At 57.1% G+C, this 224,524-nt stretch carries 227 protein-coding genes and 6 tRNA genes (2 of these 233 running past the window's edge); 121 read left to right on the top strand and 112 right to left on the bottom strand.

The annotated features are described in order from the left end of the window. Positions 1–1,043: the 5' portion of an NAD(P)H-hydrate dehydratase gene (locus MWU55_RS13190; protein ID WP_246936704.1), read on the bottom strand. It extends 559 nt beyond the left edge of the window; only the first 1,043 of its 1,602 coding nucleotides appear in the window; the start codon lies at positions 1,041–1,043; its stop codon lies beyond the left edge, outside the window. A 167-nt stretch (positions 1,044–1,210) separates the two neighbouring features. On the opposite strand from MWU55_RS13190, the gene MWU55_RS13185 reads away from it, so the two are divergent. Next, positions 1,211–1,549 (top strand): P-II family nitrogen regulator, encoded by a 339-nt coding sequence (locus tag MWU55_RS13185; RefSeq protein ID WP_246936701.1) that lies wholly within the window; start codon positions 1,211–1,213, stop codon positions 1,547–1,549. 35 nt (positions 1,550–1,584) lie between these two features. Beyond that, entirely contained in the window at positions 1,585–2,991 is a 1,407-nt protein-coding gene (glnA, locus tag MWU55_RS13180; protein WP_246936700.1) for a type I glutamate--ammonia ligase, read from the top strand. A 168-nt stretch (positions 2,992–3,159) separates the two neighbouring features. On the opposite strand, the gene MWU55_RS13175 is transcribed toward glnA, so the two are convergent. After that, the gene (locus MWU55_RS13175) at positions 3,160–3,435 is read right to left on the bottom strand and encodes a hypothetical protein (RefSeq protein ID WP_246936697.1); all 276 of its coding nucleotides are present in this window, start codon (positions 3,433–3,435) and stop codon (positions 3,160–3,162) included. Positions 3,436–3,566: 131 nt separating this feature from the next. Then, positions 3,567–4,343 (bottom strand): DUF3445 domain-containing protein, encoded by a 777-nt coding sequence (locus MWU55_RS13170; RefSeq protein ID WP_281501863.1) that lies wholly within the window; start codon positions 4,341–4,343, stop codon positions 3,567–3,569. A 243-nt stretch (positions 4,344–4,586) separates the two neighbouring features. Between MWU55_RS13170 and MWU55_RS13165 the strand changes: the two genes are divergently transcribed. The 12 genes from MWU55_RS13165 (at position 4,587) to MWU55_RS13110 (ending at position 16,255) form a co-directional block, all read left to right on the top strand. Further along, positions 4,587–5,801 carry a bifunctional alpha/beta hydrolase/OsmC family protein gene (locus MWU55_RS13165; RefSeq protein WP_246936693.1) on the top strand — a complete coding sequence of 405 codons (1,215 nt, stop codon included), beginning with the start codon at positions 4,587–4,589 and terminating at the stop codon, positions 5,799–5,801. A gap of 92 nt (positions 5,802–5,893) precedes the next feature. Beyond that, positions 5,894–6,943 (top strand): alanine racemase, encoded by a 1,050-nt coding sequence (gene alr / locus MWU55_RS13160; protein WP_246936691.1) that lies wholly within the window; start codon positions 5,894–5,896, stop codon positions 6,941–6,943. Further along, positions 6,940–7,725, top strand: coding sequence for an ABC transporter permease (locus MWU55_RS13155; RefSeq protein WP_246936689.1), 786 nt, complete (start codon positions 6,940–6,942; stop codon positions 7,723–7,725). Before alr ends, MWU55_RS13155 begins: the two co-directional genes overlap by 4 nt. Continuing rightward, complete coding sequence (locus MWU55_RS13150; protein ID WP_246936687.1) at positions 7,722–8,468, top strand: ABC transporter ATP-binding protein; 747 nt, start codon at positions 7,722–7,724, stop codon at positions 8,466–8,468. The genes MWU55_RS13155 and MWU55_RS13150 overlap by 4 nt, the downstream gene beginning before the upstream one ends. An 81-nt stretch (positions 8,469–8,549) precedes the next feature. Continuing rightward, positions 8,550–8,990 (top strand): paraquat-inducible protein A, encoded by a 441-nt coding sequence (locus tag MWU55_RS13145; protein ID WP_246936686.1) that lies wholly within the window; start codon positions 8,550–8,552, stop codon positions 8,988–8,990. 55 nt (positions 8,991–9,045) lie between these two features. Continuing rightward, on the top strand, positions 9,046–10,413 hold the full coding sequence (radA, locus tag MWU55_RS13140) for a DNA repair protein RadA (RefSeq protein WP_246936684.1): 1,368 nt from the start codon (positions 9,046–9,048) through the stop codon (positions 10,411–10,413). Between the two features lie 51 nt (positions 10,414–10,464). Continuing rightward, the gene (locus tag MWU55_RS13135; RefSeq protein ID WP_246936682.1) at positions 10,465–11,049 is read left to right on the top strand and encodes a CvpA family protein; all 585 of its coding nucleotides are present in this window, start codon (positions 10,465–10,467) and stop codon (positions 11,047–11,049) included. Positions 11,050–11,221: 172 nt separating this feature from the next. Further along, on the top strand, positions 11,222–12,673 hold the full coding sequence (gene purF / locus MWU55_RS13130) for an amidophosphoribosyltransferase (protein ID WP_246937915.1): 1,452 nt from the start codon (positions 11,222–11,224) through the stop codon (positions 12,671–12,673). A gap of 43 nt (positions 12,674–12,716) precedes the next feature. Then, a complete protein-coding gene (locus MWU55_RS13125) occupies positions 12,717–13,370 on the top strand; it encodes an SDR family oxidoreductase (protein WP_246936680.1) in 654 nt (217 codons plus the stop codon). Between the two features lie 122 nt (positions 13,371–13,492). Then, positions 13,493–14,290 carry a 5'/3'-nucleotidase SurE gene (surE, locus tag MWU55_RS13120; protein WP_246936678.1) on the top strand — a complete coding sequence of 266 codons (798 nt, stop codon included), beginning with the start codon at positions 13,493–13,495 and terminating at the stop codon, positions 14,288–14,290. Next, entirely contained in the window at positions 14,287–14,955 is a 669-nt protein-coding gene (locus tag MWU55_RS13115; protein WP_246936676.1) for a protein-L-isoaspartate(D-aspartate) O-methyltransferase, read from the top strand. The genes surE and MWU55_RS13115 overlap by 4 nt, the downstream gene beginning before the upstream one ends. 118 nt (positions 14,956–15,073) lie before the next feature. After that, entirely contained in the window at positions 15,074–16,255 is a 1,182-nt protein-coding gene (locus MWU55_RS13110; protein WP_246936674.1) for a LysM peptidoglycan-binding domain-containing protein, read from the top strand. A 62-nt stretch (positions 16,256–16,317) separates the two neighbouring features. Here MWU55_RS13110 and MWU55_RS13105 read toward each other — a convergent pair whose 3' ends face one another. The 4 genes from MWU55_RS13105 to MWU55_RS13090 form a co-directional block, all read right to left on the bottom strand. After that, positions 16,318–18,276, bottom strand: coding sequence for a bifunctional 2',3'-cyclic-nucleotide 2'-phosphodiesterase/3'-nucleotidase (locus tag MWU55_RS13105; protein ID WP_246936672.1), 1,959 nt, complete (start codon positions 18,274–18,276; stop codon positions 16,318–16,320). Between the two features lie 156 nt (positions 18,277–18,432). After that, positions 18,433–19,893: a ribosome biogenesis GTPase Der gene (der, locus tag MWU55_RS13100; protein WP_246936670.1), complete on the bottom strand. Its 1,461-nt coding sequence runs from the start codon at positions 19,891–19,893 to the stop codon at positions 18,433–18,435. Between the two features lie 47 nt (positions 19,894–19,940). After that, positions 19,941–21,290: a PQQ-like beta-propeller repeat protein gene (locus tag MWU55_RS13095; RefSeq protein ID WP_246936668.1), complete on the bottom strand. Its 1,350-nt coding sequence runs from the start codon at positions 21,288–21,290 to the stop codon at positions 19,941–19,943. A 61-nt stretch (positions 21,291–21,351) separates the two neighbouring features. Further along, on the bottom strand, positions 21,352–21,990 hold the full coding sequence (locus MWU55_RS13090; RefSeq protein WP_246936666.1) for a hypothetical protein: 639 nt from the start codon (positions 21,988–21,990) through the stop codon (positions 21,352–21,354). 217 nt (positions 21,991–22,207) lie between these two features. Here MWU55_RS13090 and MWU55_RS13085 point away from each other — a divergent pair, with 217 nt between their 5' ends. Both MWU55_RS13085 and MWU55_RS13080 read left to right on the top strand, forming a co-directional pair. After that, entirely contained in the window at positions 22,208–23,440 is a 1,233-nt protein-coding gene (locus MWU55_RS13085; protein WP_246936664.1) for an efflux RND transporter periplasmic adaptor subunit, read from the top strand. After that, positions 23,437–27,213, top strand: a complete 3,777-nt coding sequence (locus tag MWU55_RS13080; RefSeq protein ID WP_246936662.1) for an efflux RND transporter permease subunit — start codon at positions 23,437–23,439, stop codon at positions 27,211–27,213. The genes MWU55_RS13085 and MWU55_RS13080 overlap by 4 nt, the downstream gene beginning before the upstream one ends. Before the next feature lie 46 nt (positions 27,214–27,259). On the opposite strand, the gene MWU55_RS13075 is transcribed toward MWU55_RS13080, so the two are convergent. Then, on the bottom strand, positions 27,260–29,086 hold the full coding sequence (locus MWU55_RS13075) for an ABC transporter ATP-binding protein/permease (RefSeq protein WP_246936660.1): 1,827 nt from the start codon (positions 29,084–29,086) through the stop codon (positions 27,260–27,262). Between the two features lie 81 nt (positions 29,087–29,167). Between MWU55_RS13075 and MWU55_RS13070 the strand changes: the two genes are divergently transcribed. Further along, the gene (locus MWU55_RS13070) at positions 29,168–29,515 is read left to right on the top strand and encodes a metalloregulator ArsR/SmtB family transcription factor (protein ID WP_246936658.1); all 348 of its coding nucleotides are present in this window, start codon (positions 29,168–29,170) and stop codon (positions 29,513–29,515) included. Here the strand turns inward: MWU55_RS13070 and MWU55_RS13065 are convergent. Beyond that, a complete protein-coding gene (locus MWU55_RS13065) occupies positions 29,512–30,720 on the bottom strand; it encodes a LysM peptidoglycan-binding domain-containing protein (protein WP_246936656.1) in 1,209 nt (402 codons plus the stop codon). The two genes, MWU55_RS13070 and MWU55_RS13065, sit on opposite strands and share 4 nt — an antisense overlap. Positions 30,721–30,827: 107 nt before the next feature. Between MWU55_RS13065 and MWU55_RS13060 the strand changes: the two genes are divergently transcribed. Next, positions 30,828–31,385, top strand: a complete 558-nt coding sequence (locus MWU55_RS13060; protein ID WP_246936654.1) for a TIGR00730 family Rossman fold protein — start codon at positions 30,828–30,830, stop codon at positions 31,383–31,385. On the opposite strand, the gene rarD is transcribed toward MWU55_RS13060, so the two are convergent. The 12 genes from rarD to MWU55_RS13000 form a co-directional block, all read right to left on the bottom strand. Then, complete coding sequence (gene rarD / locus MWU55_RS13055; RefSeq protein WP_246936652.1) at positions 31,349–32,263, bottom strand: EamA family transporter RarD; 915 nt, start codon at positions 32,261–32,263, stop codon at positions 31,349–31,351. The genes MWU55_RS13060 and rarD overlap by 37 nt on opposite strands. An 89-nt stretch (positions 32,264–32,352) precedes the next feature. Then, positions 32,353–32,760 (bottom strand): GFA family protein, encoded by a 408-nt coding sequence (locus MWU55_RS13050; protein WP_246936650.1) that lies wholly within the window; start codon positions 32,758–32,760, stop codon positions 32,353–32,355. An 84-nt stretch (positions 32,761–32,844) separates the two neighbouring features. Further along, entirely contained in the window at positions 32,845–33,444 is a 600-nt protein-coding gene (locus tag MWU55_RS13045; RefSeq protein WP_246936649.1) for a superoxide dismutase, read from the bottom strand. Positions 33,445–33,538: 94 nt separating this feature from the next. Continuing rightward, a complete protein-coding gene (locus MWU55_RS13040) occupies positions 33,539–33,952 on the bottom strand; it encodes a hypothetical protein (RefSeq protein WP_246936646.1) in 414 nt (137 codons plus the stop codon). Between the two features lie 49 nt (positions 33,953–34,001). After that, positions 34,002–34,463 carry a hypothetical protein gene (locus tag MWU55_RS13035; protein ID WP_246936645.1) on the bottom strand — a complete coding sequence of 154 codons (462 nt, stop codon included), beginning with the start codon at positions 34,461–34,463 and terminating at the stop codon, positions 34,002–34,004. Between the two features lie 98 nt (positions 34,464–34,561). After that, positions 34,562–34,861 (bottom strand): hypothetical protein, encoded by a 300-nt coding sequence (locus tag MWU55_RS13030; protein ID WP_246936643.1) that lies wholly within the window; start codon positions 34,859–34,861, stop codon positions 34,562–34,564. Positions 34,862–35,085: 224 nt separating this feature from the next. Beyond that, a complete protein-coding gene (locus tag MWU55_RS13025; RefSeq protein WP_246936641.1) occupies positions 35,086–35,757 on the bottom strand; it encodes a hypothetical protein in 672 nt (223 codons plus the stop codon). A gap of 63 nt (positions 35,758–35,820) precedes the next feature. Next, positions 35,821–36,378: a sarcosine oxidase subunit gamma family protein gene (locus tag MWU55_RS13020; protein ID WP_246936639.1), complete on the bottom strand. Its 558-nt coding sequence runs from the start codon at positions 36,376–36,378 to the stop codon at positions 35,821–35,823. Further along, positions 36,371–39,388 carry a sarcosine oxidase subunit alpha family protein gene (locus tag MWU55_RS13015; protein WP_246936637.1) on the bottom strand — a complete coding sequence of 1,006 codons (3,018 nt, stop codon included), beginning with the start codon at positions 39,386–39,388 and terminating at the stop codon, positions 36,371–36,373. Before MWU55_RS13015 ends, MWU55_RS13020 begins: the two co-directional genes overlap by 8 nt. Further along, positions 39,385–39,708, bottom strand: a complete 324-nt coding sequence (locus MWU55_RS13010) for a sarcosine oxidase subunit delta (protein WP_246936635.1) — start codon at positions 39,706–39,708, stop codon at positions 39,385–39,387. The genes MWU55_RS13015 and MWU55_RS13010 overlap by 4 nt, the downstream gene beginning before the upstream one ends. Then, positions 39,702–40,235: a hypothetical protein gene (locus MWU55_RS13005; protein WP_246936633.1), complete on the bottom strand. Its 534-nt coding sequence runs from the start codon at positions 40,233–40,235 to the stop codon at positions 39,702–39,704. The genes MWU55_RS13010 and MWU55_RS13005 overlap by 7 nt, the downstream gene beginning before the upstream one ends. Before the next feature lie 65 nt (positions 40,236–40,300). Continuing rightward, positions 40,301–41,548, bottom strand: a complete 1,248-nt coding sequence (locus tag MWU55_RS13000; RefSeq protein ID WP_246936631.1) for a sarcosine oxidase subunit beta family protein — start codon at positions 41,546–41,548, stop codon at positions 40,301–40,303. A 223-nt stretch (positions 41,549–41,771) separates the two neighbouring features. Here MWU55_RS13000 and ccmI point away from each other — a divergent pair, with 223 nt between their 5' ends. The 4 genes from ccmI to MWU55_RS12980 all read left to right on the top strand — a co-directional run bounded on the left by ccmI (position 41,772) and on the right by MWU55_RS12980 (position 44,203). After that, positions 41,772–43,043: a c-type cytochrome biogenesis protein CcmI gene (ccmI, locus tag MWU55_RS12995; protein ID WP_246936629.1), complete on the top strand. Its 1,272-nt coding sequence runs from the start codon at positions 41,772–41,774 to the stop codon at positions 43,041–43,043. After that, complete coding sequence (ruvX, locus tag MWU55_RS12990) at positions 43,040–43,507, top strand: Holliday junction resolvase RuvX (RefSeq protein WP_246936627.1); 468 nt, start codon at positions 43,040–43,042, stop codon at positions 43,505–43,507. The genes ccmI and ruvX overlap by 4 nt, the downstream gene beginning before the upstream one ends. Further along, positions 43,504–43,731 (top strand): DUF1289 domain-containing protein, encoded by a 228-nt coding sequence (locus tag MWU55_RS12985; RefSeq protein WP_246936624.1) that lies wholly within the window; start codon positions 43,504–43,506, stop codon positions 43,729–43,731. The genes ruvX and MWU55_RS12985 overlap by 4 nt, the downstream gene beginning before the upstream one ends. A gap of 118 nt (positions 43,732–43,849) precedes the next feature. Next, the gene (locus MWU55_RS12980) at positions 43,850–44,203 is read left to right on the top strand and encodes a hypothetical protein (RefSeq protein WP_246936622.1); all 354 of its coding nucleotides are present in this window, start codon (positions 43,850–43,852) and stop codon (positions 44,201–44,203) included. A gap of 22 nt (positions 44,204–44,225) precedes the next feature. On the opposite strand, the gene MWU55_RS12975 is transcribed toward MWU55_RS12980, so the two are convergent. The 4 genes from MWU55_RS12975 to hemA all read right to left on the bottom strand — a co-directional run bounded on the left by MWU55_RS12975 (position 44,226) and on the right by hemA (position 49,428). Beyond that, positions 44,226–45,563, bottom strand: a complete 1,338-nt coding sequence (locus MWU55_RS12975) for a S41 family peptidase (protein ID WP_246936620.1) — start codon at positions 45,561–45,563, stop codon at positions 44,226–44,228. A gap of 90 nt (positions 45,564–45,653) precedes the next feature. Beyond that, the gene (gene ispG, locus MWU55_RS12970) at positions 45,654–46,775 is read right to left on the bottom strand and encodes a flavodoxin-dependent (E)-4-hydroxy-3-methylbut-2-enyl-diphosphate synthase (RefSeq protein WP_246936618.1); all 1,122 of its coding nucleotides are present in this window, start codon (positions 46,773–46,775) and stop codon (positions 45,654–45,656) included. A 95-nt stretch (positions 46,776–46,870) separates the two neighbouring features. Continuing rightward, entirely contained in the window at positions 46,871–48,097 is a 1,227-nt protein-coding gene (locus tag MWU55_RS12965; protein WP_246936616.1) for a helix-turn-helix domain-containing protein, read from the bottom strand. A gap of 107 nt (positions 48,098–48,204) precedes the next feature. Then, the gene (hemA, locus tag MWU55_RS12960; RefSeq protein WP_246936614.1) at positions 48,205–49,428 is read right to left on the bottom strand and encodes a 5-aminolevulinate synthase; all 1,224 of its coding nucleotides are present in this window, start codon (positions 49,426–49,428) and stop codon (positions 48,205–48,207) included. A gap of 259 nt (positions 49,429–49,687) precedes the next feature. Between hemA and MWU55_RS12955 the strand changes: the two genes are divergently transcribed. Then, the gene (locus MWU55_RS12955; RefSeq protein WP_246936612.1) at positions 49,688–51,064 is read left to right on the top strand and encodes a M20/M25/M40 family metallo-hydrolase; all 1,377 of its coding nucleotides are present in this window, start codon (positions 49,688–49,690) and stop codon (positions 51,062–51,064) included. A gap of 57 nt (positions 51,065–51,121) precedes the next feature. On the opposite strand, the gene MWU55_RS12950 is transcribed toward MWU55_RS12955, so the two are convergent. The 5 genes from MWU55_RS12950 to MWU55_RS12930 form a co-directional block, all read right to left on the bottom strand. Further along, positions 51,122–51,334, bottom strand: a complete 213-nt coding sequence (locus MWU55_RS12950) for an RND transporter (RefSeq protein ID WP_246936610.1) — start codon at positions 51,332–51,334, stop codon at positions 51,122–51,124. Positions 51,335–51,415: 81 nt separating this feature from the next. Further along, a tRNA-Asp gene (locus tag MWU55_RS12945) sits at positions 51,416–51,492 on the bottom strand. 151 nt (positions 51,493–51,643) lie between these two features. Next, positions 51,644–51,720, bottom strand: a tRNA-Asp gene (locus tag MWU55_RS12940). A 79-nt stretch (positions 51,721–51,799) separates the two neighbouring features. Then, positions 51,800–52,396, bottom strand: a complete 597-nt coding sequence (locus tag MWU55_RS12935; protein WP_246936608.1) for a histidine phosphatase family protein — start codon at positions 52,394–52,396, stop codon at positions 51,800–51,802. Between the two features lie 38 nt (positions 52,397–52,434). Beyond that, positions 52,435–52,510: transfer RNA gene (locus tag MWU55_RS12930), tRNA-Val, on the bottom strand. An 89-nt stretch (positions 52,511–52,599) separates the two neighbouring features. On the opposite strand from MWU55_RS12930, the gene MWU55_RS12925 reads away from it, so the two are divergent. Next, positions 52,600–53,670 (top strand): GlxA family transcriptional regulator, encoded by a 1,071-nt coding sequence (locus MWU55_RS12925; RefSeq protein ID WP_246936606.1) that lies wholly within the window; start codon positions 52,600–52,602, stop codon positions 53,668–53,670. Between the two features lie 87 nt (positions 53,671–53,757). On the opposite strand, the gene lon is transcribed toward MWU55_RS12925, so the two are convergent. From lon to MWU55_RS12905, 4 genes are all read right to left on the bottom strand, one after another. Next, entirely contained in the window at positions 53,758–56,163 is a 2,406-nt protein-coding gene (gene lon / locus MWU55_RS12920) for an endopeptidase La (protein WP_246936604.1), read from the bottom strand. Positions 56,164–56,388: 225 nt separating this feature from the next. Further along, positions 56,389–56,874, bottom strand: coding sequence for an NAD(P)H-dependent oxidoreductase (locus tag MWU55_RS12915; RefSeq protein ID WP_246936602.1), 486 nt, complete (start codon positions 56,872–56,874; stop codon positions 56,389–56,391). 6 nt (positions 56,875–56,880) lie between these two features. Next, the gene (tgt, locus tag MWU55_RS12910) at positions 56,881–58,023 is read right to left on the bottom strand and encodes a tRNA guanosine(34) transglycosylase Tgt (RefSeq protein WP_246936600.1); all 1,143 of its coding nucleotides are present in this window, start codon (positions 58,021–58,023) and stop codon (positions 56,881–56,883) included. 54 nt (positions 58,024–58,077) lie between these two features. Further along, positions 58,078–58,332: a hypothetical protein gene (locus MWU55_RS12905; protein WP_246936598.1), complete on the bottom strand. Its 255-nt coding sequence runs from the start codon at positions 58,330–58,332 to the stop codon at positions 58,078–58,080. Between the two features lie 262 nt (positions 58,333–58,594). Here MWU55_RS12905 and MWU55_RS12900 point away from each other — a divergent pair, with 262 nt between their 5' ends. The 5 genes from MWU55_RS12900 to MWU55_RS12880 all read left to right on the top strand — a co-directional run bounded on the left by MWU55_RS12900 (position 58,595) and on the right by MWU55_RS12880 (position 61,162). Next, positions 58,595–58,960 (top strand): SUF system Fe-S cluster assembly protein, encoded by a 366-nt coding sequence (locus tag MWU55_RS12900; protein WP_246936596.1) that lies wholly within the window; start codon positions 58,595–58,597, stop codon positions 58,958–58,960. A 120-nt stretch (positions 58,961–59,080) separates the two neighbouring features. Beyond that, complete coding sequence (locus MWU55_RS12895) at positions 59,081–59,722, top strand: MarR family transcriptional regulator (RefSeq protein WP_246936594.1); 642 nt, start codon at positions 59,081–59,083, stop codon at positions 59,720–59,722. Positions 59,723–59,724: 2 nt separating this feature from the next. Next, positions 59,725–60,432 carry a DUF3307 domain-containing protein gene (locus tag MWU55_RS12890; protein ID WP_246936592.1) on the top strand — a complete coding sequence of 236 codons (708 nt, stop codon included), beginning with the start codon at positions 59,725–59,727 and terminating at the stop codon, positions 60,430–60,432. Positions 60,433–60,461: 29 nt separating this feature from the next. Next, entirely contained in the window at positions 60,462–60,854 is a 393-nt protein-coding gene (locus tag MWU55_RS12885; protein ID WP_246936590.1) for an iron-sulfur cluster assembly accessory protein, read from the top strand. Continuing rightward, positions 60,854–61,162, top strand: coding sequence for a TfoX/Sxy family protein (locus MWU55_RS12880; protein ID WP_246936588.1), 309 nt, complete (start codon positions 60,854–60,856; stop codon positions 61,160–61,162). The genes MWU55_RS12885 and MWU55_RS12880 overlap by 1 nt, the downstream gene beginning before the upstream one ends. Here the strand turns inward: MWU55_RS12880 and MWU55_RS12875 are convergent. After that, a complete protein-coding gene (locus tag MWU55_RS12875; protein ID WP_246936586.1) occupies positions 61,159–62,076 on the bottom strand; it encodes a 2-oxoglutarate and iron-dependent oxygenase domain-containing protein in 918 nt (305 codons plus the stop codon). The genes MWU55_RS12880 and MWU55_RS12875 overlap by 4 nt on opposite strands. Positions 62,077–62,207: 131 nt before the next feature. Between MWU55_RS12875 and tpiA the strand changes: the two genes are divergently transcribed. From tpiA to MWU55_RS12855, 4 genes are all read left to right on the top strand, one after another. Further along, positions 62,208–62,954, top strand: a complete 747-nt coding sequence (gene tpiA / locus MWU55_RS12870; RefSeq protein WP_246937913.1) for a triose-phosphate isomerase — start codon at positions 62,208–62,210, stop codon at positions 62,952–62,954. Positions 62,955–63,066: 112 nt separating this feature from the next. After that, positions 63,067–64,464, top strand: coding sequence for a pyridoxal-dependent decarboxylase (locus MWU55_RS12865; protein WP_246936584.1), 1,398 nt, complete (start codon positions 63,067–63,069; stop codon positions 64,462–64,464). Between the two features lie 146 nt (positions 64,465–64,610). Continuing rightward, positions 64,611–65,345 (top strand): hemolysin III family protein, encoded by a 735-nt coding sequence (locus MWU55_RS12860; RefSeq protein WP_246936582.1) that lies wholly within the window; start codon positions 64,611–64,613, stop codon positions 65,343–65,345. 240 nt (positions 65,346–65,585) lie between these two features. Continuing rightward, positions 65,586–67,124: a trimethylamine methyltransferase family protein gene (locus tag MWU55_RS12855; protein ID WP_246936580.1), complete on the top strand. Its 1,539-nt coding sequence runs from the start codon at positions 65,586–65,588 to the stop codon at positions 67,122–67,124. A 70-nt stretch (positions 67,125–67,194) separates the two neighbouring features. Here the strand turns inward: MWU55_RS12855 and MWU55_RS12850 are convergent, their stop codons facing one another. The 3 genes from MWU55_RS12850 to bamE all read right to left on the bottom strand — a co-directional run bounded on the left by MWU55_RS12850 (position 67,195) and on the right by bamE (position 70,462). After that, the gene (locus MWU55_RS12850) at positions 67,195–69,012 is read right to left on the bottom strand and encodes an ABC-F family ATP-binding cassette domain-containing protein (RefSeq protein WP_246936579.1); all 1,818 of its coding nucleotides are present in this window, start codon (positions 69,010–69,012) and stop codon (positions 67,195–67,197) included. 55 nt (positions 69,013–69,067) lie between these two features. Beyond that, positions 69,068–69,808, bottom strand: coding sequence for a GNAT family N-acetyltransferase (locus tag MWU55_RS12845; RefSeq protein WP_246936577.1), 741 nt, complete (start codon positions 69,806–69,808; stop codon positions 69,068–69,070). Between the two features lie 180 nt (positions 69,809–69,988). Further along, positions 69,989–70,462, bottom strand: coding sequence for an outer membrane protein assembly factor BamE (gene bamE, locus MWU55_RS12840; protein ID WP_246936575.1), 474 nt, complete (start codon positions 70,460–70,462; stop codon positions 69,989–69,991). A 142-nt stretch (positions 70,463–70,604) separates the two neighbouring features. On the opposite strand from bamE, the gene MWU55_RS12835 reads away from it, so the two are divergent. From MWU55_RS12835 to MWU55_RS12800, 8 genes are all read left to right on the top strand, one after another. Then, entirely contained in the window at positions 70,605–71,195 is a 591-nt protein-coding gene (locus MWU55_RS12835) for a DUF177 domain-containing protein (protein WP_246936573.1), read from the top strand. Between the two features lie 242 nt (positions 71,196–71,437). Continuing rightward, positions 71,438–71,647 carry a 50S ribosomal protein L32 gene (rpmF, locus tag MWU55_RS12830; protein WP_108856658.1) on the top strand — a complete coding sequence of 70 codons (210 nt, stop codon included), beginning with the start codon at positions 71,438–71,440 and terminating at the stop codon, positions 71,645–71,647. A 56-nt stretch (positions 71,648–71,703) separates the two neighbouring features. Further along, on the top strand, positions 71,704–72,792 hold the full coding sequence (gene plsX, locus MWU55_RS12825; RefSeq protein ID WP_246936571.1) for a phosphate acyltransferase PlsX: 1,089 nt from the start codon (positions 71,704–71,706) through the stop codon (positions 72,790–72,792). Further along, entirely contained in the window at positions 72,789–73,763 is a 975-nt protein-coding gene (locus MWU55_RS12820; protein WP_246936569.1) for a beta-ketoacyl-ACP synthase III, read from the top strand. The genes plsX and MWU55_RS12820 overlap by 4 nt, the downstream gene beginning before the upstream one ends. A 226-nt stretch (positions 73,764–73,989) precedes the next feature. Further along, positions 73,990–74,292: an integration host factor subunit alpha gene (gene ihfA, locus MWU55_RS12815; protein WP_246936567.1), complete on the top strand. Its 303-nt coding sequence runs from the start codon at positions 73,990–73,992 to the stop codon at positions 74,290–74,292. Positions 74,293–74,354: 62 nt separating this feature from the next. Beyond that, positions 74,355–75,302, top strand: coding sequence for a MerR family transcriptional regulator (locus MWU55_RS12810; RefSeq protein WP_246936565.1), 948 nt, complete (start codon positions 74,355–74,357; stop codon positions 75,300–75,302). 112 nt (positions 75,303–75,414) lie between these two features. Further along, positions 75,415–75,491 (top strand) — tRNA-Pro (locus MWU55_RS12805). Positions 75,492–75,576: 85 nt separating this feature from the next. Then, positions 75,577–76,650 (top strand): 2'-deoxycytidine 5'-triphosphate deaminase, encoded by a 1,074-nt coding sequence (locus MWU55_RS12800; protein WP_246936563.1) that lies wholly within the window; start codon positions 75,577–75,579, stop codon positions 76,648–76,650. Positions 76,651–76,668: 18 nt separating this feature from the next. On the opposite strand, the gene MWU55_RS12795 is transcribed toward MWU55_RS12800, so the two are convergent. From MWU55_RS12795 to MWU55_RS12765, 7 genes are all read right to left on the bottom strand, one after another. After that, positions 76,669–77,448: a formate/nitrite transporter family protein gene (locus MWU55_RS12795; RefSeq protein WP_246936561.1), complete on the bottom strand. Its 780-nt coding sequence runs from the start codon at positions 77,446–77,448 to the stop codon at positions 76,669–76,671. A 71-nt stretch (positions 77,449–77,519) separates the two neighbouring features. Then, complete coding sequence (gene scpB / locus MWU55_RS12790; protein ID WP_246936559.1) at positions 77,520–78,209, bottom strand: SMC-Scp complex subunit ScpB; 690 nt, start codon at positions 78,207–78,209, stop codon at positions 77,520–77,522. Continuing rightward, a complete protein-coding gene (locus MWU55_RS12785; protein WP_246936557.1) occupies positions 78,199–78,993 on the bottom strand; it encodes a ScpA family protein in 795 nt (264 codons plus the stop codon). Before MWU55_RS12785 ends, scpB begins: the two co-directional genes overlap by 11 nt. Beyond that, complete coding sequence (locus tag MWU55_RS12780; protein WP_246936555.1) at positions 78,980–80,011, bottom strand: glycoside hydrolase family 3 N-terminal domain-containing protein; 1,032 nt, start codon at positions 80,009–80,011, stop codon at positions 78,980–78,982. The genes MWU55_RS12785 and MWU55_RS12780 overlap by 14 nt, the downstream gene beginning before the upstream one ends. Positions 80,012–80,013: 2 nt before the next feature. Then, positions 80,014–81,186: an SPOR domain-containing protein gene (locus MWU55_RS12775; RefSeq protein WP_246936553.1), complete on the bottom strand. Its 1,173-nt coding sequence runs from the start codon at positions 81,184–81,186 to the stop codon at positions 80,014–80,016. A 100-nt stretch (positions 81,187–81,286) separates the two neighbouring features. Then, complete coding sequence (argS, locus tag MWU55_RS12770) at positions 81,287–83,008, bottom strand: arginine--tRNA ligase (RefSeq protein ID WP_246936551.1); 1,722 nt, start codon at positions 83,006–83,008, stop codon at positions 81,287–81,289. 142 nt (positions 83,009–83,150) lie between these two features. Beyond that, a complete protein-coding gene (locus tag MWU55_RS12765) occupies positions 83,151–84,293 on the bottom strand; it encodes a deoxyguanosinetriphosphate triphosphohydrolase (RefSeq protein WP_246937911.1) in 1,143 nt (380 codons plus the stop codon). Positions 84,294–84,433: 140 nt separating this feature from the next. On the opposite strand from MWU55_RS12765, the gene MWU55_RS12760 reads away from it, so the two are divergent. Further along, a complete protein-coding gene (locus tag MWU55_RS12760) occupies positions 84,434–84,757 on the top strand; it encodes an iron-sulfur cluster assembly accessory protein (protein ID WP_246937909.1) in 324 nt (107 codons plus the stop codon). Between the two features lie 3 nt (positions 84,758–84,760). Here MWU55_RS12760 and MWU55_RS12755 read toward each other — a convergent pair whose 3' ends face one another. Next, a complete protein-coding gene (locus MWU55_RS12755) occupies positions 84,761–85,177 on the bottom strand; it encodes a hypothetical protein (RefSeq protein ID WP_246936549.1) in 417 nt (138 codons plus the stop codon). 141 nt (positions 85,178–85,318) lie between these two features. Between MWU55_RS12755 and MWU55_RS12750 the strand changes: the two genes are divergently transcribed. Next, positions 85,319–86,509, top strand: a complete 1,191-nt coding sequence (locus MWU55_RS12750) for an NAD(P)/FAD-dependent oxidoreductase (protein WP_246936547.1) — start codon at positions 85,319–85,321, stop codon at positions 86,507–86,509. Here MWU55_RS12750 and MWU55_RS12745 read toward each other — a convergent pair. Further along, the gene (locus tag MWU55_RS12745) at positions 86,500–87,198 is read right to left on the bottom strand and encodes a head GIN domain-containing protein (RefSeq protein ID WP_246936546.1); all 699 of its coding nucleotides are present in this window, start codon (positions 87,196–87,198) and stop codon (positions 86,500–86,502) included. The genes MWU55_RS12750 and MWU55_RS12745 overlap by 10 nt on opposite strands. Positions 87,199–87,354: 156 nt before the next feature. Between MWU55_RS12745 and xth the strand changes: the two genes are divergently transcribed. The 6 genes from xth (at position 87,355) to MWU55_RS12715 (ending at position 92,422) form a co-directional block, all read left to right on the top strand. Next, positions 87,355–88,134: an exodeoxyribonuclease III gene (xth, locus tag MWU55_RS12740; RefSeq protein ID WP_246936545.1), complete on the top strand. Its 780-nt coding sequence runs from the start codon at positions 87,355–87,357 to the stop codon at positions 88,132–88,134. Between the two features lie 9 nt (positions 88,135–88,143). Continuing rightward, positions 88,144–89,082, top strand: coding sequence for a nucleoside hydrolase (locus MWU55_RS12735; protein ID WP_246936544.1), 939 nt, complete (start codon positions 88,144–88,146; stop codon positions 89,080–89,082). Further along, the gene (locus MWU55_RS12730) at positions 89,079–89,525 is read left to right on the top strand and encodes a GNAT family N-acetyltransferase (RefSeq protein WP_246936543.1); all 447 of its coding nucleotides are present in this window, start codon (positions 89,079–89,081) and stop codon (positions 89,523–89,525) included. The genes MWU55_RS12735 and MWU55_RS12730 overlap by 4 nt, the downstream gene beginning before the upstream one ends. 24 nt (positions 89,526–89,549) lie before the next feature. Further along, positions 89,550–90,233 (top strand): endonuclease/exonuclease/phosphatase family protein, encoded by a 684-nt coding sequence (locus MWU55_RS12725; RefSeq protein WP_246936542.1) that lies wholly within the window; start codon positions 89,550–89,552, stop codon positions 90,231–90,233. Positions 90,234–90,323: 90 nt separating this feature from the next. Continuing rightward, on the top strand, positions 90,324–91,586 hold the full coding sequence (locus MWU55_RS12720; RefSeq protein ID WP_246936541.1) for a sodium:proton antiporter: 1,263 nt from the start codon (positions 90,324–90,326) through the stop codon (positions 91,584–91,586). Continuing rightward, positions 91,586–92,422, top strand: coding sequence for a PhzF family phenazine biosynthesis protein (locus tag MWU55_RS12715; RefSeq protein ID WP_246936540.1), 837 nt, complete (start codon positions 91,586–91,588; stop codon positions 92,420–92,422). Before MWU55_RS12720 ends, MWU55_RS12715 begins: the two co-directional genes overlap by 1 nt. Here MWU55_RS12715 and MWU55_RS12710 read toward each other — a convergent pair. Continuing rightward, positions 92,412–93,074 (bottom strand): TetR/AcrR family transcriptional regulator, encoded by a 663-nt coding sequence (locus MWU55_RS12710; RefSeq protein ID WP_246936539.1) that lies wholly within the window; start codon positions 93,072–93,074, stop codon positions 92,412–92,414. The genes MWU55_RS12715 and MWU55_RS12710 overlap by 11 nt on opposite strands. A gap of 169 nt (positions 93,075–93,243) precedes the next feature. Between MWU55_RS12710 and MWU55_RS12705 the strand changes: the two genes are divergently transcribed. From MWU55_RS12705 to MWU55_RS12685, 5 genes are all read left to right on the top strand, one after another. Beyond that, complete coding sequence (locus tag MWU55_RS12705) at positions 93,244–93,660, top strand: Fur family transcriptional regulator (RefSeq protein ID WP_246936538.1); 417 nt, start codon at positions 93,244–93,246, stop codon at positions 93,658–93,660. Positions 93,661–93,762: 102 nt separating this feature from the next. Further along, positions 93,763–94,635, top strand: coding sequence for a DMT family transporter (locus tag MWU55_RS12700; protein ID WP_246936537.1), 873 nt, complete (start codon positions 93,763–93,765; stop codon positions 94,633–94,635). Positions 94,636–94,718: 83 nt separating this feature from the next. Continuing rightward, positions 94,719–95,993, top strand: coding sequence for a phosphopyruvate hydratase (gene eno / locus MWU55_RS12695; RefSeq protein WP_246936536.1), 1,275 nt, complete (start codon positions 94,719–94,721; stop codon positions 95,991–95,993). Between the two features lie 133 nt (positions 95,994–96,126). After that, complete coding sequence (locus MWU55_RS12690; protein WP_246936535.1) at positions 96,127–96,903, top strand: hypothetical protein; 777 nt, start codon at positions 96,127–96,129, stop codon at positions 96,901–96,903. A gap of 7 nt (positions 96,904–96,910) precedes the next feature. Then, positions 96,911–97,336 carry a cupin domain-containing protein gene (locus tag MWU55_RS12685; RefSeq protein WP_246936534.1) on the top strand — a complete coding sequence of 142 codons (426 nt, stop codon included), beginning with the start codon at positions 96,911–96,913 and terminating at the stop codon, positions 97,334–97,336. Positions 97,337–97,338: 2 nt separating this feature from the next. Here the strand turns inward: MWU55_RS12685 and MWU55_RS12680 are convergent, their stop codons facing one another. After that, a complete protein-coding gene (locus MWU55_RS12680) occupies positions 97,339–98,631 on the bottom strand; it encodes a divergent polysaccharide deacetylase family protein (protein ID WP_246936533.1) in 1,293 nt (430 codons plus the stop codon). Positions 98,632–98,760: 129 nt separating this feature from the next. On the opposite strand from MWU55_RS12680, the gene MWU55_RS12675 reads away from it, so the two are divergent. The 6 genes from MWU55_RS12675 to lexA all read left to right on the top strand — a co-directional run bounded on the left by MWU55_RS12675 (position 98,761) and on the right by lexA (position 103,724). Then, a complete protein-coding gene (locus MWU55_RS12675; RefSeq protein ID WP_246936532.1) occupies positions 98,761–99,342 on the top strand; it encodes an aminodeoxychorismate/anthranilate synthase component II in 582 nt (193 codons plus the stop codon). Next, a complete protein-coding gene (trpD, locus tag MWU55_RS12670; protein ID WP_246936531.1) occupies positions 99,339–100,355 on the top strand; it encodes an anthranilate phosphoribosyltransferase in 1,017 nt (338 codons plus the stop codon). The genes MWU55_RS12675 and trpD overlap by 4 nt, the downstream gene beginning before the upstream one ends. Positions 100,356–100,391: 36 nt before the next feature. Continuing rightward, positions 100,392–101,192 carry an indole-3-glycerol phosphate synthase TrpC gene (trpC, locus tag MWU55_RS12665; protein WP_246936530.1) on the top strand — a complete coding sequence of 267 codons (801 nt, stop codon included), beginning with the start codon at positions 100,392–100,394 and terminating at the stop codon, positions 101,190–101,192. Continuing rightward, positions 101,189–101,686 (top strand): cyclic pyranopterin monophosphate synthase MoaC, encoded by a 498-nt coding sequence (gene moaC / locus MWU55_RS12660; RefSeq protein ID WP_246936529.1) that lies wholly within the window; start codon positions 101,189–101,191, stop codon positions 101,684–101,686. The genes trpC and moaC overlap by 4 nt, the downstream gene beginning before the upstream one ends. Beyond that, positions 101,683–102,855, top strand: a complete 1,173-nt coding sequence (gene glp, locus MWU55_RS12655) for a gephyrin-like molybdotransferase Glp (RefSeq protein WP_246936528.1) — start codon at positions 101,683–101,685, stop codon at positions 102,853–102,855. The genes moaC and glp overlap by 4 nt, the downstream gene beginning before the upstream one ends. Positions 102,856–103,025: 170 nt before the next feature. Then, a complete protein-coding gene (lexA, locus tag MWU55_RS12650) occupies positions 103,026–103,724 on the top strand; it encodes a transcriptional repressor LexA (protein ID WP_246937907.1) in 699 nt (232 codons plus the stop codon). A 75-nt stretch (positions 103,725–103,799) separates the two neighbouring features. Here the strand turns inward: lexA and phaR are convergent, their stop codons facing one another. From phaR to phaC, 3 genes are all read right to left on the bottom strand, one after another. Continuing rightward, positions 103,800–104,369: a polyhydroxyalkanoate synthesis repressor PhaR gene (gene phaR, locus MWU55_RS12645; RefSeq protein WP_246936527.1), complete on the bottom strand. Its 570-nt coding sequence runs from the start codon at positions 104,367–104,369 to the stop codon at positions 103,800–103,802. Between the two features lie 178 nt (positions 104,370–104,547). After that, a complete protein-coding gene (locus MWU55_RS12640; protein WP_246936526.1) occupies positions 104,548–104,991 on the bottom strand; it encodes a Phasin in 444 nt (147 codons plus the stop codon). A gap of 150 nt (positions 104,992–105,141) precedes the next feature. Then, positions 105,142–106,947, bottom strand: coding sequence for a class I poly(R)-hydroxyalkanoic acid synthase (phaC, locus tag MWU55_RS12635; RefSeq protein WP_246936525.1), 1,806 nt, complete (start codon positions 106,945–106,947; stop codon positions 105,142–105,144). A 110-nt stretch (positions 106,948–107,057) separates the two neighbouring features. Here phaC and phaZ point away from each other — a divergent pair, with 110 nt between their 5' ends. Beyond that, positions 107,058–108,365: a polyhydroxyalkanoate depolymerase gene (gene phaZ, locus MWU55_RS12630; RefSeq protein WP_246936524.1), complete on the top strand. Its 1,308-nt coding sequence runs from the start codon at positions 107,058–107,060 to the stop codon at positions 108,363–108,365. A 55-nt stretch (positions 108,366–108,420) separates the two neighbouring features. Here phaZ and MWU55_RS12625 read toward each other — a convergent pair whose 3' ends face one another. The 4 genes from MWU55_RS12625 to MWU55_RS12610 form a co-directional block, all read right to left on the bottom strand. Next, positions 108,421–109,131 (bottom strand): alpha/beta fold hydrolase, encoded by a 711-nt coding sequence (locus tag MWU55_RS12625; protein WP_246936523.1) that lies wholly within the window; start codon positions 109,129–109,131, stop codon positions 108,421–108,423. 66 nt (positions 109,132–109,197) lie between these two features. Next, positions 109,198–110,166 carry an alpha/beta fold hydrolase gene (locus MWU55_RS12620; protein ID WP_246936522.1) on the bottom strand — a complete coding sequence of 323 codons (969 nt, stop codon included), beginning with the start codon at positions 110,164–110,166 and terminating at the stop codon, positions 109,198–109,200. After that, positions 110,163–110,912 carry an alpha/beta hydrolase gene (locus tag MWU55_RS12615; RefSeq protein ID WP_246936521.1) on the bottom strand — a complete coding sequence of 250 codons (750 nt, stop codon included), beginning with the start codon at positions 110,910–110,912 and terminating at the stop codon, positions 110,163–110,165. The genes MWU55_RS12620 and MWU55_RS12615 overlap by 4 nt, the downstream gene beginning before the upstream one ends. A 13-nt stretch (positions 110,913–110,925) precedes the next feature. Next, entirely contained in the window at positions 110,926–111,594 is a 669-nt protein-coding gene (locus MWU55_RS12610) for a DNA-3-methyladenine glycosylase I (protein WP_246936520.1), read from the bottom strand. Positions 111,595–111,754: 160 nt separating this feature from the next. On the opposite strand from MWU55_RS12610, the gene thrS reads away from it, so the two are divergent. The 5 genes from thrS (at position 111,755) to MWU55_RS12585 (ending at position 116,727) form a co-directional block, all read left to right on the top strand. Further along, a complete protein-coding gene (gene thrS, locus MWU55_RS12605) occupies positions 111,755–113,701 on the top strand; it encodes a threonine--tRNA ligase (RefSeq protein ID WP_246936519.1) in 1,947 nt (648 codons plus the stop codon). A gap of 414 nt (positions 113,702–114,115) precedes the next feature. Next, complete coding sequence (locus MWU55_RS12600; RefSeq protein ID WP_246936518.1) at positions 114,116–114,409, top strand: DUF2282 domain-containing protein; 294 nt, start codon at positions 114,116–114,118, stop codon at positions 114,407–114,409. 94 nt (positions 114,410–114,503) lie between these two features. Then, the gene (locus MWU55_RS12595; RefSeq protein WP_246936517.1) at positions 114,504–115,370 is read left to right on the top strand and encodes a DUF692 domain-containing protein; all 867 of its coding nucleotides are present in this window, start codon (positions 114,504–114,506) and stop codon (positions 115,368–115,370) included. Next, a complete protein-coding gene (locus tag MWU55_RS12590) occupies positions 115,367–116,155 on the top strand; it encodes a DNA-binding domain-containing protein (protein WP_246936516.1) in 789 nt (262 codons plus the stop codon). The genes MWU55_RS12595 and MWU55_RS12590 overlap by 4 nt, the downstream gene beginning before the upstream one ends. A 23-nt stretch (positions 116,156–116,178) precedes the next feature. Further along, entirely contained in the window at positions 116,179–116,727 is a 549-nt protein-coding gene (locus MWU55_RS12585) for a DoxX family protein (protein ID WP_246936515.1), read from the top strand. 67 nt (positions 116,728–116,794) lie between these two features. On the opposite strand, the gene MWU55_RS12580 is transcribed toward MWU55_RS12585, so the two are convergent. The 3 genes from MWU55_RS12580 to MWU55_RS12570 form a co-directional block, all read right to left on the bottom strand. Continuing rightward, on the bottom strand, positions 116,795–118,141 hold the full coding sequence (locus MWU55_RS12580; protein WP_246936514.1) for a nucleobase:cation symporter-2 family protein: 1,347 nt from the start codon (positions 118,139–118,141) through the stop codon (positions 116,795–116,797). A 198-nt stretch (positions 118,142–118,339) separates the two neighbouring features. Next, on the bottom strand, positions 118,340–118,696 hold the full coding sequence (locus MWU55_RS12575; RefSeq protein ID WP_246936513.1) for a hypothetical protein: 357 nt from the start codon (positions 118,694–118,696) through the stop codon (positions 118,340–118,342). Between the two features lie 35 nt (positions 118,697–118,731). Then, positions 118,732–119,067 (bottom strand): ArsC/Spx/MgsR family protein, encoded by a 336-nt coding sequence (locus MWU55_RS12570; protein WP_246937905.1) that lies wholly within the window; start codon positions 119,065–119,067, stop codon positions 118,732–118,734. A gap of 265 nt (positions 119,068–119,332) precedes the next feature. On the opposite strand from MWU55_RS12570, the gene MWU55_RS12565 reads away from it, so the two are divergent. Beyond that, positions 119,333–119,551: a cold-shock protein gene (locus MWU55_RS12565; protein ID WP_246936512.1), complete on the top strand. Its 219-nt coding sequence runs from the start codon at positions 119,333–119,335 to the stop codon at positions 119,549–119,551. A gap of 292 nt (positions 119,552–119,843) precedes the next feature. Here the strand turns inward: MWU55_RS12565 and MWU55_RS16625 are convergent, their stop codons facing one another. Together MWU55_RS16625 and thyX are read right to left on the bottom strand one after the other, a co-directional pair. Further along, positions 119,844–120,557 (bottom strand): DUF4145 domain-containing protein, encoded by a 714-nt coding sequence (locus MWU55_RS16625; RefSeq protein WP_246936511.1) that lies wholly within the window; start codon positions 120,555–120,557, stop codon positions 119,844–119,846. Then, positions 120,554–121,462 (bottom strand): FAD-dependent thymidylate synthase, encoded by a 909-nt coding sequence (thyX, locus tag MWU55_RS12555; protein ID WP_246936510.1) that lies wholly within the window; start codon positions 121,460–121,462, stop codon positions 120,554–120,556. The genes MWU55_RS16625 and thyX overlap by 4 nt, the downstream gene beginning before the upstream one ends. 152 nt (positions 121,463–121,614) lie before the next feature. On the opposite strand from thyX, the gene MWU55_RS12550 reads away from it, so the two are divergent. Together MWU55_RS12550 and MWU55_RS12545 are read left to right on the top strand one after the other, a co-directional pair. After that, positions 121,615–122,043, top strand: a complete 429-nt coding sequence (locus MWU55_RS12550) for a VOC family protein (protein WP_246936509.1) — start codon at positions 121,615–121,617, stop codon at positions 122,041–122,043. Beyond that, complete coding sequence (locus MWU55_RS12545; RefSeq protein ID WP_246936508.1) at positions 122,043–122,807, top strand: DUF1194 domain-containing protein; 765 nt, start codon at positions 122,043–122,045, stop codon at positions 122,805–122,807. Before MWU55_RS12550 ends, MWU55_RS12545 begins: the two co-directional genes overlap by 1 nt. Here MWU55_RS12545 and MWU55_RS12540 read toward each other — a convergent pair. The 3 genes from MWU55_RS12540 to MWU55_RS12530 all read right to left on the bottom strand — a co-directional run bounded on the left by MWU55_RS12540 (position 122,801) and on the right by MWU55_RS12530 (position 124,123). Beyond that, positions 122,801–123,298, bottom strand: coding sequence for a winged helix DNA-binding protein (locus MWU55_RS12540; protein WP_246936507.1), 498 nt, complete (start codon positions 123,296–123,298; stop codon positions 122,801–122,803). The genes MWU55_RS12545 and MWU55_RS12540 overlap by 7 nt on opposite strands. A gap of 117 nt (positions 123,299–123,415) precedes the next feature. Continuing rightward, complete coding sequence (locus tag MWU55_RS12535; protein ID WP_246936506.1) at positions 123,416–123,724, bottom strand: succinate dehydrogenase assembly factor 2; 309 nt, start codon at positions 123,722–123,724, stop codon at positions 123,416–123,418. Between the two features lie 3 nt (positions 123,725–123,727). Next, positions 123,728–124,123, bottom strand: a complete 396-nt coding sequence (locus MWU55_RS12530) for a helix-turn-helix transcriptional regulator (RefSeq protein ID WP_246936505.1) — start codon at positions 124,121–124,123, stop codon at positions 123,728–123,730. A 106-nt stretch (positions 124,124–124,229) separates the two neighbouring features. Here MWU55_RS12530 and MWU55_RS12525 point away from each other — a divergent pair, with 106 nt between their 5' ends. Beyond that, the gene (locus tag MWU55_RS12525; protein WP_246936504.1) at positions 124,230–125,432 is read left to right on the top strand and encodes a pyridoxal phosphate-dependent aminotransferase; all 1,203 of its coding nucleotides are present in this window, start codon (positions 124,230–124,232) and stop codon (positions 125,430–125,432) included. Positions 125,433–125,464: 32 nt separating this feature from the next. Continuing rightward, complete coding sequence (locus MWU55_RS12520; protein ID WP_246936503.1) at positions 125,465–125,875, top strand: hypothetical protein; 411 nt, start codon at positions 125,465–125,467, stop codon at positions 125,873–125,875. A gap of 24 nt (positions 125,876–125,899) precedes the next feature. On the opposite strand, the gene MWU55_RS12515 is transcribed toward MWU55_RS12520, so the two are convergent. The 4 genes from MWU55_RS12515 to MWU55_RS12500 all read right to left on the bottom strand — a co-directional run bounded on the left by MWU55_RS12515 (position 125,900) and on the right by MWU55_RS12500 (position 132,085). Continuing rightward, positions 125,900–127,246: an MATE family efflux transporter gene (locus MWU55_RS12515; RefSeq protein WP_246936502.1), complete on the bottom strand. Its 1,347-nt coding sequence runs from the start codon at positions 127,244–127,246 to the stop codon at positions 125,900–125,902. A gap of 139 nt (positions 127,247–127,385) precedes the next feature. Continuing rightward, positions 127,386–128,540 carry a lytic murein transglycosylase gene (locus tag MWU55_RS12510; RefSeq protein WP_246936501.1) on the bottom strand — a complete coding sequence of 385 codons (1,155 nt, stop codon included), beginning with the start codon at positions 128,538–128,540 and terminating at the stop codon, positions 127,386–127,388. Positions 128,541–128,686: 146 nt separating this feature from the next. Beyond that, a complete protein-coding gene (ppk2, locus tag MWU55_RS12505) occupies positions 128,687–129,649 on the bottom strand; it encodes a polyphosphate kinase 2 (RefSeq protein WP_246936500.1) in 963 nt (320 codons plus the stop codon). Between the two features lie 144 nt (positions 129,650–129,793). Continuing rightward, positions 129,794–132,085, bottom strand: coding sequence for a glycosyl hydrolase family 28-related protein (locus tag MWU55_RS12500; RefSeq protein WP_246936499.1), 2,292 nt, complete (start codon positions 132,083–132,085; stop codon positions 129,794–129,796). 227 nt (positions 132,086–132,312) lie between these two features. Here MWU55_RS12500 and MWU55_RS12495 point away from each other — a divergent pair, with 227 nt between their 5' ends. Beyond that, a complete protein-coding gene (locus MWU55_RS12495; protein WP_246936498.1) occupies positions 132,313–133,212 on the top strand; it encodes a DMT family transporter in 900 nt (299 codons plus the stop codon). Between the two features lie 54 nt (positions 133,213–133,266). Here MWU55_RS12495 and MWU55_RS12490 read toward each other — a convergent pair whose 3' ends face one another. Further along, complete coding sequence (locus MWU55_RS12490; protein WP_246936497.1) at positions 133,267–134,916, bottom strand: lysine--tRNA ligase; 1,650 nt, start codon at positions 134,914–134,916, stop codon at positions 133,267–133,269. A gap of 152 nt (positions 134,917–135,068) precedes the next feature. Here MWU55_RS12490 and MWU55_RS12485 point away from each other — a divergent pair, with 152 nt between their 5' ends. Further along, the gene (locus MWU55_RS12485; protein ID WP_246937903.1) at positions 135,069–135,440 is read left to right on the top strand and encodes a tellurite resistance TerB family protein; all 372 of its coding nucleotides are present in this window, start codon (positions 135,069–135,071) and stop codon (positions 135,438–135,440) included. A 53-nt stretch (positions 135,441–135,493) separates the two neighbouring features. Continuing rightward, entirely contained in the window at positions 135,494–136,192 is a 699-nt protein-coding gene (locus tag MWU55_RS12480; protein WP_246936496.1) for a glutathione binding-like protein, read from the top strand. Between the two features lie 176 nt (positions 136,193–136,368). On the opposite strand, the gene MWU55_RS12475 is transcribed toward MWU55_RS12480, so the two are convergent. After that, positions 136,369–137,229 carry a DJ-1/PfpI family protein gene (locus MWU55_RS12475; protein WP_246936495.1) on the bottom strand — a complete coding sequence of 287 codons (861 nt, stop codon included), beginning with the start codon at positions 137,227–137,229 and terminating at the stop codon, positions 136,369–136,371. Position 137,230: 1 nt separating this feature from the next. Next, positions 137,231–137,872 (bottom strand): NAD(P)H-dependent oxidoreductase, encoded by a 642-nt coding sequence (locus MWU55_RS12470; protein ID WP_246936494.1) that lies wholly within the window; start codon positions 137,870–137,872, stop codon positions 137,231–137,233. A 125-nt stretch (positions 137,873–137,997) separates the two neighbouring features. Between MWU55_RS12470 and MWU55_RS12465 the strand changes: the two genes are divergently transcribed. Beyond that, positions 137,998–138,363: a helix-turn-helix domain-containing protein gene (locus tag MWU55_RS12465; RefSeq protein WP_246936493.1), complete on the top strand. Its 366-nt coding sequence runs from the start codon at positions 137,998–138,000 to the stop codon at positions 138,361–138,363. 98 nt (positions 138,364–138,461) lie between these two features. Here MWU55_RS12465 and dacB read toward each other — a convergent pair whose 3' ends face one another. Next, positions 138,462–139,946, bottom strand: a complete 1,485-nt coding sequence (gene dacB, locus MWU55_RS12460) for a D-alanyl-D-alanine carboxypeptidase/D-alanyl-D-alanine-endopeptidase (protein WP_246936492.1) — start codon at positions 139,944–139,946, stop codon at positions 138,462–138,464. A 75-nt stretch (positions 139,947–140,021) separates the two neighbouring features. Beyond that, the gene (locus tag MWU55_RS12455) at positions 140,022–140,618 is read right to left on the bottom strand and encodes a nicotinate-nucleotide adenylyltransferase (protein WP_246937902.1); all 597 of its coding nucleotides are present in this window, start codon (positions 140,616–140,618) and stop codon (positions 140,022–140,024) included. An 87-nt stretch (positions 140,619–140,705) separates the two neighbouring features. Here MWU55_RS12455 and MWU55_RS12450 point away from each other — a divergent pair, with 87 nt between their 5' ends. The 4 genes from MWU55_RS12450 (at position 140,706) to MWU55_RS12435 (ending at position 145,403) form a co-directional block, all read left to right on the top strand. Further along, positions 140,706–141,581 carry a helix-turn-helix domain-containing GNAT family N-acetyltransferase gene (locus tag MWU55_RS12450; protein WP_246936491.1) on the top strand — a complete coding sequence of 292 codons (876 nt, stop codon included), beginning with the start codon at positions 140,706–140,708 and terminating at the stop codon, positions 141,579–141,581. Positions 141,582–141,655: 74 nt separating this feature from the next. Next, the gene (ettA, locus tag MWU55_RS12445) at positions 141,656–143,311 is read left to right on the top strand and encodes an energy-dependent translational throttle protein EttA (RefSeq protein WP_246936490.1); all 1,656 of its coding nucleotides are present in this window, start codon (positions 141,656–141,658) and stop codon (positions 143,309–143,311) included. A 142-nt stretch (positions 143,312–143,453) separates the two neighbouring features. Further along, entirely contained in the window at positions 143,454–144,152 is a 699-nt protein-coding gene (locus tag MWU55_RS12440) for a hypothetical protein (RefSeq protein WP_246936489.1), read from the top strand. 204 nt (positions 144,153–144,356) lie between these two features. Continuing rightward, entirely contained in the window at positions 144,357–145,403 is a 1,047-nt protein-coding gene (locus MWU55_RS12435) for a Hint domain-containing protein (RefSeq protein ID WP_246936488.1), read from the top strand. A 54-nt stretch (positions 145,404–145,457) separates the two neighbouring features. Here the strand turns inward: MWU55_RS12435 and MWU55_RS12430 are convergent, their stop codons facing one another. The 8 genes from MWU55_RS12430 to MWU55_RS12395 form a co-directional block, all read right to left on the bottom strand. Beyond that, on the bottom strand, positions 145,458–145,859 hold the full coding sequence (locus MWU55_RS12430) for an acyl-CoA thioesterase (protein WP_246936487.1): 402 nt from the start codon (positions 145,857–145,859) through the stop codon (positions 145,458–145,460). A 79-nt stretch (positions 145,860–145,938) separates the two neighbouring features. Then, on the bottom strand, positions 145,939–146,364 hold the full coding sequence (locus MWU55_RS12425; RefSeq protein WP_246936486.1) for a MarR family transcriptional regulator: 426 nt from the start codon (positions 146,362–146,364) through the stop codon (positions 145,939–145,941). After that, positions 146,315–146,761: a 5-carboxymethyl-2-hydroxymuconate Delta-isomerase gene (locus MWU55_RS12420; protein ID WP_246936485.1), complete on the bottom strand. Its 447-nt coding sequence runs from the start codon at positions 146,759–146,761 to the stop codon at positions 146,315–146,317. Before MWU55_RS12420 ends, MWU55_RS12425 begins: the two co-directional genes overlap by 50 nt. A gap of 74 nt (positions 146,762–146,835) precedes the next feature. Then, positions 146,836–148,068 carry a Tm-1-like ATP-binding domain-containing protein gene (locus tag MWU55_RS12415; RefSeq protein WP_246936484.1) on the bottom strand — a complete coding sequence of 411 codons (1,233 nt, stop codon included), beginning with the start codon at positions 148,066–148,068 and terminating at the stop codon, positions 146,836–146,838. Next, entirely contained in the window at positions 148,065–149,432 is a 1,368-nt protein-coding gene (locus tag MWU55_RS12410) for an aldehyde dehydrogenase (protein ID WP_246937900.1), read from the bottom strand. Before MWU55_RS12410 ends, MWU55_RS12415 begins: the two co-directional genes overlap by 4 nt. Then, positions 149,414–151,054 carry a tripartite tricarboxylate transporter permease gene (locus MWU55_RS12405; protein ID WP_246936483.1) on the bottom strand — a complete coding sequence of 547 codons (1,641 nt, stop codon included), beginning with the start codon at positions 151,052–151,054 and terminating at the stop codon, positions 149,414–149,416. The genes MWU55_RS12410 and MWU55_RS12405 overlap by 19 nt, the downstream gene beginning before the upstream one ends. Before the next feature lie 7 nt (positions 151,055–151,061). Next, complete coding sequence (locus MWU55_RS12400) at positions 151,062–151,751, bottom strand: tripartite tricarboxylate transporter TctB family protein (protein WP_246936482.1); 690 nt, start codon at positions 151,749–151,751, stop codon at positions 151,062–151,064. 90 nt (positions 151,752–151,841) lie between these two features. Continuing rightward, entirely contained in the window at positions 151,842–152,735 is an 894-nt protein-coding gene (locus tag MWU55_RS12395; RefSeq protein WP_246937898.1) for a tripartite tricarboxylate transporter substrate-binding protein, read from the bottom strand. A gap of 221 nt (positions 152,736–152,956) precedes the next feature. Between MWU55_RS12395 and MWU55_RS12390 the strand changes: the two genes are divergently transcribed. Both MWU55_RS12390 and MWU55_RS12385 read left to right on the top strand, forming a co-directional pair. Beyond that, entirely contained in the window at positions 152,957–153,763 is an 807-nt protein-coding gene (locus MWU55_RS12390) for an IclR family transcriptional regulator (protein ID WP_246936481.1), read from the top strand. After that, positions 153,760–155,112: an aspartate aminotransferase family protein gene (locus tag MWU55_RS12385; RefSeq protein ID WP_246936480.1), complete on the top strand. Its 1,353-nt coding sequence runs from the start codon at positions 153,760–153,762 to the stop codon at positions 155,110–155,112. Before MWU55_RS12390 ends, MWU55_RS12385 begins: the two co-directional genes overlap by 4 nt. Before the next feature lie 47 nt (positions 155,113–155,159). On the opposite strand, the gene MWU55_RS12380 is transcribed toward MWU55_RS12385, so the two are convergent. The 4 genes from MWU55_RS12380 to MWU55_RS12365 are packed head-to-tail and all read right to left on the bottom strand — an operon-like array spanning position 155,160 to position 158,510. Further along, a complete protein-coding gene (locus tag MWU55_RS12380) occupies positions 155,160–155,528 on the bottom strand; it encodes a VOC family protein (RefSeq protein ID WP_246936479.1) in 369 nt (122 codons plus the stop codon). A 52-nt stretch (positions 155,529–155,580) separates the two neighbouring features. Continuing rightward, positions 155,581–155,892 (bottom strand): 2Fe-2S iron-sulfur cluster-binding protein, encoded by a 312-nt coding sequence (locus tag MWU55_RS12375; protein WP_246936478.1) that lies wholly within the window; start codon positions 155,890–155,892, stop codon positions 155,581–155,583. Between the two features lie 26 nt (positions 155,893–155,918). After that, entirely contained in the window at positions 155,919–157,208 is a 1,290-nt protein-coding gene (locus tag MWU55_RS12370) for a glutamine synthetase family protein (protein ID WP_246936477.1), read from the bottom strand. 42 nt (positions 157,209–157,250) lie between these two features. Then, a complete protein-coding gene (locus tag MWU55_RS12365) occupies positions 157,251–158,510 on the bottom strand; it encodes a cytochrome P450 (protein ID WP_246936476.1) in 1,260 nt (419 codons plus the stop codon). A gap of 84 nt (positions 158,511–158,594) precedes the next feature. Between MWU55_RS12365 and MWU55_RS12360 the strand changes: the two genes are divergently transcribed. Continuing rightward, a complete protein-coding gene (locus tag MWU55_RS12360; protein ID WP_246936475.1) occupies positions 158,595–159,311 on the top strand; it encodes a type 1 glutamine amidotransferase in 717 nt (238 codons plus the stop codon). A gap of 15 nt (positions 159,312–159,326) precedes the next feature. On the opposite strand, the gene MWU55_RS12355 is transcribed toward MWU55_RS12360, so the two are convergent. Further along, a complete protein-coding gene (locus MWU55_RS12355) occupies positions 159,327–159,977 on the bottom strand; it encodes a GntR family transcriptional regulator (RefSeq protein WP_246936474.1) in 651 nt (216 codons plus the stop codon). Between the two features lie 239 nt (positions 159,978–160,216). Between MWU55_RS12355 and MWU55_RS12350 the strand changes: the two genes are divergently transcribed. The 6 genes from MWU55_RS12350 to pta all read left to right on the top strand — a co-directional run bounded on the left by MWU55_RS12350 (position 160,217) and on the right by pta (position 167,230). After that, complete coding sequence (locus MWU55_RS12350) at positions 160,217–161,614, top strand: aminotransferase class III-fold pyridoxal phosphate-dependent enzyme (protein WP_246937896.1); 1,398 nt, start codon at positions 160,217–160,219, stop codon at positions 161,612–161,614. A 96-nt stretch (positions 161,615–161,710) separates the two neighbouring features. After that, positions 161,711–162,301 carry a GNAT family protein gene (locus MWU55_RS12345; RefSeq protein ID WP_246936473.1) on the top strand — a complete coding sequence of 197 codons (591 nt, stop codon included), beginning with the start codon at positions 161,711–161,713 and terminating at the stop codon, positions 162,299–162,301. A 92-nt stretch (positions 162,302–162,393) separates the two neighbouring features. Then, positions 162,394–162,696: a hypothetical protein gene (locus MWU55_RS12340; protein WP_246936472.1), complete on the top strand. Its 303-nt coding sequence runs from the start codon at positions 162,394–162,396 to the stop codon at positions 162,694–162,696. A gap of 55 nt (positions 162,697–162,751) precedes the next feature. Further along, entirely contained in the window at positions 162,752–164,230 is a 1,479-nt protein-coding gene (locus tag MWU55_RS12335) for a PLP-dependent aminotransferase family protein (protein ID WP_246936471.1), read from the top strand. Between the two features lie 116 nt (positions 164,231–164,346). After that, positions 164,347–166,125, top strand: a complete 1,779-nt coding sequence (xsc, locus tag MWU55_RS12330) for a sulfoacetaldehyde acetyltransferase (protein ID WP_246936470.1) — start codon at positions 164,347–164,349, stop codon at positions 166,123–166,125. A 100-nt stretch (positions 166,126–166,225) separates the two neighbouring features. Beyond that, a complete protein-coding gene (gene pta / locus MWU55_RS12325; RefSeq protein WP_246936469.1) occupies positions 166,226–167,230 on the top strand; it encodes a phosphate acetyltransferase in 1,005 nt (334 codons plus the stop codon). Here the strand turns inward: pta and MWU55_RS12320 are convergent. The 4 genes from MWU55_RS12320 to MWU55_RS12305 are packed head-to-tail and all read right to left on the bottom strand — an operon-like array spanning position 167,223 to position 170,141. Then, on the bottom strand, positions 167,223–168,101 hold the full coding sequence (locus MWU55_RS12320) for a phosphate acyltransferase (protein ID WP_246936468.1): 879 nt from the start codon (positions 168,099–168,101) through the stop codon (positions 167,223–167,225). The genes pta and MWU55_RS12320 overlap by 8 nt on opposite strands. Positions 168,102–168,113: 12 nt before the next feature. After that, positions 168,114–168,911, bottom strand: coding sequence for a metal ABC transporter permease (locus MWU55_RS12315; RefSeq protein WP_246937894.1), 798 nt, complete (start codon positions 168,909–168,911; stop codon positions 168,114–168,116). Next, a complete protein-coding gene (locus MWU55_RS12310) occupies positions 168,901–169,656 on the bottom strand; it encodes a metal ABC transporter ATP-binding protein (RefSeq protein ID WP_246936467.1) in 756 nt (251 codons plus the stop codon). The genes MWU55_RS12315 and MWU55_RS12310 overlap by 11 nt, the downstream gene beginning before the upstream one ends. Further along, a complete protein-coding gene (locus MWU55_RS12305) occupies positions 169,653–170,141 on the bottom strand; it encodes a Fur family transcriptional regulator (RefSeq protein ID WP_246936466.1) in 489 nt (162 codons plus the stop codon). Before MWU55_RS12305 ends, MWU55_RS12310 begins: the two co-directional genes overlap by 4 nt. Positions 170,142–170,217: 76 nt before the next feature. On the opposite strand from MWU55_RS12305, the gene MWU55_RS12300 reads away from it, so the two are divergent. Beyond that, positions 170,218–171,279: a zinc ABC transporter substrate-binding protein gene (locus MWU55_RS12300; protein WP_246936465.1), complete on the top strand. Its 1,062-nt coding sequence runs from the start codon at positions 170,218–170,220 to the stop codon at positions 171,277–171,279. A gap of 47 nt (positions 171,280–171,326) precedes the next feature. On the opposite strand, the gene MWU55_RS12295 is transcribed toward MWU55_RS12300, so the two are convergent. From MWU55_RS12295 to gabT, 3 genes are all read right to left on the bottom strand, one after another. After that, entirely contained in the window at positions 171,327–174,917 is a 3,591-nt protein-coding gene (locus MWU55_RS12295; protein WP_246936464.1) for a hydantoinase B/oxoprolinase family protein, read from the bottom strand. Between the two features lie 112 nt (positions 174,918–175,029). Then, positions 175,030–176,241, bottom strand: a complete 1,212-nt coding sequence (locus MWU55_RS12290) for an acyl-CoA dehydrogenase (protein ID WP_246936463.1) — start codon at positions 176,239–176,241, stop codon at positions 175,030–175,032. A gap of 3 nt (positions 176,242–176,244) precedes the next feature. After that, the gene (gene gabT / locus MWU55_RS12285; RefSeq protein WP_246936462.1) at positions 176,245–177,540 is read right to left on the bottom strand and encodes a 4-aminobutyrate--2-oxoglutarate transaminase; all 1,296 of its coding nucleotides are present in this window, start codon (positions 177,538–177,540) and stop codon (positions 176,245–176,247) included. Positions 177,541–177,676: 136 nt separating this feature from the next. Here gabT and MWU55_RS12280 point away from each other — a divergent pair, with 136 nt between their 5' ends. Further along, entirely contained in the window at positions 177,677–178,258 is a 582-nt protein-coding gene (locus MWU55_RS12280) for a cupin domain-containing protein (protein ID WP_246936461.1), read from the top strand. 22 nt (positions 178,259–178,280) lie between these two features. Continuing rightward, a complete protein-coding gene (locus MWU55_RS12275; protein WP_246936460.1) occupies positions 178,281–179,390 on the top strand; it encodes a CaiB/BaiF CoA-transferase family protein in 1,110 nt (369 codons plus the stop codon). Between the two features lie 53 nt (positions 179,391–179,443). On the opposite strand, the gene MWU55_RS12270 is transcribed toward MWU55_RS12275, so the two are convergent. From MWU55_RS12270 to MWU55_RS12255, 4 genes are all read right to left on the bottom strand, one after another. Continuing rightward, positions 179,444–180,694 carry an imelysin family protein gene (locus MWU55_RS12270; RefSeq protein WP_246936459.1) on the bottom strand — a complete coding sequence of 417 codons (1,251 nt, stop codon included), beginning with the start codon at positions 180,692–180,694 and terminating at the stop codon, positions 179,444–179,446. 154 nt (positions 180,695–180,848) lie between these two features. Continuing rightward, the gene (locus tag MWU55_RS12265; RefSeq protein WP_246936458.1) at positions 180,849–181,580 is read right to left on the bottom strand and encodes a hypothetical protein; all 732 of its coding nucleotides are present in this window, start codon (positions 181,578–181,580) and stop codon (positions 180,849–180,851) included. Positions 181,581–181,591: 11 nt separating this feature from the next. Continuing rightward, the gene (locus MWU55_RS12260; RefSeq protein ID WP_246936457.1) at positions 181,592–182,839 is read right to left on the bottom strand and encodes a hypothetical protein; all 1,248 of its coding nucleotides are present in this window, start codon (positions 182,837–182,839) and stop codon (positions 181,592–181,594) included. A 713-nt stretch (positions 182,840–183,552) separates the two neighbouring features. Continuing rightward, positions 183,553–183,642: transfer RNA gene (locus MWU55_RS12255), tRNA-Ser, on the bottom strand. Positions 183,643–183,840: 198 nt separating this feature from the next. On the opposite strand from MWU55_RS12255, the gene MWU55_RS12250 reads away from it, so the two are divergent. The 16 genes from MWU55_RS12250 (at position 183,841) to MWU55_RS12175 (ending at position 198,894) form a co-directional block, all read left to right on the top strand. Then, positions 183,841–184,710: an SPOR domain-containing protein gene (locus tag MWU55_RS12250; RefSeq protein WP_246936456.1), complete on the top strand. Its 870-nt coding sequence runs from the start codon at positions 183,841–183,843 to the stop codon at positions 184,708–184,710. Between the two features lie 57 nt (positions 184,711–184,767). After that, a complete protein-coding gene (locus MWU55_RS12245) occupies positions 184,768–185,970 on the top strand; it encodes a D-alanyl-D-alanine carboxypeptidase family protein (protein ID WP_246936455.1) in 1,203 nt (400 codons plus the stop codon). 7 nt (positions 185,971–185,977) lie between these two features. After that, positions 185,978–186,607: a dTMP kinase gene (gene tmk / locus MWU55_RS12240; RefSeq protein ID WP_246936454.1), complete on the top strand. Its 630-nt coding sequence runs from the start codon at positions 185,978–185,980 to the stop codon at positions 186,605–186,607. Next, positions 186,604–187,731: a DNA polymerase III subunit delta' gene (locus tag MWU55_RS12235; protein ID WP_246936453.1), complete on the top strand. Its 1,128-nt coding sequence runs from the start codon at positions 186,604–186,606 to the stop codon at positions 187,729–187,731. Before tmk ends, MWU55_RS12235 begins: the two co-directional genes overlap by 4 nt. A 16-nt stretch (positions 187,732–187,747) precedes the next feature. Beyond that, positions 187,748–188,551 (top strand): TatD family hydrolase, encoded by an 804-nt coding sequence (locus tag MWU55_RS12230; protein WP_246936452.1) that lies wholly within the window; start codon positions 187,748–187,750, stop codon positions 188,549–188,551. Further along, a complete protein-coding gene (locus MWU55_RS12225) occupies positions 188,548–189,363 on the top strand; it encodes an MBL fold metallo-hydrolase (RefSeq protein WP_246936451.1) in 816 nt (271 codons plus the stop codon). The genes MWU55_RS12230 and MWU55_RS12225 overlap by 4 nt, the downstream gene beginning before the upstream one ends. Continuing rightward, the gene (locus MWU55_RS12220) at positions 189,360–190,298 is read left to right on the top strand and encodes an AEC family transporter (protein WP_246936450.1); all 939 of its coding nucleotides are present in this window, start codon (positions 189,360–189,362) and stop codon (positions 190,296–190,298) included. Before MWU55_RS12225 ends, MWU55_RS12220 begins: the two co-directional genes overlap by 4 nt. 161 nt (positions 190,299–190,459) lie before the next feature. Next, positions 190,460–191,662, top strand: coding sequence for a 3-oxoadipyl-CoA thiolase (pcaF, locus tag MWU55_RS12215; protein WP_246936449.1), 1,203 nt, complete (start codon positions 190,460–190,462; stop codon positions 191,660–191,662). A 2-nt stretch (positions 191,663–191,664) separates the two neighbouring features. After that, entirely contained in the window at positions 191,665–192,657 is a 993-nt protein-coding gene (gene paaA / locus MWU55_RS12210) for a 1,2-phenylacetyl-CoA epoxidase subunit PaaA (protein ID WP_246936448.1), read from the top strand. An 11-nt stretch (positions 192,658–192,668) separates the two neighbouring features. Beyond that, positions 192,669–192,953 (top strand): 1,2-phenylacetyl-CoA epoxidase subunit PaaB, encoded by a 285-nt coding sequence (gene paaB / locus MWU55_RS12205; protein ID WP_142852462.1) that lies wholly within the window; start codon positions 192,669–192,671, stop codon positions 192,951–192,953. Continuing rightward, entirely contained in the window at positions 192,953–193,714 is a 762-nt protein-coding gene (gene paaC, locus MWU55_RS12200) for a 1,2-phenylacetyl-CoA epoxidase subunit PaaC (protein ID WP_246936447.1), read from the top strand. Before paaB ends, paaC begins: the two co-directional genes overlap by 1 nt. A 1-nt stretch (position 193,715) precedes the next feature. Continuing rightward, entirely contained in the window at positions 193,716–194,177 is a 462-nt protein-coding gene (paaD, locus tag MWU55_RS12195; protein WP_246936446.1) for a 1,2-phenylacetyl-CoA epoxidase subunit PaaD, read from the top strand. Between the two features lie 20 nt (positions 194,178–194,197). Next, positions 194,198–195,262 (top strand): 2Fe-2S iron-sulfur cluster-binding protein, encoded by a 1,065-nt coding sequence (locus MWU55_RS12190; RefSeq protein ID WP_246936445.1) that lies wholly within the window; start codon positions 194,198–194,200, stop codon positions 195,260–195,262. 10 nt (positions 195,263–195,272) lie between these two features. Next, entirely contained in the window at positions 195,273–196,031 is a 759-nt protein-coding gene (locus tag MWU55_RS12185) for a Phenylacetic acid catabolic protein (protein ID WP_246936444.1), read from the top strand. A 36-nt stretch (positions 196,032–196,067) separates the two neighbouring features. Beyond that, positions 196,068–198,095, top strand: coding sequence for a phenylacetic acid degradation bifunctional protein PaaZ (gene paaZ / locus MWU55_RS12180; protein WP_246936443.1), 2,028 nt, complete (start codon positions 196,068–196,070; stop codon positions 198,093–198,095). Positions 198,096–198,099: 4 nt separating this feature from the next. Further along, positions 198,100–198,894 carry a PaaX family transcriptional regulator gene (locus MWU55_RS12175; RefSeq protein WP_246936442.1) on the top strand — a complete coding sequence of 265 codons (795 nt, stop codon included), beginning with the start codon at positions 198,100–198,102 and terminating at the stop codon, positions 198,892–198,894. 74 nt (positions 198,895–198,968) lie between these two features. Here MWU55_RS12175 and rpoH read toward each other — a convergent pair whose 3' ends face one another. From rpoH to MWU55_RS12160, 3 genes are all read right to left on the bottom strand, one after another. Beyond that, on the bottom strand, positions 198,969–199,865 hold the full coding sequence (gene rpoH, locus MWU55_RS12170; protein WP_246936441.1) for an RNA polymerase sigma factor RpoH: 897 nt from the start codon (positions 199,863–199,865) through the stop codon (positions 198,969–198,971). Between the two features lie 179 nt (positions 199,866–200,044). Continuing rightward, positions 200,045–201,490, bottom strand: a complete 1,446-nt coding sequence (cls, locus tag MWU55_RS12165) for a cardiolipin synthase (RefSeq protein ID WP_246936440.1) — start codon at positions 201,488–201,490, stop codon at positions 200,045–200,047. 33 nt (positions 201,491–201,523) lie between these two features. Next, the gene (locus tag MWU55_RS12160) at positions 201,524–202,558 is read right to left on the bottom strand and encodes an RluA family pseudouridine synthase (protein WP_246936439.1); all 1,035 of its coding nucleotides are present in this window, start codon (positions 202,556–202,558) and stop codon (positions 201,524–201,526) included. Between MWU55_RS12160 and MWU55_RS12155 the strand changes: the two genes are divergently transcribed. Further along, positions 202,557–202,889: a DUF6476 family protein gene (locus MWU55_RS12155; protein WP_246936438.1), complete on the top strand. Its 333-nt coding sequence runs from the start codon at positions 202,557–202,559 to the stop codon at positions 202,887–202,889. The genes MWU55_RS12160 and MWU55_RS12155 overlap by 2 nt on opposite strands. Positions 202,890–202,916: 27 nt before the next feature. Here the strand turns inward: MWU55_RS12155 and MWU55_RS12150 are convergent. Further along, positions 202,917–202,993: transfer RNA gene (locus MWU55_RS12150), tRNA-His, on the bottom strand. Positions 202,994–203,099: 106 nt separating this feature from the next. On the opposite strand from MWU55_RS12150, the gene MWU55_RS12145 reads away from it, so the two are divergent. Next, a complete protein-coding gene (locus tag MWU55_RS12145; RefSeq protein WP_246936437.1) occupies positions 203,100–203,306 on the top strand; it encodes a DUF6324 family protein in 207 nt (68 codons plus the stop codon). A gap of 3 nt (positions 203,307–203,309) precedes the next feature. On the opposite strand, the gene MWU55_RS12140 is transcribed toward MWU55_RS12145, so the two are convergent. From MWU55_RS12140 to MWU55_RS12120, 5 genes are all read right to left on the bottom strand, one after another. Beyond that, the gene (locus tag MWU55_RS12140) at positions 203,310–203,492 is read right to left on the bottom strand and encodes a hypothetical protein (RefSeq protein WP_246936436.1); all 183 of its coding nucleotides are present in this window, start codon (positions 203,490–203,492) and stop codon (positions 203,310–203,312) included. 4 nt (positions 203,493–203,496) lie between these two features. Further along, entirely contained in the window at positions 203,497–203,964 is a 468-nt protein-coding gene (locus MWU55_RS12135) for an MmcB family DNA repair protein (RefSeq protein ID WP_246936435.1), read from the bottom strand. 301 nt (positions 203,965–204,265) lie between these two features. Next, positions 204,266–204,757 (bottom strand): pantetheine-phosphate adenylyltransferase, encoded by a 492-nt coding sequence (gene coaD / locus MWU55_RS12130; RefSeq protein WP_246936434.1) that lies wholly within the window; start codon positions 204,755–204,757, stop codon positions 204,266–204,268. Positions 204,758–204,850: 93 nt separating this feature from the next. Beyond that, positions 204,851–205,285 carry a CBS domain-containing protein gene (locus MWU55_RS12125; protein WP_246936433.1) on the bottom strand — a complete coding sequence of 145 codons (435 nt, stop codon included), beginning with the start codon at positions 205,283–205,285 and terminating at the stop codon, positions 204,851–204,853. Between the two features lie 95 nt (positions 205,286–205,380). Next, the gene (locus tag MWU55_RS12120; protein ID WP_246936432.1) at positions 205,381–206,274 is read right to left on the bottom strand and encodes a LysR family transcriptional regulator; all 894 of its coding nucleotides are present in this window, start codon (positions 206,272–206,274) and stop codon (positions 205,381–205,383) included. Between the two features lie 186 nt (positions 206,275–206,460). Between MWU55_RS12120 and MWU55_RS12115 the strand changes: the two genes are divergently transcribed. The 7 genes from MWU55_RS12115 to MWU55_RS12085 all read left to right on the top strand — a co-directional run bounded on the left by MWU55_RS12115 (position 206,461) and on the right by MWU55_RS12085 (position 213,404). Next, a complete protein-coding gene (locus MWU55_RS12115; protein WP_246936431.1) occupies positions 206,461–207,960 on the top strand; it encodes a CoA-acylating methylmalonate-semialdehyde dehydrogenase in 1,500 nt (499 codons plus the stop codon). 141 nt (positions 207,961–208,101) lie between these two features. Beyond that, positions 208,102–209,235 (top strand): carboxylate-amine ligase, encoded by a 1,134-nt coding sequence (locus MWU55_RS12110; protein WP_246937892.1) that lies wholly within the window; start codon positions 208,102–208,104, stop codon positions 209,233–209,235. 139 nt (positions 209,236–209,374) lie between these two features. After that, on the top strand, positions 209,375–210,526 hold the full coding sequence (locus MWU55_RS12105) for an acyl-CoA dehydrogenase family protein (protein ID WP_246936430.1): 1,152 nt from the start codon (positions 209,375–209,377) through the stop codon (positions 210,524–210,526). After that, positions 210,526–211,554: an enoyl-CoA hydratase/isomerase family protein gene (locus MWU55_RS12100; RefSeq protein WP_246936429.1), complete on the top strand. Its 1,029-nt coding sequence runs from the start codon at positions 210,526–210,528 to the stop codon at positions 211,552–211,554. Before MWU55_RS12105 ends, MWU55_RS12100 begins: the two co-directional genes overlap by 1 nt. A gap of 10 nt (positions 211,555–211,564) precedes the next feature. Beyond that, entirely contained in the window at positions 211,565–212,437 is an 873-nt protein-coding gene (gene mmsB / locus MWU55_RS12095; RefSeq protein ID WP_246936428.1) for a 3-hydroxyisobutyrate dehydrogenase, read from the top strand. A gap of 25 nt (positions 212,438–212,462) precedes the next feature. Beyond that, positions 212,463–213,122, top strand: coding sequence for a Crp/Fnr family transcriptional regulator (locus tag MWU55_RS12090; protein WP_246936427.1), 660 nt, complete (start codon positions 212,463–212,465; stop codon positions 213,120–213,122). A gap of 78 nt (positions 213,123–213,200) precedes the next feature. After that, entirely contained in the window at positions 213,201–213,404 is a 204-nt protein-coding gene (locus MWU55_RS12085; protein WP_246936426.1) for a DUF2892 domain-containing protein, read from the top strand. 115 nt (positions 213,405–213,519) lie between these two features. Here MWU55_RS12085 and MWU55_RS12080 read toward each other — a convergent pair whose 3' ends face one another. The 5 genes from MWU55_RS12080 to MWU55_RS12060 all read right to left on the bottom strand — a co-directional run bounded on the left by MWU55_RS12080 (position 213,520) and on the right by MWU55_RS12060 (position 219,914). Beyond that, a complete protein-coding gene (locus tag MWU55_RS12080; RefSeq protein WP_246936425.1) occupies positions 213,520–214,929 on the bottom strand; it encodes a TRAP transporter large permease in 1,410 nt (469 codons plus the stop codon). After that, entirely contained in the window at positions 214,929–215,594 is a 666-nt protein-coding gene (locus MWU55_RS12075) for a TRAP transporter small permease (RefSeq protein ID WP_246936424.1), read from the bottom strand. Before MWU55_RS12075 ends, MWU55_RS12080 begins: the two co-directional genes overlap by 1 nt. A 107-nt stretch (positions 215,595–215,701) precedes the next feature. Continuing rightward, the gene (locus tag MWU55_RS12070) at positions 215,702–216,703 is read right to left on the bottom strand and encodes a DctP family TRAP transporter solute-binding subunit (protein ID WP_246936423.1); all 1,002 of its coding nucleotides are present in this window, start codon (positions 216,701–216,703) and stop codon (positions 215,702–215,704) included. Positions 216,704–216,939: 236 nt separating this feature from the next. Beyond that, positions 216,940–218,181 carry a sigma-54 dependent transcriptional regulator gene (locus MWU55_RS12065; protein ID WP_246936422.1) on the bottom strand — a complete coding sequence of 414 codons (1,242 nt, stop codon included), beginning with the start codon at positions 218,179–218,181 and terminating at the stop codon, positions 216,940–216,942. After that, entirely contained in the window at positions 218,178–219,914 is a 1,737-nt protein-coding gene (locus MWU55_RS12060; RefSeq protein WP_246936421.1) for an ATP-binding protein, read from the bottom strand. The genes MWU55_RS12065 and MWU55_RS12060 overlap by 4 nt, the downstream gene beginning before the upstream one ends. Positions 219,915–219,972: 58 nt before the next feature. Between MWU55_RS12060 and MWU55_RS12055 the strand changes: the two genes are divergently transcribed. Beyond that, positions 219,973–221,148: a cytochrome P450 gene (locus MWU55_RS12055; protein ID WP_246936420.1), complete on the top strand. Its 1,176-nt coding sequence runs from the start codon at positions 219,973–219,975 to the stop codon at positions 221,146–221,148. Here MWU55_RS12055 and MWU55_RS12050 read toward each other — a convergent pair whose 3' ends face one another. Next, positions 221,149–221,610 carry an Lrp/AsnC family transcriptional regulator gene (locus tag MWU55_RS12050; protein ID WP_246936419.1) on the bottom strand — a complete coding sequence of 154 codons (462 nt, stop codon included), beginning with the start codon at positions 221,608–221,610 and terminating at the stop codon, positions 221,149–221,151. It lies immediately after the preceding gene. A gap of 140 nt (positions 221,611–221,750) precedes the next feature. Between MWU55_RS12050 and MWU55_RS12045 the strand changes: the two genes are divergently transcribed. The 4 genes in view from MWU55_RS12045 to MWU55_RS12030 are tightly spaced (each overlapping or abutting the next) and all read left to right on the top strand, a layout consistent with a single transcriptional unit that may run on beyond the window. Continuing rightward, positions 221,751–222,077: a DUF2849 domain-containing protein gene (locus MWU55_RS12045; RefSeq protein WP_246936418.1), complete on the top strand. Its 327-nt coding sequence runs from the start codon at positions 221,751–221,753 to the stop codon at positions 222,075–222,077. After that, positions 222,070–223,740, top strand: a complete 1,671-nt coding sequence (locus tag MWU55_RS12040; RefSeq protein WP_246936417.1) for a nitrite/sulfite reductase — start codon at positions 222,070–222,072, stop codon at positions 223,738–223,740. The genes MWU55_RS12045 and MWU55_RS12040 overlap by 8 nt, the downstream gene beginning before the upstream one ends. Further along, on the top strand, positions 223,730–224,470 hold the full coding sequence (locus MWU55_RS12035) for a phosphoadenylyl-sulfate reductase (protein WP_246936416.1): 741 nt from the start codon (positions 223,730–223,732) through the stop codon (positions 224,468–224,470). Before MWU55_RS12040 ends, MWU55_RS12035 begins: the two co-directional genes overlap by 11 nt. Beyond that, positions 224,467–224,524 carry the beginning of a DUF934 domain-containing protein gene (locus MWU55_RS12030; RefSeq protein WP_246936415.1) on the top strand. It continues 353 nt past the right edge of the window, so the window shows 58 of its 411 coding nt (coding positions 1–58); it begins with the start codon at positions 224,467–224,469; its stop codon lies beyond the right edge, outside the window. The genes MWU55_RS12035 and MWU55_RS12030 overlap by 4 nt, the downstream gene beginning before the upstream one ends.

Below are 224,524 nucleotides of genomic sequence, written 5' to 3'. Positions count from 1 at the left end.
CCGGGGCCGAGGCACAGCGCGTTGAGCCGCTCATCCGCCAGCACAGCCTGCAACACCTGCGCATCACCCACCGGAGACAACATAATTGCTTCCAACCGCGCGGCGTTCTCTTGAAGCGCGCCGGGTGTCGGAGCGACGGTGACAAGCCCTGCCCCGATGCGCAGCGCTCCACGGGCGGCAAGACGGGCTGCTCCACCTTTGCCGGAGGGGCCAGATAGAATGAGGGCGTGGCCGTGGGAGAATTTGTGGTCGTTGCGATGTCGGTATTTATCTAAACCAAGTAGGCTACCGGTTTGCTTGGCCGATCCTTTTAGCCAAGAGTGTAAACCTATGTCGACCAGTTTCAATTTGTGAGACCGCTTAGCCCCTGTATTCAAGTGGTGTCCAAGTTTAGCCCTATGAAACGCAACCGTTAGATCGGCAAGAGTTGCCATCGCTTCTAGCGTTGTAGACAAATCCGGTTCACCATCCGGCGGAACAAGGACCTTTCCGCTATCACTACACAAACCACTTGGAATATCGACAGACACGATTGGAGGCCAGTTCGCATCCCTGTCCTCGGGGCTTCGATAGCAACCTGCGTCGACGCAGTCGCACATATCTAACAACGTAAAATTGATATCATCGATTGGACGAGTAAGACCTGTGCCAAACAGTGCATCCACTACAATTGCTGGGCGACACAGCGAAGGTTCGTAGTTTTTCGGCAGAGCTTCGACCTCCCCCAACGCGCACCACCGCTCGTAATTCACCCGCGCATCTGGCGGCAGTTTCTCGGCGTCTCCATACAGGAACACCTCGACCTCCCAGCCCCATTCTTTCAACAGCCGCGCCACCACAAACCCGTCGCCGCCATTGTTGCCCGGTCCGCACAGCACCACAGCTTTATGAGAGGTCTTTGCCAGTTCGGGCCATTCCTCGAAAATCGCCTCGACCACGCCCCGGCCTGCGCGCTCCATCAGCTCAAGCCCGGTGACCTCGCCTGAGTCGATGGCCGCTTGCTCAATTGCCCGCATTTGGGCCGCTGTCAGCAGTTCTGTCATGGCTCGCCTTTCGCCAAATGCTCAATTCTTAAACCAACTGCCTATTTTTTGTGCAATTAGCCGGAAATCAGCCAATACAGGCCGCCCTGCGTCAGCCTATCCAATTGTCGTGCCCATAGGAAAGTGGTCTTTGGGTCGCAACGCGAGCAACCACATGGGGCATGCAGATGAAAAAGATCGAAGCCATCATCAAGCCGTTCAAGCTGGATGAAGTGAAAGAAGCGCTGCAGGACATCGGCGTGCAAGGTCTTTCAGTGATCGAGGTAAAAGGGTTTGGCCGTCAGAAAGGCCACACAGAACTTTACCGTGGCGCTGAATATGTCGTCGACTTCCTGCCCAAAGTGAAGATCGAGATCGTTCTGGCCGACGATCAGGTCGAAGACGCCATCGAGGCGATCATCGACGCGGCCAAGACCGACAAGATCGGTGACGGCAAGATCTTTGTCTCGCCCGTAGAACAAGCCATTCGCATCCGAACCGGTGAAACCGGCGACGATGCTCTTTGACCTTAACGAACAGACACGAACCAAAGGAACCTGATATGAGCGCTCAAGACGTACTCAAACAGATCAAGGACGAAGACATTGCCTATGTCGACATCCGTTTCACCGATGTGCGCGGCAAGCTGCAGCACGTGACCGTGGATTGCGACCTCGTTGACGAAGACTTCCTTGAAGAAGGCTTTATGTTCGACGGCTCGTCGATTGCCGGCTGGAAGTCGATCGAAAGCTCGGACATGAAACTGATGCCCGACACGGACAGCGCTTATGTTGACCCGTTTTATGCTGAGAAAACTATGTGTCTGCACTGCTCGATCGTCGAGCCTGACACTGGCGAAGCTTACGGTCGTGACCCGCGCGGCACCGCCCAGAAAGCAGAAGCCTACCTGAAGTCTTCGGGCATCGGCGACGTGGCTTACATGGGTCCGGAAGCTGAGTTCTTCCTGTTTGACGACGTTCGTTTCTCGAACACCATGAATAAAGTATCGTTCGAGGTTGATGCGGTTGACGCCGCTTGGAACACCGACGCTGAGTACGAGATGGGCAACACTGGCCACCGTCCCGGCGTCAAAGGCGGCTACTTCCCCGTGAACCCGATTGACGACGCGCAAGATCTGCGTTCGGAAATGCTGACCACGATGAAGAACATCGGCATGAAAACCGATAAGCACCACCACGAAGTGGCCTCGTGCCAACACGAGCTGGGTCTGATCTTTGACAGCCTGACCAAACAGGCCGACGAGCTGCAGAAGTACAAATACATCATCCACAATGTGGCGCATGCTTACGGCAAAACCGCGACCTTCATGCCCAAGCCGATCGCAGGCGACAACGGCACCGGCATGCACGTAAACATGTCGATCTGGAAAGACGGCAAACCGCTTTTTGCAGGCGACAAATACGCTGACCTGTCGCAGGAAGCTCTGTGGTTCATCGGCGGCATCCTGAAGCACGCCAAGACCCTCAACGCTTTCACCAACCCGTCGACCAACAGCTACAAGCGTCTGATCCCGGGCTTTGAAGCCCCCGTTCTGCGCGCCTACTCGGCTTCGAACCGGTCGGGTTGCGTGCGTATTCCGTGGACTGAAAGCCCGAAAGCCAAACGCGTGGAAGCTCGTTTCCCCGATCCGGCCGCGAACCCCTATCTGTGCTTTGCTGCCCTTCTGATGGCTGGCCTTGACGGCATCAAGAACAAGATCGATCCGGGTCCCGCGCAGGACAAGAACCTCTATGACCTGCCGCCGGAAGAGCTGGAAGGCATCCCGACCGTTTGCGCATCGCTGCGCGAAGCTCTGGAAGCTTTGGAAGCCGACAACGACTTCCTGACCGCTGGCGACGTGTTCACCAAAGACCAAATTCAGGGTTACATCGACCTGAAATGGGAAGAGGTCTATGCCTACGAACACACCCCACACCCGGTTGAATACCAGCTCTACTACAGCTGCTAAGACCGTAGGACATAATACAAAGGGGCACCCAATCGGGTGCCCCTTTTCGTTTCAAGACCTGTCGCGAGCTACATGGCTTTCCCAAACAAAAAAGGCGCCCGACAAGGCGCCTTTTCCGAAATTCAGATCTCTACTCAGGCAAGGTCTGAATCAGGTGTATTTCTCAGCTCAGGAACTCGGAACCGTGCGCACGCTATCATGCGCGCCACGATACTGACGGTGACCTTCCTGAATGCAATATGCATCGCCTTCGGCCTTTGTCATACCTGCCGGTACGGCAATCGACTCGTCCCACTGCACGCGATCACGCGTATACAGCTGACACGTTACGGTACCTTTCGGCGTCTTGATTTGCACAGGATTGCTTTCATACGCAGTTTTACTGACGCAGCCTGCCATTAACCCTGAGGCGGTGATTGCAATCACCAAAGATAGTTTTTTCATAATTTCCCGCTCCACTTTTTTAACTCGCGAAATTTACCCGACTGGGCACATACTGATCATCGCCACTGTTATGCACGAAGATTGCTTTGTTTCAAGGTTGCATATCTCGACCAATACCATCGGAGCATTAATCATTCCCCTATAGGTTGCTTTACCCCTAAGCTGATTAACCTTTGCTTTTGAAGCACATAAGTATGGATCGAGAACACGACCGCTTGCGTTTCCGGCAGGCGTTTCATGCCCTGACGCTCAACCCGCAACCAGCTGGGTTGGCTGGCATCATAGCTTCGTCTTTCCTCTTCACGACGTGGCTGAAACAACTCCGGATCATTGTAGGACAGATAGTTCGCCCGCCACATGGGGCGCCCAACCCGGATGCCATCAAACAGCCGCTGCACCCGACGGGCGATATCGGGCGTATACTCACCCACAGGATCGTGAATTTTTACTAATGTTTTCATAAACTTCTGGTCAATGTGCCAGCTTGCCGGAAAACAAAGTATCGCGCCCGTCATGACGTGCTCGTCGCCTTGTTTTTGCATGATCACAAAGTCTTCTTGAACCAAAGAGCCAAGTGTAAAAAGCGGGGAATTGCGGTCAATTTCAACGTCGCGGCCATCGGGACAGGTCACGACCTCATCGGTCAGGCTAAATCCTTCCAGCCCAGTCAGTTCCTTAAGAACTTCATCCAGCAGTTCCTTGGCGGCAGGCTGCGCCGTTTCGGACAACCTGTGCACGAGATTCCCATGTTCCCGCATTAGAAACAGTCTGTGTGCCATTTGCGCACTATAAGCGTCATCAATTTGCAACCATTGACCGGATTCAATGGGATTCAGTCCCGGAAGGCGCGCCGTTTTCGGATCTGCCCATGGCAGAATCGGAAGATATTGCTGGCAAATCTCAACCATCAAAAGGCCTCTTGAGTGTATTCGGTGACTTTGCGCAGCCCTTGTGAAACGCGCAAGCTCTTTCCGGCACGCATTTCACTTGATCAAACAACTCATCACCCTTGCGTGAACACAACCACACCGCACTTGTTGAGACGCACCCACTTCGCCACGTTTAGAGCAACCAACCAATCTTCAATACCGCTTGGCCGGGCAACCATATTGCCCAGCCATTCAGCAGTTCCGATCGCGACAGGAGCCCCCATGCCGACCGAAAAGTTCACTTTCCCGGGTCATGCCGGACATGACCTGGCCGCCCGCCTTGATCTTCCTGACGGTCCACATTTGGCGACTGCGCTCTTCGCCCATTGCTTCACCTGCGGCAAAGATATCGCAGCAGCCCGACGTATTTCGGCCCGCCTTGCCGCCGTTGGCATCGCGGTGCTGCGCTTTGATTTCACTGGTCTTGGCCACTCGGATGGGGATTTCGAGAACACAAGCTTCACGTCGAATGTACGTGATCTGGAAAACGCCGCCCAAGCCCTGAGCGCGCGCGGGCTTTCCCCCAGCCTATTGATTGGGCATTCCCTAGGTGGCGCAGCTGTGATCAAAGCGGCAACGCATCTGGCCGGCATTCAAGGCGTCGTAACCATCGGCGCACCCGCCGACCCATCACATGTCATTGAAAACTTTGCAGAAGAGCTGAGCAGCATCCAAGCTGAAGGCGCAGCGGAAGTGTGTTTGGGCGGACGTCCGTTCCGCATAAGTGCAGGGTTTGTTGAGGATGTGCAAAGCACTGAATTGGACGAAGCGCTTAAGTCTTTGAATGCCGCGCTTTTGGTTCTTCACGCCCCACGCGATCAAATCGTCTCGATCGACAATGCAGCCACGCTGTTCATGGGGGCCAAACACCCTAAAAGCTTCGTGACGCTGGATGATGCCGACCACTTAATCAGCCGCGCCTCGGACGCGGAGTATGTTGCGGATGTTATTGCGACTTGGGCCACGAAATACATCAATCTGACCCCCCCAGCCCCGCCCCCCGGCGCGCCCGAAGGCATTGTGCGTGTGTCCGAGGCGGACCCGCGGGGCTTCCTGCAAGACGTGCAGTCAGGACCCAATCACCACACGCTGGCGGACGAGCCCCTTGCCTATGGCGGCACCAACAAAGGCATGTCACCTTACGGGTTTTTGTCAGCTGGATTAGGGGCTTGCACCTCGATGACCATCCGCATGTATGCGCGGCGGAAAGGATGGCCTCTGGACCATGTTCGGGTCGAAGTCAGTCATGATAAGGTTCACGCGCAGGATGCCGAAACGGGTGCGAAGAACCGGATCGACACCTTCCGCCGCGAGATCCACCTGACCGGAGATCTGGATGCCGATCAACGCCAACGCCTGCTTGAAATCGCGGACCGTTGCCCCGTCCATCGAACACTTGAGAACTCCAGTCAGATCGAGACTGTTCTGGCAGGCTGACAACTGGATGTTCACGGGGGAAAACCGCACGCTGCTCGACTGGCACCGCTTTTTACCTTGACCTGAGCCACCACCCCGTCAAAAACCCCTTTATGAGTACGGGCAGATTAACAGTAGATCTGGATGCAGTGGTCGCAAACTGGCGCGCACTGGATGCAATGAGCGGCGCAGAGGTCCAAACCGCTGCGGTAGTAAAAGCCGATGGCTATGGTTTAGGCGCTGGCAAAGTGGCACGCGCCCTTGCAGCCGCTGGAACACGTCGGTTCTTTGTGGCCGTGGCCGAAGAAGGCGCCGCCCTGCGCGAAGCGCTTGGCCCCGGGCCTGAAATCAGTGTCTTCTCGGGTCATATGTCCGGCGACACCGATATGATCCACGATCTTGGGCTGGTGCCCATGCTGAACTCGGTCGAACAGGTCACGCGCCACCTTGAAGCCCTGCCCGGCCATCCGTTTGGCATTCAGCTGGACACGGGAATGAACCGATTGGGTATGGAGCCGGGGGAATGGTCGGCATTGCGCGACATTCTTCTGCCGCAGAACCCGCGTCTGATCATGAGCCATTTGGCCTGTGCGGATGATCCAGATCATCCGATGAACCATCAGCAACTGTCCGCATTCCACGACATGACGGACGGTATCGATGTCCCGCGCAGTATTGCGGCCACGGGTGGCATTCTTCTGGGCGCGGACTATCATTTTGATCTGACCCGTCCCGGAATTGGCCTTTATGGCGGCCTGCCGTTCGAGGACGCACAAACAGTCGTTCATCTTGACCTGCCCGTCGTTCAAATTCGCGAGCTTTCGGCCGGGGAAACCGTCGGCTATTCAAATGCTTGGAAAGCGGAACAGCCAGCCCGAGTGGCCACCGTTTCTGGCGGCTATGCAGATGGGTTAAACCGTCACCTTTCCAATCACGCCGTGATGTTTCATGAAGACACTCCCTGCCCGATCTTGGGACGCGTCTCGATGGATTTGATCTGCGTTGACATCACCCACATCCGCGACACTCCAAAAGCCTTGACGATGCTGTCCAAACAGCAGACCGTAGATGATCTGGCCGAAATTGCCGGCACAATCGGATACGAGTTTTTGACCCAGCTGGGCGCGCGCTACAACCGCCACTATTCCAGAGGCCGCACATGAACGCTTTGACCAAACTCTTGGCCACGATCGGTCGTGTGACGCTTGGGTTTCTGGCCCTTGTCGGGCGCGTTGCAATCTTCGCAGGCCAATCCATCGGCCACATTGTCCGCCCCCCCTTCTATCCCCGCGAGCTTCTGACCGCGATCCTGAACATCGGCTATTTCAGCCTGCCCGTGGTGGGCCTGACCGCAATTTTCACAGGTGCGGCGCTGGCGCTGCAGATCTATTCCGGCGGGCAACGTTTCTCGGCCGAGGCTGTGGTGCCCCAGATTGTCGCCATCGGCATGGTGCGCGAGCTTGGCCCGGTGCTGGTGGGTTTAATGATTGCGGCACGCGTGACGTCCTCAATCGCCGCTGAAATCGCCACCATGAAAGTGACCGAGCAGATCGACGCTCTCGTCACCCTATCGACCCACCCGATGAAATACCTGACCGCCCCGCGCGTGCTGGCCGCCACATTGGTCGTGCCGCTTCTGGTCGGCATCGGCGATGTGATCGGGATCATGGGCGGCTTTATCGTCGGCACGCAGCAGCTTGGGTTCGCCACTGGCCCATATCTGAACAACACTTGGAACTTCCTTGAGACCCCGGACATAGTATCGTCGCTGATCAAAGGCGCGGCCTTTGGGTTCATCGCCGCTGTCATGGGCTGCTACCACGGCATGCGATCCGGCCGTGGCGCACAGGGCGTCGGTCGTGCTACAAAAACCTCGGTCGAGGCTGCAGCCGTCCTGATCCTTGCCGCCAACTTCCTGCTCACCAGCTTCTTCTTTGCCACATGATTGAACTTACAAACGTACATAAAGCCTTTGGCCCGAAACGCGTGTTGGACGGGGTAAACCTGACCATCAACCGTGGGGAAAGCATGGTGATTATCGGTGGCTCCGGCACCGGCAAATCCGTCCTTCTGAAATGCGTTCTAGGCCTTATGGTGCAGGACAGCGGAACGATCACGCTGGATGGCGAAGACACGTCCAAAGTCGAGCGAGATGCCTTTCTTGCCCGTTTCGGAATGCTTTTCCAAGGTGGCGCTCTGTTTGACAGCTTGCCCGTCTGGCAAAATGTGGCCTTCCGCCTTCTGCGCGGATCGCTGGCCAAACCCAAAGAAGAAGCCCGCGAGATCGCGATCGAGAAACTGCGCCGCGTGGGTCTGACGCCCGACGTGGCTGACCTCTTCCCGGCGGAACTGTCAGGCGGCATGCAAAAACGCGTCGGTCTTGCCCGCGCCATCGCCGCCGAGCCCGAGATCATCTTCTTTGACGAACCCACCACCGGCCTTGATCCGATCATGTCCGGCGTCATAAACGACCTGATCCGCGAGATCGTCGTCGAAATGGGCGCGACCGCCATGACCATCACACACGACATGTCATCCGTCCGCGTGATCTCCGACAAGGTGGCAATGCTGCACGGGGGTAAAATTCAGTGGACCGGCCCGGTGGGCGACATGGACAACTCGGGCGATCCCTACGTGACGCAGTTTATTTCGGGGAGTGCCGAAGGGCCGATTGAGGCAGTGAGGTAATGGGTTCAAGCGGGAAGGTTTCGAGACTTCTCCCCGGATTCACCACTTGAGATTTCGATCAAGAGAGCTTTCATTGTCCTCATGAAATTGCGTTACCTCAACCTCGCCCTCCTCATCGCCTTCCCCATTGCGTGGTTCGCCCCGCTTATGCGGGCGGGCATCAACTTACCGCTCTTTGGTTTGAAAGAGGTCAGCGTGATCTCGGGCCTGCAAGCCCTGTGGGACACGGATGTTGTCCTCGCTCTGCTCGTCACCTTTTTCGCCGTCTTCGCGCCGATCATGAAGGTGTTGGGCCTCGCGCTCATCCAGTTCGGCATGATGCGCCGCAAGATGCTGCCTATCTTCAACATCCTTGGAAAACTCGCCATGGCCGACATCTTCCTGATCGCGCTTTATATCGTGCTGGTCAAAGGCATCGGGCTTGCCAAGATCGAGACCGGCTGGGGCCTCTACCTGTTCACGGCCTGCGTGCTGACATCAATCGCACTTAGCTTTGCAACCGCGAAACGTCAAAAAGCCTGACGTGGCAATCGCCTAACCCCTTGCGTAAGGCGCACCAACCGGGCAGAAATTCCGAATGGCAAAAGCACAAAAGATCTTCACCTGTTCGGCCTGCGGGGCCAGCTCCTCGAAATGGTCGGGGCGCTGCGAAGCCTGTGGTGAATGGAACACGATTGTTGAAGACGCGCCGCTAAGTGCTGGCCCTGCCTCGAAATCTTTGGGCGGAAAGCGCGGTTCATCCGTTGCCTTGACCGACCTGTCAACCGAAGAAGCCCCACCCCCGCGCACCGAATGCGGTATGGGCGAATTGGACCGTGTATTGGGCGGAGGTCTGGTGCCCGGATCAGCCATCCTTGTGGGTGGCGATCCCGGCATCGGGAAATCGACATTGCTGCTTCAAGCCGCCGCCCGGTTCGCACAGGCTGGTCTGCCCACGATCTATGTGTCAGGCGAAGAAGCATCTGCGCAGGTCCGTATGCGCGCCCAGCGATTGGGCCTAACAGAGGCTCCGGTCCGGCTGGCAGCCGAAACCAACCTGCGCGACATCATGACGACCTTGGATGCAGAACGCCCTGCCCTTGCGATCATCGATTCGATTCAAACCATGTGGGCCGACAATGTGGACAGTGCCCCCGGATCGGTCAGTCAGGTGCGCGCCGCCGCCCATGAGCTGACAACTTTCGCTAAAAAGCGCGGTATTTCCGTCGTTCTGGTCGGGCATGTCACCAAAGAAGGGCAAATCGCGGGTCCGCGCGTGGTCGAGCACATGGTCGACACGGTGCTCTATTTCGAAGGCGAGCGCGGCCATCAGTTCCGCATTCTGCGCGCCGTGAAAAACCGGTTCGGCCCAGCAGACGAGATCGGCGTCTTCGAAATGACGGGCGCAGGCCTGTCCGAGGTTGTGAACCCCTCGGCGCTGTTTTTATCCGACCGCGAAGACCCCGCCCCCGGATCTGTTGTTTTCGCAGGGATCGAGGGCACACGCCCAGTTCTGGTGGAACTTCAAGCGCTTGTGGCCCCTTCACCCCATTCCCAACCCCGCCGGTCGGTGCTCGGATGGGACAGCGGACGTTTGGCCATGATACTGGCCGTACTGGAAGCGCGCTGCGGCATCCCCTTTGCTGGGCTTGATGTGTATCTGAACGTCGCGGGCGGCATGAAAATCTCGGAACCCGCAGCCGATCTGGCTGTGGCGGCGGCGCTACTCTCGGCGCGCGAGGACGCCTCGATCCCCAAAGACACTGTGGTTTTTGGCGAAATCAGTCTATCAGGTGCCCTGAGACCCGTGGGACAGACCGAAAACCGGTTGAAAGAAGCCCAAAAACTTGGTTTCACGTCTGCAATCGCGCCAACGCGCAGCAAGACAGGCTCGGGATCCGGGCTGAACATACAGAAGATGTCGGACCTGACCGGGTTCGTCGGAGATATTTTTGGGGCCGGATAGGCCCGACAACAGGGACGGTATCGGGCCCAGACCCGAACCGAAGTGACGAAGATGGAAGGTTTCACACTGATTGATGGGATCGTGGCAGCGGTCATTCTGATCTCGGCGATCTTGGCGTATTCGCGCGGCTTCGTGCGCGAGGGCATGTCAATCCTTGGCTGGGTCGCCGCAGCGGTTCTGGCCTATATTTTTGCGCCCCGCGCATTGCCACTGATCAAAGAGATCCCGGTTCTGAAGGATTTCATTTCAGACAGCTGTGAATTGTCGATGATCGCAGCGTTTGCAGGTGTGTTTGCGCTTGCTCTGGTTCTGGTGTCGATCTTCACGCCATTGTTCTCATCCGCGGTACAACGTTCGGCCCTTGGTGGGTTGGATCAGGCGCTTGGCTTCATCTTTGGTGTTGCGCGTGGCCTTGTCCTGGTGGCCATTGCCTTGGTGGTTTATGACCGCATCGTCACCACGGACACGATCCCAATGGTGGATGACAGCCGCACCGCCAAGATCTTTGCGCGCACTCAAGACAGCATCAACGAACAGATCCCCGAGGACGCCCCCGGCTGGATCGTCGAGAAGTATGAAGAGCTTGTCGGAACATGCTCAGGCGGCACGCCAAGCACCGAAGACACCGGCAGCTGATCACCTCACAACGCGCCTTCTGGCGCGTTGTTTCGTTCTGGGCCAGACAAAAACGCACATGGATTGTGATAGTTTGATGACATGGCGCAGCCCGTCCAGTAAGAGAAGCCCAACGCCACGGAATCGGAGACCGCTGCTCATGTCCGACACCTCGCCTGCCTGCCCTTCAACCATGCCATTTGCGCATCCGTTTGATGACGACAAGTTGAAGGAGGAATGTGGTGTTTTCGGCGTAATTGGCCTGAAAGACGCAGCCAACTTCGTCGCACTTGGTCTGCACGCGCTACAACACCGCGGACAAGAAGCGGGCGGCATCGTCTGCCACGATCCGGAAGAAGGCTTCAACTCGGCCCGCCGCTTTGGCTATGTGCGCGACAACTTCACCAAGGCCAGCGTGATGGAAACCCTGCCGGGACCGCTTGCCATTGGGCATGTGCGTTATTCCACTGCCGGGTCGAAAGGCGCCGTTATCCGTGACGTACAGCCTTTCTTTGGCGAGTTTTCCATGGGCGGGGCTGCCATCGCCCATAACGGCAACATCACAAATGCCGACGCCTTGCGTCGCGAGCTGATCGAGCGTGGCTCGATCTTCCAAAGCTCGTCTGACAGTGAATGTATCATTCACCTGATGGCGCGTTCCCTGCAACGCAACATCCCCGAACGCATGGAAGACGCGCTGCGCCGTGTCGAAGGTGCGTTCTCGGTTGTGGCCATGACCCGCACCAAACTGATGGGCGTGCGCGATCCGCATGGGGTTCGCCCTCTGGTTCTGGGCAAACTTGGCGAAGGCTGGGTTCTGTCATCGGAAACCTGTGCGCTCGACATCATCGGTGCTGAGTTTATCCGCGAGATCGAACCGGGCGAAATGGTGGTCATCACCGATCAAGGTGTCGACAGCAGCTTCCCCTTCCGTCCGCAGCCGTCGAAGTTCTGCATCTTCGAGCACGTCTATTTCTCGCGCCCTGACAGCATTTATGGCGGTCGTTCCGTCTATGAGACCCGCCGCCAAATCGGCGTGGAATTGGCCCGCGAAACCCCGGTCGAGGCTGATCTGGTCTGCCCGATCCCGGACAGCGGCGTGCCCTCAGCCATCGGATACAGCCAAGAAAGCGGCATTCCCTATGCGCTTGGGATCATCCGCAACCAGTATATGGGCCGGACCTTTATTGAGCCGACCGAGCAGATCCGCAACATGGGTGTGCGCCTGAAGCTCAACGTGAACCGCGCGCTGATCAAGGGCAAGAAGGTTGTGCTGGTCGATGACAGCGTGGTGCGCGGCACCACCACACGTAAGATCAAGGACATGTTGCTAGATGCAGGTGCCAAGGAAGTCCACTTCCGCATCGCGTCGCCCCCCACCGCATGGCCCTGTTTCTATGGCGTTGACACGCCCAACCGCGACAAGCTTCTGGCCGCCCAGATGACCGAAGACGAGATGTGTGCGCACCTCAAAGTCGACAGCCTGAAATTCATCTCGCTCGATGGACTTTACCGTGCGGTTGGCGAGGCGGAAGGCCGCAAGAACGACTGTCCACAGTATTGCGATGCGTGTTTCTCGGGCGAATACCCGGTGACACCTGCCGACCAGATCGAAAAAGGGTTCGAGATCAAGGCGGCGGAGTGAATTCGTCGCTTACTCAGAGCCTCCTACGTGAGACCCAGATCCTATGACCGACACACAGAAAATCGCCCTCGTAACTGGCGCATCCCGTGGCCTTGGGGCCGCCCTTGCGCTGGAGCTTTCCAAAACCCATCACGTCGTGGCCGTAGGCCGCACCACTGGTGCATTGGAAGAGCTGGATGACAAGATCAAGGCAGCCGGTGGGTCTGCCACGCTGGCACCGATGGACATCACCAACAAGGACGCGATGGCGCATCTGTGTCGGTCAATCCATGACCGCTGGGGACCGATTGACGTCTGGGCACACGCTGCCATCTACGGCCCTGCCTTGATGCCAACGCCCGATCTGGACGACAAAGGCTGGACGCAGGCGTGGAACACCAATGTAGAAGCCACGCGCAACCTGATCTTCATGGTCAATGCGCTGATGACGGATGACAGCACGGCACTGTTCTTCGCGGATGACCATGCAGGCGAGAAGTTCTTCGCAGGCTATGGCGCGACCAAGGCGGCTCAAGTCGCGATGGTGCGCAGCTGGGCGGCCGAGAACGCGAATATCGGCCCGCGCGTGGTCGTCGCGGAACCCAAGCCTTTGGCGACCTCGATGCGCGGGCGGTTCTTCCCCGGCGAAGATCGCAGCACGCTTGCCCCCGTGGACGCCGAAGCCAAACGCATTCTGGCTGACGCCGGTTTGGCTTGATCGCAACGCCCTCACTTTCCTGACCGTCGACTTGCCCGCTATGCTTGCCGCGCGCGCCAAGCTGCCCTATTGATTTCCCAAAGGCCCGAAAACACAGGGCCGCACGGCGGAAAGGGCGGATCATGCGTATCCTTATCACGAATGACGACGGGATTAACGCGCCGGGGCTGATCGTCGCCGAAGCAATTGCCAATCAGGTCGCGCAGGAACTGGCAGGCGAAAAGGCCGAGATCTGGACCGTCGCCCCTGCCTTTGAGCAATCAGGCGTTGGGCACTGTATTTCCTACACCAGCCCCTTCATGATTGCCGAACTTGAACCCCGTCGTTTTGCCGCTGAAGGCAGCCCGGCCGATTGCGTGCTAGCCGCGCTCTATGACGTGATGCCTGATCGGCCTGACCTGGTGATCTCGGGTGTAAACCGAGGCAACAACTCGGCCGAAAATGCGCTCTATTCCGGCACACTGGGCGCCGCGATGGAGGCCGCACTTCAAGGACTGCCCGCCATTGCCCTGTCGCAATACATGGGCATGGGCACCAAAGATCTGGACAGTCCATTTCAAGCCGCTGAACGGTTTGGACCCGAGATTGTGCAGAAACTGATCGAAGCCGGTCCCTGGGACAAAGGGGCGAACTACCCGTTGTTTTACAACGTCAATTTCCCGCCTATCGGGTCTGAGCTTGTGAAAGGTGTACGCGCTGCACCGCAAGGATGGCGCCATGACGCCTTCTTTGGAACCGAAGCCCATCACAGCCCGTCGGGCCGCAAATTCCTGTGGATCAAAGGCGGACCGCAAGCGAACCCCTCCGAACCGGGCATGGATCTGACACTGAACCTTGAGGGCTATGTTTCGGTCACGCCGATGCGGGCAGATCTGACCGCCAATGACAGGCTTTCCGCGCTTGAGGATCTGTTTGCATGAGCCAGGCAGACGGACAAACACAGGTGGCATGGGACGCTGAGCAGAAGATGCAGTTTCTGTTTGCCCTACGCTCAAAGGGCGTAACGAACCCACGCGTTTTATCCGCGATGGAAGAAATTGACCGCGGCCCCTTTGTGCGCGGCGTGTTCGCCAAACGCGCTTACGAGGATATGCCGCTACCGATCGCTTGCGGGCAGACGATCTCGCAGCCATCTGTAGTCGGGTTGATGACGCAGGCCGCTGACATTTCACCCCGCGACAAAGTGTTGGAACTTGGAACAGGGTCTGGCTATCAGGCCGCCATCCTGTCGAAGCTCGCACGTCGGGTTTACACGATTGATCGCCATCGACGTCTGGTCGCCGAAGCGCGCGAGCTTTTCGAAGAAATGGATTTGCACAATATCACCGCCATCACCGGGGATGGATCGCGTGGATTGCCCGATCAAGCGCCGTTTGATCGCATCATTGTCACCGCTGCTGCCGAAGACCCGCCCAGTCCGCTCTTGGCGCAGCTGGCCGTTGGCGGTATCATGATTGTACCGGTGGGTCAGTCCGATGCGGTTCAGAGCCTGATTAAGGTTACAAGAACCGAAACAGGTTTTGACTATGACGAGCTTCTGCCGGTGCGGTTCGTTCCCCTATTGGAAGGGCTGGGGCGCGAATAGCAATTTTCCCCGCGACGGCGGGATCAGGTTGGGATAGTCCAGCCAGAATATAACAAGGCCCGAAAAGGGTCACATGCAGAGCCTGAGAAACAGGCCCATGGATTGAGGAAGACGAGCAATGCCACTCCACAGCACAATTGCGTGCCTGAAACCCCGTGCCGAAACACGCACCGGGGCCAAAACGCGTACAACACTCCTACTTGGGTCCCTGCTGGCCCTCAGCGCCTGCGGCGGCGATTTCGATCTGGATTTCAGGGGGCTTGCAGGTGGCGAGCTTTCAACCAGCCAAGCCGCGCAATCAGTGGGCACCGCACAGCGGCCACAGCCCGACGCGCGCGGCGTGATCTCCTACCCCAGCTATCAGGTCGCTTTGGCCAAGCGTGGGGATACCGTTGCGAAAGTGGCGGGACGGATCGGCATGAACCCTGCTGAACTTGGTCGCTATAACGGACTGGCATTGGATGCCCCCCTGCGCGATGGCGAGCTTCTGGCCCTGCCCCGCCGCGTCGCAGAACCGGCAGCCGGGGTCATCAAGCCCGAAGGCGAGATTGATATCACTACATTGGCAGGCGATGCGATCGACCGTTCTGGAAACACGTCCAGTGCGACATCAACCCCCAAAGTGTCCGGTCAGCAACCCGTCCGCCACCGCGTTCAGCGTGGCGAAACGGCCTATTCCATTGCCCGCAGCTACGGCGTCTCTGTACGTTCCCTTGCTGATTGGAACGGTCTGGGCTCCAGCCTGACCGTGCGCGAGGGTCAACACCTGCTGATCCCCGTAAAAGTTTCGGCACCGGTGAAAGAAACCCGGATTTCTCAACCCGGACAGGGATCAGCCACACCGACGCCACCATCGGCAGCCGCGGCGCTTCCAAAGGACGAGGTCAAGCAACCTGCCCCGAAAGCGCCGAACGCTCCTAAGCTGTCGGACACTCGAACAAAGGCAAGCTCTGCCAGAATGGCGCTGCCCGTGGCAGGCAAGGTCACAAGCCTGTTTGATGCCGAGAAAGCCGGCTACATCCTGATCTCTGCCAAACCCGGAGAGGCCGTGAAAGCCGCCGCAAGCGGGACGGTCCGCTTGGTGTCAAAAGATGTCGAAGGCGAAGAGATCGTAGTGATTGACCATGGGAATGGTACACAAACCGCCTACAGCTTTATTGCTGGCATCAAGGTGAAGAAGGGCCAGAAGGTCAAACGTGGTCAGCAAATCGCTGTGGCGACCAAGAACCGCTACAACGCTATCCAGTTCCTTGTCTTCAAAGGCACAGAACCCGTGGACCCGATGCCGTATCTGAACTGATCTGGATTAGGTCTGACTTAAAGATCAAGGGCGGCAAAAGGGCCGCCCTTGATCTTTGGAGGTCACAGCGAAATGCGATACTGCGCAAACCCGCTTTCTGACATTCCAACCTCTTCAATTGTCATGCCTTCGACACCGTCAATGTGTTTCGACGCGGCAGGCCCGGTTTCAAAGAGAACCGTGGTGCCGTCAATCGGAGTGAAGGACCAGTTCGCATCCGCACGCGGGCTGACCGTGCCCTGTTCAACGATGTAGCGGACGATCACATCACGGTTGGTATCCGGACCTTCGAAGATCGTCGTCGTGCCATCGGCGCCCGGGAAATGCCCGCCGCCGCCTGCGCGGTAGTTGTTGGTGGCGATGATGAACTCTTGTGCGTCATCAATAGGTTGCCCGGCAAACCTCAGGTTCTCAATACGATGGGCATCCGGGGCCACAACCTCTCCGTCCCGGTTATACCGCGCCGCTTGGCCAAGATTGATCTGATAGGTCACACCATCAATCACATCAAAGTTGTAAGATGGCATTTCGGGGTTCAACAGGATGGCATCCTCGGCCCCCGGATCAACTTGATTGAAGATACTCGCTGACCGTTCAAGCCATTCGCGCACCGTCGCCCCGTTGATACGAACGGCCCGCACAGTATTGGGATAAAGGTACAGATCCGCGACGTTTTTGATCGCGACATCCCCGACTGCCACGTCGGTGTAGTAGTCCGGACCACCCCGGCCACCGGCTTTGAAGGGAGCCGCAGCCGACAAGATCGGAAGCCCCTCATGCTCTGTCCCCTGCATCATCTGTTTGATGTACCATGTCTGCGCATTGGACACGATCTGGACCGAAGGATCATCCGCCACCAGCGCGAAATAGCTGTGCAAAGGTGCGTCTGTCTTGCCCACTGCACGACGCACATAGGCAAGCGTTTCGTCATGCTCGGCTTGAACCGACGCCAGAACCTTCGGATCGCTCTCAACAAGGGCGGTGATCGAACGATCCTCTTCCCGTTTATAGATCGGGCGGGCTTCTGACGTGTGCGATACAACGCGCCACGCCCCGCCATCATGCTCGATCAGAAGATCGATCAACCCCATATGCGAGCCCCAAAAGCCGCCCATGACGGCAGGCGTGCTCATAATTGTACCGCGCTCCACATCCACGCCGGGGAAATCGGCGTAGGTCGAGGATGGGAAGACCAGATGCGAGTGTCCCGTCAGGATCGCGTCGATGCCTTCGATTGCGGCCAATGGGACCGAGGCATTCTCCATCCCATCCGTATGCTCGGCGGCACCAATGCCCGAGTGGGACAAAGCGATGATCAGGTCTGCGCCTTCCTCTCGCATCTGTGGGATATAGGCGCGGGCAGCTTCGATGATATCACGGGCCTGCACATTGCCCTCCAGATGGCGGCGGTCCCAATTCATGATCTGCGGCGGCACAAACCCGATGAAGCCGACCTTGATCGGTTGGGTTGTTCCTGCGCCATTGGTGATCGAGCGTTCGACAATCACATAAGGTGGCAAAAGCGTTTCATCTTCGCGTGGGGTCGCCCCCAATTTCTTGGCGACGTTTGCACAGACCACCGGGAAGTTGGATCCGGCCAGCGATTTCATTAGGAAATCCAGACCATAGTTGAACTCGTGGTTGCCCAGCGTCGAGCCATCGAACCCGAGCGTATTCATCGCATTGATAACCGGATGCGTATCGCCCTCTTTCATGCCCCGCTCATAGGCGACGTAGTCGCCCATGGGATTTCCCTGAAGGAAATCGCCGTTATCCAAAAGCAGGGAATTCGTTGCCTCGGCCCGGACATCGTTGATCAGTGACGCCGTACGCGCCAAACCGACGCGATCCGTCTCTCGGTCAGAATAGTAGTCGTAAGGGAAGACATGAACATGCAGGTCAGTCGTCTCCATGATGCGCAAATGCGCCTGATTGGAAGACGCTAGAACAGAGTACGGATGAAGCGCGATGAAACCGGCTGAGCCGGCCAGAAAACCGCGACGGGTCATTGAAAGGGGCATGGGAACCTCGGTCGTGTTGGTATGATTTCGGAATGCTATGACCCCAGCATGACAGATGAATGACGCAATCCGAGAGTCTTTTTCCCCAGAAAAGCGAAACTCCGCCCGTTTCGCAAAGGGCGGAGTTTCTGCTTTTCAGTCAGGATAGCGCGTGAATCACTCGTCCGCGCGCCCCTTTCCAAGGTGCTTACGCAACCGCGAAGGTGTTGATTTTTTGCGGTTTTTATAGGGGTTCTTGTCACCCTGCCCACGCATGGTCAGGCGAATGGGTGTCCCCGGCATATCGAAATCTTCCCGCAATCCATTGACCAGATAGCGCGAATAGCTTTCCGGCAGCTTGTCGGGGTGCGAACACATAACAACGAAACCCGGAGGGCGGGTTTTGGTCTGTGTCATGTAACGCAGCTTGATACGGCGCCCGCCTGGTGCGGGAGGTGGGTGTGCTGATACCATCTCGGCCAGCCACCCGTTCAGATGTGCTGTTTTCACGCGGCGGTTCCACACATCATAGGCGCGCATAACTGCTTCGTGCAGGCGATCCATGCCCCGGCCCGTCTTAGCTGAGATCGTAATCAATGGCGCGCCACGCAGCTGTGGCAGAAGGCGATTGAACGATTCAAGCAGCCCTTTCAGCTTCGCCTGTTTCTCGGGCTCCACATCCCACTTGTTCACGGCAATGACCACAGCACGCCCTTCGCGTTCTGCCAGATCCGCGATGCGAAGGTCTTGCTGCTCAAACGGGATGGCGGCGTCCAGAAGGACCACAACAACTTCGGCGAACTTCACCGCACGCAGGCCGTCTGACACAGACAGCTTTTCAAGCTTCTCCTGCACCTTCGCACGTTTGCGCATCCCGGCAGTGTCAAAAATACGAGTAGGTGTGCCGTTCCAGTCAAACTTCAAAGAAATTGAGTCGCGGGTGATCCCGGCTTCGGGTCCAGTCAAAAGGCGTTCTTCGCCGATCAGTTTGTTGATCAGGGTCGACTTACCAGCATTCGGGCGGCCAATCACAGCAACCTGAAGCGGCTTTTCATTGGTGGGCAGCTTCGGTGTGTCTTCGTCATCGTCGTCGCTAACATCGACTTCGATCTCCGGGGCAGTTTCTGCCGCACGTTCTTCGAACTCGTCTGCGATCGGGGTGAGTATCTCTAACAGCTCACCCATACCCTCGCCATGTTCACCCGACATACGGATCGGTTCACCAAGGCCCAAGGAATAGGCCTCGATTACGCCTGCATCTGCGGCCTTTCCTTCGGCCTTGTTCACCCCAAGGATCACATGCGCGTTCTTACGGCGCAGAATGTCGGCGAACACTTCATCCGCAGGAAGGACACCCGCACGACCATCTATGATGAACAAACAGGCGTCGGCCATTTCCACGGCGCGTTCCGTGAGGCGACGCATGCGGCCCTGAAGGCTTTCATCCGTGGCTTCTTCAAGCCCGGCAGTGTCAATGATGGTAAAGCGCAAATCCCCCAACCGCGCCTCGCCTTCGCGCAGGTCGCGGGTAACACCGGGCTGGTCATCAACCAGCGCAAGGCGCTTGCCAACCAAGCGGTTGAACAGGGTGGATTTGCCCACATTCGGGCGCCCCACGATGGCTAGGGTGAAGCTCATTTTGCACTCCGGGTTGCGTCAAGCGCCCCGCATACACGGTTTTACGGTCAGCGCAAAGCCAGAAGTTTGCCGTCACGCGCCACCACATAGGCGACGCCGTTCACAACTACTGGTCGCGTTGCTGCGCCGCCGGGAACGGCTGTTTGAGCAATCAGGGTACCATCCACGGGATTGTAGCCACGCATGACCCCGTCAGACGACGCCACCCACAGCTTTCCACCAGCCAAAACCGGGCCAAGATTGGCGTGGATGCGTTTGATCTTACGTGCTTTTCGCTTGGTGAAGTAAGGAAGGCGCGTGCCCCAGACCCGTTCGCCGGTTTCTGCGTCAAGACGCACAATCTCGTTCTCATCCGACACAAGGAAGACCGAGCCCCCTGTGACCCAAACTGGGCTGGTCGCGCCTTCGGTGGCGGTCCAAAGACGTTCGCCGGACAGGTTCAAGGCCACGGTGCGCCCTGCTGGGCTACCGGAATAGATCACGCCGTTTTTGACCACAGGCTCGCCGGTGATATCGGTGACCTGTGTGTAGGCACGACCCAAGCGTTCCCCAGCAATCAGGCTGGACCACGTACGCGTTCCACCTTTTTTCAAAGCGGCGACAACCTCTCCCGACGCGAAAGGCAGAAGCACAACTCGATCGGTCACGGCGGGTGATGAAACGCCAACCACGCCTTCTTGGCTAGGTGTGCCGGTCAGGCGCCATTTCACCTTGCCGTTGGCGGCATCCATCGCCCAAGCCGTGTTGTCGCGGCTGACCACATAGACCAAACCACCCACGGCGGCCGGAGCCCCCGAGCCCGGCGCATCCATACGCTGCTGCCATTTCACTTTGCCGGTTGCGGCGTCCAGCGCCGACACAAGGCCAAAACCAGAAGACACGTAAACGACGCCGTTAGCATAGGCCAAGCCACCGCCCGACGCATCATCAGACCGATCCGAGGCTGGCGTCAGGTCGCGTGACCAGACAGTTGCACCCGAAGTTGCCGTGGCCACCACTTGGGCACGGCTGTCCAATGTGTAGATGCGGCCATTCGCGACCACGGGTTCTGCTGTGATGCGGTGCTTGCGATCATTGCCCTGCCCGATCGGAGCGCTCCAGATCAGCTGAGGCGTTGAAGACAAGGCCGCATGTTGAACCTGATGGGTCGGTGATCCGCCCAAATGGGTCCAGCTGGCGTGATTGACCTGCCGCGGCAGGCTGATTGGCCGGGCCCCGTCTTGTTGTTCCGTCTCGGCGCGTTGCGCAATTGCGTCGGCAGCGGCATCTTCACCAAGAGTTTGGGGGTTCGGACTGCGCAGACCTTCGCGGTCACCCGGCAAAATGTATTCCGGGGTAGAACATCCAGCCAGAATGCTCATCGAAGTCAAAAGCGCGGCGCTCAATTTGAATTTCACAACAAATCCCCCAAGGATCTCATATAAATATCGTCAAAGGCTTACAGCAAATTCCTATCGATCAGGATGCCTCTGGCGTGCCCCCTAGCGCAACAATCAACTGAGAAGCTCGGCGACGCAAGGCCCCCGATGCTTCATCATCTATCAAAAGCGCCTGAAGGCGGGTGAGTGCGGCGTCCTTTTCCCCGGCTTGCAGCTCGGCGATGGCAAGGGCTTCTTCGCCAAGCACGCGATAAGGCGCACCGGCAACAACAACAGACGCAAGCATGCCACGAAGCTCGTCCAAGGTCACAGCCTCGTTTTGCATCTGGGCAAGACGCAGCATGGCCAAATGACGGAAATGATCCGGCAGGCTGGCGTCAGAGGCGATTTTGCCAAGGGCTTCGGCCGATTGATCCGACGTGTCGGTAGCCAAGAGAAGGTTCAAAACGGCGCTTTGTTCGCCAGATGCCGCGATGCCCTGAAGAGCTGCGATTCTCTGCTCGGGCTCAGAAATACCTTCGGCGGCAAGAATGGCATCGCCAAAGGCTTCGGCTTTAGCCCGTTCACTGGCTTTGCGCCATTCATTATAGGCAGCGGCCCCGACAACAGCGACAACGGCCAGCACGGCAATCCAGCCATAGCGCCGCATCATTGCATAAAGCTTGTCTCGACGGACCTCTTCGGTCACTTCCTCGATGAAACTATCTGTATCGCTCACGGCGCGTGCCTCCGAATTCAGTCGCTTTCTTTTGCCCGAACGAAGCTCCGTTGCCAAGGGGCATAGAAAGGCTTGGCGAACAAAGCGTCCGCTGCAATATATTTCGTTACGGAAATCAATCACCAATTGCAGTCTCTGAACTTGTTACCGCGAACACGAGTGCCTATGTTCAGTCGCAAAACATTGCCTTCAAAAATATTGCCCACCAGGAGGGGTCATGCGTCTATTTCCAATTCTGACAGCATTGCTGGTCATCGCAGGCCTTTTCATGCTTGTGTTCCAACGCGACACCCTTGATGAGGCCGCTGGTGTTTCTGAGACACCAACAGAAGTTTCAGACAGCGCACAAGACGCCGATGAGGCTGACAAGGTTGGCCTTTCGGTGGTCGTGCTGAAATCCAAGGCCCGCGAAATCGAAACACCCATTGTTATTCGGGGGCGCACTGAAGCCACCCGCCGCGTTGAATTGCGGGCAGAAACCTCGGGTCAAGTGATCTCGGACAAGCTTTCCAAAGGGCTGACAGTTGCAAAAGGTGACGTCATGTGTCGCCTTGATCCGGGGACACGCGAAGCAAGCCTAGCGGAAGCGAAAGCTCGCCTGGCCGAAGCAACAGCACGCGCACCAGAAGCAGAAGCCCGCGTGATCGAAGCGCAGGCCCGTCTGGACGAGGCGACAATCAACCTGACCGCCGCCACGAAGCTTTCTGAAGGAGGGTTTGCATCCGACACCCGCGTCGCCAACGCCCGCGCTGGCGTTGAAACGGCACGCGCTGGCGTCATCTCAGCCCGCTCCGGCGCATCCAGTTCAGACGCGGCCATCCAGTCGGCCCAAGCCGCTGTCGCCGGCGCGGAACGCGAGATTGAGCGCTTGGAAATTCGCGCGCCATTTGATGGGGAGCTTGAAACAGACACTGCCGATATTGGCACTCTGCTTCAGCCTGGCGCGCAATGTGCAACCTTGGTTCAGTATGATCCGGTGCGGGTTGTAGGCTTTGTGTCAGAGCTTTTGGTGGATCAGCTTTCGCCCGGTCTTGTCGCGAATGTGCGCTTGGCTTCGGGCCGGGCCTTGCAAGGCAAGGTCACGTTTGTTGCAGACACGGCTGATCCTGTGACCCGCACCTTCCGCGTAGATGTTGAAGTTCAGCCAGCCGAGGGCGAAGCCCCCGTGCGAGCTGGCCAAACCGCCGAAATCATCGCAACCGGGCAAGGCACCACAGCGCATCTCTTGCCGCAAAGTGCTCTGACGCTGGATGACAACGGTGATCTTGGTGTGCGCATTGTTGCAGATGGTGAAACCGCAGGGTTCCAAACCGTGACCGTCGTGCGCGACAGCCTGAAAGGTGTCTGGGTGACCGGACTTGGGGATGCATCAGATGTCATCATCATTGGGCATCACTATGTCACAGATGGATCCGAGCTTAACATCACCTATCAGGAGGCCGGGTTATGACCGGAATCATTGACTGGGCCTCTGAACGGGCCCGAATGGTCATAGCCTTCGTGATCCTGTCGATTTTGGCGGGTACAATTGCGTATGTCAGCCTTCCGAAAGAAGGCGAACCGGATATTGAAATTCCGGCGATCTTCGTATCTGTCCCTTTCCCCGGCATTTCCGCCGCAGATGCCGAACAGCTTCTGGTTCGACCAATGGAGACCGAGCTGGCGGATATCGACGGGCTTAAAACCATGTCGAGCACCGCAGCCGAAGGCTATGCCGGTGTGGCACTAGAATTCGAATTCGGTTGGGACAAGACCAAGGTCATGGCCGACGTCCGGGACGCGATGAACAATGCCGAGGGTGATTTCCCTGCGGGCTATGACAGCTATTCGGTCAATGAAATCAACTTCTCGGAGTTTCCGATCATCATCGTAAATCTGACCGGAAACGTGCCGGAACGCACGCTGGTCCAGATCGCGCGTGACCTTCAAGACAGGCTTGAAGCTCTGGACAGCGTGCTGGAAGCCTCGCTTGCCGGGTATCGCGACGAAATGATCGAGGTCGAGATCGATCCGCTGAAACTTGAAGCTTATAATGTCACGGCGGGCGAGCTGATCTCGGTTGTGCAAAACAACAACCAGCTGATTGCGGCCGGGGATATCAAGACGCCTACCGGGTCGACAGCGATCAAAATCCCATCGTCTTTTGACGAATTGCAGGACATTTACGACCTGCCCATCAAGGTCAATGACGACAGCGTTGTAACGCTTGGGGATCTGGCAACCATCCGTCTAACCTTTGAGGATCGCGAGGGCACTGCCCGTTTCAACGGCGAAACCACTGTCGCGCTTCAGGTTGTGAAACGCAAAGGCTTCAACCTGATCGGCACGGCTGCCGAGGTCCGACGTATCGTTGATGAAACCCGCGCCGAATGGCCACCCGAGCTGCAACAAGCCGTATGGGTTGGCGTGTCGAATGATCAATCCATCATCGTGGACAGCATGGTGCGTCAGTTGGAAGGCTCGGTCGTGACGGCCATTGCGCTGGTGATGATCGTGGTTCTGGGCGCGCTTGGAACTCGACCTGCCCTCCTGGTGGGCTTTGCCATTCCGACCTCTTTCCTGCTGACCTTCGCGCTGTTTGGAGCGCTTGGGGTCACGATCTCGAACATTGTGATGTTTGGATTGATCCTTGCGGTCGGCATGCTGGTCGACGGGGCCATTGTCGTCGTCGAATACGCAGATAAAAAGATCAAACTGGGCGTCGGACCTATGCAGGCCTACACGATGGCGGCCAAGCGGATGTTCTGGCCCATTGTCAGCTCAACCGCGACAACCCTTTGCGCGTTCCTGCCCATGTTGTTCTGGCCGGGCATTCCGGGTCAGTTCATGGGTTGGCTGCCCAAGACCCTGATCTATGTCCTGTCGGCATCACTGCTTGTGGCGCTTGTTTACCTGCCTGTCGTCGGCGGGGTTTCGGGCCGCATCAGCAGGTTGTTTGGCACCTTGTCCGGCGCTTTGACCGTTACACCCATTTGGGTGCGCCTGCCTTTGGCAATTGTGTCGGCCTATGTTCTTTTCTTGTCAGCCCTTCAGTTGCTGAACCCCGGATATCTTTTCGGTGGTACCAGCCCGTTCGAAGGTGCGATGGCCATCCTGCCCGGCGCATTGATGTTCCTGATCGGGGCATCTGCAACCTCAATCGCAATGGGATCGATTGACTGGCATATGCCGTGGCATCGCGAAGACGACCACGTGCACGGCGGTTATCAACGCACCAAGTTTGGCCATGTGATCCATTTCATCGCGGGCAATCCGATTATGCCGATTGTCAGCATTGTTCTTGTGGTTGGTTTTGTTGGAGCCACCTTCGTGACGTTTGGCAAAAACAGCCTTGGCGTTGAATTCTTCACGGACAGCGAACCGGAACAAGCCATTGTTTACGTGCGCGGGCGCGGCAATCTAAGCGTTTCCGAAAAGGACGCCATGGTGCGTCAGGCTGAAGACATCGCACTCAGCACCAAAGGGATTGAAAGCGTGTTTGCCTTTGCGGGCGCTGGTGGGCTGAACCAAAACACCGGCGGCGCATCAGGTCCGCGTGACACCGTGGGCCAGTTGCAGATCGAGCTGGTCGCCTGGGATGACCGCCCTGCGGTCGAAAAGGATGCCCCGCTCTTTGGCATTATTCCCTTCACCACGCGCGAGATTGACCCGGAATATGACGGTGACGCTGTTATGCTGCGTCTTGAAGAACGCCTGAAAACCATTCCGGGCATTCGGATCGAGGTTTTGAACCTGAACCGTGGCCCGGCATCCGCCAAGCCAGTGCATCTTCGCCTGAAAGGTGACAACTGGGACAGCTTGCAGGCCGCAACGGCCGCAGCGGTCGCGAAGTTCGAAACCGTGCCCGGCCTGAATGCCATCGAAGACACCCTGCCCCTGCCCGGCATCGACTGGCAGCTGCAAGTGGATGTGGCCGAGGCTGGGCGCTTTGGCACCAACGTCGCCACGGTGGGCGGCATGGTGCAACTGATCACCAACGGGATCCTCTTGGATACGATGCGGGTGGACAGCTCGGACGAAGAGATTGAAATCCGCGTGCGTCTGCCGGAAGAAGACCGCGTTTTGTCCACGCTGGACACGTTGCGTCTGCGCACACCGGGTGGTCTGGTGCCACTGTCAAATTTCGTGACCCGAAAACCGGTTCCCAGTTTTGCCCAGATCGACCGGGTGGATCAGAGCCGATATTATGACATTAAAGCCGCCGTGGTCAGCGATCTGGTGCGTCTGACAGCCGAGGATGGCAGTGAACAGGTCGTCTCTCTGGACGAGGCAGCAAAGATCATGGAGGACACGCCCGATCTGACGCGCACCCCTGTGACTCCCGCTGTACAGATTGCCACGCTGACCAAGTGGATCGAAAGCACAGGTCTGCCCGAAGGCGTCACTTACGAATGGACCGGCGATCAGGAAGACGAGGCTGAAAGCCAGGCCTTCCTTGGTCAGGCTTTCATTGGCGCGTTGGGGCTGATGTTCATCATCCTCTTGGCGCAGTTCAACAGCATCTACAATTCAGTTCTGGTGCTTTTGGCCGTGGTCTTGTCCACCACGGGCGTGCTGATCGGCATGATGGTGATGCAGCAGCCGTTTTCGATCATCATGACAGGCACGGGGATCGTGGCATTGGCGGGGATTGTTGTGAACAACAACATTGTTCTGATCGACACCTATCAGGACTACGCAGGACATATGCCCAAGATCGAGGCGATTACCCGCACGGCAGAGGCACGGATCCGCCCGGTTCTGTTGACCACGATCACCACCATGGCCGGCCTGACCCCGATGATGTTTGGCTTGTCGCTTGATTTCTTCGGCGGCGGCTATTCGATCGACAGCCCAACCGCGCTGTGGTGGAAGCAGTTGGCCACAGCCGTGGTCTTCGGCCTTGGCATCGCGACAGTACTGACCTTGGTGTTCACACCGTCCATGCTGGCGTTGCGAGTGTGGCTATCGGCAGGGGCATATCGTTCGATCACATTGCTTGAATCGCTCGCCCGAAGCTCTGGCCAGACCGCGCGCGATCGCATGCTTGAGAAAGCCGCAAAAAAGCAAGAGCTGCATGAGATGATTTGGACGTTCGAGGAAGATGAGGTTGCCGCTGATGATCAACCTGCCGCGCCAGATGTCCCTGAACCTCCGACGGAAAGCGCCAAGGAACCGGCAAAGACGAAACAGTCAAAGCCTAAGCCAGCGAAACCCTCAGACGGCAAGCAAGCAGCAGAATAGAAAAAGGCGCGGGGGACCGCGCCTTTTCGTTTTTGTGGCAGTAGGTTCAGCCAGCCAGTGCTTCAGGCTCACCCTCACTTGCTTGCCGTGCCCACATGGCCGCGTAGCGTCCGCCATGCTCCAACAGCGCATCATGGGTGCCCTTCTCGACAATCACACCGGCGTCCAGCACCACAATCTCATCCGCGTCCACGATGGTCGACAAGCGGTGCGCGATGGTGATCACCGTGCGCCCCTGCCCCATTTCGCGCAGACTGTCTTGAATGTCGCGCTCGGTCTGGGTGTCCAAGGCCGAGGTTGCTTCGTCCAGCAATAGGATCGGCGGGTTCTTCAACAGCGTTCGCGCAATGCCCACACGTTGCTTTTCGCCGCCGGACAGCTTCAATCCACGTTCGCCCACCTGCGTCTGATAGCCCTCGGGCAGCTCCATGATAAAGTCATGGATTTTGGCAGCCTTGGCGGCGTCTTCGATTTCTGTGCGGGTGGCCTCGGGGCGGCCATAAGCGATGTTGTAAAGGATCGAGTCGTTGAACAGCACTGTGTCTTGCGGCACCACGCCAATTTGGCCATGCAAACTGTCTTGGGTCACGTCGCGCACGTCCTGCCCATCAATCGACAGACTGCCGTCGTTGACGTCGTAGAAGCGGAACAACAGCCGCCCGATGGTCGACTTGCCGGACCCCGAAGGGCCAACAATCGCAACCGTTTTCCCAGCCCCAACATCCAGCGAGACACCTTTCAATATTGGGCGCTCAGGCTCATATCCAAAATGCACATCCTTAAAGCGAAGCGCGCCACCCTTCACCGCGATCTCAGCGGCATCGGGCTTGTCATTCACGTCAGCCGGTTGCTCTAACAGATCAAACATCTCGCTCATATCCACCAAGGCCTGCCGGATCTCGCGATAGACCGTGCCAAGGAAGTTCAAAGGCATGGTAATCTGGATCATATAGGCGTTTACCATGACGAAATCGCCGACGGTCAGTTGACCGTTTTGAACCCCGACGGCTGCCAAAATCATAACCGCAACCAAGCCGCCAGTGATCAAAAGCGCTTGGCCAAAGTTCAGAAATGCCAACGAATACGAGGTCTTCAGTGCGGCTTTCTCGTAACCCGCCATCGCACTGTCATACCGCTCTGCCTCGCGCCTCTCGGCCCCGAAATACTTTACGGTCTCAAAGTTCAAAAGACTGTCGATGGCCTTTTGGTTGGCGTCCGTGTCTTGGTCATTCATTTCCTTGCGGATTTTCACGCGCCATTCGGTGACCTTGAACGTGAACCAGACATACGCCCAGATGGTGACCACCACGACCGCCAGATACCACACATCGAAAGTGATAAAGAGGATCAGCGCGATCAAGCCAAGTTCAAGGATCAAAGGGCCCATCGAGAAGAGCATGAAGCGCAAAAGGAACTCGACCCCCTTCACGCCACGCTCGATGATCCGGCTGAGCCCACCTGTTTTTCGCGTGATGTGGTAGCGCATGGAAAGACGATGAATATGGGTGAAGGTTTCCAGTGCGAGCTGCCGAAGCGCGCGCTGGCCCACCTTGGCGAAAATCGCATCGCGCAACTGCTGAAAGCCGTTGGTCATAAGACGCGCCATGCCATAGGCCAGCGTCAGTCCGACGGCCCCTGCCCCCATCAGGAAAGCTGGATCCGACCCTTCACCCGCCAACGCGTTGACCGCTTCACGATAGAACCATGGCGTCGCGACCGAGATCACTTTGGACAAAAGAAGCGCCAGCATCGCCAGCACAACCCGACGCTTCACCCAAGGATGATCGTCTGGCCAAAGATACGGCGCGACCCGGCGAATGGTGCGCCAATTGTTGTCTGGAAGCTCGGTGGTAGTGATGCGGCTGGGAGACATAGTGATCCTGGCGTTGGGCAAGCTGAGCAGATGCGCCCAAGGGGGCTTGCGTCATTTCAATATTTCATCAATATTTGAACTATGAAACAGAGTCGAGTCCTGAAATCCCTGTCCGCGATGGCCCATGACACCCGGCTTGAGATCGTGCGCCTGCTTGTGCCGCGCGGGGATGATGGGCTGTGTGCAGGCGACATTGCGCAAACCCTTGGCGTGTCAGCCTCGGGTCTGTCTTTTCACCTGTCGCAGCTAGAGCAAGCCGGGCTTCTCACCTCGCGAAAGGAAAGTCGGCATGTGATCTATGCGGCTGATCGTACAGCGTTGGGAGAAGTCATTTCATATCTTTTGAATGACTGCTGTGCAGGGGCTGCGGATGTGTCCGCCTGCATGGGGGCAAAGCGCAAAGCCAACGCCCCCGCTGAGCAGGCTTAGTTCGCTTGCTCTTCACCCGGAATGGCAAAGACCTGCCCCGGATAGATCAGATCGGGATCCTTGATCTTCTCCCGGTTGACATCAAACACCTGAACATACAAAAGCCCTTCGCCTAAATGCGTGCGTGCGATCGCCCAAAGGGTCGCGCCGGGCTGGACTGTTATCGCCTCGACCCGTTCACGCGGGGTGTCTGCCTCAGAAGCCGCCGCAACTTGTGCAGGTTCTTCACGTTTAAACGGGGTCTCAGTGCGCGAAGTGACCGTGCCATCGGGGGCAAGCTCATCCACGCGCAGGGTATACACTCCGCTGGCGACATCCGGCAAAGGCAGGCGCCACTGACCGCTATCGGGGATCGAGGTTGTTTCAATCGGCTCATTGTCCAAATACACGCGCACGTTCCCGCCCGCGGTCGCACGACCCGACAAGGCCACTTCGCCCGCATCATCATATGAAATCGCATCAATGACCACATTCTGAACCGTAAGCTCTCCGGCACTATCTTGAAGCACTGTGATGCCCTGATCATCCGCCAAAAGTACCCGTGGCGCAGGTGTCGCTTCCTCAACGGGCAGCGTTTGAGCAACGACCTCATCAGATGTTTCAGAACTTGCTGTTTCAGAACTTGCTGTTTCAGAGCTAGCTGTTTCATCCGTGGCCGCTGGTTCGGTGGTGGCGACATCTGTCGTAGGCGCAACTGGTTCGATCAAAACCGTCGCACTTGCTTGTTGGTTTTCGCTAACCTGCCCCGCATCATCAACCTCTTGCAGGCTCAGCTGCCCGGGTTCGGTCACGGGGATATTCAAAAGAGCTACGAAATTGCCCGATGCATCTGTGCTTACGGTATCAAGCGGTTCACCGTTTAAAAGCAGTTGGAGGTTCACCCCCGGCGCGGCTTGCCCTGCCACAACAGTGCGCCCTTCTGGATCCACGCGAACAACGTCAAACCTCGGGGCCTCGGTGGCAGGTGTTTCTGGCTGAACAACTTCTTCCGGAGCGCTTTCAGCACTGGCTTCTGGTTCAGGGATATCCGTTGATGCCGGTTCGCTTTCGGTGAGCGTTGTCTCGACCTCACTGACCTCCGCTACGGGCGCGTCCCCAGCCGAGCGCATGAAGATACCATAGGCCGCCGCCGCAATGGCCAAGGCAACCCCAACACCAATCCAGATTTTGCCAGCGCCAGATGCGCCGCCGTTACTTCCAGCCATAAACGTCCCCTTCAGCGATCTTTTCGTCGCGTTGTCTTGCCCGACCCTAGCAATACCGCTAACACCGGTCAAAAGATCATTACGATATATTCGGCCCGGAGACGTTCATGACACAACATACAGCTTCAATTTGCGTTTATTGCGGCTCTCGCATGGGAAACGATCCGGCCTATCGTGCCAGCGCCGTGACCCTTGGGAAAGCCTTGGCGATCCATGATTGGCGGCTCGTTTACGGTGCTGGCGATGTGGGGCTTATGGGTCAAGTTGCACAAGCGGCCCAAGCCGCTGGCGCGGACACATTTGGCGTAATCCCTGAGCATCTGTTGAATTGGGAAGTTGGCAAGCGGGACCTGACCAGCTTCATCGTCACCGAAAACATGCACGAGCGCAAAAAGGTCATGTTCATGAATTCGGACGCAGTTGTCGTGCTGCCCGGCGGAGCCGGATCACTGGACGAGTTCTTCGAGATCCTGACATGGCGACAACTTGGGCTGCATAAAAAGCCCATCTTGCTTTTGAACGTCAACGGCTTCTGGGACCCTCTGATTGCCCTTTTAGATCACGTCATCGCGCAAGGCTTTGCCGAGGACAGCCTGAAAGAGTTCGTTAGCGTTGTTGATGATGTGGATCAGGCGGTTGAGACCTTACGCGCCGCCCTGTCCTGACGAATGGCCCCGGCCGAATAGATCGCAAGCGCCAGCCAAATCAGTGGGAAAGCGATCATGTGCCAGATGGTCACCGTTTCCCCCAGAAAGGCGACTGCGCAGGTGAATTGCAGGCTTGGATTGAGGTATTGAACAACGCCAACCGTTGAAAGCTTCAACCGCCGCGATGCATAGCTGAACAGGATAAGCGGCCCCGCCGTGATCAGGCCCGAGGCAACCAGCAACGCGCTGTCCCAGAAAGAATGCCCAAAGACCCCTCCTGCCCTCCCAACGATGCCTTCCCAGCCCGCAAAATGAGACCCGTACAGCCAAATGATCGCCAAGGGTGACAAAAGCAGCACTTCCGCCGTGACCGTAACCACGGGTCCGTTTGAAAGGGTTTTCTTGATCACCGCGTAGGTGGCGAATGTCCCACCCAGAAGCAATGACAGCCAAGGGGCAACGCCCAAGCCGACTGTCAGGACAAGAACTGCCCCGACTGCCAGGATCAACGCCAAGATTTTGCTTCGGTCGAGTTTTTCCGAGTAAAACAACCATCCAAGGGCAACCATGATCAGCGGAAAGATGAAGTAGCCAAGGCTTGCTTCAACCACCATGCCGATTTGCACGGACAGGATGAAGCCGCCCCAGTTCACCGAAATCACAATGGCCGCCAGAATGACGAACAAGATCGCACGTGATTTCAGCAGATCGACGACGTCCCCCAACCGGTTTTGGACCCCCAGAAGGATGCTGAACAGGAAAAGCGACCAAAGGGTTCGGTGGCTGAGAAGCTCCAGCGGGGGAACATGCTCCAACGCCTTGTAAAACAAGGGTGAGGTGCCCCACACCGTGCAGGCCGCTATGATTGCAGCAACGCCTTTTGTCGTCTCGTTCATCATGCCCCCTGCACCTTGTTCAAGTGGTGTGACACAATTTCTCAAGACGCCCAAGGGGCTGTGGCAAACATTTGCTTCAGGATCTGCGATTAGGAGGGCTTGAACACCAAAACCCCGGCAACACCGCTTTTGCCGTCTGACGGGTGATTGACGCCATCATGCACGACAACTTCGGGAAAATCGAAAGGGCTGACGCCTTCAAGACAAGCCACGTTCACGCCGAACTCATTCGGGTTGGATCGCCGCTGGTGATGCGTGTAGATCCCGCAGGTTTTGCAGAAATAGTGTTTCGCGGTTTTCGTCCCAAATTGATAAAGGGTCAGATTGTCTTCACCGCTGGTAAACACGATCCCGTCCAAACTCGCTGACACCGCCACAGCACCGCGCATCCGGCACATGCTGCAATCACACCGTCGCGCCGTTTCAAGGCCTTCGCTCAGGGTCACGTCAAAGGTGACGGCGCCACAATGGCAGGCGGCTTTTCGAACGTTGCTCATCTTTCAATCCAATTCTGTCTTTCAAAATGAAAAAGGGCGCCCAGAAGGCGCCCTTTGAATATCCTTGCTCAACCCGTCAGGCGATCACAGGCGCGAGGCCACGTTTTCCCAGTTCACCAGATTGTCGAGGAAGTTCGACAGGTAAGCCGGACGCTTGTTGCGGAAGTCGATGTAGTAGGAATGCTCCCACACATCACAGCCCAAGAGAGCAGTCTGACCAAAGCACAGCGGGTTCACACCGTTTTCGGTCTTGGTCACAGCCAGCGAACCGTCAGCGTTCTTCACCAGCCAGGCCCAACCCGAGCCGAACTGACCAGCGCCAGCAGCCGAGAATTGCGACTTAAACTCGTCAACCGAACCGAAGCTCTCGGTGATTGCTTTTTCAAGCTCACCCGGCATAGCAACTTTGCCCGGGCCCATCATCTCCCAGAACTGGTTGTGGTTCCACAGCTGCGAGATGTTGTTGAAGATACCGTTCTGCGCGACAGACTTGTCGTCATAGGTGCCAACGATAATCTCTTCGAGGGCCTTGCCCTCCCACTCGGTACCAGCAATCAGCTTGTTGCCGTTGTCGACATATGCCTTGTGGTGCAGATCGTGGTGGAATTCCATGGTTTCCGCTGACATGCCGTGTTCAGCAAGTGCGTCATGGGCGTAAGGAAGATCGGGAAGTTCAAAAGCCATTTTGGGCCCCCTGTTCATGCGTGTTTCCGTTGCCCCTTAGATGGGGCAGCAGGCGGGGTAAGGTCAAGGGGGACCACACCGCCTACTGCAATCTTTACTTCGCGATTGTACATTTTCCGCTCGAGCGGAAACTGTTGTCATAACCAACCAGCTTGCCCTGGAGGCTTGCCTTACCGCTCGCCTTCTGACGCGTCAGGCGAAAATTGATATTCCCGTTCACTGAGTTTCCGAGGTTCGAGTTCTTTCCCATAGCCCCATTAACATTCCAGCTGTAGGTCACGCGTTTGTCGTTATCGACACTGATTTTTGCTGGGATCGGCTTGCCGTATATATCGTCAATCAATCCATCATAGGCATACGTTTCGCCTTTGTCTTCGATGACGTAAATAAGAGGAGGAACACCCGGGTTCGCCTTCAGTTCACATTTGTAGTCAACTGCCAATGCAGCCGACGCTGACACCGAGATTGCAAACACTGCACAAAGAGCGGTTTTCGTGTTTAAGTTCATTGCTAAAGCTTTCAATGATTAATGGTAACGTGATTACATTCTTGTTGCACTACTTGCGAACACATGTCCCGCTGTCGCGCCACGTGTTGCGATACCCGACTGGTTTCATATGAACGGAAGCCTTCAGGCTGGGCTTTAAAATCGTCAGACGATAAACCCGGTTCGCGAATGTTTTTCCAGCGCGTGCCGTCGATGTTCCTTCGAACTTGTTTGTGTTGTAGCTGAAGGTCATGCGCTTGTTGTTGTCGACAACTTTGCTGACTTTGAGCGGCTGACCGAAATAGTGGTTGATAACACCGTCAATTACAGTCGCATTGCCATTCTTTTCATCATATTCAACGCGTATAACTGGGCCCATCCAATTGCCCCCAGATTTGCTCATCTTCAGTTTGCATTCATATGTTGTCGCAAATGCGGGCGCAGCGACCATACAAACTGCGACAGTCGCAACAGCTTTCAAAACTAAATTTTTCATGAATCGGTCTCCTTCGTAAAGTGCATCTTCGGCCATATCTATATAGATTCGCAGAACTTTCAACCGATACAAGAAGCCAACAAATCAATGTTGCGAATATATGCATTCACGGCACATCAAGGGAAACAGACTGTTCAAAATTCAGAATAAATCTTGCAGCCGCCAGCTCCACGATAATCATTGGGGTAGCCGCGTGGCTTTGATTTGATGATCATCCTCAGCGATGGCTTCAACAGTGTTGCGCGAAATGCCAGTGCAGGTGTGTACTGGCGCCCTGCCCCTGCGCGATTGGCGAGACGGGTTATTTCCCACGCAACGGTCAGCCGTTTGTCATTTTCAGCAACAACACGGGCAATCATTGGCGACCCGATGAAATACTTAATGAGCGGATCCCAGACCTCTGCGGTGGTTTGGCCCGGACTATGGTCAATCAACAGTCGCTTTGGGATCCAGTCACCCGTTCCATCAGGTTGAATGTTGCATCGAAAAATCTCGCCCTGCGCCATTGCTGGCATCAGGGAAAGGAGTAAAACCGCCATAGGAAAATACATGCGGTGAATTTAGCTGAAATCAACCATTGATTGCAAGGAAACGTGGCGTATCGCAGAGGTTATTGTACCACCCATGTGTTTACGTAACACCTGATCAGCAGACCAAATCACTGACCGGCTGCGAATTGTAGACACTCCTCTCGCGACACATATTCAATATGAATTGTGCCGCCGCTTCGGTAGTCAAATTCTATCGACTTTAACGGTCCTTTGAAGTATCCCAACATGTCCTGACATGTCTCTTCTCCAAGCACATCTTCCATCATGTTGAAGCGACCATGGGGCAAGTCATCAAATTCATAGTCGAAATGGTAAGTCATCACGTCGTTCTTTAGGCTGACCTTCTCCAGCACAAGGCCGGGCTCCAGTTCCTTTGGCAGTGTCAAATTGAGGGTCTTCAGCTCCTCTCTGACAAATCGGTCTGGAACTGCCATCGATGGAAACTGTAGAAGCGCAAAGTTGTATGCGTAGCTTGCTGTACCAATGAGGATCAAAACCAAACCGATCCAAGACCATGCAGATGGCTGCCGATCATTATGCATAGCGCGGTACTGCGCCCGTGCCAAAAACAGGCAATAGATGACGCAAAACAACATCGTAACATCGAACAGGCGGTCACCGACAAACTCTTGTTCATTTGCATAAAGCGACATTGATACAGCGGTCACGACAACGAACACCAAACGCATGAAAATATTGAAACCAACGAACCCAAGCCAATAGGTTGCGGCGACTGAAAACTCTCCTGCAAACAAGCGTTTCAAAATACTAAACTCCATAAAAAAGCATGGCCCGTACTATCCGGGCCATGCTTACTGATCAACTCTAAATTGCAGGCCAAGTCAGGGGTTTACTTCCCCCCCTGGTTTGGCAGCATCTTTCAGCAGATCGAACGCATATTGCGCGACAGAACGGAAACAAACCAGAACGGCCGTCTCGTCGTCTTCCATGTAGAAAGCCGCTGGGATCTGCGCGATGCGCGAGCGGCGCAGCATGCCCGGCTGCATCACCGACATGTCCGCCGGGGCCAACTTGGCGATCACTTCACGGCAAGCTGCCCCTTTCACACGGTAAACCGCGCGAGCGTCCGAGACGTTCACGACCAGAGCATTCTCTTTCGCCAGTGATTTGGTCGCGGTTTCAACAACTTTTGGGGCGTCGCCATGATCAACGATCAGCAAAAGCTCGTCGGGTGACATCCAGCCCACGCGGCCCTTGGCGCCTTGGGTGATTTCACCCTGCCCCGGCATGGCAGCACCTGTGGCGGCTTTCACCGCTTTGGCGACACCTTTGGAGGCAAGATCACCGCGCAGCGTAATCATACCGACCAGCCCGGCCTCTTCGACCTTGCAATAGCCGTCAAAGCTCTCGCCTTGAAGTGCGGATACAGCATTAGACATTCTGCTTCTCCCCGTCCTTGTCATAGAAAACCGGATCACAGATCCGCGCCTTCACCACCGTGTTCGAGCCATCCACCGTAGGGAAGCTGATCACCTCGCCCATACGGTCGGGACCGTGCAGCACAAGCCCCATCGCGATGCCTTTTTTCAGCGTCGGCGAATAGTAGGTCGAGGTCACGCGCCCGATCATGTTGCGCTGGCCATGGACATTGTTGCCCTCGCCCACCGCATAAGCACCATCCGGCAGGACGGACCCGTCCAGCGTTTCCAGACCCACCAGTTTCCAGCGGTTGGGATCGGTCATGTGGCTGCGCTGTTGCGCGCGTTTACCAAGGAAGTCTTCCTTCTTCTTGGAAATCGCCCAGTTCAGCCCCAGATCCTGCGGGATCACGGTGCCGTCGGTCTCGTCTCCGATCATGATAAAGCCCTTCTCGGCGCGCATGATGTGCAGACATTCGGTGCCGTAAGGCATCACGCCGAATTCTTCACCTGCCTCCAAAAGCGCATCCCAGAAAGCACGGCCTTGGCTGGCGGGCACGGCAATCTCGTAGCTGAGTTCGCCCGAGAACGAGATGCGATAGACGCGCGCGTCAAACCCACCGATCGTGCCGTCTTTCCACTGCATGAAGGGCAGCGTTTCTTTCGACACATCCATACCGCCGAGCTTCTCCAACACCTTGCGGGCGTTGGGGCCGACAACGGCAACCTGCGCCAGCTGCTCAGTCACGTTGGCGACATAGACTTTCCAGTCCCACCATTCGGTCTGCAGCCATTCCTCCATCCACGCGTGGATGCGGTCAGCCCCGCCCGAGGTGGTGTGGCAGAGCCACGTATCCTCATCGATACGGGCCACAACGCCATCGTCCGACAGGAAGCCGTTCTCCGAGCACATCAGACCATAGCGGCATTTCCCGACAGCCAGGTTCGACATCATGTTGGTGTACATCATGTCCATGAACTTGCCCGCATCCGGGCCTTTCACGATCAGCTTGCCCAGTGTCGAGGCATCGAGCAGGCCGAGGTTCTCGCGGGTGTTCAGCACCTCGCGATGCACCGCCTGTTCATTGGTTTCGCCCGGTTTGGCGTAGCAATAGGGGCGACGCCAATGACCGACGGGCTCCATGTAAGCACCCGCGTCTTCGTGCCACTGATGCATCGGCGTGCGACGGATCGGCTGGAAGATTTCGTGGCGCGCTTCGCCTGCAATCGCACCGAAGCTGATCGGCGTGTAAGGCGGGCGGAAGGTGGTGGTGCCGGTGGTCGGGATCTCTTGATCCAACGCATCCGAAAGCACTGCCAAGCCATTGATATTGGATAGCTTCCCCTGATCTGTCGCCATACCCAACGTGGTGTAACGCTTGGTGTGTTCAACGCTTTCATAGCCTTCACGCGCGGCCAGCTGAACGTCGGAAACCTTCACATCGTTCTGGTAATCCAGCCACATCTTCATGCGCTTCTTGATGCTTGCACCCTGCGGCATGATCCAGACCGGCGCCATCGGCTGTTCGCTTTCAGCATCCGCTTTCGGACCTGCCTTGCGCACGGCTTTTCCGCCAGCGGCTTTGGCCGCAGCCTTGCCCGCTGCGTAAGCGTCTTCCAGCGTCGCAGCCAGAGACATTGCGCCCGAGGCTGTGCCTGCGGTCACAACAAACGCCTCGCCGTCGTGGCTAGTCGGTGCACGGTTGGGATCGGGACGGAAATGGGCTTGCGCCTCGTCCCAGATCAACTTGCCGCCGCAATGCGACCACATGTGCACGACCGGGGACCAGCCGCCGGACATGGCAACCGCGTCGCATTTGATCTCTTCCAAAGCCGAGCCTTCGCCCGCCTGAAGACAGATCGACACGCCGGTGACGCGCTTGCCGCCATGCACTTTGGCAATGGCACGACCCGGTTCAACCCGGATACCTGCGGCACGAGCAGCCTCGGCCAGCGGACCGGTTGCCTCGGAACGTGCATCCAAAACAACAGGTACGTCCAGCCCGGCCTCTTTCAGCGTCAGCGCGGTGCGATAGCCGTCGTCATTGTTGGTCACAACCACGGTGCGGTCGCCAATCGACACGCCCCAATTCACTGCGTAGTCACGCACAGCCGAGGCCAGCATCACGCCGGGAATGTCGTTGCCTGCAAAGGACAGCGGACGCTCGATCGCGCCGGTTGCGGTCACGATTTGCTTGGTGCGGATGCGCCATAGTCGGTGCCGCGGACGCCCGTCGCCCGGGGTGTGATCCGCCACACGTTCATAGCCCAGCACATAGCCGTGGTCATAGACGCCCGAACCCATCATGCGGGTGCGCAGGGTGACGTTCTCCATCGCGGATAGTTCAGCCAATGTGGCGTCGATCCATGCGTCAACCGACTGACCGTCAATCTCGCCACCGTCCACAGGCGCACGTCCGCCCCAGTGATGGGTTTGCTCCATCACCAGCACTTTCGCGCCCGAGCGACCAGCCGCCAGAGCCGAGGCCAAACCGGCGACACCGCCGCCAATGATGACGACATCGGTGTGGTGGTAATAGTGCTCGTAACGGTCCGCGTCGGCTTCGGTCGGGACTTGGCCCAGACCGGCGGACTTACGGATAACGGGTTCAAACACGTGCTTCCACGCGGCCGCGGGCGCCATGAACGTCTTGTAATAGAACCCCGCCGGCAGGAAGCGCGCGGCATAATTGTTCACCACGCCCACGTCGAATTCGAGGCTCGGCCAGTGGTTTTGCGAGGTGCAGGTCAGACCGTCAAACAGCTCGGTCGTGGTGACGCGTTGGTTGGGTTCAAAGCGCTCGCCCTGCCCCAAATTGACCAGAGCATTCGGCTCTTCCGCGCCAGAGGCCACAACGCCACGCGGACGGTGGTATTTGAACGACCGGCCCATCAGCATCTGGTCTTCGCCCAGAAGCGCTGCGGCCAGCGTGTCGCCCTCGTACCCCTTCATGCGTTTGCCGTTGAAGGTGAAGTTTTTCGGTTTCGAACGGTCGATCAGGCGACCGCCTTGTGCCAGACGGGTGCTCATTTCCAGCCCCCCCACTCAGGATGTTTCTTCTTGATCTTGGCGACCAGCTCTTTCGGCGGCTCATAGGTCTGGGCCGGATAGGTGCCGTAAACCTCGAGCGTCATGGTGTTGCGCGCCGCGTGGAACCACTTGCCGCAACCCGAGACATGCCGCCAGCGCTCAAAGTGAACGCCTTTCGGGTTTGCGCGGTGGAACAGATAGGTCTCGAAATCGTCGTCGGACGAGCCGGGACCAAAGCGCTTCAGATGCGCTTCGCCGCCGCCATGCAGGTCCGTTTCATCGGCCATCACGCCGCAATAGGGGCATTCAAGGATCAGCATGGTTGCACCTCTCTAGAATTTATCCAGCCATCTTCTGTCCAGAGGGCTTCGACAAAAGTCGCAACTTCGTCGTTTTCGTTCAACAACGACATGTTCATGTATGTGAACCCGTCGCGTATCATTTTCTGCAAATTGGTGGTTCGTTGCCTGTCATTCGATACCAGCCTCTTCCAGACCGATGTATCCCGGTTTGAATCCAATGCTCCTTGCCAATCGCTATGAAACACGAAGCTCACCGCAATGCGAAACATGTGATGTGTTCCCCACACCAGTCTTGAAGATGCACCCTCAATACTTCGGGCTTGTCGATTTGCTGTCAATCCTGGCAACCCCATCGAACTCAAGTCGATAAGCGCCACCACGCCACGCTTGTTTGCGGCATAAACAAGCAAGTCATTAGACACATGCACTTCGGGCGTGGAACTGTCCTTAAGACTATTGTTAAACCACACCTCAAACCATTCATCACCGGTCGCATCTGCCACGCAACAAGTAAATTGCTTTTCTTTGGCTCTTGGACGAACCATCCATTTCGATAAATGGGTCGGCCCTTTCGCAATTATTTCTCGTGCCGTTGGTCGTTGCCTAAACATCAATGTGCCACCCCCGCAGCCACGCTCTCATCAATAAAGCGTCCTTCGGTGAAGCGGTTCAGGCCAAACTCGCCAGCCAGCGAACCGGGTTCGCCCTTAGCGACGGTCTCGGCCATGGCCCAGCCCGATCCGGGGATGGATTTGAAGCCGCCGGTGCCCCAACCACAGTTGATGAAGCAGTTGCCCAATGGCGTCTTACCGATGATGGGTGATCGGTCGCCGGTCACGTCCACGATGCCGCCCCACTGGCGTAGCATTTTCAGGCGCGAGATGATCGGGAAGGTCTCGACCAATGCCCGCACGGTTTCTTCCACGTGGTGGAACGACCCGCGCTGGGTGTAGTTGTTGAACCCGTCGGTACCGCCGCCGATGACCAGCTCGCCTTTGTCGGACTGGGACATATAGCCGTGCACGGTGTTGGCCATGACCACCACGTCGATGCAGGGCTTGATCGGCTCGGACACAAGCGCTTGCAGGGCGACGCTTTCCATCGGCAGACGGAAGCCCGCCATCTCGGCCAAATGGCCTGCGTTGCCCGCGACAACCATCGCCAGCTTGTCGCAATCAATCTGACCGTGGGTCGTGTCGACGCCGGTGACGTTGCCGCCCTCTTGGCGCACGCCGGTCACTTCGCATTTCTGGATGATGTCCATGCCCATGTCGGAACACGCACGGGCATAGCCCCACGCGACCGCGTCGTGACGGGCCGTGCCAGCACGAGCCTGCCAAAGCGCCCCCAGAACGGGATAGCGCGGGCCGTTGATGTTCATGATCGGCACCAGTTCCTTCACGCGCTCGGGCGAGATGAACTCGGTCGTGACACCTTGCAGCGCGTTGGCATGGGCCGTGCGCTCGTATCCGCGCACTTCGTGCTCGGTCTGGGCCAGCATCATGACGCCGCGCGGCGAGAACATGACGTTGTAGTTCAGATCCTGCGACATCGTCTCGTAAAGCGAACGCGCTTTCTCGTAGATCGCCGCAGAGGGATCTTGCAGATAGTTCGAGCGGATGATCGTGGTGTTACGACCCGTGTTGCCACCGCCCAGCCAACCCTTTTCGATGATCGCCACATTGGTGATCCCGAAGTTCTTGCCTAGGTAAAAAGCCGTGGCCAACCCGTGGCCACCAGCACCCACGATGACAACATCGTATTTCTTCTTGGGCTTGGGCGAGCGCCAAGCCCGTTCCCATCCAGTGTGATAGCGCGCAGCTTCCCGCGCAATGGCAAATGCCGAATAACGTCGCATGCGATTCCCCTGTTTGGGTTTCGATTTGTGTCGGTTTTACGCTCAAACGACAAAATCTCACTAAAGCCCAGCGTCATTTGATTGGAAAAAGACGACATTATCCACTTTTCACGCCACATTCCTGGCATGCCTTTTGTCGCAGTCTGATATCTGGGGTTTTGCAGCGGCCCATTGCGCATTACATGGGGTGGGCTAGTAGGTTGCGAAGTCGCGCGGAGGATACATGGAAAACTGGACATTCTGGGCCATTGTAGGCGCAGCAACCTTGGCAACCATTCTTGTCCTAGCACGACGGATGTTGGCGGCTTCGCCGAAAAGCACATCGGACGAAAGTGCCATGAGCTCGGATATGAAGGTCTATCGTGACCAATTGTCTGAACTGGATCGCGACATTGCCCGTGGCACCGTCTCCAAAGAAGATGCAGATCGTGCGCGGGTCGAGATCTCACGCCGTTTGCTGGATGCTGACAAAGTCGCGCAGGCCCGACGCGTCGCCGACGCCCCCGATGGGTTAACACGAGTGACCATGGCAATTGCGGCGATCGTTCTGACCGTCAGCAGCTTTGGTCTTTATTACTACTTGGGCGTGCCGGGCGCACAGGATCTGGGCCGCGAAAAACGCCTCGCGCTCAGCCAAGAGATGCACGACAACCGCCCCGCCCAAGCCGAGATCGAAGCCCAAGCCCCGGCATGGCCCGGTCCTCCGCCAGAAGCCCCTGACGACTATCTGAAACTGATCGATGGGCTGCGGGCTGCGGTAAAGGAACGGCCAGAGGACCAGCGCGGATTGGACCTTTTGGCCCAGCATGAAGCCGCGATTGGCAATATGATCGCTGCACGTGAAGCCATGGCGCAGCTTTTGGCCGTTAAAGGCGAGGCCGCAACGGCGGATGACTACGTCCGACAGGCCGATCTGATGGTGAACGCAGCTGGCGGATATGTGTCGCCCGAAGCGGAAGAGATGTTGCGCCGGGCTTTAAGCCGTGATGCGGGCCATCAATTGGGCCGTTATTACACCGGCATCATGTTTGCGCAGAACGGCCGCCCTGACTTGGCGTTTCGCTTGTGGCGCGGGTTGCTGGAAGAAGGTCCGGCAGATGCAATCTGGTGGAGCTCGGTGCGCTCTCAGATCGACGGGTTGGCAGCACTTGCTGGCGAAAACTACACCGCGCCGGATGCGCCCGCACCTCAGGCACAAACTGGCATGCCTGCCTTGTCAGGCCCGAGCGCAGAAGACATGCAGGCCGCCGCAGAGCTAAGCGAAGCAGAACGCGCCGAGATGATCCAATCCATGGTCGAACGGTTGTCAGACCGGTTGGCGACCGAAGGCGGTAGCCCCGAAGAATGGGCGCGCTTGATCTCGGTTCTGGGTGTCACAGGCGACACGGAACGCGCGGCGGCTATTTGGAGCGAAGCACAAGACCGCTTCGCCGCCCATCCCGAGGCGCTGGCCACAGTTGAACAAGCCGCACGGCAGGCCGGAGTTGCCCAGTGATATACGAAGCCGTCGAAGACTTCGCAGCCGCCCTGCCCCCGATGACAGCGCTGGCAGGTCTGGATCTGGGCACCAAAACCATTGGCGTGGCGGTGTCGGACAGCTTCCGGCAAGTGGCAACTCCCCTTGAGACCATAAAACGCAAGAAGTTCACACTGGATGCGGAACGCTTGCTTGAGATTGCCAAGGAACGGCAGTTGGGCGGGCTTGTGCTTGGCCTTCCGCGCAACATGGATGGATCCGAAGGGCCACGCTGCCAATCCACCCGTGCTTTTGCCCGCAATCTTGAAAAACTGACTGATTTGCCGATCACCTTCTGGGACGAACGACTATCCACCGTGGCCGCTGAACGCGCGCTGCTTGAGGCGGATACGTCTCGAAAGCGTCGCGCAGAGGTCATCGATCACGTCGCCGCCGGGTATATCCTGCAAGGAGTACTTGACCGGATGAGGCACCTGACATGACCGACGACGTCTGGAAACGCGACGAGGTGGAAAGCCCCTGCGTGAAAATATGTGTGGTCCAACCCGAGGCCCGCATTTGCACCGGTTGCCTGCGCACAATCGACGAAATCGGCGCGTGGTCGCAAATGTCGTCGGATGAAAGACGTGCGGTTCTGGAAGAACTTCCGGCACGCAAATCAACGCTCACCCGCCGTCGCGGCGGACGGCGCGCGCGCGTGGGTTGACCCACATCACCCGGTTGTGACCCCTGCGTCATTTCGTAGACGTTATGCTCCGAATGATCTGGACGTTTCGGTTTACGCCAAACCGTTCAGACGCATTGAAGCGCAACCGGGGAAACACATGCTGCGACGTACTCTTTTGCTTGGCCTGATGATGTTTCCGCATGTCGCGGTTGCAGATGGCTGGAACACGCGCCCGGACGATCAGCTTTTGTCGCGTACGGATCTTGAACGGCAACTTGTCGGACAGACGCTCACGTTCTTTGACGACGCTCAGTCCGTTTACTCGGAAAATGGCGAATACTCTTACACTTATGGCGGCGGCGGTACGTGGCTGGGACACTACGAGCTACAGGATGACAGCACCGTTTGCGTCACCTTTGTTACCGGGGTCAGCCGATGTGATATGATTGTCGAAGCCAGCAACCGCCTTGTAGTCATCACAGAGGATGGGTTGCGTTTCCCGATCCGTTAGCAACCGCGTGCGAGCGGGGACATCAATCGCCCGCACTGTGCAGCGCACGCACCTTTTCCATCACCGCATCTTTGCCATCCAGAATATCCGATGCAAGGATTGGGGCGCGGACATCCAATGGCACGCCCTTTGCTTCGTGATTGCGACCCTGAGCGTCTAGATATCGTTCGTTCGAAATCGTGGCCATCCACCAGTTTGGAAGCGCTACAAAGAACATATCCGAGAAGATCCCGTTGGAGGGTTCGCCAACAATTGTCACGTTCTCAATATGTGTCAGAGCAAGGGCAAAGGTCTCGGCCGCGCTAGCCGTGAAGCCGCTGGTCAGCACATAGACCGGCTTGTCATAGTGAACACCCTTTGTCGGCTCGATCTGCAAATCCATCAGATCATGCCAACCATCTGCGGCCTTCACTTGTTTAGAGCCAATCGGAACAACCTGATCGGTGAAACTTCCGGCGATATAGTACCCAACGCGATCATCCCCACCGCCATTCATGCGCAGATCTATCACCAGCGCGTCCGTCTCCTCCAAGTCCCCCAGTACCTTGTCCACAGCAGCAGCCAATGGCGCTGCGTCTTCATCCAGCAACGCCTCATCCATTCCGATGATGGCCATATAGCCAAGATTATCGGCGGTGCGACCATAGGCGATGGTGTCTGCCACTTTGATCGGTTCACCGGCTATGGCCTTGTTCATCCACTCGCGCGCCATGCCTTCAAAACGCTCTTCGCCAATCTCTGCAATCCAATCAGGGAGTTCCCCAAAATCCGCAGCGTTCAAGACGGCCTGCAACGATACGTGACCATCATTCAGGGGCTGCGTCATCTCAGTTAGGATTTCGAACAACCGGCCGCGCCCGACACCAGCTTCCACTTCGGGCCGGTATTTTGCTCGCATCGCCTGCCAATCGACATCACGCTCTTCAAAGTATGCGTAGTTTTCGTTGAAGTAGTTCCAATAGACGTCGAAGTTTTCTAAGGCACCCCAACCGGGGCGATCATCGCAAGACGGCGGCAGGGCCTTCACGCGGCTCAATGTGATCTTGTTAAGCTTGCCAATCTCAAGCGCAAGTTCGTCCCTTTTGCGCGACAGGTCGAAGTCAAATGTCCCCGCCCAACGTCCCATGCCGGTAAGTTTTGCTGCACCGTGTAGGTGCCCATCATTTCCAACCTCAAGATCCGAAGACCCGAGCTTTACACAGCCGCCTGCGCTGACTTGATCCAACACGACGCCACCGTCATTTAGACTTAAGTAAAGCCCGTAACCTTTTGATTTCCAGACACCATTCAGGTCATCGGCCAGAGCCGCTAGGGGCAATGATAGGCACGCTGAGGTAAAAAATGCGGGAAAATACTTCATGCTTAAATCCTCTGTCCTGCACGACAGAGTTTAGATGGGGTGACCCTGGGTAAGGATCAATAGGCGCTCACCAAATTCCTAAACTAAAGTCTATGTTCCGGCGTCAGCTTCTACCTCGATCTGTGCGGCGCGTTTTTCAACCAACTCAACGATGTGATCCACCATCTTTTCGTTGTCGAGCTTGTGGTCTTGCTTGCCAGTAACATACACCATGCCAGACCCGGCACCACCGCCGGTAAAGCCCACATCGGTCATCAACGCCTCGCCCGGTCCGTTCACCACGCAGCCAATGATTGACAGGCTCATGGGGGTGTGGATATGCGCCAGGCGGTCTTCCAGCTCGGCCACGGTTTTGATCACGTCGAACCCCTGACGTGCGCAAGATGGGCACGAGATGATGTTCACACCGCGATGGCGCAGACCAAGGGATTTCAGGATTTCAAACCCCACCTTCACTTCTTCCACCGGATCGGCTGAGAGGCTGACGCGGATCGTATCGCCGATACCGGCCCAAAGAAGATTGCCCAGACCAATTGCAGATTTGATCGTGCCAGAAACGAAGCCGCCAGCTTCGGTAATGCCAAGGTGAATCGGCGCGTCCGTTGCGTCCGCAATGCCGTGATAGGCGGCGGCCGACAGAAACACGTCCGAGGCTTTCACGCTGATTTTGTATTCGCGGAAGTCGTTGTCTTCGAGGATCCGGATATGCTCCAACCCGCTTTCCACCATCGCTTCAGGGCAAGGTTCCCCATATTTTTCAAGCAGATGGCGCTCCAACGATCCGGCGTTCACCCCTATACGGATGGAACAGCCGTGATCCTTGGCGGCTTTGATCACCTCACGCACACGCCCCGCATCCCCGATGTTGCCGGGATTGATCCGTAGGCAGGCGGCGCCTGCCTCGGCGGCTTCGATGGCACGTTTGTAGTGGAAATGGATGTCCGCCACGATCGGCACCGGGCTTTCGGCCACGATCTCTTTCAACGCCGTGGTTGACGACACGTCCGGGCACGAAATGCGTACGATATCTGCACCTGCCTCGGCAGCGGCCAGAACCTGTCCCAGCGTCGCCTTCACATCCGAACTGTCCGTGTTGGTCATGGTTTGCACCGCAATCGGCGCACCGCCCCCTACGGGCACATTCCCAACCATGATCTGCCGGGATTTCCGACGCTCGATATCACGCCACGGACGAATGGGATTGTGAGACATGTGCAGGCTTCCAAATGGGTTCACTTGGAGTGAGAGATAACCTGCCACCCCCTAGGCGACAAGGCATGCCCGCAAATAGATCTAAGAATGCGCGGTTACTCGGTCGCTTGAAGCTCGACCACAACGGTCGCAAGGTCGGCATCGCCTTCCAAATCGGCCAATGCGAAGTTTTCCAACACGGCCTCTTGTGACAATGCCACGTTCTTTACAACCGATGGACCATCGCCGGCGGGGCCATAGGCCGCGCCGTTCACAGCAAAGTAAACGGACCCCGCATTGCCCGACCGCAAAACAGGAGCCTGTTCGGTCTTTGGCAGCACGTAATGTTCACCCGCATCGAGGATTTTCTCAAAGATTACGCTGCCATCAGCGGCTTGAATACGGACCCAGGATGGGCGGACTGCAAACACGGCAACATCCGCTGCATCCGCGCCCAAAACCTGCACGCCGCTTTCGGGTACAGTTGCACCAGCACCAGATGCCGCTGCCAAACGTGTCGCGCTTTCCGGAAAAGTCTCTTCCGGCAGATCAAGCGAGGGCGTCTGAAGCCCAGCCAGAGCGCCAACCGAATTCGGGTTCAACGTCGAAATCGGTGCGTCACGATGGGTCAGCACCGGCACTTCCAGCGCCTGAGGGCGATAAAGGCGATCCAGCGCCTCGACGGACGGGGGTGTGTTTAGCCCTGCGGCCGACGCAAGCTCGGTTTCATCGGTGATTGTGTTCGGGGTTGCAGCGCCGAAATCAGGCAGCTCTGACAAAACGCCGGGCGTCTGTTCAATCGGGGCGAAATCAACGCGCTGAACTTCTTTCAGCATGGCCCAACCGCCATAGCCAAGGCCGCCGATTAGCAGCAAAAGCATGGAGATGGAGCCAATCGCGCCGGGTTCAACACCCGTGAAAACGCTTTCCTTTTTCGGGACCCAGCTGGCTTGTGGATTGGACAGAGGATCACCGCGATACTCGGGATTCCGCTCTGCCTTTTTCTCACTCATCAGGCCTTTCGAGTTTCCCCGATCAACTTCAAATCCAGCTTCTCTGCAGAAGGTCGAATAGGCCCATTCCGGGTCAAGGCCCAGATATCGCGCATACGAGCGAACATAACCCGCGATAAAGCCTTGCGATGCAAAGGCTGACGGGTCTGAGTTTTCGATTGCTGCAATGTAGTTGGCTTTGATTTTCAGCTCGCGCTGAACATCCAGAAGGGACTTTCCAAGCGTCGCGCGTTCGCCGCGCATCACGTCGCCCAACAGGACCTCGTAGGAATCAAACCCAGTAGGTTGTTCTTCCTCCTCGACCTGAGACGTGCTCCAACGCCCGATCATACGATTGCTCCTGATGCCTCATTGTCCCAAGGAAACGATTCGTGGTCCACCGTTTCCGTTGAGGGAAGGTAACACATCACGCAAATTTGTGTATATTAACTTTCCGCCTAAGCAGAGAGTTCGGCACGATTTAGCTCACAATGCGACCAGAGGCTGTCCAGCGCGCGAACAAGCTTATCCATTTCGTCCGGTCCATGCACCGGAGACGGCGTGAACCGAAGCCTTTCAGTGCCGCGTGGGACGGTTGGAAAATTGATCGGTTGAACATAAATACCGAAGTTTTCCAACAACATATCGGAAAGCTGCTTGGTGTGAACCGGATCGCCCACGATCACTGGAACAATATGCGACCCATGATCAATGATCGGCAGCCCCATAGCCTTCAGGCGGGTTTTCAAGATCTTGGCTTGCGTCTGATGTTGGTCGCGCAATTCCTGATCTGATTTCAGATGCTTCACCGAAGCGGCAGCAGCAGCGGCCACAGCGGGTGGCAGCGATGTGGTGAAAATGAAGCCCGGTGCGTAGGAGCGTACCGCGTCACACATCTTGTGCGAAGCTGCGATATAGCCGCCCATGACGCCATAAGCTTTCGCCAGCGTGCCGTTGATGATGTCGATCCGATGGGCCAGATTGTCACGTTCTGTGACCCCTGCCCCGCGCGGGCCGTACATGCCCACGGCGTGCACTTCGTCGATATAGGTCAGGGCGCCGAACTCATCCGCCAGATCGCAGATCTCTTCGATCGGGCCAAAATCGCCGTCCATCGAGTACACACTTTCGAACGCGATCAGCTTGGGCGCCGCCGGATCATCGGCCTGCAAGAGTTCGCGCAGATGTTCGACATCATTGTGGCGGAAGATGCGCTTGGCACCGCCATTGCGGCGCACACCTTCGATCATCGAGGCGTGGTTCAATTCGTCGGAATAAATAATCAGGCCGGGGAACAGCTTGGGCAGCGTGGACAGGGTTGCGTCATTCGCAATGTAGGCCGAGGTGAAAAGCAGCGCGCTTTCTTTCTGGTGCAGATCCGCAATCTCGGCTTCCAGACGCTTGTGATAAACAGTCGTGCCCGAGATATTGCGCGTCCCGCCCGACCCTGCACCCGTTGCGTCAATCGCTTCGTGCATTGCTTCCAGAACAGCCGGATGCTGTCCCATGCCAAGATAATCATTGCCGCACCAAACGGTGACAGGAGCTTCGGACCCATCGGGCTTGAGCCATGTCGCATGGGGGAACTGCCCCTTCGCGCGCTCAATCTCGATAAAGGTGCGATAACGCCCTTCTTCGTGCAGGCGCGACAGCGCCTCATCCAGCTTATGATTGTAGTCCAAGTTACCCTCCCGGGCCGTTTCATCCAGTTCCCTAAGCAGCCTTATACAGGGATTCCCCCGCAAAACACATTCAAAAAAATGTATGTTGCGCCTGTTCGCTCGCCCCATTTAAGGGGCTGATCGGGGTTTTACATTGATCCACCTCAAACGGAAGAGTTTTCCGATCCGGCGCGACAACTCGTCCCGCAGGCAATCGGTCTGGACAGTGGCCATTAGGGTGTTAGGCTCCCGGCCAAAATCCCGATACCGGAGACACCATATGTCGCTTGATAAAGTCCTGGACCGTATTGACGCGGACCTTCCCGATGCCATCGACCGCTTGCTTGAACTGTTGCGCATTCAGTCCATTTCCACGGATCCAGCCTTCGCTCAGCACTGTACTACTGCTGCCGATTGGTTGGTCGATGACCTTAAAACCATTGGTTTTCAAACTGATAGACGCGACACACCGGGCCATCCGATGGTCGTTGGTCATGGCGGAGATGGTGATCGGCATCTTTTGTTTTACGGCCACTACGACGTTCAACCCGTGGATCCTTTGGACAAATGGGACCATGACCCATTTGCACCGTTCGTCGAAGACACCCCCGACGGCAAGATCATTCGCGCCCGTGGCGCGTCCGATGACAAGGGCCAGCTCATGACCTTTGTCGAAGCGTGCCGTGCCTGGAAAGAGGTGCATGGGTCCCTTCCCGCAAAGCTGACCATCTTTTTTGAGGGCGAAGAGGAATCAGGCTCGCCGTCCTTGATCCCGTTCATGGAAGAGAATCGCGATGAGCTGACTGCGGATATTGCGCTGATCTGCGACACCTCGATGGTAAGCCCCGGTGTTCCTTCTATCTCAAGCCAGCTGCGCGGCATGTTGAAAGATGAGTTCACGCTGATCGGGCCCAAACTAGATCTGCATTCAGGCCATTACGGCGGCCCCGGCCTGAACCCGCTGCGCGAAATGTCCCGTATCGTAGCCAGCTTCTATGATGATGATACCGGCAAGGTGGCGGTGGACGGATTCTATGAAGGCGTTCACGACACCCCCACCCAGCAGTTGCAGGGATGGGAGAACTCGGGCTTCGACGAAAAAGCCTATCTGGACAATGCGGGCTATACGCAGTGCCACGGAGAAAAAGATCGGTCCTGCCTGGAGCAGCAATGGGCACGCCCGACGCTCGAGGTAAATGGCATTTGGGGCGGTTATAACGGTGTTGGTTCAAAAACTGTCATCCCGTCCGAGGCACACTGCAAGATCACCTGTCGCCTTGTGGGCGATATGGATCCCGACAAGCTGCGCGATCGCGTGCGCGCGCATGTGGAGGCGCAGTTGAAGCCGGATATGAAAGTGGTCTGGGACAATGATCTGGAAGGCTCACCCGCCGCCGTCATGGACATCACCCGCCCCGAATTCAGCGCCGCCCAGAAAGGCCTGTCGGATGAATGGAATCGCGACGCGGTTTTCGCTGGCATGGGCGGTTCGATCCCCATCGCGGGCTATTTCAAGTCGATCCTCGGCATGGAAAGCATGCTGGTGGGCTTTGCCAATGACGATGACAAAATCCACTCCCCGAACGAGAAATACGATCTGGAGAGCTTCCATAAGGGCATCCGCAGCTGGGCGCGCATTCTTGCTGAACTGACCTGATCCGTATTGGAAACCAAAACTCATGAAACCCCGATAGCATTGCCTGCCGGGGTTTTCTTATGCGCGCCTGAGGCGAAACAGCTTTAGAACTAGGATGATCCAAGGCATGCCATGCAGCAGGAAATCGAAGATATCCACGGGTTTGGTCAACGTGCCGGAAAAGAGCATCCCTAGCTTTTCCCAAATATGTGGCGGCGCAAAAGGCGCAAGGCCCAGCGTCAAACACGCCACCAAGATCAGTGAGAATGGCATCTCGTCGATAATGGACATTTGGATCTCCTGCACCAAGGGGGTTCGCCACAACAGCAGCCCTGCCTAGCAGGCCTGATGATCTGACGAAATGTGGTGAAGTGGCGCGGTTGACGGGGCTCGAACCCGCGACCCCCGGCGTGACAGGCCGGTACTCTAACCAACTGAGCTACAACCGCGCGTGGCGGCGTGAATAGCCCGAGGTCGCCAAGTGGTCAATGGAAAAACGCGCTGTGAGAAGCGAAAACCTGGTCCGAATTCATGACGTGGAATCGCTAGGCTGCACAAAGAAAAAACCCCGCCAAAGGCGGGGCTTCTTTCAGGCAGTGGTGGCGCGGTTGACGGGGCTCGAACCCGCGACCCCCGGCGTGACAGGCCGGTACTCTAACCATCTGAGCTACAACCGCTCACTGCCAGTCTTGCGACTGTTTGGGCGTTCTAGGGCCAGCCGCCGGGGGCGTCAAGCGGCCTTTTGCGAATTTCAGATTATTTTTCGATCACGCGGTGCCCACCATCGGAACTTAGGTGGAAAATAATCCCCTGCCCGCCCGGAAGCTCCAGCATTTCGTATTCATTCAACCCAAGCCACTGCGCCCGAAGAACGCGCGACAGGACGCCATGGGTGAAGACTATCGCGGGTCCGGTTAATTCACGCAGAAAACTGTCCGCACGGGCCTTCAGATCATGCAGCCCTTCCCCGCCTGGCGATGAGAAATTCCATTCAACCGGATTTTGTTCGGCATACGCCGCCTGTTCAGGCCATCCTGCGTCAATCTCGTCTCGCGTAAGGCCTTCCCAAGCTCCATATGAGACTTCGCAAAGACGCGCATCCTGTGTCACCTGCCAGCCCAGCGGGGTCAGCGCAATCTGTGCTGTATGAAGCGCCCGCCCCTGCGGTGAACTGAAAGATTGTATGTCCATGCGCCCAGCCACCCTGCGCGACAGCATCTGTCCCATGTCGCGGGCTTGTGTCTGGCCCTTTTCGGTCAATGGCGAATCCAGCCGCCCCTGATGACGACGGGCAACATTCCATTCGGTCTGGCCGTGGCGAATAACGTATAGGTCTGGAAAAACAGAATCCATGATGAAAGCATCATGTGGTACTTGCTGTAGGGAGTAAATGGTGGGTGATGAGAGACTCGAACTCCCGACATCTTCGGTGTAAACGAAGCGCTCTACCAACTGAGCTAATCACCCGCCGTGGGACGCGACATATCGCTATTCGTCCGGGGTTGGCAAGAGGGGAAATCCACTTTTTTTAATTTCTGACGCAAGCAGTTTGCAACATGACGCTGCTTAACTTTGTTTGGTGGTCAAACAACGTTAAGATTACACATCAGATTAGCAGGTTTGCCATGCCAGAACCCGTCGTTCCCAAGGGCGTCGCCCATGTCGCCATCGCCTCTCAGGTCGCGCCAGACCCGATTGTTTTCGTGTTGCTCGACAACCTATCCATGCTGGCGTTTACGTCCGCGATCGAGCCGTTGCGCATTGCCAATCAACTGACAGGTCAAAGCCTATATAGCTGGACCACAATGTCCGAAGATGGGGAAAACGTTCGTTGCTCAAACGGGATTGAGATTGGCATCGACCAGCCGCTGGGCGACATCCCCCCAAACAGCCGAGTATTTGTCTGTTCCGGCGTACAGCCCGAAAGATCTGTGTCAGGTAAGGTGTCCGACTGGGTGCGGTTGCAATGGCGCATGGGGCATACGGTCGGATCACTTTGCACAGGCGCCTACACGCTGGCCAAAGCGGGCATCCTTGGGGGCCACAAGTTCACCCTGCATTGGGAAAACATCGCCCCGTTTCGTGAACATTTCCCGGACCTTGATCCGGTCGAGCAGCTTTACACAATCGACAATCGCGTGATGACGTGTGGCGGGGGTGCGGCAGCGACAGATCTGTTCCTGCGCCTGATCTATGACACGCATGGTCCCGTGCTTGCACAAGCCGTTCTGAACATGTGTCTGCACACGGTTCAACGCTCCGAGACCGATCGCCAGCAAAGCTCCACCTCGGCAACGATTGGGGTGCGCAATGACAAGTTGGTGCGGGTTCTGACCTTTTTTGAAGAGAACCTTGAAGACAGCGTTAATCTGGATCACGTCACCGAGGAATTGGGCATTTCACGCCGCCAGATGGAGCGTCTGTTTCGCCACCACCTGAATACGACCCCAAAGAAGTATCTTCAGGACCTGCGCCTGCAACGCGCTCGCATTCTTTTGGCTGAAACGGATATGCCTGTTGTCGATGTGGCCATCGCCTGCGGCTATGATTCTGCCGCCTACTTCTCAAAACGATTCCGCGAAACCTTTGGCATGTCCCCACATCGGTTTTCAGCCGGCGGGGGATAGCAGGTCAGCAGTCCGCAGATCAGGCAGAAACGAAAAAGGGCGCGGCATTCACGGCCGCGCCCTTTCATTCATTTTAAGGCGGCTAACTTAATGCGCTGTAGCACCCGAGGTCCCGGCTTCTTTCGCTAGGGCCTTGGCAGCTGCTTCTTCCGCCGCTTCATCCCATTCGACAGCTTCCGGTTTGCGCACCAAGGCGTGTTCCAGAACCTCAGAGACGTGGCTTACGGGGATAATGGTCAGCCCCTCTTTCACGTTGTCCGGGATCTCGCGCAGGTCCTTTTCGTTTTCCTGCGGGATCAGAACCGTCTTGATGCCTCCACGCAGGGCCGCCAACAGCTTCTCTTTCAAGCCGCCAATGGCCAGCGCATTGCCGCGCAAAGTAACCTCGCCCGTCATGGCGATGTCTTTCTTCACCGGAATGCCCGTCAGGACAGACACGATGGACGTCACCATGGCCAGACCTGCTGATGGGCCATCCTTGGGCGTCGCACCTTCCGGCACATGCACGTGGATGTCCCACTTTTCGAACTGGGGCGGCTTCACACCAATCTCAGGCGCAATCGAACGGACATAAGAACTGGCCGCATCAATCGATTCCTTCATGACGTCGCCGAGTTTCCCGGTTGTCTTCATACGGCCCTTGCCCGGCAGGCGCAGCGCCTCGATCGACAACAGATCGCCACCAACGCTGGTCCAAGCCAGACCGGTGACAACACCTACTTGGTCAGCCTCTTCGGCAAGACCGAAGCGATGCTTGCGCACGCCCAGATAGTCGTCCAGCAGATCGGGTGTAACCTCGACGGTTTCGACCTCTTTCTTCACCAGTTTGGTCACGGCTTTCCGCGCCAGCTTTGCCAGCTCGCGCTTCAGGTTCCGCACACCAGCTTCGCGGGTGTAGTACCGGATGATGTCAGTCAGAGTGCTTTCCGGCACCGCAAACTCACCCTTTTTCAGCCCGTGATCCTGAATGGTCTGGGGCAGAAGGTGACGCGACGCGATCTCGCGCTTCTCGTCCTCGGTATATCCGGCCAGCGAAATGATCTCCATCCGGTCCAAAAGCGGTCCGGGCATGTTGTAGGAGTTCGCCGTGGTCAGGAACATCACGTTCGACAGGTCATATTCGACCTCAAGATAGTGATCGACGAAGGTCGAGTTCTGTTCCGGATCAAGCACTTCCAGCATCGCCGATGCGGGATCGCCACGGAAATCCTGCCCCATCTTGTCGATCTCATCCAAGAGGATCAGCGGGTTCGTGGTTTTCGCCTTTTTCAGCGCCTGAATGATCTTACCGGGCATAGACCCGATATAGGTCCGACGGTGACCGCGGATTTCGCTTTCGTCACGTACGCCACCCAGCGAGATGCGGATGAACTCGCGCCCCGTCGCCTTGGCAACCGATTTCCCCAGCGAAGTTTTACCCACACCCGGAGGGCCAACAAGGCACATGATCGGGCCTTTCAGCTTCTTTGATCGCTGCTGAACAGCCAGATACTCGACGATCCGTTCCTTAACCTTCTCAAGCCCGTAGTGATCAGCGTCGAGCACTTTCTGGGCATTGTTCAGGTCTTTCTTCACGCGGCTTTTCTTGCCCCATGGCAGACCCAGCATCCAGTCCAGATAGTTGCGCACAACCGTGGCTTCCGCCGACATGGGCGACATGTTCTTGAGCTTCTTCAGCTCGGCATCCGCCTTTTCGCGCGCTTCCTTGGAAAGCTTAACTTCTTCGATCTTTTCTTCCAGCTCGGCCAGCTCGTTCTGGCCCTCGTCGCCGTCGCCCAGCTCTTTCTGAATGGCCTTCATTTGCTCATTCAAATAGTATTCACGCTGGGTGCGCTCCATCTGAGACTTCACGCGGGTCTTGATCTTCTTCTCGACCTTCAGGACAGACATTTCGCCCTGCATCAAGCCATAGACTTTCTCAAGCCGTTCAGACACGACAAAGGTCTCCAAAAGCTCTTGCTTTTGGTCGACTTCCACGCCCAGATGACCGGCGACCAAGTCAGCCAGCTTGTCAGGTGCGCGGGTTTCGGAAACGGCGGCCAGCGCCTCTTCCGGGATGTTTTTCTTGATCTTGGCGTAACGCTCGAACTCGTCCCCGACCGAGCGCAGAAGCGCTTCGATCTCATTGGCGTCGCCGGGGCGCTCTTCGATAATCTCGGCAAAGGCTTCGAAATAGTCTGCGTTGTCCACATAATCGGTGATGCGTACACGCGACTGGCCTTCGACCAACACCTTCACGGTGCCGTCGGGCAGCTTCAGCAATTGCAGAACATTGGCCAAGACGCCAACTTCATAGATGCCTTCGACATCGGGTTCGTCAATGGCAGGATCAATCTGGCTGGACAGCAAGATCTGCTTGTCATCAGCCATCACTTCTTCCAGCGCGCGAACGCTTTTTTCGCGTCCCACAAACAGCGGCACGATCATATGTGGGAAGACCACAATGTCACGCAGCGGAAGGACCGGGAAGGATTGGCTCAGTTGCTCACTCATGGGTAATCCTTGTTATTGGGCAGATGATGCGGCCCCGCTGTGCGGCAGCTCGGATCACCTCCGGATTGTCAGCCTTCAGATGAAAGGCCGGTTACGCCTATCTGGGTGTATGATCAGCGGGTTTCAACCACCTATTGACCTGTATTTCGCAGCATTGTGACGGTCCGTGCGCGGTTCCACAAGAGTCTGAGAAGGATATCCACAGGAAAAACGGGGCCAGTGGCGCTAAAAGACGCCCAGTGCAAGCCCGGCGGCCATTGCGGCCCCAATTTCGCGGCACGGCTGAAGCTGATCATCGGTCAGGTTCTTAGGTGCCAGAATCCCTTCCGGCGTTTGGGCATGGGTGCAAAGGATCAGTGCGGGCTGGACCTCGCGCAGCCGCCATCCTGTTGCGATGCGCGCCAACTGACGCGCCGCCCCCTGCCCGTCCGATCCGGCACATATCATCTGCGCATAGGGTCGGCCTTCGATTTTGCCCAGAACAGGATAATAGCAACGATCGAAGAACTCTTTCATCTGACCCGACAGACTGGCCAGATTTTCGGGCGCACAAAACAGATATCCCGATGCAGCCAGCAGATCGTCAGGCTGGGCATCTTCGGCGCGCATTATGCGTGCTGGCCCTTCGGGTTGCGCCGCGTGATAGGCAGCCTCGGCCATCTGTTGACTGCCGCCCGTGCGCGAATGCCATATGATCAGAAGCTCAGCCATATCCCCTTATAGCGGATCAATATCCCCTTGGGCACGTGTCGCGTGGAAATCAGCCTCCCACGCATCAAACCGGCCCTCGGAAATGGCATCCCGCATGCCCTGCATGATTTCTTGGAAGTAATGCAGGTTGTGCCATGTCAGCAGCATGCCCGAGATCATCTCGTTCGAGCGGAAGACGTGATGCAGATAGGCGCGTGAGTAGTTGGCGCAGGCCGGACAGGTGCAATTCTCGTCAATCGGGCGCGGATCGTCCTGATGGCGCGCGTTCTTGATGTTCAGAACACCCATGCGGGTCCAAACCTGACCGGTGCGGCCCGACCGCGACGGCAGCACGCAATCCATCATGTCCACTCCACGTTTTACGGCCCCAACAATGTCGTCTGGCTTGCCGACACCCATCAGGTAGCGGGGCTTGTCTTCGGGCAGAAACCCCGGCGCGAAGTCGAGGCAGCCAAACATGGCCTCCTGCCCCTCGCCCACGGCCAAACCGCCGATCGCGTAGCCTTCAAACCCGATGGCCTTCAGCGCCTCAGCACTTTCCTCGCGGAAGTCCCGTTCAAGTCCGCCCTGCATGATACCGAACAGCGCGTATCCTGGCCGATCCCCAAACGCTTCACGTGACCGCTCGGCCCAGCGCATGGACAAGCGCATGCTTTCGGCAATCCGGTCACGATCAGCGGGCAATGCCGGGCATTCGTCAAAGCACATGACGATGTCCGAACCCAACAGGCGCTGAATTTCCATAGACCGTTCCGGCGTCAGCTCATGCTTGGACCCGTCGATATGCGATTTGAAGGTCACGCCCTTCTCGGTCAGCTTGCGAAGGCTTGCCAGAGACATGACCTGAAACCCGCCGCTATCCGTCAGGATCGGTTTGTCCCAATTCATGAACTTGTGCAGCCCACCCAAACGGTCGATCCGTTCTGCGGTGGGGCGCAACATCAGGTGATAGGTGTTGCCCAACAGAATGTCCGCACCTGTCGCGGCAACGCTTTCAGGCATCATCGCCTTCACAGTGGCCGCAGTGCCCACAGGCATGAAGGCTGGCGTGCGGATGTCGCCGCGAGGCGTTGATATCACCCCGGTGCGTGCCATCCCATCCGTGGCCTTAAGCGTGTACGAGAAGTTTTTCGTGCTTTGATCAGTCATGGCCGAGATGTGACCCAACACAGCCCGAAAGCCAAGCGCTTTTGTCAGATGGCCTTAGCCATCAACCTCTGCTCCGGCATCATCCAATTTGACCAACGCCGCCAGCACATCGGGCTCTTTCGACAAGCGCTCAGCCAGACGTTCCAGCCTTCTGCTGGTCAACATCAACTCGGTTGTCGTGATTGGATCGAGATAAGCGGCAAGGTCATAGGCAAATCCCTGAACCATCTGCGCCGCTTCCGACAATTGATCAATCCGATTTTTTTTAATCGACCCTCGTTTCGAAGGGCCTTCAATATCCGTGGTCATACCGCCACGATCCCTTAATTAATCCCCAACACCCGTGAGCGAATGTATCAATCGAAAATGGTTCTTCGCTTCGGCTAGGGTTGCCCCACAACTATGGCGAAAATTGGCCACTTCTTCGTCAATATAAAGCTGAGTCCCCTTGGACCTTTTTAAGCGAGTGTTCAAGCAATCTTTTCGTCACTTTACCATGTGACACATTGCAGCTCTGGACCTCTGGCCACGAGAACCCTATATGTTTGCTCAGGATTAGAACGAGACCAACATGACCAATACAGCCGATACACGGATCGAAGGGGAACCCCTGATCAAGCCGTCCAGCGTCGAACACCCGCTCTATGATGCAGTGGTTGAAGCCTGCCGCACTGTCTATGATCCCGAGATCCCGGTGAATATCTTTGATCTTGGCCTCGTTTACACGATCGAGATCAACGACCAGAACGAAGTCGACCTGATCATGACCCTTACCGCCCCCGGTTGCCCAGTGGCGGGCGAGATGCCGGGCTGGCTGGTCGAAGCGATCGAACCAGTCGCAGGCGTGAAGCAGGTCAATGTCGAACTGACATGGGAACCGCCCTGGGGCATGGAGAATATGTCGGACGAAGCACGTTTGGAGCTGGGCTTTATGTAAACGCCCAGCGCAACCCATTTGGATTGCGAAACGTGAAAGGCAACCGAAAAGGGTTGCTAAACTTGAATCGCAACCAAAAAAGGTTGCATTTAGTCATTCGCAACCTATTATGGTTGCACCATGACTGAAAAACTGACGAATATCGCTGTCTTGACCGGGGACATCATCGGCTCGACCCAGATGTCGCCCGAGGATCTGGAGCGCGCATTTGAGGCGCTTTCGGACTGCGCCGAGACTTTGGCTGAATGGCACGGAGAAGACCTCCACTTCACCCGCCAACGCGGGGATGGGTGGCAGGTACGGCTTGCGCGGCCTGAACTGGCACTGCGATCTGCATTGGCCTTTCGGGCAGCGTTGAGATGCGAAGGCAAAGAGTTTTCGACATTTATGGCGGTGGCTGAGGGCGAAGCTGGGCCAATCCAGCCGGGCATCGATCTGAACATGTCCGCAGATCAGGTGTTTGTTGAAAGCGGTCGCCTTCTTGACAGTATGAAATCCAAAACCGTGAGTGTCGAACTCAGCCATCAAGACATCGGAGCGGTCAGCGCAGCCTTTGTATTGGTAGACCACATCTCTCAAAGCTGGACCCCCGCGCAGGCCGCTGCCATTTTACCAATGCTGGCACCCGGAGAAATACCCAGCTACTCTTCAGTCGCAAAGGGCTTGGGGAAATCTCGTCAAGCCATCACAAAGGCACTGGACGGCGCTGGGTTTGAATCGATCTGGATCGCATTACGCGCCATTGACATGCATGAGCTATAGACATGATTGAAACCTTCACAGCTCTCCTCTTCGCCCATGTGCTGGCTGATTTCGTGTTCCAAACCAAATGGATCAACGACAACAAGCAGCGCTTTCCGGTCTTGCTGCTTCACGCTTTGATCGTGCTGATCACCGCTCAGGCCGCGCTGGGCGTCTATGACGCGCCCGAACTGCTGGCGCTTGCCCTCGCCCATCTGGCCATCGACGCTGTGAAGCAATGGGGTGGATTCCGGAAACTTTCGGGTTTTCTGTGGGATCAAGCGGCGCATCTGCTGACCCTCTTGGCCGTGGCGGCATACGTGCCAAGCCTCTGGGGCGTATGGCCCGATACCGCCTTGCCCCTTATGGCGCTCGCCACAGGGTTTATCCTTGCCACCCGCGCCGGCGGATTTGCTGTGGGTCTTCTCATGCAGCCTCACTCCATGCGGATCCGCAACAACGGACTGAAGGGCGGCGGCTGGACCATTGGCGTTTTGGAGCGTGGGCTGGTCTTTGTCCTGATCCTGGCAGAGCTGCCCCTTGGCGTAGGCTTCCTGATTGCCGCCAAATCCATCTTGCGTTTTGGCACCGCAAGCCGTGACCAGCGCACTGCCGAATATGTGATCATCGGCACTTTGGCCAGTTTCGGCTGGGCCATCCTGATAGGTTTCGCCACCCAAGGCCTGCTTTCCCTTCTGCCCCCGCTTGAGATTACCGCCCTGCTTCCCTAAATTAGGGACAAGCGACAAGGATCACAGACATGTTCGGCATTCCCGGCAAATCACCTATCACCATGACCCCAGCAGCCGAGGCTCAGATTGCCAAGCTGATGGAGAAGGACGGCCATAAAGGCCTGCGCATCGGCGTCAAGAAAGGCGGCTGTGCGGGGATGGAATACACCATGGACTATGTCGACGAAGTTGAAGCCCATGACGAGGTGGTTGAACAGGGCAATGCCCGCGTGATGATCGCCCCGATGGCGCAGATGTTCCTTTTCGGGACCGAGATAGACTATGAGGTCTCGCTTCTGGAAAGCGGCTTCAAGTTTAACAACCCGAACGTGACCGAGGCCTGCGGCTGCGGTGAATCGATCAAGTTTGACGATACACTCTCTGCCGCCCCTGCGGATTTGAACGCCCCTCCGAAATTCTGATGTCTGTCACCAACAGCGACATCGCTTTTGTGAAAGAGCTCTTTTCCGGGCTGGGTCCGCTGACGCATCGCAAGATGATGGGTGGGGCCACGTTTTACTGCGACGGACAAGTATTTGCGATCCTGTCCAGCGAGGGTGAGGTCTTCCTGAAAGCGAAAGGCGGTTTTGCCGACGCTATGGTGGATGCGGGCAGCCGCATTTTCGGGATGAATGGCAAAACCATGGGATATTGGACCCTGCCCGAGGACGCCTTGGACGATCCCGAGCTTGCAACCGATTGGGCCCGCCGCGCGCTTGACGCGCTTTAAGAGGCGTTTCGCGTCATCAGGTGCAGATAGGTCTCATCAAACCGCTTCTTCATGTGGTCCCCAGCCAGAATGGCCTGATCCGCGCCTTTCGGGGCCACATTGGTGTCGTGGTTAGGATTGAAGAACATCGGGACAGATACCCGCTCGTCCCCTGATCCAACCACGCGGTGCAAGGTCGCTTTCACCCGGCCACCTGTCCACATTTCCAGCATCTCGCCGAAGTTGATGACAAAATCCCCAAGCGGTGCATCCACCGGCATCCAGGTTTCGTCTGCTCCCAGCACTTCAAGCCCGGCCACACCGTCCGAGGCCAAAAGCGTCACGCAGCCGTAATCCGTATGCGCCGCAATTCCGAAATCCTTGTCCCCCGCCCAATCCGGGCGCGGTGGATAGTAGTTTCCACGCAAAAGCGCCATCGGTCGGGTGAAGGCCGCATCGAAATAGGTCTCATCCTCGCCGATCGCGGCCGCAATTCCCCGAAGAACGCCCATCGCGACGCCCAAGGCTTTGGCGTAGTAAGCTTGGATGGCTTCGCGGAACTCCTCAAGCTCGGGCCATTGATTGTCACCGTAGACCGACAGGTTCTCTGCCCGCAAAGGGTCATCCGCGGCCAGTTCGAACCCGCAATCGAAGACTTCTTTAAAATCGGGATTGGCATCAGGATCCACTTGCTCGCTGCCTGCGGCCCCCCACCCGCGATTTGCACCCGTTTTCGCCATGTTGACGACGTCTTTCACCGCATCGGGCTGATGGAAGAACTTGCGATACATCGCAATTGTCGCAGACAGTTCATCATTGCTGATCGCCGTGTTGTGAACGGTCAGAAAGCCGACCTCCTGCACACCGCGCAACAGCTCGGCCATCGTGGCGGGGTCACGGGCATCAATCAGGGCAGCATCCAGTCTGGGGATCATCGAAAACCTCATAGATAGTCTTGCCCGCTTCTACAGGACGCACCATACGGATCAACGGCAAAATGGCCGCAGGACTTGACGCCCCGCGCGCCGCAATGGAAAACAGTCCGAACATCACAAGGGAGATCGACATGCGGCGCAAGATGGCAGCGGGCAATTGGAAAATGAATGGCCTGCAAGACAACCTGGCCGAGCTGGAGGCGCTGGCGCAAAGTTACGGTGACGCAGATTGTGATATCTTGATCTGTCCCCCGGCCACGTTGATCCACCGCGCGTCCTCGGTCTGCGGGGATGGCATCGCCATCGGTGGGCAGGATTGCCACAATGCCGAAACCGGCGCACATACCGGTGACATCTCGGCCCAGATGCTGAAGGACGCGGGCGCAACCCATGTGATCCTTGGCCATTCGGAACGTCGCGAAGATCACAATGAAAGCGACAACCATGTGCGCTTGAAGGCGCGCGCCGCAATTGAGTCTGGTCTGAAGGTTGTGATCTGCTGCGGCGAAAGTCTGGAAGAGCGCGAGACCAACAACACGCTTGATATTATCGGCGGACAGCTGGCGGGCTCGATACCCGATCAGGTCACAGGTGAAAATTTGGTTGTCGCCTATGAACCCATTTGGGCGATTGGCACAGGGAAAGTCCCGACGCTGGATCAGATCGGCGACGTGCATGATTTTATTCGCGCCCGTCTTGTGCGCCGCTTTGGTGACGGCGTCGGCCTGTCAACGCGCATTCTCTATGGTGGGTCGGTCAAACCAAGCAATGCCGCTGATATTTTCGGCGTGTCCAACGTCGATGGTGCGCTGGTTGGCGGGGCCAGCCTGAAGGCCGAAGATTTCGGTCAGATCATCGCGGCGCTTGCATCATCCTGATCCCTTTTAGGAATCACTTGCTCTTAACCCCGGCCATTGCGTCGGGGTTTTCGCATCTTGACAGATCACCCCAATTAATTAACATCGCAACTGTTATTCAAGGGAGCGTGCAATGAACTATGACGATCTGGCCGACTGGCAAAAAAAGGCCGCTGACTGGGCGCGCGATTATCACACGGGTCTGCGCGATCGTCCGGTGCGCCCGGATTTGGCCCCCGGCGAGTTTCTGGCCAAGATCGAGTCCCCGGTTCCCGAGATCCCAGAGCCGGTAGAAACGATATTTGACGACTTCACCCGCCTTGTGCCCGACGCCATGACGCATTGGCAGCATCCGCGTTTCTTTGCCTACTTCCCTGCCAATGCCGCCCCCGCTTCGATGCTGGCCGAGCAACTGGCCAACGCGATGTCGGCCCAAGCGATGCTGTGGCAGACCGCCCCTGCCGCCAATGAAATGGAGGATTTGGTGATCCGCTGGTTGCGTGACGGAATGGGTCTGCCCGAAGACTTCACCGGCACCATCCATGACAGCGCGACAACCGCTACGTTCTCCGCCGTAACCACGATGCGAGAGCTTGCGCTGGATCATACCGGCATCACCAAAGGACTCTCCGGTGCGCCTCAGCTTCGCATCTATGCCAGCGCGCAGACCCATTCCAGCGTCGACAAGGCCGTTCGCTTGTCGGGGATCGGGCAGGACAATCTTGTAAAGGTGCCCACAATTCCTGGCCACCCCACATGGTCTATGGACCCGGACGCGCTGGATCGTCTGATCCGCGACGACATCGCCGCCGGGCGTAAACCTGCAGGCGTCGTGCTGTGCGTCGGCGGCACCTCGATCGGGGCCTGCGATAACATTGCTGCCTGCATCAAAGTGGCGCAAAGCCATGGGCTGACCGTTCATGTGGACGCCGCGTGGGCGGGGTCCGCGATGATATGCGAAGAGTTCCGTCATCTGTGGGCGGGGATCGAAGACGCTGACAGCATCATCTTCAACCCGCATAAATGGCTGGGCGCGCAGTTCGATTGCGCCGTGCAGTTCCTGCGCGATCCCGGTCCGCAAATCGGCGCAATGGGGCTGCGCCCAGAATACCTGAAGACGCAGGGCGCGGACGAGATCGTAAATTACAACGAGTGGACCCTGCCCCTTGGCCGCCGGTTCCGCGCGCTGAAAATCTGGTTCCTCTTGCGCGCCGAGGGCCTGTCGGGCCTGCGCGCCCGCATCCGAAACCACGTCGCGTGGGCGAACGAGGCGAGCGAGGCCATCGCCGCCCTGCCCGGCTTCGAGATTACGACGCCTCCGATCCTATCGCTCTTTAGCTTCCGCTATCGCGACGACGCGAAAACCGCCGAATTGTTGGAGCGTGTAAACCGCGACGGACGCATCTATCTGACGCAGACCTATCACGACGGATCCTTTGTCATTCGAGTGTCTGTAGGACAATTCACCTGCACGCGAGAAGACGTGATGGCCATCCCCGCCGTTCTATCCGAGCTTGCAAAAGATCTGTAACATTAGGAAATCTTTACATTTTCATGATTACCCTCTAATCTAGAGGGGCTGGTGTCACGGGCAACTGACATTTTATTGACCAAAGCTCGGCACACCTACGCCTGTATCGCCCCTTATATTAGAGGCAAGCGAGAGAGGGTATTCACATGGATCGTTTCCGTGAACATTATCTGGGCCGCCACGCTGAAAATCTGACGGACAGCTGCACTGCCCACCACACCGACACTCTGCCTGACCGACACCATTTCGGGCAGCACTTCACCTTTCGCGAATATGTGGCCGACGGGGTTGTACATGGGCTTGGGGTGATCGCCGCGCTTATCGGATCCATCACCTTGATCCTCTGGGCGTCAGGGGATGCGCCAATGGGACACCTGCCGCCACTGCTTGTTTATGGCATCGGGATGGTCGCCAGCTTCGCGCTTTCCGCTGCCTACAACATGACCCTGCACACATCTGCCCGCTCTGTCCTTCGCCGCTTTGATCACGCGGCGATTTTTCTTTTTATAGCAGCCACCTATACGCCCATCGCGCTGATTGGAATCGGGGGCGGAACTGGTTTGGCATGGGCTGCCCTAATCTGGACCGTGGCGCTTGTTGGCATGGCGCTGAAGCTCTTTTTCCTATGCCGGTTTGAACGCACCGGCTTCATGCTGACCCTGATGCTGGGCTGGATGGGGGTTTTGATGATCGGACCATTGCTGGCGAGCGTTAGCCTTGGGGTGCTGATCCTTTTGGTGGGCGGCGGGTTTCTGTTCACCATCGGCACGCTGTTTCACCTACGCGACCACTGGCCCTTCAACCGGGCCATATGGCATGTACATGTGCTTTTGGGCGCCGCGGCCCACTATGCTGCTGTCGTGATGGTTGCGTGGTCCTAACCCCTGATTAACATCCCAAGGGGTCCAGAAAGCGTCATGCCAAATGACGCAAACGGAATAGAATCCCCAACATTCGTCTCCAATAGTTAACACTGTGGAGGAACCCTATGGACCGACTGGATTGGAAAATCTCGCTCGTTGTGCGCACCATCGGCGCAGAACGCGGTCGCGCGGCCCGAGGCCGCCCCTGCTGACGTCATTTCTTAGAAATTGACGACACAGCAGGAAGGACAAATCCATATGACAACAAGAACTTCACGCCGCTCTGGTGGACGGCAGGCCCGGCAGGCGCTTCGTGCGGCCCCGTTGGCCAAGGAATCGCGCCCGGTGCGCGCAGGCCTTGAAGGTGGCACCTATAAGCCCCTGACACAGGCCGGAATGGAACGCATCCACCAAGCCGCACTTGATGCGCTTGAACAGATCGGGCTGGCTGACGCTCCGGCATCGGGCATCGACATCATGACCCGCGCAGGTGCCATTCTTGGCGATGACGGACGGTTACGCTTCCCACGCGCCTTGGTCGAAGACATGCTGGCGAAAGCCGCGAAAGGGATCACCCTTTGCGCGCGTGATCCTCAACATGACCTAAACCTCTCCGGCAACCGCGTGCACTACGGTACGGCTGGGGCGGCGGTCCACATGGTCGAACCCGACGGCAAGGACTATCGCGACAGCACCGTGCAAGACCTGCATGACGCGGCCCGGATTGTGGATCAGCTGGACAACATCCACTTCCTGCAGCGTCCCATGGTCTGCCGGGACATCCTGGACAATCGTGAAATGGATCTGAACTCGATCTATGCCTGCGTGACCGGGACAAAGAAACATATCGGCGTGTCCTTCACCGAGCCAGATTTCGTGGATGACGGGATCGAGCTTTTGCACATGATGGCGGGGGGCGAAGACGCCTGGCGCGCGCGGCCCTTCGTCTCGAATACAAACTGCTTTGTTGTGCCACCCATGAAATTCGCCACCGAAAGCTGCGAGGTGATGGAGAAAGTCATCGCTGCCGGTATGCCGGTGCTGCTGTTGTCGGCAGGAATGGCCACCGCTACCGCCCCGCCCACCTTGGCGGGTGCAATCGTACAGGCTGTGGCGGAGTGTCTGGCAGGCGTGGTCTATGTCAACGCGATCTCACCCGGTCATCCTGCGATTTTCGGCACATGGCCTTTCGTGGTCGACCTACGATCAGGCGCGATGTCGGGCGGATCGGGCGAACAAGCGTTGCTGGCGGCTGGATGCTCACAAATGCACCAGTTCTATGGGTTGCCCGGTGGTGCGGCCTCGGGGTTCTCGGATTCCAAGCTGCCAGACATGCAAGCCGGGTGGGAGCAGATGTGCTCGAACGTGATGGCCGGTCTGTCTGGGTTGAACATGGTGTATGAGGCAGCAGGCATGCACGCGTCCCTTCTTGGGTTCTGCCATGAAAGCCTGATCTTGGGCGATGACATCGTTGGGCAAGCCCTACGCTGCGTGCGTGGGATTGAGGTGACAGAAGATGCCGTGGATCTGGATCTGATGAAATCCGTCTGTCTGGATGGCCCCGGGCATTATCTTGGCGCAGATCAGACGCTCAGCCTGATGCAGACCGAATATGTCTACCCATCTCTTGGCGATCGATGTTCACCTAAAGAATGGGCTGAAGTGGGCAAACCAGATCTGGTGTCAGCAGCCACCGCGCGCAAAGAATCTATTTTGGCGGAGCGTTCGCAGGCGCTGTTGGATCCGGGCGTTGATGCTGCAATTCGCGAGCGTTTCAACATCCATCTGCCGAAGTAATCTGAACCGTCAGGACCGGGGGTTTTGCACCCCCGGTCCCCCGAAGGATATTTCGAACAAGAAAAAGGGGTTAGTTGGCTTCGGACTTTTCTTCCAGCTCCAACCATTCTTCCTCGGCAGCAGCGAGTTTCTGTTGCCGCTCGGTCAGGCCTTCGGACGCTTTCTTGAACTTCACCGGTTCTTTTGAAAAGAGATCCGGATCCATAAGGAACTCTTCCAGTTTGGCAATCTCGGCCATGAGGCGGTCGATTTCGTCTGGAAGCACTTCCAGCCGGTGCTTTTCGGTGAAGCTCAGCCCCGTTGGGGCTTTCTGTTCCCTGGGTTTCTCTTTCTGTGCAGGCTTGGGTTTGTCGCTTTTCTTGGCGCTTGGCGCTGCCACGTCTTGTCGTTGCGCGCGATAGTCAGACCAGCCGCCGGCGTAAGCTGTGGCAATCCCGTCCCCTTCCATCGCAATGGTGCGTTCTGCGACGCGATCCAGAAAGTCACGATCGTGGCTGACCACCAGAACCGTGCCGTCAAAGCCTGAGATCAGCTCTTGCAGCAGGTCCAGCGTTTCCACGTCCAGATCGTTGGTGGGTTCATCCAGCACCAATAGGTTCGATTGCCGCGCCATGATACGGGCAAGGATCAATCGCGCCTTTTCACCTCCCGAGAGGGATCGCACGGGCGCACGGGCCTGTTCATCTGAGAACAGGAATTCTTTTAGGTATCCGACGACGTGTTTTGGATTGCCGCGCACCATGACCTGATCGGATTTGCCCGAGATGCTCATTTCCGGGTCCGAGGTCAGGTTTTCCCAAAGGCTGGAATTTTCATCCAGCGTTGAGCGGTTCTGGTCAAACACGGCCATTTCAATTCCGGTGCCAAAGGACACACTGCCAGTGTCTGGTTCTTCCTGCCCGGTCAGAATTTTCAGAAGCGTGGTTTTCCCTGCGCCGTTCGGTCCAACAAAGGCGATGGTTTCCCCGCGCATGACGCGCAGGTCGAAAGGTTTCAGGATCACCTTGTCGCCGTAAGACTTTGAAATTCCTTTGGCTTCAATCACTTTTCGGCCCGACTTGGGCCCAGCTTCCAATGCCATTTCAGCAGCACCTTGCCGTTTGATCTGCGAGGCCCGGTCGGCTTTAAGATCCTGCAAGGCGCGTAGCCGTCCTTGATTGCGTTTGCGGCGGGCTGAAATCCCCTCAACCGCCCAACGCGCTTCCGCTTTGATTTTGCGGTTCAGTTTATGGCGGTTCTGATCTTCTTCTTCCCACATCTTGTCGCGCCATGCTTCAAAATGCTCGAACCCTTTTTCTTGCCTGCGCACCTCGCCCCGATCGACCCAGAGCGTTGCTCGGGTCAGTGCCCGCAGGAAGGCCCTGTCGTGGCTGATCAGAACAAAACCCGCGCGCGTCTGCTTCAGCTCATTCTCAAGCCATTCGATCGCTTGAATATCCAAATGGTTGGTTGGTTCGTCCAGTAACATCAGCTTTGGCGCCTCGGCCAGAAGCTTGGCCAAAGCCGCGCGACGACGTTCCCCACCAGATGCGGTTGAAACCGGCGTGTCCAATCGCATCTTCAACCCTTCGGCCACGCGTTCAACAAGGTAATCCTGTCCGGGTTCCAGCCCGGACGCGGCGAACTCTCCCAGTGTTTCAAATGCGGACAGATCGGGGTGCTGATCCATGTATCCAACCGTCACGCCGGGCGACAGAACACGGGTTCCGCTGTCCGGTTCCACCATGCCTGCCATGATCTTCATAAGTGTCGACTTGCCAGACCCGTTGCGCCCCACCAGCGCCACGCGGTCACCGGGCTGAACTACAAGATCCAAGCTGTTAAAAATGGGATCGCCGCCAAAGGTCAGGGCGATATCGTTCATTTGCAGAAGGGGTACACGTGCCATGCCGCCGGGTTACGGTCTTGGGCGCAGCTGGTCAAGGCGATGTAACGGACAATACTTAGGCAGAGGGAACCACGGCCCGCAGAAGACGCGCGCGCGCAGGTGGGACCGAAGCGATCTCGACCCCCGTAAACACATGCAGCGTATTCAGATCGTGATCCACCACCGCATGATCAGACACCCAGCCTCCCATCATCAGATAGGTACGCAACAGGGGCGGCAAGCCTAGCATCGCGCGTTTCGCATCCGGCTTGCGGCGTAAACGCTGCGCAAAACGAAAAACCTTGGGGGCTTTGACACGGGGCAGCCAGCGTTTTGGCGCAATATGGCGATCACGGAGCAGCGCAAACGTATCCAGATAGCGCGCTTCGTCTGTTCCCTGAAAGGACGAACACCCAAACATCAGGCCAATATTTTCGGCATCCACATAGCGGGTCATCGCCCCCCACGCGACGCGCAGAATATCAGCCCCGTCTCGCGCATCCGGGTCGATGCAGAACCGCCCCAATTCGATCATCGGGGCCGCATAATCGCGCAGCGCTGAAAGCTCATAAAACTGTGCAGAATAGCTGTCTCCGATGGATTGCCCGTTCTGAAACGGCATCAGCCGAAAGCAGGCAACCAGCTTTCCGGTCTGTTGGTCTTCGACCAGCACATGGCGGCAAATCTCGTCATACGCGTCGCTGTCCACCCCCTGCCCCGTGCGGAAGCACTTGTGGCGCAACGCTTGTGCTGCGCGAATGTCAGCCTGCGTTTCGTCAAACCGTGCCCGGTATCGGGGCGTATTCAGTGTCGGCATATCTTGCCCCCGCCAGTGGCGTAACCTGCTTGGGTCATCATATGTGGCCGCCCCATCGTGTCGACAAGATATGACATCATCATGACGTGGCGAAAGGAAAACCCACGGCGTGGAGCCACACGGACAATATAAAAAAGGCGCCGGATGACCGACGCCTTAGTATTCTGGATTTCGCAGCCCTTAGCCACCGCCAAGTTGCTCGGCTAAGTCGATGCGCCCGAAGGAACCAAAGAGCTGACGCAGGAAGCTGACGCCCTTGATGTTGCTTTCTGTTACACGACGCTCAAGCACAATGACGCGGCCATCTTCAAGACCGAAGCGTTCGATGTTCTCCACCCGTCCTTTGCCATCAAAGCTGATTGCCAGCACTTCGCGGTCGATCTCTTTCGGGGCGTTGTAAAGGTAGTGCTCGAATCGCGAGCGCACATAGTAGTAGGCGCTATCGGCCAAAATACCCGCAGTCCCGGGCTTGCCGATCGCTTCTGTGACGGTCTCGCGGGTGTCTTTGCCGACGACCAGAAGATCCACATCTTCTTTCACAGGCATATATCCGTGATTGCGATAGGTCGCAGCACAGGCGGCCAGAGAGATCGCAAGCGTTGCCATTGCGACGGCCTTGCCAGCTTTCTTCAGCCCATCCGTAAGATAAGACATATGCTCCCCTTGCGTTCTGCCCATGCTTCTGGGTATCGGCTTATCGCAGGAATGGCCACGGTTCAAGAAACGATACCGATCTTGTATCTGGTTCTTGAGGATTACCACCATATCCGCCCGCGATCGGTCAGGAGAAACGTCAATGAGCATCGAAAGGCCCGAAAAGGACCAGCAAACGCCCCTGTTTAAACATGTCCTGCGCGTTTCTGATCTATCCACCAATGTAGATACGCAGTTCGAACTTGTGCCAGCAGATGCCGATTGCAAAGCCATTGCTTTAGACCTTGGCCTGCCGGCCCTACGAAAGTTGCGGTTCAAAGGGACGCTTTCAGCCCGCGGCAAAACGGATTGGCAGCTGAAAGCACAGCTTGGCGCCACCGTCGTGCAGGACTGCGTTGTGACCCTTGACCCCGTGACCACACGCATTGAAGAGGCGGTAAGCCGCCGTTGGGTGCGTGATCTGCCCGAGCTTGAGATGGGTGACGAAGTTGAGATGCCCGAAGACGAAACCTTGGAGCCTTTGGGGGCCGAGATTGATCTGGGCGCAGTGATGATCGAATCCCTTGCGCTGGCCTTGCCTTTGTTTCCGCGCGTCGAAGGGGCTGAACTTGATCAGCAGAATTTCGCGGCTCCGGGTGTTGCCCCGATGAGCGATGAAGATGCAAAGCCTTTCGCCGGCCTGTCAGCACTCAGGGATCAACTGGCGGGCAAGGATGGGTCTGACGATAGCTGATGTTGTGCGCAGCACCGGCTGTGAAACGCCAATAAATCTGGGAAAATCGCCGAAATCGGCCAAATCACCTCTTGCAAGAAAAAAGAATCCCAGTATTTTCCCGGCTTCTTCCACAAGATGGGTTGGACAGCGCCCCGCAAACAGCGTATGAGGCGCCAGACTCAGACACGAGGATAAGCAGGCTTCCCTGAAGCCTAAAGAATTCAACGGGCCATGCGCCCCCAAAATCGAAGGTTGAGACCATGGCCGTCCAACAGAACAAAGTATCCAAGTCGCGCCGCAACAATCGCCGCGCACATGACGCTCTGGTTGCTGCGAACCCGAACGAATGTTCGAACTGCGGCGAGCTGAAGCGCCCCCACCACGTTTGCCCGTCCTGCGGTCACTATGATGATCGTGAAGTTGTTGCCATGGCCGATGAAATCGACCTGGATGACGAGGACGCAGCGTAAGGCACTTGCCCCGCGCGGGTGGGCATGTCAGAAAATCCCCGAGCATGGGATAAAGAATGACAATGAACGCCCCCAAACGCACAATCGTATCGGTCGACGCCATGGGCGGAGATCTTGGACCGGCAGCCGTCGTTGCCGGTCTTGCGCTGTCTGCGGATAAGAATCCGAATATCGGGTTCATCCTGCACGGCAACAAACCCGAACTTGAAAAACTGATTGCCCGGACAAAGGGGTTGTCTGACGTCTGTGACATTCGTCATGCCGATGAAGTTGTCACCATGGACGACAAACCAAGCTATGTGATGCGCAATGGTCAGAACACCTCGATGTGGTCGACCATTGATGCTGTCCGCAATGGCGAGGCCGACGTGGCTGTGAGCTGCGGAAACACCGGTGCGTTGATGCTTCTGTCGATGGTCCGCCTGCGTAAACTGCCCGGCGTGAACCGCCCTGCCATCGCCTGTCTCTGGCCCTCACGAAACCCTGAAGGGTTCAACGTGATGCTGGATGTGGGCGCTGATATCCGTGCCGACGACACCGACCTTTTGCAATATGCCCTGATGGGTGCCTCTTACGCACGCAACGGGCTTGGCCTTGCGCGACCACGCGTTGGACTTTTGAATGTCGGGACTGAAGAACATAAAGGCCGGCCAGAGCTGAAAAGCGCCCACGAGCTGATCGGTGACGCCGCCGAGAACGCCGATATCGACTATGTTGGCTTTGTTGAGGGTGGCGACATTCCGTCTGATCGTGTGGACGTTATTGTCACAGACGGTTTCACTGGTAATGTCGCGCTGAAAACCGCTGAAGGCACTGCAAGCCTGGTTTCTGGACTGCTGCGCGACGCGTTCAACGCGACGATCCTGTCAAAGATCTCGGCTTTGCTGGCTCTGACATCGCTGCGTCGCCTCAGCAAACGCGTGGATCCGCGCCGCAACAATGGCGGCGTGTTCCTTGGCCTGAACGGCACAGTCGTCAAAAGCCACGGATCAGCAGATGCGACGGGCATGTCAGCCGCCATCAAACTGGCTTTCCGGCTTGGGGAAAGCGGCTTTAATCAAAAGCTTGCAGCCCGGGTTGCATCTGCAGTTGCGCCAAGCCAAGATGCCTCAACAAAAAAACCGGAAGGTGAGCAGCCAGAATGACACTTCGCGCCGTGGTCAAAGGCGTTGGGCATTATTTGCCCGAACGCGTGGTTCCGAACTCGTATTTCGAAGACATTGTCGACACATCAGATGAATGGATTCGCACCCGATCCGGGATTGAACGCCGCCACTTTGCAGCCGAAGGCGAGACCACTTCGCAAATGGGTGCGCACGCTGCACGCGCCGCACTTGCCGATGCCGGGCTTGAGCCCAACGACATCGACGCAATTGTATTGGCAACCTCGACACCCGACCTGACCTTCCCGTCCGTGGCCACGATGGTCCAAAACGAACTGGGCATGACACGCGGTTTTGGCTTTGACGTGCAGGCCGTTTGTGCTGGCTTCGTTTTTGCCCTGACCAATGCCAACGCCTTGATCGTTTCGGGACAAGCCAAGCGTGTTTTGGTGATTGGGTCGGAAACATTCTCTCGCATTCTGGATATGAAAGACCGCGCTACCTGTGTTCTGTTTGGCGACGGTGCAGGAGCACTTGTTCTTGAAGCCCAAGAAGGCACTGGAACCAGCGAAGATCGCGGTATCCTGTCCGCGGACCTCAACTCTGACGGCAGCATGCGCGAAATGCTCTATGTGGATGGTGGTGTTTCGACGACGCAAACCTCGGGCCACTTGCGTATGCAGGGCAATCCGCTGTTCCGTCAGGCCGTTGGCAAACTAACCCAAACCGCCGAAGCCGCCTTGGACAAAGCTGGTCTTACAGATGACGATATCAACTGGATCGTCCCGCATCAGGCCAATATCCGCATCATTCAAGGCACTGCCAAGAAGATGGGCGTGCCCATGGATCGTGTTGTTGTCACCGTTCAGGATCACGGCAACACCTCAGCCGCCTCTATCCCGCTGGCCATGTCGGTCGCGCGCAGCGAAGGCAAGATCAAGGACGGCGATCTGTTGGTGGCCGAAGCCATCGGCGGCGGATTGGCTTGGGGGGCCGTCGTTCTGCGCTGGTAATCCAGCGTTTTACCCGAACGTCACCCTCATTACCGAACGGATCGTTGCAATTCTTTGCATTCCAGCGGTTTCACCTCAATTTGCCCCGGCAAGCTTCTGCTTTCGCAAGTCATTGATATTGACTCGGAAATTCAAAGCTTACATGCTTCACAGCAGTATCTAAACGCGCCCGGCGTCCAATCGCCAATAAATGGGCAAAAAAAAGAAATACATTCAGGGGGACAATATGAGTGAAAAGACTTTGACACGTATGGACTTGAGCGAGTCCGTGTTTCGTGAGGTTGGCCTGTCGCGCAACGAAAGCGCGCAACTTGTAGAAAACGTCTTGAACCACATCTCGGACGCGCTGGTCAGTGGCCAGAGTGTGAAGATTTCTTCATTCGGTACCTTTTCGGTTCGTGACAAAGCGGCACGTGTAGGCCGCAACCCGAAGACCGGAGAAGAAGTGCCGATCCTGCCACGGCGCGTTCTGACCTTCCGTCCTTCACATCTGATGAAAGATCGGGTCGCCGCAGGGAACAAGCGCTGATCTAGTCCGCGTGTGATCGCAAAACCGACACTGGCAGAGCAAAAAAAAGAACGGGCAGAGACATGGACAAAAAGTCACCTGACGCCTTTCGCACCATTAGCGAGGTGGCCGATTGGCTGGGCGTGCCCACACATGTTTTGCGGTTCTGGGAAAGTCGTTTCACGCAAGTGAAGCCCGTCAAACGCGCCGGTGGCCGACGGTATTATCGCCCTGCTGATATGGAGCTTCTGGGTGGCATTCGAAAGCTTCTGCACGAGGATGGCATGACCATTCGCGGCGTTCAGAAACTTCTGCGTGAAAACGGCGTCAAACATGTCGCTGCCATGTCGACCCCCTTGGACAGTGATGAATTGCGTGATCCGGATGGGTCAAACGTGGTGTCCATGACACCTGCGGCGGCGAAAGCTGAAGCGGTTGTTGAAGAACGGCCAGCTGCACCCGAAGCGGAGCCAGAAGTGGCGGAAACTTCGCTTCCTACTCAAGAGGTTAGCAAAGATACCACGCCTTCCGAGGCCGAACCTGAACCCGCAGCTGCCGCGCTTGATGAGGACGTCCCACCCACGTTGACCGACGCGCCTGAAGAGGTTGAGGAGCAGTCCACGTCTTCCGCCAGTACGCACGAGCCAGGCATGGCTAACGATCTGTTCTCTGGGCGCAGCGAAGAAACGCCTGAAGTGAGCGACCCGGTTTCCGAACCCGTCGTGGCCACGCCGGATGAAGCTGCCGATGACGCACAGGTGGACACCTCTGCCGACACTGAAGCCGAGAGTTCTTCGCCTGAACCCGCTGCAGCAATCCCCGCAGCCATCGATGTCTCGCATGTCCCATCCGATACCCCCGATGATGCGCATGCCGCAGCAGCCAGCGCATCCGTTGCGTCCCAGTTGCGCGCGCTTAAGTCTTCTGGCGGTGCCTTGCCGGATGGTGCAGCCTACGGAATGCTTGCACGTTTGAAAGAACTGGCCCAGCGAATGCCCCCTGCCCCATCAGATGATGGGCGGGCTGAATGACGCCTGCGCCGATCCGATTCAGATACTTGGATATTTCATCGGAAAGAATGCACGATTTCGCGGCTTTTCTCGCTTGCCCTGCCCGTGAAAATCACTATGTAAGAGCCTCAGTCGGGCTATGGCGCAGCCTGGTAGCGCGTCCGTCTGGGGGACGGAAGGTCGCAGGTTCGAGTCCTGCTAGCCCGACCAATTCAAAAACCGCCCGCCCGGCTTTCGGGCGGGTGTTTTTGTATCTAACAGGTCCATTTTCGGCCTGCGGCGAAGGAGGAACGCCATGAAATCCGGTGTCTTGGCGGATCATCAGATCAAACAGATGATCACAGAAGGTGGAATTTCCGCGTCCTCTCCGATTCTCAATGATCAGATTCAGCCTGCCTCGCTGGATCTGCGTCTAGGTGAAAAGGCTTATCGCGTACGCGCCTCGTTCCTTCCTGGCAAAGGCGCCACTGTGGCGGATCGCCTGTCCGAACTGACAATGCACGAGCTGTCATTGACCGGGGGCGCAGTTCTGGAGAAGGGCTGCGTTTATGTGATTCCGCTTATGGAGCGCCTAAACCTGCCCCAAGGCATGACCGCCGCTGCCAGCGCCAAAAGCTCGATTGGCCGTGTCGACCTGATGACCCGCGTGATTACCGATCAGGGGATCGAATTTGACCGCGTTCCCGAAGGATATGACGGCCCGCTCTATGCCGAGTTGTGCCCGCAGAGCTTTTCTGTGGTGGCGCAGCCCGGTCAACTTCTGAACCAAATCATTTTCCGGCAAGGAAAGACCATCCTGTCTGATGCCGAGCTGCGCGCCGTGCATGAGCGCAGCCCGATCGTCTCGGGCGATCCTGTGATCTCGGACGGGTTGGGGTTTTCGGTGGATCTGAAGCCTGCCGAGGGCGATCTGGTGGGCTACCGTGCTAAACGTCACACGGGTGTCGTGGATCTGTCGAAGCTCGCCCATTACGATCCGTCCGAATACTGGGAAGAGGTCCGGACAAACGAAGGCCGCATCATCCTTGATCCCGGCGCGTTTTATATCCTTGTGAGCCGCGAAGCCATCGCCATCCCGCCCGATTGCGCCGCCGAAATGGCCCCGTACCTTGCCATGGTGGGCGAGTTTCGCGTGCATTATGCAGGCTTCTTTGACCCCGGCTTTGGCTATGATGCGGCTGGGGGTTCTGGCTCGCGCGGCGTTTTGGAAGTGCGCTGTCACGAAGCCCCATTTGTGCTTGAGCATGGTCAGGTTGTGGGACGTTTGGTCTATGAGAATATGAGCGAAGTGCCCGAAGCACTCTACGGTGTCGACATCAAATCGAACTATCAGGGCCAAGGTCTGAAGCTGTCCAAGCACTTCCGCTAAAGCACATCAGTCGCCAGTTTAGCGTGGTCCCAAATAGGCAAGTCGATAGGCCAGTGCCACACCCAGCGCGCCACCGATGATGTTGCCGATCGTCACGTAGAACAGATTTGAAAGCGCTGCGCCTGCGGTCACATTGACGCCTGCCGCCCACCCCTGCGGGAAGAAGAACATATTGGCCACCGAGTGTTCCAATCCCAACAGCACAAATCCCGAGATCGGCCAGAGAATAGCAAGGATCTTTCCGGTGACGCTGCGCGCGGCGAATGTCAGCCAAACGGCAAGACAGACAAGCGCATTACATAACGCGCCCCGGACCAGAGCTTCCATAATGGGCAGGTTTGCCTTTGCCTCGGCCAGTTTGACAGCTGTTGCCCCAACGGCCCCATCCAGAAGCCCGGACAGCCCGAAAGCGATCCCCAGCCCCACGGCGCCGATCAGATTGCCCAGATAGACAATACCCCAGTTTCGAAACAGCTGCGCCGGCGTGATCTTCCGATCCACCGCAGCCATCACCATCAGCGCGTTTCCTGTAAAGAGCTCCGCCCCGCCGACAATCACAAGGATCAGCCCCAAAGAAAACACAACTCCACCCACAAGGCGCGACGGACCATAGCCCATGTCGACACCGGTCATGACGGTTGTGTAGGCGGCGGCGCCGAACCCGATGAAAGCCCCGGCCAAAATAGCCAGAACCAGCATTTGCGTTGCAGGAAGGGCCGCCTTGGCCACGCCCGCAGTTTCGATCAAGGCAGCGATTACAGGCGGGCGATAGGCATCGTGGGAATCTGAATCACTCATACAAAAGACGTTAGCCGATCAGATCAGACCCGTCTAATTTAAGTACCTCGGTCGGGTCAAAGGCAACAGGCTTAGTCCTCGAACAGTTCGGACTGACCTTCTGCGCTTTCCTCTTCCTCGTCGCTGACGGGGCCAGGCATGGCACCTGGGGGCGGACGGCTTTCCAAAAGCCCGGCCGAGCGCAGTTCTTTCAGCCCCGGCAGGTCGCGTGCGCTTTCCAACCCGAAGTGATCAAGGAAGCCCGGAGTTACCACAAACGTCACGGGACGGCCCGGTGTCATACGGCGGCGGCCAAAGCGGATCCACTCCATCTCGATCAGCTGATCAATTGTGCCGCGGCTAACGGATACGCCGCGGATTTCTTCGATTTCAGCCCGCGTAACCGGTTGATGATAGGCGATAATTGCCAATGTCTCGATGGCTGCACGGCTCAGCTTGCGCTGCTCAACCGTTTCTTTCTGCATCAGATAACCAAGGTCAGGCGCGGTACGGATGGCCCAAGCGTCACCCACTTTGACAACTGTCACACCGCGACCTTCATAGCGTTTGCGCAGATGCACTAGGGCCTCGGCGGCGTCGCAACCATGCGGCATCCGGTCTTCCAGCTCTTTCACGCTGACCGCTTCGGTCGACGCAAACAGGATGGCTTCGACCATACGTTCTTGTTCGCCCATTGGCGGGGCCTCGAACAGGCTCTCCTCACGCTCGGTCGTCTCGTCCTGCCCGTCACTGGGCGCGTTACCAATCACATCATCCGTCATTCGATTTCCTGCGGATTTGAATGGGCGAGAATGTCTCGCCCTGTCTAAGCTCTAGTTCACCACGTTTCGCCATTTCCAACGTGGCCGCGAAGTTCGCAGCCATGGCCGAGCGGCGTTTGGCGGGTTCAACTTCCCACCCTTCAGGCAGATAGGATGTCAGATCGGTCCAGTCGCCTGCATAGCCGATCAGACCACGCATCCGGTCCAGGGCCTGCTCCATCGTCATCACCGCGTCACGGTCCATGACGAACGGTCGAAACTCATCTTTGGTGCGGATCCGGGCGTAGCCCTGCATCAGATCCAGAAGCGTGGCGGTATAGGTCACGCGGCGTACGCGCGTCACATCTTCGGGCACACCACGAGCAAAGAAATCGCGCCCCAACTGATCGCGTGCCATCAGCTTGGCCGCGGCATCGCGCATGCCTTGTAGGCGCTCAAGCTGGAACGCAAGGTGGGCTGCAAGCTCTTCGCCGGACGGGCCTTCTTCGGTCGGATCAGGCGGCAAAAGCAGTCGGGACTTCAGGAATGCCAGCCACGCGGCCATCACCAGATAGTCCGCCGCAAGTTCAATGCGCAAATGACGCGCCCGTTCCACAAAGGCCAGATACTGTACAGACAACTCCAAGACCGAGATCTTGCGCAAATCCACTTTCTGTGTGCGCGACAGAGTCAACAGAAGGTCAAGAGGGCCCTCGAACCCCTCGACGTCAACGATCAATGCCTCGGCGGCCATCCGCTCGGACACTGACATCGCATCTTCTTGAAACTCTTCAGCTTCGCTCATCACCCGCCTGTTTCACTGCCTGACCTGTCATCAGGCTCTGAAATTCGGCGTCCAAAGCGTCAATGTCAATGGGAACGGGTGGTTTGCGCCACGAAAGCGCAGTTTCTGCCCGTGAAAGTGCATCCCCAGACAGATCTTCGCAGGCATCTGCGACCTCTTCCATCTGCTCAAGCACCCCGTTGCAGTGCAAAACGATGTCACATCCGGCCCGTAGGGCCGCGCGCGAGCGCACGGACAACGCCCCAGACAGCGCTTGCATGTTTATGTCATCGGTCATCAACAGACCGCCAAAGCCAATCTTATTCCGGATCAGAGCGATCATGTCTGGGCTTTGCGTCGCGGGATGGTCGGGATCAATGTCTTCAAAAATGATATGGGCCGACATGCCCAGCGGGAGACCTGCAAGCGGTTCAAACGCCATGAAGTCTGTCCAGCCCAGCTCTTTCGCTTTGGTTTTTACCCGTGGAAGTTCCAGATGAGTATCAAGCGTCGACCGACCGTGGCCGGGGATATGTTTGACAACGGGCAGTACGCCACCATCCAGAAGGGCTTGGGCCACGCTTGCAGCCCGTTCCGCCACTTTAACAACGTCCTCGCCATAGCAGCGATTGCGCAAAATTGGATGCGTATCGGCCGAGGCGATATCCGCCAAAGGCGCACAGTTTCCGTCGATGCCGACAGACAAAAGCTCATCCGCGATCAGGCGATAACGCACGTATAGACTGCGGACCGAAGCTTTGGGGTTGAGCTTCACCTGATCCAAAGCAGGCAGCCATTCACGCCAATAGGGCGCGCCCATCCGGGCAACGCGACCACCTTCCTGATCAATAAATATGGGAACATTACGCCCAACCGCGCCGCGAAGTTCACTGGTTAAGGCGCGCAACTGATCCGGCGCTTCAACATTGCGGGCAAACAGAATGAATCCCCAAGGCTGCACGCGTTCATAAAAGTCACGCTCGGCGCGGGAAAGGGAGGTGCCCTCGCAGCCGAATACATATGCGCCTTGGCGGGACATGGCTATCTGGTCGCAACCGGAATACAGGCGGCCTTAGACGCCATAAGAACCGAACAGAAGCGGCGTGCATCTGCCAGATCAGCAAATCCCATCGCGCGCAGGCGATAGAAGGTCTTGCCGCCTGTCTGGGCTTTCTCGATCACGCGGGCCTTGCCACCCATATAATCCTCGAAGCGGCTGGCCAGAGCGTCCCACTGTTCGCGGGCAACCTCGGCGCTGTCAAACGCACCCAGTTGAACAAGCCGCGTTCCAGCTGCCAAAGTGGCAGGGTCGACTTCCTTTGTGGCCGCTGTGGCGGTGCTGGGCGCAGGTGCTGCTGCGACCTTGGTGTTCAGATCCGAAGGCCGAACCGCAGGACGCAGAGATTTGCTGACGCCGGGAACCGACGCAGGAATGATTTTCACGCTGGGCACAGCGGCGGCGACAGTTTCTTCAACAACCGAAGGTGCAGGAACTGGTGTGGCCGCAAGCGAGGCCACGACCTCGGTCGGTTGTGCGGGGGTGTCTCCGCCCAAAACGGGCGCATTTGCGGCAACCTGTTCCGCAATCGCCAACGCAGCGGCGACCGGATCAGTATCTGCTCCGGGCGCGGCGACATAGGCCTGAATGGCCGCCGCAGGAACGGTTACATCTGTATCAGACCGGGCAACTTCCGCGCCCAAGTCTTCTTCGATGGACAGAGACGCAGGCTCAGGCGCCAAGACCAAACGGTCAGCAGGGGCCGAGGCCTCGCCTTCAGCCTGAACAGCATTCACGGCAAGACCTTGGTGATCCGCCGATTGGCCACCGGGATTGACAGGCTGAACGCGCATTGGACCTTCAAGGGCGCGCACAACCGGAATTCCCGTCACGTCGCGCATGGCCAGTTTGTATCCCCAAACGCCCAGCCCGACGATCAGGGCCAGCGAGACCGCAGCGCCCGCGTAGTTTACTAGGATTCCCCCTCTGACATTGGCAGAAGCGGGACCAGCTGGCGCGGCATAAGCAGGATCTTGGACATACCCATATTGATCGGTCTGATCATGAGGCACATGTGGAGCCGGGCCACCATGCGCCGGATGCACATAGGCTGACCCGACAGCAGGAGTGGCCACAGGACGGGTCGCATGGTCATAGTCAGGATGGTTTTGATACGCCGGATGTGGGGTGCCTTGACCCCAGTTCATTTCTGCCATTTTGCCTCACACCCGGTATTTCAGGGGCTTGGCCTTATGGCTCTCTACACACCCTGCACCGGTCAAACTGCTCTACTCGAACCCGACCGGGGCACCTTTATCAGCGCATTTCCTCAGCCGGAGTTACGCCCAAAATACCCAATCCAGACGAAATGACAACGGCCACTGCACGCGGTAGGGCAATTTTCGCCGCCGTTGAGTCATTATTGCCATCCTGAAGGAAACGCAGCTCGGGCTTGTCATTGCCACGGTTCCACAGAGCGTGGAATTCCGAGGCTAATTCATAAAGATAGAACGCAATCCGATGCGGCTCATGGGTGCGCGCGGCGATCTCGACCAAACGCGGCCATTCGGCCAGTTTCTTAGCAACGGCCAGTTCGGCTTCATCCTGCAAATGCGGGGTGTTGGTCAGGGTCACGCCCTGCTCTTCCGCCTTACGCATGACCGACCGGACCCGCGCGTGTGCGTATTGCACATAGAACACCGGATTGTCCTTGGATTGCTCCAATACTTTGTCGAAATCGAAATCCAATGGCGCATCGTTCTTGCGCGTCAGCATCACAAAACGGGTCACATCCGCGCCCACCTGATCAACTACATCGCGCAGGGTGACGAAGGTGCCAGCACGCTTCGACATTTTGAACGGCTCACCATTCTTATAAAGCTTCACCAGTTGGGTCAGCTTAATATCCAGAGGTACCCTGCCATCGGACAGGGCCGAGACCGCGGCTTTCATCCGTTTGACATAGCCACCGTGATCCGCGCCAAACACGTCGATCAGGGCATCAAAGCCCCGTTCAACCTTGTCAAAGTGATAGGCAATATCGGGTGCAAAATAGGTCCAGCTGCCGTCCGATTTTTTCACCGGGCGGTCCACGTCATCGCCATGCTCGGTCGACTTGAACAGGGTCTGCTCGCGCGGCTCCCAATCTTCGGGCTTCTTTCCCTTGGGCGGCTCAAGCACGCCTTCATAGATCAAGCCCTTGTCGGTCAGCGCCTCAAGCGCGCCTTCAATCCGGCCCGTGCCATAAAGCGATTTTTCCGAGAAGAAGACATCCATCTTCACGCCCAGCTGCGCCAGATCCTCGCGGATCAGATCCATCATCGCCTCTGTCGCAAACTCGCGGATTTCGACCAGCCATTCGGATTCCGGCTTGCCAATATAGGCATCGCCCACCTTGGCTTTCAGCGCCTGACCAACCGGAACCAGATAGTCGCCAGGATAGGTGCCATCTTCGAACGCAACCTCTTGGCCGTGCGCCTCCAGATACCGCAGATAAACCGACCGCGCCAACACATCGACCTGCGCGCCGCCATCGTTGATATAGTATTCGCGTGTCACATCATGACCGGCGAAATCCAAAAGGCTCGCCAGCGCATCACCGAACACCGCGCCACGCGTGTGCCCGACATGCAAAGGACCGGTGGGGTTCGCCGAGACATATTCGACATTTACCTTCTGCCCAGCGCCCACAGCCGACCGGCCATAGCCATCTGTCGCAAGAACCGCTTCAACCAGCCCCGTCCACACAGACGCGGACAAACGAAGGTTCAAAAAGCCCGGCCCGGCCACTTCGGCAACATCAATACGCGCATCCTCGGCCAGTTTGCCGGCCAGCACCTCTGCAATGTCACGCGGCTTCATCTTGGCAGGTTTCGCCAGCACCATGGCGGCATTGGTTGCCATATCCCCATGCGCCGCATCGCGGGGCGGTTCGACAGCCACGTTGTCAAAGCTCAGCCCCTCGGGCAAAGCGCCTTCGCTGACCATCTGGGTCAGGGCGTCGATCACAAGCGTGCGAATGTCGGCAAACAGGTTCATGGGTTTGGTCCTTTTCTCTCAGGCGCACTCCTAGCACCCCCGCCCCAAAGGTCAAGCGATGCGGGCGCTGATCCTGCACCTTCGCATTTTCTTGTCGCAAATATCCTAGGGTGAATGCGCGCAGCGCAGAGGGGCAAAGCCCCTACCCGCTCAACTCCAAACGCGCGTGTTCCTGCAGGGCAAAACGATCTGTCATTCCCGCAATGTAATCCGACACAAGCCGCGCCAAAGCGGTCTCTCCGTCTGCGGCCTCGATCTCGCGGCACCACTCATCGGGCAACTCCATTGGGTGTTCCATGAAGTGACCAAACAAATCCCCCACCACTGCGGTCACTTGCGTGCGCATTTCCACCACGGACGGAGCGCGATACATGCGGGTAAACAGAAACTTGCGGATCACTTTCAGATCGCTCCACAACTCGGGCGAAAAGCGAATGACCGCGTGATCCAAAGCCCGAATATCCTCGACCGAATGTGGATCGGCTTCCGTGAGCAGGTCTTTAGATGTCGCAAGAACATCTTCAACCATCACGCCAAAGACGCGGCGCAAGGCCTCGTGCCGCCGACGGCCTGCATCCAACCCGGGATAAAGTCCGTCCACTTCGGCAATCGCGGCCCCTACGATGGGCAGCTCGGCGATCTCTTCCATGGTAAAAAGACCCGCGCGCAACCCGTCATGCAGGTCGTGATTGTTATACGCGATGTCATCGGCCAAAGCGGCCACTTGCGCCTCAGCGCCTGCATGGGTGGACAATTCCAGATCATGAACGGCGTTATAGTCCGCCAGCGCATAGGGCAGATCGCCCGTCACCGGACCGTTATGCTTCGCAATTCCTTCCAGCGTTTCCCATGTCAGGTTCAGCCCGTCCCAATTGGCATAGTGCCGCTCGAGCGAGGTGACGATCTTCAGCGCCTGCGCGTTGTGATCAAACCCTCCATAGGGGGCCATCAGCTCGTCCAGCTTATCCTCGCCCGTGTGACCAAACGGCGTGTGGCCCAGATCATGGGCAAGCGCGACGGCCTCGGTCAGATGACTATTCAGGCCCAGCGCCCCTGCAATTGTACGCGCGACCTGCGCCACCTCGATGGAATGTGTCAAACGCGTGCGGAAATAGTCGCCTTCGTGCTCAACAAACACCTGCGTTTTGTGTTTCAGCCTGCGAAAGCCCGAAGAATGGATGATCCGGTCGCGATCCCGTTGATAGGGCTCGCGAAATTCGCTTTCCCCTTCCGCATGAAGCCGCCCCCGGCTGGCACCGGGTTGGGTTGCAAATCTGGCAAGCATGGCTGCCCCTTTCTGCCTGTCATCGCTGTCGCAATGCAGATGTCCCGTCTGCATCACAGATGTTCAGGGCGTCTTGTCGCGCCCGTCTGGCCAACCTATATTCCCTTTGGCGTGAACATGAAACGGAATTCCCGATGGACCTGACCCTGCCCCCCAAAGTCACTGAACGAGCCTTCGCTCGACTGTCCGAAATCGGCGCAAGCGCGCAGGGCAAAGCGTTGCGCGTGGCTGTCGAAGGCGGCGGCTGTTCCGGCTTTCAGTACGAGATCTCGTTGGATGATCCGGCCGAAGGTGATCTGGTTCTTGAAGGCAGCGGCGAGCAAGTGGTCGTGGACGAAGTGTCCTTGCCCTTTCTGACCGACGCCGTGATCGACTTCACGGAAGAGCTGATCGGAGCGCGTTTTGTGATCGACAACCCGAACGCCACGGCGTCTTGCGGATGTGGCACATCATTCTCGATGTGATCTTCAGGCGGCCATCAATTCGGCACCCAGCGCCATAGCCTCTAACGCGTCTTTTTTGGCGATCCGCCACGCATAGGCGAAATCGCTTTGCCAAGAATTTCCCAGCTGGCGCTTTAGCGTGCCAATCAATGTGTTCGCCAACAGATTGGCCTGATCCGCATGCAATCCGCGCATGGCCAAGCGAAACCCGATCAGGCGTAGCCCAGCGGTCAAAGTGACGTCACTTCCGGCGAAGGCCACGACCATCCGGTAGATCACACTCAGTTGCAATGCGGGATCATCAATATCCTTAGGGAACAGAACACGTAATTCTGGCGCGCGTTGGAACAGAAGCGGGAAGAAGGCCTTTGCGAAAGCGTCTTCTTGCCCGACCAGCAGGTCCAGACTGTGCAGGCATTGCGAACGGGTCAGGTGGTCCAAAGCAGAGATCCTTCCAGTAAAACGTCAGATTTGCCTCAAACTTGACGGATCAGAGTTAACAAACACTGACCAGACCCTCAGAAAATCGCCCCTCAGCGCATTTTTCTTCCCCCTATCCCCTGAACAGGCTACGACGCGCGCATGAAAACAAATTGGCATACGATCATCATTGGCGCGGGTGCGGCGGGACTGTTTGCGGCGCCCTATGCCGCGAAAGCAGGCGCTACGCTTGTGATTGACCATGCCAAGAAGCCCGGTGAAAAAATTCGCATCTCGGGCGGCGGGCGCTGCAATTTCACCAACATGTATGCCGAGCCGAAGAACTTCCTGAGCCAAAATCCGCACTTCCACAAATCCGCACTGGCCCGTTTCACCCAATGGAATTTCATCGAGATGGTCGATCAAGCTGGCATCAAATGGCATGAAAAAACGCTGGGACAGCTTTTTTGTGATGAAAAATCCACCCAGATTGTCGAGATGCTAACGTCTCGCCTACGTGACGCTGGGGCGGAGCTTGCGCTGTCGACATCCGTCACCAAGGTCACGCGCATTGATGGCGGGTTCGCACTGGAGGCATCGCACGGGCCGCTCACCTGCCAAAACCTTGTGCTTGCCACCGGGGGCAAGTCGATCCCAAAGATGGGGGCCACCGGCTTTGCCTATGATATTGCGCGGCAATTCGGGCATCAAATCATCGACACCAATGCGGGGTTGGTGCCGTTCACCTTCCCCGATGGGCGCTTTTCCGCACTGTCGGGAGTGTCTTTGCCTGTGCGCGTCTGGAATTCGCGCGCCAGCTTTGAAGAGGCGCTTCTCTTCACTCATCGCGGTCTGTCTGGGCCGGCGATCCTGCAGATCTCGTCCTATTGGCAAATGGGGGAGCCCGTCCATATCGACCTGACCCACAATATGGGGCTGCTTGAGAAAATGCGCGCGCAGCGTCAAAGCGCAGGGCGCCACCAATTGTCGACCGAGCTTGCACGCCACCTGCCCGCGCGTTTGGTTGAGCATTTGACCACAGAATGGGCCGATCAGTTTGATCTGACACAGCGCCTTGCCGACCAGTCAGACGCGGCCCTTGAGGCACTTATTGGGCGAATGTCCGACTGGCAGCTGACCCCATCCGGCACGGAAGGCTACCGTACGGCAGAGGTTACGCTGGGTGGTGTGTCCACCGAAGGGCTGGACAGCAAATCCATGATGTCAAAAACCGTTCCAGGGCTTTATTTCATTGGTGAATGCGTGGATGTGACCGGCTGGCTGGGCGGGTTTAATTTCCAATGGGCTTGGGCCAGCGCCCATGCTGCCGGACAACATATCGCTCAGTCGTGACGCGCGACATGACCGCCGGAACCGACTTTTGCTGTCACCTCGGTTGCTCCATAGATGTTGATGTGGCCACCAGTATACGCGCGCGCTTCAACCTGCTCTGCGTAAACCGTTGTAGAACTGCCAGAATTAGCCTCCGCAACGGCGGTTTCGCACCTCAATCCTTTGCCACGCAAATCAGCCCCCGAAGAGGCTTCCGCTATCAACAGATCGCACTCTCCCTGAAGCGTTGCGGAAGATCCCGAGCTGATATCGACAGTGACTTTCAACGAATTGATGCCCTCCAATTCAACTTCAGATCCAGAGCTAACCTTAGTCAAATGTATTGATGCAAGGCTGTCCTTTGCCAGTACGTGCGATCCACCCCACACTCTAAGCTCGGTCAGTTCCGGCAACGTGACATAGACTGTCATCGACGCATCCTGCATTTTCAGAAACGGTGAAAACCGCGCCAACCCTTTTTCGGATTGGCTTAAGCGCACGATGTCTCCGGTCTGGGTCACGTCCAATCGCTTCAATCCACGCGACTTGCCTTCGGCGCGCACCTGAAACACCTCGCCTGCGGTCACCTCGACCTGCAATCCGGTGCTGACATGCAATTCGTCAAAGGGCTTAACGTCAAAGTTTTTGGTGTCGGCGAAGGCTGCGGTTGCGGAAAGGGCAAAGCCACCTGCCAGTAAAATGTGTTTCATCAGAAATCTCCCATGGACAGCTCTTACATATGTTTATTCGATTTACATTCAAGCCTCCACGACGGATTTCCGCCACGACCAAGCACAGAACCGATGCGCGCTTGTGCATCATGGCTGTTGCCCCTTACATAGGTTTGAATGACATCCGGAGGCCTCATGAAAATCGCCAGCTTCAACATCAACGGGATCAAGGCACGTCTTCCCGCACTTATGGATTGGCTGGACGAGGCCCAACCCGACGTGGCGATCTTGCAAGAGATCAAATCGATTGACGAGAACTTCCCCCGAGAAGTCTTTGAAGACAAAGGATATAATGTTGAAACCCATGGGCAGAAAAGCTTCAACGGCGTGGCCCTGCTTTCCAAGCTTCCGCTGGAGGATGTGACGCGCGGATTGCCGGGCGACGACGAGGATGAACAGGCGCGTTATATTGAGGCCACCGTGGTGGGCGATCACGCGGTGCGCATCTGCGGGCTATATCTGCCCAACGGGAACCCAGTTCCGGGTCCGAAATACGACTACAAGCTTGCATGGATGGAGCGGCTGCGCGCTCGCGCTGAGGAACTACTGGCAGAAGAAATGCCCTTCCTGATGGCGGGGGATTACAACATCATTCCGCAAGCCGAAGACGCCGCACGTCCGCAGGATTGGACCGAAGACGCGCTCTATCGCCCGGAAAGCCGCGAGGCTTGGCGCAAAATCCTGAACCTTGGCCTAACCGAAGCGTTCCGCGCCCGAAATCAGGCACCAGAGCAGTATTCGTTCTGGGATTTCCAACGCGGATCATGGCAGCGCAATGATGGCATCCGCATCGACCATTTCCTTTTGTCGCCAGAATGCGCGGACATGCTGGAGGACTGTCAGATCGACAAAGAGGTGCGCGGGCGTGAAAAGCCCTCGGACCACGTTCCGATTTGGATTAAACTTGCCGCGTAAAGGGCTGTCATGACGCGTAAAATTATCATCGATACGGACCCCGGTCAGGACGATGCCGTTGCCATCCTTTTGGCTTTGGCCAGCCCTGAGGATGTTCAGGTTCTGGGCATCACCGCAGTGGCCGGAAACGTACCGCTGGCCCTGACCGCCAAGAACGCGCGCATCGTGTGTGAACTGGCGGGCAAGCCCGAGACCCTTGTGTTTGCAGGCTGCGATCGCCCCTTGCGGCGCGATCTGGTGACGGCAGAGTATGTGCATGGGAAAACCGGGCTGGATGGACCCGACCTGCCAGACCCCAAAATGTCACTGCAAGATCAGCACGCGGTCGACTTTATCATCGACACTCTGCGGTCCGAGAGCCCCGGCACTGTCACGCTCTGCCCGCTCGGGCCGCTGACAAACATCGCCACAGCTTTCGAGCGTGCTCCGGACATCGTGAACCGTGTGCAGGAAATCGTCCTGATGGGTGGCGCTTATTTCGAGGTGGGCAATGTCACCCCGGCGGCAGAATTCAACATCTACGTGGACCCGCAGGCCGCGGATATCGTCTTTCGCTCCGGTGTGCCGCTTGTGGTCATGCCGCTGGATGTGACCCACAAAGCGCTGGTCACCAAACCGCGCAACGACGCTTTCCGCGCCCTGCCCGGAGACGTCGGCCACGCGGTGGCCGAGATGACGGATTTCTTCGAACGGTTCGACATCCATAAATACGGATCCGAAGGCGCGCCTTTGCATGATCCAACCGTGATTGCCTATCTGATCCAACCCGATCTGTTTTCAGGTCGGCATGTGAACGTCCAGATCGAAACCGGATCTGAACTGACGATGGGCATGACGGTTGCAGACTGGTGGGGTGTCACGGATGCCCAACCAAACGCCCTGTTCATTGGCGATCTTGATGCTGATGGCTTTTTTGACCTTCTCACCAAAAGGATCGCCCGCCTATGAGCAGCCTTCGCCTTGCAACACCGGAAGATCTGGATCGGCTTATGCCGCTTGTGGCGGGATTTCACGCCGAAGAAGGGATCGAACAGGACGACGACACGCGCCGAGGCGCTTTGTTGCCCTTGCTTGAGGGATCCCCGCATGGCGCGATCTGGATGATTGGACCGCGCGTTGCTCCGGTCGGATATGTGGCGGTCAGCTTCGGCTGGTCGATTGAGTTCGGCGGGATCGACGTGTTTCTGGACGAGCTATACGTGCGCGAGAAAGTGCGCGGGCGCGGCATGGGGTCGGAAGCCCTGGCCGCATTGGTCCGCGCCCTGTCAGGTCAGGGAATTAAAGCCATGCATCTTGAGGTCGACAGCGACAATGAGCGTGCCCGTGCGCTTTATGAACGCATGGGCTTTCAGTCGCGAAATCGCTATCATCTGATGACGCATCTGTTCTGACCTTCGCCACACAGCACTTTCGACATGGACCTGAAAATCGCAACCTACAATATGCGCAAAGCCATTGGGCTTGACCGCAGACGCGATCCACATCGCATTTTGCATGTGCTGAACGACCTGAATGCTGATGTAATTGTCCTGCAAGAGGCCGACCGGCGTTTGGGACCACGCCCCACCGCGTTGCCTTTCAAGATGATCGAAGGCGAAACGGATTTCATACCCGTTCCCTTTGCCTCGAACGGGCTGTCTTTAGGGAGCCATGGCAATGCTGTTCTGGTGCGCAAAGGGCTGACATTCCACGATGCGCACACGGTCGAGCTGCCGGGGCTGGAGCCGCGCGGCGCCGTGTCTGTAGGCATTGAAGGCAAGATGCAGGTGATCGGCACCCATCTGGGACTGCTGCGCCCCTATCGCCACCAGCAAATGCGTGCGCTGGCGGGGCATTTCGATCATATCGAGCTGCCGACCGTCATTCTTGGCGATTTCAACGAATGGTCCCCACGCCGTGGATTTGAACCTTTGGAAGTGCATTTCGATATCCATTCACCGGGGCGGTCCTATCATGCCTCGCGGCCAATGGCGGCACTGGACCGAATTGCAACTTCTGAAGGGGTCGAGTTGCGCGACGCAGGTGTTGATCAGTCTAGGCTGGCCCGCATCGCATCCGACCATCTTCCCGTTTGGGCCAAGCTGCGTATCCCAGACTGAGTAAATCGGTCGCATTTTCCAAGGTTTGTCACACGCGACGTGCATGTTATGAGGCACATCAACGCGACGACAGATCACACGGGATCAACCATGACTTTTTTACAAATTGCTTCGCTTTTAATTGTACTTGCCGGCTTATTTGGCGCCATCAACTACCTGTTTCTAAAACTGCCATCAGCCATCGGCATTCTGGTTGTATCGCTTGCGGCTTCGATTGCGATCTTGGTGCTGGATCTGGTTGCCCCCGGACTGGGCGTCGCCGATCAGGTGCGCACGCAAGTAACCAGCATCGACTTCTCGGATGCTCTGCTTGAGGGCATGTTGGGTCTTTTGCTGTTTGCTGGGGCGCTACACGTCAAAATTTCGGACCTGCGCGAGCAGTGGCGGTTGGTGTTTCTGATGGCCACAATGGGCGTCGCCCTTTCCACCGTTGTGGTTGGGGTTGGTTTCAGCTGGATCACCGGCATGCCGATCTTGATCGCACTGGTCTTTGGGTCACTGATCACCCCCACAGACCCTGTGGCCGTTCTGGGTGTCCTGCGCGAAGCCAATCTGCAGAAATCGCTGGAAACCAAGATCGCGGGCGAAAGCCTGTTCAACGATGGCGTGGGCTATGTGGTCTTTCTTGTGCTGGTCGGGTTGGCCTTTCCACATCACGGCAGCCATGGCAGCGGGCATGAAGAAAGCGCGGCTATGGGCGCGGTCATTCTGTTCCTGCAGGAAGCCTTTGGCGGTGCCATTCTGGGTGTTGCCCTTGGCTGGCTGACCTTCCGCATCATGCGCCTGATTGACGATTACTCGCTTGAAGTGCTTCTGACCCTTGGCCTTGCCTTCGGTGGCTATTCTTTGGCCGCGGCGCTGCATTTCTCGGCCCCAATCATGGCGGTTTGTGCTGGCCTTCTGATCGGCGACGTGGGCGCAAAACACGGGATGAGCGAAGAGACCCGCAACTATGTGGACGCGTTCTGGAAACTGATTGACGAAATCCTAAACGCCGTTCTGTTCCTGATGATCGGGTTCGAGGTTTTCGCGGTTGCCTTCACCATGGACGCGGTGATGGCCGGCACAATGGCAATCGCGCTGGCTCTGGTTGCTCGTTTGACCGCCGTAGCCGTGCCTGTGATACTGCTCAAACCCTTCCGCAGCTTCTCGAAAGGGGTGATCCCGATCATGACCTGGGGCGGCTTGAAAGGCGGGATTTCGGTTGCACTGGCCTTGTCCCTGCCCGACAGTGAATGGAAACCGCTGATCCTAACCGCAACCTATATCGTCGTGATCTTCTCGATCATCGTGCAAGGGCTGACGGTTGCCCCCATGGCAAAACGGATCGGCCGCGAACCGGAGCTGATGTGATGCGAGATTACGCCGTCTATGATGTGTTTACGGATACGCCTTATGGCGGCAATCAGCTGGCTATCATTCCAGATGGCACGGGTTTAACGGACACCCAGATGCAAACGATCGCGCGGGAATTCAATTTCTCGGAAACGACGTTTGTGCTGCCCCCGGAAGATCCCAATCACACCGCGCGCATTCGCATCTTCACGCCCAACCGGGAGTTGCCCTTTGCGGGGCATCCCACCATTGGCACAGCGGTGATGCTTGCTGAAATGGGGCATGGCCCGGATATGGTGCTTGAGCTGGGTGTCGGCCCTCTGCCCGCGACTGCGGCGGCGGGACAGGCCAGCTTCGTGACCGAGGTGCCGTTGGAGCGCAAAGGAAAACCCGCGCCCGAACTTGTGGCCCGCGCCATTGGGTGCACTGCTGAGAACATCGTTGAGCAGCCGGAAATCGCCTCGCTAGGTGGGGATTTTGTCTACGCTCAACTGGACAGTCGCGACACGCTCTCGGCCCTGACGCCCAACACGGACGCCATGCGTGAAGGCACACAGCTGTTCCCCGGCACTCACGACTTCGCGGTTTATGCGTGGGTGGAAGACCCCGACGGTACAATTCACGCCCGCATGTTCGCGCCCTTGGATGGCATTCCCGAAGATCCTGCGACAGGTTCGGCTGCGGCCCCTCTGGCGGCGCTTTTATGTGAAGACCGTGATGCTCCGCAAAACCTTATCATCCATCAAGGATATGACATGGGGCGTCCGTCGCAAATCGAGTTGCAGGCGGAACCGGGGAAAGTCACCGTGGCCGGATCGGCCGTTCGCATGATGTCTGGTCAGCTTATTCGCTAGGCGCTTTAGCCATTGCGGCCTCGAGCAACAAGCGGGCTGAGGGTTCAAAGCTGGGTGAAAATGCGTAGCGCGAAAAGGCATCACGAATGTCTTCAGGCAAGTCTGTGGGGTCACGTTGCGATGACAGATCAAACTGCGCCGCCCCTTGCATGGCCATCATGATCGCATGTGCCAGTGGTTCGATCCGATCTGGCGCGACCCCCGTGACATGCGCCAAATGCGTGGCCCATTCCGCACTTAGGACCATCATTTGACGTTTCGCCGCGAACAAAGGCTCGTCCGCCACGTTCGATTCAATCATAGCCACCAAACGCGCAAACATCGGCAGGAACAGCGGCGTTGTTTGCGCCTGTTTCGCGATACCTTTCGCGATCTGCGCCGCATTGCTGCCGGGTCGCGTTTCGGTTTTGAAGCGGCTCACAACCCGCTCCATCGCCTGGACGAACAACAGAAGAAACAGCTCTTCTTTCGACCGCACATAGAGATAGAGCGTTCCCTTCGCCAATCCGGCGCGTTTGGCCAAGGCGCTCATCGTGACGCGATCAAACCCGTCCTCATCAATCATATCACGCGCCGCCGACAGAATTGCGGCCTGACGTTCGGCCTTCTGCGCGTCAGACCGTGCGCGTTTGATGTTTTGATCAGCTGTCACGTAATGCCGCCTTGTCACCCCGGTTGCGCCGCCACCCGGGTGACGATCCCAACCATTTCTAGTGCAAACTCATTTGAATGTAATCCCCGACAGCCGGATTTAACGTCACCCCTTTGCCTGCCGATCTTTTCGCGGCATAAGAGGCGAAGCACAAAGGACCGAGGATCAGATGTCAGGCGCATCCATCATAAAACGCTGTGAAGACATGGGGCTGCGTATGACCGAGCAGCGCCGTGTGATTGCGCGTGTGCTGGAAGATGCCCACCATGACCACCCCGACGTCGAAGGCCTGCACGCCCGCGCTGCCGCCGTGGACAACCGCATTTCGCTCGCGACCGTCTATCGTACCGTGAAGCTGTTTGAAGAAGCCGGCATTTTGGTCAAGAACGAATTCGGCGACGGACGCGCGCGGTACGAAAGTGCGGACCGTGATCACCACGACCACCTGATTGACTTGGCAACCGGTGAGGTCATCGAGTTTCTAGACCCCGAGATTGAGGCGCTTCAGGAAAAGATCGCAACAAAGCTTGGCTTTGAATTGAAGGGCCACCGGCTGGAGCTGTACGGCGTGCGCAAAAAGGACTGACGCCTTCCCATCACGTTCCGTGATCCGACCCATCCTAAAAAACTGTCTTGTCGCGCGCCCGTTTATCGGTTTCTGTCGCCTGACGCGTGAATGGGACCTTCAATGCAAAATATTCGTGGCATCATCTTTGTGATTTTCTCGATGGCAGTTTTCGCCGGGGAAGATGCGTTTATCAAATCGATGTCGCGTGGCATCCCGGTGTCGGAAGTGCTTCTGTTCCTTGGTGCGGGCGGGATGATCTCCTTTGCCATCATGACCTATATGCAGCGCGGAACGCTTGCGCCTTTGGTTCATCGCGACATGCGATCGCCTATCATGCTGTGGCGAAATGCGTCCGAGGCCGTGTCCGCCATGTTCTTCATCACAGCGCTCTCCCTTGTTCCCCTCTCGACAGTTGCTGCGGTGTTTCAAGCCACGCCGCTTGCGATCACCGCAGGGGCTGCCCTGTTTCTGGGCGAACAGGTAGGTTGGCGCCGTTGGAGCGCGATTATCATTGGCTTCATCGGTGTGTTGATTATCATTCGTCCAGGTGGTGAAAGCTTCCAACTGGCCGCTCTTTTACCCATTGCCGCTGTGTTTGGCATCGCCCTACGCGATCTATTGACCCGTCAGATGGATCCATCCATCCCGTCGCTGAGCGTGGCCTTCTATGGCTTTGCATCTGTCATTCCCGCGGGCCTGATCCTTGCGCCCATCAATGATCCCTTCGTGATGCCTGCAGGCGTGGAATGGACTTATATCCTTGGCGCTGTGATCTGTGGCGTGTCGGGCTATTACGCCATTGTGCAGGCGATGCGGATAGCCGAGACATCCATCATCATGCCGTTTCGCTATATGCGCCTGATTTTTTCGATGATCCTTGGCGTGCTCATCTTTGCCGAACGCCCAGATCACTGGACCTATCTGGGTGCAACCATCGTGATTGGCACCGGAATCTACATGTTCTTGCGCGAACAGAGGGCCCGCGCGCGCTAACATACCCCTGCCCTGTTGTCGTAACGCGCCGAACGCGCTAAAGACGCCTCAACTGAAGTTTTCTTCTTATTGGGAGCGCTAACATGAGCACCATCGTCGATATTTTTGCACGCGAGATTCTGGACAGCCGGGGCAACCCCACCGTTGAGGTGGACGTGATCCTGGAAGACGGCACACTTGGCCGCGCTGCAGTTCCGTCGGGTGCCTCGACCGGCGCGCATGAAGCGGTCGAAAAGCGTGATGGCGACAAATCGCGCTATCTTGGCAAAGGTGTTCTGGCCGCAGTCGAAGCGGTAAACGGTGAAATCGCGGACGCTTTGGTCGGCTATGACGCGACCGAGCAGGAAGCCATCGACGCCGCCATGTGTGAACTCGACGGCACCCCCAACAAAGCCCGCCTTGGCGCAAACGCAATTCTGGGCGTATCGCTGGCCGTGGCCAAAGCCGCTGCTGACGCATCCGCCCTGCCCCTTTATCGCTATGTGGGCGGCGCATCGGCCCGCGTTCTGCCGGTTCCGATGATGAACATCATCAATGGCGGTGAACATGCCGATAACCCGATCGACATTCAGGAATTCATGATCATGCCGGTCGCGGCCGAAAACATCCGCGACGCCGTGCGCATGGGCGCTGAAGTCTTCCACACCCTGAAAAAAGAGCTGACTGCCGCAGGCCTGTCCACCGGCATTGGGGATGAGGGTGGCTTTGCGCCCAACATCGCATCGACCCGTGACGCGCTGGATTTCATCATGAAGTCGATCGAAAAGGCGGGCTACAAACCGGGCGAGGACATCTATCTGGCGCTCGATTGCGCCGCGACCGAGTACTACAAGGACGGCAAATACGTTCTGTCGGGCGAAGGCAAATCGCTGACATCGGAAGAAAACGCTGACTACCTGAAAGCCCTGTGTAACGACTATCCGATCATCTCGATCGAAGACGGCATGGACGAAGACGATTGGGACGGCTGGGTGGCCCTGACCAAAGCCATCGGCGACAAGGTGCAGCTGGTGGGCGACGATCTGTTCGTGACCAACCCGGCCCGTCTGGCGATGGGCATCGAAAAGGGCGCCGCCAACTCGATGTTGGTGAAGGTGAACCAGATCGGGTCGCTTTCGGAAACACTGAAAGCCGTCGACATGGCCCACCGCGCACGCATGACCAACGTCATGTCGCACCGTTCGGGCGAGACCGAGGACGCCACCATCGCCGACCTCGCCGTGGCCACCAACTGTGGCCAAATCAAAACCGGCTCGCTGGCCCGTTCGGACCGGCTCGCGAAATACAATCAGCTGATCCGCATTGAGGAAAGCCTGGGCGCGACGGCAGAGTATGCTGGGCGTTCGATCCTGAAGTAAAGCAACCGCCGCTAGCGAAAAAAGAAGGCCGGGGATATCCCCGGCCTTCTTCGTTGGCCCTTCACCTTGGTCTTCAACATGACAAGTTTGTCATCCCTGTTGCGGCCTCGGCCAGAGCGCCTAAACTTCCTCCATGGCTCATATCGCACACTATCAAGTTCACTTCATGTTGCTGCTTTTCGGGGTCGGCGCGGTCGGCACGCTGTTCCTGTTTCGCAAACCACCCGGAGACAAGGCTTGGAAGCTGGCCGATTTGGTCTGGGTCCTGCTAGGTGGGGTTGGTGCGCTGATCGCCATCATCGCCGGGCTGTACACATCTGACAGCTCGCGACTTGATCGACAAATTGACGTGGCCTATGCGGTCACGCGGGCCTTTGATGGGGACGCAGCTCGATTTCGGCTGCGATATTGCGAAGAGGCCTCGGACCCACATTTGTTGACGCTGTGCGAAAAGATCGAGTTCCTTTCGGCCTCAACTGCGGCCAATGCCGATCTCCCTCTGTTCATTGAAGTTACTCAATCCGTCGCGCCTCTTGCGGGCTTAAGCTTTCTATTCGGAGAACACGCTTCCTCTCGCGAGGCCGAGATGCAGCAAATGCGGGATCAGGCTGATTCCTTCAGCATCGAACGTTTCCTTGTCTTTGCAGCGCAAGACGAGAAAACTAGTGCTGCCGCCACCGCACTTACTCCAACCCGACCCGAGGTGGTCGGGGATTTTAACGTTTTGGCACGCGCGTACGAAGATTTGGTGTCCGAGGTCGGCTCATTGAAGGACGAATGGGAATATCTGCAACAACATTCCGGCATCCTGATCTGGCAGGTGATCGCGCTTTGTATGGTCAGCTTCGCGGCCCCATTTCGACTGGGCAAATCCCTAGTTGAACTCAAATCAAGCCTGAGACAATCATGAGTACGTCATGACCCCAGACCAGATCATCGCCCAATTGAACCTCACGCCACATCCCGAAGGCGGTCATTATCGGCAGACCTGGGTGGATACGAACAGCGAAGGTCGTCCCACAGGCACCTGCATCTATTTCCTATTGAAAGAGGGTGAGTGCAGCCACTGGCATAGGGTCGATGCGACCGAGATCTGGCTGTATCACTCCGGCGCGCCGTTGATTTTATCGATGGCGGACAGCGATCAGGGCCCAGCAATAGATCATCAGCTTGGGCCCGATTTAGCGAAAGGTCAGGCCCCGCAGATCATTGTCCCCAAGGATCATTGGCAAGCGGCGCGCTCGACCGGAGCTTACACTCTGGTCAGCTGCACGGTATCTCCGGGCTTTCAGTTCGACGGCTTCACGCTGGCACCACAGGGTTTTGACATCCCGCGTGGCTGACATCAGGTTCCGCCCAGAAGCACTGTCGACACAGGCACCAACGCAACTGAATTCGCGCGATTTCCGAGGTTCCATTCGATAAGGGCGGCCATCGTCTCGGGCACAGCGCGTCCCATCAGGATCACACCGTTTTCCAAGCTGGCTTTAAATGCGGCGTTATCCATAAAGCGGCGGATCATCTTGCTGTCTTGTCCGTTTCCATCAAGGTCACGGAAAACCAGCCCAGATGGCACACCAATCTTCAGCGCGTTTTTGTGGCCAGTGTTCAGTCCCTCAGGTCGTGTCACCAAACCATGGCCGGACGTCACAAGAATTTCGGCGATTTGGCGCGACAAAGGTGCGTTGGTCTGGAACCCACTTTCAGGTTTCATAAAGACCGCCGCACCTTTATTCAGATTGGGTTGCTGCACTTGGAAATTCACCTCGGCATCGGTTGGGGTCGAGCCGGCTGGAAGATCAGCTTGGATGAGGATTTCAGCCCCTGCCTCGCGGTAGAAGGCGATGGCGTCGTCTAGATCAGGCGCGTTGACGTCCACAATAACACTGATTGTGAAGGGAAGATTGTCGACCCCCTGCAATTCGTTGCGCGCTTCGCCCATATCCTTCAGCACAATCGCCATCAGCGGGCGCCCGTCTGTGGCAGGATGGGGCACGGAATTCCGTTCGATCGCCAACGGGGAGTTCGAAAAATCACTTTGCGACACTTCAGGGGCCGCTTCTGGTATGGTTCCGTCTTCGGGTTCGACCTGCGTCACCGCTTCCGGGTCCTCAGCGTCACCATCAATGCTGGGAAGACGGTTTGTGGTCACGCCGGTTGCACGGTCATCAATCGGCGTAACGGCGGTTCCGAATCCGCCTTGTTCGCTTTGAGATACCTCAGGCGCATCAGCATCCGGGGTGGCGTCTGGCGGCGTATCGGCCTCAGGCGTTTCGGGTGTGGGTGTAGTCGCGGGGTCTTGCACAGAGCCACTGTCATCGGCTGTCATCGGGGCAGATGGCTCGGCACTAGATGGTTCGTCGACTGGAGCGGCTTCAGTTTCCGATGCCGCGTCGTCTGGATCGATTGCTGGTGCTTCGTCCACCGCTTCCGTTGCGGGTGCTGCGTCAGTCATTTCCGAGCTTTCCTCGACCAACGGCGTATCCACAGCGGGTTCGGTGGTGTCAGAAAGTGTCTCGACCACAGCCTCATTCATCGGGGCCGATTTAATCGGCGGTAACATGGGTGACACAACCGCCAAACCCAAAACCGACACAACGCCGCCCATAATAACACCTGAAAGGAAGCCTTTTGCCATGGCTGTTACCCCCAAATACTCGATTGATACCGCGCCGCTCTTGACCCTCGGCGCTTGCCTGGACCATGTATAGCCCGACAAGGGCCGTTCGTAACCCCTTCTGATACAACTTTGGCGAAAGGCCGCAAGATGATCCTGTTGATCGATAACTATGACAGCTTCACCTACAACCTCGTCCATTACTTTGGCGAGCTTGGGGCCGACGTGGTTGTGCGCCGCAATGATGCGCTGGATGTGCAAGAGGCGATGGGCATGGGCGCAGAAGGCATCGTGTTGTCTCCGGGCCCGTGTGACCCAGCACAAGCGGGCATCTGTCTCCCGCTGACCATGGCTGCCGCAGAAGCAAAGATCCCCCTATTCGGCGTATGCCTTGGCCATCAAACCATTGGCGAGGCATTTGGCGGTGATGTGATCCGCGCTCCGGAAATCGTCCACGGTAAAATGGGAGAGGTCCGCCACGAAGGCAAAGGCGTGTTTGAAGGTCTGCCGTCACCACTGCAAGCGACGCGCTATCATTCGCTTGTCGTAGATCGCGCCACCCTGCCCGACTGTCTTGAGATCACCGCCGAGCTCGACAATGGGCTGATCATGGGACTGCGCCACAAAGAACTTGAGATCGAAGGCGTGCAGTTTCACCCCGAAAGCATACGGTCGGAACATGGCCACGCGATGCTTGATAACTTCTTGAAGAAAACAAAGGTGCCCGCATGAGCGACGCTATGAAGCCCCTGATTTACGCTGCCACCGAAGGCCCTCTGTCGCGCGCTCAAGCCGAGACTGCCTTTGAAGAGCTGTTCGAGGGCCGCGCAACCTCGGCGCAAATCGGCGCGCTTTTGGCGGCTATGCGTGCACGTGGAGAAAGCGTGGCGGAATACGCGGCGGCTGCGGCGGTCATGCGCGCGAAATGCGCCAAGGTGAACGCCCCCGACGGCGCGATGGACATCGTTGGCACGGGTGGCGACGGGATGGGCACGCTCAACATCTCGACCGCAACGGCCTTCGTCGTGGCAGGCGCTGGTGTCACGGTCGCAAAGCACGGCAACCGCAACCTGTCTTCGAAATCGGGCGCGGCTGACGCTTTGACCGAGATGGGCGTGAACGTGATGGTTGGCGCAGACGTGGCTGAACGTGCCATAAACGAGGTCGGCATCGGCTTCATGATGGCCCCGATGCATCACCCCGCGATGAAACACGTCATGCCGGTGCGTCAGGAACTGGGGTGCAAAACAATCTTCAACATCCTTGGCCCGCTGACCAACCCCGCCGGGGCCAAACGCCAACTGACCGGCGCTTTTGCGGCTGACCTGATCTTTCCGATGGCAGAAACCCTGCAATCACTGGGGTCCGAGAAGGCTTGGCTGGTCCACGGCGCTGATGGGATGGACGAAATCTCGATCACTGGCCCGACTTCTGTAGCTGCAGTTGAGGGTGGTAAAATCCACGCGCGCGAAATCCATCCAGAGGATGCAGGTTTGCCCGTTCACAAGCTGGCCTCGATCTTGGGCGGAGATCCCGCTGAGAACGCAGTCGCGTTCCGGGCATTGCTGGCCGGTGAAGCATCGGCCTATCGTGATGCCGTTCTTCTGAACGCTGCCGCGGCTCTGATCGTTGCTGATAAGGTGGATGATCTGAAAGCTGGCGTCGAAATGGCGTCCGAAAGCATCGACAGCGGGGCTGCCAAAGCCAAGATCGAAGCTCTGGCGGCTCTGACATCGGCGGCCTGACTTGCTCCTACCCCTTCAAGGACTTAAACCCCTCTCATGAGCACCGTTCTAGACAAAATCAAAGCCTATAAACTCGAACACGTGGCCGCGTGCAAAGCCGCCCGCCCCCTGTCCGAGGTCGAGGCCGCCGCCCGTGACGCCTCTCCCACGCGGGGCTTTGCCGCATCGCTGATGCGCGACGCCGAAACAGGCTATGGCCTGATCGCCGAGGTCAAAAAGGCCAGCCCGTCCAAAGGCTTGATCCGCGAGGACTTCAACCCGCCTGAGATCGCCAAAGCCTATGAAGCCGGCGGGGCATCCTGCCTGTCGGTCTTGACCGATACGCCATCTTTCCAAGGCGCTGATGAGTTCCTCGTGGCGGCGCGTTCCGCCGTGTCGCTGCCTGCCCTGCGCAAGGATTTCATGTATGATACCTATCAGGTCGCCGAGGCGCGCGCGTTGGGGGCAGACTGCATCCTGATCATCATGGCGTCCGTTGAAGACACACAAGCTCAAGAGCTTGAAGATGCGGCCTTTTCCTGGGGCATGGATGTTTTGGTTGAGGTCCATGACGAAGACGAGTTGGAGCGTGCAACGATCCTGAAATCGCCGCTGCTGGGCGTGAACAACCGCAATTTGAAGACATTTGAGACCTCGCTCGACACCACCCGCCGATTGTCAAAGCTGGCCGGGGCCGAGCGTCATCTGGTCTGCGAAAGTGGGCTTTTCACGCCGCAAGATCTGGCTGACATGGCAGCACATGGCGCGCGCAGCTTCCTGATCGGGGAAAGCCTGATGCGTCAAGACGATGTCGAGGCCGCAACCCGTGCAATCCTTGCTGACCCGGTGCCAGCATGAGTGACAGCCCACTGACCCATTTCGACGCTGACGGACAGGCCCATATGGTCGATGTCTCGGACAAGGCCGTAACGGATCGTATCGCGCTGGCCGAAGGCTTCGTGAAGATGAAGCCCGAAACCTTGGCGCTTGTCACATCCGGCACCGCGAAAAAGGGTGATGTTCTAGGCATCGCGCGGCTTGCGGGCATCATGGGCGCCAAGAAAACCTCGGACCTGATCCCGCTCTGCCACCCACTGCCGATTACCAAGGTTGCGCTGGAGCTTGAACCTCAGCCCGATCTGCCCGGCGTACGTATCACGGCCACGGTCAAAACCGGCGGCCAGACAGGCGTTGAAATGGAGGCGCTGACTGCGGTCTCTTTGGCCTGCCTAACCGTATATGACATGCTGAAAGCGGCCGAAAAGGGTATGGAAATCACGGGTATTCGCCTTCTACGCAAAGAAGGCGGGAAGTCGGGAACATACACGGTAGATTCTGGGGCAAGCAGATGATCACGGTGAACGAGGCGCTGGACGCAATCTTTGATTTGGTCACGCCTTGTGGAACTGAAGATGTCCCTCTGGCCGAGACCTCTGGTCGCACGCTTGCCGCCGCCGTCACGGCCACCCGCTTGCAACCTCCCTTCGCCGCATCTGCCATGGATGGCTATGCATTGAATGGCGTCGAGGCCGACCCCGAGGCGATGTTTCGTGTGATCGGAGAAAGTGCCGCCGGACATGGATTTTCCGGTCGCGTCGGCCCCGGCGAATGCGTGCGCATTTTCACCGGCGCGCCCCTGCCAGAAGGCAGCAATCGCGTTATTATTCAAGAGGATGTCGAGCGTAAGGGCGACCTGATCACGCTGGCGCGCAAACTAGATAAGGGCCCACATGTGCGCCCGGCAGGGGCAGATTTCGGACCGGGGGACAGTATTCCCGCGCCTCGCGTCTTAACGCCTGCTGATCTTGCGCTTGCTGCGGCGATGAACGTGCTCACCCTGACCGTTTCTCGCAAACCCGTTGTGGCGCTGCTGGCCACGGGGGATGAGTTGGTGATGCCCGGCGAAGAGCCCGGCCCGGACCAGATCATCGCCTCCAACGCCTTTGGCCTGAAAGCTCTGGTCGAGGCAAATGGCGGTCACGCCCGGATGTTGCCCATTGCGCGGGACAACAAGGACAGCTTGCGGACGGCCTTGGATCTGGCGTCCGACGCCGATCTTATTGTGACGATCGGCGGGGCTTCTGTTGGCGATCATGACATCGTTAGCGATGTCGCTACCGAAATGGGCATGGATCAGAGCTTTTACAAAGTGCTGATGCGGCCCGGAAAGCCGTTGATGGCAGGACGGATGGGCCGTGCCACGATGATTGGCCTTCCCGGCAACCCCGTATCCTCGATGGTGTGTGGCCACGTCTTTCTTGTGCCTGCCCTGCGCGCGATGTTGGGGCTAGGCGAAGCCGCTGCCCCACGTCGTCAAGCGCATCTATCGAAAGATATCGCCGCAAATGGCCCACGCGAACATTACATGCGCGCGCGCGTCGATGGCGATCAGATCACCATTTTCGACAGCCAAGACAGTGCGCTTTTAAGCGTTCTGGCACAGGCCAATGCTTTGGCGGTGCGGCCTCGTTCCGATCCTGCGCGACCCAGTGGTGACGTGATCGAGTATCTGCCGATCTAGTCGCCCCGGCCGCGCGGCTTTGCGCTGCCCCGTTGACACAAACCAAGAACATGGATAGAACATCCCTTGAACGCCCCGCAACGAGGGCCACGGGCTGAACCATGAAATATAGGCGAATTTTCATCGCCTGACACGGTTCTCTGCCCATGAACGAGGACGGAGGAACGCAGATGCTGACCCGAAAGCAGTTGGAACTTCTGGAATTCATCCACAAGCGGATGCAGAAGGACGGGGTATCACCCTCATTTGATGAAATGAAAGAGGCGCTTGATCTGCGCTCGAAGTCGGGCATTCACCGATTGATTACGGCTTTGGAAGAACGCGGGTTTATCCGCAGGCTAGCCCATCGCGCCCGGGCCATCGAAATTGTGAAATTGCCCGAAACCATGGAGAACTCTGGTCGTGCCGGGTTCGAGCCGCGCGTTGTGGAAGGTGGTCGCCCCGAAAGCACCCCCAGCACCGCCCTGCCCTTGGATGCGCTTGGTGTAAATGAACTGCCACTTCTGGGCCGGATTGCCGCCGGTGAACCGATCGAGGCCATCACCGACGGCGCGCAGCATGTGTCTGTCCCCGGCGCAATGCTTGGTGCGGGTGGTCGTCACTATGCCCTTGAAGTCAAAGGGGATTCGATGATCGATGCCGGGATCAACAATGGCGACGTTGTGGTGATCCGCGAAACCAACCGGGCGGAAAATGGTGATATCGTTGTGGCGCAAGTCGATGGCTATGAGGCCACGCTGAAACGGTTCCGTAAGAACGGTGATATGATCGCGCTTGAAGCGGCCAACCCAGCCTACGAAACCCGCCTTCTGCCGGAAGGTCAGGTTAAGGTACAGGGTAAGCTGGTTGGGTTGATCCGAACCTACTGATCCCCGCTATGCGTTGATTCAAAGAAAAAAGCCCGGCCAATGCCGGGCTTTTTGTATGGATCGGAACTAACCGGGTTAGCTGAGCTTGGACAGCTTCGTCTGAAGATCGACCAACTGCTTTTTGATCTTCTCCAGCTCGTCATTATCCGTGGGCTCTTTGGATTTCTCGTCGGTTTCGCCCTCTTGCGCAGGGCCAGAAGTGCCAGAAAAGCCCCCCATCATCGCCTTCATAAAGGCTTCCTGCTGTGCTTGCATGGCCTCAAACCCCGGCATGTTCGCCATGGGATTTCCCATCGTACCCAGATTTTCCATCATTTTCGATTGACCATCGCGCAACATTTCAAAGCTGGCGGCCAAAAACTGCGGCACTACGCTTTGTGCCTGTGTGGTGTAAGAGCGAACCAGATCTGTCAGCACATCCACTGGCAAAACACTTTCGCCACGGCTTTCATGTTCCGCAATGATTTGCAGCAAATACTGACGCGTCAGGTCATCACCTGATTTCAGATCAATGATCTGCACTTCGCGGCCATCGCGAATGAAACCAGCGATATCATCCAATGTGACATAATCGGACGTTTCCGTGTTGTAGAGCCGACGGCTGGCGTAACGCTTGATCAGCAGTGCGTCCTGAGACTTGTTCATATTACCTCCCCGCAGAAATTTCTCTTTCTGCACTGCAAAAGCCTAACAGCGCGGACCACAAAGGCAAGAGTTTTGCTCAAATTCTGTGCGGGGATGGAAATCAAAAAAGGACGAGCCGATGGCTCGTCCTTTAGGAAGGTGCCGGCAGGGAGGAGTGCGCCAGCAGGATTTCCTGTGCTTATTTAGCGGTTGCTTTTTTGGCAGCCTTCGAAACTTCGTCCGAAGCTTTCTTAACAGCAGCCTGAGCTTCTTCGCCCAGCTCTTGGCCAGCAGCCATCATCAGCTCAACGGTTTCAGCTTGTACTTTTTTCGCAACTTCAGCGAAAGCAGCCATGTTCTCAGCAGCCAGCTCAGCCTGAGCCGATGCGAAATCGGTCATGGCTTTGGTGTAGTCAGCAGCGTCTTCTTTAGCAGCAGCAACATCGCCCATTTTGGCCAGAGTTTCTTTGGTCCATTTGGTCGAGATTTCGGCCGACTTGTCTGCAGCTTGCAGAGCAACTTTGGTCATTTTCTCACCCATGGCAGCCTGGTTTTTGAAGGCGTCCTGAGCAACAGACATGTCCAGCGGGAAGTTGGACATCATGTCTTGGAACATTTTGGTGTAATCTTGAGTCTTGGTCATTTTAAGCTCCTAGAGTAGCGGGGGCGCCGGGAGAAAGCGCCGTTTTGTTTCTGCACTCAATATGGATGCTGCAGTGCAGCAAATCAAGTTTTTTCTGCACTGCAGCATGTAACACTTTTAAGTTGTTACTTTCCAAGCTTTTATGACGGACTAATCTTTGGGTATGGCCTTCACATAGGTGCCCGGCGCGGGTGCCAAAGACGGGTGAGACGAATCACCCGGCTCGCGCGCATCCACCTTTTTTCCGGACTTTTTAGCCAGCCATTTGTCCCAATGCCCCCACCAGGATCCCTCGTGGAAGCTGGCGTTCTCATGCCAATCCTCAGGCGCTTCCGGCCAATCTTCGTTGGTGTAGTGACCATACTTCTTCTTGGAAGGTGGGTTCACAATACCTGCGATATGACCACTTTCGGACAGGATGAATGTCTTATCCTTGCCCGACATCTGGCGCATGCCAGCATACGAGGACTTCCAAGCCGCAATGTGATCCGTTTCGCACGCAATGGCACATATCGGCGTATCCACATCCGATAGTGACAGTGTTTCGCCCAGAAGATCAAAGCCGCCGTCTGCGAGTTCGTTCCCTACGCAGAGACCACGCAAATATTCGACGGTCATCTTGGCCGGTAGATTGGTGCTGTCGCCGTTCCAATAAAGCAGATCGAAGGCTGGCGGGGTCTTGCCCAGCATGTAGCTGTTGATTGCGGGACCATAGATCAGATCATTGGGCCGCAGATACGAAAACGTGCGCGACATGAAGAAACTGTCCAGATATCCACGCTCATTGACCTCTTCTTCGATCCCGTCGACGAAATCTTCATCCAGAAACACGCCAACCTCGCCCTGATCCGAGAAATCGGTCAGAGTGGTAAAGAAGGTTGCTGAGTTCACCGACTTGTCACCGCGTTTCTTCATCAATGCGAGCGTCAGCGACAGCGTTGTGCCCGCGATGCAGTATCCAACGACATTCACCTTCTTCTGACTGGTGATTTCTTTCACTTCGCGGATCGCCGTAATGTATCCGTCTTCGATGTAATCACCCAATCCAACATCGCGGTAAGACGCATCTGGGTTCACCCAGCTTACAACAAACAGCGTATAGCCTTGGTCAACGATCCATTTGATCAAGCTGTTCTGCTCTTTCAAATCCATGATGTAGAATTTGTTGATCCACGGCGGGAAGATGATCAGCGGTGTTGCATGCACCTTTTCCGTAGTCGGCGCGTATTGGATCAGCTCGATCATCCGATTGCGAAAGACGACTTCGCCGGGCGTGGTGGCAATGTTGCCGCCAACCTCAAAGGCGCTCTCATCGACGAGTTTCACCAGCAGCTCGCCGTCATTCGCTTCCAAATCGGACACCAGATTTTCCAACCCGTCCACCAATGACTGACCATTGGTTTCAATCGCGCGCTCCATGGCATCGGGGTTGGTGCCCAGAAAATTGGTCGGGCTCATCATGTCGATCATTTGCTGGGTGAAGAAATCCATGCGGCGACGCTCTTCCGCGTCTAGCCCTTCAACACCTTCCAGTGCCTCGGCCATCGTTCCCGAGGTGATCTGATATTGCCGCTTCAGATAGTTGAAATAGGGGTGCGTCTCCCAAAGAGGGTTCGAAAAACGACGATCCTTAGGGGCCGGGTCCTCTGGCGCTTTAAACTCACCCGATATCAGGGCCGCTTGTGCCTCGACGGCATGTTCCAGCGTTTTTCCCCAGAAGGCTGCTTGCTGTTCGATCATCTTAGCAGGGTTGGCCATCATGTCCGACCACATCGAGCTGGCCGCTTTGAGGTAGAAATCCTGCCCCGGCCCCTGAAGGCTGGGACGGACGGGTTTGCGGTTCGCCATGATCTCGCCCAAGCGGGTCGAGAGCGCTTCAATCTTGGCGAGGTTCGCCCCCAATTCGGACAATTCGAGCGGCTGGTCGGGCGGAGTTACCTTTTGGTCTGTTGTCATATAGCAAATTCCCCCCTATCCTTTTCGCTGTTGCAGCATATTAAAAACCGCATATGTTAAGAACTATGCGAATGCAGAAACAAAATGCAAAGGCTAATTGGGGACAGTACATGCGATACATGGCGACCTACGACCTGATGGAGACCATCCGAAACACGAATCAGTGGCTCGGTGCGACCGCTGCAGCGATGGGCTCGTACCCAGCCACCTCGCTTGTCCCAAACCCGTTCTTTCAGATGATGGCGGCATGGGGTGAAGTTGCTGAACGCAGCTTCCACCGCATGATCGTGAAACCCGATTGGGGCATTACAAGTGTTGTGGCCGAAGATGGTCGTGACCACGTGGTTCAGATCGAAAAGCTGGTCGAGCGCCCCTTTGGTGACCTGATCCAATTTAAGGTTCTGGGCCGCCCTGAAAAGTCCCGCCGCGTTATGCTGGTGGCCCCCATGTCGGGGCACTACGCAACGCTTTTGCACTCCACAGTTGCCAGCCTTTTGCCTGACGCAGAAGTCTATGTGACCGACTGGCACAATGCCCGCGACATTCCGGTCAGCGAAGGCAAGTTCGACGTCGAGGACTATACACTCTATCTTGTTGATTTCATGCGACATCTCGGCCCGGACATCAACGTTGTAGCGGTGTGCCAGCCGGCCCCGCTGACACTTGCAGCAACCGCATATCTGGCTGAGATTGACCCCGAGGCGCAGCCGCAAACTCTGACCCTGATCGGCGGCCCGATCAACCCAGACGCCGCGGCCACCGACGTCACCGATTTCGGCCGTCGTGTGACGATGGGCCAGCTGGAAGAAATGGCCATTCAGCGCGTAGGCTTTAAATACGCAGGCGCGGGTCGCATGGTCTATCCCGGCCTTCTGCAGCTGGCCGGCTTCATGTCTATGAATGCCGAGACCCACTCGAAAGCTTTTGCAGATCAGATCATGCGCGTAGCCAAGGGCGAAGCGTCAGATCATGACAAACACAATCGTTTTTATGATGAGTATCTGGCGGTGATGGATATGACCGCAGAATTCTATCTGTCGACGGTCGAGCGCGTGTTCAAAAACGGCGAAATTGCGAAGAATGAATTTGTGGTCGATGGGCATAATGTGGACATCGGTAAGATCACAGACGTTGCGGTGAAGACCGTCGAAGGCACCAAAGATGACATTACGGCACCGGGCCAATGCATCGCGGCCTTGGACATGTTGACCGGCTTGTCGGATGACAAAAAGGCCAGCCACGTTGAAGAAGGCGCCGGTCACTACGGTATTTTCGCAGGCAAAAGCTGGCGTAACAACATCCGTCCACTGGTTTTGGATTTCATCGATCAGAACGCCGGGCGCCACGCAGCACAGGCCGCCAAGAAAAAGGCTGCCAAGAAGGGCAAAACCGTCGCACTGAAGAAGGTCGTCGGGTAAACGTCCCCAAGTTGGCCAAAAACGAAAAACGCGCCAAACGGCGCGTTTTTTTGTTTCACCGCAACTGAAGCGGTAGTTCCATCCAGGCACGGATCCCGATGTTCACATGCTCTGGCATCTCTAGCGTCGGCAGATGCCCCGCATCAGGCAGAACAACAAGTTCAGCATCATGGATCAGCTCGGACATTGTTTCATGCCGCTTAGGGGGGGTCAGCGTGTCGTGCGCGCCGCACATCACCATTGTGGGCACTTTCAAACGCTGTAGCGCGCGCTGCGCATCCGATCGCCGTTGAAGCGCACGTGCTTGACGTACGAAGACTTCAGACCCCAAATCATGCGCCATCTGATACACCAAATCCAGGATCGCACTCTTACCATCCGTAGGGGCAAGACAATCCATTGGGAAGGCCTCGGCCAACGCTTCGTCCAGCCGGCCAGCGCTTGCGCGCACAATTTGCGGTTCACGCCAAGTGGCTTGCGCCGGAGTGTCAGACAAAGGCGTTGTCGAGATCAAAGCCAGCCGGTTCACGCGATCGGGCGCACGACGCGCCATCTCCATCGCGACGATGCCGCCAAGGCTTAGACCTGCCAGAGCAAATCGATCGGGCAGTTCTTCAAGCAACAGCGCTGCCATCTCTCGCACGGTTTCACCGCGCGTCGGGGCGGCCACAATCACGGTATGATCCCGCGACAGGTCATTGATTTGCGGTCCGAATACACGCGCGTCACACATCATTCCGGGGATCAGAACCAAGGGTTCCTGCATCACTGTCTCGCTTATTATTTTTTCTGCCTCACCCAAACAGTGACCCGCCCGGTTGGGTCACGCAAGCTATAACCCGCGTGCCCAGTCCAGAATTATTTCAACCGTGGGGGCTGTGCCATTTGGGCTGACAATGTCGCCCGCCAGAACATGCGCTGACGGGTCAAGCCCGGGTGCAGGCTCAATCACCTGCCGGTGTACGATCCCACCCCAATCTGCTGCCACTTTCTCGGTGGCATCCGCGGAAACCACTTGATCCTCATTCGAGTAGATGAACATCGCTGGCACATCGACGATCCCATAGCCCGAGTTCGCCGCGACTTTCACCATCGCCGCCATCGGCATCAGCGCGGCGGTGGGGTAGCTTTCTGTCCAGTATTTGGCCTGAGCCTCATTGAGCGGCGTGAAACCACGTGTCGCACCTGTCGCCAGCGGCACCCAATGTCGCGCCGCCGGGAAGGTCAGCAGAGGCGCGGCAGAATGGTTGATCCCAAAGTTAGGGGAAATGAAGGTGATGCCCTTCACCCCTGACGCCGCCTGTGCGTCGAACATGCCCAGTGCGGCAATTGTCCCACCGGTTGAGGTCGCAATGATCAAAACCTCATCCCCGATGGCGCGCCCGATGGCCATCGCTTCGGCAAAATCAACCATCCAGTCGTTTACGGTTGGACCTGCCATCGCTTCTGCGCTGCGGCCATGCCCGGCCAGCCGAGCGTTATAGAGATTTGCCCCAAGCCCGTCGGCCACCAGTTCCTGCACAGGGCTGATTTCCTGATGGGATGCCGAAAAACCGTGGATGTAGACAACTGAAAGCCGCGTCTTTTGCCCAGCCTCACCGGCCCAGACGATTTGTTTCTCAGCACCCTCGATCAGATCATCGAAGACCGCCTCACGGCGGGCCAGATAAGCGTCGGGGTCGGGCCCGATTGCAGCCGCATCAAACTGGACGTTAAGATCAACCGGCTCATACGGACCGATCACAAAAGCAGCAGCGACTATTGCCGCCAATGCCATGGCACCTCGCAACACGTTTTTCATGCTTCACCTCTGGCTAGAACGACCTTTACCATTTTCTGAATCGTGCGCAGACATTCGTCATCCGAGAACCGGTGATCCGCCCCTTTCACAAGGGTCAGGCGAATGTCATCACCTTCTGCGTGCTCCAGCAACTTCACTGCCTGTGACGTCGGGACGGCCGTATCCTCGGTCCCTTGAAGGAAGCGCACGGGCATGTCCAACCGCAGAGTGGATCGCAGCACCATGTGGTTGCGCCCATCTTCGATCATGCGCTTGGTGATGATGTAATCCTCGTCATAGTCGGACGGGATCGACAGGAAGCCTTCGCGCTCCAGCTCGGCCTTCTGCTCATCCGAGAAGCCAGCCCAATAGCCATCTTCCGTGAAATCCGGCGCGGCGGCGATTGTCACCAATCCCATCACGCGATCAGGGCGCGCGCGTGCCAAAAGCAGCGACTGCCAGCCCCCCATCGAACTGCCCACAGCCAACACCGGGCCGTCGATCAGATTGTCGACCACCTCAAGCGTATCTTCATGCCAGTCGCCAATGCAGCCCTCACGAAACTCGCCCGAGCTAATGCCGTGCCCCGAATAGTCAAAGCGCACGAAAGCGCGCCCTTGCTCTTTCGCACAAGCCTCAAGTGCGACGGCCTTGGTGCCTTCCATATCCGATTTCAAACCGGATAAGAACAGAATGGTCGGCCCATCCCCTTCGGTCTTTACATAAGCAATGCGACGCCCCTGCGCCGTGTCGAGATACGCGGTCAATCTTCTGTCCTTCTTAGTCGATACTATATGCCAAAATGCGCGAGATTTCGGTGAAGCTGCGCCCACTTTCTTCGTGCCATCGGTTGAACGCGGCCTGAACCGCAGCCTTGGCGGCTTTTGATGTCGGCGCTTTCTCGATCACTCCTTCAGCAACCAATCGTGCCACAACATCCCGTGTCATCATAAATCCATCACGCCCCATCATGCGCAGGGCATATGCGCCAGTATTGCCACCCAACCGGGCGCCGTTGGCTTTCAGCCAATCCAGCAGCCCAAAGTAGTCTTCGGCGGGCCATTCCCCAATCTTCCGTCCGAAACTTCCCGCTTCGGAGGCAACGGATTGAATGAAAACCGCGTTCTCCTGAATTGCGCGGATCTTGGGGGCACTGCGAATAACGCGCGTGTCGGCCAACAGCGTGTCAAACCAGTCGTCGGACATCATCGCGCAGCGACCAATGTCGAACCCGTGAAATGCCTCTTCGATGCCGTCCCACTTGTTGACGATGACCTGCCAGGCCAGCCCCGCCTGAAAAACCCCCTTGGCAAAACAGGCCAGCCACGCGCTGTCATCCAGCGCAGCCAATTCATCTGCGGATTTCGGTTTTTCGATGCCATCCAAGACGGCCCCGAACGAGCCTTTGCGCTCAACCGCCATCATCAGAATGTCGTCAAATCTGCGCATTCGCCCCTCCTGCCCCGCATCTTGCCCCCGCCCCTCGTGAATGCAAGCCGATTTTCCAATTGCCGCCGTTGACTTCGCAACGTGCGCGGGTAAAAACACGCGCAGACATAACCCGCAACCGGGCGTTCCGTGGGCGCCAAAACGACGAGGAGCTAGGCCGATGAGCCAGATTTCCCTTACATTTCCCGATGGCAATGCGCGTGACTATGATGCAGGCGTAACCCCTGCTGAAGTTGCTTCTGGCATTTCCAACTCGCTTGCCAAAAAGGCCATTTCCGCCACTGTGAACGGCGCACACTGGGATCTACAGTGGCCGATCACTGACAATGCCGAGATTGCCATCCACACCATGAAGGATGCGGATCAGGCGTTGGAGCTGATCCGGCACGACTTTGCCCACGTGATGGCGCGCGCTGTGCAAGAGATCTGGCCGGACGTGAAGGTCACGATCGGTCCGGTCATTGAAAATGGCTGGTATTATGACTTCGACCGCGAAGAGCCGTTTACGCCAGAAGATCTGGGCACGATCGAAGCCAAGATGAAAGAGATCATCAACAAGCGCGATCCTGTCACCACCGAAATCTGGGAGCGTGACCGCGCGGTGAAATTCTATGAGGCCAACAATGAGCCTTATAAGGTCGAGCTGATCGAAGCCATTCCGGGCGACGAGCCGCTGCGCATGTATTGGCACGGTCACTGGCAGGACCTCTGCCGTGGTCCGCACCTGCAACACACGGGTCAGTTGCCCGCAGACTCGTTCAAATTGATGTCAGTCGCCGGGGCCTATTGGCGCGGCGACAGTGACCGCGCCATGTTGCAGCGTATCTATGGTGTGGCGTTCCAGAACAAGGACGGGCTGAAAAAGCACCTGCATATGTTGGAAGAGGCCGCCAAGCGCGACCACCGTAAGCTGGGCCGCGAGATGAACCTGTTTCACATGCAGGAAGAGGCCCCCGGTCAGGTTTTCTGGCACCCCAACGGCTGGACCATCTACACCGAACTTCAGGACTATATGCGCCGCCAACAACGCAAAGGCGGCTATGTCGAGGTGAACACGCCGCAGGTTGTTGATCGTAAGCTGTGGGAGGCCTCGGGCCACTGGGACAAGTATCAGGAAAACATGTTCATCGTCGAAGTCGACGAAGATCATGCCCGCGAAAAGGCTGTGAATGCCCTGAAGCCCATGAACTGCCCCTGCCACGTTCAGGTTTATAACCAGGGCATGAAATCCTATCGCGACCTGCCGCTGCGCATGGCCGAATTTGGCTCTTGCGCGCGCTATGAACCCTCGGGCGCACTGCATGGGATCATGCGGGTGCGCGGCTTTACGCAGGATGATGGCCACATCTTCTGCACCGAAGATCAGATCACCGAGGAAACCGCGACTTTCATCGACTTCCTGTCGCGCGTCTATGCCGATCTTGGCTTTCACAACTGGACGATCAAACTGTCCACCCGTCCAGAAAAGCGAATTGGGTCGGATGAAAGCTGGGAACGAGTTGAAAAGGCGCTTGGCGATGCCTGTAATGCCGCAGGTCACGAATATGAGCTTTTGGAAGGCGAAGGCGCGTTTTACGGCCCGAAGCTTGAGTTCACTCTGACCGACGCCATTGGCCGTGACTGGCAATGTGGCACGCTTCAGGTGGATCCCAATCTGCCCGAACGCCTGGACGCCACTTTTGTGGGTGAAGACGGTGCCAAGCACCGCCCGGTCATGTTGCACCGCGCCACGCTGGGATCGTTTGAACGTTTCATCGGCATCCTGATCGAAGAACATGCGGGCAAGCTGCCGTTCTGGCTGGCCCCACGTCAGGTGGTCGTGGCTTCGATCGTGTCGGATGCAGATGACTACGTGCATCAGGTGGTCGACGCGCTAAAAGCCAAGGGCATCCGCGCCGAGGCCGACATTCGTAATGAGAAGATCAACTACAAGGTCCGCGAACACTCGGTCGGCAAAGTGCCGGTAATTCTGGCCTGCGGTATGAAAGAGGTCGAAGAGGGCACCGTATCGATACGCCGTCTGGGCGAGAAGCACTCGAAAGTCTTGCCGCTGGACGAGGTTGCCGCGACGCTCGCGACCGAGGCGACACCCCCCGACATGATTTGATCCGAAAACAAGCCTTTAAAACGCCCCCGCACCGTAGTGTTTGGGGGCGTTTTTCTTTTGAGAGTTCGTTACAATTGCTCACATCGTCAGTGAAACACGTCATGCCGCAGCGCAGAACTCTGTAACAAATCAGATTTCCACCTCTGGTAAGCTGAAATCAATTGCAGCAATTTCTGACACATCTGTGAGCACCCACACGAAGCTCACGGAAGTTAACCCTAGGTAATGCCAGTAAATATGGGGCCTGAGCGTGTAATCGCTCACTCACGAAGCTCACGCGGTCGTGAACGAGCCTCACGTCGCCCTAACAGGCCTGTGATCCACGTTTTCGTGAGTGGAGACAGCGCAATTCGCCCCCTAACTTTTCCTTACCGCCTTGAAGCGGATCGAATTTAAAACCCGAAAGGAAACTCGATGTCGAAGAAAACTGTAGCCATCCTGGGCGCCGTCACTGCCGCCGTAGCTGCCAACGCTGCCCCCGCATTTGCTGAAGATAACGAAAAATGCTTCGGCGTTTCGCTGGCAGGTCAGAACGACTGCGCCGCTGGCCCCGGCACTACCTGCGCCGGCTCGTCGACCGTAGACTATCAGGGCAACGCTTGGAAACTGGTTCCGGCTGGCACCTGTGAAACCATGGAAATCACCGATGCAGACGGCAAGAAGCACATGGGTTCGCTGGAAGCGACCGAAATGAACCTGCCCGGCTAATCCTCAAGGTTAAGCTGAACAGTCCCAAGAACTCTGCTCTGGCCAACATCGCTTGGCCAGAGCACATCTGAAAAAAGATACGAAGGCTTTTGACATGTTGGAACAACGCACAAACACGACGCTTCCGAATGGCGCTGGCGTTGGGTACAAAGCGCAGCATTTCCAAGACCTTCTGAACGCCCCCGGCGATGTGACTTGGCTTGAGATTCACGCCGAAAACTACATGGGCGACGGTGGCCGTCAGATCGCTCAGCTACGTCATCTGGCCGAAAACTTCCCGATTTCCGTCCACGGCGTGGGTGCGTCGATCGGGGGCGAGGGCCGTTTGGACCCCGAACATCTGGCCCGACTGAAAAAACTGGTGGACTGGCTGAACCCGGCCAGCTTCTCGGAACATCTGGCATGGTCGACCCATGATAGTGCGTTCCTGAACGACCTTTTGCCCCTGCCCTACACGAACGAAACATTGAACCGCGTCACCGCCCATATTAACGAAGTGCAGGAGCTTCTGGGCCGAAAGATGCTGTTGGAAAACCCCTCTTCCTATCTCGCCTTCGCTGAAAGCACATGGTCTGAGCCCGATTTCATTCGCGAAGTCGCCCGCCGCACGGGCTGTGGTCTGCTGCTGGACGTGAACAACGTGTTTATCTCGGCCACCAATCTAGAGTTTGAAGCGCTGGATTATCTGGACGCCTATCCACTCGAGCTGGTCGAGGAAATCCACCTTGCCGGTCACGACGAGGATGCGGATGAACTTGGCCGCAAGCTGTTGATCGACAGCCATGGCAAACCGGTGGACGAGCCCGTCTGGGCCCTGTTTGATCACGTCATCGCCCGTACAGGTGCCCGACCCGCCCTGATCGAGTGGGACAATGACGTGCCCGAATGGGATGTGCTTGAAAGCGAAGCCGCCCGCGCAACTGCTCAGATGGCTGCACAGACGCAAAAGGTGCCCGCATGACGCAAGACACACTGACCCAAGCGACCGACCGTGCCGCGGTAACCCAGTTAGAGTTCCGCAATGCAATCCTAAACGCGCAGGCTGATGTGCCCGAGGGCCTGGTGAACCCCGATGGCCAGCAAGCCTCAAAACGCTTCTCGGTCTATCGCAACAATGTTGTGCACAGCCTGTCCGAGGCGATGTTGACCGGCTTCCCGGTTCTAGCAAAGCTTCTAGGGGACGATTTCTTTCGCGAAATGGCGAAGGTTTACTTGCGCATTCATCCGCCTGCATCTCAGCTGATGATGCATTACGGTGCGGCCCTTCCCGGATTTCTGGAAAGCTTCCCCGGAACGCTGCATCTGAAATACCTTTCCGACGTGGCCCGTTTAGAACTGGCCCTGCGCCGTGCCTATCACGCAGGCGATGCCGATCCGATCGATCCGGCCGAGCTGACCGACCTTAGCCAGCACGAGCTAATGGAAGCGCGCCTGACGCTGGCCCCGGCCTGCGAGGTGCTGCGCGCCAAGTGGCCCGCGAAATCCATTTGGGACTTTAACATGCAGGACGGTCCGCAACCGACATCCGGCGGCGAGGACATCCTGATTTCGCGCATTGGATTTGAGCCGGCCACCTACCTGCTGCCCGAAGGGGCTGCTGCCTTTGTCAGCTCGCTTCTGAAAGGCCGAAGCTTTGGCACCGCCCTTGGGCTTGCCACTTCCGAGACGCCAGATTTCGATCTGACTGAAACGCTGACGATCCTGATCGCGGCGCAAGCTATAACCGGTATAGACCGGGACAAATAAAAAGAAGATGGAAGGACATTGCCATGCGCGCCTTGGCTCACATTCACAACCGGCTGGCCGGGCTGGCTGATCGTGCCGCCCCCGAGGTTCTGCCTCTGCTGGCACGCTTTACATTTGCGGCCACGCTTCTGGGGTATTTCTGGGCATCTGCCCTGACCAAGGTGGGTCCGGGCCTTTTGGGCATTTTCAAGCCTTCGCTTGGGGCCTATGCGCAGATCTTCCCCAAAGCCATGGAGGCCGCCAGCTATAACGTGGGCGATCTGACTTTCTTCCACTGGGCTGTCGTCTTTGCTGGCACGGTGGCCGAGTTCATTCTACCGCTTCTGATCGTGATCGGGCTGTTCACCCGCTTGGCCTCGCTGGGCATGATTGGTTTTGTCGTCGTGCAAAGCCTCACTGACTTGTTTGGTCATGGGGGCATCGAACATGCCGAGACCTTGGGTGCTTGGTTTGATCGCATACCAGACAGCCTTATTCTGGATCAACGCCTGTTTTGGGTTGTTGTGCTGCTGATCCCCGTTTTCAAAGGCGCAGGTGCTCTGTCGCTGGATCGGCTGTTGAAGCTCAGGTAAGCGGCTTCATCTAAAACAAAAAAAGAGCACCTTCTCAGGTGCTCTTTTGCTTTTCTGGTGGTCGATCTTATTCGCCCAGTTCTTCGGGCAGAACCAGGTTCAACACGATGGACAAGAAGGCCGCAGGCAACAGGCCCGAGGTCAGCAGGATCTGCCAAGTCCGCCCCATGTGCTGAAGCGCCTCCGGTACCAGTTGAAGTCCAAGACCCATCGACAGCGACACGGCGAAGATCACCATGTTGCGACGGTTCCAAGTCACCTCGGACAGCATGTTCAGACCAGCAGCGGCCACCATGCCGAACATGACGATCACACCGCCACCCAGCACGTTAATTGGAACCGTGGATACGATCGAGCCGATTTTCGGAACCAATCCACAGACAATCAAGAACAACGCCCCGATGGTCACCACATGGCGGCTCATCATGCCGGTCATGCTGATCAAGCCGACGTTCTGGCTAAACGAGGTATTTGGAAGGCCACCAAAGATGCCAGCGATTGCCGTTCCCAGACCATCCGCGTAGGTCGCGCCAGAAATCTCGTCATCCGTAGCTTCGCGCCCTGCGCCACCTTTGGTGATGCCCGACGTATCGCCAACGGTTTCAATCGCCGAGATAACAGCCATGAAGCACATGCCGATGATGATGGCGCCGTTGAAATCCATGCCCCATTTGAAAGGCATGGGCATTGCAAACCAAGACGCACGCCCGACATTGCCGAAGTTCACCTGGCCCATCATCATGGCGACGACATAGCCTGCGATCAGGCCAATCAAGACCGCCGCGACGGCCATGAAGCCCCGCGTAAAGAACTTGATCGCCAACGTGACAACAACAACAACCAATGCGGGGATCCACATGTTCAGGCTGCCGAATTCAGGTTTGCCCATCAAAGGCACACCACCCGCGGCATACTGAATGCCAACCTTCACAAGGGACAAACCGATCATCAAAACGATCAACCCTGTGACCAAAGGCGGCAATGCGAAGCGAATTTTACCGATCACAGCGCCCAGCAGGAAGTGGAACACCCCGCCGATCATCACGCCGGTCATCAGCCCGGCCATGCCAGCCACACCCTGCCCGGCCACAGCCGGGATCATAACAGGCAAGAAGGCAAAGCTTGTCCCCTGCACAATGGGCAAACGCGCGCCCACGGGGCCCATGCCTATGGTCTGGATCAATGTTGCGATGCCCGCAAACAGCATCGACATCTGGATCATATAAAGCATGACCGGAAAATCTGGAGAGTTTGACCCAAAGCCAAACCCGGCTGCACCTGCCACGATGATGGCAGGCGTCACGTTCGAGGCAAACATCGCCAGAACATGTTGAATACCAAGCGGGACCGCTTGCCCTAATGGGGGCATGTAGTTGGGGTCCCGCAGGGCCTCTGCGTTACTAATATCTGTCATTTCACTTCCCTGTCGCTGGGGCTTTGCCCGTTTCTTCGAGCGGGTTTACCGCTTCTGTTATGAACCCGAGACTGGCCGTGATTGACTACGAATGCAAATTCTGGTCACGCAGGTGCAGCAAACACCGCGCCGCAGGGCAGAAAAACGCCTGCGGAATTGCTCCACAGGCGCTTCAATTTCCAAACTATCGTGGATGACCTAGTGCGGGTCGGGCTTGGTTGCCACCAATGCAAGAATGCCGCCCAGCGCGGCCAGTGCGATTGGGAACATGGTGAAGACACCGTAACCAAAGGCAAAATACATCCCGGCAGCCGAGGCCAGCATCAACCCGCCCCCAATCTGCGCGACAGAGCGTGCCATCGCCCCACCGGCCAGCGCCAGAAGCGGCGCGATCAGTGCAAACACGCGAATTCGGCCGGGGTTGTCCACCTGTTCAGCCAAGTCAGGAAGTTCGCCAAACCGGTCGATCACTTCCGTGTATCCATATCCAAAAAACCCGACGATCATGCCCAAAACACCTGCAATCACACCAAGAACCAAAGCGGCATTACGCATCGTTTTCCTCCTGCTCTTTCATCCCAGATAAGGGATCAATTGCCGTTCGCCAACCATTTCGCTTGCGTTTTTACATCCCAACCCAGCGTCAAGTCGCCATCGGCCTCGATCACCGGACGCTTCATCAGGGTTGGATGCGTCGCCAAAAGCGCAACCGGATCCCCTACCCGTTCCGCCTCGGACAGCCCACGCCACGTGGTGGATCGCTTGTTCACCAGCGCATCCCCGAAGGCCGCAAAGAACCGCTCCAGATCACCCCGGTCCACGCCATTCGCACGCACATCCACGTAATCGAGCGTTCGCCCCGCCCCCTCCAGCGCCTTCACCGCCTTGCGGCAGGTATCACAATTTTTCAGCCCCCAAACGCGCATGTCGCCCCCTGTCATAGTCCTGTCACACGACACCCCGATGGTGCCACCTGCGCCTTTTATGACCCCATACGGCGAGAAACGAAAGGATGCAGAGTTCCGCTGCAAATCAGGCGTTCTTAAGGTTTTTCTTGCATTTCGACGCCTCGCGCCCCATGTCAAAGGGGTAAGACAGAACTATCTACCGCCTCCTTTCATGCAGTCGGACGATACCTGATTGCGAACGAAGGCCCCGCACACTGCAGGGTTCAAATAAGGAGAAGCGGATATGTCCGATAAACAAACCGGCACCGTGAAATGGTTCAACACCACCAAAGGCTACGGCTTCATCGCACCCGATAACGGCGGCAAAGACGTGTTTGTACACATCTCGGCTGTTGAGCGTTCGGGCCTGACCGGTCTGGCCGACAACACCAAAGTGTCCTACGACCTGCAAGAAGGTCGCGACGGTCGCCAGTCGGCAGTTGAGATCGAAGTTCAGGGCTAAGCGAGAGCAAATCCTGATACGATCATAAGAGTATTCACCGGCCTCTCAAAGCAGCGATTGCCCGCAATCGCGTTCGAATGAGAGTGGAATGCCACTGATCGGATTTGCTTTGACCCACCGAATTGCGAAACCCCGCGGAGTGAAAACTCGGCGGGGTTTTTCTATGGGGGAGTGCGGCATCTGCTGAGGGCAGCGCCCGACCCTGAGATGGTGCGAAGCGCCCTCCCGTGGGGAGGGTCGGGCGCTGCCCGTGCGCAGCACGGGCTGGTTAATTCACTCATTGCGCAATGCCTCAATTTGGCTGTCCAGACCGGGTCGGTATTTCATCCTCTAGTTTGCTTATCTGATCTGGAAGCACGTAAATATATGAAATGAGATAGTCTAGAAGTTCCACAATTTGACGCGCCATCGTTTCATTTGGCTCGTTGTCCAAATCGAAATGAGCCCCAAGATTTCCTCCCTTACGAATTGCGTCAGAGAGCTTTCTCAACGGTTCAGCTAGGTCCGTATGTGACTGTGCTTCCAATATTAACTTCTGGAGAGGCAGCTTTTGTTTACTCTCGGGGACTATGAACTTGAAAATGCCTTCCAATGTCCGTCGGCCAGACGTAGCAGTCGCACCATAAATCTGAGCATTGTATGCCCGGACGGTATCTAACATGGACTTGCGTAGCGCTTCAGGGACCACGTCAGGCAGATCGGGAATCTCGTACTTTTTGGTTCTCGCCGGAAACATTCTAATTGCCGAGGGACGTTGAGCCGCCGAATTTCTTTCTACATGTGGGAACGTCAAAACCAACTGAATGAAGCCATCGCAATTTGGGCAAACACTCGAGGCACAGGTCATGAGAGCATTTGGGTTGTGTTGTCGATTTTGCAGAGGGAAGTTGGTCGCGGCGCCACAGTGAGGACAAGGGGTGTTAACCACCGCAGGCCAAGAACACTTGCTGCCGTCTGAATTCCATTTGCGACCACATTCCTCTGGAATACTGACAGAGTCGCTCACCCCTTCAACTCCGCCTCAAACTCGCGCCACTCCCCCTTCGACATGCCGGAGGTCTCCTGCGTGACTTCTTCGCCTTTCAGCATGCGGCGCAGGCAGTCCATGGCGCGTCCCGAAAGGTTGGCACCGCCAAGGCGGTAGTCCTCGAACGCGCCGTAGGCGGCGGGGACCCAGTCGGCGACGACCTTGCAGATCGCGTCCGCATAGACACGGATTTCGTATTGCGCGTGGTGGTCGGCGCGCAAGCGCAGGAAGTGGAAGAGGTTGTGCAGGTCCACTTTCCAATACCATTGCGTATAGATGTTGGCGGGCAGGTTCATGCGGGCCAGTTCGCGGGCCAGACCGTCCTGACCCTCGTCACTGATCATCTCTTCATAGTGATCATAGGCGCGATTGCTGTCGGCCTTCAGGATGTCCAGAACCCGCGCGGCTTCTTCGCCCTGCAGCGCCACGCCCCGGCCTTGGTTGTTCACCACGGACTGCGCGGCGACGTGTTCAGGGGCTGGAATATAGAACTCGCGATCAAGGATCGAATAGCGCGCCGAGTATTCGTTCACATTGGCCGTCCGGTGGCGGATCCACTGGCGCGCCACGAATACGGGCAGTTTCACATGGAGCTTGATCTCGCACATTTCAAACGGGGTCGAGTGCCAGTGGCGCATCAAATACCGGATCAGCCCTTCGTCATTCTGCACCGATTTGGTGCCCTTGCCGTAGCTGACCCGCGCGGCCTGACAGATCGCGGCGTCATCGCCCATATAGTCGATGACACGGACAAAGCCATGATCCAGCACTTCATGCGCGGTATAGAGGTGTTTCTCCATCCCCTCGCTGATCGCACGACGGGTGGTTCCGGTCTGGGCGCGTTGTTCTTCGATTTCCTGGATCTGCTCGGGGCTCAATGACATTTCGAATCTCTCGTAGGTTACCTGCCCGGCCACTATATCTAGTTGTGCCTCTCGGAAAAACAGCCATATGACGGAAAATGCGACTTGGCTTCCCCTTAGCACTGTTGGTGCTATGGTGGCGCCAGTGATCCGCAACGAAAGGGAGGCCTCAAATGAAAATCCGCTATCTGCACACAATGGTTCGGGTGAAGGACCTTGAGGCCAGCATCCGGTTCTTCGAACTGCTGGGACTGGAAAAAACACGACACTATGACAGCGAAGCTGGGCGGTTTTCATTGATCTTCATGGCGCCTCCAGATCAGCCGGATTGCCCGGTTGAGCTGACCTATAACTGGGATGGCGACGAAGGACTGCCATCAGACAGCCGCCATTTCGGCCATTTGGCCTATGAGGTCGAGGATATTTACGCCATGTGCCAGCACTTGCAGGACAACGGCGTCGTGATCAATCGCCCCCCGCGCGACGGGCACATGGCGTTTGTGCGATCGCCCGACAATATCTCGGTCGAGCTGTTACAGGCGGGTGACGCCCTTGCGCCGCAGGAACCCTGGGCAAGCATGGAAAATACCGGGCATTGGTGATGCCTGTCTTTCCTGCGAAGAAACGCATGAAGACGGTGGGGGCCGTGTTCTTAGCTTGCCTGGCTACGCTGGTTGGTCCGGTCCCGGCCCAAAGCCTTGCTCAAACCCAATGTCGACAAGCCCTTGCACTTGGGCTGGATGTGTCAGGTTCGGTTGATGAACGTGAGTACCGGCTGCAATTGGATGGGCTTGCCGCAGCGCTTGAAAGTGCTTCAGTTGTCGGGAAGCTTTTGGAGTTGCCTAACACCCACATCGAAATCAGCGTGTTTGAATGGAGCGGTCCCAACCACCAACGGTTGGTGCTGGACTGGACCCCTGTCACGTCTGCGGCAGTGATAACAAGAGTTGCAGACCGGTTGCGCAGCACCGCCCGTATTCCGGCTGATCCATCTACAGGGCTAGGCCGCGCAATGGTTTTTGGGGGTGTTCTTCTTGCGAAACGGCCAGATTGCTGGTCACATAGTCTGGATCTTTCCGGGGACGGCCGTTCAAATTCCGGGCCCCGGCCACAGGATGTGCGAAGCCAAGATCTGTTTGAAAATGTAGTTGTGAATGCGCTGGTCGTTGGGGACACTGATGGAGGGCGTGATCTTAAACCCTATTTCGAAGCGGTCGTTTTGAACGGGATCGGAAGCTTCGCCATTCAGGCCGCCAGCTTTGACGCCTTTGAGCAGGCGATGACCAAGAAACTCTTGCGCGAACTGCAGGGGCTTATGGTCTCGCACGCCAAACCGAGGCCCCAGCCCCCCGTTCCAAATCAGTAGATATAACGGATCTGATCCGTCCAGTATCTCTCAACGCGTTTCAACGCGCCGTTGATGTCGCTGATCCCATCCGAGGACAGAACATCGCGTGTCTGCAGCCCTTCGGCGTGCCGTTCAAACAGGGTTGCCACGATATCGCGGATCGATCGGCCTTTTTCCGTCAAACGCACCCGCACCGAACGGCGATCAATTTCGCATCGTTGGTGGTGCATGTAGCCCATGTCGACCAGCTTCTTCAGGTTATAGGACACATTGGATCCCTGATAATAACCGCGGCTTTTCAATTCGCCCGCCGTCACTTCGTTGTCGCCAATGTTGAACAGCAACAACGCTTGTACCGCGTTCACTTCCAAAACGCCGACCCGTTCAAATTCATCTTTGATCACATCCAGCAACAACCTGTGCAGACGCTCAACCAGCGCCAATGCCTCGAGATACTGCAGGACAAAGCTTTGATTTTCCGTTTGCCCAATCTGGGAATGCATACTCATCCGTCTCTCCGAACCGTTATAGGAACGACTATTGAGACCGAAAGAAGAACATTCGGTTAAATATGTCGGCATCCCATCACAGAGATCAGGACAATTCTCTTAAAAATAATTGCGTGCTTAGCGCGACTGCATATGTCGGGCGATCCGCGAGATCAGTTCTGACAACGCTTCGGGCGCGTCCTGCTGACCTGACACCCATTGATACAGATCCTGATCGTTCTCACCCAGAAGTGCTTCGTAAAGATCAAGTTCGTCCGCGTTCATCGCGTACAGATGATCATCTGCATAGCGCGACAGGATGATGTCCATTTCCTTGATCCCGCGCCGCATCGAGCGCATGGCCAAACGCTTGACGCGATGTTCGTGGGTTTCGCCCTCGCGTGCGCCCGGTGTTTCCTTCAACTGATCGAGGGGAATGCCGCTCATCTTTTATCCTTCCAACCGCTTACGCAGGCGTTTTTCCAAACGGCCTAGCTGATCCGCCGAGCGTGCCATTTGCATCTTGATGTCGCGGATTTCAAGCAAGAGATCACGAACCTCGGGTGTATCCCCATCCTCAAGCGCGGGCTCTTCGACCCCTGCCCCTTCGCCTGTCAAAAGCCAACGCATCGAGACGTTCAGAACGCCTGAGACCATCTGTAGTTTGTTGGCACGCGGTTCCGAAAGATCCTCTTCCCATCCGCGCAGTGTTTTCACCTTAATGCCAAGCCGTTTCGCCAAGGCAGATTGCGACATGTTTTCGGATTCACGGGCGGCTGCAAGACGATCCCCGAAGGTGGCGGCCTCTTCCGAATACCAATCACCATTTGCTTCTGTCTGTTCCATGCCTGCCTCTCTTAAAACAATGTCGATAACCGGCACCTGTTGATGCTTGATCAGCTTCGCGGCGCACCCTAGAAGAAATGTGACCAACATACAAACCGAGGCCGCTATGTCTTTCCTCTCCGCGACACTTGACCGCGTAAAACCATCGCCAACGATCGCCGTTTCCACTTTGGCAGCAGAACTGAAGGCCGCCGGGCGCGATGTAATCGGTCTGGGCGCGGGCGAGCCGGATTTTGACACGCCTGAAAACATCAAAGACGCGGCCAAGGCTGCGATTGATGCGGGCAAGACGAAATACACCGCCCCGGACGGGATGCCCGAGCTGAAGCAGGCAATTTGCGACAAGTTCAAGCGCGAGAATGGGCTGGACTATGCGCCCAACCAGATCTCGGTCGGGACGGGTGGAAAGCAGATCCTTTACAATGCCCTGATGGCCACGCTGAACCCCGGCGACGAGGTTGTTATCCCGGCCCCCTATTGGGTGAGTTACCCGGACATGGTGCTTCTGGCGGGCGGCGAGCCTGTGGTGGTGGAATGCCCGATTGAAACCGGCTTCCGCATGACGCCAGAACAGCTTGAGGCTGCGATCACGCCCAAGACCAAATGGCTCATCTTTAACTCACCCTCGAACCCGACAGGCGCGGGCTATACGCGCGAGCAATTGAAAGCTCTGACCGATGTGTTGATGCGTCACCCGCACGTCTGGGTGATGACCGACGACATGTATGAGCACCTTGCTTATGATGATTTCGAGTTCTGCACGCCGGCCGAAATTGAACCGGGTCTTTATGATCGCACACTCACCTGCAATGGTGTGTCCAAAGCCTATGCGATGACAGGGTGGCGGATTGGCTATGCGGGCGGACCGGTGGAGCTGATCGCCGCGATGCGTAAGATCCAGTCGCAGTCGACCTCGAATCCCTGTTCGGTCAGCCAATGGGCTGCTGTTGAAGCGCTGAACGGTACGCAGGACTTCATTCCGGAAAACAACAAGATGTTCGTGCGCCGTCGTGACCTTGTGGTCGAGATGTTGAACGTTGCAGACGGCATTGAATGTCCGGTGCCGGATGGGGCGTTCTATGTCTATCCGTCCATCAAGGGCTGTCTGGGCAAAACCTCGCCCGGCGGCGTGAAAATCGACGACGATGAGACCTTTGCAAAGGCACTTCTGGAAGAAAAAGGCGTGGCGGTTGTTTTCGGCTCGGCCTTCGGATTGTCGCCAAACTTCCGTGTCAGCTATGCCACGTCGGATGAAGCGCTTAAGGAAGCCTGCACACGCATTCAGGATTTCTGCGCCTCTTTGGTGTAGAAGAGCCTGCATTACGATTCGAAAGGTTTCCAATGACCGCCGCATTGCCCGAGTACTATTTCCGTGTCCGTGAGAACGGCGCCTTCGTGTTCAAGGTTGATACGGAAAACCGTCAGCGTCGGATCGAGTTGGATCAGATCGCGGTTCTGAATGTCAAAAACGGCGAGGTCAAACCAAACGGCGGCCGCACTCTAACGGATGCGGACAAAGCTGCCATTTCGGACTGGATGGAAAAGCGCCGCGCGAAATTGGCGCAACGTGACATTGATGACATTCTTCGGACCGTCGACCACCTGAACCTGACGACGCATTGGGCGCAAAGCCGTGCCTCGGATGAAGATCTGGAACAGGTGACGGATGCGCTTTTGCTGGCGATGCACGACCTTCGTTCAATGCTTGTGCGCAAGAAAGCCGACAGGCTGATCAAGGGAAAGTCAGAATAACGCGCGAGATGTGTTCAACCGGGGCTAGCTGGTTGCGCCGATGCGGGACGACCGCATCCAGAACCGCCATGACATGAACGCGCCCGCACAGACCAATCCTAGAAGCAGCCCCCACCAAACGCCAACGGCCCCAAAGCCAAGTGTGATCCCCAGCACGTAAGACGAGCCCATTCCGACAATCCAATAGCTGAGACTGGCGATGATCATCGGCACGCGAGTATCCTGCACGCCACGAAGCAGGCCCATCGCAATGGCTTGCGCCCCATCCGCAATCTGAAACAGTGCCGCGACCACCAAAAGCGCGGTGCCCAGAAGCACAATCTGTTCGCGCAAGGCCTCGGTTGGGTCCAGGAACAGTTGGATCAACGGCGCAGGGAACACCAGGAACAGAATGACGGTCAGCCCGCCAAACAGAAGAGACGTCAGCGTGACAGCCAGCGCGCCACGGCGCAGACCAAGTTCGTCTTTACGCCCCAATGCGCGTCCTGCCCGGACCGTTGAGGTCATAGACAGACCCAAATGGACCATGAAGAACGTCGCCGTGATCTGCAACGCGATCCCGTGAGCGGCCAGTTCAACGGTGCCAATCAAACCCACCACGATGGTCGAGGCCGAGAACATCCCAACCTCAGCCAATGTGGTCAGGCCAATGGGGACTCCGAGCTTCAGAAGGGCCGAAAGGGCTTCCCAATCGGGTTTCCACAAGCGTTGGAACAATGCCTGTTCCGGGTTCAACCGCGCGGCATAGATCCAAAGAACCAGCCCCGCTGCGATTTGAATGGTGACGGACGCGATGGCCGCCCCGCGTACGCCAAGCTCTGGCGCACCCCAGTTGCCAAAGATAAGCGCGTAGTTGATCACGCCGTTCATCACAGCAGCAATAACCGTTGCCCACAGAACAATGCGCGCATGCTCTAGCGCGGATAAGTAACTGCGCAACACCATGACCACCAAGGCTGGGATCATCCCAAACCCGGCAATTCGAAGATAGTCCTGCGCAATCAGGCTTAGCTCTGCATCCTGCCCCATGCGCTGCAAGATCGGGGCAGAAAACCACATCAGCGGCAGTACCGCGATTGCAAACCCGACCGAGATCCAAAGGGCCATGCGGGTCAGACGACGCACACGGACCTCGTCCCCAGCCTCGGCGGCTTCTGCGACCATCGGCATCAATGCAAATGCAGGCCCTGCCCCCATGATCAGGAAAATGAAAAAGAAGGTCCCCGCCAGAGTGACGGCGGCCAGTTCGTCGACCCCATACCAGCCCAGCATAATGGTGTCGGTGATCTGAACCGAGAACTGCGCCAGCTGCGAGGCCACCAAAGGGGTGCCAAGCACAAGCACTGCGCGCATGTGCTGAGGAAGGGTCATAACTTGTGTCATTCCCCACCTCTATTCTCGGTGGTGCGGAGGGGCAAGCACAGAGTGATGGCGCTATCAGCAACAAATAGCCAATCCACCGATTGGTGGATTTGCTTTGAAAGGCGCGGCGGTTGAGAGGCGCCGCCGATTAGAGCATTGCAAGCAATGCTTTGCTTGGCGTGCCGGTCACCGGCAAACCGCGTGACCGCTGGAAGGCCTCAATCGCGGCGAAGGTCTTTTTGCCCAAGACCCCATCCGCTTCGCCGGCGTCAAAGCCCGCGCGGGTCAAACCACGCTGCAGCGCCTTACGATCTGCAAGGGTAAGGCCATGTTCATCAGGTCCAAATGACGCGCGCAAAGCCGGACGTCCTGCCAATCGGTCGGACAGATGCCCCACGCCAATGATGTATTTCTGCGCGTTGTTGTAGCGGCCCAGTACAGAGTAGTTGTGATAGACCTCAAACACCGGTCCGCTGTCACCTGCGGGCTTCACCACGCGGCCCCGGCCCGAAGGCGAATTCCCGGTTATCTCATCCCCCCAACGCTGGCCGCGTTTCCAACCTGATCGGCTGAGATAGGCGGCAGTTGACGCAAGCGCATCGGTTGGGTCATCGGACCAGATGTCACGCTTCCCATCGCCCCGGAAATCCACTGCATACGCCAGATACGAAGTCGGGATGAACTGTGTATGGCCCATGGCCCCCGCCCAACTTCCGGTCATGCGATCGGCCGACACGTCCCCCCGTTGAAGGATCTTCAGGGCGGCCATCAGCTGACCTTCAAAAAACTTACCGCGTCGCCCGTCATAAGCCAAAGTCGACAAGGCGGATATCACAGGCACGTCCCCGCGCCGTTCCCCATATCGGCTTTCCACGCCCCAAACTGCGGCGATAACCTCTTTTTCCACGCCGTACTTCGCCTCCAATTGGCGCAGCAGAGCGGCGTGTTTTTGCAGCATCGCTCGGCCTATTTCGATCCGCGCATCAGATGCGGCAATGGCCAGATAGTCCTCGAAGCTGCGCACGAATTCAGTCTGGTTGCGGTCACGTTCCACCACGCCGGGCAGAAAGCCCACACCCCGGAAGGCCCGGTTGATTGTCGCTGAGCTTATGCCACGCGCTTTCGCACGTTCCTTGGCCCCCGCAACCCAAGCATCAAACCCGGCATTGGGCACCGCACGCATTGTCGTGCCTGCAGAAGATCGCGTTGATGATGTCACCATGCGATCCGCCGCTCCGGATCGACACGCAGCAAGGGAAACGGCGGATACACCAGCCAGAAAGAAACGTCGGGAAAGGGGCATTTTAATCACCTGTACTGCTTAATTCACCGCAGTCCACTTGGCGTGGAGTGGGCAACGCTTTTGTTAAACACTACCCTCAGTCCAGACGGTTTTGAATGAAAAAGGGACGCCGAAGCGCCCCAGTTTCTTTCTACGCGAATGTCCGCTTAGGCGCGGCGCTGATCCGGATGCAGGCTTGCACCCAAGATGTGTTCAGAGTTGTGGATCACCTGACTTGCATGACCAACAATCAGCGGATCGGGTGCGCGGACCAGATCATAATCCTTATCCGGATAATCAACCGTCGACAGGAAGTGGCGCATGCATTCAAGGCGTGCGCGTTTCTTGTCGTTTGACTTGATAATAGTCCAAGGCGCATCGGCAGTGTGGGTGTAGAAGAACATCGCCTCTTTTGCTTCGGTGTAGTCATCCCATTTCGACAAGGACGCCAAATCAACCGGGCTGAGCTTCCAACGCTTCAACGGGTCATCCTTGCGGCTGTCAAAGCGGCGCTTCTGTTCCTCGCGCGTGACTGAGAACCAGTATTTGTAAAGACGAATGCCCGATCGTGTCAGCATGCGTTCGAACTCAGGCGTCTGCCGCATGAACTCCAAATACTCACTGGGTGAGCAGAACCCCATGACACGTTCAACACCGGCACGGTTGTACCAAGACCGGTCATAGAAAACCATTTCGCCTTCGGTCGGCAATTGGCTGATGTAGCGTTGGTAAAACCACTGGCCGCGCTCTTCATCGGTTGGCTTGTTCAACGCGACAACACGGGCTTCACGCGGGTTGAGATGCTCCATAAAGCGTTTGATCGTGCCGCCTTTGCCAGCCGCGTCACGGCCTTCGAACAACAGCACGAACTTCTGACCCGTTTCACCAACCCAGCGCTGAACCTTTAAAAGCTCAGCTTGAATGCGTGCTTTTTCGGCTTCGTATTCCTTACGGCCCAGCTTGGTATCATAAGGATACTTGCCGTTTTCAAACGTCTCGCGGATTTGATCCGCGCTGACTTTGGGAAAAGGCTTTGCCTGAGTTTCTGGCTTTGCCTCCGCCGGTTTCGCCGGAGTTTTGGCAGCAGTTTTAGGCGCAGTTGTACGGGTCTGATTCACACTCATTCGCATCTCTCCTTATTTGTCCACGATGCCATTAGCACTGCGCGAACCGGCCCGCCTTGATCCGCATCAAAAAATTTGAAGATAGCTTGGCAATCAATCCGATCAGATTAAAAAAGGCCCGCCGATTGGCGGGCCTCTTAGGCAACAGACTTAGTTTGGCCGATCAACCCGAAGTGTCACATGCGCGGTCCCGCGCACGGGCTTGGACCATTTCAATTGAGCAAGCTGCGCACTTGCCCCCTTGTTCACTTCGACATGTGGGTTGTCCCAGACCTGATTGTTGGACCCATCTCGAAGCGCCCCTTCGATCACAACAGAACTGACTGTTCGCGCATTCCCTCCAAATGGAAAATAGTCCGATCCGTCCAATGTCCAGGTGCCGGCGACGGTGTTTTGATTAAACTCCAATGTGACCGGCGACATCGTGCGCTGGTTGATCCCTACAAACGCGTTGTTTTCAAAGGTCACGTCACGCATGCTCCAACCGTCGAGGGTTCCATGGGTGCTCACCACGCCATCAACTCGGTTGATCGTCCCGGCAATGCTTCGGAACACATTTCCAGTAACGTGCAAGCCAGATACATAATGGCCCGTACCAAATGGCTTCACGAGGATCCATTTGAACCAAGACGCTGCGTCAATGCACAAGAACGTATTGTTTGCGATGGTCATCCCGCCGAACGAGTACTCGGACCCGAAATCCGGCTTCTCATCATGCTCGTTGTTCCATTCGATCGAACAGTTATCGATGTAATTACCGGCAATCACCGCATTGTTGTTTTCATAGGTAAATACCATGCCCGGAGTACGTGGGCCGTCGCTGACTTCGTCGCCTTGAAACAGGTGGTTGCCTTGGATGATGTGGTTGGACCCATGAAAAATCATGGAAAGTCCCATGCGCTGGAAGCGGCTGTCGCGGATTTTTGCATCATTGGCGTTTACATTAAACGCGACCGAGACACGATCAGTTGCTGCCAGCCCCTGTTCGCCTGAAATGAACTGGCAACGATCTACGTGAAGATCCTGACACCCGCGCCCGGTCGAAGAAATCGCGTGGTTTTTAGCTTTGATAAAGAAACAGTCCTGGAACACGAAGTTTTCGCCATCCCGCGGCAGCATCACAGCTGAGGAGTGGTTGTTGCACTGGAACTCGACCTCAACCAGGTTCATTCGATTGACCTGCGCAAATCCGCCGAAATCCAACACGTATTTGTGGCGCGTAAACGTATAGCTTTGATTGGTGGCTGCTCCCCAAAGAGGTTGGCTAAGTTCAACCTCAGCAGCGCCTACATTTACCGTTTTCACATAGACCTCACGGCCCACCCCGTTTCCAGCAATGATTGCGCCGGGATCGATGGCTGAGATGTTGGCGACGTTTGTCAGCTTGTAGGGGTTGGCCGGATTGTACTGCGCAGTCGAAGTCGCAACTTCATCATCCCAAGCCGCGCCGCCAATCACGTAGAATTGCCCGTTCTTAATCACACGGCGGATCAGGAACGTGTCCGACGTCGCATAGGCCGCCTGCATGTCAATCGGTTCGGTCACATCGATGCGACGACCGCACATGTCCAGAGTTTCGTGGTCGGCATAGTGTAGCAGTGCCTGAAACGCCTTGCGGAAGCCCAGAAGCTCGGTTCCAAACGCGTCGATATAGGTTGGAAGATCGAAGGAACGTGTCAGCGACAGATACACATTGTCAGCCATCGTCACAGTGCCTTCAAACCGAATATCTGAATGCAGCGTCAGGTTCGACCCAATGTGAAAGACACCTTCCGGCACCAAAAGCGTGCGCCCGGCTGAGGCCGCATCTGCCGCAGCAAAGGCCGCGCGATCATCGGTCACACCATCCCCTGCCGCACCAAAGTCGCGCACATCCACCCAGTCCATCATGTCACGCAGATAGGCGCCTGTAACATCTTCGATGACCATCTCATCAATCCGCACGGCGGCGCCATTGGACCCGGTTAGATCAAGCCCCATATGAGCATAGGCGACATCATCGCCCCACACCATATCCACGCTAGACCGACTGCCCGACCCGATGATGGCGGACACCTCGACCACTTCCCCATAGGCGGTGAGCGGAACTGCCGGACCTGTTTCAACATAGCCCCCGGCATGGCCGCCGCCCGTTAAGCTTGGGCGTGCCGCAATACGCACAGACGGCAAAGGGCCCGAGATCGCTTTGACCTTGGCCCGAACCCGCAGATAACAGCCTTGCTCAAACGGTGTTTGGCCCATGTAGCGTAGTTTCTGGGTGTTTTGATCCTTGAACAGTTCAAGACAGCTGTCGAAGTCCTGATCCGCAGGGACAATGGCCGCGTTGCCCGCCCCATCATAGGTATTCGTGCCCGGGGTGCCGTCTTCGCTTGACCACACATCAAGCCCATCTTCAAACTCTGGCGGCATGAACACCACGCCATCGGTAATCGCCTTGTTCATAGAAACCCCTTTCAGGTCGAAATTCACGCAAGGCCCCGCAACAGGCATGGCGCTCAGCAGACGCGCGTGTTCGGGGCGAGAAACGCCAAAAGGGGTAGCAAACCACGTTTAAGAGGAGTTAACTGCGCCGTACGCCCGCCAGATGCGAACACACCCACACGCAACTCCTCGTTGCTATGTGCCGCATTCAGCCAGCCCGTGATCGGAACCGAAAAACAATATGTGACATGACACAAGATCAATACGGACTGGCCCTTCGCGTCTCTGCGAGCTTTTTCTTCATAGTGATGGTGGTTTGCGTGAAGCTGACCGCAACCAGCATTCCTGTGGGTCAAATCATCTTTTGGCGCAGTTTTGTCGCGATGGCACCCTTGCTGATCTATCTTCACATGACGGGTGATCTGCCGTCCGGGCTGCGTACGAACAGACCGCGCGCTCATATCCTAAGATGCCTTTTAGGGTTGGCGGCGATGACGACATCCTTCATGTCGTTGAAATACCTGCCGGTGGCGGACAGCACCGTGATTGGCTACCTGACGCCCATTCTGATGCTGATCCTCGGCGGTGTCTTTCTGGGCGAGGCGATCACGCGCAACAGGGTACTGGCCGTCAGCGCCGGGTTCGCAGGTGTTGTAATCATGACCCTGCCTGCGATCCTTGTCTCTGAAGGCGCGAGGTCCGAAGGTTACCTAACTGGTGTGGCGCTCGGCCTTGCGACGGCTGTGATTACCGCAATTGCCAAGGTGCAGATCCGACAGCTGACCGCGACAGAACACCCCGGCGCCATCGCCTTTTACTTTGCGCTTGTGTGCACAATTGGTGGCCTACTTAGCCTGCCTTTTGGCTGGGCCAGCCCGGACTTAAAAAGCTACTTGTTCCTGATCGGAGCCGGCCTGTCTGGCGGGCTTGCCCATATCTGTATGACCTTGGGCTTGAAACTGGCTGAGACCGCAAAACTGGCGGGGATCGAGTACCTCTCGTTGGTTTTCGCCGTGGGCGCAGATCTTCTGATCTTTAACATCTGGCCGGGCCTGAACTTCCTACCCGCAACGATTTGCGTGCTCTTCGCCGCCTATTTGGTAAGCTTCAAGGATCACCCGAAGAAACAGCCGCAACCCGTTGAATAAAATGGAAAAGGGCGCCACATGGACGCCCTTTAAGTGATTTCTTATGTAGAGCTATCAAGCCGATGCCAGATCGCCTGCCAGCGCTTTGTCGATCAGGGCTGCGGTTTCCTCGGCCCCGTAAAGTGCTGCGAACCCACCGAACCGCGGGCCCTGGCTCGCACCCAGAAGAACCTCGTAAAGCGCTTTGAACCAGTCGCGCAGGTTCTCGAACCCGTGCAGTTTGCCCAGCGCGAAAACAACCGATTGTAGGAACTCGTCCGATCCGAAATTGACCTCAGGCAGCGGGTCGTCGTTGCCCATCATCTCGTTCTTACGCGCAATCGCATCGAGTGCCGTATCCCCGTCCCGGAGCGCACGTGCCAGCTCTTCCAGCGCGCCACGTTCCTGATCGGTTGGCAGGCGGAACACCTTCTCGGGCTCGACGAAGTCTTCGTAGTATTTCACGGCATAGCCCGCCGCCGCATCCAGATCCGGGTGCGTTTCTGGTGTCGCGTCCGGCGCATAGCGCTGGATGAAGCCCCAAAGCTGCGTTTTGTCATGGGCATGCGCCACAGATGCCAGGTTCAGCAGCATCGAGAACGGAACAACCAAGTTTGACACCGGCACGTCTCCGCCGTGAATGTGCCAGACCGGATTGTTCAGCTGCGCCTTCAAGTCTTGCTTGTGATAGGCATTCAGCTGCTGGTGATATTCGTCCATCGCCTTGGGGATCACATCAAAATGCATCCGCTTGGCGGTCTTGGGCTTCAGGAACATGAAGTACGCCAAGCTCTCGGTCGAGGCATAGCTCAGCCATTCATCAATCGAAATCCCGTTGCCCGAAGTTTTCGAGATCTTTTGCCCATTGGCATCCAGAAACAGCTCATAGGTGAAATGCTCCGGCGCGCGATGGCCCAGAATGCGGCAGATCTTGTCATAGATCGGCGTGTTGGTGGAATGGTCCTTGCCATACATCTCGAAGTCGACTTCCAATGCGGCCCAGCGCGCACCGAAATCCGGCTTCCACTGCAGCTTCACGTTGCCGCCGGTCACGGGCAGCGTCCATTCTTTACCGTCCTCATCATCAAAAGTGATGGTGTGGTTCTCGGCGTTCACCTCTTTCATTGGCACGTAGAGTACTCGACCGGTTTCCGGGTGAATCGGTAGGAAGATCGAGTATGTCTGACGGCGTTCTTCACGCAGGGATTGCAGCATCACCTCCATGATGTCGTCATACTTCTCAACCGCGCGCTTCAGCACTTCGTCAAACTGGCCCGAGCCGTAGAATTCCGTGGCGGAGTAGAAGTCGTACTCAAACCCGAACGTATCCAGGAACCGGCGCAGCATGGCATTGTTGTGATGGCCAAAGCTTTCATGGGTGCCGAACGGATCCGGCACAGACGTCAGCGGCTTTTGCAGATGTTCATGCAGGCCTTCGGAATTGGGCACATTGCCCGGCACTTTGCGCATCCCATCCAGATCGTCCGAAAAACAAATCAACTTTGTCGGAATGTCCGAGATCACCTCGAACGCGCGCTGGATCATCGTGGTGCGCGCAACTTCGCCGAAGGTCCCGATATGCGGCAGACCCGACGGACCATAGCCAGTCTCAAACAGCACATATCCCTTCTCCGGCGCACCCTTTTGATAACGTTTGAGCACCCGGCGCGCTTCTTCAAAGGGCCAGGCTTTCGAACTCATCGCGGTGTCACGCATTTCGGACATGTGTTTTCCTTTCTTGGCGCGCTTATTGCGCGTGATCACCTCCCTATTGCGAAGGGGTCGCGGGGTCAATATTCTGCACTGCAACGAATAGGAGCGAATACGTGCAAGATATCCCCCACTCCCTCACGGCCCAAGACAGCTTGATCGCTGTTATGATGGCGGTTTCCGCGTCCGATGAAGAGATCACATCGGCCGAGCTTTTGACCATCGAACGCATCGTCAACCACCTACCGGTTTTCGCAACCTATGACCCCGATCGGTTCAAGACCGTTTCTCAAACCGTCTTTGATCTGTTTGCTGTCGAAGATGGGCTGGATGCCCTTTTTGGCCTTGTGCGCGACAATCTTCCCGAAAACCTGTGGGAAACGGCCTATGCGCTGGCATGTGATGTTGCAGCCTCTGATGGCGTGATGCACGGGCCGGAAATTCGCATCCTTGAAGAAATCCGATACGAGCTGAGCATTGACCGTTTGCATGCGGCAGCCATTGAACGGGGCGCACGGGCACGCCATATGAACCTGTGATCGACGCAAACCCTGCGTCGTCTAATCTTACAACATAGATGGGAAGGGCCGTCATGCTCGACAGCTTTGCAATCACCCGGCGCTGGCCGGCCAAAGACGCGAATGTCATTCAGCTTTATTCGCTGCCCACGCCAAACGGCGTCAAGGTCTCGGCGATGTTAGAAGAAACCGGCCTTCCTTATGAGGCGCATCTGGTCAACATCATGGATGGTGATCAGTTCACGCCGGAGTATCTGTCGCTGAACCCGAATAACAAAATCCCTGCCATCATCGATCCAAATGGCCCGGACGGCACCCCCCTTCCACTTTGGGAAACTGGCGCCATTCTGATCTATCTGGCCGAGAAGTCAGGAAAATTCCTGCCGACTGATCCGTCGAAGCGCGCCGAAGTACTTCAATGGCTGATGTGGCAAATGGGCGGCTTTGGACCAATGCTTGGCCAGTTTGGATTCTTCTACGCCTATGGCGGCAAAGACATTGAGGACAAACGCCCAATGGAACGTTACCGCGATGAAGCAAAACGACTGCTCGCTGTTTTGGACAAACGTCTGGACGGGCGCGAGGTTGTTGCGGGCGACGAATACTCCATCGCCGACATCGCCATCTGGCCGTGGGTCCGAGCACTGTTCACTGCTTATAACGCCGGCGATGTCTTAGAGCTTGAGAGCTTTCCGAACGTGCTGCGTTGGCACACAAGTTGTGCAGATCGCCCTGCTTCAAAAATTGCGGTCAATGTACCGCCCAGACCCTGATTGGGGGGTGAGGGGTCAAGAGAAAGAAGCTTTCTGATCCTTCAGCATACAGCCAAAGGCCGGGTTTCGTTTTTAGACGGCCCCGGCTGCTTGAGAGACGAGAATCTGCTTAGAGCCCAAAAGACCGATGCTGCAAGGCGCAGGATTGTCAGCATGCACTTTGCACCAGTTTCTCTCTACGACACGTTCTTCAACAGCGTTTCCGCTGCCAGTCGGCCAAAAGAGTTCGCGGCCTTGGGGCTTGCACCCGTGACCAGACGACGATCAACATGGCATGAAGCATCCGCTTTTGTGTTGGTGATCTGTACGCCCAGTGCGGTCAATTTCTCACACACCCACCACGGCATCGGACCTGGCAGGTAGCCGATCATGGGGGTTTGTTTGTCGACCGAATCTGGGAACACAGTCATCTTGTATCCTTCATACAAGAACCCATTTTCTGTCTTAGCGGCCAATAACGCAGCGGGGCCGTGGCAAAGTGCCAATGTGATTAGGTCCCGTTCATGGGCCCAATGCAGCGCTTTCCCGACATCGGTGTTTTCGGGCAAGCCTAGCATCGCCCCATGTCCTCCGGGAATGTAGACAGCGGCATAAGACACTGCTTCATCCATCTTACTGGCAACAAAGTCTGCAAGGTTGCCAGGTTTCGCAAAGGCATCCGCATAATCGCGATAGAGCCGTTTGACGTCTGCGTCATCCGCAGGCATCGCCCAATCTTCAATGGAGACGGGCGCGCCAGTTGGTGTGACAACGTCAATCACGAACCCTGCGTTCATCAGATGCAGCATCGGCAGGCCCATCTCGACAGGATGGTTTCCCGTCGAGAATTTCTTGCCGTTGGCCATCGTCATGTTGCGTACTTCAGTGCAGATCATCAGAACGCGGTTTTTACTGCCCGTGTAAGGGGTCGCATAAAACCCGCCATCATAATCCGTGGTGGGCGATGTGCCCAACTTGATCGCCAAGGGGGATGGGCTAAACGCGCCGTCGATTGTGGGTATTGGGGTCGCACGGAACAGTTTGCGTAGGATACCCATATCAGTTGACCTCAGTGACGATGGTGTCACGGGATTTGCGGACTTTACCCATTGGGGCCAGCCAATCGCCACTTTCGTCGCGATAGCCCAATGGCATCAACACGACTGACCGCAAACCGCGACCCTTCAGGCCAAGAATTGCGTCCACGGCATCGGGGTCAAAACCTTCCATCGGCGTGCTATCCACCTCTTGCTCGGCAGCTGCGACCAGTGCAATGCCGAGTGCGATATAGGCTTGGCGTGCAGCGTGGGCGTAATTGGTCTCGGCGTCGCGCGGCAAGTAGTTGGACTTCAGATTATCGTAATAGGCATGCAGCATCGGCAGGTCGCCACGTTCCGCAACGTTCAGATCAACAACGTGGTCGATCCGTTCAGCCGTGTAATTATCCCACGCCGCAAAGACCAACAGGTGAGAGGCATCGGTGATCTGTGCCTGATCCCAAGCGACTTTTCGGATTTCTCCCAAGACATCGGGGTTGGTCGCAACAAACACTTCGAATGGCTGGGTACCGCTGGATGTTGGCGCCATACGTATCGCCTCGACTATGGCATCAACCTTATCCTGCGGCACAGCTTTAGACGGGTCCATTTTCTTGGTGGCGTAGCGCCAGTTCAAAAGATCATTCAGAGGCTTCGAGGTCATGGGTCTGGTCCTATTGTCAGCGCCCCAGCAGGGCAGTATATATTTGTGACTGACTACCTATGGGGAACCACACTGTGCCGCAAGAAGGCACATGTCTGACCCTCGGTTACATAAAGGGAACCACCATGCTGGACGATAAACAATGCCCCGATTGCAAACGCATCAATGAGGTGCTGTCGCGTGTTGGCGATAGGTGGAGCGTGCTTGTCGTGATCTCATTGGCCGAATACGGTACGCTGAGGTTCAATGAACTCAAGCGCAACCTTGGCATCTCGCAGCGCATGCTAAGTCTGACACTGAAAGAGTTGGAGCGCGACGGCCTTGTGAACCGAACCTATCACCCGACAATCCCACCTAAAGTCGAATACAACCTGACCGAAATGGGTCAGTCATTCCGAGAACCCGTCAGTGCCTTGGGCTATTGGGCACTGGAAAACCTATCCAAGATCGATGCCGCGCGGGCAACTTATGACGAGGCCGTCGAATCGTAGGCTCTCCTTCGAAGAGTCTTGGTCGCGCCAAAGAAATCAGACATTGTTGTTGGCGATGCGAATTCATTCATTGTCCGCAAAGCCGACCTCCCGCCCCTTTACGTTCCAAACAACACTGACCATCGCGCAATCAGATCGTGTTGCAATCTCCGCGATCGCCTGCTCCAACCGCGTGCGCCTTGTGGGCGCTCGCGAAACGCGCGTTGAATGGCGCTACGGCGCTCCATATCGGCAGTGAAAATTGCAAAAGCCAGCTCTCGCCCATTCGGCGTGGTCGCATAACCCGCTAAGGACGACACGAAGTTCAGCGTCCCCGTCTTTGCGCGAATGGTATGGCTTCCACCATCAGGCAGAAGCTCAGACTTCGGCGGGACATTCTTCAGCAACGGCGCCAGATCGCCATCCGGTGAGGTTGCAATCAGGGCCCGCACCATATCGCGTGCGGTGATCTGTGATTGATCGCTTAAACCGCTGTGATCGACGAAACTCAAGCGGCGGGTTCCAAGCGCCTCCTTCGCCCAAAAGGACATGGCAGTTGCCGAGCTGGGCAAATCGGCGGGCGCGGCGCCAGCTTCCACACTGGCAGCCATGCCAACCACTTCAGCGGTTAGATTGGTCGAATACTTCAACATGCCCTGCACGATTTCGGACACCGGGGCAGAGTGGTAGGTGGTCAGCACGTTTCCAGTCGTCGCGGCACCTTGCGACACAGGACGCGGCAGATTGATCCCCTGCCCGCGCGCCAAGACCTGAAAGACTTCACCGGCATAAATGTCAGGACGCCGCACGGGCAGCCATCGCGACCCGCCTTTACCCAAAGCCGTCCGGGCCACCGTCCAGCTGTCGACGCCAGATGCGTCCTTGTAAGTGAAAATGGGCGATTTGCGGTCAACAACCTCCATCCGCGCCACTTTAACGGCAGGACGCAGGGTTTCAGACCGGGCATCCATCGCCACGTCCCAGCCCTGCCCCGCACGTTTCCATTCAAAATGCACGCGGTTGAAGTTCAGGTTCAGACCCGAAATCGAGGGGTTGTAGCCAAGGTGGTCTGGCTGCCCCGGATCGATGACGCGCTGGTAAGGAAGATACGCACCATCCACCTTGAAGCTGCCAGTGATCCCGGTCACCCCTTGCGCCTTCAAATCCAGCGCCATCTGCGCCAGACCGTCCGTATCAAGCGTCGGGTCCGCCCCGCCCACAAGGATCAAATCCCCTTGAATGACACCATTCTTAGCAACCCCCGTCGCCATCAAAAGCGTTTCAAACCGATGCCCCCCACCAAGAGATGACAAAGCATATGCCCCGGTGATGGCCTTTGCCACGCTGGCAGGTGGCAGTGGAAGAACAGGGTTTCGAACCTCAAGCACTTCGCCGCTTCGGGCGTCCGCGACCATGAAGCCCAGCTTCCCACCCAGCCCCGCTGCATCAACCAGCATGTCAACGGATGGAAGGCTTCGTTTGGCAAAATCGACGGGCTTTGCCACGGGAAACAGCGACGTCGTCGGGGCATTCGCCAGCACAGGCGAGGCTAAACCAGCCCCAAGTCCTGATAAAAATACGCGTCTAGAAATTGCTTTCGCCATGAGGCGAGTAAACCTTTCATGGTCCGGTCATTCAAGTGCGAAACCCAACGATCAGCAGGTTCTTTCTGACCGGGTTTACCAGTCGCCGCGCTCTCTGATCTCGGACGATGAGATGTCCAGCATCGGCATATTGACCAGACACCAGGCCGGCGCCTGCGCAATACGAAGCCGCTCGGCATCTCGGCCCTTGATCTGTGCAGCCCGATACCGGCGTGCGGCCTTGGACATGCGCGCCTGCCCGCGATCTCCTGGGCGGGCAAGGACGCCAACAGGGACGTTTTCCATGATCCAGTCCCAACGCTCCCACCGATGAAAGCCCGCCAGATTATCCGCACCCATCAACCAGACAAAATGCACCCCGGGATAGAGCGAGATCAGAGCTTCCAACGTCTCAGCCGTGTATCGGGTGCCGGTATGGGCTTCGATCTGCGTGACCTCTACGCGCGGATGCTGCATCACGTCACGCGCATGCGCCAGACGTTGATCAAGAGGCGCAGGACCGTGTTCCTTCAACGGATTGCCCGGCGTCACCAACCACCATATCTGATCAAGCCCAAAGCGCTTCAACGCCTCGCGCGTGATATGTACATGCCCCGCATGGGCCGGATCAAACGATCCCCCCAACAGCCCAATGACCTGGCCCGGGCGCGCATATGGAAAGTTGTAGCGCATCGCGTTTGTTTCGCCGCCTGCCTTCTTGAAGTCAATCAGCAACCGCATCGCTTGACCTACACATTTACCTGACTTAAGTCAGATATCATGTTCAATGACCCAATTTCCCGCATCCGCCGTTTTAGCAGGACTGTCATCGCAGAAGTCGGTGCCCTAGATGCCTCGTTCCTGAACCGTGGCCGCCCCTTGGGCGTTGCGCGCGTCCTGAATGCCATCGGTCATGGCATGAACGATGTTGCAGATTTGCGCAGCACCTTAGGTTTGGACAGCGGATTGATGAGCCGGTATTTGCGCGGCCTTGAAGATGAAGGCCTGATCGAAACCAAGCCCGGCCCCGAAGATGCACGCCGTCGTTTGGCGCACCTGACCAAAGCCGGGCTGGCTGAATTCCAAGCCTATGAAATCCTATCAGATGAGCGGGCGGAAACGATCCTATCCAGGCTGCGTGGCAACGAGGATCTTCTGGCCGAGATGGACAGAATATCGCTTTCCCTTGCACGGGAGAAAACCCGGATCAGCATCGCCGACCCGAACTCTGCCGCCGCAGAACACTGTCTCGCGCAGTATTTCGACGAGCTGGACGAGCGTTTCAACCAATCCTTCGACCGGGAAAACTCGCGCGCACCGGACGCTGATCAACTGGTCCCGCCCAATGGGGCATTTCTTTTGGCCCAATCGGATGATCTGCCGGTGGGATGCGTCATGCTAAAAACGCTCGAACCCGGCATCGGCGAGGTAAAACGCCTTTGGGTCGATCCGCGCACCCGCGGGATGGGTCTGGCCAAACGCCTAATGAAAGAGCTTGAGGATCGCGCGTGCGACATCGGCCTGACACGGCTACGGCTCGACACCAATTCGGCCCTGCCCGAAGCGATCGATCTATACCGCAAGGATGGCTGGTACGAAATCGACCGCTACAATGACGATCCCAACCCGGATTTGTTTTTCGAGAAAACACTCTGACCATTGCCTCTGGCCAGCGGCGCAGGTATCACTCCGGGAACCAAATCTCAGCAAGATCACCCAAGGAATTCCACATGGCCGCTTATCAATATGTCTACCACATGGACGGCGTTTCCAAGACTTACCCCGGTGGGAAAAAGTGCTTCGAGGATATCCGCCTGAGCTTCCTGCCAGGCGTGAAGATCGGCGTGGTGGGTGTGAACGGCACCGGTAAATCGACGCTGATGCGCATCATGGCGGGCATCGACAAGGACTTCACGGGTGAAGCTTGGGCCGCCGAAGGCGCCAAGGTCGGCTATCTGCCGCAGGAGCCCGAATTGGACGCATCGATGGATGTGCGCGGCAATGTCATGCAGGGCGTAGCCGAAAAGAAAGCCATTCTCGAGCGCTACAATGAACTCGCCATGAACTACTCGGACGAAACTGCCGAGGAAATGGCCAAGCTGCAGGATGAGATCGACGCCCAGAACCTGTGGGATCTGGACGCGCAGATTGACGTGTCGATGGAGGCACTGCGCTGCCCCCCCGATGACGCCGACGTCACAACTCTGTCGGGTGGTGAGAAACGCCGCGTGGCGCTGTGCAAGCTGCTGTTGGAAGCGCCCGATATGCTGCTGCTCGACGAACCGACCAACCACTTGGACGCGGAAACCATCGCGTGGCTGCAACAGCACCTGATCGACTACAAGGGCACCATTCTGATCGTCACCCACGACCGGTACTTCCTGGATGACATCACCGGCTGGATCCTTGAACTCGACCGTGGCCGCGGCATTCCCTACGAAGGCAACTACTCGGCTTGGCTGGAACAGAAAGCCAAACGGCTGGAGCAAGAAGCCCGCGAAGACAAATCCAAGCAGAAAACGCTGGAGCGCGAACTGGAATGGATGCGTCAGGGTCAGAAAGCCCGTCAGGCGAAATCCAAAGCCCGTATCGCCGCCTATAACGAGATGGCAGGTCAGTCCGAGCGTGACAAAGTCGGACGCGCCCAGATCGTCATCCCAAACGGCCCCCGTCTGGGCGGCAAGGTGATCGAGGTCGAAGGCCTGAAGAAAGCCATGGGTGACAAGCTGCTCATTGAAAACCTCGATTTCTCGCTGCCCCCCGGCGGCATTGTCGGCGTCATCGGCCCTAACGGCGCCGGTAAATCGACCCTGTTCAAGATGCTGACCGGTCAGGAACAGCCCGACGAAGGCACCGTGGAACTGGGCGACACCGTGAAACTGTCCTATGTCGACCAGTCTCGCGACGACCTGAACGACAATGACACCGTTTGGGAAGCGATTTCCGGTGGCGCCGAAATCATCGAACTGGGCGACGCGCAGGTGAACTCCCGCGCCTATTGTTCCAGCTTCAACTTCAAAGGCGGCGATCAGCAGAAGAAGCTGAACCTCTTGTCAGGCGGTGAACGTAACCGCGTCCACATGGCGCGTCTGTTGAAAGAGGGCGGCAACGTGCTCCTCCTCGACGAACCGACCAACGACTTGGACGTCGAAACCCTGCGCGCACTCGAAGACGCGCTGGTAGATTTCGCCGGCTGCGCCGTCGTCATCTCGCACGACCGTTTCTTCCTTGACCGTATCTGTACCCACATCCTGGCCTTCGAAGGCGACGCCCATGTGGAATGGTTCGAAGGCAACTTCGAGGACTACGAAGAGGACAAGAAGCGCAGGCTGGGACCGGACGCGCTGGAGCCCAAGCGCTTGAAGCATAAGAAGTTTACGAGATGAACAAAGGGCCCCAACTTCGGGGCCCTTTTTCATCAGCGCGAGGCAGCGGATTTGACTTCAAATCCGCGTTCGCGCATAGGTTTAGGACAACGCCAATTTTTAGAGAATTGTTTTGCCCCATCTGAAAACTATCTTGTTTTTCGTGCTGTTCTTTGTTCCCTGCGCTTACATCGCTAACTTTATCTACGCGGTCAAATCAGACGCTTCTGGTGGTACGTTCGGTGACACGTTCGGTGCTGCGAATGCAATTTTTTCAGGCACCGCTCTTATGATGCTTATCTATGCAGTCATTCTGCAGCGAGAAGAGTTAAATATCATCAAGGAAGAACGAAATGACACGAAAAAGCTTCTGAGCGGGCAAGAAAGCATCAATGCTCTGCAAGAAGCAGCTCTACGAAAGCAGAGCTTCGAACAAAGTTTCTTTTCCCTTGTCAGATTGATTTCCGAGGAGCGTCGCTCGCTGGATCGGACAATGAAATACGGCGATTCAACTCTTGCAACGCAAGCAAAATGGCACGTTTATCATTCTGTGAAGAATTCAAATAGTCTCGTGGATTGGGAACTCACGGACGAGATAACCGAGTTCGGCACCCCAGCGAGACTATTGATCACTGCTCATGCGCTACTAGTTGAACAAGACTTTAGCAAACAGGATTCACTACAGTATATTTCTACACTTCATGCACTTATGGACGCTGATTTTGCGAATGTTTTCTTAACGCTTGTTGCAAGATGGAAGAATGGAGATCCACGAGCTGTGAAAGCATTCACCGACGTTCAATGTTTCGATTTTTTGGACGAAGAGCTTAAGGCTTATGCCGACTTTGAGCGTTCTAACTAATTCACCACCCCTTCTCCGCCCCCATCGGGCTCCCCTCATCATCCAACGAGACAAACACCCCCACGGTCACCTTGTGTTTTGACCGCCCCCCGGCGAAAACCCGCCAAACCTCACGCAATCGTTAGAAGCCTGCCTAACGGATGCCTGAATTTCATGTTATCGTTAACAAAGCGTTATGACGAGTTTCTGAAGTGAGGCTGAAACATGGTCGTCTATTATGGCTATCAGAATGCCATCTTTGGAACGCAGAGCACGATCGATGGCTCTGCGTTTGACTACAACTTTGGCCCACCCATTGGCAGTACCTGGAGCTGGTCCGGGACAAGCACCAACTTTGCCGTCAAAGAAAACGACGGTGCCTCCAATTTCAACGGCGACGTGACCAACGAAACAGTTTCGGCACAGGAACAAATCGGCGGGATCTGGGCACAGACGGTCGAGATCGGCGGGACCGACCGGCAGGTTGTCTGGGATTATACGTTTGAAGTCACAGCCGCCGACGGTACCGTCTACCGCGTCGGCGTGATTGATGTTGACCTGAATAATGATGACGATCTGCAGGATGCGGGCGAGGATGGCTATTATCTGGTCTTCCCGGACGGCATTCCACCCGCAGGCACTGATCTGACCGTCGGCCCCATCGTCGAGAACGACAATGGCGCACTGCATTTGGACCTTGGGGCGCAAGTGGTTTGCTTCGCCAAGGGGACACTGATCGAAACGCAGGAAGGCCAGACACTGATTGAGGATCTGGAACCCGGCGATCTGGTGTTGACGCAGACCGGGGATTACCAGCCCCTGATTTGGATCGGTCAGACCACGGTTGCGGCAGAAGGTAAGCTTGCGCCGGTCGTGATTACAAAGGGTGCTCTTGGAAACACCCGCGAGCTGGTCGTGTCCCCCCAGCACGGCGTCGTCATCAAAGATTGGCGTGCAGAGTTTTTATTTGGAGAGGATCAAGTGATTGCGCGGGCGGTTGACCTTGTGAATGGCGAAACGATCTATCGCCGACCGGGTGGCATGATCACCTACTTCCACGTTCTATTCGAACACCATCAGATCATTTACTCAGAGGGTATCCCGACCGAAAGCCTCTATCCAGGTGTCGTCGCGATGGGTGCAGTTTCAGAGGACTGCCAAGAAGAGCTTCTAACGCTGTTTCCAGAGCTGTTCCAAGATGGGGTGTTTGGCACCCCAAAAGCCGCACGGTTCTTGCGTTCCTACGAAGCGATTTGCCTTAGTAAGCACTAAGCTCAGTGCGTCATGCAGTTTGGGTTTTATATCAAACTCGCCAGAAACGCCTGTTTAATTACCTCGGACGGGGGTTGAATTCCCCTCATCGTCCAGCGCGACAAACACAAAAACACCCTCGGTCACTTTGTGCTTTGACCGGCCGCGATCACGTTCGGACCAAGCTTCCAGCGTGATGGACATCGAGGTTCTGCCTACCTTCGTGACCTCACCATACAGACACAAAACGTCGCCCACTTTGACCGGAGAGATGAACTTCATCGCGTCCACCGCCACAGTTGCCACGCGACCGCCTGCGTATTCCGCAGCCAGCACTCCACCCGCGATATCCATTTGGGACAGCACCCAGCCGCCGAAGATGTCCCCGGCCACGTTGGTGTCCTTTGGCATAGCAAGCGTGCGCAGGATGATGTCGCCTTCGGGGGCGGATTGGGTGTCAGTCATCTTGTTGGACATTGGGGGCCTCGTTCTTTGTTGCCCCATGGGTAAGCTGCCCCTGCACCCCATGCAAGAGCGTCTTCACCTGCGACCCTGATCAGGCCACTTTTGCCACGTCGTAAAGCTCGTTCAGTAGGTCCAGCAGAGTTTCCATCTTCTCGGTTCCGAAGCGGGTTTCGAGGTCTTCGTAGATGTCCGCGGCTTTCCCGGCCATGGTGGCGTATTTTTCCCGACCTACTGACGATATCTGCACCCGACGTCGGCGTGCGTCGCTGTCTTCGACCCGTTCGATCAGCTTCTGTTCAGTCAGTGTTTTCAGGATGCGCGACAGGCTGGGCGGCATCAAGACGCAGCGTTCGGCCAGTTCTGTGGCGCAGCAGGCTTTGCCCTCGGCCAGCACGCGGATCACGCGCCATTGTTGAACGGTTAAGCCAATCTGGTCCAGTTCGTGGCGAAATGGTTTGAGGGTTGCCTCACGGGCGTGGAGAAGAGCCAGTGGCAGCGCGCGATCGAGTTTCTTCATCATCTTGTGTCCTTCCGCGGATGGCCGCGTGGATCGTGCTCCAGCCTTTGCGACTGAAGCGGGTTTCAATTTCCTGAACCTCAAGACTAAGAATGAAAGGCGTGTCGCCCATCTGTGGGCGCAGCGCGTCCTCAACCGCGCTGTATAGGGTGTCGGCGATGGCCTCGCGCGTGGCCTCGTCCCGTCCCTGCCCAAGCCTTAGGATCATATCGATGAAGTGATACCCGCCTGCCCCGTCGCCAATGGCGTCGATGTCAGCTTCGAACCCACGCACGCGGATGCCACCAATGGGGCATTGCCCCGTGGCGACCAGTGCAGCGCGTATGGTTTCGGCCAGTGCTGGCAAATCCGCTTGCTGGCCCAGCCCGTTGCTGTATTCGAAAGACAGGTGTGGCATGTTCACTCCTTAACACTGGTAGTAAATACCCGTCTCGTCTAAATTGCAAATCATTGCAGGTGCAACAAGTTGTCTCAGGTCGATACGGTTCCTGCCGCGACCCATGCATCGAACTCGGCCAGGACCCGATCCGAAAATGCGGCGTCGTTGATATGCGCGTCCAGCTCGATCAAGGTCAAGTTGTCTGGGCAATGTGCACGGATCTCGTCGATAAACGCCGAAAGCCCTTCGGCGTCGTGCAGCGGGCCACCAGGTCGATCCCATTCGTTGCCGCCCTGAAGTGGTAGGATAAGGTGCACCGGACCTTTCGCGCCTGCAAGTTGTGTGCACATGGCCCGCGCCATCTCGCGCCGTTGGTCAGGTGTCATCATCACCGATGACAGCAGCCGGTTATGCGCGTGCACTTCTTGCCCTGCCAGTTTCTGCGGGACGTCCTGCCAGCCGATAAAATCCACAAGGTCATAGCAGCCAATGGACACCATTTGCGGCGTACCAGACGCGCCCGCATTGGTCATTCTGTCGGGACCGGCAGAGATCGTGGATCCCATAATGTGATTGCCCAGCTCTTGCGGCGCGAAATCCAGAACGGCGGCAAAAGCGCCTTCCGCGGCCAAGCTTTCAAAGGCCCGTCCACCCATGCCCGTGGCGTGGAACACCGCAACCTCAAACCCTCGTTCCTCCAGAGCAGGTTTCAGACTGACCATATAGCGCAGCACGGTTTTCCCGAAGCTGGTCATTCCGATGAGCGGCTTTTTGGTAGCAGGTTTTTCCACTGCTCTTGCAGCACCCAGAACGGCTCCGGCGGCTTGTGACAACGACGCTTTGCAGATCGAGTTCAACCCGTAAAGCCCCCCCGCCCACAAGATCATCTGCACATCCGCAGGAAGACGTTCCGGTGGGATCAGGGGCGAGAAGCTGACAGTGGACACAACGTATTTCGGCACCCCAATCGGCAACGCCTGACACAGATCCAGTGCCGCGTCCGTGCCCATTGTGCCACCCAGCACGATCAGACCGTCAAACACGCCTTCACGGTAGAGTTTCAACGCCAAAGCGGCAGAGCCTTGCGCCATGATCTGCATCGCGGTGTTCTCGTCCCCGCTGTCAATGGCCGCCTTGATAGAGGAACCACCCGCCTCGGCCACATCATGTTTGGAATAATCGCACGGCGCGCTTGGATCACCCAGAACCGAGATGTCCATCGTCGCCACCCCACCACCATGCGCCCGGATCACATCGGCAATATAGTTCAACTCGTCATCTTTGGTGTCATAGGTCCCAACGACCAGAATTGTCTTGTCGCTCATAGCTGCATCCATGCTGTTTTGAGGTCGAAATACTTATCGAAGGCGTGCATCGACTTGTCATGGCCATTGCCCGATTGCTTGACACCGCCCAAGGGAACGGTGCCATCCGCGCCACCGTAGGTGTTCACGTGCACGACGCCCGCTTGAATGTCGCGCACCATGTTATGCGCGCGGCTGAGGTTTGAGGTCCAAACCCCTGCAGCCAAACCGAAATTCGTCGAATTGGCGATGGCGACCGCTTCTTCATCCGTCTTGAACGGCGTGACGGCCAGCACCGGCCCGAAGACTTCGTTTTGGGCCACATTGTGCTCAGGCTTTACGCCTTTCAGCACGGTCGGCTCCATGAAATAGCCGCCCGTGTCTTCCATGATCCGCGTGCCGCCAAGTGCAATCTCGGCACCCTCATCCACGGCTTTCGTCACGAAGCTCAAATTGCCTTCCAGCTGCGTCAGATTATTCACAGCACCGATGTTGGTGGTCAGATCCAGCGGATTGCCAACTTTCATGGCAGCGGCTTGGCGTGACAGCGCCTCGACAAATTCGTCGTGGATACTGTCCTCAACCAGCAAACGAGACCCGGCCACGCACACCTGCCCCGCATTGCGAAAGATCCCCGCAGCCGAGACCTTGGCCGCTTGCTCCAAATCCGGCGCGTCCGCGAAGACCACGTTGGGGGATTTGCCGCCCAATTCCAGATAGCAGCGTTTCAGGTTCGAGCGGGCCGAGTATTCCAACAGCCGCCGCCCGACCCCGCCCGATCCGGTAAAGACCAGAACGTCAACGTCCATGGACATGGCCAGCGCCTCGCCCGTGACGGACCCGGCCCCGGTGACGACGTTCAAGACACCATCGGGCAATCCGGCTTCGCTGGCCAATTCGGCCAGCCGAAGCAAAGTCAGGGAGGCGGTTTCGGCGGGTTTCAACACGACCGAATTGCCCGCCGCCAGTGCAGGCGCCAGTTTCCACGCGCCAATCATCAGCGGGAAGTTCCACGGCACAATCGCACCAACAACGCCCACGGGTTCCTTGTGGACAAGGCCCAAGATGCCGGGCGCGGTCGGGGCTATCTCGCCATATACTTTGTCCAAAGCCTCGGCATAGTAACGGAAGGTGCCCGCCGCCGAACCGGGTTCGGCTTTCAGGGCCATACCAATTTCGGTCCCATTGTCGCGCACGCCCAGAACCGCCAGTTCCAGAGCATTCTGCTCAATCAAGTCCGCCAATTTGTGCAGAACCTTCTTGCGATGCGCTGGGGCTGCGCGTGACCAGCGTCCATCGTCAAACGCCCGCCGTGCTGCCGCCACAGCCCGATCCACATCCGCAGCGGACGCCCGCGCGATTGTGGTCAGTCGTTGTCCGTCAATCGGCGAGAGAACGTCTTGCGCTTCGCCCTCAGCTTCTTTCCACGCTCCGTCAATATATAGTTTCTGCGGCGCGACAGGATTGCGGGAAAGCTCGTTGATGCGTGACTGGTCTGCCATTCGTCAGTCTTTCTTTCTTTGTAGTCCAGCCAAACCCGGCGGAAATGCAGGAGAAGGACTAGGACAATCATTCCAAACAGTATCGCCGCAATGGGGCGATCAATGAAATCAAGAGGGGTCTTCACGCGCGCCATGGCGCTGCGCAGTTTCACTTCCATGATGCCGCCCAGAACCATGCCCAAGACGATGGGCACGACGGGCAGTTGCATGCGTTTCATGATGAAGCCGAAAATGCCAAAGGCTGCTGCGACGATGCAATCGGTCAGCGAATTGCGAAGGCTGTAGACGCCCACGAAGCTGAGGATCAGGATGCAGACGCCCAGAAAGCGATTGGGAATCTTCACCACTTTAATCAGCTGGTTGGTTGCCACCAAAAGGAAAGCCACCACCAGCACGTTCAGGATCAAAAGCGCGAGGTAGAGCGCAACCACAAAGTCCATGTCATTCTGGAACAGCTGTGGGCCGGGGATGACATTGTGGACATAGAAGACAGACAGCATCATCGCCGTCAGCGCCTCGCCCGGAATGCCCAGCGCCAGAAGCGGCACCATGGCGGCACCGGGGACGGCGTTGTTGGCAGTCTCGGCTGCGATCAAGCCTTCGGATGAGCCATGTCCAAAATCCTCAGGCCGTTTCGAAGACTTCTGCGCATAGGTGTAAGACATGAACTGCGCGGTGAACTCGCCCACGCCCGGGATCATGCCCATCACCACACCGAACGTGGCCGAGATACCCGCGATGCGCGGGTGGCGGGCGAGTTCTCGGAAACCCTGAAAGAAGCTGCCTTTTAGCTTGGTCAGGCGCACTTTCTCGTCGTCGCCATGCAACAGCGTAAAGGCTTGGCTCAAAGCAAAAAGGCCCAGCACCACGACGATCAGGTTCACCCCGCCCGACAACCAGCTTTGGTCAAACGTATAGCGTTTTGAGTAGCTCGCCGGGTGCAAGCCGATCGTGTTCAACCAAATGCCAAAGCACGCCATGGCGGCGGCAATCAGCGTGTGTTTGCGATGCGCCGTAACGACCAGAATGATCCCCAAAAGCGCTGCCAAGAAGATTTCACGCGAACCAAACATGGGCGCGATTTTCGCCAAGATCGGGGCGAATAGGATCAGGCAGACGACAGAAAAGATGCCCCCAAAGAAAGACGAGCTATAGGCCAGCGACAGTGCGCGCCGTGCCTCGCCCCGCGTGGTCATAGGGAAGCCGTCATAGGTGGTCAGCGCGTTCACCGCCGTGCCCGGCGTGTTGATCAGTATCGCGGGGATCGAGCCCCCATACATCGAACTGCCGTAAATACCCAAAAGCACCGTCAGCCCCACGATGGGGTCCATGGAAAATGTCGCGGGCAGCAAGATCGCGATGGCAACCGCAGGTCCTACACCGGGGATTGCGCCGATCAGCACACCGCCGACAGAGCCCACCAGAAGGGCGAGCACCACGTCCCATCGTGCTAGGTACGATGACGAGGCCTGCACCTGTGTGAGGAAATCGTAGATAAGATCCATGAGGCCCTCAGAAATTCAGGATAAAGAACGAACGCAGCGCGCCCGGCAGGTATTCATAAAGCGCAGCCCCAGGGATTTTCACTTGCAGGAAGCTTTTGAAAATCAGCACGACCACAACGGCAAAAACGACCGACGTCCAGAGCATCAGACGCGAGCGATACCCAACCCGCCATGTCAGTATCGGGGCAAACACCATTGTTACGGGCAGGTAGCCAATGATCGGCACCAACAGCACATAGGCCAAGAACCATCCGGCCCATTCAAAGACCGAGGCCCAAACCTTCGCCTCACGTCGGTCCGTCCAGTGTTGATAAAGCCATGTAACGCGGATCACGGCGACCAGAAACACCATCGGCGCCGCTGCAATTGGGCCAAGCCACAGTGCCAGACCTGCCGCAAGAAATGCCCAGAACAGACTTTCCGCCCATTGGAACCAATCTGCCTCACGCATCCACCTAGGAAGGCGGCGTTGTTTGCGTGGCAGGTGCCAGAAATGCAGCGCCGTGAACAGCACCATGCCGCCCACGCCAATTCCCGGCCAAAACCGGGGTTGCGCAAAAAAGTCTTTTCCCTTCAGCCACTTGGTCTGATCCCCTATGGCCGCCAACAGAAGCGTCGCACAAATCAGAAACAGGGCCGCGAACAACACCTGACCCCGCTGGGGCCGATCAGGATGTTCAATAATCTCATCGCTCATTTCAGAGGGCATTCCTTGCGCCAGAAGGTCGGTCTGTGCGTAACGCGGGGCCAGCCAAAGCCAGCCCCGAGCGTATTATTCGTCCAGTCGTTATTCGAGGATCTTGCCGATCGCCGCACCAGTTTCCTGATCCGTGGCGATGCGTGCTGCCGAAGCTTCAGCATCCATCCAGTAAACCAGCGCGCCGGTTTCCTTGGCAACCGCCTGCGCACGTTCGCTCATCACGGTTTTGGACGCGACGGCGGCGATCTTCTCGCGCACATCAGCCGGTGTATCCTTGGTCACGAACAGACCGTTCCAAAGCGCGATGTTCAGGCTTTCATCCAGCTCGCCGATGGTCGGCGTGTCGGGCACAAGGCTGATGCGTTCGTCGGTGACAGCCATCAGCACCTTCACGTCGTCAAGGCAAGGCAGGATCAGTTGCAGCGTGGTGTTGATCACATCCGCGTCGCCCGAGGCCAGCGTGTTACAGTCCAACGCGTCAAAGGCTGCGTCCGACCCCCACTCAAAGCCAGCGTTCTTCGAATAGGCTTTGGTCACCTGTGTTGGTGTCAGGACGTCCCCGAAGTGACCCAGCGCTACGTCGTTTTCTTTCGCATAAGCGGCCAGCTCTTCCATCGAGCTGTAGGGCGCGTCGCCCTTTGTGGCGATCACGAACGGATAGGTCAAGAATATGCCAATCGGGTCGAACTTGGCAGGCGCCAGTTCGTCAATTCCAATCTCGTGGCCGATGACGGGCACGGCGGGCACGAAGCTGCCGATGGTGTAGCCATCTGCCGGGGCCGTTGCGACGTCAATTGCGCCGGGGAATGGGCCACCGCCGCCACCGGGCTTGTTCACGACAGCCGCCGACACGCCGTACTCTGCCTGAAAATCCTCAGCGATCATACGCGTCAGAACGTCTTCAAGATCACCCGGAGGCCACGGCACAATGAAGCTGACCGGCTTTTCCGGATATTCAGCCATGGCAGGTGCAGCCATCATGGATGCGGTTACGGCCAGCGCGCCAGCCAGAATGGATTTGGTGTTCATGACGGTCTCCCTGTTTCGTCAGATAATCTTGCTTGTTGGTTCATTATTCAAACCATTGGTTTTAAAATAGATTGACAGACCGGAGTGATTCCTGTCAACAAAACATTGAACAAGTGAACGAAAAACCAATCCGCGTGCGTCGCGTTGATTGAGATAATGGAACCGAATAAACCATGGGTACGGCCTCTAAGGCGTTGTCCTTATTGAACTACTTCACGCGATCGCAACCTCAGATTGGGCTAAGCGACATGGCCCGCCTGTCTGGGATCAATAAGGCCACTGTGCATCGCCTTATGGGCGAACTGGCCGATCATGGATTCGTTGAGCAGGTCGGCGCGGGCCGAGAATACCGTCTTGGCCCCGCCTTTCTGCGACTCGCAGCCCTACGCGAAAAAGCGGTTCCGATGCGCGAACTGGCGCTGGCCGAGCTGACAAAACTCAGCGGGTTGACCGGCGAAACCTCTCATATGTCGCTCTTGAACGGAGAGGTCCTGTCCAACCTCACCTATAGCTATGCACACAAGCACGGGACGATGGTGATGATGGAAGACGCCGAGGTTCTAGAGCTTCATTCAACCGGCTCGGGCCTGGCGGTCCTAGCCTTTTCCCCTGCCCCCTTTGTCGACGCCATTCTAAGCAAACCGCTAGTCGCGCGCACTCCGGAAACCGTCACCGATCCTGCAGCCATTCAAGCTTTGCTACCAAAAATTCGCAAACGTGGGATGGCATGGTCGATCGGCGGCTATGAACGGGATGTCTATTCCCACGCTGTGCCCATTTTCGACGCCGGGTCGCAATGCATCGGCGCGATGGCGGTGGCGGCCCCGGTCTCGCGCATAACGGACGAATTGCGCGCCACGATCCAAACCGAACTTGCCCTTGCTGCCCGCCGGACAACGCGTGTTCTGGGCGGTTTCCCTCCTGACACTTTTCCAACATTTTCCCCCGCAGAACCTCCTGCAGAAAGCGAGCTGACATGAAAGATTCCAACTTTCTGAAAGAAAAGAACGCCCGTTCGCTCTGGCACCCTATGGCGCATCCCGCCGATTGCCTGAAGAACCCGCCAACCATTGTCACAGGAGCTTCTGGTGTGAAAATCACAGATGTGGATGGCCACGAAGTTGTCGATGCTGTGGGTGGACTGTGGAACGTGAACCTTGGCTTTTCATGCCAACCCATTAAGGACGCGATTTCTGCGCAGCTGGACACCCTGCCCTACTATTCAACTTTCCGCGGCACCACCAATGACAAGGTGATCGAGCTGTCGGAGATCCTGCGGGATTTCTTTGCACCGGACGGGCTGACACGGGCGTTTTATACTTCGGGTGGATCGGACAGTGTGGAAACCGCGCTGCGTCTGGCACGCCAGTATCACAAGGTGAAAGGCGCACCGGGCCGCACCAAGTTCCTGAGCTTGAAGAAGGGGTATCACGGCACCCATATGGGCGGGGCCTCGGTGAACGGGAATGCCAATTTCCGCACGCAGTATGAGCCCCTTCTGCCCGGCTGCTATCATATCCCCGCGCCCTACACCTATCGCAATCCGTTCAATGAAACCGATCCCGAGCGCCTCGCCCAGCTTTGCCTGCAAGCGATGGAAGACGAGATTTCCTTCCAAGGCGCAGACACCATCGCCGCGATGATCATGGAACCCATTCTGGGCGCAGGCGGCGTAATCTCGCCCCATGAAAGCTTCATGCCCGGCGTGCGCGAAATCTGTTCGCGTCACGGTATCCTTCTGATCGCAGATGAGGTCATCACCGCTTTCGGCCGCACGGGTGGTTGGACGGGGAGCCGTTACTGGGGCGTTCAGCCTGATTTCATGTGCACCGCCAAGGCGATCACCAATGGATACTTCCCTTTTGGCGCCGTGATGATTGCCGACCATGTGGTTGAAACCTTTGAGAAAGACGAGACCGGCAAGGCCGCCATCGGGCACGGATACACCTACTCAGGCCACCCGGTTGGGGCAGCTGCGGCGATTGCATGTATGGAAGAAACTCTGCGTCTGAAGGTGAACGAAAACGCCGCCGCCCGCGGGGCGGAATTGTTCGCCGGGTTGCAAGAACTGGGCGCGGCGTATGACGTCATCGGCGACGTGCGCGGCGGACACGGCTTGATGTGCGCGTTGGAGCTGGTGTCGGACAAAGACACAAAAGCATCCATAGACAAAGCCAGCATCGGCACCCTGCAAGAGGTCGCTTATCAAAACGGCGCAATGGTACGCGTCTCTGGCCCGAACGTGATCATGTCTCCGCCTTTGGTACTCACATCAGAGGATGTGCAAACCATCCTGTCCGCGCTCAAGGCAGGTTTTGCCGCGATCTGATTGCACAGCCACCAAGCACAAAGGTCGCCTGAATTGGGCGGCCTTTTTCATCTGTGTTGATCGATCAAAACCGGGAACCCGTCGGGATCCACCACGACAAAGCTGGCAGGGCCATCTTCGCCACCTTGTTCTTGTGTGATCGCAACCCCTGCGGCGGCAAGCTGCGCCTTGATCGCGCGCACATCGTCAAACGGATCGACATTCGAAGCGTTCTGATCCCAGCCGGGATTGAAGGTCAGCATCGCCCCTTCAAACATCCCCTGAAACAGCCCAACCAGCGTCTCGCCGTTTTTCATGATCAGGTAATTATGCTCTTCGGTTCCCGCATATGCGGTGAAGCCCAGCGCCTCGTAAAATGCCTTGGATTTGCCAAGATCCTTAACCCCGAGACTGACAGAAAACGCGCCCAATTGCATAAGATCATCCTCCCTTTGAGATCATCTTATCACAAAGGAAGGTAGTCCGCTTTCAGACCGGCACGATCAGGCGGATCCCGTCCAAATTGTCTGACGCCTCGATCTGGCACGACAGACGCGAGGCATCGGTGACTTCACCATCCGCCATATCGAGCATCGCCTCTTCAAAGTCGCCCTTCGCGCCGGTTTTCGACAGCCAGTCGCCATCCACATGGACATGACAGGTCGCGCAGGACAGCGAGCCCCCGCATTCACCCTGAATGCCGGCGACATTGTTCGCTTGAGCGGCTTCCATCAGGTTCACGCCCGTCTGGACATCAGCCACAACCTCCTCGCCCCCAGGCAAGACCCAGGTTACTTTCATCTCGTATCTCCTTGTTTTTAAGTCGCTTAGACGAAGTTCACATAGAAATCACGCAGCCCGTCACCCTCAAGATCACGGGTCTTGATGACCTCTTTGCGTTTCATGAAAATATGGTTATCCACCAGCATCCGGCCCACGCGATCGCCCAGCACAGTGTCGGCCTCTAGGTCCTTCATGGCGGCCTTCAGGTTCACTGCCGTGCCTTCCTTGGCTTCGGTCCGATCAAAGCCGTCACCGCCTTCGATGGGGCCCAGCGGATAGTTGTTTTCAAGCCCTAGAAGGGACGCCTGCAGAACCGCCGCGACAGCCGTATATGGATTCGCAGTCGCGTCCGCCATTCGGTGTTCAAGCCGCGACTTCGCGCCGCCTTCGCCAGAAATCCGCGTGGTGACGTTTCGGTGATCCCCGCCCCAGTTGCGCCAGTACCCGGACAGAGATCCCGGCTGCAAACGCTGATACGAATTTGTCGTCGGTGCGACCAGTCCGGCCAGCCCTTTGTGGTGATGCATCAAGCCCGCGATACAGCCGCGCGCCAGATCGTTCATATGCTCCGGCCCGCCCACGGGTCCATTGTCCAGCGCGTTGCCGCCTGACCGATCCCGGAAGCTATAGTTGATATGCATGCCTGACCCACCAGCCTCGGCAATCGGTTTGGGCATAAAGGTCAGGACCAACCCGTGTTCGAGCGCCACTTCGCGGGCCATCTGGCGGAAGAGCACAATGTCATCCACATGTTTCAACACTTCATCAAAGGTCAGGGTGAACTCGAACTGAGGGCTGTCATATTCGCCCGTCATCATTTCCAGATTGAAACCCAGCTTCTCAGCCCGTTCCCAGATGTCGTCGGTGAAGCGCAGCGGATCGGTGAAGGGGCCTGTGCCGTAAACCACACCGCCCGGCGCGTCATAGGGCACAAGGCGGCCGATTTCATTTGCCATCAGTGCGAAGCATTCCAGCTCGATCCCGACCATCGGGGTCAATCCGCGCTCTTCCCATGCCGCAACCGCGCGTTTCAGTGCCTGACGGCCGCAAAGCTCCAACGGCACGCCGTCTTGGTCATACAGGTCGCCAATGACAATCTGCGTCGAGGCCTCCCACCCCTCGCGAATGTCTTCCGCCCGCCAGCGCAGCTCCATGTCCGGCAGGCCTTCCTTCATCATCGCGCCGGGCGCGTCCAGAAGGTCCTTGTCGTAATGCACACCATAGGTGGATCGGCAAAACCGCGTCTCGCTGGTGCCAATCTTTGACCCGGGCAGATACTTGCCGCGCAGAATACTCAGGTGATCGAGCCAAAGGGCCCGCAAACGGTCTTTCATCAATCCTCCCTGCCCGGTTTTCCGGGTCGTCCCCTTTTGGGGTTACTTGGCCTGCATCGTAACAGGCAATTCCTTGATCCCACCCACGAAGTTCGAGCGCAGGAACTTGTGATCCCCGGCAGGTTCCACCATTTTCACGCGTTTCGCCAGTTCTTCGAACAAAACCCGCACCTCAAGCCGAGCCAGATGCATGCCCAAACAGACATGAGGGCCACCCTGCCCGAAGGACATATGGCGGTTGGGGCTTCGGAACAGGTCAACGCGGTTGGGGTCGTCGAACACCTCTTCATCGCGGTTGGCAGAGGCCCACCAGTAAAGCACTTTGTCGCCTTCGCGGATCAGCTTCCCGTGCATCTCGTGATCGCGCGTGGCGGTGCGGCGGAAGTATAGCGCGGGCGTCGCCCAGCGGATAATCTCATCCGGCGCAGTGGCCCAGATATCGCCGCCTTCCTGCATCTGACCCAGCAATTCTTGCTGATGTGCCATCGCCTGAATACCTGCCGCAATCGAATAGCGCGTGGTGTCATTGCCCGCAGCAACAAGCAGACAGAAGAAGTTGCGGAATTCTTGTTCCGGCATGACGTTGCCGTCACGATCCGGCTTCATAATCATATGCAACACGCCATCCGTGTCGCCCTTGCGGTTCTTTTCTTCGATTAGCTTTTTGGCGTAGTCGAACAGCTCTGCCCCGGCAGGCGAGTTGAAGGGCATCATCCGGTATTCGTCCGTCTCCATCTTATCAAGCACATGGTCGGTGAAATCCGGGTCTGTGTTTGCGATCAGCGCGTCACCCTTCTCAACCAGCCACGGCAGGTCTTCGTCCGGCGTTCCAATGATCCGCCCCAACATCATCATGGGAAGCTGGCGCGCAATCACCTTCGTGGCGTCGAACCTGCCCGCCTCAAGTGCGGCATCCAGAATGGGGTGGCATAGTTCGCGGATCTGATCTTCGAACTCTGCAACAACAGGCCGCGAAAACGCTTTACCCACCATCACGCGGGTCTTCATATGCTCGGGAGGATCGGTTTCCTGAAAGGTTCGACGGGCCAGGTATTCCTCGTAGGTCTGATCCTCCATCCGAATACCACGGGCCGAGGACATGAGTTCATAGTTCCGGTTTAGTTCGGTAATATCCGCATGCCGAACCACGTTCCAGAAGCCTTCCCCGCCATCCCAATCGGTCCAGCTTAGCGGATCTTCACGCCGCAAGCGTGCGAATGTGTTGTGCGGTGCGCCATTTACGAACGTATCGTGACTGGACAGATCGGCAAATCCATCATCATTTGGGGTCCAGACTGTCATGCGCACCTCCCTGGCGTTTTTGCTATTGTGTGCAGCGCGTCTATAAATATATTATAGAACATGTTAATTATGTAAAGAGGCGAAATGATGCACATCGCAATCCTGATGACCAACACGGATGAAAGCGAATTCGCACAGCTTCATCCAAAGGACGGCGAAAAGTGGATCGAGCTTTTGTCAAAAAAGCGTCCTGACTGGAAGTACACGGTGTTTTCGGTAAAGGATGGCAAATTCCCCAAAAAACTGGACAAGTTTGATGGGTTTGTAGTCACTGGCAGCCCGGCATCCGTCCAAGATGAAGAGCCATGGATGAACGATCTGGCCGATCTTATCCAGAAACTGCACGATCAGAAACGCCCCCTGTTCGGCGCGTGCTTTGGCCATCAAGCCATCGCCAAAGCCTTGGGCGGAAAGATCGGGACCAACCCCGATGGTTGGATTTTCGGGTCGACCGAGATGGAGATCACTGAAGCTGCCCCATGGGTCGAGGTGAAACGCTTCTGGCTTTACGGCGCGCATATCGAACAAGTGACCCAAATGCCCAAAGGGGCAACAAACATCATGATGTCAGAAGGCTGCCCTATTGGTGGCTTCCGCATCGGGAATCACATCTTCACCACCCAAAACCATCCAGAAATGACACGCGGATTTATCAGCGCATTGATCGACGAACTTGAAGATAACAAGCCGGCGGAAGTTATTACCCATGCCCGCGAGTCGCTTCGTCTATTGGCGGATGGCCCAATTTTTGCATCTTGGATTGCGCGGTTCTTTGAACACGCAAATCAAGCGCAAACCTGAACCGCACTGAACGGGCTACCCAAGTGCTGCCAGCAAATCCATAACTGTCACTTGGTCGAACAGCACATGTTCAGACATTAGCGCGTGTGCGCGATCCGCGTCATGGGCCAAGATCAGCTCGGCGATCTGGCGGTGCTCTCGCGCGCTTTCAGCAATTGCCCCGGGATTGCGATAGCGCGCCCGATAATAAGCCAAAAGCTTGCGCCCATTCATCTTGATCATGTCCAGAAGGAACGGATTGCCGGACGCTTTGGCCACTTGTTTGTGAAACTCTAGGTTCAGCGCGTAATAGGCGTTTGGGTCATCATCGCCCTTCTCAAGCGCATGTTTTTCGCATGCCTCTACGACACTCAGCAGATTTTCGCCGCCTTCCGCCCCTATCCGGCGCGCGGCCAGCCCCGCCGCCTGACCTTCCAGCTGGGCGTTAACCTCTAGGATCGCAAGGAACTCTTCAAAACTGGGCTTGAACAGCACGGCCCCTTTGCGCGGGGGGCGGACGATCAAACCCATTGCTTCAAGCCGAAGCAACGCCTCGCGTAGCGGAGTACGCGACACCTCGTAACGCGCAATCAGCGCGTTTTCGTCAATCGCTTCCCCCGGCGACAAATCCCCTTTGTCGATCCCGGACAAGATTGCGTTCAATACGATTTCAGTTTGGCCAGCCATGGGATGAGTTAAGCAAATCCAGCCGTAAATTCCAGCCTTCAAAAGAAAACCGTGATGCCTTTCCTGTGCGGCAAACTATTTGCAACTGCCAAACAGCCCAGCCTACGCCACGACTGGCTATATCCTAATAGCGGGCTGGCCCTATTTTCGTTTCAGAATTCCGAGAAGATATTTGATCAAAGAATCTCTGTTCCCACGGCCCGCTTCGCACGGGGAACATCATGCCGATGGAGGAACCGATGGACGGACAACTGAAAGAAAACGACATCAGCCACGTGGTCGAGGCCGATAAAGCCCATGTTTGGCACCACCTGACCCAGCACAAGCCTTTTGAAACCGGTGATCCGCGTATCATCGTAGAAGGCAAAGGCATGCGGGTTTGGGATCAGAACGGCAAAGAATATATCGACGCCGTATCTGGTGGTGTCTGGACCGTGAATGTTGGTTATGGCCGCGAAACCATTGCAGACGCTGTGCGCGACCAGCTTGTGAAGATGAACTATTTCGCCGCCTCCGCTGGATCGATCCCCGGTGCGCTCTTCTCGGAGAAACTGATTGAGAAGATGCCAGGCATGAGCCGCGTCTACATCACGAATTCAGGATCCGAAGCCAACGAAAAAGCCTTCAAGATGATCCGCCAGATCGCCCACAAGAAATACGGCGGCAAGAAAACCAAGATCCTGTATCGCGATCGCGATTATCACGGATCGACGCTGGCAACGATGTCGGCAGGCGGTCAGGACGAGCGCAACGCGCAGTATGGCCCCTTTGCACCGGATTTCATCCGCGTGCCGCATTGCATGGAATACCGCAAGCATGAGCTTGGGCTTGAGCATCTGTCGGGTGCCGAGTTCGGTCGCGCCGCTGCGGATGCCATTGAAGAAGTCATTCTGCGTGAAGGTCCAGATACTGTTGGCGCGCTTTGTCTAGAACCCATCACCGCAGGTGGTGGCGTTATTGAAGCGCCCGAAGGGTACTGGCCGCGTGTGCAGGAAATCTGCGAGAAATACGACCTTTTGCTGCATATCGATGAGGTCGTCTGCGGCCTTGGCCGCACAGGCACTTGGTTTGGCTATCAGCACTACGGCATCAAACCTGACTTTGTGACCATGGCGAAGGGTGTGGCCTCGGGCTATGCAGCAATTGCCTGTTGCGTATCCAACGAGCGCGTATTTGACATGTTCAAGGAAGACGCATCAGATCCGCTGGGCTATTTCCGCGACATCTCGACCTTTGGTGGCTGCACCGCTGGCCCAGTGGCTGCGCTGGAAAACCTGCGCATCATCGAAGATGAGGGCCTGTTGGAGAATACCACCAAAATGGGCGAACGTATGCTGGCCAATCTGAATGCACTGGCCGAAAAGCATAGCGTGATCGGCGACGTGCGCGGCAAGGGCCTGTTCCTTGGCGCAGAACTGGTGAAAGACCGCGAGACCAAAGAGCCGGTTTCCGAAGCCGAGGTCGGCGCAGTGGTTGCGGATTGTGGCGCACAAGGCGTGATTATCGGGGCGACCAACCGGTCCCTTCCCGGTCGCAACAACACGCTGTGCTTCAGCCCGGCCCTGATCGCAACCGAACAAGACATTGATCGGATCTGCGAGGCGGTCGACAACGCTTTGACCAAAGTGTTTGGTTGAACAATCACTGATTTACCATAGTGTGCGCTATGAAGGCGGTCCTTTCATCGGGGCCGCCTTTTGTTTGAGACAGTAGAATTAAAAAGGATTTCTGCCATGTGGCCTGCACCTGTCACGCTTTCTGGCGATCACGTCACACTCGCCCCTCTGAGCTTGGAACATGCCCCTGCCTTGAAAGAGGCTAGCGCAGTAGGCGCATTGCATCGCCTTTGGTACACTACCGTGCCCACGCCTAAAAACATGGAAACCGAAATCACACGGCGTTTGGCGTTGCAAGATGCTGGCACCATGCTGCCCTTTTGCGTGATGACGCCAGATGGCACACCTGTCGGCATGACAACCTTCATGAATATCGACGCCATCAACAAACGGGTCGAGATCGGATCAACCTGGTATCGGAAATCCGTACAACGCAGCCTTCTGAACGCCGAGGCGAAAAGGCTGCTTCTTTCTTATGCCTTCGACGATCTGGGGTGCATCGCGGTCGAACTTCGAACCCACTTCATGAACCACCAGAGCCGCGCTGCGATCGAGCGTCTTGGCGCAAAACTGGATGGCGTGTTGCGCAGCCACATGGATCAGGGCAATGGCGTTTTACGTGATACAGCGGTTTATTCGATCATCGCGTCGGAATGGCCAGCGGTGCGCGCAAACCTGACGTGGCGGCTCGAAAAGCCCAGAAACTAAGGGATATCACCGCGACGTGAACCGCGGGCACTGGACAATTAATCATTTTGTTCTATATTTGTTCTCGCCAATGTGAACAAAAGGAACGCGCAATGGCTTATGCCAATAGTCTGCCCCCGACGCCGAAACAAACGGATTACGCGCGCGCCATAGCCACGAAGCTGGGCACGGCCATCCCTGCTGATGTCATTCATGACCGTGCTGCCCTTTCAGGGTGGATCGGCGAGCATCAAGCGCGCCTTAAGGTGCGGTCCCAGAAACCACGCGACAATCGCGCAACGTCCAAGCAAGTCGCCTTTGCCGAACGTATCGCACGCGCCAAGCGCCGTTCAGTCCCGGATGAGTGCTTTCGCGATGCTGGAATGATGTCTGCATGGATATCTTCAAATCGCTAAGAGGTTGAGTATATCCAGATTGCACCCAGACTAAGTCCAATATATGGTGCCCTACATGGTTGCACCTGTTGAGACATTCTTTCTGGACCCCGACGCCCAAGGCACGCTTCAGGCCCAGATCCAACAAATGATCGCCGAGGCAATCTTGTCCGGCCGCCTACCCCGCGGCGAAAAGCTGCCCTCTACGCGCAAACTGTCGGCACATCTGGGTGTCAGCCGAATTACCGTCACGCTGGCTTATACTGAACTGCAAGCCAATGATTACCTGTCCTCCAAGGGCCGGTCGGGTTTCTATGTCTCTGAAAACGCACCGGAACCGCCAAGTTTTCAGCCTCGTGCCCGAGGTGAAGACAAGGTCGATTGGCACCGCGCAATCGGCAATCACTTCACCGGGGGAAGTACGCCGCAGAAACCGCAGAACTGGCGACAGCACAAGTATCCTTTCATATACGGTCAGGCTGACCCCAAATTGTTCGATCACAACGCTTGGCGCCTATGCGCTTTGCGCGCGCTCGGTCACAAAGACCACGCCGTGATGATGGGGGACTACTACGACCAAGACGACCCGCAATTGATCGAGTTCATTGCACGTCACATTCTGCCCCGGCGCGGTATTCTGGCCCGGCCCGAAGAGATCCTGATCACGCTTGGGGCGCAAAATGCCCTTTGGATGGCCGCGCAAATCCTGCTGACACAGCGACGCACAGCCGCGATCGAGGATCCCTGCTATTATTCATTGCGCGATGTGTTGACGCAAAGCCGGTGCCATCTGGTAAACATCCCCGTTGATCGCGATGGACTGCCGCCCGAAGCGCTGCCTGACGGAACTGACGTCATCTTTTCGACGCCCAGCCATCACAGCCCGACCACCGCAACAATGCCACTTGCCCGCCGAAAGGCCCTTTTGGCCCGCGCGAAAGAGCTGGACGCGGTCATTGTCGAAGACGATTACGATTTCGAGATGTCGTTCCTGAAACCACCCTCCCCCGCGTTGAAATCCTTGGATCGGGAAGGCCGCGTGATTTATGTGGGCAGTTTCTCGAAGTCCCTATTCCCGGGGCTACGTCTTGGCTACATGGTGGGGTCTGAACCCTTTATCCGCGAAGCCCGCGCCCTTCGGTCAGCTGTGTTGCGCCACCCGCCCGGCCTGATCCAGCGCACCGTCGCCTATTTCCTTTCACTTGGACATTACGACGCCCTGATCCGCCGCATGGGCAGCGCTTATCAAGAGCGTCGCGAAGTGATGAACCAAGCCATCGAGGAAAGTGGTCTGACGATCGCAGGACGCGGGGTTTTTGGTGGGTCCGCTTTCTGGATGCGCGCACCGCAGGGTGTCGACATGGGCGAGCTTGCTGACAGCTTGCGTGAAAAGGATGTGCTGATCGAACCGGGCACTCCGTTTTTCCGCGGTCCCAATCAGCCAACCAATTTTTATCGGATCGCCTATAGCTCGATTCCAGCCTCGCGCATCCCGGATGGCATCGCGATCATTGCCGAAGAAATTGCGGGCAAAATCAAATCTGGCAACAGATAGCCAACGCAACTGGCCCTATAGGCAAAGCCCTGCGCTGCCTAAAAAGATTCAGAAAACTGACAGGATGGCCGAGGCAAATCTGCCCGCCCACCATTATTTCAAGGGAGAGCGTCAAGATGAAAATGACCACTGAAGAAGCCTTCGTAAAAGTGCTTCAGATGCATGGGATCGAACATGCCTTTGGTATTATCGGATCTGCCATGATGCCGATTTCGGACATTTTCCCGGATGCGGGCATTACCTTCTGGGACTGCGCGCATGAAGGATCGGGCGGCATGATGGCCGACGGCTACACCCGCGCAACCGGCAAGATGTCGATGATGATCGCCCAGAACGGTCCGGGCATCACCAACTTTGTCACGGCCGTAAAAACAGCCTACTGGAACCACACTCCTTTGCTGCTGGTCACACCGCAGGCGGCCAACAAGACCATCGGTCAGGGCGGTTTCCAGGAAATGGAACAGATGCGCATGTTTGCTGACTGCGTCGCTTATCAGGAAGAAGTGCGCGATCCGACCCGTGTGGCAGAAGTTCTGAACCGTGTGATCATGAACGCCAAGCGCGCCTCGGCGCCTGCTCAGCTGAACATCCCGCGCGATATGTGGACACAGGTCATCGACATCGAACTGCCGGCGATTGTTGATTTCGAGCGTCCCTCGGGTGGTGCAGAAGCGGTTGCTGAAGCCGCCAAGCTGATTTCGGAAGCCAAGAACCCTGTCATTCTGAACGGCGCCGGTGTTGTTCTGTCGAAAGGCGGCATCGAAGCTTCGAAAGCACTGGCCGAGCGTTTGGACGCGCCGGTTTGTGTTGGCTATCAGCACAACGACGCCTTCCCGGGCTCGCACCCTCTGTTTGCCGGTCCGCTGGGCTATAACGGTTCGAAAGCCGGGATGGAGCTGATCAGCGAAGCTGATGTTGTTCTCTGCCTTGGCACACGTCTGAACCCGTTCTCGACCCTGCCCGGTTATGGCATGGAATACTGGCCCGCAAATGCCAAGATCATTCAGGTCGACATCAACCCTGACCGCATCGGTCTGACCAAGACCGTTTCTGTTGGCATCATCGGTGACGCCGCCAAAGTTGCAAATGGCATCCTGTCGCAACTCAGCGACACCGCAGGTGACGCGGGTCGCGACGAACGCAAAGCCCGCATCGCGCAAAAGAAATCCGCGTGGGCCCAGCAGCTGACAGAAATGACGCACGAGGATGACGATCCGGGCACCACTTGGAACGAACGCGCCCGCGCAGACAAACCCGATTGGATGAGCCCGCGCATGGCGTGGCGCGCCATTCAGCAGGCCCTGCCGAAAGAGGCGATCATTTCGTCTGACATCGGCAACAACTGCGCCATCGGTAACGCCTACCCAGCGTTTGAAGAAGGTCGTAAATACTTGGCCCCCGGCCTGTTTGGCCCCTGTGGCTATGGCCTACCAGCTGTTGCCGGCGCCAAAATCGGCTGCCCAGACGTGCCGGTTGTTGGGTTCTCGGGCGATGGTGCTTTCGGCATCGCTGTGACCGAACTGACCGCCATTGGCCGCGAAGAATGGCCGGCGATGACGCAAGTTGTCTTCCGCAACTACCAGTGGGGTGCTGAAAAGCGCAACTCGACCCTTTGGTTCGATGACAACTTCGTCGGAACCGAGCTGGATCAGCAGGTATCCTACGCTGGCATCGCCAACGCTTGTGGTCTGAAAGGCGTTGTCGCCCGCACCATGGACGAGCTGACCGACGCGCTGAACCAAGCCATCAAGGATCAGATGGAAAATGGCGTCACCACGTTGATCGAAGCCATGATCAACCAAGAACTGGGTGAACCCTTCCGTCGTGACGCGATGAAGAAACCGGTCCGCGTGGCTGGCATCAGCAAAGACGATATGCGCCCGCAAAACGTCTAAACCTTTAGCTCCGGGCGCAGTATGATCTTGCGCCCGGACATCCTGACGCTGGCTTGGGCCCTGCGCCCCCGCGACACACATCCCTTTTCGTGAGGCGTCGATGAAACCGCTTGAAACTCTTCTTAAAAACGCAGCCCGCACCAACCTACGGATTGTTCTGTCCGAGGGAAGCGATCCGCGCGCGGTCTTAGCTGGGTATCAAGCCGCATCACAGGGCATTGCCCGCATCGGGCTGGTCGGCTCGACCAAGGACATTCAGGCCGAGTTTGCTGCGCAGGGGCTGGAAGTACTGGATGGAATCGAGATCCACGATCCCACCACATCGCCCCTAAAAGATGAACTTGCCGATCTCTACCATGAGCTAAGGAAACATAAGGGCGTTTCGAAAGATGCCGCGCGAGAGGCCGCCTTGCTTCCCCATGTGTTTGCAGCACTTTTGGTAAAATCAGGTCATGCAGATGGCACCGTCGGCGGGGCTGTTGCGACCACAGCCGACATTGTACGCGCAGCCATCCAGATCATCGGCACGAAGCCGGATACCAAGCTGGTCTCTTCTTTCTTTTTGATGCTGTTTTGCAAGGAACATCACGATCGCAAAGGCGCAATGATCTTTGCCGATAGCGGTCTGGTCGTGGACCCATCTGCAGATGAAATGGCCCAGATCGCACTAAGCTCGGCACATTCTTTTGAACGGTTGATTGGGGAGCCGCCCCGCGTCGCCATGTTGTCCTTTTCGACCCGTGGCAGTGCTAAACATGACGCGGTGTCGAAGGTCGTGGCTGCTACCAATACGGCGCGTGAACGCGCGCCAGATCTGCTGATTGACGGAGAGCTTCAATTCGATGCGGCGTTCGTTCCAGATGTGGCAGCGCGCAAGGCCGAAGACAGTCCGCTGCAAGGCAATGCAAATGTGTTCATTTTCCCAAATCTGGAAAGCGGCAACATCGCGTACAAGATCGCCCAGCGCATGGCCGGAGCCGAGGCGATCGGACCGATCCTTCAGGGTTTGGCCAAACCGGCCAACGATCTGTCGCGCGGATGCTCGGCCGAAGATATTCTGCACATGATCGCAGTCACGGCGGCGCAGGCAAGCGACGTCAGTTAAATGCGGGCTGCCTTCGCCGACCTGCTATGGACAGCACGGTTGTGGCCACAATTTCATCCACTGTTGCGCCTCTGCTCAAGTCACAAATCGGGCAGCGAAAGCCTTGTAGGATTGGGCCATAAGCTTTTGCACCAGCCAATTGCACCATAAGCTTATAGGCAATGTTTCCCGCATCCAAATTGGGAAAGATTAGCACATTGGCACAATGTAAAAGGGATGCTTCTTTCTGCTGTGCGATCATCATGTCCAGCGCAGCGTCAGCTTGAACGGGACCAGAAAACCCAGTCAGTTGTGCTGCTTCGCGCACGATCTCGACCGTTTCCCCCGCGCCGGAATGACCTGTCGAAAACGACAGAAGGGCAACATGCGCCTGCCCCCAAAACCTTGTTGCTGTTTGAGCGCTGGCACTTGCGATATCTGCAAGCTCCTGCGCGGTTGGGTCCACGTTCACAGCGCAATCCGCGAAAATAAATTCTTGCCCGTCCGGCAAAACCATCAGGAAATAGCTGGAGGGCGTCGCGACCCCATCTTCCAGACCAATCACGATCGACGCGGCCTCGATCACCCGTTTTGTAGGGGCGATTGCACCTGCCACCATAACGTCGGCTTCCCCTGTGGCAACCATCGCGGCTGCGCGCATCAAAGGGCGTTGCAACAGCCGCTTGGCGATCCCGGCGCGCATGCCTCGTTTTTCTGTCAGAAACTCAACATGCTTAGGGGTACCGTCCGCCAAAGGCACAGGGTCTGCCAATCCCTCGGCGCGCAGGCGTTCTGCGGCTTCGACAATTCTGAGATCTTCAACCTCTGGCAATACGACGCGGAGTTTGGTCTGCGCGGCGATCTCGAATGCACGATCCAGCGTAGCCGTCATCAGTCTGTCCCATCATGCGGTTTGCTTGCGGATCGTCCTATAGCCGGTCGTGAGTGCAAAGATCAACGCCGCAGCAACAATGATTGATGGCCCGGCTGGTGTGTCGAGCTTCAACGACGCCCAAAGCCCCGCACCGCTGGCGATCCAGCTGGCAATCACCGCAACGCCCACCATCTGGACCGGAGAGTTCGATACGCCACGTGCTGCTGCGGCTGGGATGATCAGCATCGCGGATACCAGCAACGCTCCAACCACTTTCAACGACACCGCAACAACAACTGCAATTGCGACTGTGATAACAAGGCTTTCCCGCGCGGGGTTTACACCAGATGCCGCCGCCAGATCAGGGCTGACCGTGGCCAGCAGAAGCTTTGACCAGCGCCAAGCAATCACCGCAGCCACGGCCAGTGCGCCGCCCCAGACCAGAACAAGATCAGATCGCGTGACGGTCAGAATGTCTCCGAACAGATAGGCCGACAAATCAACGCGCACGCCCGGCGCAAATGAGATCGCCACAAGCCCTGCGGACAACGCCCCGAAGGACAGCACGCCAAGCCCGCTGTCTGGCGATTGTCCTTTCGACATCATCCAACTGATGGCCCCCGCCATTGCCAATGCCACAATCAATGTTCCAAGGCTGATCGGCAGGGAGAAAATCAAGGCAAAGGCCACACCCAGAATGGCCGCATGCGCTGTCGCGTCGCCGAAATAGGCCATGCGCCGCCAAACGACAAACGCCCCCAGCGGTCCGGTGGCAATCGACAAGCCAAAGGCTGCCAGCGCAGCCCTCACAAGAAAATCATCCAGCATGCTTTCCCTCATCATGATCATGTGAATGGTCGTGCCCGCAATCATGGTCGTGATCATGCGCATGCTGGTACAGCGCCAAGGCGCCTTGCGTGCCATGCCCAAACAAGGCGCGATATTCTGGCGCGTTTTGAACCACGTGGGGTTTGCCTTCGCAACAGATATGCCCGTTCAAGCAGATCACCCGGTCCGAGGCGCTCATCACCACGTGAAGGTCATGTGAAACCATCAGCACCGCCACACCAGATTCGCGGCGCACATCCTCGAGCAAGCGATAGAATCCGGCCTCGCCCATTTGATCCAAGCCTTGGGTCGGCTCGTCCAGGATCAACAGATCGGGCACCGTCAGCAAAGCTCGCACGAGAAGCACGCGCTGCAACTGCCCGCCGGACAATTCGGCAACTTGCTTGGCTTCAATTCCCGGCACTCCGACACGTTTCAGCATGGTGTCGATCTGCGCGGGAGTATGCGGCTTGGGCAGGTTGAGAAATGATCGAACAGGCAGCGGTAATGTCGGGTCCAACGCGAGCTTCTGAGGCACATAGCCGATCACCAATCCCGATTTCTTTTGGATCGCCCCAGTCGAAGGTGTCAGTCCCAAAAGTGCGCGTAGAAGCGATGTCTTGCCGGATCCATTGGGGCCGACAATTGTCACGATCTCACCCCGATCAATCGAGATGTTCACCTGATCTAAGACAAGCTGTGCACCGTGCCTGACAGACAGGCCCTCGGCTTTTATCAAACTCATGCGGGCGCCTCGGTCTGGCACGATGGGCACAGGCCCAACGCCTCGACATTTGCGCGTTCAACAACGAAGCCAAGTGCGGCCCCGGCTTTATCGATTTGCGCACGCAACGTATCGGCAGGAGTTTCGGCAACCGCTTTACAGCTTTTGCAAATGAAAAAGGCCGGCGCGTGGTCGCATTCCAGCGTTGTGCAGGCCGCAAAAGCATTCAGGCGTCGAATGCGATGGGCCAAGCCTTGATCCACTAGAAACTCCAAAGCCCTGTAAGCTACCGGAGGTTGGCTTCCAAACCCATCTGCGGCCAGACGCTCCAGTACATCATAAGCCCCCAAGGCACGATGTTCTTCCAACAGAATTTCAAGCGCACGGCGGCGCACAGGCGTCAGTCGCGCGCCAGCCTCGCGGCAGATTTCCTCGGCCCTTAAAAGGGCATCACGGGAACACGTGCCGTGATCGTGTTTTTGAAAGGCGCATGCGGGATCGGACATGGGTTGACACCTGCGTTATGTAATAATATCACTCTTCCAAAATGGTATAACATAACAAGATCAGGAACAAGCCCCGATGACATTGCTCCGCACCGCAACGGCCCTTTGCCTTTGTCCGACAGTAGTTTTAGCCGATCCGCCGAAAGTGGTGGCAGATTTTGCCCCCATCCACTCACTTGCCGCGCAGGTGATGAACGGTGTTGATGAGCCCGATCTGCTGCTTCCACAAGGGGCGGACCCTCATGGATTCCAAATGCGCCCATCTCAGATGCGCGCCCTTACGGATGCGGATCTGCTGCTATGGGTTGGCCCATCAATGAGTCCTTGGCTTGAGCGCGCTATTGAAAGCGCTGCACCAGATCACAGCATGGCGCTTCTGTCCCTGCCAGAAACGGTAAAGCGTGAAGGCGGGCATGATCACGACCACGGCGATGATCACGATGATCACGATGATCATTCAAAAGATGCGCATGATGATCATGACCATGAACAGCATGACGAGCACGCGGACCATGTCCACGAGAAACATGATGAACATGCCGATCACGATCACGACGCGCATGATGAGCATGATGAGCATGATGAGCATAAGCACGACGAACACGCCGAGCATGCAGAAGGCGTAGATCCACACGCCTGGTTGTCCCCGAAAAACGCTCAGATCTGGCTTGAAGCGATTGCGGAAGAGCTGTCAGAGATCGACCCGGGCAATGCCAAGATTTACCACGACAACGCGCATGAAGCGCAGGAAAAAATCGCCGCACTGGATGAACGCATTCAGGCCCGTTTGGCCCCTGTTAAGGGAAAAGGGTTTGTGCTGTTTCATGACGCATTTGGCTATTTCTCGGATTACTATGAGCTGAACAACCTTGCATCCATCCGTGAAACGGATGCAGCTCCGCCCTCAGCTGCGCAACTGGCCGAGATTTCCGAGAAAATCGAGCATGGTGAAGTCGCCTGTATCTTCTCGGAGCCAGCACAAGGTGAATCCCAAGTGCTTGAACTGGCAAAGAGCGCCGGAACCGGCACCGCGGTTCTGGATCCCTCAGGGGCGTCACAAGAAATTGGTCCGATGCTTTATGAAAACCTGCTCTGGACTGCGGCAGATACAATTGCCACCTGCTTGGAAGGCAAGTAATCAGAAACGGGCGCCCAAGCGGCGCCCGTTTTCGTTTCAGTGTTGTGTTAATCGGGGTCACCCCACCCCCCGCCACCCGGCGTACACATCTCAAACAGATCGCCCGGATCAAGTACTACTTCGCCATTACCAGGCATAGGAATGCGGGTGCCGTCAGCCTTCTCTGCGGTGTTCACGCCCACCTGACCCTGCGCGCCACCATCCCCACCAAAGGGCGGCACCACACGGTGCGAGCTAAGCGTCGTGACCGTCACAGGCTCTAAGAACCGAATTCTGCGAATGACCCCATCGCCGCCACGCCACTGCCCCGCCCCGCCCGAGCCCTTGCGCAAGGTGAAGGCCTCAAGCCGTACGGGAAAGCGTTTCTCTAAGATCTCGGGATCGGTCATGCGGGTGTTGGTCATGTGGCTTTGCACCCCATCACAGCCATCAAAATCCGGCCCTGCTCCGGTGCCCCCCGCGATGGTTTCGTAGTTCTGGAAGTCCTCGTTGCCCCAGATGAAGTTGTTCATCGTGCCTTGCGACCCGGCAATCACGTCCAGTGCGCCATAGAGCGCGTTGCATGCGGCCTGACTGACCTCGGTATTGCCCGAAATCACCGCCGCCGGGTAACGCGGGTTCAGCATCGTGCCTTCTGGGACAATAATGTTCAGCGGCGCCAAACAGCCTTCGTTCAGCGGGATGTCGGCCCCGACCAAGGTCCGGAAGACATAGAGCACCACCGCACGGCTGATCGACAAAGGAGCGTTATAGTTGCCCGCCTGCTGATCCGAGGTTCCGGTGAAGTCGACCGTGGCCGAGCGTGTGGCTTTGTCGACGCTGACGGTGACGCGGATTTCGGACCCGCCATCCATCGGATAGACAAACGCCCCGTCGCGCAGTCGATCAATGACACGGCGCACGCTTTCTTCGGCATTGGCCTGCACATGGCCCATGTAAGCCTGCACGACGTCCAGACCGTAGTGATCAACCACACCCAACAGCGCCTGACGCCCTGTCTCGTTAGCCGCCACCTGCGCCTTCAGATCCGCCATGTTCTGATCAATGTTGCGGCACGGATATTTGCCCGAGGCCAAAAGCACACGCATGTCGCCTTCCAGAAGCTGCCCTTCGGCCACCAGTCGAGTGTTTTCGATCAGCACGCCTTCGTGCTCGATATGCGTACTGTCGGGCGGGCCAGAGCCCGGCGTACGCCCGCCAATGTCTGCGTGGTGCCCGCGTGATCCCAACCAGAAGGCAATGCGGTCGCTTACGAACACCGGTGTTACGACGGTCACATCCGGCAGGTGCGTGCCGCCGTTAAAGGGGCTGTTTAGGACAAACGCGTCGCCCGGCTTCACCTGCCCTGCGTTATCACGCATCACCGTTCGGATGCTGTCGGACATGGATCCCAGGTGCACCGGCACATGCGGCGCATTCGCGACCAGATCGCCCGATGCATCAAAGATCGCACAGGAAAAATCGAGCCGTTCCTTGATGTTCACCGACCACGAGGTATTGGCCAGCGTCGCCCCCATTTGATCGGCCACGGACATGAAGAGGTTGTTGAAAACCTCCAACAAAACCGGGTCCACATCTGTGCCTGCCGCGTGGGCGCGGGCCAAGGCCTCGACCCGTTCAAGGATCAGGTTGCCATGCGCGTCCTGCCGTGCCTGCCAGCCCGGTTCAATCATATTGGTGCCAGTAGGTTCGCGGATGATTGCGGGGCCGGAAAGGCGCGACTCGGCCGACAGGTTGGCCCGATCATAGAGCGGCACATCCTGCCAGCCCGCTTCGGTGCACAGCTGCACGGTATCGACTGGTTGATCATCCCCGCCGGTCGCATGACCGCGCGGTGCTTCGCCTGATGTTCCAATGGCTTCAACGGCCAGAACCTCGAACAGGATCGCACGTTCTGGGGAATGGAAGCCAAAGCGCGTCTCGTGTGCGGCTTCGAAATCCGCACGCATCTGGGCGGCATCACCAAACGGCACTTCAAGCGCTTGGTGCGAGCCGTCATAGCGCAGATGGGCAATGCGCTCGATCTGAATGTCGGTGACGCCCTGTTTGGCGACCTCGCCTTCTGCATCGGACGCCAGAGCCTGCAACCGCGATGTGGCATCTTCCACCGCATCGAGTGGCGCATCAAACTGTTCCTGACGCAGCGCGCGGATCTCGGCCAGCCCCATGCCGTAGGCAGACAATACGCCAGCAAACGGATGCAAGAACACGGTCTTCATGCCCAACGCATCGGCAACCAGACAGGCATGCTGCCCCCCTGCGCCGCCAAAGCACTGCAGAACATATCGGGTTACATCATGCCCACGCTCGACCGAGATTTTCTTGATTGCATTCGCCATGTTATCAACGGCAATACGCAGGAAGCCACGCGCCACGTCCTCGGGCGGCTGAGCGGGTTGGCCGGTCTCTTCCGCGATCTGTTGCGCGAGGCTCTCGAATTTCTGGCGCACCACATCCGCATCAAGCGGCTGATCCCCATTGGGACCAAAGACATGTGGGAAATGGGCGGGTTGCAACTTGCCCAGCATCACGTTGCAATCTGTGACCGTCAGCGGCCCTCCGCGTCGGTACGCGGCCGGACCGGGATTGGCGCCTGCACTTTCGGGGCCAACTTGGAACCGCCCGTCGCGGAACTGACAGATTGATCCTCCACCTGCTGCAACCGTATGAATATCCATCATCGGCGCACGCATTCGAACGCCCGCGACTTCGGTTTCAAAGCTGCGTTCATAGCTGCCTGCATAGTGGCTGACATCGGTCGAGGTGCCGCCCATGTCGAACCCGATCAGGTGATCGAAGCCCGCCACCTCTCCGGTTTTGACCATGCCGACAATGCCGCCCGCTGGGCCGGACAGGATCGCGTCTTTACCTTGAAACATTGCCGCATCGGTCAGACCGCCATTCGATTGCATAAACAAAAGCCGATCACAGGCCGTACCAATGTCCAGTGCACCCGCGACTTGTTCCACATAGCGGCGCAAGATGGGCGACAGGTAAGCGTCGACCACCGTGGTATCGCCCCGACTGACCAACTTGGACAAGCGCGAGACCGCGTGGCTTTCTGACACCTGCGTATAACCAATGTCTCGCGCGATCTGGGCCGCCTGCGCTTCATGCGCGGGGTTCAGATATCCATGCAGGAAGGCGATAGCGACACCGCGAATGCCCGCATCGAAATGACGCTGCAACAGCGCGCGCAGGGCCTCTTCATCTATGGCATGCAGGACGTTCCCGTCTGCACTCAAACGTTCATCCACTTCCTCAACCGCCGCATAGAGCAAATCCGGGCGTTTGATATGCAGATCGAACAAGCGCGGACGGGTCTGATAGCCGATGCGCAGCAGATCCTTGAAGCCTTTGGTGATCAACAGAAGCGTGTCATCGCCTTTGCGCTCAAGCAGCGCATTGGTGGCCACCGTCGTGCCCATCTTGACCGAGGCAATCGCCCCATCCGGGTTCGCCTGTTCCGCTTCCAGCCCCAAAAGCTCGCGAATACCCTGCACCGCCGCGTCACGATAGCGTTCAGGGTTCTCGCTGAGGAGTTTATGGCTTTGCAACCCGCCTTCTGGATCACGCGCCACGATGTCGGTGAACGTGCCGCCACGATCCACCCAGAACTCCCACTTACTGTCCGACATGCGCACCTCCCTGATCTGAGAGACAGAGGTCAGGCATGGGCCGAGAAATGTCAATCGGACAGACGAAAAAGGGCGCCCCGAAGGACGCCCCCATTATTGGATTTCAAAGGGATCAGAAGAACGCTTGAAGCCCAGTCTGTGCACGACCCAAGATCAAGGCGTGCACGTCATGGGTGCCTTCATAGGTGTTCACCGTTTCCAGGTTCACCATGTGACGGATCACGTTGAATTCCAGCGAAATGCCATTGCCTCCATGCATGTCACGCGCGTGGCGGGCGATTTCCAACGCCTTGCCGCAGTTGTTGCGTTTGATGATCGAGACCATCTCGGGCGCGGCTTTGGCTTCGTCCATCAGACGACCAACGCGCAGCGCGGCCTGCAGGCCCAACGAGATCTCGGTCTGCATGTTCGCAAGCTTCAATTGGAACAGCTGGGTTTGTGCAAGCGGTTTGCCGAACTGTTTACGGTCCAGACCGTATTGGCGCGCAGCGTGCCAACAGCTTTCAGCAGCCCCCATCGCACCCCATGCAATGCCATAACGTGCACGGTTCAGACAGCCAAATGGCCCTTTCAGGCCCTCCACGTTGGGCAGCAGTGCGTCTTCCGACACTTCCACACCGTCCAGCACGATCTCGCCGGTGATGGATGCGCGCAGGCTCAGCTTGTTTTCGATCTTGGGTGCAGACAGGCCTTTCATGCCCTTATCCAAAACGAACCCACGGATCTTGCCGCCATGGGCGTCCGACTTAGCCCAAACCACGAACACATCCGCGATCGGCGCGTTCGAGATCCACATCTTCGATCCGTTCAACACATAGCCACCGTCGACCTTTTTGGCCGTGGTCTTCATGCTGCCGGGATCCGACCCCGCATCGGGTTCGGTCAGACCGAAACACCCAATCCATTCGCCCGATGCCAGCTTGGGCAGATATTTCTTACGCTGCTCTTCCGAGCCATAGGCATAGATCGGGTACATCACCAAGGACGACTGCACCGACATCATTGAGCGATAGCCGCTGTCGATACCCTCAACTTCGCGCGCAACCAGACCATAGGTCACATAGCTTGAGCCGATGCCGCCATATTCTTCGGGGATGGTGGTGCCCAGCAGGCCCATTTCGCCCATTTCGGCGAAGATCTCCGGGTCCGTGGTCTCGGTCGCATAGGCCTCGGTCACACGTGGGGCGAGCTTCTCGGCGCAATAGGCTTTCGCCGCGTCGCGGATCATACGTTCGTCTTCGTTCAACTGATCTTCCAGAAGGAACGGGTCTTCCCAATTGAAGCTGGACAGTTCAGGGCGGGATTGAGGGGCAAGATCGGCCATGTCTCAGGCTCCTTTCGCGTTGATGGCAGCCTCGATCGAGGCTTCCAGAATATCAAGGGCTTCGTCCAGTTGGTCGGCTGGAACAGTCAGGGGCGGCAACAGACGTACGGCGTTGCCACGGGTGCCGCAAGGCAGGATGATCAAACCGCGCTTTTCAGCCTCGGCAACAATTGCCATGGTCAGGGCTGCGTCCGGTGCGTTGGTTTCACGGTCGGTGACCAGTTCAAAGGCCACCATCGCGCCCAGACCGCGTACATCGCCAATCGGCTCCATACCTTGTCGTGACGCGATTTCGGTCAGACGGGCGTTGATCCTTTCACCGATCTCAGTGGCGCGATCACACAGCTTTTCTTCAGCAATCACATCCAGAACCGCGTGAGAGGCAGCGACCGCCAGCGGGTTCCCGGCGTAAGTCCCGCCAATGCCACCCGCCGGGGCGGCGTCAACGATCTCGGCCCGGCCCGTGACTGCGGACAGAGGGAACCCCCCGGCCAGACCTTTCGCCATGGTCACCAGATCAGCGGCAACTCCAGCATGATCGAAGGCAAACATCGTGCCGGTCCGCGCAATACCTGCCTGAACCTCGTCCGCAATCAGCACGATGCCGTGTTCATCACAGATGGCACGAATGGCCTTCAGGAACTCAGGCGGCGCGATGTTGAAGCCCCCCTCGCCCTGTACAGGTTCGATGATCATCGCGGCGACACGCTCAGGATCGATCGAGCTTTTCAGCATGTTGTCCAGAACGGCCAGCGACTGCTCGACCGAGACACCATGGAAGGCGTTCGGGAACGGGGCGTGCAGCACTTCGGGCGGCATAGCGCCGAAGGCTTTCTTATAGGGGTTCACCTTACCGCACAGCGCCATGCCCATCAGGGTGCGGCCGTGGAAGGCACCGGAAAAAGCGATCACGCCCGACCGACCTGTGAAGGCGCGGGCCATCTTCACGGCGTTCTCGACCGCTTCCGCACCGGTGGTGACCAGCATGGTTTTCTTGTCGAAATCGCCCGGCGTGGCAGCATTCAAACGTTCGGCCAGCGATACATAACCTTCATAAGGCGCAACGTGGAAACAGGTGTGGGTAAACGCCTCGGCCTGTTGGGCAACGGCAGCCATCACCTTGGGGTGGCGGTGGCCCGTATTGTTCACCGCAATTCCGGCTGCGAAGTCGATGAAGCGTTTGCCATCCACGTCCCACAGCTCGGCATTCTCAGCGCGCACCGCATAGATACCACGGGTGGCAACGCCATTTGCCACGGCATCCGCGCGACGGGATTTGAGAGCTTCTGTTTTCGACATGCGAACCCCCTGTCAGAATTTGATTCCATGCCATATTGCGCAAAATCCTGAGCAATGCTATCAAAATTTTGCGCAATATATGCGAAAGCAGGGACTCGCTGGCGACAAGATTGACCGCCGGGAAAAGGGGTTTAGGATGCAAGATGACTTCGATGTGGGTACGCGACTGAAAGAGTTACGGCAGCAATTTGGCTTATCTCAAAGGCAGTTGGCGGAAGCTGCAGGTGTGCCCCATGGGCAGATCTCGATGATTGAACGCAACCACTCCTCGCCCTCAGTCGCCAGCTTGCGCAAAATTTTGGGCGGCCTGAACATGTCCATGTCCGAGTTCTTTGAACCCGAAGCCCCCAGCACGCAGCAGGTTTTCTTCACCCCAAGCGAGCTGCGCGATCTGACATCGGCGCTGTATCAGGACAATGAAGCCGCCCAGCGCATGATCTCGATCCGTCAGGTTGGGGATGCCAAGGCGCATGGGCTGCAGGTCTTGCAGGAATTCTATGAACCCGGCGCAGATACCGGCGAAACCATGATCGAACACGAGGCCAATGAGGGCGGTATCGTCATCGAAGGCGAGCTGGAAATCACTGTCGGAGCCGAGACACGCGTCTTGAAAGCAGGCGACGCCTATCTGTTTAACTCACGCGAACCTCATCGCTTCCGCAACATCTCGGACCGTCCGACCCGCGTCGTGTCCGCCTGCACACCGCCTTATCTCTAGGCCCATATCTATAGGAGCGTCTATGCATCCGCTTGAAGGACTGAAAGTCGTCGAACTCGCCCGAATACTGGCCGGCCCGTGGATCGGACAATCACTTGCGGATCTTGGTGCCGATGTCGTGAAGGTCGAAGCCGAGACCGGCGACGACACCCGCGTATGGGGCCCGCCCTTCATCGAACGTGACGGCGACAAGACCGCCGCTTATTACTACTGCGCCAACCGGGGCAAAGACGTGATCACCGCCGATTTCCGCACGCCCGAAGGCCAGGCCGCCGTGCGCGATCTGATCAAGGATGCGGATATCCTGATTGAGAATTTCAAGGTCGGCGGGTTGGCGAAATACGGGCTGGATTATGACAGCCTGTCAAAACTGAACCCGCGGCTCATCTACTGTTCCGTCACAGGGTTTGGGCAGGATGGACCTTGGGCCAAGCGGGCGGGCTATGACTTCTTGCTGCAGGGGCTATCGGGCCTCATGTCAGTCACCGGCGATCCTGCAGGCCAACCGCAGAAAGTTGGCGTCGCGATCACCGATATCGTCACCGGGCTTTACGGCACGATCGGCATTCTGGCCGCTGTGGAACAGCGCCACCGCACAGGGCGCGGCCAGCATGTGGATATGAGCCTTCTGGACTGCGCCACTGCGCTTATGGCCAATCAAGCGATGAACTATCTGGCCACAGGGCAAAGCCCCAATCGTCTGGGCAATGCACACCCAAATATCACGCCCTATCAGGTCTGTCCGGTGAAGGATGGCCACATCATCCTGGCCGTAGGCAATGACGGGCAGTTTCAACGGTTCTGCGAGGTGATCGGACGTCAGGATCTGGCGACGGATACACGTTTCGGCAGCAACTCGGACCGTGTCGCAAACCGTGAGGCGCTCACGCCCGAGATCGAAGCAAACCTTATTACGTGGAGCATGCAAGACATCCTTCAAGCGCTGGAAGACGCCACCGTCCCAGCCGGACCGATCAATACGATGGAACAGACCTTCCAGAACCCACAGATCCAGCATCGCGGCATGAAGATCACGCCCGAGGGTGTGCCGGGTGTGCGCGGGCCTTGGGTGTTCTCGGATGCAGAGCTGAGGCTGGAGAAATCCGCGCCTGTGCTGCCGGAGAAGAAATAGGAAAAAAGGGCAGGCAATAACGCCTGCCCTTTCCGTTTTTCTTTACCGTTGAGTTACTCGAACACGGCGGTCGGGTTGTCCAAGCTGTCGGATCCCGCAACCGAGATTTCGCCATTTCCGACGGCTGCGACAGCGCGTTCGATGTTGCGCGTTTGGTCTACCAGTCGGTCAATCGCGTTCTGAACCAGCGCACCACCTGCATGACCTGCGGCCAGCATCTGGTCATAGGATGTCCCGGCTTCGGCTGCGGTACGAATGTCACCCAAAGCAATCATCGTGGCGTTCATATCACCCAGCAGGTTATCGGCCAGATCGCCATCCGCTGCCTTCACCAGGTCATAGAGCGACGCACCTTCAACCACGGTTCCATCAACCCGGACATAGCGACCGGTATAAACATTGCGCATGCCCAACCCGTCGTAATAGTGCGAGTTGTGGGTGTTGTCCGAGAAGCAGTCATGCTCTTCTTCCGGGTCATTGAGCAACAGGCCCAGCTTCATACGCTCGCCCGCCTGCTCGCCATAGGACAGTGACCCAAGGCCTGTAAACGCCATTGTCACGCCTTTTGAGGCATCAATGGACACATCAGAACGCCCCTGCCCGCCTTCGGACCAGTTGGCAACAGCATCTTCCAGATCCGAAATCAGCAGGTCTGTCGCGGCAATCAGGTACTGCGCTCGCCGATCACAATTGTCGCCCGTGCAGTTTGCTGTGTCGAAGTCTGTTGCCGGGCGCGTGCCCGCACCGTGGTCTGTGCCGGACAAATCCTGCCCCCACAAAAGGAACTCGATCGCGTGATAGCCAGTGGCAACATTAGCCTCGATGCCTTCAACTTCGTGCAGGCTTTCCAGCAGTGCAGGGGTGATGGTCGATGCGTCAACCATCGAACCGCCCACGTTCAGCTTGGCATTTGCCACCACATTGGCGGTCGAAAACGGGTTCTCGTCATTTGCGCCAAAGTCCGTTGCGATATAGTCGATCAGGCCTTCGTCCAACGGCCATGCATTCACCTTACCTTCCCAGTCGTCCACGGTGGGATTGCCAAAGCGGAAGGCTTCGGTCTGCTGATAGGGAACGCGTGCTGCAAGCCAAGCTTCTTTGGCAACTTCCAATGTGGCTTCGCTTGGCGCGGCGACAAGCGCGCGCACAGCCGTTTTCAAAGTTTTGGCGGTGGTCAGGCTGTCTTCATACCCAGCCAAAGCAATATTGGCGTAGTTTTGGACGACGTCCTCTGGTGTTGCTGCAAACGCTGCCGAAGCGGTCAAACTGGCGGCGCAGGTGGTCAGAAAGAAAGAGCGGATCATAGGAACCTCGAAGTTGTCAATTGCCCACGAATTAGCAAAGTCTTTTTGTCAGGTAAAGCTTTATCTTATTATTTTTGTCGGATTTACATTCCCGTTACAAACAAAAGAGCCCGGCCAATACAACCGGGCTCTTTTCTTCAGCAATATAAGAGTATTAGTCGGATTCTGACCCTTCGCCAGTCACGAGCTCTGGGAGATTTCCACTGCGAACCGCATTAAGTAAATGCTCTTCTAGCGCTTGCGAAATCTGCTTCACAATGCGCTTGCGCGCACGCTCTTCCTTGCCGAACCCTAATACGCTCACAGTCTCTGCATTCCGCTCAAGACCCTCACCAAGCTTTCTCAGGTCACGGCCAGCTTCAGGCGTGGTTTTCATCAAAATCACGTGGGTATTCTTGGGCAGGTCGATCTTCGGATTCTCAAGACTGCTTTCATCCGGACCCTTTTGGCGCAGGTCACCACCAGCCATCAGAACAATCACCTCTCCGGCCACATGCGCCTTTAGCTTTCGGGCTGTAACGCGCAGTGCACGCAATGCGGGTTCATCCGGGGCAGCTGCTTCAGGAGAATAGTCCAGAAGCAACTCCTTGATCTCACCTGGTTTGACATTTCCATGACGGTCCACACGTGTCTCAAGCCCATTTCCAAAGGCCACCAGAGACAGATCTACACTCGCCCAAGAACGATCCAGTTCCTGCTTCACCTCGCGCATCAGCTTTTGCGCAGTGCGGGCCGTAAAGTTTTGTGCATCCCCACTGACATCCGCCACTACAGTTACGCCGACCAAGGCGTTACCTTGGGCATAAACAGGCGTCATGGTGGCAACAGTGCATGCGAACGCCAAAGCGGTCGTGACTTGCAGGCCGCGTTTCAACAGATGTTTCATTGCTTCACTCCTCATCTCAACCACTGCCGCACTTTGGGGCGATTGCAGTCCCTTGCCATCTTGTGAAACGCTGCCGTAAATCCCAGCGCCGAGAAACGGACGGAATGCTTAGACTTGCCGTTCAATCCAGTCCCGCGGATCACGATTTCTTTCCCGCGGCGAATGGCACGCACAATGTCGGCCGAGGCAAATCCGTTGCGCATATCGATCGGACGGACACGGCCGTCTTCGATATTCAAACGGATCTTCCGCCCATCCACGATCGCCGTGATCGGGAAGTCATCGTTGAAACGGTTTGGCGTGACGAAATCGAAATAGAGGCTATTTCCACGCGCAGCAGGGTCTGCATGGATTTCCATGCGAGGCACGGTGTAGGTTTTGAACCCTTTCACTTTCTTGGCAAAACTGACGATCGCACAGGTATCACTGTCCACATCGTCATAGCTGATCCAGTCTTCGAAACGTTTGAACCCTGGCTCCCCACGCAAATTCTTGCGCTTAGGCTTAAACTTCTCTTTTAGCAAAAGCGCTGCGAGTTCTTCATTCAGATAGCGCGACGGCTCTAAACCATTGGCAGATGCGTATTTTGCCAGCCAGTTGCGCTCTCGATCTGTCATAGCTCCGCGGCTGACATCCATAGAATCTGAGTATTTCTGGTTCAATACCCATCGAATGTGCCGCTTATCACGCGGCTTCAGTTCCAAAGATTTTTCTTCTTCAAGACTGCCAATTTCACTAGCAGCGAATGGACCGCCCTTGGCTCCGCATTCGTCTGACAATGCCGTTGCGATATCTGCGGCTGTCAATGATCTGTAGGTGGTTGAATGGTACTCTTCAGCGCCATCCCGCCCTGTCAGATGGAATAGCACTGAGGCATCTCCGTCGGCTTCCATCGTCACCCAGAAAGGTTCGTTTGCAACTCTTTTTGGTCTGACCTGTTCAATCCCAACAAATTTTGAACGTTGGTTTTGATGCACAAACTGCAATTGCTCCCATTCTTCGGCAGCCGTCACACCAATGGACACCAGCCCTTTCTTTCCGGACTTCTCAAAGGTAGCCATAAGATGTGGCGCATCCTCTGAGGTTTTCGCATTGGGCGTAAACACGACGGAACAGCTGTCGGTGCCGTCATTGACCACACGATATTGCGTGTCGGCATGCGCACTGGTCAGAGACATCACCGAGAACCCTGCCCCCCATAGGCATGCCGTCCAACCCATTGCGCGCCGCCTGGTTTTTGGCGCTTCAGAAACTGTCATTACTTGGCCCATCCCTTCGTGAAAAACTTCTTTCAATTGGAAGCAGCATAGCCCGGGCGAAGGCGAGCTTTCAAATGTTCAATCAGCTTTTACGTTGATTTGAGTCATCACCTGTTGAAGGCGCCCTCCTTTGCTTTCGTCGGGAAATCCGGAGCTCGTTCGAAAGAAAGACGTCAGAGAAATGTAGAGACGCATTCACGAATTATCGGCGCGATGCATCATAGAATGCGAAAGCCCAATCAGCCAGTTGGTAGAAAGGCTAGCAGGATCCGAAGGAGAATTCGGATCCTGCGCGGAAAGGAGCCGGGTTCTAGAATGCCGAACCTCTTTTTCCTTCGACCTAAAAATGCGAAATCTTTGTCATTCAGATCAGCAATGTCGACGTTAGGCAGCCTGAAAACAAGCAAAGCTAGCTGTCGCTTCGGTGGAGAAGGATGAGTAGCCCTTACGAGTCCTGTGGTCATTGGTTTGAATGCTGTCGAGGATTAAGGTTGCCTGCCTCCTCAAGGACACTCCGCCCAAAGAACAGAATTTCTCGACTTTGGGGCAAACGAACCCGGCAGGGACTAAGATGCCTTGCTGGGCGCTCTTTGCGATCAAAGTATAAAAAGGTGGTAGGAAACATAGTGAAGCAATTAGATTGTGGTCAATTTCGTGGTCAGCAAGCGACTTTGCCAACTCTTTAACTGCATGTAATAATTTGGAAAATTTGCTGGCGGAGGAGGTGGGATTCGAACCCACGGTAGACTTTCACCTACGTCGGTTTTCAAGACCGGTGCATTCAACCACTCTGCCACTCCTCCGACAAAGTGACGCTTAACTTCGATTGAACGATTCTGAAAGTGCAGAATTCACGCGGGAAGGTGCTCATGCGACATTCAAGACATCGCTACCCTTTTCTCGAGCGAAGGTTGTGTTTAGACTGCCCACAAATTCAGGGATTACCCTCAACGAGCAGTCCGGATGAAAACATTCGGCACGAAATATATTAGGGGCGCGATATGTCGATTAAGACCACCATCAAAGTGGCCGTCGCACTGGGAGGTGCGTTTTTTGTTGCTGCATGCGACGACACCAACCTTCCGGGCTTCATGAAGAACTCCAAGGACGGGACAAACACCGCTGCCAAGGTGTCATCCGCGCGCACAACTGAACGCGATGTGGAAGCGCCCGAGATATTCCAAGTGACGGAAAAGGGCCTTTGGGACGGGCGCCCAAGCCTCGGGGGCGTTTGGGTTGCACACCCGACGGTCGAAGATCCTGAGCGCGTCATCATCCGCAATACGGCCAACAACAAGTTCGTGGTGGGTGCGATTTTCCGCCGTGAACGTGATGTACCCGGCCCGCGGCTGCAGGTTTCGTCTGACGCAGCGGCCGAGCTTGGGTTGCTCGCAGGTGCTCCCGCTGAGCTGAGCGTGACCGCGCTTCGCAAAGAAAAAGTGGTTGAAGAGCCTGAAATCACTGAAGAGCCGACTTTGGAAAACCCTGAAGAAATCGCGCAGACCTCACTGGATGACCCGATTGCAGCCGCAGAGGCCGCGTTGGATCGCACTGAAAGTGCCGCACCCAAACCCGTTGCCAAACCGACGGCCATTCCCGCAGCAGCTCAGCCTGCGAAATCCGCAACACAAAGCGCGTTGTCAAAGCCCTATATTCAGATCGGTATTTTCTCAGTTGAACAGAATGCAAAGAACACGGCCCAGTCTCTACGCGGCGTAGGTGTTATCCCGACCATCAAGCCCGGGAAGTCCAACGGGAAAAACTTCTGGCGCGTGCTTGCCGGTCCGGCTGCGGATAAATCCGAGCGAGCTGCTATCTTGAAGAAGATCAAGGGCCTCGGATTTGCAGATGCTTACTTCGTCTCGAACTGACACCGGAACACTCGAAATCCAGGCCACCCGGCCCACCTATAGGACGTAAATCTGACCATGTTTCGCCACCTGATCTTAGACATATCAGCCATTGTTACCTTGGTTCTTCTTGCCGCAGCACCGGCGCACGCCTTCGACACGCGGGCAAGCTCTGCCTACGTGTTGGATGTAACCACCGGGACAGTTATTCTGGAAAAGAATGCTGATACACCCCTGCCCCCAGCGTCGATGTCCAAGTTGATGACCGTAAACATGCTGTTCGAGGCACTGGCCGATGGTCGCGTTACTCTGTCGACACCGTTTGGCGTGTCGGACCGTGCGGCGAATATGGGTGGTTCCACCATGTTCTTGACGCGCGGGGATCGCCCAACGGTCGAAGACCTGCTGCAGGGCATCATCGTGCAATCTGGGAACGACGCCTGTGTTGCTGTCGCGGAAGGTCTTGCCGGCACCGAAGACGCCTTTGCCCGGATGATGACCGACCGTGCCCGCGATATGGGGCTTGAGAACTCTAGCTTTGGAAATTCATCTGGGTGGCCACACCCGCTTCAGCGCATGTCGATGAAAGACCTGGCATTGTTGTCGCGCCATTTGATTGTCGATTTCCCGGATTACTACCGTTATTTTTCGCAGACCGAGTACCACTATAAGGACCGCGCACCGGACAATCGGTTCAACCGCAATCCATTGCTTAGCTTGGGGATTGGCGCAGATGGTCTGAAAACCGGTCACACACAGGAAGCGGGATATGGTCTTGTCGGGTCAGCCAAACAAGGGGATCGCCGCATCGTGTTCGTGATCTCGGGCATGACCTCCGAAAAGGAACGTGCGGAAGAGGCCGAAGCCATAGTGAACTGGGCCTTCCGTCAGTTTACCATGAAGACCACCGTCAAAGCGGGCGAACGTGTTGCTGAAGCACCTGTTTGGCTGGGGTCCAGCGATGTGGTTGGCCTTGTTCCCGCCGAAGATGTGAACCTGCTGATCCCAGCCGGGCAGCGCGATGGCATGGTTGCAACCATCAACTGGACAGGCCCCATTCCCGCCCCGATCGCTCAAGGGCAAGAGCTGGCACAGATGGTGATCAGCCGCGATGGGTTAAGCGATACAGTTATTCCGCTTTATGCCGAACAGGGTGTCGGGAACGCAGGATACACGAAGCGCCTGACAGCTGCGGCAGGCAAGGTGATTACCTTGGTCATGGGGGGCGACACACCACCTCCGGCCGTGGTTCCCGGCGCCACATCCTCTGCCACAAACTGATCAGAACATGAGCGGATTATTTATCAGCTTCGAGGGCATTGACGGCTCGGGCAAGTCAACTCAGGCACGCCTTCTGGCAAGCGCGTTAGAGGATGCGGGGCACGATGTTGTTTTGACCCGCGAACCCGGCGGCTCGGATGGTGCCGAAGAAATCCGCGCGCTTGTTCTGGAAGGCGATCCGGATCGCTGGTCTGCTGAAACCGAGCTTTTGCTGTTTACCGCTGCACGCCGCGACCATCTGGAACGGCTCATTGATCCGGCTTTGGCAGACGGAAAGATCGTAATCACCGATCGCTTTGCCGACAGCTCGCGCATGTATCAAGGCACACGTTCTGGCGACAAACGTGCGCAGGTGGATGCGCTGCATGATCTGATGATCGGGCGCGAACCGGATGTGACTTTTCTGATCGATATGGACCCGGACCTTGGCCATGCCCGCGCGAAAGGGCGCGGTGGGACCGAGGAGCGGTTCGAAGATTTCGGGGCCGAGCTTCAACACAAAATGCGTGCTGGTTTCCTAAAGCTTGCGAAGGACCACCCGGATCGCTTCCGTGTGATTGATGGCACCCGCGATATCAACATCGTTGCAGCAAATGTGCTGGCCACTGCCTTGGCCGAGATTGAGGCCCGTGGATGAGCACCGACCCAGAAGACATTCCACAGCCAGATCAGGTCGAAGGCGCCCCGCACCCCCGCGAAGCCAAACGGCTGATAGGTCAAGACGCGGCTGAACAAGCCTTTCTGACTGCGTACAACTCGGACCGGATGCATCATGGCTGGCTGATTTCAGGCCCTCGTGGCGTGGGCAAGGCAACACTTGCTTGGCGGATTGCGCGGTTCCTGCTGGCCACGCCGCCCGATGACGGGGGCATGTTTGCGGCCCCTGCCCCGGACACGCTCGACATTTCGCCAGACCATCCAGTTGCACATCGCATTGCCGCGCTTTCGGAACCCGGCTTGTTTTTGCTGCGACGTCCTTGGGACGAGAAAGCAAAGCGCCTGAAGGGCGAGATCACTGTGGACGAGGTGCGCAAGCTGAAAAGTTTCTTTGCGCTGTCCTCTGCCGGTGGAGGACGCCGCGTGGTGATCGTGGATGTGGCGGACGAAATGAATTCGAACGCCGCCAATGCGCTGCTTAAACTTCTGGAAGAACCTCCAGAAGGGGCTGTCCTTATGTTGATCAGCCACCAGCCATCGCGCCTGCTTCCAACGATCCGGTCGCGCTGTCGCGAACTTCGGCTTGGACCGCTCTCGCCCGAGGCACTTGCCGAAGTCATGCAAGGATTGGATGAGCAACCCACACCAGAAGACACGATCCGATTGAATGAACTGGCTTCCGGGTCGGCTGGCGATGCGCTTCGCCTGACGCATCAAAATGGGTTGGCCGTTTACGCGGATCTGGTTCAAATCTTCTCGAACCGTGATTTTGACAGGCCCAAAGCCTTGAAGCTGGCGGAAAGCGCGGTTGGGAAAGCCAATGCAGAGCGGTTCGAACTGATCCTTAGGCTGTTTGATTTGTTCCTTGCAAGGCTTGCCCGATCCGGCACTGGGTTCCAACCTGCCGCCGAAGCGGCCCCCGGTGAAGCCGCCTGTTTGGCGCGTCTGTCCCCCGGCCCCAATGCGGCGCGCGCATGGGCCAGTTTGCAACAAGAATTGTCCGCCCGCGCCAGTCATGGTCGGGCAGTGAACCTTGACCCTGCGGCGCTCATCCTTGATATGGTTTTCAGGATAAATGATACGGCGGCGAAACAGGCCGCCTGAGGCAAGGACGCCCCCAATGAGCACGCCCCGCATTACCGACAGCCACTGCCATCTGGACTTCCCGGATTTCGAAGGTCGTCTGGATGAAGTGATTTCCAATGCTGCTGATGCTGGCGTGGCCCGCATGGTTACAATTTGCACCAAGATGGCCAATCTTGCGCAGGTTCAGGCGATTGCAGACGCGCACGCCCCTGTTTTCTTCGCCGCGGCCACTCACCCGATGAGCGTCGCATCCGAACCCATGGTTTCCGTCGAGGAACTTGTTGCTTTGGCAGAGCATCCCAAATTCGTTGGGATTGGCGAAACTGGGCTTGATTATCACTACACGGCCGAAAGCCGTGACGTGCAGATTGAAAGCCTGCTGATCCATATCGAAGCGGCACGGCAAACTGGCCTGCCCCTCATCATCCATTCGCGTGATGCAGATGATGACATGGCGCGCATATTGACGGATGAGCACGGTAAAGGTGCGTTTAGCTGTGTCATGCATTGCTTCAGTTCTGGTCCTGAGTTGGCCAAGGCAGCGCTGGATTTGGGGTTCTACCTGTCCATGTCCGGCATTGCGACCTTCCCGCGCAGCCAAGAGGTACGCGACATTTTCGCCGCCGCGCCTGTGGATCGCATTCTTGTAGAAACTGACGCGCCGTATCTTGCCCCGCCGCCCTATCGCGGCAAGCGTAACGAGCCGGGCTATACTGTACACACCGCCAAAGTTGGAGCTGAGTTATACAATCTGTCCTATGAAGACTTCGCGGCCCAGACCGAAGAGAATTTCGAGCGGCTGTTTTCCAAAGCCGCCGCTTATGAGGGCACTGCATGACAGATTTGGCGCCCGGCACCCACTTCACCATCCTTGGATGTGGCTCGTCCGGAGGCGTGCCGCGTTTGGGTGGCAACTGGGGGGATTGTGACCCCACGAACCCAAAGAACCGTCGCACGCGCTGTTCGGCATTGGTCACCCGTGTGGCGGAAGATGGCGGCATCACCCGTGTGCTGATCGACACATCGCCAGACATGCGCAGCCAGCTTTTGGCTGCAGGCGTCGGCACGCTGGACGCGGTGGTCTATACCCACAGCCACGCTGATCATATGCATGGTATCGATGACCTGCGGATGATCGTTTACAACATGCGCAAACGCGTCCCTGTCTGGGCCGACAGCCCCACACAGACCGCGCTGATGTCGCGCTTTGGCTATGCGTTTGTACAGCCCGAAGGCTCGAACTACCCGCCCATTTTGGATTTGCATTCGATCGACGGGGATGTCGTCATCGAAGGCGATGGCGGCACAATCCGCCTTACCCCGTTCGAGGTGCGCCATGGCGGCATGGATGCGTTGGGGTTCCGTATCGGGGATCTGGCCTATCTGCCGGATGTCAGTGACATCCCGGAAGATGTCACGCATATATTGCAAGGGCTTGAGACCTTCGTGATCGATGCCTTGCGGCGCACGCCCCACCCGACCCATTTCAGCCTGGACGACGCGCTGCACTGGATCCAGCGCACAGGCACAAAACGCGGGGTGCTGACCAATATGCATATCGATCTTGATCATGCCACGGTCGCAACAGAAACCCCGAACAATGTTGATGTCGCTTATGACGGGATGGTGCTGGCCCTTCGTCACCCATGAACGCACTAATCGACATCATCCTGCCGGTCTTTTTGGTGGTTGGGTTCGGTTTTTTGGTGCGTTGGCGCGGCGCCCTGAATGACAGCGCCATCGACGGGTTGATGAAGTTCTCGCAAACCGTGGCCATTCCCTGCCTATTATTCCTCGCCATCGCACGGCTGGATCTTGGGGCCGAGTTCAACTTCCCGCTGTTGCTCAGCTTTTATACAGGCGCCTTCATGGGGTTCCTTGTGGGACTGCTGGGCGCAAGATATCTGTTCCAACGCCCTTGGACAGATGCGGTTGCCATTGGCTTTGTTTCGCTCTTCTCAAACTCGGTGTTGTTGGGGCTGCCCATCACTGAACGCGCCTTTGGCCCCGATGCGCTGGCTGGAAACTATGCGATCATCGCGATGCATGCGCCGTTCTGCTACGCTGTTGGCATCACAGCTATGGAGATTGCGCGCGCTCAGGGCGCGGGTGCGCTTCAGACCTTGCGCCAAATTGGCCGCTCGATGTCGCGAAACGTTTTGGTTTTGGCCATCGCGGCAGGGTTTGTCGTGAACCTTACAGGCTTGCCTCTTCCCGGCGTACTCGTTGAGGCGCTGTCTCTGATAGCCCGCGCGGGTCTTCCAACCGCATTGTTTGCGCTCGGCGGCGTGTTGTTCCTGTACCGGCCCGAGGGGGACATGAAGATTGTTGCCTACCTCTGTGCGGTCTCGTTAATCCTGCATCCGGCAATCACGTGGAGTTTGGGCAGCGCGCAGGGACTAGAAACTGCAGCCTTCAGGTCCGCAGTTCTTACGGCTGCGAGCGCTCCGGGCATCAACGCATATGTCTTTGCCAGCTTCTACGGCGTTGGCAAACGCATCGCAGCCACCACTGTTTTGGTGGGCACCACCTTGTCGATCTTCACGGCCTGGGGTTGGCTTACACTTCTGGGGGCTGCGGGATAGTCGCCCCCACTTGTTACGCCAGACTTAACTTCAGTAAATTTCCGTAACATATCTATTGAGGCGAATCGTATTTCGCCCTATATTCGACCAAACGGTCAGCAATACTTCGAGCCGCCGCCTAAGCTTCTTGGCCCGCGCTCGGTCTGCCCTTGGAGGGATTAATGGAAGCTTTCATTTGCGACGCAGTACGCACACCCATCGGACGTTACGGCGGCGCTTTGTCTGGCGTGCGCGCTGACGATCTGGCCGCACTGCCAATTGCCGCTTTGAAAGAGCGGAACCCAAATGTGGACTGGGCTGCCATCGACGACGTGATCTATGGCTCGGCCAACCAAGCGGGCGAAGACAACCGTAACGTGGCGCGCATGGCCGCCCTTCTGGCCGGCCTGCCGGTCGAAGTTCCGGGCACCACGATCAACCGCCTGTGTGCATCCGGCATGGACGCCGTGGGCATGGCTGCGCGTGGGATCAAGGCAGGCGACTATGACATCTGCATCGCAGGTGGCGTCGAAAGCATGAGCCGCGCGCCCTTCGTGATGCCGAAAGCCACCAGCGCTTTCACCCGCGCCAACGCGGTGTACGATACCACTATTGGCTGGCGCTTCGTGAACCCGAAAATGGACAAATTGCACGGCACCCATTCGATGCCGCAGACAGCTGACAATGTTGCTGAAGATTACGCCGTAAGCCGCGAAGATCAGGATGCTTTTGCCGCTCGCAGTCAAGCCCGTTGGGCAGCAGCGAATGAGGCTGGAATGTTCACAGATGAGATCATTCCCGTATCCATCCCACAGCGCAAAGGCGACCCGATAATCGTCGACACGGATGAACATCCACGCCCCGGCACGTCGGCTGAAAAGCTGTCGGGTCTACGTGGCGTGAATGGTCCCGACTTAACCGTCACCGCTGGAAATGCCTCGGGTGTGAACGATGGCGCGGCCGCGATGTTGATTGCCTCGGAAGCGGCGGCAAAAGCCAACAAACTGAAGCCGATGGCCCGCGTGGTTGCCATGCAGGCCGCCGGCGTTGCCCCCCGCGTCATGGGCATCGGACCAGTTCCGGCCAGCCGCAAAGCGCTTGATAAGGCCGGACTGACCATCGACCAGATCGATGTGATAGAGTTGAACGAAGCGTTCGCAAGCCAAGGCCTTGCCACGCTGCGCGAACTTGGTGTCGCGGATGATGATCCGCGTGTGAACCCCAATGGCGGTGCGATTGCACTGGGCCACCCGCTGGGCATGTCCGGCGCACGACTTGTTTTGACAGCGGCTTATCAGCTCAAACGCACCGGCGGGCGCTATGCGCTGTGCACAATGTGCGTCGGCGTTGGCCAAGGTGTTGCTCTTATTCTGGAAAGGATCTGACCATGTATGCTCAATTGGTGAAAACCGCAGGTACTGGCGTGAAGACCCGCGAGGAAATGTCTGACGAGGAACGGAATTTTCAAGATCGCGTGGACCGCGATGAAAAGATCGAACCCAAGGATTGGATGCCGGATGACTATCGCGCCACGCTGATCCGTCAGATTGGTCAGCACGCCCATTCCGAGATCGTCGGCCAGCTGCCCGAAGGCAACTGGATCACCCGCGCGCCCACGTTGGAGCGTAAAGCGATCTTGCTGGCGAAAGTACAGGACGAGGCAGGCCATGGGCTCTACCTTTATTGTGCGGCCGAGACGCTAGGTGTCAGCCGCGATGAGCTGACCGAAGAACTTCTGTCAGGCCGCATGAAGTATTCATCGATCTTCAACTATCCTACCCTGAACTGGGCCGATATTGGCGCGGTTGGTTGGCTGGTTGATGGTGCGGCGATCATGAACCAGGTGCCACTGCAACGGACCTCATACGGCCCTTACAGCCGCGCGATGATCCGCATCTGTAAGGAAGAAAGCTTTCACCAGCGCCAAGGCTACGACATCATGATGAAGATGGCCGAGGGCACGGAAGCCCAGCGCCGCATGGCGCAGGATGCACTGAACCGGTTCTGGTATCCGTCGCTGATGATGTTTGGCCCGTCCGACAAAGACAGCGTGCATTCGGCGCAGTCGCTGGCGTGGAAAATCAAGATCGACACCAATGACGAGCTGCGTCAGCGATTTGTTGACCAGACCGTTCCGCAGGCGAAATACCTTGGCCTGACCATCCCAGACGAAAACCTGAAATGGAACGAGGAACGTGGTGCCCACGACTTCTCAGAGCCGGATTGGACCGAATTCTTCAACGTCATCAAGGGCAAAGGTCCCTGCAACGTCGAACGTATGGAAGCACGCGTGAACGCGTGGGAAGACGGCGCATGGGTGCGCGATGGTCTTCTGGCCCACGGCCGCAAAAAATCAGCCGCGCGCACAGCCGCCGAATAAGGAGAGATCACATGTCAAAAGAATGGCCCCTTTGGGAAGTCTTCATCCGCGGACAACATGGTCTAAGCCACCGTCACGTGGGCAGCCTGCACGCCCCTGACGCTGAAATGGCGATCAAGAATGCCCGCGACGTCTATACCCGCCGCAACGAAGGCGTGTCGCTATGGGTGGTCGAAGCCCAGCACATTGCCGCCTCTTCACCGGAAGAAAAAGGCCCGCTGTACGAGCCCTCGAACTCGAAGGTTTATCGTCACCCGACCTTCTTCGACATTCCTGACGAAGTGGGGCACATGTGATGGCGGATCAAAAAGCTCTTTTCGAATTCCTGCTGAGGATGGGCGACAACAGCCTGATCCTTGGCCACCGCGTCAGCGAATGGTGCGGCCTGTCGCCCGTGCTGGAAGAAGACATTGCACTAGCGAACACCGCGCTGGACCTTATCGGTCAGACGCAATTCTGGCTGGGACTTGCGGGCGAAGTTGAAGGCAAAGACCGTTCGGCTGATGATCTGGCTTTCCTGCGCGACGCTTGGGATTTCCGCAATGTGTTGTTGGTCGAATTGCCCAATGGCGATTTCGGTCAAACCCTGATGCGCCAGTTCCTTTATGACGCGTGGTCCTCGATCATGCTGGGCCGTTTGATGACCTCGTCCGACGCCCGCGTGGCCGAGATTGCGGCCAAGGCGTCCAAAGAAGTGGCCTATCACGTGGAACGCTCCGGCGACACGGTGGTCGGTCTGGGCGACGGGACCGAAGAAAGCCACAAGCGGATGCAAGCTGCGCTGGATTACCTCTGGCCCTATGTGGGCGAGATGTTTGATGGTGACGATGTCGACGCGGCTATGGTCAAGGCAGGCATTGCCCCCGACCCTGCTTCCTTGCGCGAAGAATACGACGCCTTTGTTGGCAAATTTCTGAACCAAGCGACACTGACCGTGCCCACCGACGTGTTCCACCACAAAGGCGGACGCACCGGGTATATGCACACCGAGCATCTGGGCCACCTTTTGACCAGCATGCAATGGTTGCAGCGCGCCTATCCGGGCGCGACCTGGTAAGATGGGGCAGCCGTCAGTTGATACGATCTGGGACTGGCTGGACCAGGTGCCCGACCCCGAGATCCCTGTGATCTCGTTGGTGGATCTGGGCATCATCCGGGATGTTCGGTGGGAGGGCGACATGCTGAATGTCGCTGTCACCCCCACCTATTCCGGCTGCCCCGCCACGTCGATCATCAACATCGACATCGAAACCGCGTTGCGCGACCGCGGGATCGAGAAGCTGACCCTGACACAGCAATTGTCCCCTCCATGGACCACCGACTGGCTGTCGGAAAAGGGTAAGGCGAAGCTTGAAGAATACGGCATCGCCCCGCCCTCGCCCAAAGGCGAACCAGAACGTTGCCCCAATTGCGGCGGCCATAATCTGGAACGCACCAGCCAATTCGGCTCGACCCCCTGCAAGGCGCTCTGGCGATGCCGCGACTGCCTTGAACCCTTCGACTATTTCAAGTGCATCTGACTGCATTGAGGAGACCCAAAATGGCGCGCTTCCACAGCCTTACCGTGATCGACATCCAGAAAACCATCCGCGACGCGGTGGTGGTGACATTGACCCCTGACGACCCAGAAGCCTTTGACTTCACCCAAGGCCAATACATCACTTTCCGTCGCGACTTTGACGGGCAGGAATTGCGCCGCTCCTACTCGATCTGTTCGGGTCTGGACGACGGCAAGCTGCAGGTGGGCATCAAACGTGTCGATGGCGGCGCGTTTTCCACATGGGCCAATGAAGAGCTGTCGACGGGCGCGAGCATCGAAGCCATGCCCCCTATGGGGAACTTCCACATCCCGCTCGACGCGACCACCAACCGCCACTATCTGGGCTTTGCAGGCGGGTCGGGTATCACGCCGGTTCTGTCGATCATCAAGACCACACTGGCGCGTGAACCGCAGTCGGAATTCACGCTGGTCTATGCCAACAAGGCCGTGACCACGATCATGTTCCGCGAGGAACTGGAAGACCTGAAAAACCGCTATATGGGCCGCTTCAATGTGATCCATATTCTGGAAAGCGACGCGCAAGAGATCGACCTGTTCACCGGGTTGGTGGACGAAGCGAAATGCGCCGCGCTCTTTAAGAACTGGATCGACATCAAATCCGTCGACACCGCCTTCATCTGTGGTCCCGAACCGATGATGCTGGGCATCGCTAAGGCGCTGCGTGATCACGGGTTGGACGACGCACAGATCAAGTTCGAACTATTCGTATCTTCGCAACCGGGACGCGCTGCCAAGAAAGCCGCCAGCAAGTCAGCAGTCAGCGGTGACGGCATCGAGGCCGTGATCTCGATGGACGGGGCCAGCCGCACCATTACCATGGACGCCGAGACCTCGATACTGGACGCGGCATTGGCCAACGACATGGACGCGCCGTATGCCTGTAAGGCCGGTGTCTGCTCGACCTGCCGCTGCAAGATTCTGGAAGGCGACGTGGATATGATCACCAACCACGCGCTCGAAGATTACGAGGTCGAGAAAGGCTATGTCCTGTCCTGCCAATCCTATGCCCGCTCGGGCAAAGTCGTCGTCGATTTCGACCAATAAGGAGACCCCTATGTCTGATATGAGCATCACCGAATATCTGGCTCAGGGCGGTGTCCTGACCAACCCCGAAAACGTCCCCGCGCGCTACCGCGCCGAGCTGATGCGCCTAATGGCCACCTTTGTGGACAGCGCGCTGGCTGGGGCTGCGGGCTTTGCCGACATCATCAATGACGGCCCGGGCATCAAAGAACGCATCGCCGCCGCGAAGATCGTGTTGGAAAAGACCGACAATGCCGACAAGGTGTTGACGATCATGGGCGATTTTGGTGCCAACACCGCACGTTACGCCAACCACCATCCGTGGACCGATCGTCTGGAACGTGACGCAGATATTGGAACCACGCGCACCGACACTGACATGCGCCTGTCGGTCTTCAACTATCCGATGCGGGGCTGGTCCGACGCCGTGGTCATGAACCTGCTGATGGGTTTGGCCGTGGGTGTGCAGATGAGCGAGTTTAAACGTGTGTCTTATGCACCTTTGGCCGAAGCCTTCCGCGCCGTTGGCCCTGTTGAAGCCCGCCACGCCGAACTGGCCGCTGAGGGCATTGAACGGTTGATCGAGACCGGCACAGACAAAGCCGACCTGCAAGCCAGCGTCGACTATTGGTGGCCCCGCGTGGCTGCGAGCTTCGGCAAAGATGTGTCGACCCGCGCCAGCCAGCTTCAAGCCTTCGGCCTGCGCCACTCCACCAACGCGGAACTGCGCGAGGAATGGGAAGCAGCTGCCGCCACCACTTTGAACAAATTGGGCCTTAGCGCGCCTTAAGCGCCGCCCAACGATTTTGCGAACAGAGGACTAAGTATGACCCTGATGAAAGTCTCCAGCTTCGCGGCTGGTCAATGGATTGCACCGGGCGCAAATGCCCGCCCCATCGCCTCGGCCATCACTGGCGCGCAGATCGCAGAAGCGGGTGGCGCAGATCTGGATATGCAGGCGATGATCGATTATGCGCGCGATGTGGGCGGCCCAGCCCTGCGCGAGATGGGTTTTCATGACCGCGCCAAGATGCTGAAAGCGCTGGCGATGCATCTGGGCAACCACAAGCAAGAACTCTACGACCTCAGCTTCGACACGGGCGCCACGCAATCGGACCATATGATCGACATCGACGGCGGTGTCGGCACCGTATTCGTCTTCGCCTCCAAAGGCCGCCGCGAGATGCCAGATGGCAAGATCTATATCGATGGCGAGCTTGAGCAGCTATCGCGCCACGGAACCTTCATGGGCATGCATATCGCAACGCCCCTGCAAGGTGTGGCCGTACATATCAACGCCTTCAACTTCCCAGTTTGGGGCATGTTGGAGAAGCTGGCCCCAACGCTGCTGGCAGGTGTCCCTGCCATCGTGAAACCCGCCACGGCAACGTCCTACGTGACTGAAGCCGCCGTGCGCATCATGCTGGACAGCGGCATCCTGCCCGAGGGCGCGTTGCAGTTGATCTCGGGCGGCACGGGCGACCTTCTAGACCGTCTTGGTCCGCAGGATATCGTCAGCTTCACCGGATCCGCGCAGACCGCGTCGATGCTGCGATCAAACCCGAACATCCTGAAAAATTCGGTCCGTTTTGTGGCTGAACAGGACAGTTTGAACGCCTCCATACTGGGCCCGGACGTCACGCCTGAAACCCCCGAATTTGATCTCTTTATCAAAGAGGTGCACCGCGAGATGACCACGAAGGCCGGTCAGAAATGTACCGCCATTCGCCGCATCATCGCACCCGAAGCACAGGTTCAAAATGTGATCGAGGCACTCTCGGCCCGTCTGGACAAAACCGTAATCGGTGACCCGCGTGCTGAAGGCGTGCGCATGGGGGCGCTGGTGTCCGCAGGCCAGAAAACAGACGTGTTACAGAAAGCCGCCGCCATCGGATCGGAAAGCAATTTGGTCTATGGCAACCCGGATGATATCGATTTCGAAGGCGACGTTGATCCGGGCGCGTTTGTAAAGCCGATGCTGTTTCACTGCGAAACCCCAGACACCGCCACCATCGTGCATGAATGCGAGGCGTTCGGCCCCGTGTCGACCATCATGGGATACCGCGACATTGCCCACGCCATTGAATTGGCAAACAAGGGTGAAGGCTCTCTGGTAGCCTCGGTCATCACGGGTTCGGGCGACGTCGCACGCGAAGTTGCCATGGGTGCCGGTGCCTTCCACGGGCGTCTTTATTTCAACAACGCCACCTCAATGAAGGAATCGACCGGTCACGGATCGCCCCTGCCCCACATGGTGCATGGCGGCCCGGGTCGTGCTGGCGGTGGTGAGGAAATGGGCGGCGTGCGTGGCGTGCTGCACTATATGCAGCGTACCGCCATTCAGGGCAGCCCTGACATTCTGACCTCGATCGGTGGGCGCTGGGTGCCGGGTGCTGCCGAGATCAAAGGCCCTGCCCACCCGTTCACACGCAAGTTTGGCGAGCTTTCGATCGGCGAGACGCTGCACACCAAATCGCGCGAGATCACGCTGGACGATATCGAGCATTTCGCCACTTTCACCGGCGACACGTTCTATGCGCATATGGACAGCGAAGCGGCCAAGCGAAACCCGTTCTTCCCAGATCGTGTGGCGCATGGCTATCTGCTGCTGTCCTTCGCCGCAGGCCTTTTCGTCGAGCCCAACGAAGGCCCCGTTCTGGCCAACACAGGCCTTGATAACCTACGCTTCATGAAACCAGTCGAGGCTGGCGACAGTATGAAAGTCCGCTTGACCGTGAAGGCCAAAACGCGCCGCACAGACGAGTATGGCGAGGTACGCTGGCACGTAACACTGACCAATCAGGATGACGAGCTTGTGGCGGAATACGAACTGCTGACCATGAACGCCTATTGAGGACATGATGGCTCAAACCGACCCGCTTCAAGACATTCTGGCGCATCTGCGCGACAGCAGTGATTTGCGCGTGTGGTCGGTGATCATCACCTTGATGGGGGACCTGACCGTGATGGGCGCGCCTGAAGCCAAAGCCTCGGGCGTTTCCGGTCAGGCATTGGGGCAAATTCTGTCATCCCTTGGCATCCGTCCCGAAGCCACGCGTGTGGCACTTCACCGTCTGCGCAAAGACGGATGGATTGAAAGCACCCGTTATGGCCGGCAATCGGTCTACCACCTTTCACAGGATGGGCGCGCGCAAACGCAGGCGGTTGCGGACCGCGTCTATGGGCCTGCGCGCCCTGCACCGACCCAATGGCATTTGATCGCACTTGCACCTCAGGTCAACGACGATAGCAGTTTTGATGCATTGATGGCCAAAGGCTTCCACGAGCTGACGCCGGGCGTCTTTCTGGGCGCAGGCGCCCCGCCGACTCTGCCTGATGCCCTTTCATTTTCCGACACCGATATTGCGCTGCCTGATTGGGTGAGGCAGCACTTGGCGCCGCAGAAATTGCGAGATGACATCAAGCTGTTGCAAACTGCGATCTCGCGGCTTTCAGGTGAAGAACTGACAGGTCTTACAACGTTAGACCGCAACGCCTTACGCCTTGTATTGCTGCATGAATGGCGTCGGATTGCCCTGCGCATGCCTGAACTGCCGGTCGAGGCAATCTGCCCTGATCTTCAAGTCCGTGACGATGTTCACAAGGTCTTGGACGCTCTTGGACCTCTTCAGATCGAGCCTGTGTTGGCTTAAGCTCCAGCCGGAGCGCGCCCACAAAAAAAGGCCCCACGCAATTGCGCAGGGCCGATCATTCTTTGTTGCCGGGATCAAGCTTCTTCGAGAAGACCCTTTTCCGAAGCGAGTTCCTGCATGCGCTTTTGCAGCTTTTCAAATGCACGAACCTCGATCTGACGGATGCGTTCACGGCTGACGTCATAGACGCCCGACAGATCCTCAAGCGTCACAGGTTTGTCCTGCAAACGGCGTTGGGTCAGAATATCCTTTTCGCGGTCATTCAGAACCTCCATAGCCTGCGCCAGAAGCTCGCGACGAACATTCAGCTCGTCGGTTTCAGCGTAATCTCCAGCCTGATCAGCATCTTCATCTTCCAGCCAATCCTGCCATTGCATTGCACCTTCACCATCGGCAGAAACCGTGGCGTTCAGCGACGCATCCCCGCCCGACATACGGCGGTTCATGGAAATCACTTCCTCTTCGGTCACGTTCAGATCCTGAGCGATCCTTTGAACGTTTTCCGGGCGTAGGTCGCCATCTTCAAGCGCACCGATGCGTGCTTTCGCCTTACGCAGGTTGAAGAAAAGCTTCTTCTGCGCCGAGGTCGTTCCAAGCTTCACCAGCGACCAAGACCGCAGGATGTATTCCTGGATCGAGGCACGGATCCACCACATCGCATAGGTCGCCAGACGGAACCCTTTTTCCGGGTCAAACCGTTTTACGGCCTGCATCAAGCCAACATTGGCTTCGGAAATGACTTCCGCCTGCGGAAGGCCATAGCCGCGATAACCCATAGCGATCTTGGCCGCCAAACGTAGATGCGAGTTCACCATCTGGTGCGCCGCATCACGGTCTTGGTGGTCGGCCCAGCGTTTGGCCAGCATGTATTCCTCTTCCGGCTCAAGCATCGGAAACTTCCGGATGTCCTGAAGATAGCGGTTCAAACCGCCTTCTGGCGTCGGGGCCGGTAAATTTTTGTAGTTGCTCATAGTGGCAAACTTCTCCTGTCCTGTCCCCTCATGTTTAAGGGCTTAACATCGAGATAAGCGCTAACATGGCGAATTCAAGAGGGGTGTCGCCGAAAAATGTGAACAAGATATGAACCTCTGCTTCGGCGATGTGAAGCCCATGTCATGAAACCTCACGCGCTCGTGCAAAAAGTTGCACATTACAACAATGGGGCCATCATCCCGACAGAATTGATCAACACGCGACGAGTCACCGACCAGCTTTCCACTTTCTCGCGATCGACGGACAAAGACGCATTCAGGAAAACCTCTTGCTTTGCCACCAGCTCGCCAACTGTCGCGCGATCGACCAGCATCATACTGTTTTCATAGTTCAGATCGAAACTGCGCCGATCCAGATTGGCTGATCCCAACATCGCCGCCTGCCCGTCCACAGTCATCAGCTTTGCGTGCAGCAGACCGGGCTGGAACTCGTGAATTTCAACCCCTGCCTTTAAAAGCGCGCGGTAGAAACTGCGCGATGCAAATCCAACGATGTGGCTATCATTATTGGCGGGCACATTCAGGCGCACGCGCACGCCACGCACGGCGGTGGCGCAAATTTGCTGCTGCAGGGCCTCGGACGGGACGTAGTAGGGCGTGGTGATCACCACATCATGTTGCGCGCTGGCAAGAAGCATTTGCGCCATGTCTGGCACACCCTGCACGTCAATATTCGGCCCCGTTCCCGCAACAACCGCAGGAAATCCTTCGACAGCAACCGGTGCTTCGCGCCGCAGTATATCCGAGATGTCATTGCCCCCATTCACCATCCAGTCCGAGACAAACAAGCGTTGCGACTGCCATGCCACGGGTCCGGTGATCCGCATCATCATATCCACCCAAGGTGCGAACTTCTTCTTGATAATAAATGCCGCATCCGCGCAATTCTGGCTGCCGACATAGGTGGTGTCATGATCAATGACGATAATCTTGCGGTGGTTGCGAATATCCAGCCTGCGAAAGAACGCCGCCAAAGGGGCAAAGCGGAATGCAAAGGCCGTGACCGTTTCAACGCCGGCCTCTTTCATTTGCTTCCAAAGGGGGCTCGCCAACAGCTTACGTGAGCCAAGCCCATCCACAATCACCCGGCATGTAACCCCGCGCTGCGCAGCCCGCATAAGTGCCTCGGCAACCCGCGTTCCGTTCCCATCCGTAAGCCAGATATAGAAAAGCAGATGGACATGTTCCTTGGCTGCATCGATATCCTCGACCAGCCAATCCATGCTTTCATTGCTGTCAATTGTGACCTCGGCCCGATTACCCGACACTGGCTGGAACCCGTTGACCGAGGCCGCGCGGGCAAAGGCCTGACGATACAGCAGTGGAAGCTCGGGACGTGACCATGTTCCTGTCGGGCGTTTGGGCAATTCGCGCCGCAGATCCTTGAGCTTTCGGTCAGACCGGCGGTCTGCGCTGGTATCCCCCAAAAAGAAATAGGCAATCACGCCAACAAGCGGCAGCGATAGGATCACCACAACCCAAGCCAAACGGGACGCCGCCGACCGATGTTCTCGCGTAACCGCGCGGGCAACAGTGGCAATGTCTATGAGGATCAGGAAGACCGCCCATATCCCACCCCAAGAGGCCCAGGAAAGCTCTGTCATGGGCAGAATGCCTCACGCTCGTCGCGCGCAGGTTCAGCCCGCACGCAGGGTTTCAATCAACCCCAGCATATCCTTTGGGATCGGTGCTTCAAAGCTGAGTTTTTCACCCGTCACCGGATGCGCAAACCCAAGCGTCGCTGCATGGAGCGCCTGTCGGGGGAAAGCGCGCGCAGCACTGACCGCGTCTTCGCCGATCACTTTCACATTCAACTTCCGACGACCGCCATAGGTGGGGTCGCCGATCAATCCATGACCGACATGGGCCATATGCACGCGAATTTGGTGGGTGCGCCCGGTTTCAAGCCAGCATTCAATCAATGCGGCCTGTGCAGGGCTGCCAAAGCTTTCCAGAATACGTGCTCGGGTCACAGCATGACGTCCGCCCGAAAACAGAACCGCCTGTTTTTGCCGATCCGTCTTGTGGCGCGCCAGTTGCGTAGTGACCTTCAGGATGTTGCCGCGTTCGAAACTTGCCCCCTTGATTCCGCCCAGACGTGGATCAGCCTGATCCGGCGCACCATAGGTAACGGCCAAATAGTGGCGTTCGGCGCTGTGGGCCTCGAATTGTTTGGCAAGCCCGTGATGGGCCGCATCCGACTTGGCGACCACCAGAAGGCCGGATGTATCTTTGTCAATCCGGTGCACAATGCCGGGGCGTTTTTCACCGCCAACACCAGACAGTTCACCACCAAAGTGATGCAACAGCGCATTGACCAACGTCCCGGTGGGTGTTCCCGGTGCAGGATGCACCACCATGCCAGCGGGCTTGTTCACCACAATCAGGTCGTCATCTTCATAAACAATGTCGAGGGGGATATCTTCCGGACCGATATGGCTTTCGGCAGCTTCGGGTACGCGAACATCCAGCGTGTCCCCTTCTGCAAGCTTTGCGCGCGGGTCATCCATCACCTTTCCGTCCATCGTAACTGCCCCATCGGCAATCAGTTTCGCCAAACGAGACCGAGAAAGGTTGGCTTCCTCTGGCACATCGCGCGCAATCGCCTTATCAAGACGCTTGGGCGGGTTCTCGGCAATGACAACCCGGACAATCCGGTGCGAGGTCGACATGGATAAAACTCCTGAACAGGAACTGGACGCAGCCTTGGAAGACAGCGCGGGCCTTGGCACCGTGCGCTACCTGAAAACGCTTGTCACGGCAATGACCGTCACGACGATCCTTGGGCTAATAGTCCTGATCACCGTGGTCGTTATGAAGTTTTCACAAGCCACGCCATCCCAAAGTGCCCTGCCCCTGCCCGACCAAATCACACTGCCTGAAGGTGTATCGGCCGACGCAGTGACCATGGGCCAAGGCTGGATCGCCGTGGTGTCAGGCGATGAGATCCTGATCTTCAACAGCGCGGACGGATCGCTGCGGAAGCGGGTTTCGATCCGCTGAAATCATTCATCTTTTCAATGATGGTGATGGTACCGACACCCCGGCTCGAACGGGGGACCTCTTGATCCACAATCAAGCGCTCTAACCTACTGAGCTATGTCGGCACGCCGGATGCATTTACCCCCCCACGCGGGGCTTTGCAAGAGGTCGCGGGTTGAAAAATGCACGAAAGCGCACTAACCCGATCAAGAGTTTTTCAGGAGGCCAGACATGGGCATCAACGACGAAAGTGACATCGACGCAAACCTGCAGATCGGACCAACCTCAGTGGGAATGGTGCGCCTGTATGTAGAAGGTGGCGGCGTAGAACTTCCGATGGATTTCGAACCTGAAGAAGCGGAAGAGATTGCCGAGGAACTTAAGGCCGCTGCGGCGCAGGCACGATCCATGGCAGGAAAACCCGGAAAAAAGGGCTGACGCTTAGGTGTGGACGTCGCCCGGTCCGATCAATTCGAATCCTGTGATCTCGAATTCGTAAAGCCCTGTGCCGTCGGGCTTTTGGGCGCGGGCAATAAGCTTTCCGTCTTTGTGAAATACGGCATGTGCGGTGTGGAGCGCGCGATAGCACCAATCCCCATCTGGGTAGTAGTACTTGATCATCATCTCTCTATCCTCCTGATCCATCTATGAACGCGGCAACGCCGGGATCACGAAACCCGTGCAACCGGCGCGCGGCATGGGTCGCAAATTTCTGCACCATCACTTTGCGCCGCGCCGGAGCCAGCTTGTCTTCCGGGCCCATGCGCATGATTTCCGCGTCATAGCTGTCTGCAATCATCAGCCCAGAGCCTTCAGGCAAAAGCTCGGTCGGGAAACTTGCATCTACCGCCCAGAAATAACGGTCGCACCATTCCAGATAGCCCTGCCATTTGTTGTCCGACGTGAAATCCGCACGCGATGATTTGCATTCGATCACCCAAATCTCACCCTTTGGGCCAAGCGCCATCACATCGACGCGCAGGCCCCGCGCGGGCACCAGCTCCTCCACCGTGACAAATCCATGGCTCAGCATATGGCGGCAAACGCCTCGCGCCAGAAGCTGGCCGGGCATAAGGGATGGGGCTGTTGTATTCATAGACCTAACATGAACAATTCATGAACAAATTGTCAATGACGCGCGCACATCATCACATGTCTTCCCTTGCAACCGCGCGCCCCGCCGCCTATCTAAGCCAAGGCGGCTTCTGCCCTTCGCGTCACATGCGGGTAAAATTCCGGTGGCCTTAAGCAATTCCGAGGGAGCTGGCTCTGTTTGGACCGTGGTCCACTTACCCGGCGCCCACCTGTATATACAGGTCCTCGGGAATTCAGACCCCGACGGTTGCGGTGGGGCCGCCACTTCATCCCACCTTACGCAGTTCTGCTTAAAAGAACGTTCAGTCGATCTTTTGCAGCAGCTTGTGGCGCACATCTTCCGGGACGAATTTGCTAACGTCCCCGCCCAACTTGGCGATTTCCTTTACCAGCTTTGATGCAATCGCCTGATAGCGTGCCTCGGCCATCAAGAACACCGTTTCGACGCTGTCATCCATCGCGCGATTCATGCCAACCATTTGATATTCATATTCGAAATCCGTGACGGCGCGCAGACCACGAATAATGATTTGCGCACCGACGTCATGGGCGCAGTCAATCAAAAGGTTTTGAAAGGGATGGGCAACAATCTCGGTCCCGGTTTCGGCGGACAGTTTGGCGCACTCTGCTTCGACCATCGCTACACGCTCTTCCAGCGTAAACAAAGGACCCTTCCCGGTGTTGATCGCCACGCCAATCACCAGACGGTCCACCAGCGCACAGGCCCGACGAATGATGTCAGTATGCCCCAAAGTGATCGGGTCAAAAGTTCCGGGATACAATCCGATGCGCATGATTTGGTCTCCTTGCAGTGGGCGCACGCAACATTATGGCACGCCCAAATGCAAGCTTTTTCCGCAGTGCAGCGTATTCTTACTCTATTGGGATCAATACCCCATAATCATGTTTTTCAGCGCATCCGCCTGCTGTGACAGCTCTTCCAGACGCGCTTTGACAACATCACCGATCGAGACCAACCCAACCATTTCATCACCCTCCATCACGGGCATGTGGCGAAACCGGCCTTCGGTCATGGTTTGCAGCACTTGAATGGCACGATCTCCTGGCGCGCAGGTGATCAGCTTGGCTGTCATCAGATCATCGACAGGCTTATCCAAACAGCCAGTTCCGACCTTGCCGAGCTCGGACACGATATCCCTTTCAGAAAGGATACCCTTGGGATGCACCCCATCGTCCGACACGATCACGGCCCCGATTTTCTTTTGGGACAGAAGGTTTGCCGCATCCGCCACCTTGCTGCCCGGCTTTACCGTGGCCACCCCATCAAGTGACTTATCTTTGAGGATCTGGTGAATGAGCATTGGCGCCCTCCTGCTTGAATATCTTGTATTTTTCTGTCCCCAGCGTCGCTCTTTACGCAACAAAATGTCAAGAGCTCTTTGCAGCTGCAGCGATATCAGGTCACCAAACCTTCCAATCGCGTGACTTCATCCCGGATGCCGCGCATCAGCTCTTCGCCCACGCGGGCAAACCGCTCCATGCGCGCGTCGCCTTCGTGACGCACAAGGTAGAATGAGCGACGGATCGACAGCTCATCCGTCAACACCCGTTGCAGATCAGGGGCGGATGGCAAAATAAAGTCGTGGGTCACGCCCACTCCTCCACCCTGCTTCACAAGGCCCAACTGGACCGAAACCAGATTTGACGCGAGCGCAGCCTTTTCGACCCCAAGCTCTTCTAGGAAATCCAGCTCGGGATAAAAAATCATGTCCTGAATGTATCCAACTACCGGGTGGTGTCGTAGATCCGCAAGACAGTCCAAAGGGGCTGCCTGCTTGAGATAGCTGCGCGATGCGGCCAGATGCAGATGATAGTCCGTGATCTTTTGCACAGTGATCCGGCCCGTTTGCGGTGGCGAAACTGTGATGGCCATATCAGCTTCACGCTTGGACAGATTGATCACCCGCGGCAAAGCGACGATTTGCAGCTCCAGCTCTGGATGATCTCTTTGAATGGCGGCGCAGACTTGCGGCAAGATGAAACTGGCGCATCCATCAGTTGCGCCGATGCGCACTTGCCCCGACAACTGGCCAGATTGACCAGCCAATTCGTCCACCCCCGACATCACCGCCTGCTCTGCCCGCTCGGCATGTGCCAGCAACCGCAATCCCGCTTCGGTCAGCGCATAGCCTTGCGGAGATTTCGTGAACAATGGCAGTCCCAGATCAGCCTCAAGCTTTGACACGCGCCGCCCAACCGTCGCTGCATCACGCTTCAACACACGCCCAGCGCGCGAGAGGCTTTCCCCGCGCGCCACCGCCAAAAACACTTTCAGATCATCCCAATCCAAGACTGCCCCCCTTTTTCTTGTTTCAATTGCCCTGGGATAAGGCCCACAGGGCCGAGGGGCAAAGCCCTTGATCCAGATCACGCCTGCACCCCATCATTGCAAAAATGCAAAATGCTTTTGGAAAACTAACCCTTTTCTTGGCAATTCTGCAAGACTATCCTGCGCCCAACTATTGGGAGAAGTACCATGCAAAAACTAGGACACTGGATTGACGGCCAGATGGTCGATGGAACATCGGGCCGCACTGCCGACGTCTACAACCCCGCCACCGGCGAAGTGCAGGCACAGGTAGCCTTGGCCACAAAAGCCGAGCTGGACGACGCCGTTGCCAAAGCCGCCGAAGCTCAGAAAGCTTGGGGCGCCACCAACCCGCAGAAACGCGGCCGCGTGATGATGGCCTTGGTTGGCCTTCTGAACCGTGACATGGACAAGCTGGCCGAAGCCCTGTCGCGCGAGCATGGTAAAACCATTCCTGACGCAAAAGGCGACGTACAGCGTGGTCTGGAAGTGATCGAATACTGCATCGGTGCAGCCCAGATGATGAAGGGTGAATTCACCGACAGCGCTGGCCCCGGCATCGACATGTATTCCATGCGCCAACCTCTGGGCGTTGTAGCCTCGATCACACCGTTCAACTTCCCAGCGATGATCCCTCTGTGGGGCATGGGCCCGGCTTTGGCCGCTGGTAACGCGATGATCCTGAAACCGTCCGAGCGTGACCCGTCGGTTCCGCTGATGCTGGCAGAGCTGTGCAAAGAAGCTGGCTTGCCCGATGGTGTTCTTCAGGTTGTAAACGGCGACAAAGACGCTGTTGACGCGATCTTGGACAACGAAACCATTCAAGGCGTTGCCTTCGTAGGGTCAACCCCAATCGCCCACTACATCTACTCGCGCGCAACCGCCAACGGCAAACGTGCGCAGTGCTTCGGTGGCGCGAAAAACCACATGATCATCATGCCCGACGCGGACATCGAACAAGCGGCTGACGCGCTGATCGGCGCTGGTTTCGGCGCTGCTGGCGAACGCTGCATGGCGATCTCGGTTGCCGTGCCTGTTGGCGAAGAGACCGGCGACAAGCTGCGGGATGCCCTTGTACCTCGCATCGAGAAGCTGAAAGTTGCCCCCTACACTGCTGGTGACGATGTGGACTATGGCCCGGTTGTGACCTCGGCCGCCAAAGAAAACATCCTGCGCCTGATCAACTCGGGTGTAGAACAGGGTGCTGATCTGGTTGTCGACAACCGCGACTTCAGCCTGCAAGGCTATGAGGACGGCTTCTTTGTTGGCCCGCATCTTTTCGACAACGTCACCACCGACATGGACATCTACAAGCAGGAAATCTTCGGGCCGGTTCTGTCGATGGTTCGCGCTGAAAGCTATGAAGAGGCCCTCGGCCACGCCATGGACCACGAATACGGCAACGGCACCGCGATCTTCACCCGGGACGGTGACACCGCGCGTGACTTCGCCAACCGGATCAACATCGGTATGGTCGGCATCAACGTTCCGATCCCGGTTCCGCTGGCCTATCACACCTTTGGCGGCTGGAAGAAGTCGGGCTTTGGCGATCTGAACCAGCACGGCCCGGACGCGTTCAAGTTCTATACACGCACCAAAACGGTCACCCAGCGCTGGCCGTCGGGTATCAAAGAAGGTGGCGAGTTCAACTTCAAAGCCATGGATTAAACCCACTATTAGATCTCACGAAACGCCCCGGTAATTGACCGGGGCGTTTTGTGTTTCCGGGTCCATTTTTGCCTCAACGCTTGTTCAAACACCAATCTCTTGCCAAACTGACCTTGCGCGACGATGACACAAGGAATGGCCATGGCCCGAGAAGCTCCTACGTTCTCAATCGGCATCGAGGAAGAGTATCTTCTGGTCGATCGCGATAGTTTTGCCCTGCAAGAAGCCCCGGAAGAAATGATGGAAGCCTGCCGGGCAGAATTGGAAGGTCAGGTCAGTCCTGAATACTTGCAGTGTCAGATTGAAATCGGCACCCGAGTCTGCGCCGACATCTTGGAAGCGCGTGATGATCTAAAGCGTCTTAGGGCGTCCGTTGCCAAGAACGCCAAGGACTATGGGCTGGCCCCCATTGCAGCAAGTTGCCATCCCTTCGCCAATTGGAAAGACCAGCATCACGTCAACAAAGATCGCTACAACGATCTGCGCCGCGATCTGGCCGGCGTGGTTCGCCGGATGCTGATTTGTGGGATGCATGTGCATGTCGGCATTCCCGATCCCGACACACGGATCGATCTTGTGAACCAGCTGACTTACTTTTTGCCGCACCTTCTGGCCATGTCGACCAGTTCGCCCTTTTGGCAGGGCGAGGATACGGGGTTGGCGTCCTATCGCCTGACGGTCTTTGATAACCTGCCCCGCACCGGGTTGCCCCCACAGCTGGGCAGCTGGTCGGAATATGAACGGTCTGTGCAGGCGCTGGTAGACATCGGCGTGATCGAAGACAGCTCGAAAATCTGGTGGGATCTGCGCCCTTCGGCCCGTTTCCCCACGATCGAGGCAAGGATCTGCGATGTTCAGCCCCGGCTGGAAGACACGCTGTCGCTGGCCGCATTGATCCAATGCCTGACGCGGATGCTGTGGCGGTTGAAGGCCAAGAACCAACGCTGGCGGCTTTATGATAACTTCCTGATAGGCGAAAACCGCTGGCGGGCGCAACGCTATGGCGTTTCGGGCGGATTGATCGACTTTGGTGTGGGTGAAATTGCCCCGTTTGATGAGCTGCTGGATGAGATGATCGAACTGGTCAAAGAGGATGCCGAAGCGTTAGGTTGTGTCGCTGAAATTGAAGCGGCGCGCCATATCCTGACAGGTGGGACTGCAGCTGATCGGCAACGCGCTGTCTACCAAGACAGCATCCAGGCCGAGAAGCCGAAAGACGAGGCCCTGCGCGACGTGGTCCGTCATTTGGTCGATGCCTTTCACGACGGGCTGTAAGTACCGTATTTCTACGTGGTTTTTCGCGGGCTTAGACCCAAGTAAGTCACGGTGACCGGCGAAACAGTGACCGCGCTTGAAAAACTCCTGTAAGGATTGCGCCATATGTTGCGCCCAGACACGTGGACGGGAGGACCAGATGGATTTCGCGCTGACCGAGGAACAGACCCTCATTTTCGACATGGCCAAAAGCTTTGGCGAAGAGAATATCGCACCCAATTCCGAGAAGTGGGAAGCGGAAGAATCCATCCCGAAAGAGCTTTGGCCGCAGCTGGCTGAGCTGGGATTTGGTGGCATCTACGTGTCCGAAGAATATGGCGGGTCTGGCTTGTCGCGCCTTGACGCCACACTGATTTTCGAAGCGCTCGCTATGGCCGATCCCGCCATTGGCTCTTTCCTGTCGATCCACAATATGTGCGGCGGCATGATCGACAAGTTCGGCAAGGAAGAAGACAAGCAAAAATGGCTTCCTGCGCTCTGCTCGATGGAAAAGATATTCTCGTACTGTCTGACCGAACCGGGCTCAGGCTCGGACGCGGCTGCGCTGAAAACCCGCGCCGAGAAAACCAACGAAGGCTACGTGTTGAACGGCAACAAGGCGTTCATCTCGGGCGGCAATTATTCAGACGTGTACGTCACCATGTGCCGCACTGGCGAAGACGGCCCCAAGGGTATTTCGACCGTCGTGGTTGAGGCTGGCTCGCCGGGTCTGAGCTTCGGCGCGAATGAACGCAAAATGGGCTGGAAGGCACAACCGACCTCTCAGGTGCAGTTTGACGATTGCGCCGTGCCGCATGTGAACCTGTTGGGCGAAGAAGGCAAAGGCTTTGTCTATGCCATGGCTGGACTGGACGGTGGACGTCTGAACATCTCAGCCGGTGCTCTTGGTGGCGCGCAGAAGGCTTTGGATCTAACGCTTCAGTATATGGGCGAACGCAAGGCGTTTGGCAAAACCATCGACCAATTCCAAGCCCTGCAATTCCGTCTGGCCGAATACGAAACCAGACTGCAAGCCGCGCGCACCTTCCTGCGTCAGGCCGCGTGGAAGCTGGACAATGGCGCACATGATGCGTCCAAATTCTGTGCCATGGCCAAGCTGATGGTGACCGACGCTGCATTTGACGTCGCCAATGGGTGCCTACAGCTACATGGCGGTTATGGCTATCTGTCCGATTACGGTATCGAAAAGATCGTGCGGGACTTGCGCGTGCACCAGATTCTGGAAGGCACGAACGAGATCATGCGCCTGATCGTCGGACGTCAATTGTTGGCAGAACGCGACCGCGGCTGATGTCTGACATCTCTATCCGTATAGAAGGCAAGGCTGGGCGGATCACATTGACCCGCCCGGACGCGCTAAATGCGCTCAGCTATGACATGTGCCTTGAGATCGACGCAGCCTTGATCAAATGGGCCGAAGATGATGACGTAGCGCTGATCCTGATCGATGCAGAAGGCGACCGCGCCTTCTGTGCCGGGGGCGACATCCGCGAGATTTACGAGATCGGCCTGTCGGGCGATCACACCCGCGCGCAAGAATTCTGGCGCGATGAATACCGCATGAACGCGCGCCTGTTTGAATTCCCCAAACCCGTGGTCAGCTTTATGCAAGGCTTCACAATGGGCGGTGGCGTCGGCGTGGGCTGTCACGGCTCACACCGGATCATGGCGCGGTCTTCCCGCATGGCGATGCCGGAATGCGGGATCGGGCTGGTGCCGGATGTGGGCGGATCGATGATCTTGGCGCATGCGCCGGGACGATTGGGGGAATATATCGGCATGACCGGCGCACGCCTTGCACCGGGCGACGCGATCCATGCAGGCTTTGCCGATTACGTGATCCGTCAGGCCGAATGGGACGCGCTGAAGGCAGACCTGATCCGCACCGGCGACCCAAGTCATATCGACGAAGCTGCGATCCCGCCGATCCCTGGCAACCTGTCGGCCATGCAGCCAATGATCGACGCCCATTTCGGTGGCGGCAGCTTGGGCGAGATCGTCGCATCGCTGCGTGCTGAAGACAGCCAGTTTGCCGAGAACACGCTGGAGCTTTTGGGCCGAAACTCGCCCCTGTCGATGGCCTGTACGGTCGAGATGCTTCACCGCATGGCTGGCACCCGTGACGTGCGCGCGTCGCTCGAACTGGAATACCGCTTCGTCTATCGTGCACTGGAGCATTCCGATCTGGTGGAAGGCATTCGCGCCGCCGTGATCGACAAGGATCGCAAGCCGAATTGGGAATACGACATGGAAAACCTGCCGCAAGAGGCAGTCGAACATATGCTCGCCCCCTTGGGCGACAATAAACTGACATTCTAGGGAGAAGCTCATGAAAATCGGATTTATCGGACTGGGCAACATGGGTGGCCCGATGGCTGCAAACTTGGCCAAGGCCGGTCACGAGGTCACCGGCTTTGACATGGCCCCGGTCGACATCGAAGGCGTAGCACTAGCCGCATCAGGTGCGGAAGCGGCGGCTGGCAAAGACGTGGTCGTAACCATGCTGCCCAACGGCCAGATCCTGCGCGCTGTTGCGAATGAAATTGTCCCGGCGATGGACAAGGGCGCAGCCTTTGTTGATTGCTCGACCGTAGACGTTGAAAGCGCCCGTGCGGTGGCAGAACAAGCCGCTGCGGCAGGACTTCTGCCGGTAGACGCCCCCGTATCGGGTGGCGTTGGTGGCGCGGCAGGTGGCACGCTGACCTTCATGGCCGGCGGCTCGGCCGAGGCCTTTGCGAAGGCGGATCCCCTCTTCGACATCATGGGCCAGAAGGCTGTGCACTGCGGCGACAGCGGCGCTGGTCAGGCCGCCAAGATCTGCAACAACATGATCCTTGGCATCACCATGATCGGCACCTGCGAAGCCTTCGCTTTGGCCGACAAGCTGGGTCTGGACCGTCAGAAGATGTTCGACGTCGTATCAACCTCGTCGGGGTACAGCTGGACGATGAATGCCTATTGCCCGGCGCCGGGCGTTGGTCCTCAATCGCCTGCGGACAATGACTATCAGCCGGGCTTTGCTGCTGAACTGATGCTGAAAGACCTGCGTCTGAGCCAGCAAGCCGCCGAGGCCGCGGATGCCGACACCCCGATGGGTCAGGCCGCCACGGACCTTTACACCCAGTTCGTCGAGAAAGAAGACGGTCTGGGCATGGACTTTTCGGCCATGTTGCCGCGGTTTGAAAAACGCGGTCGCAGCTAAGGCACAATCGGTCTAGCTTGGTGACATGAGCTGGACCGAACACACACACGAGATTGCCAATCTCGATGCCCCTGCCCGCGCGCTTTTGGACACGCTTGCGCCAATGGATGTGCCCGAAGGGGCCGTACTGTTTTGCCCCGGCGAGGCCGTAATGGGATATGTCGTCATGCTGTCCGGGCAGGTCGATGTGAACCTGATCGGCCCCAACGGGCGCGATATCTTGCTGTATCGCGTCGCTCCGGGCCAAAGCTGCATCCAATCCACATTGGGACTGCTCGGGGGCGACGATTACACCGCCGAAGCCATGGCCGAGACCCCGGCCCGGCTTGTGCTGATCCCACGCGACGTCTTCTTTGCCCTTCTGGACAGTTCTCCCGGCTTTCGTCGGCTGGTTTTCGGGGCCTTTGCAGAACGCATGCAGTCGATGATGCAACTGATCGAGAACGTGTCTTTCATGAGCGTCGAAGCGCGGTTGGCGGCCCTTATTCTTGACCGCTGCGGCCCCGATGGATGCTTGCACATGACACAGGCAGAAATGGCGACAGCCATTGGCACCGCGCGCGAGGTCATCTCGCGTCGGTTGGACAAGATGGCGCATGCCGGATCGGTGGCGCATGAACGTGGGGTTGTGACAATCTTGGACCGCAAGGCCTTGAACGCGATTGTCAGCGGAACAGCTTTTTGAACCCACTATGTGACCACGTCACATGCCTTTCCATGAATGCCTTGCTAGCAAGGTGTCAGACAAGGAAAGGAGTTCAAAATGCTCAAACGTAACGAAGGTAATCTGGATCGTATCCTGCGTGTCGTCGCGGGTCTTGCCCTGTTGGGGTGGTATTTCTTCGCGGGCGGCCCGATCTGGGCGCTGATCGGTATCGTACCATTGGCCACTGGCGCCCTTGGGTCCTGCCCGGTTTATTCGATCTTCGGGATCAATACCTGCAAACTGAAAAACAACGTTCAGTAATTCGCAACCAATGCCATCTATATCGGTATAGGTAGCGAGTAGAATAGTATACGCCGGGCCCTCTCGAAAGGCCCGGCGCTGTTGTTTTGGAGGGCAGCGCGACGCTGCCCCTTTTCTATTTCGTGATGATCTCCGGCCCCATGAACGTGTTGGGCAGGAAGGTCGACAACCAAGGTATGTAGGTGATCATGATCAGGAAGACGAACAGAACGGCCAGGAAGGGCAATGCTGCACGCACGACTGACATCATCGGCATACCCGCGACACCACTGGTCACGAAGAGGTTCAGACCAACCGGTGGCGTAATCATCCCAATCTCCATGTTGACCACCATGATGATGCCCAGATGGATCGGGTCGATGCCCAGCTCGATGGCAATCGGGAATACCAAGGGTGCGACGATCACCAAGAGGCCCGACGGCTCCATGAATTGACCACCGATCAGCAGGATCACGTTGACGACGATCAAGAACATGACCGGACCGAAGCCCGCGTTCAGCATGGCACCCGCGATTTGCTGTGGTACTTGCTGTTCGGTCAGCACGTGCTTCAGGATCAGCGCGTTGGCAATCACGAACAAGAGCGTGACTGTCAGTTTGCCCGCCTCGAACAGCGTGTGCTTGGTATCGGGGTGGAACATCGAGGTGATGAGTGCCTGCGGCTTCTTGAACAGGCTGACCTTTTCACCGGTCGATGCCTCAAGATTGCCAGCCGATACACCGGCTGCAGCACCCGCCAGCGGTCCCATGTCCTTGTAAACAAAGGTCGCGATCAGGAAGGCATAGACAGCAGCCACAGCAGCGGCTTCCGTCGGCGTGAAGATACCACCATAGATACCGCCCAGGATGATGACGATCAGGAACAAACCCCAACCGGCGTCACGACCAGATTCGATGATCTCGCCCCAGCCCTTCCATTCACCCTTGGGCAGGTTTTTGACTTTTGCGATGACATAAATCGTTACCATCAGCATGAAACCCGCCAGTAGACCCGGGATCACACCAGCAAGGAACATCCGACCGACCGAGACTTCGACCGAGGCGGCATAGACTACCATCACGATCGACGGCGGGATCAGGATGCCCAGCGTACCGGCGTTACAGATCACACCGGCAGCGAATTCCTTGGAATAGCCCACTTGGCGCATGCCTGCGATTACGATGGATCCGATGGCCACAACAGTTGCAGGCGAAGAGCCAGAAAGCGCTGCGAACATCATACAGGCGAACACGCCAGCAATTGCCAGACCGCCCGGAAGGTGACCAACACAAGCGATCGAGAAGCGGATAATCCGGCGCGCCACACCACCCGTCGACATGAAACTTGAGGCCAGAATAAAGAATGGGATGGCCAGCAGGGTGAAGTGCCCTTCGAAAGCTTCAAACAAGGTGCCGGCGACCGACGCCAGCGTGGCATCCGAGTAGAACAGCAGAAATAGAATTGAGCTCAGGCCCAGGCTGACTGCGATTGGCACGCCGATCAGCAGAAGGCCGATCACCATGGCAAATAGAATTACGACGTCCATTAGTCATGCTCCCCCAATTGCTCGCGAACTTCTTGGATTTCATCCTCGACTTCGTGGCTTGCGACCAGTCGGTCAGTGTTCCCGTTCCAAATGGCAAGTGAGGCCTGAAGGAACCTAAAGAGCAACAGGATCATGGATATTGGAAGAACCACATAAGGCACGACTTTCGGGAGCTTCTCGTAGGATTCCCCATAGTTGATCAGGTCTTCAAGAAACGAGAATATCCCCACCATCGGGACGTCCTGCACCTCGTAGAAGGATTGCGAACGGAACTTCTCAACAAAGCCCGTCGGGAACCAACGCCCCGAAGTGGGTGGCAGGTCAGCGAATACAGCCCAGTAGTCATACGCGCCCTTCACCATGAAAACGGAAAACAAGACACAGGCGGCCGCCGCAATCAGCCCCATAACACGCGCGACAGCTGGCGGAACCATGTTGACGATTGCGTCAACGCCCAAGTGGCTGTGTTTCTTTACCGCATAAGATGCGCCCAGCAGCACCAGCCACCCGAAAAGGAACACGGTCAGTTCCAGCGCCCATAAAATGTTAGAATTGAACCCGAAACGAGCGATGACATTTGCGAATGTAATCGCAGTCATCAGCCCAAGGAGCGTCGCGATCAGCGTCTCCTCGATTTGGTCCACGAAGGTGTGCTTGTGTTGCATGTCCCCGTCCCCGCAGAATTTTTGCTAAATATGCGGGCCCGCTGGGGCTCCGCTACACCTGAGGTGTTCCGGGACGCAGGCGCGCGTCCCGGAGAGATTTGTATGGCTTACGAGCCAGCGTTGATCGCTTGTGCCGCGTCGATGTTTTCCTGGCCAACATCGTCTGCGAACTGTGCCCAAACCGGCTTCATGGCGTCCACCCATGCTTGACGCTGTTCTGCGTCCAACTGGCGAACCTCACCACCAGCTTCGATGATCGATTGCTTGGCAGCTTCGTTGACTGCGGTCGATTCAGCATTACGTGTGGTGGTCACTTCCGACAGAATGGTTAGGAACTGATCACGGACGTCTGCGTCAAGGCCTTCCAGCCAGTCGATATTGGTGACAACAAGATAGTCGATGACACCGTGGTTGGTCTCGGTGGTGCCGTCCTGAACTTCGAAGAACTTCTTGCCGTAGATGTTCGACCAGGTGTTCTCTTGCCCATCGACAACGCCCTGCTGCAGGCCGCCATAGACTTCCGAGAAGGCCATCTTCTGCGGGCTGCCACCAATGGCTTCCATCTGAGCAACCAGCACGTCAGACGATTGAACACGGAATTTCAGACCGGCAGCATCGGTTGGCAGAACCAGCGGTTTGTTGGCCGACATCTGCTTCATACCATTGTGCCAATAAGCCAGCCCCTGGAGACCGCGACGCTGCATGCTGTCCAGAAGGGCCTGGCCGCTGTCTGAAGCTTGGAACGCGTCAACCGCATTGATGTCATTGAACATAAACGGCAGGTCAAAGATACGGAACTGCTTGGTGAACTTCTCAAACTTCGACAGCGAGGGTGCAGCCAACTGAACGTCGCCCTGCAGCATTGCTTCCAGGACCTTGTTGTCGTTGTAGAGGGTCGAGTTCGGGAAAACCTCCATGCAAGCCTTGCCGTTCATCTCGTCATTAACGCGTTGCTCAAGCAGCGAAGCGGCGATGCCTTTCGGGTGCTTGTCGGTGTTGGTGACGTGGCTGAACTTGATGACGATTTCACCGTCATCACAGGCCGCATTTGCGGTGGTGACAGAAGCGGCGATGGCAAGGGCCGAGGCCGCAAGGGTCAGGAATTTCATGTGGTGTCCTCCCAGACAGATATTGGAAAGCGCCCATTTTTGAGCAGCTGCCTTATTGGGTCACGGGAATGTGACAGCGCCAAGGGGAAGCACACTATGCGGGCTGCTTTCGCTTTAAACTGTTATATTTCATATAATTAAACGAACCCCTTCCTATTGCATGCCGGCTTTGCAGCAACTGCATGGGCGGGATACCACACAGCACATATGGCAATCTGTGCGGATTTTCACACAGTTCAGGTGCGATAGTCCTCGGGCCGAATCCCGTGGCGCGCAAGTTTGTCGTAAAACGTCTTTCGCGGCAGTTTCAGCTCTTTCGCAGCTGCCGTTGCACCACCTAAATGACGCTTAAGCGCATCCATTAAAAGCGAGCGTTCGACCTGTGCCAGTTGCTCGGACAGACCAAGCCCTACATCATCGCGCGGCGCGCCCAGCTCGGCCAATCCAAGCCCCATAGAAAAACGCATCGCCGCATTCATCAAGGCACGCGCATTCCCGGGCCAATCTTGCGCCATGAGCTCTGCAATCACATCCCGACCGACCTCGGGTGGGGACAGCGCCGCTTGCTCGGACGAGATTGAGACATAGTGCCGGAACAGCAGCGGGATATCTTCCTTGCGCTCGCGCAGGGCTGGGATGCGGATACGCAGAAGATCGAGTTTGTAATAAAGGTCCGAATTGAAGCGCCCAGCGCGCTGTTCAGCGTCCAGATCGCGATAGCTGCCCGCCACCATGCGCCAGTCTCCGGGCTGTTCCAGAAGCTCCAGCAATTGAAACTGAATGGCCCCGTCCAAGGCGCCCACCTCGTCCAAAAACAAGGTGCCCCCCTCGGCACGCTTGATGCCTGCCGCAAGCGCATCTGCGCCCAACCCTGCTGCGGCCAGCTTTATAAACGGACGTGTCGCATCCCCAGACAAAAGATGCAGAACCTCGGCCACTTTCGATGTGCCTGACCCCGGCTCGCCGCAAATCAACACTTCGGCCTTCGTATTGGCAGCGGCACGCACGCGCGCGCGCAGCTCATCCGCCAATGTACTTTCACCGATCAACAGTCGTGCAGCCGCATCCCCGGTTTCGGCTTTGGCACGCAAAGCCCGGTTTTCTAGCACCAACGAACGTGTCTGGAGTGCGCGGCCCAGCACAGCAAGCAACGTGTTCGGGTCACAAGGTTTTTCCAGAAAATCAAAAGCTCCTTCGGACATTCCACGCACAGCCGTCGGAATATCCCCTTCTCCGGTCAAAAGGATGACCGGCAGTTCAGGGTCTACGGCCTGCGCCTGCATTAAAAGCGCAAACCCGTCTTTGCCTGGCATCCGAATGTCCGACAGGACCACACCATCAAATCCTGTGGCAATATGGTCTTTGGCCTCGACATAGCTGCCAGCAGAAATCACCGTCAGACCAGCGAGTTCCAGCGTTTGGCTCAGCGCCTCCCGCACCATCATATCGTCATCCACCAACAACACGGACTGCGTCATTCTGTATCCTCCCAATGTGGCAGCTCGACGGTAAACATGGCGCCGTTTTCGCAGTTTCGTCCGCGAATGTCGCCTCCGAAACTTTGCACCAAACCGTACGAGATCGACAGGCCCAGTCCCATGCCCTCATCACCGACCTGTTTGGTTGAAAAGAAGGGTTCAAATATCCGATCGGGGTCTTCAATGCCCGGCCCGGTGTCGCGCACCGTCACCGAGAGTTTCTTACCTTTGTTGATTGCTATGTGAATTTGCCGATCGTCTTGATCCAGCATTGCATCCGCCGCGTTGTTGATGAGGTTCACAAAGACCTGCGACAGTCGCACCTCGCCGGCTTTTGCATAGATCGGCTGGGGCGGAGGCATCCAGTCCAGCGTGATTCCATCCGATTTCAGGCGTGGTTCTGTCAGCTCGATCGCAGTGGACACCACGTGGCCCAAATCCACCTTTCCCATCGGCTCGTTCTCATTACGGGCAAAGGCACGCAGATTCTTGACGATCCGCCCCATCCGATGCGCCAATTCCGAGATGCGCGTCAGGTTTTGCCCGGCTTGCTCCTCCTGCCCGCGTTCCAAAAATAAAGTTGCGTTTTCCGAGAAGCTGCGGATGGCCATTAGTGGTTGGTTCAACTCGTGACTGATGCCCGCAGACATCTGCCCCAAGGCCGAAAGCTTACCCGCCTGCACAAGATCATCCTGCGCCTTTTTCAAAGCTGCTTCTGCTTCGCGCCGTTCGCGGTTCTCTCGCTGCAAATCCTGGTTGGCTTCGGACAAGGCCGTTGTACGTTCCGCCACCCGTGCCTCTAGCCGGGCATTGGCGGCGGCCTCAATTCTAAGCCGTTCGTTCAACGCCCGTCTGCGTTCACCCACAGCCAACAACAGCCCTCCGATGCCCAAACAAATCGCAGCCGCAATTGCCGCCAAAAGTGCTGCACTGCGTTCGGCAGGTGTTGTATCAAGCAAGATCTCCCCGCTTAACCCCACGACCGGCAGGCGTCGAGTCAGGTGTAGTGCGCGATCCGGCAGATAAGGCCCGGCCTCAAGCTGCCAAACCTCGTACCCCGTCCAACTGGAAACGCTGCTGTTTAGAAAGCGTGCCGTCGGGCGGGCTACATTCACAAGGTCCAGCCGGTTGGCCGCAAAGACACGCGCTCCGTTTAGCGTGAAAAACAATGCCGCCGCAGTTGAGGGCCAGTTCTCCTCAAAATCCAGCAGGTCTGTGCGTGCTATCACCACACCTTGGCCTTGCCCTTCTTTATTCAGAACGGGCGCTGCAAACGAAAACACCCGCCGTGTCGTGTCTTTGACCTGCGCCTGAAACCGCGCATCCGCGCCAAGGGCTCCGGTCAAGGCACGGTGGATCAAAGGGCTGGACGGATCCAGTTTCGTCGCGGTCCGGTGCGACGCCGCCAACACCTGCCCGTCCCGATCAATCAGCAGAAGCTGATGCGCGCCTGTCATATCCGCCATGGATTGAAGCAACTGATCTGCTGCTTCCGCATTCGTATCGCTTAACCGGCGTTTCAGAACGGGATGCTCGGCCAACACCACCGCAAGTTCGCGGTACCGAAACAGATGGCGCGTCAACTGGTCCGAGGCCAGCGCAAGCTCGGACGACGCTTGTTCGGCCAGAGGTTTTAACGCAGCACGCCATGCCGCAGCCCAGACCCCTGCACTGATCAGCAGTGTCCCAAGAAGAAAGGGAAAAACCCATTTCGTATGCAAGAAGCGAAACATGGGGCGAGCATAGAAAGCAGCACTTGCATTGACCAGCGGCTTTAAGGAACATGCGCCTATGAAGCGATTGACCCAATCTCCTACAGATCCCGATTTCATCCAGAATCCGTATACGTTCTATGACCGTGCCCGTTCAGCCGGGGATCTGTTTTTCTGGGAAGATTATGACCTGCCGATGGCTGTCAGCTTTCGGGCCGCGAATGCGTTGCTTCGGGATCGCCGCTTTGGGCGTGAACCCGTTGAACCACTGCAGTTTCCCAACCATCTGGCCCCGTTTTATGCGGTCGAAGCGCATTCGATGCTAGAACTGGAAGCCCCCCGCCACACTCGGCTGCGCAAGCTTGTCCTGCGGGCCTTCACCTCTCGTCGCATTGCCGGGCTGGGTCCCGAGATCGAAGTGCTGGCGCATGAACTGATCGACGCATTTCCCGCAGGCGATTTCGACCTGCTGCCCGCCTTTGCCACGCGCATTCCTGTGATCATTATCTGCCGCCTTCTGGGCGTGCCTGAAGACCGCGCAGACGACTTGCTAAAATGGTCTAATGCCATGGTATCGATGTACCAAGCACGCCGCACGCGCGCGATTGAAGACGCCGCAGTTTCCGCTACAGAAGACTTCGTCGCATTCATGCGCAGCTATGTTAATGAGCGACGCAACGATCCACGCGACGACCTGATCACAGAACTGATTGCCGCCGAGGCTGAAGGAGAGAAGCTGTCCACGGACGAGCTGATCTCGACCTGTATTTTGCTGCTAAATGCTGGTCACGAGGCCACCGTGCACGCGATGGCGATTGCCGTGAAGACCCTGCTGGAGCATGGAAATCCCGCTGGGGCTTTGGCGCCTGATGCGATTGACGGAACAGTTGAGGAGCTTTTGCGCTTCGATCCCCCGCTTCATATGTTCACCCGCCATGTCTATGAGGACACGACACTTTACGGGCAGGAGTTCAAACGCGGGGACGAAATTGGGCTTCTGTTAGGGGCTGCCAATCGTGACCCGGATATGTGGGACGAACCGAATGAGTTCGACCCGACCCGGCCGATCAAACAGAACACAGCCTTCGGAGCGGGGGCGCATTTCTGCATTGGGGCACCACTGGCTCGGTTAGAGATGGCCCATGCCCTGTCGATCCTCTTTGATCGCTGTCCAAACCTGCAAATGACCGCTCCGCCGCAATATGGAAATGTCTATCATTTCCACGGATTGGAACGGCTCATGGTTCGTGTGTGATCAGATTGGCAACTCGGTCGAGAACTTGATCTCTTCCATCGACAATAGCGCGGTGACGTTGAAGATTTTCACCTCGGAAATCAGCGCCTGATAGAACTCGTCGTAAGCGCGGGCGTTTTCAACGCGGACCTTCAGGATATAGTCGATCTCGCCAGCCAAGCGGTGCGCTTCCATCACTTCGGGACGGGCACGTAAGGCATTCAGGAATTTTTCCTGCCAATCGGCCTCATGCTCGGACGTGCGGATCAGTACGAAGAAACAAGCCTCGAACCCAAGACTTTCAGCATCCATCACCATCGTGTTTTGACCGATCACACCGCCTTCACGCATCTTACGAATCCGGTTCCAGACCGGGGTCTTGGATGACCCCACTTTCTTAGCAATTACATCTAAAGACTGCCCCGCATCGCGCTGAAGCTCGCGCAGGATTTTCCGGTCGATCTCGTCAAGCCGAACAGACATTCTGCTTTTTCCCTTCTTCTGGTCCGAGCGTTCCAATTGGCGCGCAAACCGAAACAACATTCCTTATTTACCGCGAGACCTCGCGGAATAATGGGAAAATGTCCTATATATTGCCCGAACGCAACCGGAAAGGACATGCCATGCCCCGCCCATTTAGCCCCAAAGTGGTAACCGCCAACGACCTAATCGAAGGCGACGTGATCTATATGGCCCGCAACGGGTCGTGGGTGCGCGACATGTGTATGGCATGGCTGATCGAGGACGAAGCCGAGGCAAACGCCCAGCTGGCCCATGCCGAAACCGAACCCGGCGTCGCCGTTGGCCCGTATTTAGCGGACGCCGCCGCAGGCCCGCTTGGCCCGATCCCCACCCATTTCCGCGAAGCTTTCCGTGCCACCGGCCCGTCGAACCGCTTCCACGGCAAACAGACACAGCAATCGGCACCGGAGGCCGTGGCCAATGTATGATTACAACCATTTCGACGAAAGCTTCGTGCGCAACCGCGTATCGCAGTTCCGCGAGCAAGTGGGCCGCCGTATCTCGGGCGCATTGACCGAAGATGAGTTTAAACCGCTGCGCCTGATGAACGGCGTTTATCTGCAGCTGCACGCCTATATGCTGCGGGTCGCGATCCCATATGGGTCGCTCAACCCCAACCAGATGCGCCAACTGGCGATGATCGGCGAACGCTGGGACAAAGGCTATGGCCACTGGACCACGCGCCAGAACATTCAATACAACTGGCCGCGCCTGTCGGATATTCCTGATATGCTGGACGCGCTGGCGGATGTTGGCATGCACGCCATCCAGACCTCGGGCAACACGATCCGCAATGTGACCGCAGACCACTTCGCCGGTGCCGCAGCGGACGAGGTTGAAGACCCCCGCCCCACCGCCGAGCTGCTGCGTCAGTGGTCCACCGACCACCCGGAATTCCAATTCCTACCGCGCAAATTTAAGCTGGCCGTGACCGGCTCGAAAGCTGACCGCGCCGTTACCAAGGCACATGACATCGGTATCCGCATCGTAAAGAACGAAGCGGGCGAGGTTGGCTATCAGATCATCGTTGGCGGTGGTCTTGGCCGTACGCCGGTTGTCGGTCAGGTGTTGAAAGACTTCCTGCCCCGCGAAGATCTGCTGCCTTATGTCGAGGCCATCGTCAGCGTCTACAACACGCTGGGTCGCCGCGATAACAAGTATAAAGCCCGCATCAAGATCACCACGATGGAGAACGGGATCGACAAGATCCACGAGTTGGTCGAGGCGCGCTTTGCCCAATTGCGCCCGCTGTTTTCCGGTGTGGATCAAGAGCATTTCGCCAATATCGCGGCTGACTTCAAAGCGCCGGAGTACAAGACCGCAGCGCTGGACGGCTACCACGCCGCACGCGACGCCGACCCGATCTTCCGGTCGTGGAGCGATACCAACGTGGATGATCACCGGGCGGACGGCTATGGGATCGTCACGATCTCGATGAAAGCGCATGGCGCAACGCCGGGCGACGCCAACTCGGATCAGATGCGCGTGCTCGCTGATTTGGCCGAACAGTTCGGCCACAGCGACATCCGTATCAGCCACGAGCAGAACGTGATCTTCCCGCATGTCCACCGTTCGGACCTGCCTGCGATCTTCGCCGCCTTGCGTGCGCATGGCATGGCGACAGCCAATGCCGGTCTGATCTCGGACATCATCGCCTGCCCGGGCATGGATTACTGTGCGCTGGCCACGGCCCGCTCGATCCCGGTCGCACAAGAGATTGCCGAACGTTTCGACGAGCTGAAGATCGAGCACGATATCGGCCATTTGCAGATCAAGATCTCGGGCTGCATCAACGCCTGTGGTCACCACCATCTGGGCCATATCGGCATTCTGGGTCTGGATCGTGCGGGCGTGGAAAACTATCAGATCACCTTGGGTGGTGACGCCGGCCCGGACACTGCGATTGGCAAACGGGCGGGTCCCGGCTTTGCCTATGACCAGATCGTCCCGGCCATCGAACGCCTTGTGCACGCTTATCTTGAGCACCGCGAGGACGAGAGCGAGACCTTCATCGACGCCTTCCGCCGTCTGGGCGAAGCGCCGTTCAAGGCTGCCCTCTATCCGGAAGAGGACAAGTCCAATGCCGCTTGAAATCCCCCTTCCCCCCGCGGAAGAGCGTGCGGCAGATCTGAATAGTCGCTACAAGCACCATTCCGCAACATCGGTTGTGGAACGGGCGCTTTCAGACAGCACCATTGGCTCGCTTGCTCTGGTCTCTAGCTTCGGCGCGGAAAGCGTTGTCCTGCTGCATCTGGTGGCCAAGGTCGACCGCACGGTTCCAGTGATCTTTCTGGACACGCAGATGCTGTTTCAGGAAACGCTCGACTATCAAGTTGAGGTGGCCGAGAAGCTGGGCCTGACCGATGTGCGCGTTGTTCATCCGGACCCGGAAGAGCTGTTCGCCCGCGACCCGGACAACATTCTGCATCTTGCCGACACCGATGCCTGCTGCGCCGTGCGCAAAGTTGAACCGTTGGATAATGCCCTGAAGGGCTTTGACGGCTGGATCACCGGGCGCAAACGCTTTCAGGGCGGCAAGCGTGTGGACCTAGAGTTCTTCGAGGCCGAAGACGGTCTGCTGAAGGTCAATCCGTTGGCGCACTGGGCGGCATCAGATGTGCAAGATTACCTGATCAACAACCGACTTCCCAAGCACCCGCTGGTCAGCCGCGGCTTCCCGTCAATCGGCTGTGCACCCTGTACCTCGGCTGTGAAACCAGGTGAAGACCCGCGCGCCGGACGTTGGCGCGGGGCCGAGAAGACAGAATGCGGCATTCACTTTGTCGACGGAAAAATGGTTAGAATTGGAGCAGAAGCATGAGCGTGATTGTAACCGATAACGGCTTTGCCCGTGACGACTGGACTGAAGGGTTCG

It is taken from the genome of Aliiroseovarius sp. F20344, from assembly GCF_023016155.1.
In the GTDB taxonomy this organism is placed as follows: domain Bacteria; phylum Pseudomonadota; class Alphaproteobacteria; order Rhodobacterales; family Rhodobacteraceae; genus Aliiroseovarius.
This window is presented reverse-complemented; position numbering and strand designations above follow the sequence as displayed.

What these genes read in the sequence shown, in the direction of transcription:
- MWU55_RS12865 (WP_246936584.1), top strand. Translation starts at nt 63,067, where the DNA reads ATGAACTATGACGATCTGGCCGACTGGCAAAAAAAGGCCGCTGACTGG.
- MWU55_RS12565 (WP_246936512.1), top strand. Translation starts at nt 119,333, where the DNA reads ATGTCCGATAAACAAACCGGCACCGTGAAATGGTTCAACACCACCAAA.
- MWU55_RS12780 (WP_246936555.1), bottom strand. Translation starts at nt 80,011, where the DNA reads ATGTCCCGCCAAGGCGCATATGTATTCGGCTGCGAGGGCACCTCCCTT.
- MWU55_RS12220 (WP_246936450.1), top strand. Translation starts at nt 189,360, where the DNA reads ATGAACGCACTAATCGACATCATCCTGCCGGTCTTTTTGGTGGTTGGG.
- MWU55_RS12305 (WP_246936466.1), bottom strand. Translation starts at nt 170,141, where the DNA reads ATGTCCGATCCCGCATGCGCCTTTCAAAAACACGATCACGGCACGTGT.
- trpD (WP_246936531.1), top strand. Translation starts at nt 99,339, where the DNA reads ATGAGCGACGCTATGAAGCCCCTGATTTACGCTGCCACCGAAGGCCCT.
- plsX (WP_246936571.1), top strand. Translation starts at nt 71,704, where the DNA reads ATGACAATGAACGCCCCCAAACGCACAATCGTATCGGTCGACGCCATG.
- MWU55_RS12700 (WP_246936537.1), top strand. Translation starts at nt 93,763, where the DNA reads ATGCAAAATATTCGTGGCATCATCTTTGTGATTTTCTCGATGGCAGTT.
- MWU55_RS12090 (WP_246936427.1), top strand. Translation starts at nt 212,463, where the DNA reads ATGAGCTGGACCGAACACACACACGAGATTGCCAATCTCGATGCCCCT.
- ispG (WP_246936618.1), bottom strand. Translation starts at nt 46,775, where the DNA reads ATGTCTCACAATCCCATTCGTCCGTGGCGTGATATCGAGCGTCGGAAA.
- MWU55_RS12705 (WP_246936538.1), top strand. Translation starts at nt 93,244, where the DNA reads ATGTCAGGCGCATCCATCATAAAACGCTGTGAAGACATGGGGCTGCGT.
- MWU55_RS13065 (WP_246936656.1), bottom strand. Translation starts at nt 30,720, where the DNA reads ATGGCTGGAAGTAACGGCGGCGCATCTGGCGCTGGCAAAATCTGGATT.
- dacB (WP_246936492.1), bottom strand. Translation starts at nt 139,946, where the DNA reads ATGGCGAAAGCAATTTCTAGACGCGTATTTTTATCAGGACTTGGGGCT.
- MWU55_RS13060 (WP_246936654.1), top strand. Translation starts at nt 30,828, where the DNA reads ATGACACAACATACAGCTTCAATTTGCGTTTATTGCGGCTCTCGCATG.
- MWU55_RS12385 (WP_246936480.1), top strand. Translation starts at nt 153,760, where the DNA reads ATGAAAGATTCCAACTTTCTGAAAGAAAAGAACGCCCGTTCGCTCTGG.
- xth (WP_246936545.1), top strand. Translation starts at nt 87,355, where the DNA reads ATGAAAATCGCCAGCTTCAACATCAACGGGATCAAGGCACGTCTTCCC.
- MWU55_RS12510 (WP_246936501.1), bottom strand. Translation starts at nt 128,540, where the DNA reads ATGCCCCTTTCCCGACGTTTCTTTCTGGCTGGTGTATCCGCCGTTTCC.
- MWU55_RS12520 (WP_246936503.1), top strand. Translation starts at nt 125,465, where the DNA reads ATGACCGCCGCATTGCCCGAGTACTATTTCCGTGTCCGTGAGAACGGC.
- ppk2 (WP_246936500.1), bottom strand. Translation starts at nt 129,649, where the DNA reads ATGCGAATGAGTGTGAATCAGACCCGTACAACTGCGCCTAAAACTGCT.
- MWU55_RS12625 (WP_246936523.1), bottom strand. Translation starts at nt 109,131, where the DNA reads ATGCAGGAACCCTTGGTTCTGATCCCCGGAATGATGTGTGACGCGCGT.
- MWU55_RS12585 (WP_246936515.1), top strand. Translation starts at nt 116,179, where the DNA reads ATGCGCGCCTTGGCTCACATTCACAACCGGCTGGCCGGGCTGGCTGAT.
- radA (WP_246936684.1), top strand. Translation starts at nt 9,046, where the DNA reads ATGGCAAAAGCACAAAAGATCTTCACCTGTTCGGCCTGCGGGGCCAGC.
- MWU55_RS12310 (WP_246936467.1), bottom strand. Translation starts at nt 169,656, where the DNA reads ATGAGTTTGATAAAAGCCGAGGGCCTGTCTGTCAGGCACGGTGCACAG.
- MWU55_RS12900 (WP_246936596.1), top strand. Translation starts at nt 58,595, where the DNA reads ATGACCAATACAGCCGATACACGGATCGAAGGGGAACCCCTGATCAAG.
- MWU55_RS13175 (WP_246936697.1), bottom strand. Translation starts at nt 3,435, where the DNA reads ATGAAAAAACTATCTTTGGTGATTGCAATCACCGCCTCAGGGTTAATG.
- lon (WP_246936604.1), bottom strand. Translation starts at nt 56,163, where the DNA reads ATGAGTGAGCAACTGAGCCAATCCTTCCCGGTCCTTCCGCTGCGTGAC.
- MWU55_RS12245 (WP_246936455.1), top strand. Translation starts at nt 184,768, where the DNA reads ATGTTTCGCCACCTGATCTTAGACATATCAGCCATTGTTACCTTGGTT.
- MWU55_RS13125 (WP_246936680.1), top strand. Translation starts at nt 12,717, where the DNA reads ATGACCGACACACAGAAAATCGCCCTCGTAACTGGCGCATCCCGTGGC.
- MWU55_RS12500 (WP_246936499.1), bottom strand. Translation starts at nt 132,085, where the DNA reads ATGAACAAGGCGATTACCGATGGCGTGGTGTTCATGCCGCCAGAGTTT.
- MWU55_RS12785 (WP_246936557.1), bottom strand. Translation starts at nt 78,993, where the DNA reads ATGAGCGAAGCTGAAGAGTTTCAAGAAGATGCGATGTCAGTGTCCGAG.
- MWU55_RS12155 (WP_246936438.1), top strand. Translation starts at nt 202,557, where the DNA reads ATGGATAAAACTCCTGAACAGGAACTGGACGCAGCCTTGGAAGACAGC.
- MWU55_RS12140 (WP_246936436.1), bottom strand. Translation starts at nt 203,492, where the DNA reads ATGATGATCAAGTACTACTACCCAGATGGGGATTGGTGCTATCGCGCG.
- MWU55_RS12465 (WP_246936493.1), top strand. Translation starts at nt 137,998, where the DNA reads ATGCTGGACGATAAACAATGCCCCGATTGCAAACGCATCAATGAGGTG.
- MWU55_RS12860 (WP_246936582.1), top strand. Translation starts at nt 64,611, where the DNA reads ATGGATCGTTTCCGTGAACATTATCTGGGCCGCCACGCTGAAAATCTG.
- MWU55_RS12125 (WP_246936433.1), bottom strand. Translation starts at nt 205,285, where the DNA reads ATGCTCATTCACCAGATCCTCAAAGATAAGTCACTTGATGGGGTGGCC.
- MWU55_RS12775 (WP_246936553.1), bottom strand. Translation starts at nt 81,186, where the DNA reads ATGGCAGAAATGAACTGGGGTCAAGGCACCCCACATCCGGCGTATCAA.
- MWU55_RS12535 (WP_246936506.1), bottom strand. Translation starts at nt 123,724, where the DNA reads ATGAGCGGCATTCCCCTCGATCAGTTGAAGGAAACACCGGGCGCACGC.
- MWU55_RS12075 (WP_246936424.1), bottom strand. Translation starts at nt 215,594, where the DNA reads ATGCAACACAAGCACACCTTCGTGGACCAAATCGAGGAGACGCTGATC.
- MWU55_RS12745 (WP_246936546.1), bottom strand. Translation starts at nt 87,198, where the DNA reads ATGAAACACATTTTACTGGCAGGTGGCTTTGCCCTTTCCGCAACCGCA.
- MWU55_RS12935 (WP_246936608.1), bottom strand. Translation starts at nt 52,396, where the DNA reads ATGGATTCTGTTTTTCCAGACCTATACGTTATTCGCCACGGCCAGACC.
- gabT (WP_246936462.1), bottom strand. Translation starts at nt 177,540, where the DNA reads ATGTCGAAAACAGAAGCTCTCAAATCCCGTCGCGCGGATGCCGTGGCA.
- MWU55_RS12735 (WP_246936544.1), top strand. Translation starts at nt 88,144, where the DNA reads ATGACGCGTAAAATTATCATCGATACGGACCCCGGTCAGGACGATGCC.
- MWU55_RS12415 (WP_246936484.1), bottom strand. Translation starts at nt 148,068, where the DNA reads ATGAGCGACAAGACAATTCTGGTCGTTGGGACCTATGACACCAAAGAT.
- tgt (WP_246936600.1), bottom strand. Translation starts at nt 58,023, where the DNA reads ATGACTGATCAAAGCACGAAAAACTTCTCGTACACGCTTAAGGCCACG.
- MWU55_RS12810 (WP_246936565.1), top strand. Translation starts at nt 74,355, where the DNA reads ATGGACAAAAAGTCACCTGACGCCTTTCGCACCATTAGCGAGGTGGCC.
- MWU55_RS12820 (WP_246936569.1), top strand. Translation starts at nt 72,789, where the DNA reads ATGACACTTCGCGCCGTGGTCAAAGGCGTTGGGCATTATTTGCCCGAA.
- MWU55_RS13050 (WP_246936650.1), bottom strand. Translation starts at nt 32,760, where the DNA reads ATGAGCAACGTTCGAAAAGCCGCCTGCCATTGTGGCGCCGTCACCTTT.
- MWU55_RS12035 (WP_246936416.1), top strand. Translation starts at nt 223,730, where the DNA reads ATGCCGCTTGAAATCCCCCTTCCCCCCGCGGAAGAGCGTGCGGCAGAT.
- MWU55_RS12580 (WP_246936514.1), bottom strand. Translation starts at nt 118,141, where the DNA reads ATGACAGATATTAGTAACGCAGAGGCCCTGCGGGACCCCAACTACATG.
- MWU55_RS12475 (WP_246936495.1), bottom strand. Translation starts at nt 137,229, where the DNA reads ATGGGTATCCTACGCAAACTGTTCCGTGCGACCCCAATACCCACAATC.
- MWU55_RS13110 (WP_246936674.1), top strand. Translation starts at nt 15,074, where the DNA reads ATGCCACTCCACAGCACAATTGCGTGCCTGAAACCCCGTGCCGAAACA.
- MWU55_RS12600 (WP_246936518.1), top strand. Translation starts at nt 114,116, where the DNA reads ATGTCGAAGAAAACTGTAGCCATCCTGGGCGCCGTCACTGCCGCCGTA.
- MWU55_RS12985 (WP_246936624.1), top strand. Translation starts at nt 43,504, where the DNA reads ATGACCGACGACGTCTGGAAACGCGACGAGGTGGAAAGCCCCTGCGTG.
- MWU55_RS12160 (WP_246936439.1), bottom strand. Translation starts at nt 202,558, where the DNA reads ATGTCGACCTCGCACCGGATTGTCCGGGTTGTCATTGCCGAGAACCCG.
- MWU55_RS12850 (WP_246936579.1), bottom strand. Translation starts at nt 69,012, where the DNA reads ATGGCACGTGTACCCCTTCTGCAAATGAACGATATCGCCCTGACCTTT.
- MWU55_RS12405 (WP_246936483.1), bottom strand. Translation starts at nt 151,054, where the DNA reads ATGGATCTTATCTACGATTTCCTCACACAGGTGCAGGCCTCGTCATCG.
- MWU55_RS12275 (WP_246936460.1), top strand. Translation starts at nt 178,281, where the DNA reads ATGCATCCGCTTGAAGGACTGAAAGTCGTCGAACTCGCCCGAATACTG.
- MWU55_RS12370 (WP_246936477.1), bottom strand. Translation starts at nt 157,208, where the DNA reads ATGAAAGACCGTTTGCGGGCCCTTTGGCTCGATCACCTGAGTATTCTG.
- MWU55_RS12380 (WP_246936479.1), bottom strand. Translation starts at nt 155,528, where the DNA reads ATGCAATTGGGCGCGTTTTCTGTCAGTCTCGGGGTTAAGGATCTTGGC.
- MWU55_RS13115 (WP_246936676.1), top strand. Translation starts at nt 14,287, where the DNA reads ATGAGCCAGGCAGACGGACAAACACAGGTGGCATGGGACGCTGAGCAG.
- MWU55_RS12235 (WP_246936453.1), top strand. Translation starts at nt 186,604, where the DNA reads ATGAGCACCGACCCAGAAGACATTCCACAGCCAGATCAGGTCGAAGGC.
- MWU55_RS12955 (WP_246936612.1), top strand. Translation starts at nt 49,688, where the DNA reads ATGTCGCTTGATAAAGTCCTGGACCGTATTGACGCGGACCTTCCCGAT.
- MWU55_RS12795 (WP_246936561.1), bottom strand. Translation starts at nt 77,448, where the DNA reads ATGAGTGATTCAGATTCCCACGATGCCTATCGCCCGCCTGTAATCGCT.
- MWU55_RS12400 (WP_246936482.1), bottom strand. Translation starts at nt 151,751, where the DNA reads ATGAGCGATGAGATTATTGAACATCCTGATCGGCCCCAGCGGGGTCAG.
- MWU55_RS13170 (WP_281501863.1), bottom strand. Translation starts at nt 4,343, where the DNA reads ATGGTTGAGATTTGCCAGCAATATCTTCCGATTCTGCCATGGGCAGAT.
- MWU55_RS12530 (WP_246936505.1), bottom strand. Translation starts at nt 124,123, where the DNA reads ATGGAACAGACAGAAGCAAATGGTGATTGGTATTCGGAAGAGGCCGCC.
- MWU55_RS12110 (WP_246937892.1), top strand. Translation starts at nt 208,102, where the DNA reads ATGGCCCGAGAAGCTCCTACGTTCTCAATCGGCATCGAGGAAGAGTAT.
- MWU55_RS13040 (WP_246936646.1), bottom strand. Translation starts at nt 33,952, where the DNA reads ATGAACTTAAACACGAAAACCGCTCTTTGTGCAGTGTTTGCAATCTCG.
- MWU55_RS12620 (WP_246936522.1), bottom strand. Translation starts at nt 110,166, where the DNA reads ATGAAAAACGTGTTGCGAGGTGCCATGGCATTGGCGGCAATAGTCGCT.
- MWU55_RS12540 (WP_246936507.1), bottom strand. Translation starts at nt 123,298, where the DNA reads ATGAGTATGCATTCCCAGATTGGGCAAACGGAAAATCAAAGCTTTGTC.
- MWU55_RS12280 (WP_246936461.1), top strand. Translation starts at nt 177,677, where the DNA reads ATGCAAGATGACTTCGATGTGGGTACGCGACTGAAAGAGTTACGGCAG.
- thrS (WP_246936519.1), top strand. Translation starts at nt 111,755, where the DNA reads ATGAGCCAGATTTCCCTTACATTTCCCGATGGCAATGCGCGTGACTAT.
- MWU55_RS12425 (WP_246936486.1), bottom strand. Translation starts at nt 146,364, where the DNA reads ATGAAGAAACTCGATCGCGCGCTGCCACTGGCTCTTCTCCACGCCCGT.
- MWU55_RS12435 (WP_246936488.1), top strand. Translation starts at nt 144,357, where the DNA reads ATGGTCGTCTATTATGGCTATCAGAATGCCATCTTTGGAACGCAGAGC.
- MWU55_RS13135 (WP_246936682.1), top strand. Translation starts at nt 10,465, where the DNA reads ATGGAAGGTTTCACACTGATTGATGGGATCGTGGCAGCGGTCATTCTG.
- MWU55_RS12950 (WP_246936610.1), bottom strand. Translation starts at nt 51,334, where the DNA reads ATGTCCATTATCGACGAGATGCCATTCTCACTGATCTTGGTGGCGTGT.
- MWU55_RS12135 (WP_246936435.1), bottom strand. Translation starts at nt 203,964, where the DNA reads ATGAATACAACAGCCCCATCCCTTATGCCCGGCCAGCTTCTGGCGCGA.
- MWU55_RS12495 (WP_246936498.1), top strand. Translation starts at nt 132,313, where the DNA reads ATGACACAAGATCAATACGGACTGGCCCTTCGCGTCTCTGCGAGCTTT.
- glnA (WP_246936700.1), top strand. Translation starts at nt 1,585, where the DNA reads ATGAGCGCTCAAGACGTACTCAAACAGATCAAGGACGAAGACATTGCC.
- MWU55_RS12295 (WP_246936464.1), bottom strand. Translation starts at nt 174,917, where the DNA reads ATGTCGGACAGTAAGTGGGAGTTCTGGGTGGATCGTGGCGGCACGTTC.
- MWU55_RS12190 (WP_246936445.1), top strand. Translation starts at nt 194,198, where the DNA reads ATGGCGCGCTTCCACAGCCTTACCGTGATCGACATCCAGAAAACCATC.
- MWU55_RS12355 (WP_246936474.1), bottom strand. Translation starts at nt 159,977, where the DNA reads ATGGCTGGCCAAACTGAAATCGTATTGAACGCAATCTTGTCCGGGATC.
- tmk (WP_246936454.1), top strand. Translation starts at nt 185,978, where the DNA reads ATGAGCGGATTATTTATCAGCTTCGAGGGCATTGACGGCTCGGGCAAG.
- coaD (WP_246936434.1), bottom strand. Translation starts at nt 204,757, where the DNA reads ATGCGCATCGGATTGTATCCCGGAACTTTTGACCCGATCACTTTGGGG.
- MWU55_RS12675 (WP_246936532.1), top strand. Translation starts at nt 98,761, where the DNA reads ATGATCCTGTTGATCGATAACTATGACAGCTTCACCTACAACCTCGTC.
- phaZ (WP_246936524.1), top strand. Translation starts at nt 107,058, where the DNA reads ATGCGATACATGGCGACCTACGACCTGATGGAGACCATCCGAAACACG.
- MWU55_RS12875 (WP_246936586.1), bottom strand. Translation starts at nt 62,076, where the DNA reads ATGATCCCCAGACTGGATGCTGCCCTGATTGATGCCCGTGACCCCGCC.
- MWU55_RS13075 (WP_246936660.1), bottom strand. Translation starts at nt 29,086, where the DNA reads ATGTCTCCCAGCCGCATCACTACCACCGAGCTTCCAGACAACAATTGG.
- ihfA (WP_246936567.1), top strand. Translation starts at nt 73,990, where the DNA reads ATGAGTGAAAAGACTTTGACACGTATGGACTTGAGCGAGTCCGTGTTT.
- MWU55_RS12800 (WP_246936563.1), top strand. Translation starts at nt 75,577, where the DNA reads ATGAAATCCGGTGTCTTGGCGGATCATCAGATCAAACAGATGATCACA.
- MWU55_RS12395 (WP_246937898.1), bottom strand. Translation starts at nt 152,735, where the DNA reads ATGATGGCTGCACCTGCCATGGCTGAATATCCGGAAAAGCCGGTCAGC.
- pta (WP_246936469.1), top strand. Translation starts at nt 166,226, where the DNA reads ATGAAACCGCTTGAAACTCTTCTTAAAAACGCAGCCCGCACCAACCTA.
- MWU55_RS12720 (WP_246936541.1), top strand. Translation starts at nt 90,324, where the DNA reads ATGACTTTTTTACAAATTGCTTCGCTTTTAATTGTACTTGCCGGCTTA.
- bamE (WP_246936575.1), bottom strand. Translation starts at nt 70,462, where the DNA reads ATGTCTTATCTTACGGATGGGCTGAAGAAAGCTGGCAAGGCCGTCGCA.
- MWU55_RS12845 (WP_246936577.1), bottom strand. Translation starts at nt 69,808, where the DNA reads ATGCCGACACTGAATACGCCCCGATACCGGGCACGGTTTGACGAAACG.
- MWU55_RS12085 (WP_246936426.1), top strand. Translation starts at nt 213,201, where the DNA reads ATGCTCAAACGTAACGAAGGTAATCTGGATCGTATCCTGCGTGTCGTC.
- MWU55_RS12320 (WP_246936468.1), bottom strand. Translation starts at nt 168,101, where the DNA reads ATGACGGCTACGCTGGATCGTGCATTCGAGATCGCCGCGCAGACCAAA.
- MWU55_RS12175 (WP_246936442.1), top strand. Translation starts at nt 198,100, where the DNA reads ATGATGGCTCAAACCGACCCGCTTCAAGACATTCTGGCGCATCTGCGC.
- MWU55_RS12105 (WP_246936430.1), top strand. Translation starts at nt 209,375, where the DNA reads ATGGATTTCGCGCTGACCGAGGAACAGACCCTCATTTTCGACATGGCC.
- trpC (WP_246936530.1), top strand. Translation starts at nt 100,392, where the DNA reads ATGAGCACCGTTCTAGACAAAATCAAAGCCTATAAACTCGAACACGTG.
- MWU55_RS12545 (WP_246936508.1), top strand. Translation starts at nt 122,043, where the DNA reads ATGCCTGTCTTTCCTGCGAAGAAACGCATGAAGACGGTGGGGGCCGTG.
- MWU55_RS13020 (WP_246936639.1), bottom strand. Translation starts at nt 36,378, where the DNA reads ATGTCTAATGCTGTATCCGCACTTCAAGGCGAGAGCTTTGACGGCTAT.
- MWU55_RS12525 (WP_246936504.1), top strand. Translation starts at nt 124,230, where the DNA reads ATGTCTTTCCTCTCCGCGACACTTGACCGCGTAAAACCATCGCCAACG.
- cls (WP_246936440.1), bottom strand. Translation starts at nt 201,490, where the DNA reads ATGACAGAGCTTTCCTGGGCCTCTTGGGGTGGGATATGGGCGGTCTTC.
- MWU55_RS12915 (WP_246936602.1), bottom strand. Translation starts at nt 56,874, where the DNA reads ATGGCTGAGCTTCTGATCATATGGCATTCGCGCACGGGCGGCAGTCAA.
- MWU55_RS12610 (WP_246936520.1), bottom strand. Translation starts at nt 111,594, where the DNA reads ATGCGCAGATTTGACGACATTCTGATGATGGCGGTTGAGCGCAAAGGC.
- MWU55_RS12045 (WP_246936418.1), top strand. Translation starts at nt 221,751, where the DNA reads ATGCCCCGCCCATTTAGCCCCAAAGTGGTAACCGCCAACGACCTAATC.
- MWU55_RS12855 (WP_246936580.1), top strand. Translation starts at nt 65,586, where the DNA reads ATGACAACAAGAACTTCACGCCGCTCTGGTGGACGGCAGGCCCGGCAG.
- MWU55_RS13035 (WP_246936645.1), bottom strand. Translation starts at nt 34,463, where the DNA reads ATGGCCGAAGATGCACTTTACGAAGGAGACCGATTCATGAAAAATTTA.
- MWU55_RS12430 (WP_246936487.1), bottom strand. Translation starts at nt 145,859, where the DNA reads ATGTCCAACAAGATGACTGACACCCAATCCGCCCCCGAAGGCGACATC.
- ettA (WP_246936490.1), top strand. Translation starts at nt 141,656, where the DNA reads ATGGCCGCTTATCAATATGTCTACCACATGGACGGCGTTTCCAAGACT.
- MWU55_RS12270 (WP_246936459.1), bottom strand. Translation starts at nt 180,694, where the DNA reads ATGATCCGCTCTTTCTTTCTGACCACCTGCGCCGCCAGTTTGACCGCT.
- purF (WP_246937915.1), top strand. Translation starts at nt 11,222, where the DNA reads ATGCCATTTGCGCATCCGTTTGATGACGACAAGTTGAAGGAGGAATGT.
- MWU55_RS12690 (WP_246936535.1), top strand. Translation starts at nt 96,127, where the DNA reads ATGGCTCATATCGCACACTATCAAGTTCACTTCATGTTGCTGCTTTTC.
- MWU55_RS13145 (WP_246936686.1), top strand. Translation starts at nt 8,550, where the DNA reads ATGAAATTGCGTTACCTCAACCTCGCCCTCCTCATCGCCTTCCCCATT.
- argS (WP_246936551.1), bottom strand. Translation starts at nt 83,008, where the DNA reads ATGAACCTGTTTGCCGACATTCGCACGCTTGTGATCGACGCCCTGACC.
- MWU55_RS12290 (WP_246936463.1), bottom strand. Translation starts at nt 176,241, where the DNA reads ATGGCCGATCTTGCCCCTCAATCCCGCCCTGAACTGTCCAGCTTCAAT.
- paaC (WP_246936447.1), top strand. Translation starts at nt 192,953, where the DNA reads ATGGCGGATCAAAAAGCTCTTTTCGAATTCCTGCTGAGGATGGGCGAC.
- tpiA (WP_246937913.1), top strand. Translation starts at nt 62,208, where the DNA reads ATGCGGCGCAAGATGGCAGCGGGCAATTGGAAAATGAATGGCCTGCAA.
- MWU55_RS12590 (WP_246936516.1), top strand. Translation starts at nt 115,367, where the DNA reads ATGACGCAAGACACACTGACCCAAGCGACCGACCGTGCCGCGGTAACC.
- surE (WP_246936678.1), top strand. Translation starts at nt 13,493, where the DNA reads ATGCGTATCCTTATCACGAATGACGACGGGATTAACGCGCCGGGGCTG.
- MWU55_RS13070 (WP_246936658.1), top strand. Translation starts at nt 29,168, where the DNA reads ATGAAACAGAGTCGAGTCCTGAAATCCCTGTCCGCGATGGCCCATGAC.
- MWU55_RS13010 (WP_246936635.1), bottom strand. Translation starts at nt 39,708, where the DNA reads ATGCTGATCCTTGAATGCCCCTATTGCGGCGTGATGGCCGATGAAACG.
- MWU55_RS12350 (WP_246937896.1), top strand. Translation starts at nt 160,217, where the DNA reads ATGGACGGACAACTGAAAGAAAACGACATCAGCCACGTGGTCGAGGCC.
- MWU55_RS13005 (WP_246936633.1), bottom strand. Translation starts at nt 40,235, where the DNA reads ATGGTTCGTCCAAGAGCCAAAGAAAAGCAATTTACTTGTTGCGTGGCA.
- MWU55_RS12515 (WP_246936502.1), bottom strand. Translation starts at nt 127,246, where the DNA reads ATGACCCTTCCTCAGCACATGCGCGCAGTGCTTGTGCTTGGCACCCCT.
- rpoH (WP_246936441.1), bottom strand. Translation starts at nt 199,865, where the DNA reads ATGAGCAACTACAAAAATTTACCGGCCCCGACGCCAGAAGGCGGTTTG.
- MWU55_RS12065 (WP_246936422.1), bottom strand. Translation starts at nt 218,181, where the DNA reads ATGACGCAGTCCGTGTTGTTGGTGGATGACGATATGATGGTGCGGGAG.
- xsc (WP_246936470.1), top strand. Translation starts at nt 164,347, where the DNA reads ATGAAAATGACCACTGAAGAAGCCTTCGTAAAAGTGCTTCAGATGCAT.
- lexA (WP_246937907.1), top strand. Translation starts at nt 103,026, where the DNA reads ATGCTGACCCGAAAGCAGTTGGAACTTCTGGAATTCATCCACAAGCGG.
- MWU55_RS12975 (WP_246936620.1), bottom strand. Translation starts at nt 45,563, where the DNA reads ATGAAGTATTTTCCCGCATTTTTTACCTCAGCGTGCCTATCATTGCCC.
- MWU55_RS13085 (WP_246936664.1), top strand. Translation starts at nt 22,208, where the DNA reads ATGCGTCTATTTCCAATTCTGACAGCATTGCTGGTCATCGCAGGCCTT.
- MWU55_RS13015 (WP_246936637.1), bottom strand. Translation starts at nt 39,388, where the DNA reads ATGAGCACCCGTCTGGCACAAGGCGGTCGCCTGATCGACCGTTCGAAA.
- phaC (WP_246936525.1), bottom strand. Translation starts at nt 106,947, where the DNA reads ATGACAACAGACCAAAAGGTAACTCCGCCCGACCAGCCGCTCGAATTG.
- MWU55_RS12965 (WP_246936616.1), bottom strand. Translation starts at nt 48,097, where the DNA reads ATGATCGGGCGTTGGAGCACGTCTCAGGTCGAGGAGGAAGAACAACCT.
- MWU55_RS12335 (WP_246936471.1), top strand. Translation starts at nt 162,752, where the DNA reads ATGGTTGCACCTGTTGAGACATTCTTTCTGGACCCCGACGCCCAAGGC.
- MWU55_RS12570 (WP_246937905.1), bottom strand. Translation starts at nt 119,067, where the DNA reads ATGCGCGTTTGGGGGCTGAAAAATTGTGATACCTGCCGCAAGGCGGTG.
- MWU55_RS12895 (WP_246936594.1), top strand. Translation starts at nt 59,081, where the DNA reads ATGACTGAAAAACTGACGAATATCGCTGTCTTGACCGGGGACATCATC.
- MWU55_RS12420 (WP_246936485.1), bottom strand. Translation starts at nt 146,761, where the DNA reads ATGCCACACCTGTCTTTCGAATACAGCAACGGGCTGGGCCAGCAAGCG.
- mmsB (WP_246936428.1), top strand. Translation starts at nt 211,565, where the DNA reads ATGAAAATCGGATTTATCGGACTGGGCAACATGGGTGGCCCGATGGCT.
- MWU55_RS12265 (WP_246936458.1), bottom strand. Translation starts at nt 181,580, where the DNA reads ATGAAACATCTGTTGAAACGCGGCCTGCAAGTCACGACCGCTTTGGCG.
- phaR (WP_246936527.1), bottom strand. Translation starts at nt 104,369, where the DNA reads ATGAACAAGTCTCAGGACGCACTGCTGATCAAGCGTTACGCCAGCCGT.
- rpmF (WP_108856658.1), top strand. Translation starts at nt 71,438, where the DNA reads ATGGCCGTCCAACAGAACAAAGTATCCAAGTCGCGCCGCAACAATCGC.
- MWU55_RS12485 (WP_246937903.1), top strand. Translation starts at nt 135,069, where the DNA reads ATGATGGCGGTTTCCGCGTCCGATGAAGAGATCACATCGGCCGAGCTT.
- MWU55_RS12365 (WP_246936476.1), bottom strand. Translation starts at nt 158,510, where the DNA reads ATGACAGTCTGGACCCCAAATGATGATGGATTTGCCGATCTGTCCAGT.
- MWU55_RS13025 (WP_246936641.1), bottom strand. Translation starts at nt 35,757, where the DNA reads ATGGAGTTTAGTATTTTGAAACGCTTGTTTGCAGGAGAGTTTTCAGTC.
- MWU55_RS12390 (WP_246936481.1), top strand. Translation starts at nt 152,957, where the DNA reads ATGGGTACGGCCTCTAAGGCGTTGTCCTTATTGAACTACTTCACGCGA.
- MWU55_RS12550 (WP_246936509.1), top strand. Translation starts at nt 121,615, where the DNA reads ATGAAAATCCGCTATCTGCACACAATGGTTCGGGTGAAGGACCTTGAG.
- MWU55_RS12980 (WP_246936622.1), top strand. Translation starts at nt 43,850, where the DNA reads ATGCTGCGACGTACTCTTTTGCTTGGCCTGATGATGTTTCCGCATGTC.
- MWU55_RS12480 (WP_246936496.1), top strand. Translation starts at nt 135,494, where the DNA reads ATGCTCGACAGCTTTGCAATCACCCGGCGCTGGCCGGCCAAAGACGCG.
- MWU55_RS12225 (WP_246936451.1), top strand. Translation starts at nt 188,548, where the DNA reads ATGACAGATTTGGCGCCCGGCACCCACTTCACCATCCTTGGATGTGGC.
- MWU55_RS12345 (WP_246936473.1), top strand. Translation starts at nt 161,711, where the DNA reads ATGTGGCCTGCACCTGTCACGCTTTCTGGCGATCACGTCACACTCGCC.
- ccmI (WP_246936629.1), top strand. Translation starts at nt 41,772, where the DNA reads ATGGAAAACTGGACATTCTGGGCCATTGTAGGCGCAGCAACCTTGGCA.
- MWU55_RS13080 (WP_246936662.1), top strand. Translation starts at nt 23,437, where the DNA reads ATGACCGGAATCATTGACTGGGCCTCTGAACGGGCCCGAATGGTCATA.
- MWU55_RS12490 (WP_246936497.1), bottom strand. Translation starts at nt 134,916, where the DNA reads ATGTCCGAAATGCGTGACACCGCGATGAGTTCGAAAGCCTGGCCCTTT.
- MWU55_RS12715 (WP_246936540.1), top strand. Translation starts at nt 91,586, where the DNA reads ATGCGAGATTACGCCGTCTATGATGTGTTTACGGATACGCCTTATGGC.
- MWU55_RS12060 (WP_246936421.1), bottom strand. Translation starts at nt 219,914, where the DNA reads ATGTTTCGCTTCTTGCATACGAAATGGGTTTTTCCCTTTCTTCTTGGG.
- MWU55_RS12885 (WP_246936590.1), top strand. Translation starts at nt 60,462, where the DNA reads ATGTTCGGCATTCCCGGCAAATCACCTATCACCATGACCCCAGCAGCC.
- MWU55_RS13150 (WP_246936687.1), top strand. Translation starts at nt 7,722, where the DNA reads ATGATTGAACTTACAAACGTACATAAAGCCTTTGGCCCGAAACGCGTG.
- MWU55_RS12100 (WP_246936429.1), top strand. Translation starts at nt 210,526, where the DNA reads ATGTCTGACATCTCTATCCGTATAGAAGGCAAGGCTGGGCGGATCACA.
- MWU55_RS12925 (WP_246936606.1), top strand. Translation starts at nt 52,600, where the DNA reads ATGACGCTGCTTAACTTTGTTTGGTGGTCAAACAACGTTAAGATTACA.
- MWU55_RS13000 (WP_246936631.1), bottom strand. Translation starts at nt 41,548, where the DNA reads ATGCGACGTTATTCGGCATTTGCCATTGCGCGGGAAGCTGCGCGCTAT.
- MWU55_RS13045 (WP_246936649.1), bottom strand. Translation starts at nt 33,444, where the DNA reads ATGGCTTTTGAACTTCCCGATCTTCCTTACGCCCATGACGCACTTGCT.
- MWU55_RS12040 (WP_246936417.1), top strand. Translation starts at nt 222,070, where the DNA reads ATGTATGATTACAACCATTTCGACGAAAGCTTCGTGCGCAACCGCGTA.
- MWU55_RS12880 (WP_246936588.1), top strand. Translation starts at nt 60,854, where the DNA reads ATGTCTGTCACCAACAGCGACATCGCTTTTGTGAAAGAGCTCTTTTCC.
- MWU55_RS12750 (WP_246936547.1), top strand. Translation starts at nt 85,319, where the DNA reads ATGAAAACAAATTGGCATACGATCATCATTGGCGCGGGTGCGGCGGGA.
- MWU55_RS12230 (WP_246936452.1), top strand. Translation starts at nt 187,748, where the DNA reads ATGAGCACGCCCCGCATTACCGACAGCCACTGCCATCTGGACTTCCCG.
- MWU55_RS12070 (WP_246936423.1), bottom strand. Translation starts at nt 216,703, where the DNA reads ATGAAATTCCTGACCCTTGCGGCCTCGGCCCTTGCCATCGCCGCTTCT.
- rarD (WP_246936652.1), bottom strand. Translation starts at nt 32,263, where the DNA reads ATGAACGAGACGACAAAAGGCGTTGCTGCAATCATAGCGGCCTGCACG.
- alr (WP_246936691.1), top strand. Translation starts at nt 5,894, where the DNA reads ATGAGTACGGGCAGATTAACAGTAGATCTGGATGCAGTGGTCGCAAAC.
- MWU55_RS12375 (WP_246936478.1), bottom strand. Translation starts at nt 155,892, where the DNA reads ATGAAAGTAACCTGGGTCTTGCCTGGGGGCGAGGAGGTTGTGGCTGAT.
- der (WP_246936670.1), bottom strand. Translation starts at nt 19,893, where the DNA reads ATGAGCTTCACCCTAGCCATCGTGGGGCGCCCGAATGTGGGCAAATCC.
- MWU55_RS12300 (WP_246936465.1), top strand. Translation starts at nt 170,218, where the DNA reads ATGACATTGCTCCGCACCGCAACGGCCCTTTGCCTTTGTCCGACAGTA.
- MWU55_RS12455 (WP_246937902.1), bottom strand. Translation starts at nt 140,618, where the DNA reads ATGCGCTACAACTTTCCATATGCGCGCCCGGGCCAGGTCATTGGGCTG.
- MWU55_RS13105 (WP_246936672.1), bottom strand. Translation starts at nt 18,276, where the DNA reads ATGCCCCTTTCAATGACCCGTCGCGGTTTTCTGGCCGGCTCAGCCGGT.
- MWU55_RS12080 (WP_246936425.1), bottom strand. Translation starts at nt 214,929, where the DNA reads ATGGACGTCGTAATTCTATTTGCCATGGTGATCGGCCTTCTGCTGATC.
- MWU55_RS12115 (WP_246936431.1), top strand. Translation starts at nt 206,461, where the DNA reads ATGCAAAAACTAGGACACTGGATTGACGGCCAGATGGTCGATGGAACA.
- MWU55_RS12250 (WP_246936456.1), top strand. Translation starts at nt 183,841, where the DNA reads ATGTCGATTAAGACCACCATCAAAGTGGCCGTCGCACTGGGAGGTGCG.
- MWU55_RS13165 (WP_246936693.1), top strand. Translation starts at nt 4,587, where the DNA reads ATGCCGACCGAAAAGTTCACTTTCCCGGGTCATGCCGGACATGACCTG.
- MWU55_RS12050 (WP_246936419.1), bottom strand. Translation starts at nt 221,610, where the DNA reads ATGTCTGTTCGGCTTGACGAGATCGACCGGAAAATCCTGCGCGAGCTT.
- glp (WP_246936528.1), top strand. Translation starts at nt 101,683, where the DNA reads ATGATCACGGTGAACGAGGCGCTGGACGCAATCTTTGATTTGGTCACG.
- thyX (WP_246936510.1), bottom strand. Translation starts at nt 121,462, where the DNA reads ATGTCATTGAGCCCCGAGCAGATCCAGGAAATCGAAGAACAACGCGCC.
- paaA (WP_246936448.1), top strand. Translation starts at nt 191,665, where the DNA reads ATGTATGCTCAATTGGTGAAAACCGCAGGTACTGGCGTGAAGACCCGC.
- MWU55_RS12360 (WP_246936475.1), top strand. Translation starts at nt 158,595, where the DNA reads ATGATGCACATCGCAATCCTGATGACCAACACGGATGAAAGCGAATTC.
- eno (WP_246936536.1), top strand. Translation starts at nt 94,719, where the DNA reads ATGAGCACCATCGTCGATATTTTTGCACGCGAGATTCTGGACAGCCGG.
- MWU55_RS12340 (WP_246936472.1), top strand. Translation starts at nt 162,394, where the DNA reads ATGGCTTATGCCAATAGTCTGCCCCCGACGCCGAAACAAACGGATTAC.
- paaB (WP_142852462.1), top strand. Translation starts at nt 192,669, where the DNA reads ATGTCAAAAGAATGGCCCCTTTGGGAAGTCTTCATCCGCGGACAACAT.
- scpB (WP_246936559.1), bottom strand. Translation starts at nt 78,209, where the DNA reads ATGACGGATGATGTGATTGGTAACGCGCCCAGTGACGGGCAGGACGAG.
- paaD (WP_246936446.1), top strand. Translation starts at nt 193,716, where the DNA reads ATGGGGCAGCCGTCAGTTGATACGATCTGGGACTGGCTGGACCAGGTG.
- MWU55_RS12905 (WP_246936598.1), bottom strand. Translation starts at nt 58,332, where the DNA reads ATGACCACGGATATTGAAGGCCCTTCGAAACGAGGGTCGATTAAAAAA.
- MWU55_RS12185 (WP_246936444.1), top strand. Translation starts at nt 195,273, where the DNA reads ATGTCTGATATGAGCATCACCGAATATCTGGCTCAGGGCGGTGTCCTG.
- MWU55_RS12725 (WP_246936542.1), top strand. Translation starts at nt 89,550, where the DNA reads ATGGACCTGAAAATCGCAACCTACAATATGCGCAAAGCCATTGGGCTT.
- MWU55_RS13185 (WP_246936701.1), top strand. Translation starts at nt 1,211, where the DNA reads ATGAAAAAGATCGAAGCCATCATCAAGCCGTTCAAGCTGGATGAAGTG.
- pcaF (WP_246936449.1), top strand. Translation starts at nt 190,460, where the DNA reads ATGGAAGCTTTCATTTGCGACGCAGTACGCACACCCATCGGACGTTAC.
- MWU55_RS12835 (WP_246936573.1), top strand. Translation starts at nt 70,605, where the DNA reads ATGAGCATCGAAAGGCCCGAAAAGGACCAGCAAACGCCCCTGTTTAAA.
- MWU55_RS13155 (WP_246936689.1), top strand. Translation starts at nt 6,940, where the DNA reads ATGAACGCTTTGACCAAACTCTTGGCCACGATCGGTCGTGTGACGCTT.
- MWU55_RS12260 (WP_246936457.1), bottom strand. Translation starts at nt 182,839, where the DNA reads ATGACAGTTTCTGAAGCGCCAAAAACCAGGCGGCGCGCAATGGGTTGG.
- MWU55_RS12595 (WP_246936517.1), top strand. Translation starts at nt 114,504, where the DNA reads ATGTTGGAACAACGCACAAACACGACGCTTCCGAATGGCGCTGGCGTT.
- MWU55_RS12730 (WP_246936543.1), top strand. Translation starts at nt 89,079, where the DNA reads ATGAGCAGCCTTCGCCTTGCAACACCGGAAGATCTGGATCGGCTTATG.
- MWU55_RS12470 (WP_246936494.1), bottom strand. Translation starts at nt 137,872, where the DNA reads ATGACCTCGAAGCCTCTGAATGATCTTTTGAACTGGCGCTACGCCACC.
- paaZ (WP_246936443.1), top strand. Translation starts at nt 196,068, where the DNA reads ATGACCCTGATGAAAGTCTCCAGCTTCGCGGCTGGTCAATGGATTGCA.
- MWU55_RS12765 (WP_246937911.1), bottom strand. Translation starts at nt 84,293, where the DNA reads ATGCTTGCCAGATTTGCAACCCAACCCGGTGCCAGCCGGGGGCGGCTT.
- MWU55_RS12890 (WP_246936592.1), top strand. Translation starts at nt 59,725, where the DNA reads ATGATTGAAACCTTCACAGCTCTCCTCTTCGCCCATGTGCTGGCTGAT.
- MWU55_RS12640 (WP_246936526.1), bottom strand. Translation starts at nt 104,991, where the DNA reads ATGACCAAGACTCAAGATTACACCAAAATGTTCCAAGACATGATGTCC.
- MWU55_RS12680 (WP_246936533.1), bottom strand. Translation starts at nt 98,631, where the DNA reads ATGGCAAAAGGCTTCCTTTCAGGTGTTATTATGGGCGGCGTTGTGTCG.
- MWU55_RS12685 (WP_246936534.1), top strand. Translation starts at nt 96,911, where the DNA reads ATGACCCCAGACCAGATCATCGCCCAATTGAACCTCACGCCACATCCC.
- MWU55_RS12450 (WP_246936491.1), top strand. Translation starts at nt 140,706, where the DNA reads ATGTTCAATGACCCAATTTCCCGCATCCGCCGTTTTAGCAGGACTGTC.
- MWU55_RS12315 (WP_246937894.1), bottom strand. Translation starts at nt 168,911, where the DNA reads ATGCTGGATGATTTTCTTGTGAGGGCTGCGCTGGCAGCCTTTGGCTTG.
- MWU55_RS12145 (WP_246936437.1), top strand. Translation starts at nt 203,100, where the DNA reads ATGGGCATCAACGACGAAAGTGACATCGACGCAAACCTGCAGATCGGA.
- moaC (WP_246936529.1), top strand. Translation starts at nt 101,189, where the DNA reads ATGAGTGACAGCCCACTGACCCATTTCGACGCTGACGGACAGGCCCAT.
- MWU55_RS12575 (WP_246936513.1), bottom strand. Translation starts at nt 118,696, where the DNA reads ATGCGTAATGCCGCTTTGGTTCTTGGTGTGATTGCAGGTGTTTTGGGC.
- MWU55_RS12055 (WP_246936420.1), top strand. Translation starts at nt 219,973, where the DNA reads ATGAAGCGATTGACCCAATCTCCTACAGATCCCGATTTCATCCAGAAT.